The organism is Pseudomonas sp. P4_C1, from assembly GCF_056402155.1.
The window spans coordinates 1-167358 of sequence record NZ_JBFUHY010000011.1 but is presented as its reverse complement, the minus strand read 5'-3'; the positions used below and the strand labels follow the sequence as shown (position 1 = coordinate 167358).

At 59.3% G+C, this 167358-nt stretch carries 157 protein-coding genes, 5 tRNA genes, 3 pseudogenes and 1 riboswitch; of the genes and pseudogenes, 74 read left to right on the top strand and 91 right to left on the bottom strand.

What is annotated here, in order from left to right; all coding sequences use genetic code 11:
- Positions 1–185: 185 nt before the first annotated feature.
- Entirely contained in the window at positions 186–1076 is an 891-nt protein-coding gene (prpB, locus tag AC1DU9_RS10515; protein WP_223462940.1) for a methylisocitrate lyase, read from the bottom strand.
- Positions 1073–1792: a GntR family transcriptional regulator gene (locus AC1DU9_RS10510; RefSeq protein ID WP_411740714.1), complete on the bottom strand. Its 720-nt coding sequence runs from the start codon at positions 1790–1792 to the stop codon at positions 1073–1075. The genes prpB and AC1DU9_RS10510 overlap by 4 nt, the downstream gene beginning before the upstream one ends.
- 297 nt (positions 1793–2089) lie before the next feature.
- Here AC1DU9_RS10510 and rloA point away from each other — a divergent pair, with 297 nt between their 5' ends.
- The 4 genes from rloA to pabB all read left to right on the top strand — a co-directional run bounded on the left by rloA (position 2090) and on the right by pabB (position 6643).
- The gene (gene rloA / locus AC1DU9_RS10505; RefSeq protein ID WP_223462941.1) at positions 2090–2626 is read left to right on the top strand and encodes a retropepsin-like aspartic peptidase RloA; all 537 of its coding nucleotides are present in this window, start codon (positions 2090–2092) and stop codon (positions 2624–2626) included.
- Between the two features lie 5 nt (positions 2627–2631).
- Positions 2632–4167 carry an osmotic stress tolerance membrane protein RloB gene (rloB, locus tag AC1DU9_RS10500; protein ID WP_223462942.1) on the top strand — a complete coding sequence of 512 codons (1536 nt, stop codon included), beginning with the start codon at positions 2632–2634 and terminating at the stop codon, positions 4165–4167.
- Positions 4167–5153, top strand: coding sequence for an alpha-L-glutamate ligase-like protein (locus AC1DU9_RS10495; protein ID WP_223462943.1), 987 nt, complete (start codon positions 4167–4169; stop codon positions 5151–5153). The genes rloB and AC1DU9_RS10495 overlap by 1 nt, the downstream gene beginning before the upstream one ends.
- A 146-nt stretch (positions 5154–5299) precedes the next feature.
- A complete protein-coding gene (gene pabB / locus AC1DU9_RS10490; RefSeq protein ID WP_477810103.1) occupies positions 5300–6643 on the top strand; it encodes an aminodeoxychorismate synthase component I in 1344 nt (447 codons plus the stop codon).
- A 26-nt stretch (positions 6644–6669) separates the two neighbouring features.
- Here the strand turns inward: pabB and thrH are convergent, their stop codons facing one another.
- Positions 6670–7287: a bifunctional phosphoserine phosphatase/homoserine phosphotransferase ThrH gene (thrH, locus tag AC1DU9_RS10485; RefSeq protein WP_150724641.1), complete on the bottom strand. Its 618-nt coding sequence runs from the start codon at positions 7285–7287 to the stop codon at positions 6670–6672.
- A gap of 172 nt (positions 7288–7459) precedes the next feature.
- Between thrH and AC1DU9_RS10480 the strand changes: the two genes are divergently transcribed.
- The 3 genes from AC1DU9_RS10480 (at position 7460) to AC1DU9_RS10470 (ending at position 10661) form a co-directional block, all read left to right on the top strand.
- On the top strand, positions 7460–8200 hold the full coding sequence (locus AC1DU9_RS10480; protein ID WP_223462946.1) for a phosphoadenylyl-sulfate reductase: 741 nt from the start codon (positions 7460–7462) through the stop codon (positions 8198–8200).
- 569 nt (positions 8201–8769) lie between these two features.
- On the top strand, positions 8770–9876 hold the full coding sequence (locus AC1DU9_RS10475) for a cytosine permease (protein ID WP_477810102.1): 1107 nt from the start codon (positions 8770–8772) through the stop codon (positions 9874–9876).
- A gap of 56 nt (positions 9877–9932) precedes the next feature.
- On the top strand, positions 9933–10661 hold the full coding sequence (locus AC1DU9_RS10470) for an aspartate/glutamate racemase family protein (RefSeq protein WP_223462948.1): 729 nt from the start codon (positions 9933–9935) through the stop codon (positions 10659–10661).
- Between the two features lie 130 nt (positions 10662–10791).
- Here the strand turns inward: AC1DU9_RS10470 and AC1DU9_RS10465 are convergent, their stop codons facing one another.
- Complete coding sequence (locus tag AC1DU9_RS10465) at positions 10792–11715, bottom strand: LysR family transcriptional regulator (protein WP_414876814.1); 924 nt, start codon at positions 11713–11715, stop codon at positions 10792–10794.
- A 124-nt stretch (positions 11716–11839) separates the two neighbouring features.
- Here AC1DU9_RS10465 and AC1DU9_RS10460 point away from each other — a divergent pair, with 124 nt between their 5' ends.
- A complete protein-coding gene (locus AC1DU9_RS10460; protein WP_477810101.1) occupies positions 11840–12586 on the top strand; it encodes a 3-oxoacyl-ACP reductase family protein in 747 nt (248 codons plus the stop codon).
- 151 nt (positions 12587–12737) lie between these two features.
- Here the strand turns inward: AC1DU9_RS10460 and AC1DU9_RS10455 are convergent, their stop codons facing one another.
- Positions 12738–13433 (bottom strand): HAD-IA family hydrolase, encoded by a 696-nt coding sequence (locus tag AC1DU9_RS10455; protein ID WP_477810100.1) that lies wholly within the window; start codon positions 13431–13433, stop codon positions 12738–12740.
- A 415-nt stretch (positions 13434–13848) separates the two neighbouring features.
- Between AC1DU9_RS10455 and AC1DU9_RS10450 the strand changes: the two genes are divergently transcribed.
- Positions 13849–17058 carry an RHS repeat-associated core domain-containing protein gene (locus tag AC1DU9_RS10450; RefSeq protein WP_477810105.1) on the top strand — a complete coding sequence of 1070 codons (3210 nt, stop codon included), beginning with the start codon at positions 13849–13851 and terminating at the stop codon, positions 17056–17058.
- A 30-nt stretch (positions 17059–17088) separates the two neighbouring features.
- Here AC1DU9_RS10450 and AC1DU9_RS10445 read toward each other — a convergent pair whose 3' ends face one another.
- The 7 genes from AC1DU9_RS10445 to AC1DU9_RS10415 all read right to left on the bottom strand — a co-directional run bounded on the left by AC1DU9_RS10445 (position 17089) and on the right by AC1DU9_RS10415 (position 19924).
- A complete protein-coding gene (locus tag AC1DU9_RS10445) occupies positions 17089–17271 on the bottom strand; it encodes a hypothetical protein (RefSeq protein ID WP_477810099.1) in 183 nt (60 codons plus the stop codon).
- Positions 17272–17287: 16 nt separating this feature from the next.
- A complete protein-coding gene (locus tag AC1DU9_RS10440) occupies positions 17288–17755 on the bottom strand; it encodes a glycine zipper domain-containing protein (protein WP_223462221.1) in 468 nt (155 codons plus the stop codon).
- 113 nt (positions 17756–17868) lie between these two features.
- On the bottom strand, positions 17869–18237 hold the full coding sequence (locus AC1DU9_RS10435) for a hypothetical protein (RefSeq protein WP_007988063.1): 369 nt from the start codon (positions 18235–18237) through the stop codon (positions 17869–17871).
- A 312-nt stretch (positions 18238–18549) separates the two neighbouring features.
- Complete coding sequence (locus AC1DU9_RS10430) at positions 18550–18738, bottom strand: hypothetical protein (protein WP_015096086.1); 189 nt, start codon at positions 18736–18738, stop codon at positions 18550–18552.
- A gap of 146 nt (positions 18739–18884) precedes the next feature.
- Positions 18885–19205, bottom strand: a complete 321-nt coding sequence (locus AC1DU9_RS10425; RefSeq protein ID WP_477810098.1) for a YbjQ family protein — start codon at positions 19203–19205, stop codon at positions 18885–18887.
- A gap of 135 nt (positions 19206–19340) precedes the next feature.
- On the bottom strand, positions 19341–19673 hold the full coding sequence (locus tag AC1DU9_RS10420; protein WP_477810097.1) for a type II toxin-antitoxin system HicB family antitoxin: 333 nt from the start codon (positions 19671–19673) through the stop codon (positions 19341–19343).
- On the bottom strand, positions 19670–19924 hold the full coding sequence (locus tag AC1DU9_RS10415) for a type II toxin-antitoxin system HicA family toxin (RefSeq protein ID WP_477810096.1): 255 nt from the start codon (positions 19922–19924) through the stop codon (positions 19670–19672). Before AC1DU9_RS10415 ends, AC1DU9_RS10420 begins: the two co-directional genes overlap by 4 nt.
- 334 nt (positions 19925–20258) lie before the next feature.
- On the opposite strand from AC1DU9_RS10415, the pseudogene AC1DU9_RS10410 reads away from it, so the two are divergent.
- Both AC1DU9_RS10410 and phaR read left to right on the top strand, forming a co-directional pair.
- Positions 20259–20465: pseudogene (locus AC1DU9_RS10410) on the top strand (helix-turn-helix domain-containing protein); the annotation flags it as partial.
- Between the two features lie 59 nt (positions 20466–20524).
- Positions 20525–21058: a polyhydroxyalkanoate synthesis repressor PhaR gene (gene phaR / locus AC1DU9_RS10405; RefSeq protein WP_223462217.1), complete on the top strand. Its 534-nt coding sequence runs from the start codon at positions 20525–20527 to the stop codon at positions 21056–21058.
- A gap of 35 nt (positions 21059–21093) precedes the next feature.
- Here phaR and phaP read toward each other — a convergent pair whose 3' ends face one another.
- Positions 21094–21657 carry a TIGR01841 family phasin gene (gene phaP / locus AC1DU9_RS10400; protein ID WP_223462216.1) on the bottom strand — a complete coding sequence of 188 codons (564 nt, stop codon included), beginning with the start codon at positions 21655–21657 and terminating at the stop codon, positions 21094–21096.
- Positions 21658–21907: 250 nt separating this feature from the next.
- On the opposite strand from phaP, the gene AC1DU9_RS10395 reads away from it, so the two are divergent.
- The gene (locus AC1DU9_RS10395) at positions 21908–24331 is read left to right on the top strand and encodes a DUF3141 domain-containing protein (protein WP_477810095.1); all 2424 of its coding nucleotides are present in this window, start codon (positions 21908–21910) and stop codon (positions 24329–24331) included.
- A 14-nt stretch (positions 24332–24345) separates the two neighbouring features.
- Here AC1DU9_RS10395 and AC1DU9_RS10390 read toward each other — a convergent pair whose 3' ends face one another.
- Positions 24346–25461 (bottom strand): AraC family transcriptional regulator, encoded by a 1116-nt coding sequence (locus AC1DU9_RS10390; protein ID WP_317851125.1) that lies wholly within the window; start codon positions 25459–25461, stop codon positions 24346–24348.
- A 271-nt stretch (positions 25462–25732) separates the two neighbouring features.
- Between AC1DU9_RS10390 and phbB the strand changes: the two genes are divergently transcribed.
- The 4 genes from phbB (at position 25733) to AC1DU9_RS10370 (ending at position 29947) form a co-directional block, all read left to right on the top strand.
- A complete protein-coding gene (gene phbB / locus AC1DU9_RS10385; RefSeq protein ID WP_007988010.1) occupies positions 25733–26479 on the top strand; it encodes an acetoacetyl-CoA reductase in 747 nt (248 codons plus the stop codon).
- A 65-nt stretch (positions 26480–26544) separates the two neighbouring features.
- Complete coding sequence (locus tag AC1DU9_RS10380) at positions 26545–27723, top strand: acetyl-CoA C-acetyltransferase (RefSeq protein ID WP_108218947.1); 1179 nt, start codon at positions 26545–26547, stop codon at positions 27721–27723.
- A 172-nt stretch (positions 27724–27895) separates the two neighbouring features.
- Positions 27896–29599, top strand: a complete 1704-nt coding sequence (gene phaC / locus AC1DU9_RS10375; protein ID WP_477810094.1) for a class I poly(R)-hydroxyalkanoic acid synthase — start codon at positions 27896–27898, stop codon at positions 29597–29599.
- A gap of 81 nt (positions 29600–29680) precedes the next feature.
- Positions 29681–29947 (top strand): hypothetical protein, encoded by a 267-nt coding sequence (locus AC1DU9_RS10370; RefSeq protein WP_223462212.1) that lies wholly within the window; start codon positions 29681–29683, stop codon positions 29945–29947.
- 155 nt (positions 29948–30102) lie between these two features.
- On the opposite strand, the gene AC1DU9_RS10365 is transcribed toward AC1DU9_RS10370, so the two are convergent.
- Positions 30103–30192 (bottom strand) — tRNA-Ser (locus AC1DU9_RS10365).
- A 308-nt stretch (positions 30193–30500) separates the two neighbouring features.
- Between AC1DU9_RS10365 and AC1DU9_RS10360 the strand changes: the two genes are divergently transcribed.
- From AC1DU9_RS10360 to AC1DU9_RS10350, 3 genes are all read left to right on the top strand, one after another.
- Positions 30501–31190, top strand: a complete 690-nt coding sequence (locus AC1DU9_RS10360; protein ID WP_223462211.1) for a crotonase/enoyl-CoA hydratase family protein — start codon at positions 30501–30503, stop codon at positions 31188–31190.
- A gap of 227 nt (positions 31191–31417) precedes the next feature.
- Entirely contained in the window at positions 31418–32140 is a 723-nt protein-coding gene (locus tag AC1DU9_RS10355) for a lysophospholipid acyltransferase family protein (RefSeq protein WP_477810093.1), read from the top strand.
- Between the two features lie 162 nt (positions 32141–32302).
- Positions 32303–33274 carry a magnesium and cobalt transport protein CorA gene (locus tag AC1DU9_RS10350; RefSeq protein WP_477810092.1) on the top strand — a complete coding sequence of 324 codons (972 nt, stop codon included), beginning with the start codon at positions 32303–32305 and terminating at the stop codon, positions 33272–33274.
- A 110-nt stretch (positions 33275–33384) separates the two neighbouring features.
- Here AC1DU9_RS10350 and AC1DU9_RS10345 read toward each other — a convergent pair whose 3' ends face one another.
- From AC1DU9_RS10345 to AC1DU9_RS10335, 3 genes are all read right to left on the bottom strand, one after another.
- Positions 33385–34107: an amidotransferase gene (locus AC1DU9_RS10345; RefSeq protein WP_223462208.1), complete on the bottom strand. Its 723-nt coding sequence runs from the start codon at positions 34105–34107 to the stop codon at positions 33385–33387.
- Between the two features lie 95 nt (positions 34108–34202).
- Entirely contained in the window at positions 34203–36347 is a 2145-nt protein-coding gene (locus AC1DU9_RS10340) for a 3-hydroxyacyl-CoA dehydrogenase NAD-binding domain-containing protein (protein ID WP_223462207.1), read from the bottom strand.
- A 24-nt stretch (positions 36348–36371) separates the two neighbouring features.
- A complete protein-coding gene (locus AC1DU9_RS10335) occupies positions 36372–37577 on the bottom strand; it encodes an acetyl-CoA C-acetyltransferase (protein ID WP_477810091.1) in 1206 nt (401 codons plus the stop codon).
- A 603-nt stretch (positions 37578–38180) separates the two neighbouring features.
- Here AC1DU9_RS10335 and AC1DU9_RS10330 point away from each other — a divergent pair.
- Positions 38181–39002, top strand: a complete 822-nt coding sequence (locus AC1DU9_RS10330; RefSeq protein WP_477810090.1) for a c-type cytochrome — start codon at positions 38181–38183, stop codon at positions 39000–39002.
- A gap of 118 nt (positions 39003–39120) precedes the next feature.
- On the opposite strand, the gene AC1DU9_RS10325 is transcribed toward AC1DU9_RS10330, so the two are convergent.
- The 10 genes from AC1DU9_RS10325 to AC1DU9_RS10280 all read right to left on the bottom strand — a co-directional run bounded on the left by AC1DU9_RS10325 (position 39121) and on the right by AC1DU9_RS10280 (position 48161).
- On the bottom strand, positions 39121–39930 hold the full coding sequence (locus AC1DU9_RS10325; RefSeq protein ID WP_223462204.1) for a transglutaminase family protein: 810 nt from the start codon (positions 39928–39930) through the stop codon (positions 39121–39123).
- Positions 39927–40877 (bottom strand): alpha-E domain-containing protein, encoded by a 951-nt coding sequence (locus AC1DU9_RS10320; protein ID WP_223462203.1) that lies wholly within the window; start codon positions 40875–40877, stop codon positions 39927–39929. Before AC1DU9_RS10320 ends, AC1DU9_RS10325 begins: the two co-directional genes overlap by 4 nt.
- A gap of 12 nt (positions 40878–40889) precedes the next feature.
- Positions 40890–42299, bottom strand: a complete 1410-nt coding sequence (locus AC1DU9_RS10315) for a circularly permuted type 2 ATP-grasp protein (protein ID WP_223462202.1) — start codon at positions 42297–42299, stop codon at positions 40890–40892.
- A gap of 373 nt (positions 42300–42672) precedes the next feature.
- On the bottom strand, positions 42673–43017 hold the full coding sequence (locus AC1DU9_RS10310) for a ribonuclease E inhibitor RraB (RefSeq protein WP_108218961.1): 345 nt from the start codon (positions 43015–43017) through the stop codon (positions 42673–42675).
- A gap of 210 nt (positions 43018–43227) precedes the next feature.
- Entirely contained in the window at positions 43228–43461 is a 234-nt protein-coding gene (locus AC1DU9_RS10305) for a hypothetical protein (RefSeq protein ID WP_477810089.1), read from the bottom strand.
- 144 nt (positions 43462–43605) lie between these two features.
- Positions 43606–44481 (bottom strand): polyamine aminopropyltransferase, encoded by an 876-nt coding sequence (speE, locus tag AC1DU9_RS10300; protein ID WP_477810088.1) that lies wholly within the window; start codon positions 44479–44481, stop codon positions 43606–43608.
- A gap of 266 nt (positions 44482–44747) precedes the next feature.
- On the bottom strand, positions 44748–44939 hold the full coding sequence (locus tag AC1DU9_RS10295; protein ID WP_007993066.1) for a PLD nuclease N-terminal domain-containing protein: 192 nt from the start codon (positions 44937–44939) through the stop codon (positions 44748–44750).
- Positions 44940–45021: 82 nt separating this feature from the next.
- Complete coding sequence (locus AC1DU9_RS10290) at positions 45022–45552, bottom strand: hypothetical protein (protein ID WP_477810087.1); 531 nt, start codon at positions 45550–45552, stop codon at positions 45022–45024.
- Between the two features lie 154 nt (positions 45553–45706).
- Positions 45707–46225, bottom strand: coding sequence for an ankyrin repeat domain-containing protein (locus AC1DU9_RS10285; RefSeq protein ID WP_223462198.1), 519 nt, complete (start codon positions 46223–46225; stop codon positions 45707–45709).
- A gap of 97 nt (positions 46226–46322) precedes the next feature.
- Positions 46323–48161 carry a long-chain-acyl-CoA synthetase gene (locus AC1DU9_RS10280; protein WP_223462197.1) on the bottom strand — a complete coding sequence of 613 codons (1839 nt, stop codon included), beginning with the start codon at positions 48159–48161 and terminating at the stop codon, positions 46323–46325.
- Positions 48162–48531: 370 nt separating this feature from the next.
- Between AC1DU9_RS10280 and AC1DU9_RS10275 the strand changes: the two genes are divergently transcribed.
- Positions 48532–48792 (top strand): DUF3509 domain-containing protein, encoded by a 261-nt coding sequence (locus tag AC1DU9_RS10275; protein WP_477810104.1) that lies wholly within the window; start codon positions 48532–48534, stop codon positions 48790–48792.
- 46 nt (positions 48793–48838) lie between these two features.
- Here the strand turns inward: AC1DU9_RS10275 and mtnC are convergent, their stop codons facing one another.
- Genes mtnC through aroC form a run of 5 tightly spaced genes read right to left on the bottom strand, consistent with a single transcriptional unit; the run spans position 48839 to position 52988 of the window.
- Entirely contained in the window at positions 48839–49522 is a 684-nt protein-coding gene (gene mtnC / locus AC1DU9_RS10270) for an acireductone synthase (RefSeq protein ID WP_223462195.1), read from the bottom strand.
- Positions 49523–49526: 4 nt separating this feature from the next.
- Positions 49527–50072 carry a 1,2-dihydroxy-3-keto-5-methylthiopentene dioxygenase gene (locus AC1DU9_RS10265; RefSeq protein WP_223462194.1) on the bottom strand — a complete coding sequence of 182 codons (546 nt, stop codon included), beginning with the start codon at positions 50070–50072 and terminating at the stop codon, positions 49527–49529.
- Positions 50073–50092: 20 nt separating this feature from the next.
- Entirely contained in the window at positions 50093–50719 is a 627-nt protein-coding gene (locus AC1DU9_RS10260) for a methylthioribulose 1-phosphate dehydratase (protein ID WP_223462193.1), read from the bottom strand.
- Positions 50716–51867, bottom strand: a complete 1152-nt coding sequence (locus tag AC1DU9_RS10255; RefSeq protein WP_223462192.1) for an MFS transporter — start codon at positions 51865–51867, stop codon at positions 50716–50718. Before AC1DU9_RS10255 ends, AC1DU9_RS10260 begins: the two co-directional genes overlap by 4 nt.
- Positions 51868–51896: 29 nt before the next feature.
- Positions 51897–52988 (bottom strand): chorismate synthase, encoded by a 1092-nt coding sequence (gene aroC, locus AC1DU9_RS10250; protein WP_085723208.1) that lies wholly within the window; start codon positions 52986–52988, stop codon positions 51897–51899.
- 83 nt (positions 52989–53071) lie between these two features.
- On the opposite strand from aroC, the gene AC1DU9_RS10245 reads away from it, so the two are divergent.
- Both AC1DU9_RS10245 and AC1DU9_RS10240 read left to right on the top strand, forming a co-directional pair.
- Entirely contained in the window at positions 53072–54070 is a 999-nt protein-coding gene (locus AC1DU9_RS10245) for an alpha/beta hydrolase (protein ID WP_223462191.1), read from the top strand.
- An 88-nt stretch (positions 54071–54158) separates the two neighbouring features.
- Positions 54159–54950 (top strand): hypothetical protein, encoded by a 792-nt coding sequence (locus AC1DU9_RS10240; protein WP_223462190.1) that lies wholly within the window; start codon positions 54159–54161, stop codon positions 54948–54950.
- Between the two features lie 124 nt (positions 54951–55074).
- Here the strand turns inward: AC1DU9_RS10240 and prmB are convergent, their stop codons facing one another.
- Positions 55075–55983 (bottom strand): 50S ribosomal protein L3 N(5)-glutamine methyltransferase, encoded by a 909-nt coding sequence (gene prmB, locus AC1DU9_RS10235; RefSeq protein ID WP_223462189.1) that lies wholly within the window; start codon positions 55981–55983, stop codon positions 55075–55077.
- 239 nt (positions 55984–56222) lie between these two features.
- On the opposite strand from prmB, the gene AC1DU9_RS10230 reads away from it, so the two are divergent.
- The 5 genes from AC1DU9_RS10230 (at position 56223) to AC1DU9_RS10210 (ending at position 59000) form a co-directional block, all read left to right on the top strand.
- A complete protein-coding gene (locus AC1DU9_RS10230) occupies positions 56223–56813 on the top strand; it encodes a cysteine hydrolase family protein (RefSeq protein WP_223462188.1) in 591 nt (196 codons plus the stop codon).
- A gap of 131 nt (positions 56814–56944) precedes the next feature.
- On the top strand, positions 56945–57265 hold the full coding sequence (locus tag AC1DU9_RS10225; protein WP_223457892.1) for a hypothetical protein: 321 nt from the start codon (positions 56945–56947) through the stop codon (positions 57263–57265).
- Positions 57266–57343: 78 nt separating this feature from the next.
- Positions 57344–57901 carry a Smr/MutS family protein gene (locus AC1DU9_RS10220; protein WP_223462187.1) on the top strand — a complete coding sequence of 186 codons (558 nt, stop codon included), beginning with the start codon at positions 57344–57346 and terminating at the stop codon, positions 57899–57901.
- A 77-nt stretch (positions 57902–57978) separates the two neighbouring features.
- Positions 57979–58524 (top strand): GTP cyclohydrolase I FolE, encoded by a 546-nt coding sequence (gene folE, locus AC1DU9_RS10215; protein WP_003204506.1) that lies wholly within the window; start codon positions 57979–57981, stop codon positions 58522–58524.
- Positions 58525–58628: 104 nt separating this feature from the next.
- Positions 58629–59000, top strand: a complete 372-nt coding sequence (locus tag AC1DU9_RS10210) for a glutathione S-transferase N-terminal domain-containing protein (RefSeq protein WP_150724597.1) — start codon at positions 58629–58631, stop codon at positions 58998–59000.
- Positions 59001–59080: 80 nt separating this feature from the next.
- Here the strand turns inward: AC1DU9_RS10210 and AC1DU9_RS10205 are convergent, their stop codons facing one another.
- Positions 59081–60283, bottom strand: coding sequence for an aminotransferase-like domain-containing protein (locus AC1DU9_RS10205; protein WP_477810086.1), 1203 nt, complete (start codon positions 60281–60283; stop codon positions 59081–59083).
- Positions 60284–60365: 82 nt separating this feature from the next.
- Here AC1DU9_RS10205 and AC1DU9_RS10200 point away from each other — a divergent pair, with 82 nt between their 5' ends.
- From AC1DU9_RS10200 to AC1DU9_RS10180, 5 genes are all read left to right on the top strand, one after another.
- The gene (locus AC1DU9_RS10200; protein ID WP_477810085.1) at positions 60366–60800 is read left to right on the top strand and encodes a MarR family winged helix-turn-helix transcriptional regulator; all 435 of its coding nucleotides are present in this window, start codon (positions 60366–60368) and stop codon (positions 60798–60800) included.
- A 329-nt stretch (positions 60801–61129) separates the two neighbouring features.
- The gene (locus tag AC1DU9_RS10195) at positions 61130–62479 is read left to right on the top strand and encodes an NCS2 family permease (protein ID WP_477810084.1); all 1350 of its coding nucleotides are present in this window, start codon (positions 61130–61132) and stop codon (positions 62477–62479) included.
- Positions 62480–62619: 140 nt separating this feature from the next.
- A complete protein-coding gene (locus tag AC1DU9_RS10190) occupies positions 62620–63249 on the top strand; it encodes a LysE family translocator (RefSeq protein ID WP_477810083.1) in 630 nt (209 codons plus the stop codon).
- Positions 63250–63659: 410 nt separating this feature from the next.
- Positions 63660–66932 (top strand): hypothetical protein, encoded by a 3273-nt coding sequence (locus tag AC1DU9_RS10185; protein WP_477810082.1) that lies wholly within the window; start codon positions 63660–63662, stop codon positions 66930–66932.
- A 264-nt stretch (positions 66933–67196) separates the two neighbouring features.
- Positions 67197–68858, top strand: a complete 1662-nt coding sequence (locus AC1DU9_RS10180) for a hypothetical protein (RefSeq protein WP_477810081.1) — start codon at positions 67197–67199, stop codon at positions 68856–68858.
- A gap of 251 nt (positions 68859–69109) precedes the next feature.
- Here the strand turns inward: AC1DU9_RS10180 and uraH are convergent, their stop codons facing one another.
- Positions 69110–69463, bottom strand: a complete 354-nt coding sequence (uraH, locus tag AC1DU9_RS10175) for a hydroxyisourate hydrolase (RefSeq protein ID WP_007974925.1) — start codon at positions 69461–69463, stop codon at positions 69110–69112.
- A 434-nt stretch (positions 69464–69897) separates the two neighbouring features.
- Here uraH and puuE point away from each other — a divergent pair, with 434 nt between their 5' ends.
- The 7 genes and pseudogenes from puuE to AC1DU9_RS10140 all read left to right on the top strand — a co-directional run bounded on the left by puuE (position 69898) and on the right by AC1DU9_RS10140 (position 77264).
- Positions 69898–70824 carry an allantoinase PuuE gene (puuE, locus tag AC1DU9_RS10170; protein WP_056721809.1) on the top strand — a complete coding sequence of 309 codons (927 nt, stop codon included), beginning with the start codon at positions 69898–69900 and terminating at the stop codon, positions 70822–70824.
- Positions 70821–71336 carry a 2-oxo-4-hydroxy-4-carboxy-5-ureidoimidazoline decarboxylase gene (gene uraD / locus AC1DU9_RS10165; RefSeq protein ID WP_477810080.1) on the top strand — a complete coding sequence of 172 codons (516 nt, stop codon included), beginning with the start codon at positions 70821–70823 and terminating at the stop codon, positions 71334–71336. Before puuE ends, uraD begins: the two co-directional genes overlap by 4 nt.
- Positions 71337–71423: 87 nt before the next feature.
- Entirely contained in the window at positions 71424–72419 is a 996-nt protein-coding gene (gene alc / locus AC1DU9_RS10160; RefSeq protein ID WP_007988149.1) for an allantoicase, read from the top strand.
- A gap of 117 nt (positions 72420–72536) precedes the next feature.
- Positions 72537–73040: an ureidoglycolate lyase gene (locus AC1DU9_RS10155; protein WP_223462225.1), complete on the top strand. Its 504-nt coding sequence runs from the start codon at positions 72537–72539 to the stop codon at positions 73038–73040.
- Between the two features lie 50 nt (positions 73041–73090).
- Entirely contained in the window at positions 73091–74392 is a 1302-nt protein-coding gene (locus AC1DU9_RS10150; protein WP_477810079.1) for a urate hydroxylase PuuD, read from the top strand.
- A gap of 164 nt (positions 74393–74556) precedes the next feature.
- Positions 74557–75938, top strand: a pseudogene (locus AC1DU9_RS10145) (nucleobase:cation symporter-2 family protein).
- A gap of 540 nt (positions 75939–76478) precedes the next feature.
- Entirely contained in the window at positions 76479–77264 is a 786-nt protein-coding gene (locus AC1DU9_RS10140) for an outer membrane protein OmpK (RefSeq protein ID WP_046037576.1), read from the top strand.
- A 98-nt stretch (positions 77265–77362) separates the two neighbouring features.
- Here AC1DU9_RS10140 and AC1DU9_RS10135 read toward each other — a convergent pair whose 3' ends face one another.
- Together AC1DU9_RS10135 and AC1DU9_RS10130 are read right to left on the bottom strand one after the other, a co-directional pair.
- On the bottom strand, positions 77363–78517 hold the full coding sequence (locus tag AC1DU9_RS10135; protein ID WP_477810078.1) for a patatin-like phospholipase family protein: 1155 nt from the start codon (positions 78515–78517) through the stop codon (positions 77363–77365).
- Positions 78518–78583: 66 nt separating this feature from the next.
- Positions 78584–79516 (bottom strand): lipid A biosynthesis lauroyl acyltransferase, encoded by a 933-nt coding sequence (locus tag AC1DU9_RS10130; RefSeq protein ID WP_223462175.1) that lies wholly within the window; start codon positions 79514–79516, stop codon positions 78584–78586.
- Between the two features lie 118 nt (positions 79517–79634).
- Here AC1DU9_RS10130 and minC point away from each other — a divergent pair, with 118 nt between their 5' ends.
- The 7 genes from minC (at position 79635) to AC1DU9_RS10095 (ending at position 86496) form a co-directional block, all read left to right on the top strand.
- The gene (gene minC / locus AC1DU9_RS10125) at positions 79635–80372 is read left to right on the top strand and encodes a septum site-determining protein MinC (RefSeq protein ID WP_007974945.1); all 738 of its coding nucleotides are present in this window, start codon (positions 79635–79637) and stop codon (positions 80370–80372) included.
- 202 nt (positions 80373–80574) lie between these two features.
- A complete protein-coding gene (minD, locus tag AC1DU9_RS10120; protein ID WP_007974946.1) occupies positions 80575–81387 on the top strand; it encodes a septum site-determining protein MinD in 813 nt (270 codons plus the stop codon).
- Between the two features lie 3 nt (positions 81388–81390).
- A complete protein-coding gene (gene minE / locus AC1DU9_RS10115; RefSeq protein ID WP_007974947.1) occupies positions 81391–81645 on the top strand; it encodes a cell division topological specificity factor MinE in 255 nt (84 codons plus the stop codon).
- A gap of 91 nt (positions 81646–81736) precedes the next feature.
- Positions 81737–82372: an RluA family pseudouridine synthase gene (locus AC1DU9_RS10110; protein ID WP_477810077.1), complete on the top strand. Its 636-nt coding sequence runs from the start codon at positions 81737–81739 to the stop codon at positions 82370–82372.
- Positions 82373–82584: 212 nt separating this feature from the next.
- Positions 82585–83874: a M18 family aminopeptidase gene (locus AC1DU9_RS10105; RefSeq protein ID WP_223462173.1), complete on the top strand. Its 1290-nt coding sequence runs from the start codon at positions 82585–82587 to the stop codon at positions 83872–83874.
- 210 nt (positions 83875–84084) lie between these two features.
- Positions 84085–84261, top strand: a complete 177-nt coding sequence (locus AC1DU9_RS10100) for a hypothetical protein (protein ID WP_223462172.1) — start codon at positions 84085–84087, stop codon at positions 84259–84261.
- Between the two features lie 126 nt (positions 84262–84387).
- Positions 84388–86496 (top strand): mechanosensitive ion channel family protein, encoded by a 2109-nt coding sequence (locus AC1DU9_RS10095; RefSeq protein WP_223462171.1) that lies wholly within the window; start codon positions 84388–84390, stop codon positions 86494–86496.
- Between the two features lie 21 nt (positions 86497–86517).
- On the opposite strand, the gene AC1DU9_RS10090 is transcribed toward AC1DU9_RS10095, so the two are convergent.
- Positions 86518–87231, bottom strand: a complete 714-nt coding sequence (locus AC1DU9_RS10090; protein ID WP_108218996.1) for a UTRA domain-containing protein — start codon at positions 87229–87231, stop codon at positions 86518–86520.
- Between the two features lie 363 nt (positions 87232–87594).
- Here AC1DU9_RS10090 and AC1DU9_RS10085 point away from each other — a divergent pair, with 363 nt between their 5' ends.
- The 6 genes from AC1DU9_RS10085 (at position 87595) to AC1DU9_RS10060 (ending at position 92962) form a co-directional block, all read left to right on the top strand.
- Positions 87595–88662 carry an ABC transporter substrate-binding protein gene (locus AC1DU9_RS10085; protein WP_223462170.1) on the top strand — a complete coding sequence of 356 codons (1068 nt, stop codon included), beginning with the start codon at positions 87595–87597 and terminating at the stop codon, positions 88660–88662.
- A 175-nt stretch (positions 88663–88837) separates the two neighbouring features.
- Positions 88838–89644 carry an alkaline phosphatase family protein gene (locus tag AC1DU9_RS10080; protein WP_223462169.1) on the top strand — a complete coding sequence of 269 codons (807 nt, stop codon included), beginning with the start codon at positions 88838–88840 and terminating at the stop codon, positions 89642–89644.
- A gap of 5 nt (positions 89645–89649) precedes the next feature.
- Positions 89650–90486 (top strand): ABC transporter permease, encoded by an 837-nt coding sequence (locus AC1DU9_RS10075; protein WP_223462168.1) that lies wholly within the window; start codon positions 89650–89652, stop codon positions 90484–90486.
- Complete coding sequence (locus AC1DU9_RS10070) at positions 90473–91273, top strand: ABC transporter permease (protein ID WP_223462167.1); 801 nt, start codon at positions 90473–90475, stop codon at positions 91271–91273. The genes AC1DU9_RS10075 and AC1DU9_RS10070 overlap by 14 nt, the downstream gene beginning before the upstream one ends.
- Positions 91270–92274: an ABC transporter ATP-binding protein gene (locus AC1DU9_RS10065; RefSeq protein ID WP_223462166.1), complete on the top strand. Its 1005-nt coding sequence runs from the start codon at positions 91270–91272 to the stop codon at positions 92272–92274. The genes AC1DU9_RS10070 and AC1DU9_RS10065 overlap by 4 nt, the downstream gene beginning before the upstream one ends.
- Before the next feature lie 34 nt (positions 92275–92308).
- Positions 92309–92962 (top strand): HAD family hydrolase, encoded by a 654-nt coding sequence (locus tag AC1DU9_RS10060; protein WP_223462165.1) that lies wholly within the window; start codon positions 92309–92311, stop codon positions 92960–92962.
- Positions 92963–93075: 113 nt separating this feature from the next.
- On the opposite strand, the gene AC1DU9_RS10055 is transcribed toward AC1DU9_RS10060, so the two are convergent.
- On the bottom strand, positions 93076–94038 hold the full coding sequence (locus tag AC1DU9_RS10055; protein WP_477810076.1) for a zinc-binding dehydrogenase: 963 nt from the start codon (positions 94036–94038) through the stop codon (positions 93076–93078).
- Between the two features lie 138 nt (positions 94039–94176).
- Here AC1DU9_RS10055 and AC1DU9_RS10050 point away from each other — a divergent pair, with 138 nt between their 5' ends.
- Entirely contained in the window at positions 94177–96258 is a 2082-nt protein-coding gene (locus AC1DU9_RS10050) for a carboxy terminal-processing peptidase (protein WP_223462224.1), read from the top strand.
- Positions 96259–96401: 143 nt separating this feature from the next.
- Positions 96402–98192: a bifunctional diguanylate cyclase/phosphodiesterase gene (locus AC1DU9_RS10045; RefSeq protein ID WP_223462163.1), complete on the top strand. Its 1791-nt coding sequence runs from the start codon at positions 96402–96404 to the stop codon at positions 98190–98192.
- Between the two features lie 164 nt (positions 98193–98356).
- On the opposite strand, the gene AC1DU9_RS10040 is transcribed toward AC1DU9_RS10045, so the two are convergent.
- From AC1DU9_RS10040 to AC1DU9_RS10020, 5 genes are all read right to left on the bottom strand, one after another.
- A complete protein-coding gene (locus AC1DU9_RS10040) occupies positions 98357–98764 on the bottom strand; it encodes an SEL1-like repeat protein (RefSeq protein WP_223462162.1) in 408 nt (135 codons plus the stop codon).
- Positions 98765–99136, bottom strand: a complete 372-nt coding sequence (locus tag AC1DU9_RS10035; RefSeq protein ID WP_007898892.1) for a hypothetical protein — start codon at positions 99134–99136, stop codon at positions 98765–98767.
- Positions 99133–99474, bottom strand: coding sequence for a helix-turn-helix domain-containing protein (locus tag AC1DU9_RS10030; RefSeq protein WP_116261856.1), 342 nt, complete (start codon positions 99472–99474; stop codon positions 99133–99135). Before AC1DU9_RS10030 ends, AC1DU9_RS10035 begins: the two co-directional genes overlap by 4 nt.
- Before the next feature lie 114 nt (positions 99475–99588).
- A complete protein-coding gene (locus tag AC1DU9_RS10025; RefSeq protein ID WP_223462160.1) occupies positions 99589–100044 on the bottom strand; it encodes a YkvA family protein in 456 nt (151 codons plus the stop codon).
- Between the two features lie 293 nt (positions 100045–100337).
- Positions 100338–101054, bottom strand: coding sequence for an FKBP-type peptidyl-prolyl cis-trans isomerase (locus tag AC1DU9_RS10020; protein ID WP_218431282.1), 717 nt, complete (start codon positions 101052–101054; stop codon positions 100338–100340).
- A gap of 269 nt (positions 101055–101323) precedes the next feature.
- Here AC1DU9_RS10020 and AC1DU9_RS10015 point away from each other — a divergent pair, with 269 nt between their 5' ends.
- Both AC1DU9_RS10015 and AC1DU9_RS10010 read left to right on the top strand, forming a co-directional pair.
- Positions 101324–103126, top strand: a complete 1803-nt coding sequence (locus tag AC1DU9_RS10015) for a di-heme-cytochrome C peroxidase (RefSeq protein WP_477810075.1) — start codon at positions 101324–101326, stop codon at positions 103124–103126.
- Positions 103127–103154: 28 nt separating this feature from the next.
- Positions 103155–104291 carry a catalase family protein gene (locus AC1DU9_RS10010; protein ID WP_223462158.1) on the top strand — a complete coding sequence of 379 codons (1137 nt, stop codon included), beginning with the start codon at positions 103155–103157 and terminating at the stop codon, positions 104289–104291.
- A 190-nt stretch (positions 104292–104481) separates the two neighbouring features.
- Here the strand turns inward: AC1DU9_RS10010 and AC1DU9_RS10005 are convergent.
- The 4 genes from AC1DU9_RS10005 to AC1DU9_RS09990 all read right to left on the bottom strand — a co-directional run bounded on the left by AC1DU9_RS10005 (position 104482) and on the right by AC1DU9_RS09990 (position 105019).
- A tRNA-Asp gene (locus AC1DU9_RS10005) sits at positions 104482–104558 on the bottom strand.
- A 15-nt stretch (positions 104559–104573) separates the two neighbouring features.
- Positions 104574–104649, bottom strand: a tRNA-Val gene (locus AC1DU9_RS10000).
- Between the two features lie 198 nt (positions 104650–104847).
- A tRNA-Asp gene (locus AC1DU9_RS09995) sits at positions 104848–104924 on the bottom strand.
- Between the two features lie 19 nt (positions 104925–104943).
- A tRNA-Val gene (locus AC1DU9_RS09990) sits at positions 104944–105019 on the bottom strand.
- A 159-nt stretch (positions 105020–105178) separates the two neighbouring features.
- On the opposite strand from AC1DU9_RS09990, the gene rdgC reads away from it, so the two are divergent.
- The 3 genes from rdgC to sugE all read left to right on the top strand — a co-directional run bounded on the left by rdgC (position 105179) and on the right by sugE (position 107645).
- Entirely contained in the window at positions 105179–106099 is a 921-nt protein-coding gene (gene rdgC, locus AC1DU9_RS09985) for a recombination-associated protein RdgC (RefSeq protein ID WP_053156939.1), read from the top strand.
- A 147-nt stretch (positions 106100–106246) separates the two neighbouring features.
- On the top strand, positions 106247–107212 hold the full coding sequence (locus AC1DU9_RS09980; RefSeq protein ID WP_223462157.1) for a bile acid:sodium symporter family protein: 966 nt from the start codon (positions 106247–106249) through the stop codon (positions 107210–107212).
- Positions 107213–107330: 118 nt separating this feature from the next.
- Positions 107331–107645, top strand: coding sequence for a quaternary ammonium compound efflux SMR transporter SugE (sugE, locus tag AC1DU9_RS09975; protein WP_007977599.1), 315 nt, complete (start codon positions 107331–107333; stop codon positions 107643–107645).
- A gap of 111 nt (positions 107646–107756) precedes the next feature.
- Here sugE and AC1DU9_RS09970 read toward each other — a convergent pair whose 3' ends face one another.
- The 4 genes from AC1DU9_RS09970 to AC1DU9_RS09955 all read right to left on the bottom strand — a co-directional run bounded on the left by AC1DU9_RS09970 (position 107757) and on the right by AC1DU9_RS09955 (position 112535).
- Positions 107757–109631, bottom strand: a complete 1875-nt coding sequence (locus AC1DU9_RS09970) for an MFS transporter (protein WP_223462156.1) — start codon at positions 109629–109631, stop codon at positions 107757–107759.
- A gap of 96 nt (positions 109632–109727) precedes the next feature.
- Positions 109728–110879 (bottom strand): TDT family transporter, encoded by a 1152-nt coding sequence (locus tag AC1DU9_RS09965; protein ID WP_223462155.1) that lies wholly within the window; start codon positions 110877–110879, stop codon positions 109728–109730.
- Positions 110880–110984: 105 nt separating this feature from the next.
- Positions 110985–111296: a cupin domain-containing protein gene (locus tag AC1DU9_RS09960; protein WP_223462154.1), complete on the bottom strand. Its 312-nt coding sequence runs from the start codon at positions 111294–111296 to the stop codon at positions 110985–110987.
- A gap of 48 nt (positions 111297–111344) precedes the next feature.
- Positions 111345–112535 (bottom strand): MFS transporter, encoded by a 1191-nt coding sequence (locus AC1DU9_RS09955; RefSeq protein ID WP_223462153.1) that lies wholly within the window; start codon positions 112533–112535, stop codon positions 111345–111347.
- 148 nt (positions 112536–112683) lie between these two features.
- Here AC1DU9_RS09955 and AC1DU9_RS09950 point away from each other — a divergent pair, with 148 nt between their 5' ends.
- Both AC1DU9_RS09950 and AC1DU9_RS09945 read left to right on the top strand, forming a co-directional pair.
- Positions 112684–113220 (top strand): TetR/AcrR family transcriptional regulator, encoded by a 537-nt coding sequence (locus AC1DU9_RS09950; protein WP_223462152.1) that lies wholly within the window; start codon positions 112684–112686, stop codon positions 113218–113220.
- Between the two features lie 230 nt (positions 113221–113450).
- Positions 113451–116921, top strand: a complete 3471-nt coding sequence (locus tag AC1DU9_RS09945) for a hybrid sensor histidine kinase/response regulator (protein ID WP_477810074.1) — start codon at positions 113451–113453, stop codon at positions 116919–116921.
- Between the two features lie 54 nt (positions 116922–116975).
- Here AC1DU9_RS09945 and AC1DU9_RS09940 read toward each other — a convergent pair whose 3' ends face one another.
- A complete protein-coding gene (locus tag AC1DU9_RS09940) occupies positions 116976–118340 on the bottom strand; it encodes a DNA recombination protein RmuC (RefSeq protein ID WP_223462223.1) in 1365 nt (454 codons plus the stop codon).
- Positions 118341–118515: 175 nt separating this feature from the next.
- Positions 118516–118839 (bottom strand): SEL1-like repeat protein, encoded by a 324-nt coding sequence (locus AC1DU9_RS09935; RefSeq protein ID WP_223462150.1) that lies wholly within the window; start codon positions 118837–118839, stop codon positions 118516–118518.
- 1004 nt (positions 118840–119843) lie between these two features.
- Here AC1DU9_RS09935 and AC1DU9_RS09930 point away from each other — a divergent pair.
- From AC1DU9_RS09930 to AC1DU9_RS09920, 3 genes are all read left to right on the top strand, one after another.
- Complete coding sequence (locus tag AC1DU9_RS09930) at positions 119844–120068, top strand: hypothetical protein (protein WP_007898912.1); 225 nt, start codon at positions 119844–119846, stop codon at positions 120066–120068.
- Positions 120069–120343: 275 nt separating this feature from the next.
- Complete coding sequence (locus AC1DU9_RS09925; protein WP_457266099.1) at positions 120344–120826, top strand: hypothetical protein; 483 nt, start codon at positions 120344–120346, stop codon at positions 120824–120826.
- A gap of 146 nt (positions 120827–120972) precedes the next feature.
- Positions 120973–122244 carry an OmpP1/FadL family transporter gene (locus AC1DU9_RS09920; RefSeq protein WP_223463305.1) on the top strand — a complete coding sequence of 424 codons (1272 nt, stop codon included), beginning with the start codon at positions 120973–120975 and terminating at the stop codon, positions 122242–122244.
- A gap of 191 nt (positions 122245–122435) precedes the next feature.
- Here the strand turns inward: AC1DU9_RS09920 and AC1DU9_RS09915 are convergent, their stop codons facing one another.
- The 14 genes from AC1DU9_RS09915 to cobO all read right to left on the bottom strand — a co-directional run bounded on the left by AC1DU9_RS09915 (position 122436) and on the right by cobO (position 134006).
- Positions 122436–123002 carry a glutathione peroxidase gene (locus tag AC1DU9_RS09915; RefSeq protein WP_223463306.1) on the bottom strand — a complete coding sequence of 189 codons (567 nt, stop codon included), beginning with the start codon at positions 123000–123002 and terminating at the stop codon, positions 122436–122438.
- Between the two features lie 56 nt (positions 123003–123058).
- Positions 123059–123181, bottom strand: coding sequence for a hypothetical protein (locus AC1DU9_RS09910; protein WP_263289907.1), 123 nt, complete (start codon positions 123179–123181; stop codon positions 123059–123061).
- Positions 123178–124386 carry an MFS transporter gene (locus tag AC1DU9_RS09905; protein ID WP_223463307.1) on the bottom strand — a complete coding sequence of 403 codons (1209 nt, stop codon included), beginning with the start codon at positions 124384–124386 and terminating at the stop codon, positions 123178–123180. The genes AC1DU9_RS09910 and AC1DU9_RS09905 overlap by 4 nt, the downstream gene beginning before the upstream one ends.
- A 52-nt stretch (positions 124387–124438) precedes the next feature.
- Entirely contained in the window at positions 124439–124843 is a 405-nt protein-coding gene (locus tag AC1DU9_RS09900; protein WP_223463341.1) for a MarR family winged helix-turn-helix transcriptional regulator, read from the bottom strand.
- A 203-nt stretch (positions 124844–125046) separates the two neighbouring features.
- Complete coding sequence (locus tag AC1DU9_RS09895) at positions 125047–125778, bottom strand: adenosylcobinamide-GDP ribazoletransferase (RefSeq protein ID WP_477810073.1); 732 nt, start codon at positions 125776–125778, stop codon at positions 125047–125049.
- Positions 125779–125780: 2 nt separating this feature from the next.
- Positions 125781–126356, bottom strand: coding sequence for an alpha-ribazole phosphatase family protein (cobC, locus tag AC1DU9_RS09890; RefSeq protein ID WP_477810072.1), 576 nt, complete (start codon positions 126354–126356; stop codon positions 125781–125783).
- Positions 126353–127408: a nicotinate-nucleotide--dimethylbenzimidazole phosphoribosyltransferase gene (cobT, locus tag AC1DU9_RS09885; RefSeq protein ID WP_477810071.1), complete on the bottom strand. Its 1056-nt coding sequence runs from the start codon at positions 127406–127408 to the stop codon at positions 126353–126355. The genes cobC and cobT overlap by 4 nt, the downstream gene beginning before the upstream one ends.
- Entirely contained in the window at positions 127405–127926 is a 522-nt protein-coding gene (gene cobU / locus AC1DU9_RS09880; protein ID WP_477810070.1) for a bifunctional adenosylcobinamide kinase/adenosylcobinamide-phosphate guanylyltransferase, read from the bottom strand. Before cobU ends, cobT begins: the two co-directional genes overlap by 4 nt.
- 149 nt (positions 127927–128075) lie before the next feature.
- Positions 128076–129527, bottom strand: a complete 1452-nt coding sequence (locus tag AC1DU9_RS09875) for a cobyric acid synthase (protein ID WP_477810069.1) — start codon at positions 129525–129527, stop codon at positions 128076–128078.
- Positions 129524–130516: a threonine-phosphate decarboxylase CobD gene (cobD, locus tag AC1DU9_RS09870; protein ID WP_223463313.1), complete on the bottom strand. Its 993-nt coding sequence runs from the start codon at positions 130514–130516 to the stop codon at positions 129524–129526. Before cobD ends, AC1DU9_RS09875 begins: the two co-directional genes overlap by 4 nt.
- Positions 130509–131417, bottom strand: coding sequence for an adenosylcobinamide-phosphate synthase CbiB (cbiB, locus tag AC1DU9_RS09865; RefSeq protein WP_223463314.1), 909 nt, complete (start codon positions 131415–131417; stop codon positions 130509–130511). Before cbiB ends, cobD begins: the two co-directional genes overlap by 8 nt.
- Positions 131414–132064 carry a 5,6-dimethylbenzimidazole synthase gene (gene bluB / locus AC1DU9_RS09860; RefSeq protein WP_223463315.1) on the bottom strand — a complete coding sequence of 217 codons (651 nt, stop codon included), beginning with the start codon at positions 132062–132064 and terminating at the stop codon, positions 131414–131416. Before bluB ends, cbiB begins: the two co-directional genes overlap by 4 nt.
- Positions 132061–133398: a cobyrinic acid a,c-diamide synthase CobB gene (locus tag AC1DU9_RS09855; RefSeq protein WP_223463316.1), complete on the bottom strand. Its 1338-nt coding sequence runs from the start codon at positions 133396–133398 to the stop codon at positions 132061–132063. Before AC1DU9_RS09855 ends, bluB begins: the two co-directional genes overlap by 4 nt.
- On the bottom strand, positions 133395–134006 hold the full coding sequence (gene cobO, locus AC1DU9_RS09850) for a cob(I)yrinic acid a,c-diamide adenosyltransferase (RefSeq protein WP_457266100.1): 612 nt from the start codon (positions 134004–134006) through the stop codon (positions 133395–133397). The genes AC1DU9_RS09855 and cobO overlap by 4 nt, the downstream gene beginning before the upstream one ends.
- Before the next feature lie 82 nt (positions 134007–134088).
- Positions 134089–134321, bottom strand: a riboswitch (cobalamin riboswitch).
- 153 nt (positions 134322–134474) lie between these two features.
- Here cobO and AC1DU9_RS09845 point away from each other — a divergent pair.
- Together AC1DU9_RS09845 and AC1DU9_RS09840 are read left to right on the top strand one after the other, a co-directional pair.
- Complete coding sequence (locus tag AC1DU9_RS09845; RefSeq protein WP_223463318.1) at positions 134475–135059, top strand: hypothetical protein; 585 nt, start codon at positions 134475–134477, stop codon at positions 135057–135059.
- Between the two features lie 67 nt (positions 135060–135126).
- A complete protein-coding gene (locus AC1DU9_RS09840; RefSeq protein ID WP_457266101.1) occupies positions 135127–136440 on the top strand; it encodes a PQQ-dependent sugar dehydrogenase in 1314 nt (437 codons plus the stop codon).
- A 142-nt stretch (positions 136441–136582) separates the two neighbouring features.
- Here AC1DU9_RS09840 and AC1DU9_RS09835 read toward each other — a convergent pair whose 3' ends face one another.
- From AC1DU9_RS09835 to AC1DU9_RS09810, 6 genes are all read right to left on the bottom strand, one after another.
- Positions 136583–137245 (bottom strand): class I SAM-dependent methyltransferase, encoded by a 663-nt coding sequence (locus tag AC1DU9_RS09835; RefSeq protein ID WP_457266102.1) that lies wholly within the window; start codon positions 137243–137245, stop codon positions 136583–136585.
- Between the two features lie 18 nt (positions 137246–137263).
- The gene (locus tag AC1DU9_RS09830) at positions 137264–137800 is read right to left on the bottom strand and encodes a C40 family peptidase (RefSeq protein ID WP_108219036.1); all 537 of its coding nucleotides are present in this window, start codon (positions 137798–137800) and stop codon (positions 137264–137266) included.
- 166 nt (positions 137801–137966) lie between these two features.
- Positions 137967–138614 (bottom strand): C40 family peptidase, encoded by a 648-nt coding sequence (locus AC1DU9_RS09825; protein WP_223463321.1) that lies wholly within the window; start codon positions 138612–138614, stop codon positions 137967–137969.
- 222 nt (positions 138615–138836) lie between these two features.
- Positions 138837–139541, bottom strand: a complete 705-nt coding sequence (hda, locus tag AC1DU9_RS09820; RefSeq protein WP_007898944.1) for a DnaA regulatory inactivator Hda — start codon at positions 139539–139541, stop codon at positions 138837–138839.
- A gap of 230 nt (positions 139542–139771) precedes the next feature.
- Positions 139772–140845: an AI-2E family transporter gene (locus tag AC1DU9_RS09815; protein WP_223463322.1), complete on the bottom strand. Its 1074-nt coding sequence runs from the start codon at positions 140843–140845 to the stop codon at positions 139772–139774.
- A 36-nt stretch (positions 140846–140881) separates the two neighbouring features.
- Positions 140882–141934, bottom strand: a complete 1053-nt coding sequence (locus tag AC1DU9_RS09810; RefSeq protein ID WP_457266103.1) for a DUF2066 domain-containing protein — start codon at positions 141932–141934, stop codon at positions 140882–140884.
- 386 nt (positions 141935–142320) lie between these two features.
- Here AC1DU9_RS09810 and purM point away from each other — a divergent pair, with 386 nt between their 5' ends.
- From purM to AC1DU9_RS09785, 5 genes are all read left to right on the top strand, one after another.
- Entirely contained in the window at positions 142321–143379 is a 1059-nt protein-coding gene (gene purM / locus AC1DU9_RS09805) for a phosphoribosylformylglycinamidine cyclo-ligase (protein WP_223463324.1), read from the top strand.
- Positions 143379–144029: a phosphoribosylglycinamide formyltransferase gene (gene purN, locus AC1DU9_RS09800; protein WP_223463325.1), complete on the top strand. Its 651-nt coding sequence runs from the start codon at positions 143379–143381 to the stop codon at positions 144027–144029. The genes purM and purN overlap by 1 nt, the downstream gene beginning before the upstream one ends.
- Before the next feature lie 8 nt (positions 144030–144037).
- Complete coding sequence (locus AC1DU9_RS09795; protein ID WP_477810068.1) at positions 144038–144751, top strand: DUF3108 domain-containing protein; 714 nt, start codon at positions 144038–144040, stop codon at positions 144749–144751.
- A gap of 142 nt (positions 144752–144893) precedes the next feature.
- A complete protein-coding gene (locus AC1DU9_RS09790; protein WP_477753349.1) occupies positions 144894–145310 on the top strand; it encodes an OsmC family protein in 417 nt (138 codons plus the stop codon).
- 62 nt (positions 145311–145372) lie between these two features.
- Positions 145373–146233, top strand: a complete 861-nt coding sequence (locus AC1DU9_RS09785) for a pirin family protein (protein ID WP_477810067.1) — start codon at positions 145373–145375, stop codon at positions 146231–146233.
- 175 nt (positions 146234–146408) lie between these two features.
- Here AC1DU9_RS09785 and AC1DU9_RS09780 read toward each other — a convergent pair whose 3' ends face one another.
- The 4 genes from AC1DU9_RS09780 to AC1DU9_RS09765 form a co-directional block, all read right to left on the bottom strand.
- On the bottom strand, positions 146409–147137 hold the full coding sequence (locus AC1DU9_RS09780) for a dienelactone hydrolase family protein (protein WP_477810066.1): 729 nt from the start codon (positions 147135–147137) through the stop codon (positions 146409–146411).
- Positions 147138–147204: 67 nt separating this feature from the next.
- A complete protein-coding gene (gene htpG / locus AC1DU9_RS09775) occupies positions 147205–149109 on the bottom strand; it encodes a molecular chaperone HtpG (protein ID WP_223463330.1) in 1905 nt (634 codons plus the stop codon).
- Positions 149110–149190: 81 nt separating this feature from the next.
- Positions 149191–149643 (bottom strand): PaaI family thioesterase, encoded by a 453-nt coding sequence (locus tag AC1DU9_RS09770; protein WP_223463331.1) that lies wholly within the window; start codon positions 149641–149643, stop codon positions 149191–149193.
- Positions 149640–150116, bottom strand: coding sequence for a PaaI family thioesterase (locus tag AC1DU9_RS09765; RefSeq protein WP_223463332.1), 477 nt, complete (start codon positions 150114–150116; stop codon positions 149640–149642). The genes AC1DU9_RS09770 and AC1DU9_RS09765 overlap by 4 nt, the downstream gene beginning before the upstream one ends.
- Positions 150117–150274: 158 nt before the next feature.
- Here AC1DU9_RS09765 and AC1DU9_RS09760 point away from each other — a divergent pair, with 158 nt between their 5' ends.
- The gene (locus tag AC1DU9_RS09760; protein ID WP_223463333.1) at positions 150275–150529 is read left to right on the top strand and encodes a hypothetical protein; all 255 of its coding nucleotides are present in this window, start codon (positions 150275–150277) and stop codon (positions 150527–150529) included.
- Between the two features lie 67 nt (positions 150530–150596).
- Here the strand turns inward: AC1DU9_RS09760 and AC1DU9_RS09755 are convergent.
- The 12 genes and pseudogenes from AC1DU9_RS09755 to sdhC all read right to left on the bottom strand — a co-directional run.
- A pseudogene (locus AC1DU9_RS09755) lies at positions 150597–150725 on the bottom strand (MAPEG family protein); the annotation flags it as partial.
- 6 nt (positions 150726–150731) lie between these two features.
- Positions 150732–151469: a DUF599 domain-containing protein gene (locus AC1DU9_RS09750; protein ID WP_223463334.1), complete on the bottom strand. Its 738-nt coding sequence runs from the start codon at positions 151467–151469 to the stop codon at positions 150732–150734.
- 278 nt (positions 151470–151747) lie between these two features.
- Complete coding sequence (gene brnQ, locus AC1DU9_RS09745) at positions 151748–153061, bottom strand: branched-chain amino acid transport system II carrier protein (RefSeq protein WP_223463335.1); 1314 nt, start codon at positions 153059–153061, stop codon at positions 151748–151750.
- Between the two features lie 412 nt (positions 153062–153473).
- Positions 153474–154355: a succinate--CoA ligase subunit alpha gene (gene sucD, locus AC1DU9_RS09740; RefSeq protein WP_003223019.1), complete on the bottom strand. Its 882-nt coding sequence runs from the start codon at positions 154353–154355 to the stop codon at positions 153474–153476.
- On the bottom strand, positions 154355–155521 hold the full coding sequence (gene sucC / locus AC1DU9_RS09735; RefSeq protein WP_007919879.1) for an ADP-forming succinate--CoA ligase subunit beta: 1167 nt from the start codon (positions 155519–155521) through the stop codon (positions 154355–154357). The genes sucD and sucC overlap by 1 nt, the downstream gene beginning before the upstream one ends.
- Before the next feature lie 196 nt (positions 155522–155717).
- Positions 155718–157154 (bottom strand): dihydrolipoyl dehydrogenase, encoded by a 1437-nt coding sequence (lpdA, locus tag AC1DU9_RS09730; protein ID WP_223463336.1) that lies wholly within the window; start codon positions 157152–157154, stop codon positions 155718–155720.
- Between the two features lie 110 nt (positions 157155–157264).
- Positions 157265–158479, bottom strand: a complete 1215-nt coding sequence (gene odhB / locus AC1DU9_RS09725) for a 2-oxoglutarate dehydrogenase complex dihydrolipoyllysine-residue succinyltransferase (protein WP_223463337.1) — start codon at positions 158477–158479, stop codon at positions 157265–157267.
- Between the two features lie 42 nt (positions 158480–158521).
- Positions 158522–161353, bottom strand: coding sequence for a 2-oxoglutarate dehydrogenase E1 component (locus AC1DU9_RS09720; RefSeq protein WP_223463338.1), 2832 nt, complete (start codon positions 161351–161353; stop codon positions 158522–158524).
- 261 nt (positions 161354–161614) lie between these two features.
- Positions 161615–162319 (bottom strand): succinate dehydrogenase iron-sulfur subunit, encoded by a 705-nt coding sequence (locus AC1DU9_RS09715; RefSeq protein ID WP_003223007.1) that lies wholly within the window; start codon positions 162317–162319, stop codon positions 161615–161617.
- Between the two features lie 11 nt (positions 162320–162330).
- The gene (gene sdhA / locus AC1DU9_RS09710; RefSeq protein WP_223463339.1) at positions 162331–164103 is read right to left on the bottom strand and encodes a succinate dehydrogenase flavoprotein subunit; all 1773 of its coding nucleotides are present in this window, start codon (positions 164101–164103) and stop codon (positions 162331–162333) included.
- Positions 164104–164106: 3 nt separating this feature from the next.
- Positions 164107–164475: a succinate dehydrogenase, hydrophobic membrane anchor protein gene (gene sdhD / locus AC1DU9_RS09705; protein WP_095139417.1), complete on the bottom strand. Its 369-nt coding sequence runs from the start codon at positions 164473–164475 to the stop codon at positions 164107–164109.
- The gene (gene sdhC, locus AC1DU9_RS09700; protein WP_033052382.1) at positions 164469–164843 is read right to left on the bottom strand and encodes a succinate dehydrogenase, cytochrome b556 subunit; all 375 of its coding nucleotides are present in this window, start codon (positions 164841–164843) and stop codon (positions 164469–164471) included. The genes sdhD and sdhC overlap by 7 nt, the downstream gene beginning before the upstream one ends.
- 363 nt (positions 164844–165206) lie before the next feature.
- Between sdhC and gltA the strand changes: the two genes are divergently transcribed.
- The gene (gene gltA, locus AC1DU9_RS09695; RefSeq protein WP_223463340.1) at positions 165207–166496 is read left to right on the top strand and encodes a citrate synthase; all 1290 of its coding nucleotides are present in this window, start codon (positions 165207–165209) and stop codon (positions 166494–166496) included.
- Positions 166497–167358 lie beyond the last annotated feature (862 nt).

The following is a 167358-nucleotide window of genomic DNA, read 5'->3' as shown; positions in this document are numbered from 1 at the left end:
GAGCCCGGCGCCACTGAGTACTTTTGCTTCGGCCATTTTTTGTCTCCAATATTCTTTTTGTCAGAGAAACCTGTAGGAGCGAGCCTGCTCGCGAAGGTGGATGTAACACCTCGGTGCATCATGGACACCACGTAATCGTTGACGTCCATCGCGAGCAGGCTCGCTCCTACATATAAAAGGTTCGATTACTTCTTAGCGGCGAACAACGCATCGAGCTTCTGCTCGAAGGTGTGGTAGTCGATGCGATCGTAAAGCTCCATGCGCGTCTGCATGGTGTCGATGACGTTTTGTTGCGTGCCATCGCGACGGATCGCGGTGTAGACGTTTTCTGCGGCCTTGTTCATGGCACGGAACGCCGACAGCGGGTACAGCACCAGCGATACGTCGGCAGCGGCCAGCTGTTCGGTGGTGTACAGCGGCGTCGCGCCGAATTCGGTGATGTTGGCCAGGATCGGCGCTTTCACACGGCTGGCGAACAGCTTGTACATGTCCAGCTCGGTGATAGCTTCCGGGAACACCATGTCCGCACCGGCCTCGATGCACGCGGCGGCGCGATCCAGGGCAGACTCCAGGCCTTCCACCGCCAGGGCGTCGGTACGGGCCATGATCACGAAGCTGTCATCGGTACGCGCATCGACGGCGGCCTTGATGCGGTCGACCATTTCCTGCTGGGTCACGATTTCCTTGTTAGGACGGTGACCGCAGCGCTTGGCGCCAACCTGGTCTTCGATGTGAATCGCCGCGGCGCCGAATTTGATCATCGACTTGACGGTGCGAGCGACGTTGAACGCCGAGGAACCGAAACCGGTATCCACGTCCACCAGCAACGGCAGGTCGCAAACATCGGTGATACGGCGCACGTCGGTCAGCACGTCATCCAGGCCGGTGATGCCCAGGTCAGGCACGCCGAGGGAGCCGGCAGCCACCCCGCCACCCGACAGGTAGATCGCCTTGAAACCGGCGCGCTTGGCCAGCAGCGCGTGGTTGGCATTGATCGCGCCGACCACTTGCAGTGGGTGTTCGCTGGCGACCGCATCGCGGAAACGCTGGCCTGGTGTGCTCTTGTTCAAACTCATGACTCACCTCGTTTGGCTGTCGGGTTGACGCCGTCCTGGTAATGACGGGCGATATTGCGTTTGGAGGCGCCGATGTGACGGCGCATCAACAACTCGGCCAGCTCACCGTCACGGTCGGCGATGGCATCGAGAATGCGGTGGTGCTCGGCGAACGCCTGGTGCGGACGATTGGGCGTGGTGGAAAACTGGATGCGGTACATGCGCACCAGTTGATAGAGCTCGCCGCAGAGCATTTGGGTCAGCGTGCGGTTGCCGCTGCCCTGGATGATTCGGTAATGGAAGTCGAAATCGCCTTCCTGCTGGTAGTAGCCTCTCCCGGCCTGAAACGCCTCATCGCGCTCGTGGGTTTCCAGGACCCGACGCAGCTCGTCGATTTCTTCGACGCTCATGCGCTCGGCGGCGAGGCGACAGGCCATGCCTTCCAGGGATTCGCGGATTTCGTAGAGTTCCAGCAGCTCAGCGTGATTGAGCGACACCACCCGCGCGCCGACATGCGGCACGCGAACCAGCAGGCGCTGGCCTTCCAGGCGGTGGATGGCCTCGCGCAACGGGCCACGGCTGATGCCGTAGGTGCGTGCCAGCTCCGGTTCGGAGATTTTGCTGCCCGGCGCAATCTCGCCTTTGACGATAGCCGCCTGAATGCGTCGGAAGACGTTCTCGGACAGGGTCTCCGTATCGTCTTGCGCTGAAACGGGGGGATCGAGTTGATCCAGCATATTGTCGACACCTTGTGAGCCAGTGCCGCAAAAACTAACGAATACAGGCGACACAGTCAAAGGTTAAATCGATATTGTCGACAATCTTCTGATAACCGGCTGCACCATAACGAAGCAACCCCTCTGTTTATAGCCACCGGCCAGCGCTGGCGCCATCAAACTACCGTGCTAGAATGCCGCCCGCATTTGTTTGTCACATCTGCACTGCCTGTCATAAAAACCTGACAGGCATACGAGGGAGCTTGCGCAGCGATGCCAGGGCCTTGAATCAAGTCGGACCGCTGCGCACCAGGATTTATGAGACTCAAGCCCTTCCCTGCCTTCCTTTATTTCCTTTGCATGCCCGGCTTCGCAATCGCCGGGGAAAAGACCGTGTATGGCCTCAATGAGTACGCATCGCTCAATGGCATCGATCTGGAAGTGGCGGCCAAACTCGACACCGGGGCAAAAACCGCGTCCCTGAGTGCACGGGATATCAAACGCTTCAAACGCAACGGCGAGTCGTGGGTGCGCTTTTATCTGGCCATCGACACCGCCCATTCGCACCCGATCGAACGCCCGCTGGCCCGTGTCAGCAAGATCAAGCGCCGGGCCGGCGACTACGACCCGGAGGAAGGCAAGAAGTACACTGCCCGCCCGGTGATCGAACTGGACATCTGCATGGGCTCGGCCCTGCGCAGCATCGAAGTGAACCTGACCGACCGCAGCGCTTTCCAATACCCGCTACTGATTGGCTCCGAAGCCCTCAAACGCTTCGATGCACTGGTCGACCCCAGCCTTAAATATGCTGCCGGCAAACCCGCCTGCACCACCGACGCTTATACCGCCGAGTAATTCAAATGCGCTCTCTTACCCTTCATCTGAAACTGCTGATCGCCATCCTGGTGGCGCTGGGCATTTCAGTTACGGCCTATCAGATCTTCGTACTGGGCATCCCGGTGACCGAAGACGCCACTGACGACCTGTGGAACATCGACGCCAAGGTCGAGTTCGTCGCCAGTGCCAAGGACCCGGTCAAGATCCAGATGTTCGTGCCGCCGCTGAGCCGCGACTTCGTCAGCCTCAACGAGAGCTTCATCTCCAATAACTACGGCGTGGCCGTGAACCGGGTCGACGGCAACCGCAAGGTCACCTGGTCGGCGCGCCGGGCCAAAGGCAATCAGACGCTGTATTACCGCCTGGTGCTGACCAAGCGTTATTCCGGTGAGAAAGCCAAGATCAAAGGCCCGACCTTTCGCGACAGCATGGCCATCGAAGGTCCGGAAAAAATCGCCGCCGAAGCTCTGCTCGCACCGATTCGCCAGCACTCGGCCGACGTCGAAACCTTCGTCGGCGAATCCATCAAGCGAGTCAACAACCTCAACGACGACAACGTGAAGCTGTTGCTGGCCGGTGATCCATCCACCGCACACAAGGCAAAAATCGTCGAGTTGCTACTGTCCATCGCCCACGTGCCGGTCGAGAAGGTCCACACCATCCGCCTGGTGGCCGACCAGCCGCAAATACCGGAACTGTGGCTGCGCAGTTTCAATGGCACCAACTGGCTGTACTTCAACCCGGAAACCGGTGAACAGGGCCTGCCGACCGACCGCCTGCTGTGGTGGACCGGCGACGAAAACCTGATCACCGTCGACGGCGGCAAGAAAGCCAACGTAACCTTCAGCCTGAACAACAGTGAAATGAACGCCATTCGCCTGGCCAAGCTGACCGACGAAAACACCGACGCCAACTTCCTCGAGTACTCGCTGTACGGCCTGCCGCTGCAAACCCAGCAGACCTTCATGATCATGGTGATGATCCCGATCGGCGTGTTGGTGATCTTGATCCTGCGCAACCTGATCGGCATCCAGACCCTCGGCACCTTCACCCCGGTACTGATCGCCCTGGCCTTCCGCGAAACCCAGCTCGGTTTCGGCATCATGCTGTTTACCATCATCACGGCACTGGGCCTGTCGCTGCGCTCCTACCTTGAACACCTGAAGCTGCAAATGTTGCCGAGGCTGTCGGTGGTGCTGACCTTTGTGGTGGTGTTGATCGCAGCCATCAGCCTGTTCAGCCATAAACTCGGCCTGGAGCGCGGCTTGTCGGTGGCGCTGTTCCCGATGGTGATCCTGACCATGACCATCGAACGCCTGTCGATCACCTGGGAAGAACGTGGCGGCGGCCATGCGATGAAAGTGGCCATTGGCACACTGTTCGCCGCGTCCCTGGCGCACCTGATCATGACCGTGCCGGAACTGGTGTACTTCGTGTTCACTTTCCCGGCGATCCTGCTGATCCTGGTGGGTTTCATGCTGGCCATGGGTCGTTATCGCGGTTATCGCCTGACTGAACTCGTGCGTTTCAAGGCTTTCCTGAAAAAGGCTGACGCCTGATGTTCGGCTTCTGGAAGACCTGGAAGGCCCTGGAAGCCCGAGGCATCATGGGAATCAATCGGCGTAACGCAGACTATGTGCTCAAGTACAACAAGCGCAGCCTGTACCCGATCGTCGATGACAAGATCATCACCAAGGAGCGCGCCATCGCCGCCGGCATCCATGTGCCCGAGCTGTATGGCGTGATCTCCACCGAGAAGGAAATCGACAATCTCGAAGAGATCATCGGCGCACGCAGCGACTTCGTGATCAAACCGGCCCAGGGCGCTGGCGGCGATGGCATCCTGGTCATCGCCGACCGTTTTGAAGGCCGATACCGCTCGGTGTCCGGCCGGATCATCAGCCATGAAGAAATCGAGCATCAGATTTCCAGCATCCTGACCGGCCTGTACTCCCTGGGCGGTCACCGCGACCGGGCGCTGATCGAGTACCGTGTGATTCCGGACCAGATCTTCAAGAGCATCAGTTACGAAGGCGTGCCGGACATTCGCATCATTGTTTTGATGGGCTACCCGGTGATGGCCATGCTGCGCTTGCCGACCCGCCAGTCCAACGGCAAGGCCAACCTGCACCAGGGCGCCATCGGCGTCGGTGTGGACCTGGCCACTGGCCTGACCCTGCGCGGCACCTGGCTGAACAACATCATCAACAAACACCCGGACACCACCAACGCAGTGGATGGCGTGCAACTGCCCTACTGGGACGGTTTCATGAAACTCGCCGCCGGCTGTTATGAGTTGTGCGGGTTGGGCTACATCGGTGTCGACATGGTCCTGGACCAGGACAAAGGCCCGCTGATTCTGGAGCTCAACGCCCGGCCGGGGTTGAATATCCAGATTGCCAATGACTGCGGGCTGACGTTGCGTACTCATGCGGTGGAAGCACGATTGGAAGACCTGAAGGCTCGTGGCGTGACCGAATCGGTCAAAGAGCGTGTAGCGTTTGTGCAGGAGATGTTTGGGCATATTCCTGCGGTCGAAGGCTGATCTTTTGTGGCGAGGGAGCTTGCTCCCTCGCCACAGAGTTTTGTTTCGGCCGTTATCAATATGCCTCTTTCCAACATCCCTCTAGGACCAAATCCTGCAGAGGTCTACAATCGCCACCCCGCCTCAATGGCTGATCTTCCCCACCCATGCTGACCTGTTCCGTACACCCGCTGCCCTATCGTGCCAACCCCGCCGAGTATTTCACGGCGATACGTCATGCCCCCGGCGCCGTGCTGCTCGACAGCGGTCGCCCCAGTGCTGACCGGGGTCGCTATGACCTGCTCAGCGCCTGGCCGCTGGAACAATTGACGGTATCGCCCGACGAAAGTGGCGAAGCTTTCCTGCAACGCCTGCGCGATAACCTGACACGCCTGGGCGAAGCCGCTCTGCCGACACCCTATGAGTTGCCGTTTGCCGGTGGATTGATCGGCTACCTGAGTTACGATTTCGGCCGACATCTGGAGCGCCTGCCGAGCCAGGCACAGGACGACCTGCAACTGCCTGACGCGCGTTTCGGCCTGTACGGCTGGGCATTGGTCAGCGATCACCGTTCACTGACCAGTCAATTGGTGTTCCACCCGACACTGCCAGAGAGCGAGCGTCAGCGCCTGATCGATCTGTTCAACCAACCGGCACCTGAAGCGGTCGCGCCCTTCAAACTGCTCACCCCGATGACTGCCGAGTTGAGCGCTGACCAGTATCAACAGGCAATCGGGCGCATCCAGCAATACATTCAGGCTGGCGACTGTTATCAGGTCAACTTCGCCCAGCGTTTTCGAGCGCCCTGCCAGGGTGATCCGTGGATCGCTTACTGTGCGCTGCGCGCAGCGTGCCCGACGCCTTTTTCCGGTTTTCAGAGCCTGCCTGACGGCGATGCCGTACTCAGCCTGTCGCCGGAACGCTTCGTCAAAGTCAGCCAGGGTCATGTGGAAACCCGTCCGATCAAGGGCACTCGCCCGCGGGGCCTGACGCCTGAGCAAGACGCCGCGAACGCCGCCGAATTGCTGGCCAGCCCCAAGGATCGCGCGGAAAACCTGATGATCGTTGACCTGCTGCGCAATGACCTCGGCCGGACCTGCCGCACCGGTTCAGTACGAGTGCCGGAGTTGTTCAGCCTGGAAAGCTATCCAAACGTGCATCACCTGGTGAGCAGCGTCACCGGTGAACTGGCGGATGGGCGCGATGCCCTGGACCTGATCGCCGGCAGCTTCCCCGGCGGCTCGATTACCGGCGCGCCAAAGATTCGCGCCATGCAGATCATCGATGAACTGGAACCGACCCGACGCGGACTGTATTGCGGTTCATTGGTCTACCTGGACGTGCGTGGCGAAATGGACAGTTCCATCGCCATCCGTAGCTTGCTGGTCAAGGACGGGCAGGTGTGTTGCTGGGGCGGCGGCGGGATTGTCGCGGACTCGGAGTGGCAGGCTGAGTATCAGGAATCGATCACCAAGGTGAAGGTGTTGCTCGAAACCTTGCAAAACCTCTGACACCCCTGCTCCTACAGGCAATGTGTTTACAAACTCAAGGTCCGGTTCGAAGCCTTGATGAACTCCTGCTTCAACGCTTCAAACGTATGCACCGCCGGGAACTGCGGGAACTGCGCAATCACGTTGTCCGGTGCATGGAACAGAATCCCGGCATCGGCCTCGCCCAGCATCGTAGTGTCGTTGTAGGAATCCCCCGCCGCGATCACCCGGTAGTAGAGGCTCTTGAAGGCCAGGACCGACTGACGCTTGGGATCTTTCTGACGCAACTGGTAGTCAGTGACGCGCCCGCTGTCGTCAGTAATCAGACGATGGCAGAGCAACGTCGGGAAGCCCAGCTGGCGCATCAGCGGCTGGGAGAACTCATAGAAGGTGTCCGACAGGATCACCACCTGGAAGCGCTCGCGCAGCCAGTCGACGAACTCGATGGCGCCATCCAGCGGCTTGAGCGTGGCGATCACTTCCTGAATGTCGGAAAGTTTCAGGCCGTGCTCGTCGAGAATCCGCAGGCGCTGCTTCATCAGCACGTCGTAGTCGGGAATGTCCCGGGTGGTGGCCCTGAGGGATTCGATCCCGGTTTTTTCGGCGAAGGCGATCCAGATTTCCGGAACCAGCACACCTTCAAGATCCAGACAGGCAATTTCCACAAGACACTCCCATTTGTATTGATTATTGAGTCGAGCGAGCAAAAGACTGCCGAACTCTAGCGACTCGGGCCTGCCTGCGCAACGCAGAGGATGCCCCGATCGGCGCAGCTTTTTGTTACCATCGGCCTTATATAGAGCGCCCAGCGCCACCGACCTGTAGGAAGCCGCCCTGATGAGCCCAACGTTCGACGTCGTGGAACTCGCCACGACCTATGCCAACAAATCCGCCCAGGACATCCTGAAACTCGCGTTTGCCGAGTTCGGTGATGACTTGTGGATATCTTTCAGCGGCGCCGAGGACGTGGTGCTGGTGGACATGGCCTGGAAGCTGAACAAGAACGTCAAGGTGTTCAGTCTCGACACCGGCCGCCTGCACCCGGAGACCTACCGTTTCATCGATCAGGTACGCGAGCACTACAAGATCGACATCGAACTGGTGTCGCCGGACTACACGAAACTCGAACCCTTCGTGAAGGAAAAGGGCCTGTTCAGCTTCTACAAGGACGGCCATGGCGAATGCTGCGGCATCCGCAAGATCGAACCCCTGCGCCGCAAGCTGTCCGGCGTGAAAGCCTGGGCCACCGGCCAGCGCCGCGACCAGAGCCCGGGGACCCGCAGCGCCGTCGCGGTGATGGAAATCGACACCGCGTTCTCCACCCCGGAACGCACCCTGTACAAGTTCAACCCGCTGGCGCAAATGACCAGCGAAGAGATCTGGGGTTACATCCGCATGCTGGAGCTGCCGTACAACAGTCTGCACGAGCGCGGCTTCATCAGTATCGGCTGCGAACCCTGCACCCGCCCGGTACTGCCGAACCAGCATGAGCGCGAAGGCCGTTGGTGGTGGGAAGAAGCGACGCAGAAGGAATGCGGGCTGCATGTGGGGAATATCATCAGCAAGTCGAAAGCCTGATCCCAAGCCTTGTGAAATCCCCCCCCTGTGGGAGCGAGCTTGCTCGCGATGACGGTCTGATATTCAACATTGATGTCGGCAGGTGTACCGCTATCGCGAGCAAGCTCGCTCCCACATTGGTTATGTGTCTGCTCACAAAAAATGTGTACACACGAATGTCACCATCGGTGCCATTTGTGTGTGCACTTTTAGTTTCAGCGCCCCAAAAAGTTACATCTCCTTTCCCACCACCTCGCCTGCATCCCCCTCTCCAAAAATAAATACCTGTTCAATCGGTCAATTTAAATGTTGTGTTTTTCAGTGAGTTATTCGTTTTCGATAACAAAACGAAATGAGCACTGATTTTTATAGAATCGCGACAGGCATGGATCTGGCTTAAGTGCATACATATTTTGTATACAACAAATCCAAAACATACACACACTTTAGATCCGCAAGCCTGAAGCGCCCTATCCCGTACAGGCTGCAGATGCCCAGTAACCAATGATATTCGCCACCCGCGACGAAGATTTGTCGAGCCAACGCTCATGCACAGTCATCGCGGCGTCGAGCATCAGGAGCCTGCCGGAATGCGTACCAGTCTCTCCAATAACAACATCGCGCTGGATCTACCCTCCTCCCATTCCACCCACACCGCCGACAATCAGGCGCATCACACCCCTGTGGTGCTCAGTCCCCGACTGCATAACAAGGACCTGGCGCCGACCAAAGCCGAAGGGAGACGCTGGGGGCGCTACAGCATCTTTGCCCTGTGGACCAACGACGTGCACAACATTGCCAACTACTCGTTTGCCATCGGTCTGTACGCTTTGGGTCTGGGTGGCTGGCAGATTCTCCTGTCCCTGGGGATCGGCGCGGCGCTGGTTTACTTCTTCATGAACCTGTCTGGCTACATGGGCCAGAAAACCGGGGTGCCGTTTCCGGTCATCAGCCGGATCAGTTTCGGCATTCACGGTGCGCAGATTCCTGCATTGATCCGCGCCGTTATCGCCATCGCCTGGTTCGGTATTCAGACGTACCTTGCGTCCGTGGTCTTCCGCGTGTTGTTGACGGCGGTCCATCCCGGGTTCGCTGACTACGACCACAACTCGATCCTCGGCCTGTCGACTCTGGGCTGGGTGTGTTTCGTCGCGATCTGGTTCGTGCAACTGGCGATCCTCGCCTATGGCATGGAGATGGTGCGGCGCTACGAGGCATTTGCCGGCCCGGTGATTCTGCTGACCGTCGCCGCCCTCGCCACTTGGATGTACACCCAGGCCGATGCGACCATCGCCGTGCTGATCCTGCCGTGGAACCTCTACAACAGTCCGCTGGTGATCGTGTACTTCCTGTCCGGCCTCGGTGCCCTGCTCGGCCTGTTGTACGGCGTGATCATGGTCGACTACTGGCTGGTGCGAAAAGGCCAGGTCAACGTACCGCAGTTGTACAGCGAAGACCCGAATGGCGCTTATTACTACAGCCGCGGGGTCAATTTACGCGCGGTGGCGGCGTTCATTCCCGCCGCCCTGATCGCCATCGTCCTGGCCCAGGTGCCGGGGTTCCACAGCGTTTCGCCGTTCTCCTGGCTGATTGGTGCCGGCATCGCCGGGATGCTCTACCTGATCATCGCCAAGCGCCAACCGCACTACGCCGATGTCAGCGGTGAAGCCATCGCCGTCGATAACGTCAGCCACTGATCCTGTTGCGGCCCGGTGTTGTCGGGCCGCAGAACCAACTGCAATAAGGACTCCCCATGCGCATTCTCGTGGTCAACGTCAACACCACCGAATCCATTACCCAGGCCATTGCCCGCTCGGCGCAGGCCGTCGCGTCGCCCGGCACGGAAATCGTCGGCCTCACCCCGCACTTCGGCGCCGACTCCATCGAGGGCAACTTCGAAAGTTACCTGGCAGCCATCGCGGTCATGGACCGGGTGATGTCCTACGATCAGCCTTTCGACGCTGTGATCCAGGCCGGCTATGGCGAGCATGGCCGTGAAGGCTTGCAGGAGCTGCTCAATGTGCCAGTGGTGGACATCACCGATGCCGCCGCCAGCACGGCGATGTTCCTCGGTCACGCCTACTCCGTGGTCACCACCCTCGATCGCACCGTGCCGCTGGTCGAAGATCGCCTCAAGCTCTCCGGCCTATGGGACCGTTGCGCCTCGGTACGGGCCAGTGGTTTGGCGGTGCTGGAACTGGAGCACGAACCGCAGCGCGCACTGGAGGCCATCGTGCATCAGGCCGAACTGGCGGTGACCCAGGACAAGGCCGAAGTGATTTGCCTGGGCTGCGGTGGCATGGCCGGGCTGGACGAGCAGATTCGCCGGCGTACCGGGGTACCGGTGGTGGATGGGGTGACGGCGGCGGTGACTATTGCCGAATCGTTGGTGCGGTTGGGGTTGTCGACGTCGAAAGTGCGGACTTACGCAACGCCGCGGCCGAAGAACATCATTGGCTGGCCGGGGCGGTTTGCCCGGTAGACCGCGGCGCCCCGATCGCGAGCAAGCTCGCTCCCACAGGTTTTGCGTCGCGCCTCAGTGATGTGTACGACGCAAAACCTGTGGGAGCGTGGCTTGCCCGCGATGGCCGCACCTCGGTCTGGAGCCAAACTCAAACCGCACTGAACCGCTGCCCCAACCCCCGCTCGGCAAACTGCTCAATGATGAAATCGACAAACGCCCGGGTCTTGCCGGGCAGCAGTTTGTGTTCGGCGTAGTAGATAGAAATGTTGCCGTCGTCGACATACCAGTCCGGCAACACCCGCTGCAACGTCCCCACCTCCAGATAACCCACGGCAAACGGCATGCTCACCAAAGCAATGCCCAAACCCTGGGTCGCCGTGGCGCAGGCGGCTTCCGAATCGCTCATGGTCATCCGCGCCTTGAGGGTCAACGGACTGTGTTGCTGACTACGACTGGTCAACTGCCAGGAACGCACGCGACCGGTCTGCGGCGAGCGGATGAGGATGCCATCGTGATACTTGAGATCGTCCGGCTCGACGATTGCCTCCCGCGCCGCCAGATATTCGGTGGAAGCCACCAACACGCGATGGGCCGGTGTCAGCTTGCGCGCCACCACGCCCTGAGGCAGTTCGAATCCGCCGCCAATCGCGGCGTCGAAGCCTTGTGCAATCAGGTCGACCTGTCGGTTGTCGAAATGCCAGTCCGGGTTGATTGCCGGAAAGCGCCGCAGAAACTCCCCGAGCAACGGCACGATGTACAAGCGCCCGAACACCGTGCCCATGCTGACTTTTAATGTTCCGGCAGGACGCCCTCCGGCGCTGGCGAGATTGGCCACGGCATTCTGGATGGTGTGCAGGCTGCCGCTGACTTCGCCGAGAAACAACTGGCCGGCCTCCGTCAGCGTCAGGCTGCGAGTGCTGCGCTGAAACAATCTGACGCCCAGGCGCGCTTCAAGCTTGGCGACGCTCTTGCCTACCGCCGCCGGTGTCAGGCTCAAACGCCGCGCGGCCTCGGCGAAGCTGCCGACCTCAGCGCTACGCACAAAGCATTCGATACTGCTGAAGGTTTCCATAGGCGCCACTATAAACTTTTGGTTTACACAGACTATCGCAATTATGGTCTACACAGCATGGAATCCTGAATCGATACTAGGCTCCATCAACCGGGACATCTCGCCTCGGGACTTGGAGATCGACATGACTACTCAGAACCTCAGCGGCAAAGTGGCATTGATTCAAGGTGGTTCCCGCGGCATTGGCGCAGCCATCGTCAAGCGCCTGGCTGCTGAAGGCGCGATTGTTGCCTTCACTTATGTCAGCTCGACGGCCAAGGCTGAAGAACTGCAAGACAGCATCACCGCCAAGGGCGGCAAGGCCCTGGCCATCAAGGCCGACAGCGCCGACGCCGACGCCATTCGCGGCGCCGTGTCCGCCACGGTAGACGCTTTCGGTCGCCTGGATATCCTGGTCAACAATGCCGGCGTACTGGCAGTTGCACCGCTGGCCGAGTTCAAACTCGAAGACTTCGACCAAACCCTGGCCATCAACGTGCGCAGCGTGTTCATCGCCACCCAGGCCGCCGCCAAATACATGACCGAAGGCGGACGCATCATCAACATCGGTAGCACCAACGCCGACCGCATGCCCTTCGCCGGTGGCGGCCCATACGCCATGAGCAAGTCGGCACTGGTCGGCCTGACCAAAGGCCTGGCCCGTGATCTCGGCCCGCAGGGCATCACCATCAATAACGTACAACCGGGTCCGGTCGACACCGACATGAACCCGGCCCACGGTGACTTTGCGGAGAGCCTGATCCCGCTGATGGCCGTGGGTCGTTACGGCAAGGCCGAAGAGATCGCCAGCTTCGTCGCCTACCTCGTCAGCCCTGAAGCCGGCTATATCACGGGAGCCAGCCTGACCATCGACGGTGGATTCGGCGCCTGATGCATGTTAGCCAACTGCAATAACTGTGGGAGCGAGCCTGCTCCGGGCGGCGATCCGACGAAATCGGTCGATCAGACGACATCAATGTTGCCTGGCACACCGCCTTCGTCGGATCGCCGCCCGAGCAGGCTCGCTCCCACATTTTCAGTCGTCAGATCCATTCCAGCGCCGGCAAACCAAAAGCGCCCGGCTCGAACGCTTTCAACGTACGAAGAATGCCATCGGCATGTGCGTACCTGGCGTCGGCCATTGCCGCATCCGGAATCGCAATCGCCGTCATCCCCGCCGCTTTCGCCGCAGTGACACCGAAGGGCGAATCCTCGAATACCAGGCAATCTTGCGGTGCTACGCCCAGGCGTCGCGCCGCCGTCAGGAAAATATCCGGTGCCGGTTTGGCCGCACCCACCTCGGGGTCATCGGCGGTGACGATGAAGTCGAACAAGGCGAACCAATCGCGGTGCAAGGTGGTTTTCTGGCCGAACGACTGGCTCGAAGAACTGGTGCCGACGGCAATGGGAATGTTGTTGGCCTTCAGATGCCGTACCAGTTCCTGTGCGCCAGGCATCGCTTGCGCTGCAGGAAAGCGCTCGCGCATCAACGGCTCGCGGATCACCAGAAACTCTTGCGCCGTAATCGGCAAGTCCAGCGCTTCAACCACATAGCGAGCCAGATCGCCCGCGCCCCGGCCAATGATGTTCTGTTTGATGCTCCAGTCGAAGGTTCGGCCGTAACGCGCGGCAATGATGGACGTGACTTCGGTGTAGATGCCCTCCGTGTCCAGCAACAAGCCGTCCATATCGAAAATCACGGCCTTGATCGGGCCGAATGCTTTCAGTGGTGCATTCATCGCATCTGATCCGTTTTTCTAAGGCATCCCGGGCAGCTCAGGTACGGAGTGATGCCCGAATGGATTAAAGGATTCAGCAGCATAGCGAGCGCCGCTGGCTTAGAGCAACGATGAAATCCCGATCCACGCCGAATGGCTCTGCGTGATTTAGCGAATCGCCCTACAGCAAACACCAACTTTCCCGACTTCTTTCCTTGAAGATCCTCCGCAGAGTCTGATGTCCTACATTCCGCCAAGCGAAAGTCCGCAGATGTTCGATCCCCAAAAGGTATTGGCATGCCCCGCGAGCGGCCCTCTGACACTTCGCTCCGGCAAGCATGAACACCACGACGACGCCTCCAGACAGGCAAAAAACCCCAACGGCGACTGTGCTGACACCGTCGAGCACACCGCCACCCACAACTGCCCGGTGTCGATGGTCACTGGCGAGGTATTGCTGACCCTCACGGACAGCACCCTCGACGGGATCTTGCCGTTCGACTTCACCCGCATCTATCGCACCAGTGCCGTCGAGCTCGACACCGGCCTCGGTTTTGGCTGGAGCCATTCGCTGTCCCAGCACCTGGAACTCCACGACGAGCAGGTGCTGTGGATCGACCCCGAAAACCACCGCACGCCATTTCCACGGCCGACGGCGACGCGCCCGGTGATCCACAACAGCCTGTCGCGGGCGGCGCTTTATCTCGGCGAGGAGCCGGACGAACTGATCCTCGCCCTGGCCGGCGACCGAGCGCGGTTCTACCACTTTCATGACGGCCGGCTCAGCGCGATCAGCGACGCCTACGGCAACCGCGTGACGGTGCAGCGGGACCGCTTTGACCGAATCCAACGCCTGGACAACGGCGCCGACCGCGCCTTGCTGCTGCGTTACGACCTCAAGCACCTGATGGCCGTCGATTATCAGGTGTTTCAGCGCAGCGGCCTCGAGGCGCACACCTGGCGCACCGAACAGACACTGGTCAGCTACCGCTACGACGCCCGCCAGCGTCTGATCGAGGCGACCAATGCCGCGGGTGAAAGCGAGCGCTATGACTACGACGAGCAGCACGTCATCCTGCAACGGCAACTGGCCGGCGGCGCGAGTTTCTTCTGGGCGTGGGAACGCTCCGGCAAGGCAGCCCGCTGCATCCATCACTGGGCCTCGTTTGCGCAGATGGAGGTGCGTTACGCCTGGGACGATCAAGGCTGCGTGACGGTGAGCAACGCAGACGGTAGCGAAGAGGTTTACGTTCATGACGACCGCGCGCGGTTGGTGCGCCGGGTCGGGCTGGACGGCGGTGAGCAGCACAAGGCCTACGACGATCAGGGCCGCCTGATCGTCGAGCAGGACGCCCTCGGCGCCGTCACCGAATACCATTATGACGAGGTCGGCCGGCTGATCGCGCTGCTTGCGCCGGATGAGGCGCTCACGTCCTACGAGTATCGCAACGGTTTCCTGCATACCCGCACCCGCGGTCAGGCGACATGGAGCTACCAGCGCAATGCCCAGGGCGACATCACTGCCGTCACCGATCCCGACGGACAGATCATCCGCTATTTCTACGACTCGCAGGGGCGCTTGCTGACGATCCGTTTCCCCGACCAGAGCAGTCACCGGTTTGTCTGGAACGCCTTGGGACAGTTGCTGGAAGAGACCCTGCCGGACGGTGCTCAGCGCACTTTTTCCTACAATGCGTTGGGACGGCGGATTACCCGGCAGAACGAACACGGTGCCGTCACCGGTTATGAGTGGGACGCCGTGGGCCGACTGACCCGGACCACACTGCCCACCGGTGCCCGCCGTGCCTGTCGCTACAACGCCTACGGCCAGGTCACCGCCGACACCGACGAACTGGGACGGGTAACCCGTTACGAATACGCCGACGACTTGCACTTGGTCAGCCGTCGAATCAACCCCGACGGCAGCGCGCTGAAATACCGCTACGACCATGCGCAATTGTTGCTCACCGAGATCGAAAACGAGGTCGGCGACACCTACCGGATGGATTACACCCCAGGCGGATTGATCCGACAGGAGACCGGCTTTGATGGTCGTCGTACCGCCTACAGCTACGACCTCAATGGCCAGTTGCTGGAGAAAACCGAGTTTGGCGACGACGGTTCGCTGCTGGTTACCGCTTATCAACGTGACAGTGCTGGGCGGTTACTGGTCAAAACCTTGCCCGACGGGGTCAAGGTCGAGTACCGCTACGACAGTCTCGGGCGGCTGATCAGTGTCGATGACGGCGAGAACCATCCGCTGGCGTTCGAATACGATCGCCAGGACCGGCTGATTACCGAACATCAGGGCTGGGGCACCCTGCGTTACGGCTACGACGCCTGCGGTCGGCTCAAGCGCCTGCGCCTGCCGGACGCCTGTGCCCTCATCTACCATCACGCCAAGGGGGGCGCCCTCACTGACATCGACCTCAATGGCACGCGCCTGACCAGCCATCGTTTTGTCGGCGGGCGCGAACAGCAACGCCAGCAGGGCCTGCTGCTCAGCGATTACGCCTACGACGAGCAAGGCCGTTTGCAGGCCCATGCCGTCAGCCAAAAGCAACGACCGCTGTATCGCCGCAAGTATGCCTACAGCATCAAGGGCAACCTCCTGCAGATTGCCGACAGCCGCCACGGATCACGTCACTACCAATACGATGCGCTCGACCGCCTGACCGGCGTACGCCACGCCCGCGACCAGTTCGCGGAGAACTTCACCCACGACCCGGCCGGCAACCTGCTGATCCACGACCGCCCCGGCCCGTGTGTGCTCCAGGGCAACCGTTTGCGTCGACGTTACGACAGCCACTACGACTACGACGCCTTCGGCAACCTGATCCGCGAATGCCGCGGTATGCCGACCCAGGTCACCGAATACACCTACGACAGCCAGCACCGCCTGATCGGCGTCAGCACCCCGGACGGTAAACGTGTCAGCTACCGCTACGACGCGTTCGGCCGGCGCATCGGCAAAACCGTCGACGGCCAGACCACGCAATTCTTCTGGCAAGGCGACCAACTCATCGCCGAAAGCGGTCCCCGACACTACCGCAGCTACGTCTATGAGCCCGGCAGCTTCCGTCCGCTGGCGCTGCTCGACGGCAAAGGCCGGGAAGACGCCTGCCCGTTCTACTACCAACTCGACCACCTCGGCACCCCGCAGGAACTGACCAGCTACGCCGGCGTCATCGTCTGGTCGGCCAAATACACCGCCCACGGCAAACTGCGCGAACTGAGCCACGGCGACGGCGACGGCGACGGCGACGGCGAACGACTCGAACAGCCGCTACGGTTTCAGGGGCAATACTTCGACGCTGAGAGCGGTCTGCACTACAACCGGCATCGCTATTACCATCCGGACATCGGTCGTTATCTGACGCCGAATCCGGTCAAGTTGGCCGCAGGGTTGAACCCGTATCGGTACACCCGGAACCCGACGGGGTGGGTTGATCCGTTGGGGTCGAGGGGGAACTGTCCACTGGCGAACAAGGCCGGGGGCTCGGCGACAGATGGGGTGGGCGGGGCAAAGGTTGATGAGGGTGAACCCAATGCGCCCTCTCCAATACCTCAAAACCGATACTTGCATCACGCAGACTCAGGCCACGACTTATCGAGGACTGGGCGATGGACGCATTCGATCAGCTAGACAACCGGTCAATCCGGCAACATGGTTCGATCAATCTTCGTCCTCCTCCTCATCTCCCCACTCAATATTCCCCACATCGCCCGCATCATCAGCGTCGTTAAGCGGCACCGTCGCGTCATCCATCAGCGATCCCGGATCTTCATTGCCGGGATCGTTGATGGATGGCAGTCCGCTCGAGCCTTTTTCTTCCTTGCCTTCGGTTTTCGCAGTCATGGGATGCCTCGCTCAGTCAGTGATGCTTTTTGTGGTGCTTGTTCGAGTGTTTATAACCGTTACCGGAATGGGAGTGACCGCTGTCAGTCCCCAGATCATTGCCGACCGCACCGCCGGCTGCACCGCCCAGGCCTGCGCCGATTGCCGATCCGGTCGAACCGCCAAGACTGTTGCCAACCACCGATCCACCCGCCGCACCCAAACCACCGCCTATCGCTGCCTCGGTACGGCTGTGCCTGGGCGCGGCAACGGCACTACCGGCCGCTCCGCCAACACCCGCACCAATCGCTGCGCCAGTACTGCCGCCCACCTGGCCACCAACCACATTGCCCAACACCCCACCAAGACCACCGCCCACCGCGGCATCTCCATTACCTCCCGCCAGCGCCACCTGCGAGACCAGCAATCCAAAAACAATCGCCGGCAACATTAATCGCCGAGCGCTCAGGCTTCCGTTTCTTTTGCCGCTGGTTTTCGAGTCCATGGTACGCCTCACATTCTTCAAGGGTTTGGAAGGTTTGAGCCGCTGCGGTGTAAAACGTTCATATACGAAAAAGCCCGGCATCAAGCCGGGCTCTTTTCAAATATGAATCAGGATCAGTGACGCTTATGACCATTGGCCAGGTTGCTGCCTACGCCGCCGCCCAATGCACCGCCCAGGCCCGCACCGATGGTGGCACCGGACTTGCCACCAAGGCTGTTACCGATCACCGAACCACCGGCAGCGCCGACACCGCCACCGATAGCAGCGCTGGTGCGATGACCTTTTTTGGCGGCAACTGCGCTGCCCGCCGCGCCAGCCACGCCCGCACCAATCGCTGCGCCAGTGCTGCCGCCCATCTTCTGGCCGACCACGTTACCCAATGCGCCGCCCAAGCCACCGCCCAGCGCGGCAGTGCCGTCACCAGCCATTGCACCTTGAGCAACCAGAAGCCCCAGAACCAGAGCAGGCAGTGTTAAACGCATGACAAAAACCTCAAAAATAGGGGTAAACAAAAAAGGGGGCGAGATTGAATGCTTTTGCGCGGATAAAGTCCAGCACGCCGGTCCAACTTCGCGATTGGCGACGGTTGGACAGCATTTACCGAAAAGGTTTTATCGCGGACAAAAAAAAGCCCGCTGGGGAAACGGGCCAGGTGTTGCTTTCTAACGGATGAGTCGAGATTACGGAGGGTGCTGTGAAAAGTTTGTGAAAGATCACCACTTTAAAATACTTGTCATAAAACCCTTTCAGACATCAAAAAACCCGCTAAATGACGGGGGCTGCCTAACGTTCTATTACTTCCTGACCGGTGCTGTCACCTTGGGTAAGAATTTGCCCTTCAGTACCCGGCACGCCCTGGTCTTGATCTTGCCGACCTCAGTCTGGTCCTCGCCGAAGCTGGCCACATATTGGGTCTGGCCACACTGCACGCAATTGTTGATCGGAAACTCTGCGCCATCGTCCTCGATATACGGATCTGCCATCTCTTCACCCCTTTCAAAAAGCGGGATCGACACCGGCAAGCCCTTTTGCCGAAAAAATATCGACCGCCAAGGTTTTTGAGACTAGACGGTCACCAATGGACCTGCCGTTCTTATTTCCCCGTGAGCGACGAATGGCTTCTCACCTTTCACCCCAACTTGACCGCAGTCCCGGTCACAAACACCACGACCATCCCGCCTTTGCCGGCCGGCATACTGATCTCATAATCAAGCCCGACCACCGCGTCCGCCGAAAGCGCCTGCGCCCTCTCCTTGATCTCATCGGTGGCTTGAATGCGCGCCTCCTTCAACGCCCGCTCCAGTGTTTGGGAACGCCCGCCGAAAAAATCGCGCATCCCCGCAAACACATCACGGACGACGTTGATCCCTTGCACCGACTCGGCGCTGACGATGTCCAGGTAGGCGGTAATTTGCCGGCCTTCAATAGAGTGGGTTGTGGTGGTGATCATGGGTGTTCCTTCCTGTTCAGAAATTCAGCCAGCGCATTGCCGGGAACTGGAAATAGCTGCCGTCTTCAAAACGCACAGTGCGATCAGCGGGGGGGTGGCAAACCGGCCATCCAGCCGGATCGGCTTGTTCACTGCTTAAGCATGGGCCTCGCGATCAAGAACATCAGCGACCCACTGATTGATACTTTTGTGGGCTAACTGAGCTTTCACAGCAACCGTAGCGTGAAGGGCTGGGGCCAGGCGCAGACTGAGATGGCCTGAATAGGGTTTCTGTGGGGTGCGGCCGAGTTTGGCGCAAGTCTCCAGATAATCGGTGACGGCCTCTTCGAATGCGGTGCGAAGTTCTTTGACTGACTCACCGTGAAACCCGACAACATCCTTGATGCCCGCAATGTGGCCGACGAACAGGCCGTCTTCGTCGCTGTACTCGATCCGGGCTGAGTAGCCGTTGTAGGTCATTACGTTCACGGGGTAACTCCTGCTTGTTCAAGGAAAGCCCGGGCGTCACGCACCTGGTAGGGCTTGGCTTCTTTGTCGGGGTGGGGCCGGTGAAAAGTGGCCACCACACCATTCAGTTCAAAACGTACTCGTGAACCATTGCCTTCGATGGTTCTGGCCCCTGCAGCGCCGAACAAGGATTCGATGCGGGACCACTCCATGTTTGCTGGGGCTAGTCTTGAAAATACGGCTTTGAGGGTGCTGAGCTGTTTATTATTCATGGTATTATATCATGATACCGTGCAGGGTTTAGCAACCGCGAATGACATCGCTGATGCGTGGGAGAAGCCTCTAACGCGCGCTTTAAAAAACGCCGCTTATCCAGAACAGGAAAGCGGCGTTTTCGTGTGGAAGGGTTTGTTTTGCACGGTAGGCAGGATATCGGGGTGACTCTCGCCGGGGTTGTAGGCAATTTCCTAGAGTTGCGTAAAGCGTTACGCTTGCTGCGTTTTTAGCTGGTCCCTCCCCCCACGCTAACCTATGTGGCGATCACAGAAGCGCGCCCTGTTTGCTCAGCGTTACTTAGCCAACTCAGGAGCAGGTGCACAGAGTGTTGGATTAACGCCCAGAGACATCAGCAATCAGCCCAGATCCCGGAACCTGTGGTGTTCAAATGGCGAAAGCGCTATCCGGAGGCGGGTCTTGAGGGATTGAACGACCCTGCCTCGAAGTGGCCAGCCTCGCAAGCTCAGCACTCAAAAGATGAAGAAAGCTCTTACGCTGACCACCCAGCGCGTGCCGCGTGAGGCGACGCATTGGAGTGGCAGTGATCAGAGTAGGATAAGATGCCTGCAAATCAGGCTTGCCGTGAGTAGCCCCGCATGACAGATAACAGTCGGAACACCACCCGTCTGATCAAGAAGTACCCGAATCGCCGTCTGTATGACACGCACACCAGCAGTCATTTGACCCTTGCGGATATTCGCCAATTGGTCGTCGATAGAATCCCGTTCGAGGTGGTCGACGCCAAGACTGGCGAGGATCTGACCCGAAGTATTTTGCTGCAGGTCATTCTGGAAGCCGAAAGTGGCGGTGAGCCGATATTCTCCAGCGAGATGCTCATGGGGATTATCCAGTTCTACGGTCCCTACCAGAGCGTCCTCGGCAGCTACCTGGATAAAAGCATCCAGACGGTCATCGACATCCAGTCCCAGACCGGCGCTCAGTCATCTGAAGCCTGGAGCGAGTTCATGCACCAGCAAGCACCGGTCATGCAGGATTTGATGCGCCAGTATGTCGACCAGTCAAAAGCCCTCTACCTGAACACTCAGAACCTCTTCGGCCTGTTCGGCGGCATGCCACCAGGCAAGCCAGGTGCCGGTGGCGGGCCGAAAAAAAATGGCGATGGGGAGTAAACCCATCGCCATCAGTGTAACCGCTTTAATGTGACTTACTTGTTACCGCTAGTAGCCTTGGCACCAGGAGCGGTTTTACCGGCTGCGGCGGTCGCTGCGTCAAAACTGCTCTGGGCAACGTCAGCAGCCTGTTTTACGGCATTCTGTGCGCTTTCAAAAACGGTACCGGCATTCGCCAGCGACGACTTGAACGCGGCCACAACAGGCTCGGAGCCAGCCGGTGCATTCTTGCTGATCACTTCAACGAACTCTTGCACCTGCTGGGTGCCCGCCTCGACCTGACGCGAGGTCAGTTTGGCGATTTCCGAGTGAGTGCCGACAATCAACGCTTGCACTTGGCGATTGAACTCAGCCAGGCGTTCGACTTGCACATTTGGCTGGGTGAAAGAAGTCTGGAGCTCGGTGAGCCCTTGTAGATCACGGACTGCCAGCAGCTTGCGAAAGCCGTCGAACTGCTCCTCGGTGGCGGCCTGCAATGTCTTGAACTGCAATTGGCTGAACTGTTCAACACTGGAGAAGATTTTGCCGCTGATTTGCTGCAGGAGGTCTAGGTTGGCTTTCTGAGCGTCTTGCAATTTTTCCGAGTTAAAAAAAGACATGCTTGAATCTCCTGATGCTGGAAGGCCTACATGGGCCCGAGGACGCGATAGCGATCCTGCCGGTCATCGCGCTAGCCTTAATATTGCAGTGCACAAATCCGTTTAGCAATGATTTCTTGTGCAGTGCACAAAAAATTTTCTTCTCCTGCCTCTTTTCGCTATAGACTCCTAACATCGAACAGCCAGCCAAGCCCTGTTTATTAATGAGGCGCAGGCAGCTTCTTCTCATGCATAACGCCAGGAGATCACCATGGGCCAGGAAGATATTATTGCATCGCAATATGAAAAACCCTCCTCTCAACGCGGCCTGTTCGAACACCTGAGTCATCTGCAGCAGCTCAACACCCTGAATGTCCTTGATGCTTTGCGCCAGCGCCAGGAAAAAACCCTCGCGCCTCTGAAGCGGGGTCAGCTCAGACAACCCACGCCCACTGACTGGCAGGAATACTTCACCGACCTCGGCCAACGCAGCCTGCTGTTCTGGGACACCCTGCGCCAGCGTGGCGATAATACCCTGGCCCATGAACGCGCCGGGTATCCTCTGCTGCTCAAGTTCGATCATGAAACCCTGGTCGCAGGCTCCGACCTCCCACGCCCGGTCAACTATTCACTGTTGCGAATCCTCCCCGGACCAGAGCAAAGAATCGACAGCAACGCCCAGCCGGTGATCATCATTGACCCACGCGGCGGCCACGGCTCGGGAATCGGCGGTTTCAAACAGGATTCGGTATTAGGTGAAAGCCTCAGAGCCGGCCACCCCACCTATTTCATCTCCTTCAGTCACTCACCGCTGCCTGGGCAAACCCTGACCGATATCGTCGAAGCCCAGGCCCGGTTCATCGATGTCGTCAGCGCCCTTCACCCGGCCAACAGCAAGCCGATCATCATCGGTAACTGCCAGGCCGGCTGGGCCTTGATGGGGCTGGCGGCAACACGGCCGGAACTGCCGGGATTGATCATTATCAATGGTGCCCCCTTGTCGTACTGGGCCGGTGTCAATGGACGCAATCCGATGCGCTACATCGGTGGCCTGCTGGGTGGCGGCTGGATGGCTCGCCTGGGCAGCGACCTGGGCAATGGCCGTTTCGACGGTACCTGGCTGGTCAGCAATTTCGAAAACCTGGACCCGGCCAACACCTATTGGGGCAAGTACTACCAGTTGTTCAGCCAGGTCGACAGCGAGGCTGCGCGCTTCCTCGACTTCGAACGCTGGTGGGGCAGCCCGACCCTGCTCAATGGCGAAGAGATCGAGATGATTGTCGATGACCTTTTCATCGGCAACCAGTTGTCCGGCGGTCTCGGCCGCAAGAGCACCGGCATTGACCTGAAACGTATTGAAGCACCGGTGGTGGTGTTCTGTTCCTACGGAGACAACATCACCCCTCCCCAGCAGGCATTGGACTGGATCGCCGATGCCTATCCCAGCGATCTCGCTTTGCATGACGCAGGACGTACCATCGTCTACCTGCGGCACGCCAGCATCGGCCATTTAGGCATTTTTGTTTCCGGCAAAGTGGCGCGGCGCGAACACCGTGGGATGCTCGGCGCGGTCGAAACCATCAAGGCGCTGCCGGCGGGACTGTATGAAATGCTGATTGACGATCTGCCAACCTCCTCAGGCAGCGATGACATGCAATACCGAGTGCGTTTCGAATCAAGGCGAATCGCCGATATCCATGATGACGTCGAGCCGGCCCGTGATGACGATCGCGAATTCTCTCTGGTGGAGCGCGCCTCTGAAATCAACAGCGCGTTTTACGACGGGTTTATACGTCCGTGGCTGCGTCAGATCGTCAACGAGCCAATTGCCGAACTGTTGCGCAGGGTGCACCCCTTCCATCAGCAGCAAGTGCTATGGAGCAGCCTGAATCCGGCGCTGTGGTGGTTAGCCGGGACCGCCTCCCAAGTGAGCAGTGATCGTCATCCTGCACGCAAAGACAACCCGTTGCTGGCCTGGCAAGCGTTGTTTTCCAACCAGATGCAAGACGCCCTGAATGCTTATCGCGATGTGCGTGACGCCACTCAGGAGCTGTGTTTTTACGGTATTTACGGCGCACTGAGTACCCTCACCAGCAACAAGCCTGTGCGAAATCTCCAGGCACATGCCGACCAGCTGGACCAGGCCCTGATCGAACGCCTGCAGGATGCGCTGCCTCATGGCGGCCCTCTGGAAGCATTGGTGCGGATCCTGTTTTTGCTGGGCCGCGACAGCGACAAGGCGGGCAAGGAAAGCATCGAGAAGCTGATCCAGCAGGTGCACCTGCTGGTCCAGGACTACAGCAATGAGCCCACTGCCCTGCGCGAAGCCATCCGATTGCAGAACCTGCTGGTTTTCGCCCACCCGCAGGAAAGCTTGCGCAGCCTGCCTTTGTTGCTACCAGAGGCAAAGGAGCGCCAACAGGTCCTGACAGCCGTTGGGCAATTGATGCCTGAACTGCTGGCGACCGTTGGAGCTGAAGGCGAATTCTGGCGTGAACTGCACGCGCTGCTCGAAGTCCCCCTGCCGGGCTTCAGCCTGACCCAACCACCCGGTGAAACAGTTGTCATCGCGCAGGAGCCCCCTTCGCAGCCACCTGCGGCGCCGCAGATCACACCGCCGCCCGCTCCCGCCAACGTAGTTAAAGCCCCGAAGCGCAAAGCGCGCAAAGGTACAACAGGCCCCAAGCCTCAATGACCCTTCACAAGGGATTAGCGGTGAATCCGTTCGGTGAAGCCTGCGACCTTATGATCTCTGGACAGACCGATGAGGTTCATGGAACGGACCCGCGCGACTTTTTCGACCACAGGCGACAACTCGTCGGTTCGATACTGACCGGGCGTCATACCGAACCAACGGATGCACGCCTTATGGAAGCTGCTGTGATCATGGAAGCCGAGCAGGCAAGTCACATGCTTCAAGTTGAAATGAGAATGGCGCAAATAGAAGTCAGCCATCTGCCGGCGCACATCGTTCAGGACGTCCTTGAATTGCGTGCCATCCTTCTCAAGGCCTCGTTGAAGCGTTCGCTTGCTGATATTCAGTGCCGCCGCAATCGATTCCATATCGCATTGCCCTTGGCCTTGCCCCTGGCTCAAGCGCTCGGTAATCAGCGCGCGAATCCTGCCAACGATAGAGTAACCGGACAACAGGTCCAATTGAGCCTCGGCAAAACTGTCATGGAGCGTGGCCAACGCCTCGTTGGCCATGCTCAACGGACTCAGAAGCTCCTGGCCATCGAACAGGATGCTGTCATATGCCGCCCCGAAACGCAGCGGACAGCCAAAAAGCCGCTGATGCTCCGACGTGTCTTCAGGTTCGGGATAAGTGAACTCCACACTCAACGGTTGCGGTGACTTGCCACCTGCCAGCCAATGGCAGAAACCCAGCAGCGAAGCCAAGGCTGCATCCGTGTATTGCCGGGGTTTGACCGAGCCATGTTGCCGATGATCGAGATTGGCCAATCGGTAATGCTGCTGCTCCTTGACAAGGAAAAGGCTGAATCCGGTACCAATCAACGGGCTGAAACGAACCAGACGTTCAAGCGCCCTTTTCAGATTCGAACTGGACATCATCGTGTAGCCCACGATCTGAAAACTACTGGGATGGAATTCCCCGTAGGCTTTCAAACCGATATTCAGATCATCCGAAGCCTGAGCAGCCAGGTCCCAAAGACGATAGATAATGCTTCGCTCGCAGAATGCTCCTGGTTGACTCACGAACCCGACATCCAGTCCCGCCTCCTGGCACAGACCGGCAAGGTCCAGTCCTTGGGCCAGAAACGTATTCGCCAGCATGCTGGCATAACCCGAACTCATTCTATACATGGCGTCCTCATTGACCAATGGAACCGAACGTCCTGTCCGGAGCCGATACTGACATGCACTGAACATATTTCAACAGTGTTTCAGGAATATTAACTATCCATTGAGTTTTAAGAGTTGATCCAAGTATGGGTGCTCCTCATTTTTTTGCCAGCAGGCCAAAACACCCGCGTGGCACCGATGGACAGGAGAACGTCACCTTCAAACACTTCCGCACGGCCCGTCGATATCGAACAATCTTCTCTCCTGCAGCGCAAAAAAATGGAGTAGATGTATGGAATCGCGTAGTCGCATTGCTTTGGTAACGGGTGGTATGGGCGGTATCGGTACGGCAATCAGCCAACGTCTATACAAGGAAGGATTCAAGGTAATCGTCGGCTGCAGCTCTGATTCCAGCCGCAAGAACGACTGGCGTGCCAGCCAACTGGAGGCAGGTTACGAGTTCGAGTTCATCTATGGGGACGTCACCGATTGGGAGTCAACCCGCAAGGCTTTCGAGATGGCCCGTGAACAATTCGGCCCGATCGATGTGCTGGTCAACAACGCCGGCATCACCCGCGACGCGTCTTTTCGCAAGCTCACCCCGGAAGACTGGAACAGCGTGATCGGGACCAACCTGACGGGCTTGTTCAACACCACCAAGCAAGTCATTGAAGGCATGTTGTCCAAAGGCTGGGGGCGGATCATCAATATCTCCTCCATCAACGGTCAGCGTGGCCAGTTCGGTCAGACCAACTACTCCGCCGCCAAGGCTGGCATCCATGGTTTCACCATGGCACTGGCCCGGGAAGTCTCCGGCAAGGGCGTGACCGTCAATACCGTATCCCCAGGCTACATCCAGACCTCCATGACCGCGGCAATTCGTCCGGACATTCTGGAAGGCATGATCGCAGCAACTCCGGTTGGTCGCCTTGGCCAACCCGAAGAGATCGCCTCAATCGTGGCCTGGCTGGCATCCGATGAGTCCGCCTACAGCACCGGTGCCGATTTCTCGGTAAACGGCGGCATGAACATGCAATAACCCCCGATCAGGGCAGGAATGCCCTGGTTTGCTCGACGAATTTTGTCTTTTCGATGAGGTCACGCATGAACGAAGTCGTAATCGTTGCCGCTACTCGTACCGCCATTGGCAGCTTCCAGGGTGCTCTGTCTGCAATTCCCGCAACCGAACTGGGTGCCGCAGTGATTCGCCGCTTGCTGGAGCAGACGGGTATCGATGCCGCTCAAATTGATGAAGTGATACTCGGCCAGGTACTCACTGCCGGCGCTGGGCAGAACCCGGCACGCCAGACAGCGATCAAGGCTGGCTTGCCACACACCACGCCTGCCCTGACCTTGAACAAGGTCTGCGGCTCTGGTCTCAAGGCGGTCCATCTTGCCGTCCAGGCAATCCGTTGCGGCGACGCGGAACTGGTCATCGCTGGCGGTCAGGAAAATATGAGTCTGGCCCCCTATGTTCTGCCCAAGGCACGCACCGGCTTGCGTATGGGCCATGCGCAACTGCAAGACAGCATGATCCAGGATGGCCTGTGGGACGCCTTCAACGACTACCACATGGGCATCACCGCCGAGAATCTGGCGCAGAAGTACGAGATCTCTCGTGAAGCGCAGGATGCCTTCTCCGCAGCCTCGCAACAGAAGGCCGCCGCAGCCATTGAGGGCGGGCGTTTCCAGAGCGAGATCACCCCGATCCTGATTCCTCAGCGCAAGGGCGAACCGCTGGTCTTCGACACCGACGAACAGCCGCGTATCGACAGCACTGCGCAAGCGTTGGCGAAACTCAAACCGGCATTCCAGAAAGACGGCAGCGTGACCGCCGGCAACGCTTCGACCCTCAACGATGGTGCGGCCGTGCTGTTGCTGGCCAGCGCCGCTAAAGCACAAGCACTGGGCCTTCCGGTACTGGCACGGATCAAAGCCTATGCCAGCGCCGGCGTGGACCCGTCGATCATGGGCATCGGCCCAGTCCCGGCTACACGCCTGACCCTGCAAAAGGCCGGCTGGAGCGTCGAGGACCTGGACCTGATCGAAGCCAACGAAGCCTTCGCCGCCCAGGCGCTGGCGGTTGGCAAAGAGTTGGGTTGGGACACCAGCAAGGTCAACGTCAACGGCGGCGCGATCGCCCTTGGCCATCCGATCGGCGCTTCGGGGGCACGGATTCTGGTGTCGCTGGTGCACGAACTGATCCGTCGCGACGGCAAGAAGGGGCTGGCCACTTTGTGCATCGGCGGCGGACAAGGCGTCGGCCTGGCTATCGAGCGCTAACCAACGGCATCTGGGTAGCCCATGCGCGGACTTGAGACCCTTGTTCCGCGCATCGGATCGGCGTCAAGTTGGCGTCAGACAACGCTGCCCGCATTCCTGCCGTCGCTACGCCGGAGTCCGGCAAAGCGCGGCTTTTTTTCTGCCCGGCTCATCTGTATGGGCAAGGAACTTTATGGACAACAACGCGCATACATTCAAAACCTATTGGTCAGGCCAGGTTCCGTTCATCGCTTCCTTTGCAGTGCAACAATTACGCCAATGGGTCAGCACTAATCCGTGGTTTTCCGGGCATGAGCACGGCGCCTGGTTCGAGTTACCTCGCGAAACCCTGGACAGCCTTCAAGCGGACTACCAGGTTCAATGGGGCCAACTCGGCCAAAAACTGCTGACCGGCCAACCCTTCAGCTTCGATGATCGACGCTTCTCCAGCGGCAACTGGAGCGAGCCACTGTTCGGCTCGCTCGCCGCGTTTTACCTGCTCAACGCAAGCTTTCTCCTGAAACTGCTCGACAAGCTGCTGATCGACGAAAAAAAACCGCGCCAACGCCTGCGCTATCTGGTGGAGCAAGCCATTGCCGCCAGTGCGCCAAGCAATTTCCTGATCAGTAACCCTGATGCGCTCCAGCGTGTGGTTGAGACTCAAGGTGCCAGCCTGCTCACAGGTATGCAGCATCTGGCCAGCGACATGAACGAAGGCAAAATGCGCCAGTGTGATAGCGGTGCCTTCAAGGTTGGCGTTGATCTGGCCAGCACCCCCGGCGAAATCGTCTTCGAGAATCACCTCTTCCAGCTCATTCAGTACTACCCGCAAAGCGAAACCCAGTACCGACACCCGGTATTCGTCGTACCGCCATCGATCAACAAGTACTACATCCTTGATCTGCGCCCGGACAACTCGATGGTCCGCCACCTGCTGGAACAGGGACATCCCGTATTCCTGATGTCCTGGCGCAACTTTGACGAGGAACACGCTGGCACCACCTGGGATGACCTGATTGAACACGGGGTAATCAACGCCTTGCAGGTGACCCGCAATATCAGTGGCGAGCAGCGACTCAATTGCGTGGGCTTCTGCATCGGCGGCACCCTGCTGAGCACGGCGCTGGCAGTACTTGCTGCACGCGGCGACAGGGAGATCGCCAGCGTGAGCCTGTTCACCACGTTCCTTGACTACCTGGATACCGGCCCCATCGACATATTCGTCGACGAAGAACTGGTGGCCTATCGAGAGCGCACCATCGGCGGCATGAATGGTCCCATCGGTCTGTTTCGTGGTGAGGACATGGGCAATACCTTTTCCCTACTGCGCCCCAACGAGCTGTGGTGGAACTACAACGTCGACAAATACCTCAAGGGGCAGAAGCCGATCCCGCTTGATCTGCTGTTCTGGAACAACGACAGCACCAACCTTCCGGGGCCGATGTACTGCTGGTATCTGCGCCACACCTATCTGCAGAACGATTTGAAATCAGGCGAGCTGGAGTGCTGTGGGGTCAAGCTTGATTTGCGTGCAATTGACGCTCCCGCTTACATCCTCGCCACCCATGACGATCACATCGTGCCCTGGAAAAGCGCCTACGCCAGCACCAACCTGCTCTCCGGGGCCAAGCGTTTTGTATTAGGAGCTTCAGGGCATATCGCCGGCGTCATCAATCCACCGGCCAAGCAGAAGCGCCATTACTGGACCAATAATCGGGTCACGAAAAACCCGGAGACCTGGTTCAAGAATGCTGAGCAGCAACCCGGTAGCTGGTGGAATGATTGGTTCAACTGGCTGGCGGGACACTCCGGCGAGCGCCAACCAGCGGTTGCGCACATAGGGAATGACAAATTCCCGCCTCTGGAGCCGGCGCCAGGCAGTTATGTAAAGCAATGAAAGACTGAAATGCCCTGCTGCATGACTTCATGCAGCAGGTCAACTGCGGATCATTTGTTTCGGTACAAGGAAAGAGGCCCCATGAGCACCGCGTTGCGCATCAACGAAGCACTTTTGATTGCCGGGCACGCATTCGAACCTTTTCAATGCGTCGCCTGGGCCGCGCAAGACGGTAATGGCGAACTGAGCCTGACCGTCATCGACCGGGCAGCCACTCGTATTTGTCGCAAACAGATTCCAAGCAGTACCTATTCCGACCCGGCGCAGCTGGAAAACCTGCTGGAAGAGGTACGCGCCGAGTTGAGCCTGGGGGGCTACACGCTGCAATCCTGGGCAATGCCAGGGTAAACATTCTCGCGGATCGCTACCAGGATGTGAGGCAAATATTGGGCACGGGGCGACAATCCATTTCATCCCTGATGGAATGATTTGCCGGGCTGGAGTTTTTTCAGAAACGCAGAAACGAAAAAGCCCTGAATAATCAGGGCTTTTTCGTATAAATGTGGCGGTGAAGGAGAGATTCGAACTCTCGATACAGTTTCCTGTATACACACTTTCCAGGCGTGCTCCTTAAGCCACTCGGACACTTCACCGTATCTCTTCAAACAAGTTCTGTCTGTCGAGGCGCGCTAATGTAGTCGAAAGCTTTTCCGATGGCAAACATTTTTTTCAGAATTTTCATGCGGTTAACGCGATTCAGCGTTTCCGGTCGCTCGGGGCCATGGCAAACCGGCCAATCTCCGGCTTCGTGCCCTCTTCTATATAGAGGGGAATGCGCGGCAGGCACGGAGGGCTGCGCCTGGCGGGCAGGCAAAGGGTGACTGGCGGGTCAGTCACGGCGCTTTACCTGGCCTGCGGCGGTGGGTAACGTCTGCCCAACTTTATTGAAAGGAATAGCGTCATGAGTGAGTTGATTTCCTACCATCTCGAAGACGGTATCGCGACCCTGACCTTGAGCAATGGCAAGGTCAATGCCATCTCCCCGGATGTGATTGCCGAGCTCAATGCTGCGCTGGATCAGGCCGTGACTGATCGTGCGGTGGTGATCATTACTGGCCAGCCGGGCATTCTCTCCGGTGGTTATGACTTGAAGGTGATGACGGCCGGCCCTAAAGAAGCCGTGGCACTGGTGACCTCCGGCTCGACCCTGGCCCGCCGCCTGCTGTCGCATCCCTTCCCGGTGATCGTTGCGTGCCCGGGGCATGCGGTGGCCAAGGGCGCGTTTCTGCTGTTGTCGGCCGACTATCGCATTGGCGTAGACGGTGCGTTCAGCATTGGCCTGAACGAAGTGCAGATCGGCATGACCATGCACCACGCGGGCATTGAGATCGCACGTGATCGCCTGAACAAAGTGGCGCTTCAGCGTTCGGTGGTCAACGGCGAGATGTTCAGTCCACAAGGCGCCGTGGCTGCCGGTTTCCTTGATGTCGTGGTCTCGGCTGAAGAACTGCAAGGCGCGGCACTGGCGGCGGCTCGCCAGTTGAAGAAGATCAACATGACCGCGCACAAGAACACCAAATTGAAAGTACGCAAAGCGCTGCTGGAGGCCCTGGACAACGCAATCATCCAGGACCAGGAACATTTGGGTTAAGCCCGGATCTGCTGCAACGAAAGCCCGACCGTCGTGTCGGGCTTTTTCATACATGCCTCTTCATACATACCTGTGTTAAACCTCTGTAACCGCTCTAGATCGCTTCTGACCGATTGGTCGGAAACATCAGCACAAACATCGGCTATCTCCCACTTTCCTGGGAGCAATTGCCGAAAACAGTGCACATCCGTACACTGCGCCACCTTTTGTCCCGGTGGGGCCTGTAAATGCTGTTTTTGTTCCGTATGTCATTGATGGGCCTGCACTTTATTGTGGCAGGTGTGCTGGGTGTGATTCTCGGCCTGTGCCGGCCATTCAATCCGGACAACAGTCGTCTGTGCGCACGCCTGTACGCATGGCCGGCCATGTGTATTTTGCGTTTGCGGGTGAAGGCCGACGTCGGGCCGTTGATGGATAAACCGGACAGCTGCGTGATCATCGCCAATCACCAGTCCAACTACGACCTGTTTGTGTTTGGCAACGTGGTGCCCCGCCGTACCGTGTGCATCGGCAAAAAGAGCCTGAAATGGGTGCCGCTGTTCGGGCAGCTGTTCTGGCTGGCCGGCAATGTGCTGATCGACCGCGGCAATGCGCACAAGGCGCGCAACTCGATGTTGACCACTACCCACACCCTGCAAAACAAAGACACCTCGATCTGGGTTTTCCCGGAAGGCACGCGCAACCTGGGTGAGGACTTGCTGCCCTTCAAGAAAGGCGCCTTTCAGATGGCCATTGCCGCCGGGGTGCCGATCGTGCCGGTGTGTGTCAGCAGTTACGTCAAACACATGCGATTGAACCGCTGGCGCAGCGGGAAAATTCTGATTCGCTCATTGCCGGCGATTCCCACCGCCGGATTGAGCCTGGACGACATGCCCATGCTGATTGCCCAGTGCCGCGAGCAGATGCGTGAATGCATCGAATCGATGGACCGGCAACTGCTGGCCGCCTGAAAAAAGAAAACCCGCCTTATGCGGGTTTTCTTTTGCCTGCGCGTCTTTACCTGTGAACCCGGCAGATTTAACTGACTCTCAAACACTGCGGGGCTAAGCTGTTCGACACTGCCATTGCATTTGTTGCCACCTGAAAGCTGCCAAAAGAAGTGAATCACCATCATGGGTAGAGTTGTTGCTTCAGCGGTTTATAGCGCCGGTAAGAGAGTCACCAATATCACCCTCGACGAAGGCGCAGCCTGGGCGGCAAAGCCAGGACACTTTGTCTGGATCGGCCTCGAGGAGCCGAACGCCGAGGAACTCTACAATCTGCAACGCCAGTTCAACCTGCACGAACTGGCCATTGAAGACGCCCTGGAAAAACACAGCCGGCCGAAGCTGGAAACCTTCGGCGATGCGCTGTTCATCGTGACCTATTCGCCCATCCGCCATGAAGGCAAACTCGAGTTCATCGAGACGCATATCTTTGCCGGCAATGGCTACATCATTACTGCGCGCAACGGTCACTCGGCGTCCTACGCCCATGTCCGACAACGCTGTGAGGCGCGTCCGCTATTGCTTGAGCACGGGGAAGATTTCGTACTCTATGCCATCCTCGATTTCGTGATCGAAAACTACCAGCCGATGGGCGAAGCGATCCATACCGAGATTGATGAGCTGGAACGCAACGTGTTATGCGGCGTGTTGAATGACTACGACATCCAGAAGCTGCATGGCTTGCGTCGTGATGTCTTGCGCTTGCGTCGTTATGTGGCCCCGATGATCGAGATAGGAGAGGAATTGCAAAGGCTGAGCTTCCCGTTTATCGATAAAAACATGCGCCCATACTTCCGCGATGTGCAGATCCATGTAACGCGGCAAATGGAAGACCTGACGACCCTGGCGGATATTGCCAGCCAGACGATTGAGGTCGGGGTGCTGTTGGAGGCCTCTCGACAGAGTGTGGTGCAACGCAAGTTTGCGGCCTGGGCGGCGATTCTGGCCTTCCCGACGGCGGTGGCGGGTATTTATGGAATGAATTTCCAGAACATGCCGGAGTTGAGCTGGCAATTCGGGTATTTCGGAGTGCTGGGGTTTATTACGGTGGGTTGTTTGGGGTTGTGGGCGAGTTTCAAGAAGTCGGGGTGGCTTTAGATCCCAGGCGAGTGCTTCGCACTCGATCGCGAGCAAGCTCGCTCCCACAATGGATCTTCGGTGTTGCAGAGATCAATGTGGGAGCGAGCCTGCTCGCGATGCTTTTAGTTTCAATCAGCTGCTGGCTTGTGCGCCACAAACCGCATCATCCACTCGGCAACCGTGGCGCCGTGATGTTCCTGCGCAAGGCTCGCGATACCTTTGGAGTAGACCTGCTCACCCAGTGCCTGCTGGCGAATCTCCAACAGGGCACGGGAGTAGTCGTGGATGAATTCCGGATGCCCCTGGAAGCACAGCACCTGATCGTTGATGTGGTAGGCGGCATACGGGCAGAAATCGCTGGAAGCAATGACCGTGGCGTTCTCCGGCAGCGACGTGACCTGATCCTGGTGGCTGATCAGCAACGTCAATTCTTCGCGCACCGGACTCATCCATGGCGCCTTGGCGGCCATCTTGTACTTGTGCGTGCCGACACCCCAGCCTTGGGTTGCACGCTCGCTCTTGCCACCCAGCAGCAGTGCCAGCAACTGATGACCGAAGCAGACACCCAGCAACTTGTCGCCGCGCTCGTAGCGGGTCAGCAGATATTTCTTGAGGGTTTCGATCCACGGGTCGGTGCCAAAGGAATCGGCCTTGCTGCCCGTCACCAGGTAGGCGTCGAATGTCAGGTCGTCGCTTGGGTATTCACCCTGCACCACGTTGTAGACCGTGAACTCGGCGGCAATCGGCTGCTGCGAAAACAGGTGTTTGAACATCTGCCCGTAGCCCTGATATTGGTCAACCAATTCCGGACGCAGGTGGTCGGTTTCCAGAATGCAGATGCGTAACGACATAAAAAATACCTGACACGTGATGGGAATAATGCACACCCCAGAGCCTGCCTTGAAACACCGTGACAAGGCAAGCCCCGAAATGCGTCATCGCGCCCTTAGAAGATCTCCCCTTTCGCCGCTTTTTCCAGCAACAGTGCAGGCGGCGCGAACCGCTCTCCATATTGCTTGGTCAGGTACTGGGCACGGGCGACAAAGTCCTGCACGCCGTACTGGTTGATGAACTGCAGCGCACCACCGGTCCATGGGGCGAACCCGATACCGAAGATCGAGCCAACGTTGGCATCCGCCGTCGAGGTCAACACGCCCTCCTCCACACAGCGCACTGTTTCGATGGCTTGCACGAACAGCAGGCGATCACGCACATCCTTCGGCGAAATCTGCCCGTCGGTTTTCTCGAAGCGCGCCTTCAACTCCGGCCACAGGTGTTTCTGGCCGCCCACCGGATACTCGTAGAAACCTCCACCGGCAGCCTTGCCCGGGCGCTTGAACTCATTGAGCAGCACGTCAATCACGGCAAATGCTGGATGTTCTATCAGTGGTTTCCCTTCTGCTTGCAAGTCCTTGGCGGTTTGCAGGCGGATATGGCTCATCAGGCTGAGGGAAACTTCGTCAGAGATCGCCAGCGGTCCTACAGGCATGCCGGCTTTGCGCGCTTCAGTCTCTATCATCGCCGCGTTGATGCCTTCACCCAGCATGGCGATGCCTTCGTTGGTGAAGGTGCCGAACACCCTTGAGGTGAAGAAACCGCGGCTGTCATTGACCACAATCGGGGTTTTCCTGATTTGCAGGACGTAATCGAAGCCACGGGCCAGGGTTTCGTCACTGGTGTTGGCGCCCTTGATGATTTCCACCAGCGGCATTTTCTCCACGGGGCTGAAAAAATGCAGGCCGATGAACTTGCTCTGATCGGGCACGGCGCACGCCAGGCCGCTGATCGGCAAGGTCGAGGTGTTGGAAGCGATAACCGCATCCGCGCCGACGACCTTCTGCGCCGCCAACGAAACCTTGGCCTTCAAATCCCGATCCTCGAACACGGCCTCGATGATCAGGTCACAACCGGCCAGGTCGGCATCGCTTTCGGTGGTTTGAATGCGGGACAGAACGGTGTCACGTTGCTCGATGCTCATTTGTCCGCGAGCGACTTTCTTGTCCAGCAGCGCCGCCGAATGCGCCTTGCCCTTCTCTGCCGCAGCGCGGTTGATGTCCTTGAGCACCACTTCGATACCGGCCGATGCGCTGACAAACGCAATCCCGGCGCCCATCATCCCGGCGCCGAGCACGCCGACTTTGCGGGTGACATAGGGTTCAAAACCTTGAGGCCGCGAGCCGCCGGCATTGATTTCGTTGAGCTGGAACCAGAACGTGCCAATCAGGTTTTTCGAGACCTGTCCGGTGGTCAGTTCAGTGAAATAGCGGGTTTCGATAAGGTGCGCCGTGTCGAAATCCACCTGGGCGCCCTCGACCGCCGCACAGAGGATTTTCTCCGGCGCGGGCATCGTGCCCTGGGTTTTGCTGCGCAGGATCGACGGCGCAATCGCCAGCATCTGGGCGACTTTAGGGCTTGACGGTGTACCGCCCGGAATCTGGTAGCCCTTCACATCCCAGCGTTGTACCGCCGTCGGGTTGGCGAGAATCCACGCCTTCGCCTTGGACATCAACTCTTCGGAATTCGCTGCCAGTTCATCGATCAACCCTGCCTGCAATGCCTGTTGCGACCGCACCCGCTTGCCTTCGAGCAGATACGGCAGGGCCTTTTCCAGGCCGAGCATACGCACCATGCGCACCACGCCACCGCCGCCCGGCAGCAGGCCGAGGGTGACTTCCGGCAGGCCGAGTTGCACCGATGGATTGTCCAGTGCCACGCGATAATGACAGGCCAGGCAGATTTCCCAGCCGCCGCCGAGTGCCGCGCCGTTGATCGCCGCGACCACCGGTTTACCGAGGGTTTCCAGGGTGCGCAACTGCCCCTTGAGGGTCAGCACCATGTCGTAGAAGGCTTTGGCTTCGGGCTTGCCGACCTTGATCAGTTCATTGAGGTCGCCGCCAGCGAAGAAAGTCTTCTTGGCCGAGGTGATGATCACACCGGCGATGCTGTCCTTGTCGGCCACCAGGCGTGCAACGCAGTCAGCCATGGCTTCGCGGTACACCGCGTTCATGGTGTTGGCGCTCTGGCCCGGTATGTCGATGGTCAGGACCACGATCTGGTCCTGGCCTTTTTCGTAACGAATGGCTTCGCTCATAACTGGGTTCCTTGAAGTCCGGGCTCAGAGGCGTTCGATGATGGTGGCAATGCCCATGCCGCCGCCGACACACAGGGTCGCGAGGCCATAACGCAGGCGTCGGGCTTCCAGTTCATCGAGCAGCGTGCCGAGAATCGCGCAGCCAGTGGCACCCAGCGGGTGGCCCATGGCGATGGAACCACCGTTGACATTGACCTTGTCCGGTTCGACGGCCATGTCCTTGATGAATTTCAACACCACGGACGCGAACGCCTCGTTGACCTCGAACAGATCGATGTCTTCGACCCGCAGCCCGGCCTTGGCCAGCGCCTTGCGGGTCGCCGGCGCGGGGCCGGTGAGCATGATGGTCGGGTCGGTGCTGGTGACCGCGGCGGCGACAATCCGCGCCCGGGGCTGCAAGCCCAGCGCCCGGCCCTTGGCTTCGGAGCCGATGAGCATCAGCGCCGCGCCGTCGACGATTCCGGAACTGTTGCCCGGGGTGTGGACGTGGTTGATCCGCTCGACGTGGCTGTAGACCCGCAGTGCGGTGGCATCGAAGCCCATCTGCCCCATCATCTCGAAACTTGGCTTGAGCTTGCCCAGGCCTTCCAGGGTCGATTCGGCGCGGATGAACTCATCGTGATCGAGCAGGATGATGCCGTTCTGGTCCTGCACCGGCACCAGAGACTTGTTGAACGAGCCGTCGGCTCGCGCACGCGCAGCCTTTTGCTGGGAATGCAGCGCGTAGGCATCGACGTCCTGACGGCTGAAGCCTTCAAGGGTGGCGATCAGGTCGGCGCCCACCCCCTGTGGCGTGAAGTGGCTGTGCAGGTTGGTCGCCGGGTCCAGCGCCCAGGCCCCGCCATCGCTGCCCATCGGCACCCGCGACATCGACTCGACACCGCCGACCACCACCAGGTCTTCGAAGCCGGAGCGCACTTTCATTGCGCCGAGGTTGACCGCCTCCAGCCCGGAAGCGCAGAAGCGGTTGATCTGCACCCCCGCCACACTGACATCCCAATCGGCCACCTGAACAGCAGTTTTGGCGATGTCAGAGCCTTGATCGCCAACCGGCGTCACGCAGCCGAGCACCACGTCATCGACCTGGCTGGTGTCCAGCGCCATGCGCTGTTGCAGTGCGGTGAGCAAACCGGCAACCAGATTCACCGGTTTGACACTGTGCAAGGCGCCGTCGGCCTTGCCTTTACCACGGGGCGTGCGTAACGCGTCGAAAATCAATGCTTGGGTCATGACGTCCTCGAACCACAGTGCAGGTGGGTAAATACCGAGCGCTCACTCTTGGCCCGAGCCGCGATTGATTCAATGACCTTAGCGCTCACAGACGTTGACGCTCACGCTCAGACGGACGGTAGTCAGCTACCGGATTAACCGATTCAAGACACCAAGCTGTCTAGCCAACGGGCGCCAAAGAAGCTGGCAATAGGCCTCATACCTTTTTTAAAGCGAATAGTAACAACTCCATATGAAATGGATCTAAACCAAGCGCAGCGCGGGCTCTAAGGTTCACTTGTACGAAGTTGTCGTCGGGTTTTGCCGAGACGCTCGTCACTACAGGAAGTGCAACGCGCTGCCAACATGGAGATATGCAGGCAGGCATCAGGAAATAACAAAAAAGGCGGTCAAGCCATGTTCAAACAATCGAAAGTACGTCAAGCCGGGCTCATCCTTTTCGCCACCACGCTGTTGTTGATATTGCCGAACCTGACCAAGGTGATCGGCTAGTCGCGTCTAAAAGATTCGGCACCACAGTTTTTGAATTGCCACTATCAAAATGTGACTGGCCCGCTACCCGGGCCAGCGTGGCTGTGCCAATCTTTGCGGCACTTGCACGACATGGACGGCGATCACTTGAAAATGCTCATTCTGCTCGGGGCCATGCTGTTCGGCTCGCCCCTGTATGCCGCACAGCTGAACCTGGAGCTGGGCGCGAACAGTCGCACCTGGCAGACCGAGCAATTGCTCAAGCATCCTCAGGTTCAAACCATCAACATCAGCAACGACGTCTCCTACAAGCGGGACATGAGTTACCGCGCCGTGCCATTGTCCGCGCTGCTGAACGGCATCAAGCCTGAGGACCACCTGCAAGCCGTGGCCCTGGATGGCTTTGCCGCCGAAATGGCCGCGGCGCCTCTGCTCAATACCCAGGGTGCACAGGCGTGGCTGGCAATTGAAGACCCGGCCAAGCCCTGGCCACCGCTATCGGAAGGCAAGCCGGGCGCCGGACCGTTCTATCTGGTCTGGAGCAACCCGCAGGCCGGCAACATCAGCCCCGAACAATGGCCGTTCCAAGTGGCGAGCATCAAACGCCTGGCGCCCGTGGCCGAGCGCTTCCCTGCCCTGCTGCCCGATCCGGCGTTGAAGGCGGATGATCCGGTGAACAAGGGCTTTGCGTTGTTCCAGAAGAATTGCCTGGCCTGCCATCGACTCAACGGCGCCGGGGACGCGCAATTCGGGCCGGACCTGAATATTCCGTACAACCCGACCGAGTACTTCGGCGCGGACTTCCTCAAGCGCTACATTCGCGATCCACAGAGTTTGCGCCAGTGGCCGCAGGCGAAGATGCCCGGGTTCTCGGCCGAGGTGTTACCGGATGGGGATCTGCAAATGCTGGTGGGGTATTTGCAGCATATGGTCGGGCGCAAGGTGAAGCCGTGATGCATTTACCTGTAGGAGCGAGCCTGCTCGCGATAGCGGTGTGTCAGCCAGCGAAGTATTGACTGACATGACGCCATCGCGAGCAGGCTCGCTCCTACAGGGTTCGGCGGTGTTTCCGTTACTGCTGTTGTACCGAGATCACTGGCGCGGGCGTCGGTGAAACCAGCACCTTGGCGTGCATCTGCTCACACCCGCCGCCCCGGCGCATCCCGCGCACCGGACAGGCATCCAGGTAATCCAGGCCCACCGCCAGTTTCAGGTGGCGTTCCGGCCGGGCCAGTTCATTGGTCACGTCGAAGCTGTACCAGGCGTCGTCCAGCCAGGCTTCGGCCCAGGCGTGGCTGGCCAGGTGTTCGCTGTTTTCGCTGTACAGATAGCCCGACACATAACGCGCAGGAATGCCCAGGCTGCGGGTGCAGGCGAGAAACGCGTGGGTGTGGTCCTGACACACGCCGGAGCGCCCGGCAAAGGCCTTGGCCGCGCTGGTGTCGACTTCCGTGGAGCCCGGCGTGTAGGTCATATGCTGGTTGAGGCCATGCATCAGATCGATCAGCGCCGTGCGATCGCGGCGTTGCTTGCATGCCTTCTCGGCGAACGCCCGCAGGGCGGCGTCGGCTTCGGTCAAACGGGTGAAGCGCAGAAACGGCAGCGCCGACTGGCTCTCGTGTTCGGCCTCACGCATTTCGTCGATATCGACCTGGCCACGGGCACCGATGATGATCGCTTCGTGCGGTTCGTCCATGGTCAGCACATGCAGGATGTTACCGAACGGATCGAGTTGCGCGCGCACCGGGCGCGGCAGGTCAAGTTGCCAGCTGAGCACGTGCTGACGCTCGCTGTCGTGGGGCGTCAGTCGCAGGTACTGGATGCTCGCCCGCACCTTGTCTTCGTAGTGATAGGTGGTCTCGTGGCTAATGGAAAGTCTCATGCGGCCTCCAGATAAGAACTGTGAATCGCGTTACCCAACTGGCGCACCAGCGGGATGAACTCGGTCAGCCAGGCGTGCAGGCCTTCGTCAAGAATCTCGGTGATGCCGGTGTAGCGCAGGCGTGCGTCCATTTCTGCCGCCAGGCGTTGTGCGGGGCGACCGTTGGCCCCCGGCAATTGCGCGAGGATCTGGTCGATCTCTTCGGTGCAGGCGCGCAGGGATCGCGGCACATCGGCCCGCAGCAACAGCAACTCGGCGACATGCCGGGCGCCGGGGGCGTCGCGGTAGATTTCCGTGTAGGCCTCGAACGACGACAACGCCCGCAGCAACGCGCTCCATTGGTAATACGCGTGAGCTGTGCCATCGCTGACCGCTTCGGCCTGATCGCCAGCCATTTCGTAGCGGGCATCGAGCAGACGCAAGGTGTTGTCCGCCCGTTCGATAAAGGTCCCCAGACGAATGAAGCGAAACGCATCGTTACGCATGATGGTGCCGTAGGACGCGCCCCGGAACAGGTGGGAACGTTCCTTGATCCACTCGCAGAAACGGCTCATGCCGTAGCGACCGAGCCCCTGTTCAGCGATGCCGCGAATTTCCAGCCAGGTGGCGTTGATGTTTTCCCACATGTCGGCGGTGATGCGCCCACGCACCGCATGAGCACTGGCCCGTGCGGCACCGAGGCAGCTGTAGATGCTCGCCGGGTTGGCCGCATCCAGAGCGAAGAAATGCAGCAACCGTTCGGCATGCAGTTCGCCATGGCGCTCCAGGTAATCGTCCAGGGTGCCGGTGATCAACAGCGGCATGGCCAGTTCGTGCAAACCGTCGCCACGACCGTCTTGCGGCATCAGCGACAGCGAATAGCTGATGTCGAGCATCCGTGCGAGGTTTTCCGCCCGCTCCAGGTAACGCGACATCCAATACAAATCCGAGGCAGTTCTACTTAACATGACAGGCTTCCTTTAATCCTCGACCACCCAGGTGTCCTTGGTTCCGCCGCCCTGGGAGGAATTGACCACCAGGGAGCCTTCGCGCAGGGCGACGCGGGTCAAACCGCCGGGCACGACCCGGGTTTCGCGGCCCGACAGGACAAACGGCCGCAAGTCGATGTGGCGCGGCGCGATGCCGCTTTCGACAAAGGTCGGACAGGTCGACAGCGACAGCGTCGGTTGTGCGATATACGCATGGGGTTTGGCGATGATCCGCGCGCGGAAGGCTTCGATTTCCGCCGCCGTCGCTGCCGGCCCCACCAGCATTCCGTACCCGCCGGAGCCTTGGGTTTCCTTGACCACCAGTTCTGGAAGATTGGCCAGCACGTGGGAAAGCTCAGACGGATTACGGCATTGCCAGGTCGGCACGTTCTTCAGGATCGGTTCTTCGTCCAGGTAGAAACGGATCATGTCGGTAACGAACGGATACACCGACTTGTCATCCGCCACCCCCGTGCCGATGGCATTGGCCAGCACCACGTTGCCGGAACGGTAGGACGACAGCAGTCCCGGCACGCCGAGCATCGATTCCGGGTTGAACGCCAGCGGATCGAGGAAGGCGTCGTCAAGGCGACGATAAATCACGTCGACCGCTTTCGGCCCGTCGGTGGTGCGCATGTAGACCTTGTCGTCACGCACGAACAGGTCCGCGCCCTCCACCAGTTCCACACCCATTTCCCGCGCGAGAAACGCATGTTCGAAGAACGCGCTGTTGAAGCGGCCGGGTGTCAGCACCACCACGCTTGGATTGTCGATGGGACTTGAGCTTTTCAGGGTATCGAGCAGCAGGTTCGGGTAGTGGTCGATGGGAGCGATGCGTTGTGCCGCGAACAGCTCGGGGAACAGCCGCATCATCATCTTGCGGTCTTCGAGCATGTAACTGACGCCGCTCGGTGTACGCAGATTGTCTTCGAGCACGTAGTAGGTGCCGTCGCCGTCGCGCACCAGGTCGACGCCGGAGATGTGCGAATAGATATCGCGGTGCAAATCCAGGCCCTGCATCGCCAACTGGTACTGCTCGTTGGCCAGCACCTGCTCGGCCGGAATGATGCCGGCCTTGATGATGCGCTGCTCGTGGTAGAGGTCGGCGAGGAACATGTTCAACGCCTTGACCCGCTGGATGCAGCCGCGCTCGACGACCCGCCATTCACTGGCGGGGATACTGCGGGGAATGGTGTCGAAGGGAATCAGGCGCTCTGTCCCCTGCTCATCACCGTAGAGCGTGAAGGTTATCCCGGCGCGATGAAACAACAGATCGGCCTCGCGTCGCCGTTGTGCCAGAAGCTCGTCAGGCGTCTCGGCCAGCCAACGGGCAAACTCCCGATAATGCGGGCGGACCTGGCCGCCGGCATCGTACATCTCATCAAAATAGTTGCGGATCATGCCGTACTCCTTGTCACTCGGACGTCCAGACCTTCGCAAGGCCCGTGCCATCGGCATAAACGCTTAGATTTCAATCGGTTGGATAATCAAGACGCACGCACCGCACCAATCCTGTGCGACAAATGCCCCAACCTGATTGCCCCCGCTTCATTGCAAGGCGCTGTGATCGCCTATCACCAGCATAGTCTGTAGGAGCCAGCTTGCTGGCGAAGGGGCCCATGAGTCATGTGTCGCTCTTCGGGGACGCCTTCACTGGCAAGTCGGATCGCCGCACCGCAGCTCCTACGGGGTCGTGTTCAATATCCTGTCGGCGAAAACGAAAACGGCCAACCCGAAGGTCAGCCGTCAATGCTGGTTGTCACTGCTCATAAGGTTATGCGAGTCGCCCTCGTACCTCCTGTTTCACACCCCAGCCTTCGATGATGCCGCCCAACGGCTCGACCACCGCTTCGAAACCCTGTTCGAAATCGCCGATGTCGTCGTAGGTGGCATACATGACTTTGCACAACTCCAGCGCCCAGGCGCCATCGTCACGCACACTGACTTGCGCATTCAGGGATTCACCACGGTGGAAATGACCTGCCGCCCTGCGTGCCCGCTCCTCATCCGGGAAAATGGCGTAGAACTCGATGGGATGAAACCGTGAAAAGTCAAAACCGCCTTCTTTCATGCGGCGCAGAACGCTGCTGCTGATGTCTTCTTGATAGGCTGTGCTCATGAAACGTCCTCCTCAATACGATGGATAGACTTTCCGTACTCCCTCACCCGCAACCGAACAGCGCGAGCGACGGCAACCGATGTGCCGGCGGGAAACAAGCATGGAGCTGACAAGACCAGACCTTAGCGATCCGTTCGCTGATCTCGCTTGCAGAGTAGCCTCAAGATAGAGCCTCTGCCAAGGCCTGGATGTGAATGCGGGAGGTGTCGCTCAGACTGGGGTAATGCCGAGGATTTGAATGCTGTTCTGGGATTTGAGCTCTTTGACGCTCGCGTCACTGGTCCGCCCTTCCAGATCGTTCAGATCCAGTTCGGCGGCGACAGGAAGAAGCCGGGCCTTGATGAGCCTGGCGGCACGCTCGTAGTCCGGGCGCTCGGGGCACTCAAAGACTTCGTTGATGGTTTCGCCATGATCATCCATGAAAGTGACTTTCCACTTTTGCATTGGTGCCTCCTTGATGAAACCCATGCATGGGTTTACCCCTATCTCGACCTTGTTAGCCGGCTGATTGTTCCGCCTTGTTCCGCTGCATTTCAATGTGGGAGCGAGCCTGCTCGCTCCCACAGGTTTGGTGCGTGGACTGAAAGATCAGTCGTTGCTTGGCTTGTTCACTGCCTGCAACACGTATTGCGGCAGGGCGAAGGCGCCGATGTGGATTTCAGGATTGTAGTAGCGGGTGATGATGCCGCTGCCCGTGAAGCGCTGTTGCAGGGTTTCGCGGGACAACTTGCGATAAGCGGTATTGGTCGCGCCCCAGGCGAAGGTCATCGAGCCACCGATGTAGGTCGGCACGGCGGCCTGGTAGAAGTGCCAGTCCGGGAACAGGCTGCGCAAGCGACCGGCGGTGGTCTTCACTTCTTCGATCTGCATGAACGGCGTGCCGTTCTGCGTCACCAGGATGCCGCCTTCGTTCAAGCAGCGGTGACAGGCCTGGTAGAAGTTTTCCGAGAACAGCACTTCACCCGGACCGATCGGGTCGGTGGAGTCGGAAATGATCACGTCGAACTTTTCAGTGGTGGTGGCGACGAAACGCATGCCGTCGTCGATCACCAGGTTCAGGCGTGGATCATCGAATGCACCCTTGGAGTGGTTCGGCAGGAATTCCTTGCACATGTCGACCACGGTGCCGTCGATCTCGACCATGGTGATGTGCTCGACACTGCGGTGCTTGGCCACTTCACGCAACATGCCGCCATCGCCGCCGCCAATGATCAGCACGCGCTTGGCGGCGCCATGGGCGAAGATCGGCACGTGGGTGAGCATTTCGTGGTAGATGAACTCGTCGGCTTCGGTGGTCTGGATCACGCCGTCCAGTGCCATCACCCGGCCCATGCGCGGGTTCTCGAAGATCACCAGGTGCTGGTGTTCGGTGCGCACTTCGTGCAGCAGTTTTTCCATGCGAAAACGCTGGCCGTAGCCTTCGTAGAGGGTTTCCAGGTAGTCGCTGGTCGGGGTGATGCTCATGGGAAGTGCTCCGATGAATGCGGGTGGCAACGGACGGTTACCCGCCCATGATGGCCAATCGAGCGTCTCGATTGACCGGGAAAGGCGCGCATTCTACGTCGCGGAACATGACAGGTCGAACCTCACTTGTTCGACTTGCCATAATCCTGTGGGAGCGGGCTTGGTCCGGACGGCGATCCGACGATGGGATCACCGCGGTGCATCTGACAGTCCGAGGCGTCTGCATCGCGGGCAAGCCACGCTCCCACAGGTTCAGTGTCGCCTGTTCAGAATTTGACGTTGCCCCGTGGCCCGGCGATGGCCCAGATGATCAGTCCCAGCACTGGCAATAGCGCGATCAACAGCACCCAGAGGATTTTCATCCCGGTCTCGGCGCTACTTTTGAAAACGTTGATGATGGCCCAGATGTCCAGGGCAAAAATGATCAAGGCAACCAGGCTGTTGAACGTGGAACCCATGGTGTCGCTCCCAAAGAGTGATTTGCCCTCTCAGGATAGACGGTCGTCGCGAGGGTTCCTTTTTATTGACAGTGTTTGGCTATCAGACGTGGATCGCCACTTTCAGGGCTTCCAGGGATGGCGCGGCTGCGATACCGGCTTCAGTGCACAATTCCAGCACCCGTGGCACGTCATTGCCGTAGACCAGCACCACCTGCAACTCGTCATCGAGCAACTGGCTGAAGTTCATCAGCGTGTAGCCGCCGTTTTCCTTGTTCAGGCTGCTCATCTGCACCTGGATGCGATTGAGCGCGGTCAGGGCTTCGGTCTTGGCCAGTTGCTTGGGCTTGAGATTGAATTCCACCCCCGGGCCGAACGACGCGACGATTTGCGCGAACAGATCCATGTAGGTGTCAGCCTGGAACAGCACCGTTTCCGGCAGGCTGCCGACCACCACCCACTCACCCAACGGGATCGGGAAGCTGTCGTCGTAGTTGATGTCCGGATTGGCAGTCAGAAAAGCCTGCGGATCGGCGTAGGCCTGGGCTGCTTCGTCCGCGATCTTGAGAATTTCGTCTTCGCCCATGCACCCGGAGCTGATTTTGCTGATGAGTTCGACGAGTGCAGCTTTCATGGGGCGGATCCTGTAGCGAGGGGAGTATTGAGGGCGCGAAGGATAGCGCAAGGATGGATTCGAATGCCCAAAAAAGATCGCAGCCTTCGGCAGCTCCTACAGGTATACGCCACTCAATGTAGGAGCTGCCGAAGGCTGCGATCTTTTAAAGCAATCAGCCAATCAGCTTCTCAAGCTGAGCAACCGTATCGGAAGCCCCCATGGTCTTGGCCGCTTCCAGCGCGGTGATGCCATTGGCGTCCTTGGCTTTCGGGTCGGCACCCTTGCTGATCAGGTAATCGACCACTTCGACGCGGTTGAACATCGCCGCCATCATCAGTGCCGTCCGGCCATCGAAGGACGAACCTTCAACCTGCGCGCCACCTTCGACCAATGCCTTGATCACCGCCAGGTCGCCTTTGAAAGCGGCGCCGGCAATCGGGCTCTGGCCGTTGTCGTTGCGGATCTCCGGATCGGCCTTGTGCTCGAGCAGGACTTTTACCGTGTCCACATGACCGTGATAAGCGGCCAGCATCAGCAAGGTATCGCCCTTGTGATTACGCAGGTTCGGCGGCAAACCCTTGGTCAGCAGCGCGGCCATCATCGCCGCATCGCCCTCCCGTGCCTTGTTGAATACCTGTTCGGTGAATTCGGCGGCTTCTTCGGGGGTCATCTGGCGGCTTTTGTCTGACATTGGGCACTCCCTTTTCTGTCATTCGTAAAAGCCGACAGTTTCCCGAGCGGCCCCGGCACTGTCACTTGTTTTTTCTCATGGGCCGCCATAGCCAGATTCAATAGCGGTACTTGCCGCCGTGGATGTCAGACAACAACTGCTGCGTGACCTGTACGTAAGTCCGGGTCCCCGGCAGCCAGGCATAGATCGGGTCATCTCCGGTTTTATCCGGGTCAAAGCCCTCGTCCTTGAGTCGGGTCTTCTGATACTTGAAAGTCCCGGTGGTTTCCATTTTCACTTTCACCCGCAGGAACAGCGGCACCGCATAGGCCGGCATTTGCTCGCGAGCGAACGCCAGCAGTTCACTGAAGTCCAGGGTTGCCAGGGATTCGGCCGGGGTAATCGCCGCCATCCCGGCCCGGCCATTGGTGTTGCGGATTTCCACGCCATAGGCCACGGCTTCGGAAACAAGCGGGTGTTGCAGGAGGATGTTTTCGACCTCCGTGGTCGAGACGTTTTCGCCCTTCCAGCGGTAGGTGTCGCCCAGGCGGTCGACAAACTGCGCATGCCCAAAGCCGATGTTGCGCAACAGGTCGCCGGTGTTGAAGTAGCGGTCGCCCTTTTCGAACACATCCTGAAGCACGACCTTGGCGGTTTTCTGCGGATCGGTGTAGCCGTCCAGGGGCGCCTTGTCGTCGATTTTTGCCAGCAACAACCCCTGCTCACCCTTGGCGACCTTGCGCATCAGGCCGTTGGCCTGACGAATCGGCGCGCCGCTGTCGTGGTCGTAAGCGACCAACTCCCAGCGCATCAGGGAAAAACCGATGGTGTTGTCGAAGTTAAGAATATTGGTGAAGCCGATATTGCCGTCACTGGCGGCGTACAGCTCGCAGATGTGATTCACCGCAAAGCGGGTCTTGAACTCGTTCCAGGCACCGGGACGCAAGCCGTTGCCGATCATTTTCTTCACATCGTGCCGGCTGTCGTCGGCGCAGGGCGGTTGATCGACCAGGTAGCGGCACAGTTCGCCGACATAACCGATGGTTGTCGCCCGGTACTTGCGCGCATCGTTCCAGAACTGACTGGCGCTGAATTTGCGGCGGATGGCGAACCCACTGGCACCACTGACGGCCGACCCCCAGCACACGCAAAGGCCCGTGGCGTGGTACAGCGGCAAGGTGCAATAGACGACATCGTCGGGGCGCATGTCCAGGGCGATCATGCCGAAGCTCGCAGAGCTGCGCATCCAGCGTCCGTGCTTGAACACGCCAGCCTTGGGCAGCCCAGTGGTACCCGAGGTGTAGATATAAAAACAGGGATCGTCGAAGAAAATCTGCTGGCTGCTGGGCGGGTTGTCGCTGGCATCGTCGAGACTGGCGGTCATCAGGTTGACGAAACCTTCAGGCGCGATACCCGGTTGGCGAGAGGTGTCCTGATCGGCGACGAACCAGGTCCGGTCAGCCTTGATCGACACCCGATCACGTACCGCCAGGTACGCGGGGACCAACTCCTCACCGACAATGATCGCCACCGGCGCCACCAGATTCACACTGTGCACCAGGGTGTCGCGGGTCTGCGAGGTATTGAGCAGCGCACTGATCGCGCCGACCTTGGCCACCGCAAGAATCGTCACCAGCAGTTCCGGACGGTTCTCGATAAAGACCGCCACCACATCACCCTTGCCGATGCCTTGGCCGATCAGGTGATGGGCAATGCGGTTGGCCCATTGGTTGGCCTCGGAGTAACTGAGCGTTACGTCGCCTTGCAACAGCGCCGGGCCATCCGGGTTGCGCAACGCAGCTTGCTCGAAACTCCAGCCTAAACCACACGCTTGGGTCGGGTCCTTGACGTTGGCGGCCTTCATCCCCTTCACCACCCGGGGGATGGCTTTGGCGATGGAAGGCAACTTGCGGAGCATCATGCCCCAGGTAATCGTGTCGTTCGACATACGGCTCATGATTGCTCCCGTTCGATCTTTTTTTATTGTCGGGTGGCGATGACTGAGCCCGAAAATACGTCAACGGTTCTTGAGCTGTACACGCGGTTTTTGAAATGTTTTGTATCTGCGATCTTGATCCGCGATCTTGATCCGCAATAGCGCTGCGCGAAGATGATCCCGTGCGCGCCAATTGGTTCCATCGAGTCGCCGACGTACCTGCAAAATGCAGGATGCACGATGGCCATTCATGCAGATTGCACGAAAGCGAAAATCACTCAAAACCGTAACATGTTGATTTTACTTAATATTGTTCAGCTGAAATGAATGGCACAAAGACTGCAACAGTCTCTCCATGCTTGCCATTCAAGTCATCATGGAGCTGAACGACATGAGCCTTATCCAGGAAAAATTTTCGTCCTTGTTCTCCAACTTCGCAGTCACTACCCAGGACCGCCCTGATGGCGGGATTCTGCTGACCTTGCGCAGCGCCGACGGCAGAGAATTCATACGCTCGATCTCCTACCAGCAATTGCACAATGGTGATCAACTGTCCTGGGTCATCAGCGCGATTCGCCGTGACCTCGCCGAACAAGCCAGTGAGCTGCCGGCTCGCGATTGCAATCTGTCATTCAACATTGACGTTGACTGACACTCCGCAATCGCGAGCAGGCTCGCTCCTACAAGTGGTGTAGTGCTTAGAAGGCAGCAGGATTTATCCGCGCAAAGCTGTCCACAGTGACATGCCCCGCCAGTTCGCCGCCTTCGCGGGCCAGTCCGCAAGTAGCCATCCCCGCCGTGCGCGCCGCGTCGAGCTCTTCGACGATGTCCGACAGAAACAGAATCTGCCCTGCCTCAAGGTTGATCGCCTGGGTGATGTTGGCGTAAGACTGCGCCTCGCGCTTGGGCCCTGAAGTGGTATCGAAGTAACCACTGAACAACGGCGTCAGATCCCCCGCCTCGGAGCAGCCGAAGATAAGCTTCTGCGCCTGGATCGAACCGGACGAATAAACAAAAAGTTGAAAGCCTTCCTGATGCCAGCGCTTGAGCGCTTCAACGGCGTCCGGGTACACGTGCCCCTTCAACTGCCCGGCCAGATAGCCCTGCGCCCAGACCATGCCCTGCAACGCTTTCAACGGCGTGGCCTTGCGGTCTTCGGCAATCCAGCCCAGCAGGATCTCGACAACGCGTTCGACATCGGCGTCCGGCTCATTGCTGTCTCGGCGCACGGCGTCCAACTGTGCCGCCACGTCTACACGCCCGGCGTGCTCACGAACGAAGTCCGGCAGATGCTTCGCCGCGTAAGGAAACAGCACGTCGAACACAAAACTCACCGCGCTGGTGGTGCCTTCGATGTCGGTGAGAATCGCTTTGATCGGCATCGACTCAGTCCTCCAGGCGCGGGAATTGGCTGGCGATGTCTTCGCCGGTGAAGTTGGCCACCCAGCCTTCCGGGTTGTTGAACAGACGGATCGCAATGAAATGCGGGTGCTCGCCCATGTCGAACCAGTGTTTGGTGCCCGCCGGCACCGAGATCAGGTCGTTTTTCTCGCAGAGCACTGCGTAGACGTAATCGTCGATGTGCAGGGTAAACAGGCCACGGCCGGCGACGAAAAATCGTACTTCATCTTCGCCATGGCGGTGTTCGTTGAGGAACTTGGCACGCAATTCGGCTTTTTGCGGGTGGTCGCTGTTGAGGCTGATCACGTCAACGGTGATGTAACCGCGTTCGGTCATCAGCTTGTCGATTTGCTCTTGATAGGCGGCGATCACTTCATCCTGGCTGGCGCCCGGCTGGAGTTTTGTGGCGGCCTGCCAGCGGTCGAAACGCACGCCCTGCTCAGCCAGGGTCGAGGCGATGTCTTCGAAATGGGTCAGCACCTTGTTGGGGATTTCAGGGCTGGAGACGTGATAAACGGACAGGCTGCTCATCAGGGCAACTCCTTAACGGTTCATGCTTTAAAGTTCAGGAGCGAGCGCATCTTCAACTCGCACTCGAACAAAAATTCAAAGGCCTCGATCTGCCGCAGGGCATCGCTCATGCGCGCGCCCCAGGTGTAGAGGCCGTGCCCGCGGATCAGGTAGCCGACGCAATCGGGATGGGCGTCAAGCCAAGGCTGCACCTTGGCGGCCAGGCGCGCAATATCCTGATCGTTGTCGAAAATCGGCACCCGCACCCGGGATTCGTGGGTGGTCACACCGCTGAAGGCTTTTTGCAGTTCGTAGTCTTCGAACTCGATGAAGTCTTGCGACGTCAGGCGCGACAGCACGGTGGCATTCACCGAATGGGTGTGCAACACCGCACCGATCTCCGGACGCCAGCTGTAGAGCTGGGTGTGCAACAGGGTTTCGGCGGACGGTTTCTTGCCCGGTTCCAGGCTGTTGCCTGACAGGTCAGTGGCCAGCACATCGTCCATGCCGAGTTGCCCCTTGTGCTTGCCGGACACGGTCAGCAAGGCTTCGGTCGGCGACAGGCGGGTCGAATAATTGCTGCTGGTGGCCGGCGACCAGCCGCGGCCGTACAGAAAACGCCCGGCGTCGATGATTTCCTGGGCGAGGTGTTCACGGGTAAGGCTCATGGCCTGTCCTCTTGCATACGTGTGGCAATGATAACGGCAGCCGCGACGGCTGCGAGACTGGCAATACTAAAGGTCCATGCCGCACCGAGGGCGTTCCAGCTGTAACCGGAATACAACGCGCCCAATGCACCACCGGTGCCGGCCAGGGCGGCATACAGTGCCTGGCCCTGACCTTGCTGGCGCGCACCGAAGCTACGTTGCACGAATGAAATGGCAGCGGCGTGAAAGCTGCCGAATGTCGCCGCGTGCAACACCTGGGCGAACAACAGCACCCACAAAAATTCGGCCAACGAGCCGAGCAGTAACCAGCGTAGCGCCGCCAGCAGAAAACTCGCCATCAGCACCCGGCGCAGGGAAAAACGCGCGAAGATCCGACTCATGGCCAGAAACATCAGGACTTCGGCGACCACGCCGACCGCCCAGAGCATGCCGATCACGCCACGGCTGTACCCCAGGTGCTCAAGATGCAAGGTCAAGAACGTGTAATACGGTCCGTGACTCATCTGCATCAGCGCCACACAGGCGTAAAAGGCCAACACGCCGGGGCTGCGCAATTGCTTGAGAAATCCTTCCCCCGTCACCCGGTTGCCCGGCGCCGGTTGGGCATTGGGCACCCACAGGCTACTGAGTACGATGCCGGCCATGATCAGCACCAGCGCCGCCGGGTAGATGTCCAGGCTCAGCCATTCGAACAGCCGACCCAGCGCGACCACGGTGATGATGAAACCGATCGAGCCCCACAGGCGAATCTGGCTGTAGCGCGAGGTCTGGCCCTGCAAATGCGCCAGGGTGATGACTTCGAACTGCGGCAGCACCGCGTGCCAGAAGAACGCGTGCAAGGCCATGACCATTGCCAGCCAGGCGTAGGTCTTGCTGACGAAAATCAGCGAGAACGTCAGCAGCGTGCACACCGCGCCGAAACGCACGATGGCCAGCCGCCGACCGCTGTAGTCGCCCAGCCAGCCCCAGATGTTCGGCGCCACGCAGCGCATCAGCATCGGGATCGCCACCAGTTCACCGATGCGCGCGGCACTGAATCCGAGGTGATCGAAGTACAGCGCCAGAAACGGCGCTGTCGAACCGAGCAAGGCGAAATAGAACAGATAGAAACTGGAGAGCCGCCAGTACGGGAGCGCCGCAGTCGCCATCAGACGGCTGCGACCATGAGGTCAGCCATTTACAGCTGACCCAGCACCGGCGTGCTCACACGCACATCGGCGTTCTGCCCACGGTGACGCAGCAGGTGATCCATCAGCACGATGGCCATCATCGCCTCGGCAATCGGCGTGGCGCGGATGCCGACGCACGGGTCGTGACGGCCCTTGGTGATCACTTCCACCGGGTTGCCATGGATGTCGATGGAACGGCCCGGCGTGGTGATGCTCGACGTCGGCTTAAGCGCCAGGTGCGCAACGATTGGCTGACCGGAGGAAATACCGCCGAGAATGCCGCCCGCGTTGTTGCTGAGGAAACCTTGCGGGGTCATTTCATCGCGATGCTCGGTGCCACGCTGGGCGACGCTGGCGAAACCGGCGCCGATTTCCACACCCTTGACCGCGTTGATGCTCATCAGCGCATGGGCCAGTTCGGCGTCGAGACGGTCGAAGATCGGTTCGCCCAGGCCCGGCATCACGCCTTCGGCGACCACGGTAATCTTTGCGCCGACCGAATCCTGGTCTCGGCGCAACTGGTCCATGTAGGCTTCCAGTTCCGGCACTTTGTCCGGGTCCGGACTGAAAAAGGCGTTCTGCTCCACTGAATCCCAGGTCTTGAACGGGATTTCAATCGGCCCCAGCTGGCTCATGTAGCCGCGAATGACGATGCCCTGGCTGGCCAGGTATTTTTTCGCAATCGCACCGGCCGCAACGCGCATTGCGGTTTCACGGGCCGAGCTGCGACCGCCGCCGCGGTAGTCGCGCTCGCCGTACTTGTGATGGTAGGTGTAGTCGGCGTGGGCCGGGCGGAACAGATCCTTGATCGCCGAGTAGTCCTTGGACTTCTGGTCGGTGTTGCGGATCAACAAGCCGATGGCGCAACCGGTGGTGCGACCTTCGAACACGCCGGAGAGGATTTCGACTTCGTCGGCTTCCTGGCGCTGGGTGGTGTGGCGGCTGGTGCCGGGTTTGCGGCGGTCCAGGTCACGCTGCAGATCCTCCAGGGATATCTCCAGGCCCGGCGGGCAGCCATCGACAATGGCGACCAACGCCGGACCATGGCTTTCGCCCGCGGTGGTGACAGTGAACAGCTTGCCGTAGGTATTGCCGGACATGCAGGACGCTCCGTGAAATGAACCTGAATACGTAATGCGCGCCAGTATACGCAGGCTACCCAAGTAGTTCATCCTCGAACCTTATGGGTGCCTGTGAGTCCAACCGGCATCTTCTGAATGATGGCGCGATGATGCTGCGAGTTCTTGCCTTGAGCCTTACCCTGATTTCCGGCTTTGCCCAGGCGACTGTCCTGCAACGACCGATCACATTGGATACCGGCACCGGCGAGCTTTTCGGCTCGCTGTTACTGCCAAAATCCGACAATCCAGTGCCGGTCGTCCTGATCATTTCCGGCTCCGGCCCTACGGATCGTGACGGAAACAACGCCGACGGCGGGCGCAATGACAGCCTCAAGCGCCTGGCCTGGGTGCTGGCCAAACACAACATTGCCAGCGTGCGTTACGACAAGCGTGGCGTGGCCGCGAGCCTGGCCGCCACGCCGGACGAACGCAATCTGACGGTGGAAGCCTATGTGGCCGACGCCGAAGCATGGGGTCAGAAGCTCAAGACCGATCCGCGTTTCGGCAAGCTGATCGTGCTGGGGCACAGCGAAGGCGCCTTGATCGCCAGCCTCGCGGCGCCAGGCATCGATGCCGACGCGGTGATTTCTGTCTCCGGCAGCGCCAGGCCGGTCGATCAGGTCATCCGCGAGCAACTGGGTAATCGTCTGCCTCCACCGCTGATGCTGCGCAGCAATGAATTGCTCGACAGCCTCAAGGCCGGGAAACCCGACGACAATGTGCCGCCTCCGTTGCAGGCGATTTTCCGTCCGAGCGTGCAGCCGTACCTGATTTCCCTGTTCCGCCAGGACCCGGCCGCGGCGTTTGCCAAGCTGAAAATGCCGGCGCTGATCATCCAGGGCAGCAACGACATCCAGGTCGGCGTCAATGACGCAAGGCTGCTCAAGGCCGCCAAACCGGACGCCGAACTGGCGCTGATCGAGGGTATGAACCACGTCATGCGCATCGTGCCCAACGACGTCAAACGCCAACTGGCCTCCTATAAAGACCCGCAGTTGCCCCTGGCGGCGGAACTGGGCACGCGAATCATCGGTTTTATTGACGGACTTCGCACCAGTTAACCTCCAGTCCTGAAAAAAACGGCCGATAAGCCTTTGTCGCCAGCACATTGCCTGGCGACAAGCTGAGCTTGGACAGGATCTCGCCGTTATGACCGACACCCAGACTTCACCCGACACCACCGCTGAAACTGACGCACCGCCGGCGGTCGAGCTGCCCTGGGCGGACGTCCACGTCGAGCACCACAAGATGCTCCGTCTGGCGCCGCTGCAGACTGACCGCAACACCGGCGGGCGCCCGTTGCGCTTTGTCGAATCAGGCTATGCCGAACGCAACGACAAGGAACGCAGCCTGATGCGCATGAGCATCACCCTGCCCGGCCAGCGTGTACGCAAGGAACAGAATCATCTGGACGTGTGGGTCGATCACGCCGAAAAGCGCGTGCATTTCGGCCCGGACAGCGGTTTGCAGGTTGAACCGCTGAACCGTGGCATTGGCCGCTACCTGGCGGCCCAGGGCATCAACTGGGCGAAGAAACGCTGGCCGACCTACACCGTCGACGGCTTTGACCTGAACAACAAGGATGCGCTGAACGAAGACACCCGCCTGCGCCGCGATCACTTTTTGCGTGTGCACGGTTTCGACGTGGTGTATGCCGATGCCCAACATTTGAAAGGCAGCGTCAAGCCGGTCAAGGTCGGCGACCTTTCTGGCGACTGGAACAGCGAAAAACTGCAGGTCGTGGAGATTCTCGAGGCGGCGCAGATGCTCCAGCAAGCCGAGCAGAACCTGGCCGAGCAAGAAGTCAAACTCAAGAAGCACGAAGAGAAAGTCAGCAAGTACAAGCGTGAAGACGCCGGGCTGCGTTTCACCATCACCTGTCTGGTGGCGTTCGCGGTGTTTCAGGCGGGGTTGTTGATCTGGATTGCCACGCACCGATAGTTGGCGGTGCGGCCATTCCTTGTAGGAGCGAGCCTGCTCGCGATGGACGTTAACGATGACGCGTGTTTTCTGGAAAAACGCGTCGCCCTTTAGCCCATCGCGAGCAGGCTCGCTCCTACAGGGGTTAAACGCGGGAAGCGAACAACGCCTGATGCTCCCGGCACTGCTGCGCGCTCAGCATGAACACACCATGGCCGCCACGCTCGAACTCCAGCCAGGCGAAGTCGACTTCCGGGTACAACGCCTCGACGTGCACCTGGCTGTTGCCCACCTCGACTATCAGCAAGCCCTTCTCGGTCAAATGATCCGCCGCTTCGGCGAGCATGCGCCGTACCAGGTTCAAACCGTCGTCACCGCAGGCCAGGCCCAGCTCCGGTTCGTGCTGGTATTCGTCCGGCATGTCAGCGAAATCTTCCGCATCGACGTAGGGCGGGTTCGACACGATCAGGTCGAAACGTTGTCCCGGCAAGCCCTCGAAACCGTCGCCCTGCACCGTGTACACACGCTCATCGACACCATGGCGCTCGATGTTCTGATTGGCCACTTCCAGCGCTTCGAACGACAGGTCCGCCAAAACCACCTCGGCATGCTGGAACTCGTAGGCGCAGGCGATACCGATGCAACCGGAACCGGTGCACAGGTCGAGAATTCGCGCCGGCTCGTTAGCCAGCCATGGAGTAAAACGATTTTCGATCAACTCGCCGATGGGTGAACGCGGGATCAACACACGCTCATCGACGATGAACGACATGCCACAGAACCAGGCCTCGCCCAGCAGATAAGCGGTAGGCACCCGATCTTCGATACGGCGTTTGAGCAAAAGCTGCAGGTGAACGACTTCCTCTTCTTCCAGATTGCAGTCGAGGTAGCTGTCGGCGATTTCCCACGGCAGGTGCAGCGCACCCAACACCAATTGCCGGGCTTCGTCCCAGGCATTGTCGGTGCCATGGCCGAAAAACAGATCCTCCCCATGGAAGCGGCTGACGGCCCAACGGATATGGTCACGCAGGGTGCGAAGGCGGGAAGTGATCACGACGGCAAACTCCAGAAAAATCGACGGGCGATTCTACCAGTCAAACGGCGTCACGACGACGCGGGAAAACTACCGATTCAAATGTAGGAGTTATCCGTTTTTTCGCCAGGCTATTGAACAAAACGCGACTATTGACAAGGCTACAGGCCAGCAACGACGGCATCTACGATCGTAGCGATTCACAGAACCGCTCAGCCAGAGGACAATGTCGCAAAAGCCCCACTCCAAGGAGCCCCAGAATGTCCGTTCCAAAAACGATGTTTCAACTCAGCGGCCGCGGTTATCCGGCAGCCAAACTGAGCCATGCGACCCTTATCATCATCGATGCCCAGAAAGAATATTTGAGCGGGCCACTGGCCCTCAGCGGCATGGATGAGGCCGTCGCGAACATCAAGCAATTGCTCGCCGCTGCCCGTGCCGCCGGCCGGCCGATCGTGCATGTCCGCCATCTCGGCACCCTCGGCGGAATGTTCAACCCGCAAGGCGTCGGTGGTGAATTCATTCCGGACCTGGAGCCACAGAGTGACGAGACCGTCATCGGTAAATTGCTGCCAAGCGCATTCCACGGCACCGAACTGGCCAAACGCCTGGAAGACCTCGGCGCCCTCGACTTGATCGTCTGCGGTTTCATGAGTCACTCCAGCGTCAGCACCACCGTGCGCGCAGCGAAGAACCTTGGCTTCCGCTGCACACTCATTGAAGATGCCTGCGCCACTCGCGATTTGCCTTACAAGGGCGGCGTGCTCAGCGCCGAACACGTTCATCAGACCGAAATGGCGATCATGGGGGACAACTTCGCCACCCTCGCGCTGACCCGTGAACTGATCTGATCGAGGCTCAATGAGCGGCCTGGAATGCCGCTCATCCGCAAAAGCCTCTCAATTGCCGTAATTGTCTTAGCCTCAGGAACATCCCGGTCAACTCCCGGTCGAAGGGCCGATACCCATTGAGGAAGGTCGGAATGAAGTTATCCGATGGTTTTGACGCTCGCCGCTTGCGGCCCAAAGGCCAAAGCAACTGGCGTTTTCGAATCGGCGCGACGTTCGCGGCGTTGCTGGCGATGTGCGGCGTGCTGCTTGCCATGGCCGGTGTCGCCAGCCTGCTCGGCCACGCACCCGCCCTGGGTGAATTGAACACAAGCCGCACCGGTGCTGCCGTGATCCTGGTCATCGGCCTGTTCGTGCTGTACCTCGGTGTCTGGCTATGGCGCCGTTGCCGTCGTCGCTCTCGGCAGTCGCGGGAACTGGCCATGTCGCCGCACCTGATGAAAAAACACGACTGAACCAAGCGTCACACGCGTTTTTGTCGCGCCCGATTCGCTTCGAGTTGGGTAAACTGGCCGCCCTTCGCGGAGGCTGACATGCAAGACGACGATTTTTCCCTGTTCAAAAGCGCGATCCTGGGCGTCAAGCCAATCAGGCACGATCGCGCCGAAACCGGCAAACCCAAGGCTGACCGCACGCAGATCGCCATGCTGCGCCAAGCGGCCACCGTGCGCACCGAATCCACCACCGTAGACGGGCTGTCCGATCAGTTCGTCATCGACGTCGGCCCTGAAGACGAGCTGATGTGGGCCCGCGATGGCGTGCAGGAAAGCCAGATGCGCAAGCTCAAGATCGGACAGATTCCGTTCGAAGGCAGCCTCGACCTGCACGGCATGAGCGTGGAAAAGGCCCGGGAAACCCTCTGGGCGTTCCTGGCCGAAGCCACCAAATTCGAAATCCGCTGCGTACGCGTCACCCATGGCAAGGCGGTACGCCTGGATGGCAAGCGGCCGATGATCAAAAGCCACGTCAATACCTGGCTGCGCCAGCATCCACAGGTGCTCGGCTTCACCTCCTGCCAGGCGAAACACGGCGGTGCGGGAGCCGTTTATGTGATGCTCAAACGCACCATGATGGAAGGTCGCGACGAGTAAAGCCGACGCGCCACGCTTGCAGCGTCGTGTCCGCCACCGTACCCTTGCCCTTTGCGTAAAATCCCACAGGTAGTTTCATGTCCCTGGAACAGAATTACACCGCGATCCTTGGCCAACTGGGCGAGGACGTCTCCCGCGAGGGCCTGCTCGACACGCCAAAGCGTGCCGCCAAAGCCATGCAGTACCTCTGCCGCGGCTATGAACAGACACTGGAAGAGGTCACCAACGGTGCCCTGTTCAGCTCCGACAACAGCGAAATGGTGCTGGTCAAGGACATCGAGTTGTACTCGTTGTGCGAACACCACCTGCTGCCGTTCATCGGCAAGGCTCACGTCGCCTACATCCCGAGCGGCAAGGTCCTGGGCCTGTCGAAGGTGGCGCGGATCGTCGACATGTACGCCCGTCGCCTGCAGATCCAGGAAAACCTCAGCCGCCAGATCGCCGACGCGGTCCAGCAGGTCACCGGCGCCCTGGGCGTTGCGGTGGTGATCGAGGCCAAGCACATGTGCATGATGATGCGTGGCGTGGAAAAGCAGAATTCGTCGATGATCACCTCGGTGATGCTCGGCGAGTTCCGTGAGAACGCAGCCACCCGCAGCGAATTCCTCAGCCTCATCAAGTGATTCGCGGCACGAAGAAAACCGGCGTTCATCGCCGGTTTTTTTTCGTCCGCAGAAAATCAGGTAAGCTGCGCGCCCTTATTCATTATCACCGTGAGGCTTTCAACGTGTTCGTAAAAGCGCTTCGTGTCGGCCTTGGCCAACTGATCATTTTCATCGACTTCATTACTCGTCCAAGCAAGAAAAAGCGCCCTGCCGCCGCTCAGGCCCAAGTCGAATCCGCCGCCAAGGGTCTGACCCTGTATCAATTCCACGCCTGTCCGTTCTGCGTGAAGACCCGCCGCACCCTGCGCCGCCTGAATGTGCCGGTGGCCCTTCGCGACGCGAAGAACAACGAACAGGATCGCCAGACCTTGCTGGAGCAAGGCGGCAAGATCAAGGTGCCGTGCCTGCGCATCGAAGAGAATGGCCAGACCACCTGGATGTATGAGTCCAAGGTGATCATTGATTATCTGGACAAGCGATTCGCGGCAGCCTGATTTGCTTGCGGTGTTATGACTGACGCCATCGTCGGAACGCCGCCCGGAGCAAGCTCGCTCCCACAGTGGTTTTGTGGCGCTCACAAAATCTGTGGGAGCGAGCTTGCTCGCGATGAGGCCGGCCCAGACAACGCAAATCCCGAACGCACCACCGCCGCCAACCGCCTCAGCCCCTCATCCAGCCGCGCCGGATCAATGTGGCTGAAGTTCAACCGCAGATACCCCGGATGGTTATCCGGCTCGGGGAAAAACGGCTCGCCCGGCATGAACGCCACGTCATTAGCCAACGCGGCGTCGAGCAAGGTGCGGGTGTCCTGCGGCTCCTTGAGTTTCAGCCAGAAAAACAGCCCGCCCTGCGGCACGTTCCAGTCCGCCAGATCGGAGAAATGAGTTTCCAGCGCCGATTGGAACGCATCCCGACGCCCCCGATAAAAATCGCGCAACTCACTACGGTGTTGCTGATATTTCTCGGTGCCGATCCATTGCAGCGCCTGCCACTGGCCGACCCGATTGGTGTGCAAGTCCGCCGATTGCTTGAGTTTCAACAGATGGGGAAACAGGTCCGGGCTGGCAATCAAGTAGCCAACGCGCAAACCCGGCAACAGGGTTTTCGACACGGTACCGGTGTAGATCCAGCTGGCCTTTTTCAAGCGACTGACAATCGGCGTGGCACTGCCGCCATCGAAGGTCAGTTCGCGGTAAGGCTCGTCTTCAATCAGTGCGACGCCGAACTCATCGAGCAGCGCTGCCACCGCGTCGCGTTTGGCTTCGCTGTAACGCACCGCCGATGGATTCTGGAAGGTCGGTATCAGGTAGATGAAAGCCGGGCGGTGTTGTTCCAGGCGAGCGCGTAACTCCGTCAAGTTCGGCCCATCAGCCTCCAGCGGCACGGTCAGGCAATCGGCGCCGAACAGCTTGAATATTTGCAGTGCCGCCAGATACGTCGGCGCTTCGAGCAGGATCTCGGTGCCCTTGTCGATGTACAGCTTGGCGGCCAGGTCGAGGGTCTGCTGTGAGCCGCTGACCACCACTACCTGGCTTGCCTCACATGGCACTCCCAACGCTCGCGCCTCGGCGGCCAACGCTTCACGCAACGCCGGTTCGCCTTCGCTCATGCCATATTGGCCGATGGACACCGGCATCTCGGTCCACTCGACCTTCGGCAGCATGGCTTCGGCCGGCAGACCGCCGGCAAACGACATCATCTGCGGACGCTGGGCCGCGGCGAGGATTTCACGGATCAAAGAACTTTTAAGGCGCGAGACACGTTCGGAAAAAGCCATGGGGATCACCGGTAGCGAGGCATGTGGAAAATGAGTCAAACTTGTTGACCGAAATTACGCCTCCTCGAACGGATACGTCAATATGCTTGACCTTAAAGACCCACTTTCCCAGCAGCAAGCCATGGAAGCGTTTTTCTTCGGCTACCAGGCCTTCACCGCCAAGGCCGATGAAATGCTCGAACGTCGCGGCCTGAGTCGGGTGCATCAGCGCATCGTGTTTTTCATCGCCCGCTATCCGAACCTGAGCGTCAAGGAACTGTTGGCGTTGCTCGGCGTGAGCAAGCAGGCGCTGAACATGCCGTTGCGGCAATTGTTGGAGATGCATCTGGTCGACAGCGTTGCGTCCGAAACCGACAAGCGCAAACGGCTGCTGGAGTTGACTGCCGAAGGCGTGCGGTTTGAACAGGCGCTGCGCCGTGAGCAGGTGAAATTGCTGGAGCGGGTGTTTGGTGAGGCTGGGGAACAGGCAGTGAATGGCTGGTTGGCGGTGAATCTGGCGCTGGGAAAAAGCCAGTAAAAATCTACCTGTCCTCAAGTCAGTCATCGCGGGCAAGCCACGCTCCCACAGGGTCTTCGACGTTCACAGGGTCAGCGAACGACACAAAACCTGTGGGAGCGTGGCTTGCCCGCGATGGCGTCCTATCAGGCGATATATCCCTAAAGCCAAATATTTCGTCGACAAAACCAAAAACATTATTTGCTTTCTTTGTATACAAAAGCATAATCCACTTCGTGCGAGTTCCTGACCATCAGGTCAACAAATTCGCAAGTACCTCAAAGGGCCGCTGCCACCCCTCTCGGATCCGGCCCTGGAAATAAAAATAAAACTCTTGAGGAGTACTCGCTGTGGAAAGCCGCAAATCCGAAGCATCGACGCTGGACCTCTCGCCGCCATTACGCAATGGCTTGCTGGAACGTCTGTTCAAACTCAGCTTGCACGGCACCACGGTGAAGACCGAGCTGATTGCCGGTCTGACAACCTTCATCACCATGGCTTACATCATCTTCGTTAACCCCAACATCATGGCCGACGCCGGGATCGATCACGGTGCCGCGTTCGTCGCCACCTGCATCGCCGCAGCCCTGGGTTGCCTGTTGATGGGCCTGTACGCCAACTGGCCGGTCGGCCTGGCACCGGGCATGGGCCTGAACGCGTTCTTCACCTACACCGTAGTGGGCACCATGGGCTACAACTGGGAAACCGCCCTCGGCGCGGTGTTCGTTTCCGGTGTATTGTTCATGATCCTGACCTTCTCGCGGATCCGCGAATGGTTGCTCAACAGCATCCCGGTCAGCCTGCGCTTCGCCATGGGCGCTGGTGTTGGCTTGTTCCTGGGGCTGATCGGTTTGAAAACCGCGGGTATCGTCGTCGATAGCCCGGCCACCCTGATCAAGCTCGGTTCCCTGCGCGAACCCGGCCCGCTGCTCGCCGCAGTGTGTTTCCTGATGATCGCCATCCTCAGCTACCACAAGGTCTTCGGCGCGATCCTCATCAGCATCATTACCGTTACCCTGGCCGGTTGGGGCCTTGGGCTGGTGCACTACGAGGGCATCATGTCGGCCCCGCCAAGCCTCTCCCCTACCTTTATGGCCATGAACCTCGCCGGCGTGTTCAACGTCAGCATGATCAGCGTGGTCCTGGCGTTCCTCTTCGTGCACATGTTCGACACCGCCGGCACCCTGATGGGCGTTGCCCAGCGCGCCAACCTGGTGGGTGCTGACGGCCGGATCGAAAACCTCTCCCGCGCCATGAAAGCCGACAGTGCTTCCAGCGTATTCGGCGCTGTGGTCGGTGTTCCGCCCGTCACCAGCTATGTCGAAAGTGCTGCCGGCGTGGCCGCTGGTGGTCGGACTGGTCTTACCGCAGTCACTGTTGGTGTGCTATTTATAGCGGCAATGTTTTTTGCACCACTGGCCGGCATGATTCCCGCCTATGCCACCGCGGGCGCACTGATTTATGTGGCAATGCTGATGATGGGGGGCATGGCCCACATCGAATGGGACGAAGCGACCGACAGCATCCCGGCAATCGTTACCGCCATCATGATGCCGTTGACCTTCTCGGTCGCCGACGGCATCGCGCTGGGCTTCATCACCTACGTGGCGTTGAAGGCCGGCACCGGCAAGTACAAGGAAATTTCCGTGAGCCTGTGGGTGCTCTGCGCGATCTTCATCGCCAAGTTCATTTTCTTGTAGGAGCGAGCTCGCGAAGGTCGTTAACGATAACGCGTACTTACCGGGTTGAATCCATAGTCGGAACGCTGCCCGGACCAAGTGCGCCACAGCAAACAGCCTCACCCCGTCGGGTGGGGCTTTTGTGCAAATGGAGGAAAGTGATGAGTCTGGAAACCTGGCTGCTGTTCAGCGGCGCTGCGCTGATAGTGATCCTGATCCCGGGGCCGCTGTCGCTGCTAATGATCAGCAACAGTCTGAATTACGGTCTGCGCCGTTCTTACCCGGCGTTTCTAGGGGGCGTGTTTGCTTCGATCTGCTTGCTCAGTGCTTCGGCGCTAGGCTTGGGCGCGTTGTTGCTCGCCTCGGAACAATTGTTCAGTGCCCTGAAGATCGTCGGCGCGCTGTACCTGTTCTACCTCGCCTGGCAGAGCTGGCAGCAATCGCGCCAGCCCTCGGTGGGCGCTGAAGTACCTCAGGCTGCACCCGTGCCGCGTTTCCGTGCGCTGTTCGGGCGCGCGTTTGTCTTGGGGGCCAGCAATCCGAAAGATATTTTGTTTTTTGCCGCATTCCTGCCGCAGTTCTTGAATACCCAGCAGCCGTTCCTGCCGCAGTTGCTGGTGATGATTGCCACGTGGACGGTGCTGGACCTGTTGTGCAAATTGGCCTATGGGCTGGGCGCGCAGGGCGCGGCGCGGTATTTGCGCAGTGGCAAGGGACAGAGTTGGTTTAACCGGATCAGCGCCGGGTTGTTCGGCGGTGCGGGTGCCGCGTCCTTGCTGAGTAGTCACTGAAACTTTAGACTTTTATCTGTAACTGCTGTTTGTCCTGTTCTGCCCGCCTGATGCTTTTAGTTTTCAGGGGGCAGAACTTATCCAGTACCCCGCCCCACCACATGGATCATAATGACATAGGTCCATGTATCTCCTCCTTGCGCCCTGCCAATTGCAATACTCAGCAACACCCCAGGCAGTCTTACCTTGTGCTATCTAAAGTCCGCAACACGTTGTGACAACAGCATATATATGTATATCTAAAACGTCTTAACTCTTTGCCATCTTTCCGGAATGCGCGCGACCTTTTTGGTTTTGTCATAACGCGCAAACATCGATATTAGAAATTCGATTCAGCGTCCTTCCATATTTTTTAACATAACTTCAATCATTCCAATGTAACCATTTCACAATTTATTCGAGGATAAAAAATGGCTAAACCACCAAAAAAACCGCCTTCACCCGGTTTGTCTGACAATACGTCGACAACGACCCGGCCCCACTCGGAGCATACTTCTCTGCCCGGCAGCCGAGTCCCTATCGACTCACTTGATCTTCACTGGCCAGTAAGCGATACACCCGGGAATCGTCCTTCCGATGTTTATCCAGATAACAATCCCTCTCAAGAGCCAGCGATCATTATCACGGATCTTCCGACTGTAGTACGTTCTTTGCCTGAGTTTCCCGATGATATAAATATTTACCAGCAGTCTCCAGACAACTCGCTGATGCTGCTTGGCGATTCTGGACTTTCACGCAGTAGCCAAGGATTTCTGTATGCTCGAATCGAGCATATCGGTGATGTCGCCATACAGATAAATGCCAAAGGTCAATACGAGATCGCGACAGCTTCGCCCTACGTTGTGGGATTGTCGAAAATCGACGGTAAGCCGTTGTGGCAGAAAAAAAACGACAATCCAGGTTCGAAGGAAACCGACGGGAGCGAACCTGTTGCAACCCAGACAGCAAGCCTCGATGAACTCATTATTCCGAATAAATTCGCAAGGACACTGACAGCACCTGGTGAGGATGGGATTCGCGTACACCCTTCCGGAAGGCTGTTTGTCGATTTGTTTAATAACACAACGGTCATGGTCGTTCGAACGGAGGGAGGGAAATACCAAGCGAAGGACAGCAAGAGTCTGGACACCTATGGGCCCGTGCTTGAACGTATCGACGAAACATCGCATTGGCAGCCTGAAGACTCCGGGCCGGGACCGAGCAAGCGACCACGCCTTGAACAGCCCGTCGATACTGCGCATGGCGCCGAACGATCCACATCTTTCACCAGATCCTGGGAACCGAACCCTCATTTATGGTTGACATGGGGAAACCCGGTAGCCGAACTCACTGGATCGATCAAGGTAAATGAGCTTCATTACAAGATTTTTGATTTCGACAACGAAGTCGAATCCCGCGCGGTCATCAAGCCACCTGGGTTTGGCGATACCTTTAACGACTTCGAACGCGTATTGGCAGAGACACCGTGGCTTCAACCAGTTGTTGCCTCTCGCAATGCCGATGGTCAATGGACAGTGTCAAGTTCGCCGTTGTTTGAAAGGTCATTTAGCGAGTCTGTCGTAAATTCATTCAAAGACTTCAGTGATATCACGTCAGCGGATGTTGCCTACCAGCTGTTTGCACACAGCAGCGGGCGAAGATCCAAGCCTTCCAGCCGATCATTACTGGAACTATCCGCCACTCTTCGACAATGGGAGAACAAGAGCACTGAAAGGCATTCCGGACCTGCCGATCCTATTCAACTACTCGCTGTGACTCGACCTGAAAACGCACCGGGGAGTGAATTATTATTCCGCCCCCCTTCTGATGGGCAAAAGTTATACCGCCTGGATTTCAATAGCGAGCACTTTGCACAGCAATGGGCTGCCTATAAAACAACAGCGGACGAAGCCAGTCTCAGGCAACTGTTCCAGACATTGTTGATTCGTAACGGCTATGACGTTTTCCCCACAGCTCATCCGGAGCAAGCTGACGTATTGATGTTCAGATGCGCGGACCATATTTACCTTATGAAACTTGAGACCTCGAAAGGGCACTCCGCGCTATATGATTTTACCAGCGACCCCAATAACCCCCATCTGCTCACGAATATCGGCGCCGAAGCGCACAAGGTGCTGATTGCCGCTGATGCACGAAACGACATTAAATGGCTCAAGGGCAGCGTCAGTTCAACCGATGCAGGGGTAGTCATCAGCAGAGTACCTCGATCACAACCAGACACGAATACGGTATGGAATGGGCAGTGGCGTCCAGACGATGGAGGAAGTATCCAGCCCTTCGCCTTGATTCATTCCAGACATAAAGAACAGTTCAGTTTTATAGATCGCAAATGGATCAAGCAAAAGAAAACTTACCCATTCTTCCCCAAGGAAAAACTGACACCCGAACAAGAAACCACACTCTTTGCTAAAACGCCCATGGCAGAAGAAACTAACGCCGGCAACATCAAACAAAAAACAGAATTATTCGCTGAATACGGAATGCAGCTTGACGTACATACCTTGTCCTATTTCAAGGTACCTGGAAATGTTGCCGCGGAAGTGACAAACCTCAATGGCGGACTGATCGCAGACCTTGTCAATCAGAAATCAAATGGCGAGCCAGCCATTCAGCGCATCATAGAACCGATGGCTGGGTCGGGCTATTATGGCAACTATGCCAGGGCCGTCGGATTTGAAGGTGAGATGATGATAAATGATCTTAACCCCCTGATCTCATGGACTCAAAAGGAAATAGCCCAACAACCTGATCGCGTAAAATACTACATTGAATTCATTAAAAGAGACCTCATTCGAATCGGCGAAACGAACCAGTTTCTCTTTAACAGTGAACTGGCTATAAAATTTGCTTCCAAAGAGGATGCCAAAGCCTATATCGGGCTCGACCCAGCCCCCAAAGGCACCCCGGAGACGCTGGAAGCGAAAGCCAAGGTGAACAAGTTCCGCGACGATGTTAGAGACTATTTCATTGAGGCCATGCAGGTTATTGTTGAGATAAAAGACGGAGCGGTCATTATCAGCCCTCCCCCGACCAAAGGTGCTTCAATTACCGCCAGGCTACAGGACGGCGAGCCAGCTCTTGACGCACCTGTTCACTCTGCAGATGACAGAGCATTTCTTGCCGCCATGTTTTATATGACTCAGAACAGCAACCAACGCAATAACGCCATTAATGAAATAAGGCTGCTACAAAACGGAAAATACACTTTTCATTTTCCTTCCAATCTAATGTTTTCGGAAGGGAGAACCTTAAAATTGTTTTCAGCCGGCTTGGCGAACATCGATCATCTCAATTACATCGGCCACCTTCATGAACGCGCAAAACGGCCAACTCACTTTTTGACTGGAGACGGCTGGCAGTTGTTGGACAACCTCTGTGACACGACAAGAAACCCAAGCGACCTGATTCTGTTGAGTGGGCATTTTAGCCATGTCTACAATACCGAGGCTCTCTTTTTCGATAACATCAAGAGGCATGTGGTTCCTCTCAGCAATAACGGCGCCAGAATTATCATTACAAACTCTTATTCAGCCTCCAAAGAGAAGTCATTCAACGAACTCGGATTCCACACCTTCAAACGAACAAGGGATTCTGACCACAAAGGCCACAGCATCGCCATTGCCAAAGCGGACTATCTATTGGCCATCAACGATAGCGCGATGCACGCGGCTCAGAATCTGTAGCGCTACGTTCACCCCACCGCCAAGTTGACTGCGCTCTCGTATTGCACCGTGCCTGACGAAAAAAAGCCCGTGGTGTGAGCGGGCAAAAAATCAAAAGCAAGCTATATGCGCAGTCGCTTCCAGATAAAGGCAGCTGCTTGGGAAATCAGCTGCCGACTCATATCATTCTTGCCCCCTGCTACACATATATACCGCACGCCAGTGAACTGACTTCATCAACATTCAACTACAGAAGCAAGAGCATCGTGCAATCGCACGAGTTCCATGCTGATCACGTCGCTCGTTGGCCTACTTGTCGAGGCCAGCGTTAATTCAGTATTTTTCAGAGTGAAATCAATGGCTAAGCCCCCCAAGAAAGTTCCGGTTCCTGGTTCATCCGATTTGCGCGATTCTTCAAACACCAATACCCCCGGCCGACCCGACACAACGCTGGATCATTTACCCTGGCGCCCTGGCATCTCACCGGGTCATGAGCCCGATCTGCCACAGCGCCAGCCAATCCTGGAGCACACGCCAGTACCCGACGCCCAACCTGCGGCGATTGAAATAACCGATCTCCCTGCCAGTACCCACATCAGCCGAATCACCACCGACCACCCCATCAGTCATTACTACCTGTCACCGAAAATGGTTGAGAGGCTGCCCGCACCCGACCCGCAGACCGGGTTCCGGTCGATCAGCTCCGGGCGCAAGTTTGTCGATCTCGTCGATGGCGGGACGGTACTGCTGGAGACCGATGCGCAGGGCCATTTGCGCGCCAAACAACTTTCGGAACTGGTGCCGTCCGGCCCGCGACTTGAGCGGGTGGAAGGAACGCTGGAATGGCGCCAGGTTCCGGTCGATAGCATTCGCACGGGTGATTCGGAACTGATCATTTCGCGCCACCCCGTGCAAGCTGGTGGGCAAGAAGAGGCGGGGCCGTCCAAGCGACCGCGGATACCCGAAGCCCCCGCATCCTCCGAGCCCTGGAAAAACTGGGGCATCGCCGCCCATCATGCTTCGCCCGAAGACGTCACCATCGAGGGAGTTCACTATAAGACAGTATCGCGCGTTGACGCACCGGACCATCCGATTGTCTATATCAAGAACCCGGCGCACTTGATCTACGACTTCGATCTGTTCCAGAGAACCCTGCGGCAACACCGCGAACAACAACCCCGCGGCGCGATCCAGGTCCCGCCGACTCATCACTGGAGAGTCGATCCGACACTGCCTTTTGACAGGACGCTGACCAACTACGTCGTCACTTACTTTCCCGAACTGTCAGACCTCTGCGCGCTGAACGTCGCGAGAAAACAGTTTTCCCTCGCCAATGGTTCCGACATCGCCACCGGCGCCGGGCTGACGACCCTGCGGCAAGCCCACAATGACTGGAAGACCTCGAGCATCACGCCAAGACCAGAGCTGGTCGACCCATTGCTCATGCTTTCGGTCTTACCGACGGCTCCAGGCAAAGGCACTTACCGGATAGTGGAGCTGCCTGACTCCGCGGATCAGGTACCTCTGCAACGACTGGAGTTTGATACGCAAAAATTCTTGAGGGAGTGGAGGTATTTCGACTCGACTCTGGCCGCCGGCGATTACAAACGATTCATGAAAGGTCTGCTGACTCGCAATGGGTACACCGTGTTCGAGTTGGGACCCGCCCATACCTTTCCCGCGATAGTGTTCACGCGCCCCGGACATGACTTTGTGTTCTACATGACCCTGCATCGCATTCACGGGCGCAAAGTTCAGATTTCTCCTACCGACCAACGCCGATATGCCCCCGAGCGGCTACCGGAACTGATTGGCCTGCCGGCCCTGCGCGCAGTGCAAAATGCCGAGGCCGCCAACAAACTGATCTGGCTGAAAGGCGGAGGACAGTTCCGGGGCGATCACCCGGATTCGGTCTTTATCGTGCGAACCGACGATCCAAGGCTTTGAAAAAGTCCTTCAGGTACTCAGTTGTGTACAGCCGACAAAGCCTGGTCGGCTGTACGGGCCCCTTCGCTGCGGTGCGGCGATCACAGGGAGCAGCAGGGGTAGTCATTTCATTAGAGGACCGCGTCCAGGTCGAAAATGATGTGGACTCCAAAGCCATTGAAAGCACAAAAAAAGCCCGCAGTGTGAGCGGGCGAAAGACCAAAGAAGCTATATGCGCAGTCGCTTCCAGGGTGCAGCTGCTGCCTGGGGGATCAGCTGCCGCGATAGGTGGAGTAGCTGTAAGGCGAAATCAACAACGGCACGTGGTAGTGATCCTGTTCGGCAGAAATGCCGAAACGCAGCACCACGACATCCAGAAAAGCCGGTTCCGGCAGCTTGACGCCACGGGCGCGGTAGTAATCGCCGGCATGAAACTGAACCTGATAGACCCCGGTGCGGTAGTCATCGCCTTGCAGCAGCGGTGCATCGACACGACCATCGCTGTTGGTTATCGCGCTGGCGACCAATTCCAGGTGCGATCCTTCAACACGGTACAACTCGACCTTGATCGAGCTGCCCGGGCAACCGTGTGCTGCGTCCAAAACGTGTGTAGTCAAACGTCCCATTGATTCTGCGCGCCTGCCTGCGTGGAGCAGTCAGACTTCGCGCCTCCCGAAGTCAGTTGAAAAGGAGACCGCACCGATTCGGAGCACGAAAAGCTGCGGCGAGCGACTGATTAAGACACTTTTCAAAAAAATTGTACACAATAAAAACGACATTTTTCGCGCGACCCCCGTCATCCGCACATTTACCGCCGATTTCCCGCCGAACCGCACGGCCTATGAACCCTTCAGCAAATTACTGACCAGTCAGGCAGATTTCTTGCAGGCTCACGCCAATAGCAGTAAAAGATGACAGTCGGTGAAAAATGCGAAAATTCAGGCTTACAAATTGAATATAAAGTTGTATACAATCAGTCCATCGCTGTGACGCCAGCCTGCCATCCGATCTTCAGCTGCGTCATACCAACCGTCATCATCGAATAAGAAGGAAGCCTGCAGTGAGCGCTGACTACCCACGCGACCTGGTCGGTTACGGCAGTAACCCTCCTCACCCACACTGGCCGGGCAATGCCCGCATTGCCCTGTCGTTCGTACTCAATTACGAAGAAGGTGGCGAGCGCAACATCCTGCACGGCGACAAAGAGTCTGAAGCCTTCCTCTCGGAAATGGTTTCTGCCCAGCCGCTGCAAGGCGCGCGCAACATGAGCATGGAATCCCTTTACGAGTATGGCAGCCGCGCCGGCGTGTGGCGGATCCTCAAGCTGTTCAAGGAATTCGACATCCCGCTGACCATCTTCGCCGTGGCCATGGCAGCCCAGCGTCACCCGGACGTGATCCGCGCCATGGTCGATGCCGGCCACGAGATCTGCAGCCACGGCTATCGCTGGATCGACTACCAGTACATGGACGAAACCCAGGAACGCGAGCACATGCTCGAAGCGATCCGCATCCTCACCGAAATCACCGGTGAACGCCCACTGGGCTGGTACACCGGCCGCACCGGCCCGAACACCCGTCGCCTGGTGATGGAAGAAGGCGGTTTCCTCTATGACTGCGACACCTACGACGACGACCTGCCCTACTGGGAACCGAACAACCCGACCGGCAAGCCGCACCTGGTGATCCCGTACACCCTGGATACCAACGACATGCGCTTCACCCAGGTCCAGGGCTTCAACAAGGGCGACGACTTCTTCGAATACCTCAAAGATGCGTTCGACGTGCTCTACGCCGAAGGCGCCGAGGCACCGAAGATGCTTTCGATCGGCCTGCACTGCCGCCTGATCGGCCGTCCGGCGCGTCTGGCTTCACTCAAGCGCTTTATCGAATACGCTAAAAGTCATGAACAGGTGTGGTTCAGCCGTCGCGTCGACATCGCGCGCCACTGGCAAGAAACCCATCCGTACACAGGGGCTGCCAAATGAGCACCTTCCAAACCGTCAAACCTTCGAGCCTGAGCCGCGACGCCTTCGTCGCCGCTTTCGCCGACATCTACGAACACTCACCATGGGTGGCCGAGAAGGCCTTCGACCTGGGCCAGGATGCCTCGATCGACCAGATCGAAACCCTGCACCAGCGCATGAGCGACATCCTGTTGAGCGCCGATCACGCAAGCCAGCTTGCACTGATCAACGCTCACCCGGACCTGGCCGGCAAAGCCGCCGTCCAGGGCCAACTGACCGCAGCCAGCACTGAAGAACAGTCTGGCGCCGGTATTCACCAATGCACGGCCGAAGAGTTCCAGCGCTTCACCGAGCTGAACGACGCCTACAAGGCCAAGTTCAAGTTTCCCTTCATCATGGCGGTAAAAGGCAGCAACCGGCATCAGATCCTCGCGGCGTTCGAAACGCGCATCCACAACCCGGAAGATACCGAGTTCAAATGCGCGCTGGCGGAGATCAACAAGATCGCCCTGTTCCGCTTACTGACCCTATAGCAAGCCTGGCCCTGCGAATTCAAGAACGCCGAATCGCCAAGGGCCAGCAAGCATCCCAAGCCACTTATTTAAAGGCAGACAAGAAGAATGAAAGCTTACGCCGTACCTTTCGAGAAGTTCGTCAACCTCGCCGATGCCCGCCTGGGCACCAAAATCATCTCGGTCACCGATGACTGGTTCGCTGATGCCAACCGTCTGTTCCAACCGACCCCGGCCGTATGGAAGGAGGGCGTGTTCGATGACAACGGCAAGTGGATGGACGGCTGGGAATCGCGTCGCAAGCGCTTCGAAGGCTTCGACAGCGCAGTGATCCGCCTGGGCGTGCCGGGTTCGATCAAGGGCGTCGACATCGACACTTCATTCTTCACCGGCAACTTCCCGCCTTCGGCTTCCCTGGAAGCCTGCTTCCTGGCCTCGGGCGAACCTGATGAAAACACCCAGTGGACTGAAGTGCTGTCCGCCGTCGAGCTGCAAGGCAACAGCCACCACTACCACGAAATCAACAACGACCAGGCGTTCAGCCACCTGCGCTTCAACATCTACCCGGATGGCGGAGTGGCCCGTCTGCGCGTGTACGGTGTGCCGTTCCGCGACTGGTCGGCTATCGGCGACAACGAGCAGGTCGACCTGGCCGCCGCCCTCAACGGTGGCCGCGCCCTCGCCTGCTCCGATGAACACTTCGGCCGCATGAGCAACATCCTCAACCCGGGCCGTGGCATCAACATGGGCGACGGCTGGGAAACCGCGCGTCGCCGTACCCCGGGCAATGACTGGGTGATCGTCGCGCTGGGCCATGCCGGTGAAGTCGAGAAAGTCATCGTCGACACCCTGCACTTCAAGGGCAACTACCCGGACAGCTGCTCGATCCAGGGCGCCTTCGTGAAGGGCGGTACCGACAGCCAGATCGAAACCCAGTCGCTGTTCTGGCGCGAACTGCTGCCAAGCCAGAAGCTGGAAATGCACGCCGAACACACCTTCGCCGAGCAGATCAAGGCACTGGGCCCGATCACCCACATCCGCCTGAACGTGTTCCCGGATGGTGGTGTGAGCCGCCTGCGCGTTTTGGGCAAGGTCGCGAAATAAGCGCTGAACCCAATCGCGAGCAAGCTCGCTCCCACAGGGGATCGCATTCCAAATGTGGGAGCGAGCTTGCTCGCGATGACAATAGATCTAACAACACAGAATTCGGATAAGAACAGCATGCGCACATTAACGATTGAACCGCTGACCAAAGAAGCCTTCGCCCCTTTCGGTGACGTGATCGAAACCGACGGCCGCGATCACTTCATGATCAACAACGGTTCGACCATGCGCTTCCATAAACTGGCGACGGTGCAAACCGCTACGCCTGAGGACAACGCGATCATCAGCATCTTCCGCGCCGACGCGCAGGACATGCCGCTGATCGTCAGCATGCTGGAGCGCCATCCGCTGGGCAGCCAGGCTTTCATTCCGCTGCTCGGCAACCCCTTTCTGATCGTGGTCGCGCCAGTTGGCGATGAACCTGTATCAGGCTTGGTCCGCGCCTTCGTCACCAACGGCAGGCAGGGCATTAATTACCATCGCGGCGTCTGGCACCACCCGGTGCTGACGATCGAAAAGCGGGATGACTTCCTGGTGGTTGATCGCAGTGGCACAGGCAATAACTGCGATGAGCATTTTTTCAAAGAGGATGAGCGTTTGATCCTCGCCCCCCACCAATAAGAGAAGGTCTGATCACTCGACAACAGAGTGACAGGCGAGAGGTAAAGACTGTGGAAGCACATCTGTTGGAATGGCTGAACCTGAGCGTGCGCTGGGTTCACATGATTACTGGCGTGGCCTGGATCGGTGCGTCGTTCTATTTCGTATGGCTGGAAAACAACCTCAACCGGGTCAACCCGAAAAGCGGTCTGGCTGGCGATTTGTGGGCAATCCACGGTGGCGGTATCTACCACCTGGAAAAATACAAACTGGCGCCACCGACCATGCCGGACAACCTGCACTGGTTCAAATGGGAAGCCTACTTCACCTGGATGTCTGGTATCGCGCTGCTGTGTGTGGTGTTCTACTCCAACCCGACGCTCTACCTGCTGGCTCCGGGCAGCACCCTGAGCGGTCCTGAAGGCGTGGCCATCGGTCTCGGCTCGCTGTTCATTGGCTGGTTCATCTACTCGTTCCTGTGCGACTCGGCCCTGGGTAAACGCCCTGCCCTGCTAGGCTTCATCCTGTTCGTCCTGATCATCGGCGCGGCCTACGGCTTCAGCAAGGTGTTCAGCGGTCGGGGTGCGTACCTGCACGTTGGCGCGATCATCGGCACCATCATGGTCGGCAACGTGTTCCGCATCATCATGCCGGCGCAACGTGCACTGGTGGCGGCGATCGCCGAGAACCGCACGCCGGATCCGGCGCTGCCAGCCAAAGGCCTGCTGCGTTCGCGTCACAACAACTACTTCACCTTGCCAGTGCTGTTCATCATGATCAGCAACCACTTCCCGAGTACCTACGGCAGCCAGTACAACTGGTTGATCCTGGCCGGGATCGCGGTACTGGCGGTGTTGGTGCGTCACTACTTCAACACCCGTCACGACAGCCACAAGTTTGCCTGGACTCTTCCAGTCGCAGCCGTCGGCATGATCAGCCTGGCTTACGTCACCGGCCCTGCGCCGCTGAACAGCCCGGAAGTGGCCAAGGCACCCGCCAGGATCGAATACCAGCCGCTGCCGGAAACAGCAGTGGGCGGCGGTTTGAAACCCGCTGAAGCCAAACCCGCAGAAGCGCCTGCCGCCGCACCGGCGCAAGCGTCCAACACAGGCCCAGGCTTTGACAAAGTGCACAGCGTGATTCAGGAACGTTGCGCGGTTTGCCACTCGGCCAAGCCAACCAGCCCGCTGTTCAGTGCGGCCCCTGCCGGTGTGATGTTCGACACCCCCGAGCAGATCCGCCAGAACGCACCGCGGATTCAGGCGCAAGCCGTCACCAGCCAGATCATGCCACTGGGCAACATCACGCAGATGACCCAGCAGGAACGTGACCTGATCGGTGCCTGGATTGTGCAGGGAGCCCAGACCAACTAAGCAACAAAAGCATCGCGAACAAGCTCGCTCCCACAGGTTTTGCACTGCCTGTGTGGGAGCTGGCTTGCCTGCGATTGGCCGCAAAGCGGCCCACCTGATTCGAATACAGCTGCCAGCAACATTGCAGCTGTAAATCACAAGAATAAAAAGATCCGAGGTGTTGCATGTCCGAGCTATCCACAGCACGCATCCCCGACGCACCCGCCATTCAGCGTTTGCCCCTTTTGCAACTGATCTTGGTCGGTTTGCAACATGTTCTGCTGATGTACGGTGGTGCCATCGCGGTACCGCTGATCATCGGACAGGCCGCTGGCCTGAGTCGTGAAGAAATCGCCTTCCTGATCAACGCCGACCTGCTGGTAGCGGGCATCGCCACCATCGTCCAGTCCCTCGGCATCGGCCCCATGGGCATTCGCATGCCGGTAATGATGGGCGCCAGTTTCGCCGCCGTCGGCAGCATGGTCGCCATGGCCGGCATGCCCGGCATCGGCTTGCAAGGGATCTTCGGCGCGACCATCGCCGCCGGATTCTTCGGCATGCTCATTGCCCCGTTCATGTCCAAGGTCGTGCGCTTCTTCCCGCCGCTGGTGACCGGCACGGTCATCACCTCAATCGGCTTGTCGCTGTTCCCCGTGGCCGTGAACTGGGCCGGCGGCGGTGCCGGCGCCGTTCAATTCGGTTCGCCGATTTACCTGACCATCGCCGCGCTAGTGCTGGGCACCATCTTGCTGGTGCACCGCTTCATGCGCGGCTTCTGGGTCAATATTTCCGTATTGATCGGCATGTGCCTGGGCTACGTGCTCTGCGGCCTGCTCGGCATGGTCGACCTCAGTGGCATGGCTCAGGCGCCATGGCTGCAATTCGTCACCCCGCTGCACTTCGGCATGCCGAAATTCGAACTCGCGCCGATCCTGTCGATGTGCCTGGTAGTGGTGATCATTTTCGTCGAGTCCACCGGGATGTTTCTTGCACTGGGCAAGATCACCGGCCAGGAAGTCTGCCCACGGATGCTGCGTCGCGGCTTGCTGTGCGATGCCGGCGCTTCGTTTTTCGCCGGCTTCTTCAACACCTTCACCCACTCCTCCTTCGCCCAGAACATCGGCCTGGTGCAGATGACCGGCGTGCGTTGCCGCTCGGTGACCATCGTTGCCGGCGGGTTGCTGATCGTCCTGAGCCTGCTGCCCAAAGCCGCGTTCCTGGTAGCCTCGATTCCTCCGGCAGTTCTGGGCGGCGCAGCGATTGCGATGTTCGGCATGGTCGCCGCTACCGGGATCAAGATTCTCCAGGAAGCCGACATCGGTGACCGTCGCAACCAGTTGCTGGTGGCGGTGAGCATCGGCATGGGTCTGATCCCGGTCGTACGTCCGGAGTTTTTCGCCCACCTGCCCGTGTGGATGAGCCCGATCACCCACAGCGGCATCGCCATGGCCACCCTCAGCGCGCTGACGCTGAACCTGCTGTTCAACATCCTGGGTGGCGCCGAACGCGCGGCCATCAACGACTGTCAGGCTCAAACGCATTAACACCAGAAACACGAACCCTGTAGGAGCAAGCTCGCTCCTACAGTGGGCAGGGGTTGCCTGCGCCTCAAAAATAAAAACAAGAGGGAGCAACAGATGATTCGCAGAGACAAACACCGGGTCGAAAACAGCTCGAACCTGGATACCCATCAAAACACCACCAGCCTGCTGGTGAAGGTGCATTTCTGATGCTGCCCCGCAACCGTGCCCCAAACCTGTCGTCGGTGCGCCGTTGCGGATCACTTGAGACCTGGCCGAGGAGTCAGTATTCTCCGCGGCCGCCCAAATCCGGTTTAAAAAAAAGCCCGGATGTAAAACCTGACCAAAAAGCCAACTTATCCCGGCCCTGGCAGGCACCAAGGCACTCCAAAATCCTTCTCAATCGACCGCTCTTGAGCCGCCGAACGGGAGTTTTTTGGCTTTTTGAAAGCCTTGGCTCAGCTCTTGCTAACAGCACTAAAGCTGACCGAATGGATGATTTTTTACCGCTACAGAAACAGGCGCCACACCAGAGCGCCGACCTTAAAAAAATAACGTGGAACCACCTACTTTTTGGGAGCAACCGAATGAAACGTACGTGCACTAGCCTGATGCTGGCGGGATCATTGCTGGCCGGGGGTCAGGCCATGGCCGGCGACTTGCTGCAATGGCAGAACAACAGCCTGAGCTATCTCTATGGCAAGGACTTCCAGGTCAACCCGCGCATCCAGCAGACGGTGACCTTTGAACACGCTGATGGTTGGAAATACGGCGACAACTTCTTCTTCATCGACAAGATCTTCTACAACGGCAAGGAAGACGCCTTCGCGGGCAAGAACAGCCACTACGGCGAGCTCAGCCCGCGCCTGTCGTTCAACAAGATCTTCGACCAGAAGTTCGAATTTGGCCCGATCAAGGACGTGCTGCTGGCCATGACCTACGAGTTCGGTGAAGACGATACCGAGTCCTACCTGATCGGCCCTGGCTTCGATCTGGCCATCCCGGGCTTCGATTACTTCCAGTTGAACTTCTACAACCGCCACACCGAAGGCGACCGCCCGGGCGACAACATCTGGCAGGTCACGCCGGTCTGGTCCTACACCATCCCGGTGGGTGGTTCGGACGTGCTGATCGACGGTTTCATGGACTGGGTCGTCGACAACGACGTGAACAAAAAAGGCGAATACCACGCCAACCTGCACTTCAATCCGCAGGTCAAATATGACCTGGGCAAGGCGTTGAATCTGGGTGCCAAGCAGCTGTACGTCGGTGTCGAGTACGACTACTGGAAAAACAAGTACGGGATTGAAGACAGCCAGGGCTTCAAGACTGATCAGAGCGTGACCAGCTTCCTGGTCAAGGTTCACTTCTGATCATGTAGGAGCGAGCTTGCTCGCGATGGACTAGAGAGCGCCACGGGGTGTCAGGCTCCCAGCGTCATCGTTAACGTCCATCGCGAGCTTGCTCGCTCCTACATCAACCCCAGAAACCGGCACAACTCCCCCCGCTTGGCCAATGCATCCCGTCGCCCCAGTTCGATCAATTCGCTGCAATACCCCGCCTCGAACAACAGATAGCTCAGCACCCCTGCCCCGCTGGTCTTGGTCGCGCCCGGGCCTCGCAGGAACAGGCGCAATGCCGGCGGCAACTCCTGGCGATGTCGCGCGGCAATCTCGTCGATTGGCTGGCTTGGTGAAATCACCAGTACGTCCACTGGCGCCACGCCCAATGCGCGGGTCGGCGTACCGTCGGGCATCAGGTGACTGAACTGATTCAGGCGCTGCAACAACTCGATGTCGCTTTCCAGGCTGTCAATGAACGTACTGTTGAGCATGTGCCCGCCAATCTGCGCCAGGGTCGGCTGCTGACCGGTGTAGCTGCGCTGCAAGGGTTGTTGCGGGTCGACGCCGCGGGGGTTGCCGCTGACACCCACCACCAGCACCCGACTGGCGCCCAGATGCAGCGCCGGACTGATCGGCGCCGACTGACGCACCGCGCCATCACCGAAATACTCTTCGCCGATTTTCACCGGTGCGAACAGCAACGGAATGGCCGAACTGGCGAGTAGATGTTCCACGGACAGTTGGGTGGGAACGCCGATGCGTCGATGGCGCAACCAGGCATCGATCTTGCCGCCGCCCTGATAGAAGGTGACGGCCTGGCCGGACTCATAGCCGAAGGCGGTGACTGCCACTGCATGCAATTGTTGCTGTGCGATCGCTTCGGCGATGCCGCCCATATGCAGCTTGTCGTTGAGCAAGTCCCGCAGCGGAGAACTGTTGAGCAGCGCCACCGGCATGTGCTTACCGATACCGAGCAAGCTGTGGCTGACAAAGCGGCTGGCCTGGCGGATTACCCCGGGCCAGTCACTGCGCAACACCAGATGACTGCGAAAGCCCTGCCAGAAGGCCGTCAGGCGTTCGATGGCGTTACGAAAGTCCATTGCCCCGCTGGCGAGGCTGACTGCGTTGATCGCGCCGGCCGAGGTGCCGACGATCACCGGAAACGGGTTGCTCGCCCCCGGTGGCAGCAATTCGGCAATCGCCGCCAGCACTCCGACCTGATAGGCCGCCCGAGCCCCGCCACCGGAAAGAATCAACCCTGTAACCGGTTCGCCTGGACTCATGCACAACTCTCCATGGTGCTTGATGGGATTTCGTTGTTTCGACCTATTCCCTTGTAGGAGCGGGATTCAACCACGTTTGGCGTACAGCTTCGGCTCGCCCGGTGGACGGCTCTTGAAGCGACGATGAGCCCACAGGTATTGCTCGGGATGCTCCCGCAGAACGCTTTCGATCCATTGGTTGATGCGGATGCAATCGTCTTCTTCGGTTTCGCCGGGGAAGCCTTCGAGCGGCGCATGGATCACCAGGCGATATCCGCCGCCGTCCGCCAGACGCTCCTGGGTGAACGGCACCACCAGCGCCTTGCCCAGCCGCGCAAACTTGCTGGTGGCGGTGACGGTCGCGGCCTGAACGCCGAACAGTGGCACAAAAATACTTTGCTTGGCGCCGTAGTCCTGATCCGGTGCGTACCAGATCGCCCGGCCCGAGCGCAGCAGCTTGAGCATGCCGCGCACGTCATCGCGCTCCACCGCCAGCGAGTCGAGGTTGTGCCGCTCGCGGCCCTGGCGCTGGATATAGTCGAACAGCGGATTCTTGTGCTCGCGGTACATGCCGTCGATGGTGTGCTGTTGGCCGAGCAGCGCGGCACCGATTTCCAGCGTCGTGAAGTGCAGTGCCATCAGGATCACGCCCTTGCCTTCGCGCTGAGCCTTTTGCAAATGCTCCAGCCCTTCGACATGAGCCAGGTTTGCCAGGCGCTTGCGCGACCACCACCAGCTCATCGCCATCTCAAAAAAAGCGATGCCGGTGGAGGCGAAGTTCTCCTTGAGCAGGCGCTTGCGTTCGGCGGCGGTTTTTTCAGGAAAACACAGTTCCAGGTTGCGCTTGGCAATGCGCCGTCTGTCGCCGGCCACGCGATACATCAATGCACCCAGAGCACGGCCGATCCACAGCAGCGCCGGATATGGCAACTGGACGATCAGCCACAACAGCCCCAGGCCACACCACAGCGGCCAGAAACGTGGAGATAGAAATGCTTTTCGAAAACGCGGGCGGTCCATTAATGCTTCCGGAATGACAATGGCCGCGCATTCTACATCGTTCGACCCGGCTTGCGGCCCGCGGGCGTTCTCGTTATAAGTCTCGGCACTTTTAGTGACAAGTCGTTGTATGCCGACCATGAGCCAAACCGAACCGCTAGACCAAGATCCCGTGTTCCAGTTGAAGGGCAGCATGCTGGCCATTACGGTGCTGGAACTGGCCCGTAACGACCTCGAAAGCCTTGATCGGCAACTGGCCGCCAAGGTCGCCCAGGCGCCCAACTTCTTCAGCAACGCGCCGCTGGTACTGGCCCTGGACAAACTCCCGGCCAACGAAGGCGCGGTCGATCTGCCAGGGCTGATGCGCGTCTGCCGCCAGCATGGCCTGCGTACCCTGGCGATCCGCGCCAGCCGCATCGAAGACATTGCCGCCGCCATCGCGGTGGATTTGCCAGTACTGCCACCGTCCGGTGCCCGGGAGCGTCCACTGGACCTGACCGAAGGCGAACCGAAGAAAAAACCGGAAAAACCGCCTGAACCGACCATCAAACCGACGAAAATCATCACCTCGCCAGTACGTGGTGGCCAGCAGATTTATGCCCAGGGCAGCGATCTGGTGGTGATCTCCTCGGTCAGCCCGGGGGCGGAACTTCTCGCCGATGGCAACATCCATGTATACGGCCCGATGCGGGGTCGTGTGTTGGCCGGCGTCAAGGGCGACACCAAGGCACGGATTTTCTGTCAGCAAATGAGTGCTGAACTGATTTCCATCGCCGGGCATTACAAGGTTTCCGAAGATCTGCGCCGCGACCCGCTATGGGGTTCGGGTGTGCAGGTCAGCCTGTCCGGCGACGTGTTGAACATCATTCGGCTTTAACGGATACTGCCGCATTTTCCAAGCATCTCTAAAACGTAGCGAAAACGGCTCAAACGAAGTAGGAAAAAGGCCGAAAGCAGTGTTTACCGGGGGTAAACGCCGCTCAAAACCGGATTCCAGCCAAGGCTGTCCGACTGCAGTAGTTTTTCAGGAGATGTTTTTCAGGGACTGAAAAGTCCTTCTTCCTTAGGGGTGAAACACCTTGGCCAAGATTCTCGTGGTTACATCCGGCAAGGGTGGTGTGGGTAAGACCACCACCAGCGCCGCTATCGGTACCGGCCTCGCTCTGCGCGGCCACAAAACAGTGATCGTCGACTTCGACGTGGGCTTGCGTAACCTCGACCTGATCATGGGTTGCGAGCGCCGCGTGGTGTATGACTTCGTCAACGTGGTCAACGGCGAAGCCAACCTGCAACAGGCCCTGATCAAAGACAAGCGCCTGGAAAACCTCTACGTGCTGGCCGCCAGCCAGACCCGCGACAAAGACGCGTTGACCGTCGAAGGCGTGGAAAAAGTCCTGATGCAACTCAAGGAAGACTTTGAGTTCGTGGTCTGCGACTCCCCGGCGGGCATCGAGAAAGGCGCCCACCTGGCCATGTACTTCGCCGATGAAGCGATCGTCGTGACCAACCCGGAAGTCTCCTCGGTACGAGATTCGGACCGCATGCTCGGCCTGCTGGCCAGCAAGTCCCGTCGCGCCGAACGCGGCGAAGACCCGATCAAGGAACACCTGCTGATTACCCGTTATCACCCGGAACGTGTGAGCAAAGGCGAAATGCTTGGCGTAGAAGACGTCAAGGAAATCCTTTCGGTGACCCTGCTCGGCGTGATCCCTGAATCCCAGGCGGTGCTCAAGGCATCCAACCAGGGCGTTCCGGTGATTCTCGACGACCAGAGCGATGCCGGCCAGGCCTACAGCGATACCGTTGACCGCCTGCTGGGCAAGACCGTGGATCATCGATTCCTTGATGTACAGAAGAAGGGATTCTTCGAGCGCCTGTTTGGAGGCAACTAAGCAATGAACCTTTTTGACTTCTTTCGTGCCAACAAAAAGCAAAGCACCGCGTCGGTAGCGAAAGAGCGTCTACAGATCATCGTGGCGCACGAACGCGGCCAACGCAGCACCCCGGACTACCTGCCGGCCTTGCAGAAGGAACTGGTCGAGGTGATCCGCAAGTACGTCAATATCGGGTCCGATGACGTGCATGTCGCACTGGAAAGCCAGGGCAGCTGCTCGATTCTGGAACTCAACATCACCCTGCCTGATCGCTGAGTCGATCCGGCTGGAGCCGCGGCGGCTCAGGTCCCTTCTGCAACCGGAAGGGACCTGAGCCGCCGTTGGCGTTTGTTACGAGGCTGTTTTAATGCCGTTGTCCAACATCCACATCATCCATCAGGACACCGCCGTACTGGTGGTGAACAAACCGACCCTGTTGCTCTCCGTCCCTGGCCGGGCCGACGACAACAAGGACTGCCTGATTACCCGCCTGCAAGAAAACGGCTTCCCGGAAGCGCGCATCGTCCATCGTCTGGACTGGGAGACTTCCGGCATTATCCTGCTGGCCCGTGACCCGGATACCCATCGCGAGCTGTCCCGGCAATTTCACGACCGGGAAACCGAAAAGGCCTACACCGCCCTGTGCTGGGGCCAGCCGGAACTGGACAGCGGCAGCATCGACCTGCCCTTGCGCTACGACCCGCCGACCAAGCCACGCCACGTGGTCGATCACGAATTCGGCAAACATGCGCTGACCTTCTGGCGCGTGCTCGAACGTTGCGGCGACTGGTGCCGCGTTGAGCTGACACCGATCACCGGCCGCTCCCACCAGTTGCGCGTGCACATGCTCTCGATTGGCCATCCGTTGCTGGGTGACGGGCTCTATGCCCATGAACAGGCCTTGGCGGCCTGGCCACGCCTGTGCCTGCACGCCAGCATGCTCAGCTTCACCCATCCGCAGACCGGTGAGCGCCTGCGCTTCGAGTGTCCGGCACCGTTTTAAGACATACATCAATCCTGTGGGAGCGAGCTTGCTCGCGATCTGGCCGGCACATCCAACATTGATGCTGGCTGACACTCCGCCATCGCGAGCAAGCTCGCTCCCACAGGGATCTCCTCCAGATTCTACTTCGGTGACCAGCCCCAACATTCAGTGCGACGCCATTTACCAAGCCAATACGTTAAACTGGCGCCACTGCTGTCTGGAGCTACTTTATGCGCGAAGAGTTGAACCAAGGCCTGATCGATTTCCTCAAGGCCTCCCCTACCCCGTTCCATGCCACCGCCAGCCTTGTTCAGCGCCTGGAAGCGGCGGGCTATCAACGCCTCGACGAGCGCGAGCCGTGGATTACCGAAGCCAACGGTCGCTACTACGTCACCCGCAACGACTCTTCGATTGTCGCGATCAAAATGGGCCGCCACTCACCGTTGCACGGCGGCATTCGCCTGGTCGGCGCCCACACCGACAGCCCGTGCCTGCGCGTCAAGCCGCAACCGGAACTGCAACGCCAGGGCTTCTGGCAATTGGGCGTCGAAGTGTATGGCGGCGCGCTGCTGGCGCCGTGGTTCGACCGTGACCTGTCTCTGGCGGGCCGTGTAACCTTCCGTCGTGATGGCAAGGTCGAGAGCCAGTTGATCGACTTCAAGGCTCCGGTCGCGATCATTCCGAACCTGGCGATTCACCTCAACCGTGAAGCCAACATGGGCTGGGCCATCAACGCCCAGACCGAATTGCCGCCGATCCTCGCGCAATTTGCCGGTGACGAGCGCGTGGACTTTCGCGCAGTACTCACCGATCAACTCGCCCGCGAACACGGCCTGAACGCTGATGTGGTGCTCGATTACGAGTTGAGTTTCTACGACACCCAAAGCGCGGCGGTCATTGGTTTGCATGGTGATTTCATCGCCGGCGCGCGCCTGGACAACCTGCTGTCGTGCTACGCCGGCCTGCAAGCGCTGCTGACGGCCGACACCGACGAGACCTGCGTGCTGGTCTGCAACGACCACGAAGAAGTCGGTTCCTGCTCGGCCTGCGGTGCCGACGGCCCGATGCTCGAGCAAACCTTGCGTCGCCTGCTGCCTGAAGGTGATGAGTTGGTACGCACCATTCAGAAATCCCTGCTGGTTTCAGCTGACAACGCCCACGGCGTGCATCCGAACTACGCCGACAAGCACGACGCCAACCACGGTCCGAAACTCAACGCCGGCCCGGTGATCAAGGTCAACAGCAACCAGCGCTACGCCACCAACAGCGAAACCGCCGGGTTCTTCCGTCATCTGTGCATGGCTGAAGAAGTGCCGGTGCAGAGTTTCGTGGTGCGCAGCGACATGGGCTGTGGTTCGACCATCGGCCCGATCACCGCCAGCCACCTGGGCGTGCGCACCGTGGACATCGGCCTGCCGACGTTCGCCATGCACTCGATCCGCGAATTGTGCGGCAGCCATGACCTGGCGCATCTGGTCAAGGTGCTGAGCGCGTTCTACGCCTGCCGCGAGTTGCCGTAAACCTGAAAAAGCATCGCGAGCAAGCTCGCTCCCACATTGGATTGCATTTCAAATGTGGGAGCGACGGTGCGGCGATCCGACTTGCTCGCGATGACGGCAGCTCAAACACTGCAGATTTCATGATCGCGCTGGTTCATTCCTGATACACATCACGCCTGCCACTTTAAAAACCGCCTAGACTTCGAGTATCCCTTCGACAAGGCCGTCTCCATGATCTCGATGTCTACCTTCCACGCCATGCTGGTCCCGATCCTTGCCGGGATGATCATGCTGGCCGTCGGCTTCAACTTTCGCGACAAAAATGCCGGTGTGTTTGTCATGTGGATCGGCATGCTGAGCATCCTCGCAACCGTGGTGATCAAGATCCTCGCCAAACTCAACGAATAATTCATCGCCCTTGGCTCGCATTGATTTTGACGGGCTCGTACACTCGGCCGATCCGCTCCCTGCGAGGTTGACCGCCTAGTGTTCGCTCGTCTTTTTGCCCTGCCGTGTATTTTCCTTGTCTGCCTGATGACGCTGCTGTCAGTGGCGCCTGCCCAGGCGGCCGGCCTGCCAGGCCTGCTCGGCAGCCAGGCCAAGACCCAGCCCGAAGCCCGGGAACCGCTGGGGCAATCCCTGGACGAAGTGATCAAGTCACTGGAGAACGACCAGCAACGCACCAAGCTGCTGGCCGATCTCAAAAGGCTCCGTGACACCACCAAAATGGCTCAACCAACGACCGAGGAAGGCGTGCTGGGCCTGATTGGCGGAACCCTGACCAATATCGAGAAGAAATTTTCCGGCGACGACAGTCCGCTCACGCGCTGGTCCAGTGAATTCGATCAGGCCAGGGAAGAACTGATGGCGCTGGCGCTGCCGGCCAATGAATGGCTGCCCATGCTGTTCGCCTTCGCCATGATCCTGATGGTCTGGAGCCTGCTGGCCGCAGCCCTGATCTGGATCAGCCACCGCGTGCGAATGCGTTTCGGCCTGACCGAAGAACTGCCGCAGCACCCCCGGGCCCTCGACATGTTGCGCTTCGCCTTGCGCAAGCTCGGGCCATGGCTGATCGCCCTGGTGATCACGGTCTACATGAGCTACGCCCTGCCCTCGTCCCTGGGCAAAAGCCTGGCCATGGTACTGGCCTATGCACTGGTGGTCGGCACCTGCTTCTCGGCCATCTGCGTGATTGCCTTTTCCCTGCTCGACGGCCCGCACCGCCACCGCGCCCTGTACATCCTGCGGCACCAGGCGTTTCGGCCGCTGTGGCTGATCGGCAGCTTCGCCGCGTTTGGCGAGGCGCTGAGCGACCCGCAACTGGTCGACAGCCTCGGCAGCCATCTGGCCCATACCGCTGCGACTGTCGCCAATGTCCTGGCAGCGCTGTCCACAGGACGGTTCATCCTGCGCTTCCGCCGACCGATCGCTCACTTGATCCGCAACCAGCCACTGTCCCGGCGCCTGACCCGCCGTGCCCTCAACGACACCCTGTCGATCCTCGGCACCTTCTGGTACGTGCCGGCGTTGGTGCTGGTGGCCATCTCCCTGTTCGCCACCTTTATTTCCGCTGGCGACACCAGCACCGCACTGCGCCAGTCGCTGATCTGCACCGTTTTGCTGGTGTTGTGCATGGTCATCAACGGCCTGGTACGCCGCCACGCCCTCAAACCCAAGCATGGCATCCGGCGTTACGCCGTGTATTCGGAACGGCTGAAAAACTTTTTCTACACCATCGTTCATCTGCTGGTGTGGCTGGCCTTCATCGAGCTTGGCCTGCGGGTCTGGGGCATTTCGTTGATCCGCTTCACCGAAGGCGACGGCCACGAAGTCAGCGTCAAACTGTTCAGCCTCGCCGGTACGCTGCTGTTCGCCTGGCTGATCTGGATTCTCAGCGACACCGCCGTGCATCACGCGCTGACCCGCTCGCGCAAAGGCCTGGCCAATGCCCGCGCACAGACGATGATGCCGCTGATCCGCAACGTGTTGTTCGTGGCGATTTTCATCATCGCGCTGATCGTTGCCCTGGCGAACATGGGCATGAACGTCACGCCACTGCTGGCCGGTGCCGGTGTGATCGGTCTGGCCATCGGTTTTGGCGCACAGTCGCTGGTAGCCGACCTGATTACCGGGTTGTTCATCATCATCGAAGACTCCCTGGCTATCGACGACTACGTGGATGTCGGCGGCCACCTCGGCACGGTCGAAGGCCTGACCATCCGCACCGTGCGCCTGCGGGACATCGACGGCATCGTCCACACCATTCCATTCAGCGAAATCAAAAGCATCAAGAACTACTCCCGGGAATTCGGCTACGCGATCTTCCGGGTCGCGGTGCCGGCCAGCATGGACATCGACAACGCAATCAAACTGATGCGCGAAGTTGGTCAGAAAATGCGCACCGATCCGTTGCAGCGGCGCAATATCTGGTCGCCACTGGAGTTTCAGGGGGTGGAAAGTTTCGAGTCGGGCAATGCGATCCTTCGCGCCCGCTTCAAGACCGCGCCAATCAAGCAGTGGGAAGTGTCGCGAGCGTTCAATCTGTCACTCAAGCGGCACATGGATGAAGCCGGACTGGATCTGGCGACACCGCGGATGAGTATTCAGGTGATGACCGCCGGTGGTGACCCGCAGGGCGAATAGCCAGCGCCTGCAATAGCAGCGTCAGACAACATCCACCCCGACATGAATCGCATCATGCCGCCAGAACTCCAGGTCGCAGTCGATCAACCGTTCATGCTGGTCATAGTTGACCCGGGCAATCCGCAGGCCCGGGCTGCCCACTGACACCTTCAACGCCGCCGCCGCATCCACCGACAACGCCGTGGGCACAATCTCGAAGCGCACCCGCCCGTAGTGCAAATCGTAATGCCGCGCATACAACTCGGTGATCGACTGATTCAAATCGAAATCGAGGATCCCGGGAAAGTACTGCGGGTTCAGATAGTGCTCCACATACAGCACCAGTCGCCCGTCGATCCGTCGCGAGCGGCAGATCTGGATCACGCTCGACAGCGCCGGCAATTGCAGCCAGGCACAGACCGCCGCCGATGCCGGTTGCAATCGCGCTGAAATCACCTCGGTGGACGGAATCCGCCCCTGGGCGCTGACCATCGCGTGAAAGTGGCTGCGCTGCATGAGGTTGTACGCCAGGCGCGGCGGCGAGACGAACCAGCCGCGCCGCTCCTCGCGGTAGATCTGCCCTTGTGACTCCAGCTGCAACAACGCCTCACGCAAAGTGATCCGCGTGGTGCCGAACAGTTCACTGAGCTTGCGTTCGGCCGGCAATTTGCTGCCAGGAGCCAACAGACCGTGGTCGATCTGTTCCTGGAGTACCTGGCCAATGGCTGTTACCGCTTTTGTTGCCTCTTCACGCATCAACGTTTCCTTTCTGGACTAGACCAGCACCAATTCAGGGCAGAACAGCAGCGCAAACCGGCTCATTCAATAGTCTGCAAGCGTAGGCAGTGCAGATGACCGAGGTGTGACAAAGGCGCCCAACGGTCGCCACTCCCGGCTTTCAAGAACCTGCAATTCATCGGCCAAGTCCCTTGCCAGCCTGGGCTTTGACCATGGTCTACGCTTAGCAGGCCACCCGCGACACCGCCGAACAAAAAGTCATCCCGGGCGACGAACGACATCAAAGTGTCATCCAGCCCCCTTAAATTGGCTCAGGTATTGCTGACCTAGACCAACACACACCGCAATCGCAGCGTTGAACACGACCCAAGGAGCTTCGGAATGAAACAGTTTTTCCTGGCATCACTGTTAGGCTCGACCATTGCAATGTGCACCGCCGCCATGGCGGCCGACACCGATCTGAAAACCCTGGAAGCCGCTGCGAAAGCGGAAGGCGCCGTCAACAGCGTCGGCATGCCCAATGACTGGGCCAACTGGGCCGGCACCTGGAAAGACCTGAGCGACAAATACGGCCTCAAGCACATCGACACCGACATGAGTTCGGCCCAGGAGATCGCCAAGTTCGCCGCGGAAAAAGACAACGCCAGCGCCGACATCGGCGACGTCGGTGCAGCGTTCGGCCCGATCGCGGTCAAGCAAGGCGTGGTGCAACCGTACAAGCCTTCGACCTGGGATCAGATTCCAGCCTGGGCCAAGGACAAGGACGGCAACTGGGCGCTGGCCTACACCGGCACCATCGCCTTCATCGTCAACAAAAAGCTGCTGCACGGTTCCGAAGTGCCGACCAAGTGGGCTGACCTCAAGACCGGCAAGTACAAGGTTTCCATTGGTGACGTAAGCACTGCTGCCCAGGCTGCGAACGGCGTTCTGGCCGCGGCACTGGCCAATGGTGGCGACGAGAAGAACCTGCAACCTGCGCTGTTGCTGTTCGCCGACATCGCCAAGCAGGGTCGCCTTTCGATGTCCAACCCGGTCATTGGTGCCATGGAAAAAGGCGAAATCGAAGTCGGCGTGGTCTGGGACTTCAACGGCCTGAGCTACAAGGCCAAGATGGCCAATCCGGATGATTACGTGGTGCTGATCCCGTCCGACGGTTCGGTGATTTCCGGTTACACCACCATCATCAACAAATATGCCAAGAACCCCAATGCCGCCAAGCTGACCCGCGAATACATCTTCAGCGACGCCGGCCAGATCAACCTGGCAAAAGGCAACGCCCGACCGATCCGTGCCGAGCACATCACGCTGCCAGAAGAAGTGAAAGCCAAGCTGCTGCCAAACGAGCAGTACAAAAAGGTCACGCCGATCAAGGACGCCGATGCATGGGAGAAGACTTCCAAGGCCCTTCCGCAGAAGTGGAATGAAGAAGTCATCGTCAATATGCAGTAACCCTGTGGCCCACCATTTTTTGATGGACCAATGAGAATCCCTGTGGGAGCGAGCTTGCTCGCGATAGCGATTAGACATTCAACATAGATGTTGACTGGCAGTCCCTCATCGCGAGCGAGCTCCCACAGTGGATCGAGTGAGTTCCGAATATCTGTTTCACGGAGTCATCGCCCCTATGAAGCACAACGTCATCCTTGTCGTGCTCGACGGCCTCAACCATGAGGTCGCCCGCCACGCCATGGGGCACCTGCAGGCTTACGTCGGCGCCGGACGTGCCGCACTCTACAAACTGGAGTGCGAGTTGCCGGCCCTGTCCCGCCCGCTGTACGAATGCATCCTGACCGGCGTTGCGCCCATCGACAGCGGCATCGTCCACAACAATGTCTCGCGCCTGTCCAACCAGCGCAGCATCTATCACTACGCTACCGACGCAGGTCTTGTGACTGCCGCTGCGGCTTATCACTGGGTCAGCGAGCTGTACAACCGTTCGCCCTTCGTGGCGGCCCGGGATCGCCACACCGATGATCCGCAACTGCCGATCCAGCACGGGCATTTCTACTGGAACGATCACTACCCGGATTCGCACCTGTTCGCCGACGCCGAAAACCTGCGCCTGCGCCATGCGCCGAACTTTTTGCTGATCCACCCGATGAATATCGACGACGCCGGGCACAAGCACGGCCTCGACACCCCGCAGTACCGCAACAGCGCCCGCTCGGCCGACATCATCCTGGCCGACTACCTGCAAGGCTGGCTCGATGCCGGTTATCAGGTGCTGGTCACCGCCGACCATGGCATGAACAACGACCGCTCCCACAACGGCCTGCTGCCGGAAGAACGTGAAGTGCCACTGTTCGTTCTCGGTGATGCGTTCAGCTTCGACGCCGACGCCGCGCCGAAACAGACAGAGATCTGCGGCACCGTCTGCCAATTGCTGGGCGTGCCCCACGACAAACCGGTCTGCCGGGAGCTGTTGAAGTGAATTCCATGACCCGCAGTAAATGGCTCGCTGCCCTGTGCCTGGTCCCGTTTGCGTTGTTCTTCATCGTGTTCGAGATCGCACCGCTGACCTGGGTGATGATCAACAGCCTGCAATCTGAAGAATTCGGCTGGGGCCTGGCCAACTTCAGCAAGATCTTCAGCTCGAAGTTTTACCTGCAGGCCATCCAGTACAGTCTTGAGATCAGCTTCTGGTCCAGCGTGTTCGGGATCATCATCGCGATACTGGGCGCCTACTCCCTGCGCCGGGTCGATTCGAAACTGCGCAACTTCGTCAACGCCTTCGCCAACATGACCAGCAACTTCGCCGGTGTGCCGCTGGCGTTCGCGTTCATCATTTTGCTCGGCTTCAACGGCAGCTTCACCATCATGCTCAAGCAGGCCGGCATCATTCAGGATTTCAACCTGTACTCGAAAACCGGGCTGATCATTCTCTACACCTACTTCCAGATTCCCCTCGGCGTACTGTTGCTGTACCCGGCCTTCGATGCCTTGCGCGAAGACTGGCGCGAGTCCGCCTCACTGCTCGGTGCGAGCGGCTGGCAATTCTGGCGACACATCGGATTGCCGGTGTTGACACCTGCGTTGCTCGGCACCTTCGTGATCCTGCTGGCCAACGCCCTCGGCGCCTACGCCACGGTGTACGCACTGACCACCGGCAACTTCAACGTGCTGCCGATCCGCATCGCGGCAATGGTGTCCGGTGACATTTCCCTGGACCCGAACCTGGCCAGCGCCCTGGCCGTGGTGCTGGTGGCCTTGATGACCCTGGTGACCATCGTGCATCAGTTGCTGTTGAAGAGGAGCTACCATGTCTCGCGCTGAACTGGGGTCCGCCGGTGTCTACCACCGCGTCGTGGTGTACTTGCTGTTTGCCATCCTGCTGTTGCCGCTGGCCGGCACGCTGATCTACTCGATCGCCAGCAGTTGGTCGGCGACCATTCTGCCCAGTGGCTTCACCCTCAAATGGTACATCCAGCTATGGAGCGATCCGCGCTTCCTGGATGCGTTCGGGCAATCGTTGCTGGTCTGCGTCGGTTCGTTGATCCTTTCCGTGGTGCTGATTCTGCCGCTGTTGTTCGTGGTGCATTACCACTTCCCGAAACTCGACGCGCTGATGAACATCCTGATCCTGCTGCCCTTCGCTGTGCCACCGGTGGTGTCGTCGGTGGGACTGTTGCAGCTCTATGGCTCCGGCCCCTTCGCCATGGTCGGCACGCCGTGGATCCTGATCGGTTGCTACTTCACCGTGGCGCTGCCGTTCATGTACCGGGCGATCACCAACAACCTGCAAGCGATCAACCTGCGCGACCTGATGGATGCCGCCCAGTTGCTCGGCGCCAGCACCTTTCAAGCCGCATTCCTGGTGGTGCTACCGAACCTGCGCAAGGGCCTGATGGTGGCACTGCTGCTGTCGTTCTCGTTTCTGTTCGGTGAATTCGTGTTCGCCAACATCCTCGTGGGCACCCGCTACGAAACCCTGCAGGTCTACCTCAACAACATGCGCAACAGCAGCGGTCATTTCACCAGTGCGCTGGTGATTTCCTACTTCTTCTTTGTGCTGGTTCTGACTTGGATCGCCAATATCTTGAACAAGGACAAAAGCGAATGAGCTACGTCAGCGTCCAACATCTTCAGAAAAGCTACTCTCAAGTAGGGCAGGCGGGCACTACGGTGTTCAGCGACATCAATTGCGAAATCCGGAAAGGTGAATTCGTCACCCTGCTCGGCCCGTCCGGTTGCGGCAAATCCACCCTGCTGCGCTGCATCGCCGGCCTGACCTCGGTGGATGGCGGCAAGATCCTCCTGGACAATCAGGACATCGTGCCCCTGAGCCCGCAAAAACGCGGGATCGGCATGGTGTTCCAGAGCTATGCCCTGTTCCCCAACATGAGCGTGGAGCAAAACGTCGCCTTCGGCCTGCGCATGCAGAAGGTCAACGCCGACGACAGTCAGAAGCGCGTCGCCGAAGTGTTGAAACTGGTGGAACTGAACGACTTCGCCTCGCGTTATCCGCATCAATTGTCCGGCGGCCAATGCCAGCGCGTGGCCCTCGCCCGCTCGTTGGTGACCCGCCCGCGCCTGTTGCTGCTCGACGAACCGTTGTCGGCCCTGGACGCGCGGATTCGCAAGCTCCTGCGCGAACAGATCCGTCAGATCCAGCGCGAGCTGGGCTTGACCACGATTTTCGTCACACACGATCAGGAAGAAGCCCTGACCATGTCTGACCGGATTTTCCTCATGAATCAGGGAAAAATCGTACAAAGCGGCGACGCCGAAACCCTCTACACCGCCCCGGTGGATGTGTTCGCCGCCGGGTTTATCGGCAACTACAACCTGCTGGATGCCGACAGCGCTTCGAAGCTGTTGCAGCGACCGATCAGCAAGCGCATCGCCATCCGCCCGGAAGCCATCGAACTGAGCCTCAATGGCGAACTGGACGCACAGGTGCGTAGCCACAGCCTGCTGGGCAACGTGATTCGCTACCGGATCGAAGCCCGGGGCGTAGAATTGGTGGTGGACGTTCTGAACCGCTCGGCGGCCGACCTGCATCCCGACGGCCAACGTCTGGCGCTTTCCATCGATCCGACGGCCCTGTGTGAGGTAGCCTGATGACTTTGCTGACGCTGAAGAGAGAACTGCACTGATGGCCCTGGCAATTTTTGATCTGGACGAAACCCTGATCCACGGCGACTGCGCCTCACTGTGGAGCGAGCAAATGGTCCGCCTCGGTTGGGTCGATGGCGAATCGTTCCTGCGTCGCGACAAGGAACTGATGGATGCCTACGGCCGCGGCCACCTGGCGATGGAGGACTACATGGCCTTCAGCCTGGAACCGTTGATCGGTCGTACGCCCGCAGAGGTCGAGCATCTGGTTGGCCCATGGGTGGAAGACTTCATCGAACCGATCATCTTCAGCGACGCCACCAAAACCATCGCGGCGCATCGCAAGGCCGGTGACCGGATTCTGGTGATTTCGGCCTCGGGCACCCATCTGGTCGGCCCCATCGCCGAACGCCTGGGCATCGACGAGATTCTGGGCATCGAACTGGAAGTCACCCACGGCGTTTACAGCGGCCATACCGTCGGCACCCTGACCTACCGCGAAGGCAAGATCACCCGCTTGCTGGAGTGGCTGGATGCAGAGGAGGAAAACCTCGAAGGCGCGAGCTTCTATTCCGACTCACGCAACGATCTGCCGTTGTTGCTGAAAGTGGATTACCCCCACGTGGTCAACCCGGATCCGGTGTTGCGCGAGCAGGCTGAAAAAGCCGGGTGGCCGATTCATCTCTGGAAGTAACCCGGATCCCTTGTAGGAGCGAGCCTGCTCGCGATAGCGGTGGATCAGGCGACGTTAATGTTGACCGACCTTCCGCCATCGCGAGCAGGCTCGCTCCTACAGATTCAGGGTTGTCAGGTCAAGCGCTCGTCAATCACCAACACCACCTTCCCCGCCACGATATTGCTCGCCAGCTCGGCGAACGCCGCCTCGGCATCCTTGATCGGAAAAGCTTTGGCCAATTGCGGGCTCAAGCGCCCCTCGGCAAACAACGGCCACACATGCAGGCGTAGATCGCTGAACAGATCAGCCTTGAACTGCTCATCACGGCTGCGCAGGGTCGAGCCCAGCAACTGCACACGCTTGGCCAGCACCTGGGCCAGATCCAGCTTGGCCTCGCGCCCGCCCATCAGACCGATCAACACCCAACGGCCATCCTGCGCGAGCAGCTTGAGGTTCAAGTCCGCGTAATTGCCGCCCACCGGGTCGAGAATCACGTCGAACGGCCCCAGATCCCGCAGGCTCTCCAGATCGCCATTGCGCACCACGCCGCCCTGGGCGCCCAGCGCTTCGCAGTACGCCAGTCGCTCGGCGGAGCCGACGCTGACCCAGCACGGGTTACCGAAGGCCTTGCACAGCTGAATAGCCGCTGAACCAATTCCACTTGCTCCGGCGTGCAGCAGAACTTTCTGACCCGGCTTGAGAGCAGCAAGTTGAAACAAATTCAGCCAGACCGTTGCATAGACTTCCGGCAGCGCTGCCGCTTCCGCCAGAGACATTTCGTCGGGAACCGGCAGCACGTGCCGTCCGTCGACAACCACCTCTTCGGCCATGCCGCCCCCGGCCAGCAAGGCGCAAACCCGATCGCCAATCTGCCAGGAGGAACCGGCGCCCACCTCGCTGATCACGCCCGAGCACTCTAGACCAAGCACTTGGCTGGCCCCTGGCGGCGGCGGATAAAGGCCGGCTTTCTGTAATAAATCGGCGCGATTGAGACCTGCTGCCGCCACTCGAATACGAACTTGTCCTACATCGCACGTAGGACTCGGCTCTTCAACCCACACCACTCGACCGTCAACGCCTTGCAATGCTTTCACAGTGCCTCCATAGTGAGTCTGGACTGAGCCCGAAGCTATAGCGTCGGGCTTTTTGCATTATGCGACCGGTTCCCAAAGATCCGGCGACTTCAAAGACGGCCTAATATGCGTTATCAATTGTCCCCGCGTCGAATCAGCATGAAGCATCTGTTCCCCAGCACTGCCCTCGCCTTATTCATCGGTATCGGCTTGCTGCCGATGTCGGGCAATACATTCGCAGCCAATAGCTGGGACAATCTTCAACCCGATCGTGACGAAGTGATCGCCAGTCTGAACGTCGTGGAGTTACTCAAACGCCACCACTACAGCAAGCCGCCACTCGATGACGCGCGCTCGGTGATCATCTACGACAGCTACCTCAAGCTGCTGGATCCGTCGCGTAGCTACTTCATGGCCAGCGACATTGCCGAATTCGACAAGTGGAAGACGCAGTTCGACGACTTCCTCAAGAGTGGCGACCTGAACGCCGGGTTCACCATCTACAAGCGCTACCTGGACCGCGTGAAGGCGCGTCTGGACTTCGCCCTTGCCGAGCTGGGCAAAGGCGTCGACAAGATTGACTTCACCACCAAGGAAACCTTGCTGATCGACCGCAAGGACGCTCCTTGGCTCAAATCCACCGCAGAACTCGATGACCTGTGGCGCAAACGCGTCAAGGATGAAGTGCTGCGGATGAAGATCGCCGGCAAAGAGCCCAAGCAGATCCAGGAAACCCTGACCAAGCGCTACAAGAACCAGTTGGCACGCCTGGACCAGACCCGCGCGGAAGACATCTTCCAGGCGTACATCAATACCTTCGCCATGTCCTACGACCCGCACACCAACTATCTGTCGCCGGATAATGCGGAGAACTTCGACATCAACATGAGCCTGTCCCTCGAGGGCATCGGTGCCGTGTTGCAGAGCGATAACGACCAGGTGAAAGTCGTACGCCTGGTGCCGGCAGGTCCGGCGGACAAGACCAAGCAGGTTGCACCGGCCGACAAGATCATCGGCGTTGCCCAGGGCAACAAGGAAATGGTCGACGTGGTGGGCTGGCGCCTGGACGAAGTGGTCAAGCTGATTCGTGGTCCGAAGGGCACCATTGTGCGCCTGGAAGTCATCCCGGCCAGCAATGCGCCGAACGACCAGACCACCAAGATCGTGCCGATCACCCGTGAAGCGGTGAAGCTCGAAGACCAGGCCGTGAAGAAATCGGTACTGAACCTGAAGCAGGACGGCAAGGACTACAAGCTCGGCATTATCGAAATCCCGGCGTTCTATCTGGACTTCAAGGCCTTCCGTGCCGGCGACCCGGATTACAAGAGCACCACCCGCGACGTCAAGAAACTGCTGACCGAGTTGCAGAAAGAGAAAGTCGACGGCGTGGTCATCGACCTGCGTAACAACGGCGGCGGTTCCTTGCAAGAGGCCACCGAGCTGACCAGCCTGTTCATCGACAAAGGCCCGACCGTGCTCGTGCGTAACGCCGATGGCCGCGTCGATGTCCTGGAAGATGAAAACCCGGGCGCATTCTACAAAGGCCCGATGGCGTTGCTGGTCAACCGCCTGTCCGCCTCGGCATCGGAGATTTTTGCCGGCGCCATGCAGGACTACCACCGCGCACTGATCATCGGCGGCCAGACCTTCGGCAAAGGCACCGTGCAGACCATTCAGCCGCTCAACCATGGCGAACTGAAACTGACCCTGGCCAAGTTCTACCGGGTTTCCGGGCAGAGCACCCAGCATCAGGGCGTCTTGCCGGACATCGATTACCCGTCGATCATCGACACCAAGGAAATCGGTGAAAGCGCCCTGCCAGAAGCCATGCCATGGGACACCATCAAGGCCGCCATCAAGCCTGCGCTGGATCCGTTCAAACCGTACATTTCGCAGCTCAAGTCCGAGCATGACGTGCGGACGGCCAAGGATGCAGAGTTCGTGTTCATCCGGGACAAGCTGGCCCTGGCGCAGAAACTGATGTTGGAAAAAACCGTCAGCCTCAATGAAGCCGAGCGTCGTGCCCAACATGCCGACATTGAAGCCAAACAGCTGGCCATGGAAAACATCCGTCGCAAGGCCAAGGGCGAAGAACCACTCAAAGAGCTGAAGAAAGAAGACGAGGACGTCATTGCGGCCGAAGATGACAAAACCAAACCGGAAGACGACGCCTACCTGAGCGAAACCGGGCGGATTCTGCTGGACTACCTGAAACTCAACACGGCAGTGGCCAAGCACTGAGTTTTTACAAACAGCTGATGGCAATTTAATGCTAACGCCCCCGGAGCGTCATCAAACAGTCATCGTTCTGTCGTGAAATAGAGGACCGGGCGTGCTCTTTACCAAGGGCACGCCCGGTCCTTTTTTTATCGCCAGAGATTGCCATGACCACAACCGAACAGCTGAGTGCATTGAGCTCGATCCTGACTCAAAGCGGTTTGCACAGCCTGTTCCAGCCGATCATCAGCCTTTCTGAACGACGCATTCTCGGCTACGAAGCCCTCAGTCGCGGTCCGTCCAACAGCCCTCTGCACTCCCCCGTCGCCCTGTTCGCCGTCGCCCGCCAGGCCGGACGTCTGAGCGAGCTGGAAATTGCCTGCCGCGAGAGTGCTTGCCGACGCTTCAATGAACAGCAATTGCCTGGCCTGCTGTTCCTTAACGTATCCCCGGAATCCCTGCTTGAAGCGGCCCACCAACCGGGGCGCACCCTGCAACTGCTGCAAGACTTCGGCATCCCTCCGAGCCAGGTGGTCATCGAGTTGACCGAACAAACGCCAACGGATGATTTCCAGCTGCTGCAAACCGCCCTGCATCACTATCGGGCGATGGGGTTTTCGATTGCGCTGGATGATCTGGGGGCGGGCTATTCGAGTTTGCGGTTGTGGTCTGAACTGCGGCCGGACTACGTGAAAATTGACCGACACTTCATTGATGGCATTCATCAGGATGCGCTCAAGCGTGAATTCGTCGGTTCGATCCTGCAAATCGCCAAGGCTTCGCGGGCGCAAGTCATCGCCGAAGGTATCGAACTACCGGAAGAGCTCACGGTGCTGACCGAAATGGGCGTGGACCTGGTGCAGGGCTACCTGCTCTGCCGCCCCCAGGAACACCCACCGCGGGATGCCCGGGCAATGATGCCCCGACAGGACAGCATCGCCGTTGTACTGAGCGAAGACGGCAGCGACCTCAGCGCCCTGCTCAACGAGCAACCCGCGGTGAACCGTGACACCCCCACCGCCACGGTGCTCGAAACCTTTCGCCGCCAGGCCAACCTGAACTCGCTGGCGGTCCTGGATGAACAGGGTCAGCCCTGCGGCATTGTTCATCGTCATTCGCTCTCCGACGTCCTGCTCAAGCCCTTTGCTACCGACCTGTTCGCCCGCAAGCCGATCAGCCGCTTGATGAGCGATGACTTCCTCGCCGTCGAACTGAGCCAGTCGCTGCAACAAGTCAGCCGCCTGATCACCAGCCGTGCCCGCCAGCGCATCGAAGAAGATTTCATCATCACGCTCAATGGCGGCTATCTCGGGCTTGGCCGGGTGATTGACGTGCTCAAGTTGATTACGGAACTGAAGATCCAGCAGGCCCGCTACGCCAACCCGCTGACCTTGCTGCCGGGCAACGTGCCGATCCGGCAATGCCTGACACGACTGCTGCAACAGCAACGGGAATCGGTGATCTGCTACGTGGACATCGACAGTTTCAAGCCTTTCAACGACATCTACGGCTACGGCCGCGGCGACGAAGTCCTGCTGTGCCTGGCGCAATGCCTGAACGACCGCGTCGACCCGGCCCGCGACTTTGTCGGCCACATCGGTGGTGATGACTTCCTGCTGGTGCTCGGCCCGGAAGACTGGCGCAAACGTTTGAACCAGCTGCTCGACGACTTCCAGAGCCAGTGCCGGCGTTTCTACCGCAGCGAGCACCTGGAAGCCGGCTGCTTCGTCGCTCCGAATCGCCAGGGCGTGCGTCAGGAGTTTGCGCTGTTGTCACTGTCGATCGGGGTGGTGCATTTGCACCCACAGGCCTGCGGACAACTCGATGCGAGCCAGCTGGCCGAGATGGCATCACAGGCCAAGCACCATGCGAAGAATGTGCAAGGGTATAGCGTGCATGTGATTGATAGCCTGGTGGTGCCGGAGCCCGAAAGGGTTTGGCTGACAGGGCAGCGCTGATTGATCTGACGCCCCCCTGTAGGAGCTGGCTTGCCAGCGAAGACGCCAGATCAAACAACCTGAATCTCGATTTGATCCCCACCTATATCCTTCAAGAAGACCCCGCCCACAACCACCGCCCGATCACATCGATCACATCACAGCCATCACCGGGCAGCCTGGGGTTATAGGTCCGACTCGCGAGACGCCAGCTCTTGCAACTTGATCTGTGCCAATGGATGCCCGGCCTTGGCGGCGATCCCCCAGAACCGCACTGCTTCAACCGGGTCCGGAGCCTTGCTCGCCGTCCCGGCCAGACTGATCACACCCACTTGATACGCCGCCTTGCCATCGCCCGCCAACGCCGCCAGGCGCAACAAACGCACGCCCTCCTCACGAGCACCGAGGCCGACGCCGCGAAACGTCAGGATGTGCCCATAGAAGCTCTGGGCGCCGACATCGCCCAGGTTGGCCATGCGTGCGAACTGGCCTTCGAGCCAGCGCCAGCCACGTGGCTGACGGACAAACCACGACCAGTGAAACAACTGGCGCGCGAGCCAGTATCCGGCTCGCGCCTTGAGTCGCAAAAACACTCAGGCCTCGGCCGATTCCGGGTATTCGTACTCGAACACCCGCACCACTTCCGAAGCATGCCAGGACGCGGCGGCGACACCGTCCGACGGCCCGGAAAAACGCCCGAGACGCTCGACACATTCAAAGAATCCGGTGCGCGGCAAGCGGCTGGCCCCCTGACTGATCACCAGTGAACTGCGCAATGGCTGCTCCGCCCTGGCGTCCAGGGCCGCCAGATGCTCAAGGGCCGCTGTCAGGGTTTGCATGGCCGGGGTCGGCAACTGCAAACGTTCCAGTAATGCCCGATAAGTCAGGAGATGGCGCTGACGACGCGCCTGATCCAGTTCGCCCAGCAATCCGTCCCAATGTTGACGACTGATGCGTACGCTCACGATTCATCCCTCCACCCCGGCACCGTCAATTCCCAGGCCAGGCTGCGACGAATCGCGGCGTCGGGCAGACGCTCGCCACTTTCGATCATGGCCAGGTAAGACGGGCTGATGCCTACCGTGCGGGCCAGCGCCTCGATGGCGATGCCCTTTCCTTCGCGCAAACTGCGTAGTTGATCCAGACCCGGAAGAATCGCGTCTGGTGTTGCCGCCTGAAGCTTCGTGGCTTCAGGCGACGCTTGCTCCTTGATGCCTGCTGCTTTCAGTAACGCCTGATACTGAGCCCATGGCAGAACCGCATATTCGGGCTCGCCTTCGCGTGTAATTATCTGAATATCCATGACTACCCCGTAGGACAACAACACTTAGCGAGTCGGCACTTTTCCCTAGAAGTGTAATCCTAACAGCGGCCAAGGTCGCGGGGGGCATCAATCTGTGAACAGGTCAAAATCGACTCAGTGTTTTTTCGGGCCTTGAAGTTGCAGTTGCTCGGGGGTATCAGGCAGGCGCTCAACCACCGCGAGCTTCTCCGGCACCTGCCGTTTGCGCCAGGCGCGGAAGGCATTGAGTTCGTCGTCGAGCACTTTCATAAGCCACGCCAATACCGCGATGTCATCGAGCATGCCGAACACCGGAATGAAATCCGGGATCGCATCCACCGGGCTGAGGAAGTACATCAGGCCCGCGACGACCGAAACCAGCGCCTTGGGGCTGATGGCGCGATACTCACCACGCCAGTAGGCCAGGCAGAGTGCCTGCAACAGCTTCAAATCATCTTTGAGTTTGCCCAGTCGGTTGCCTTGGCTCGCTCCCTTGCTGGCGACTGCGAACAACAGGGCCGGCAATCGGCCACGTGCCAGCAGGCGTCCGGCCAGCGGCAGGAAACGAGCGAAATTCCAGGGTGCTTTCATGATTCCTCCCGTTGAAATGTTATCCACACAAATTGTGGATAACCTTGTGAACAGAGCTGCTTTTCATCGCTGTAAGCCCCGTTTTACAAGGCCTGCGTTCAGATCGGGCGTTTTTTACCCATCAAAAAAAACCTATAATTTCATTGACTTGGCGGACTTGTGCATCTAACGCCAACGCCTACTATGCCTGAGACTCCGGCCTGGAGCGTCTGTTCGTTTTGTTTACCCGTGCCAAACGCCAGATGCAACAACGCCCCGCATGAGCGAGGCGTTGTTATCGAAGCAGGCGCCGATTACTTGGCTGCGTCGTCTTCTTTTGCCGGATCCTTGATGGCCAGCAGTTCCAGGTCGAATACCAGCACCGAGTTGGCCGGAATCGCCGGGCTCGGGCTTTGAGCGCCGTATGCCAGGTCAGCAGGGATGTACAGTTTGTACTTCTCGCCAACGTGCATCAGTTGCAGGCCTTCGACCCAACCCGGGATCACACCGCTGACCGGCAGATCGATCGGGCTGCCGCGCTCGACGGAACTGTCGAATACGGTGCCGTTGGTCAGCTTGCCGGTGTAGTGAACGGTCACTACGTCAGTCGGCTTTGGCTGAGGGCCATCGGCTTTCTGCACGACTTCGTACTGCAAGCCCGAAGCGGTGGTGGTCACGCCGGCTTTCTTGGCGTTTTCTTCGAGGAATTTCTTGCCGGCAGCGGCCGACTCTTCGCTCATCTTGGCCATGCGTTCTTCGGCACGCTTTTGCAGTGCGGCGAACGCCTCAACCAGTTCTTCATCCTTGAGCTTCTGCTCTTTCTTGCCGACGGCGTCTTCGATGCCCTGGGCTACAGCTTTGGAATCCAGGTCATCCATGCCTTCCTGAGCCAGGCTCTTGCCCATGTTCAGGCCAATGCCGTAGGAAGCTTTTTGCGCCGGAGTTTTCAGCTCTACGCTGGTCTGCGAATCACAACCCGCGAGTACCAGGCCAACCAGGGCCACCGCCGCCGCCAACCGATGCTGTTTCATGCTATTTCCTTGTTCATGCGCCTAAAGGGCAATCGAGTAAAGCCGCGAGCTTATCAGGCCGCCACGACCAATGGCTACCGGCATGAGAACCGGAAACGCTTGATAAGTTCAGGTGTTTAAACGCATTTCACCATTCGGCCGATGAAGCTTCTTTCATCTTGTTCCGACGCAGACTGATTCCTGAACCTGCAACATATGGCGTAATGGCCTCTTGCCGCACCTTGGGTACTCGGGCATAACGGCATGATCATTCGACAAGGACGTTTATCTTGCACCTCTTCTTTCGCTTACTGGTTCTCATCGCAGTACTTCTCGGGCTGGTCTTGGCCGTGGTTCTTTACTACGTCGCCAACCCGAAATTGCCGGCCTGGTCACCTCCACGACAGGTGCATTACCTGGAGCAATGGAGCGCCGCCGATCGAGAGACTTATTACTTCACACCCCAGGGCACTCAGGTCAAAGGCTTGCGCTATGACTGGTTCACCGCCCTTGAACTGCCCTTCTCGCAGCAACGCTTCGCCGCCCCCGAGTACCTCGCCCGCTTCGGTTTCCTGGTGGACCCCGGCCAGAAACCGACTCCGAATAACCCCGGCAACCTCCCGGCAGGCTTTACCCGGCACCAGAATACGGGGAGCCCGGATGTGTTTCTGGATGTCACCTGCGCGGCCTGCCACACCGGTGAACTGCGCTTCAAGGGTCAAGCCGTGCGTATCGACGGCGGCTCGGCGCAGCACGTCCTGCCGTCCAGTGTTCCTACACTCAAAGGGGGCAGTTTCGGACAAGCACTGGTAGCCAGCCTGGCCTCGACTTACTACAACCCTTGGAAGTTCGAACGTTTCGCACGCAACGTGCTGGGCCAGGACTACGACGCCCGCCACCAACAGTTGCGCAAAGAATTCAAGTCCTCACTCGATACGTTCCTCAAGGTGGCCTGGAACGACACCCATCGCGGGCTCTATCCGACCGAGGAAGGCCCGGGGCGCACAGACGCCTTCGGGCGCATTGCCAACGCCAGCTTCGGTGATGCGATCTCCCCCGACAACTACCGTGTGGCCAATGCCCCGGTCGATTATCCGCAGTTGTGGGATATGTGGACGTTCGAATGGGTGCAGTGGAACGGCTCGGCGAAACAACCGATGGCGCGCAACATCGGCGAAGCGTTGGGTGTCGGCGCCACGCTGAACTTCTTCGACAAGAACGACCAGCCACTGATGGGCGACGCCCGCTATCCCTCCAGTGTCCGTGTGCGCGACCTGCACCTGATCGAACAGACCCTGCAACGACTCAAGCCTCCTGCCTGGCCGGAAGATCTGTTGGGCGCGGTCGACAAACCTCTGGCAGCAAGGGGGCGCGCCTTGTTCGCCGAAAACTGCGCGGGTTGTCATGTACCGCACACCACCCAGGGCGACGGGCGATACGTTCAGCACCTGAAAATGATCCCGGTGGATTACATTGGCACAGACCCCGGCGCAGCCAACAACATCGCCGACCACCGCTTCGACCTGACTGCGCTGCAATGGAATCAGGCGGAGCTGGAAAAACTTGATGTGGAGCCAAAACCCACCGAACCAATGGACCTGAGCAAAATGTCCGTGGCCAAGGGGTTGGCCTATGTCACCGCCTATGTCCAGGACCGAGCGTATCAAGACGCCAATGTCACCCCTGCCGAGCGTGCTGAAATGGACGGTTTCGGCCTGCCGATCGGCGTGCGCGAATTGCGTTCCTACAAGGCCAGGCCATTGGCGGGGGTATGGGCGACAGCACCGTTTCTGCACAACGGTTCGGTACCGAGCATTTATCAATTGCTGTCGCCTCAGGATGAGCGTGTGACCACGTTCTACAAAGGCTCTTTCGAATACGACCCACAGCATCTGGGATATCGCACCGAAGCCTTCAACAACGCTTTTCTGTTCGACACGCAAATCACCGGCAACCACAACAGCGGTCATGAATTCCGTGCCGGCAATCTCGGCAATGGCGTGATCGGCCGCGGGCTGCAGCCGCAGGAACGCCGGGCACTGCTGGAATACCTGAAAGTGTTGGGCGGCCCGCTGGAAGCGCAATTGCCATGACCACAGTCTCAGCCAAAAGGACTTTCTCATGCTGACAACACTCTGGCTGCGCCTGGGCGCCTTCCTCGGCAAGCTGTCGCTGTGGTTGCTGGGTCTCGGCGTGCTTGGCTGGGCCCTGGCCAGCGCCTGGTTTGCCTGGCAGCATCGCGGGCCGGTCTCGGCGCAGGAGTTGATTGCGGACAACGAAGCCGCGATGACCCAGGACATCATCCAGACCGCCGTGCGCATCGTCGATCAGCACCGCGAAAGCACCCGCTACCTGCGGGACGCCCATGCCAAGGCCCACGGCTGTGTGAAGGCCGAAGTCCAGGTGCTGCCGGAACTGCCAAGCGAGCTGCGCCAGGGCGTATTCAGCGAGCCGGGCAAAACCTGGCAAGCGACGATGCGCCTGTCCAACGGCAATGCCTACCCGCAGTTCGACAGCATCCGCGACGCCCGGGGCATGGCGATCAAACTGTTCGATGTTCCAGGCAAACAACTGTTGAGCGAACAGCAGGGGCGAGGCGAACAGGACTTTGTGATGTTCAGCCACCCGAACTTCTTTGTGAGCAATGTCGCCGAATACCGTCAGAACGTCGCCGCTCAAGCCGACGGTGAAAAGATGATGGCTTTCTTCCCCGGCCGGGATCCACGTGCCTGGCAGGTTCGCCATCTGTTCATTGCCCTGGCGACACTGGCCCCTGCCCCGCCAAGCCCAACCCGGACGACATACTTTTCGGTTTCGCCCTACAAATTCGGTGAAGCCAATGCGAAGTTCCGGGTCGCACCCGATCCAGACAGTTGCCCGGCCTACAGCCTGCCGGAACAAAATCGCAAGCTGCCGAACTTTCTGCGCAATGCGCTGAACCAACAGCTGTCGACCGACCGAGTGCCGGCGTGTTTCGCCTTGCAAATCCAGCGACAGGACGCCAACAAGTACATGCCGATCGAAGACACCAGCATTGAGTGGCGCGAAAGCGATGCGCCCTTCGAGACCGTGGCGCGAATCAAGGTTCCGGCGCAGGACTTCGATACACCGGCGCTGAACCTGCAATGCGACAACCAGTCGTTCAATCCCTGGTTTGGCGTCGAGGCGCACCGCCCCATCGGCGGGATCAACCGCCTGCGCAAGGCCGTGTATGAAGCGGTCAGCGACTACCGGCACAGGCGCAATGCCGGACTGTAGGAGCGAGCTTGCTCGCGAAGAAACCATGGGCGCCGCGGGGTATCTGAATTTACGCGTTATCGTTCACGACCTTCGCGAGCCAGCTCGCTCCTACAGAGAGCGAGGAAAGCCAAATCCAGGACAGCAAAAAGCCCGCACAAGGCGGGCTTTCTGTGGCGATCTGGCGTTCAGTGTTCCAGATTACCGAATATGGCGCAGCGGACGGGACTCGAACCCGCGACCCCCGGCGTGACAGGCCGGTATTCTAACCGACTGAACTACCGCTGCGCGTAGCGTTGAAAGTGGTGGGTGATGACGGGATCGAACCGCCGACATTCTGCTTGTAAGGCAGACGCTCTCCCAGCTGAGCTAATCACCCTTTACCTTCGTTGCGGGGCACATTATGCCACAGGTTTTTATAAAGTGTTGATTTATTTGAAGTTTTTTTCAAAAAATCTAAAAACCGGTGAAACGACGCAACCCACAGGAACAACAGTCAAACTTGAGGCAGAAAAAAGCCCGCCTAAGCGGGCTTTTCCGTGGTGACCTGGCGTTCAGTGTTCCAGGTTACCGAATATGGCGCAGCGGACGGGACTCGAACCCGCGACCCCCGGCGTGACAGGCCGGTATTCTAACCGACTGAACTACCGCTGCGCGTAACACTGAAAACGAATGGTGGGTGATGACGGGATCGAACCGCCGACATTCTGCTTGTAAGGCAGACGCTCTCCCAGCTGAGCTAATCACCCTTCGCTTCGGTGTGGCGCGCATTCTACGGAGCGACCCAACCTCTGGCAAGCACTTTTTAAAATAATTTTCCGAGGCCTTCCAAAGGCTTAGAGAAAGGTTGGCCTATGGCACGGCGAAGACAATAATGCCCCCCTTTGTATAAAGGAGAGACTCGCCCCATGTGGTTCAAAAACCTGCTTATCTATCGCCTGACCCAAGATCTGCCTGTTGATGCCGAGGCGTTGGAAACTGCACTGGCCACCAAACAGGCGCGCCCATGTGCAAGCCAGGAGTTGACCACCTACGGTTTCGTCGCGCCATTCGGCAAAGGCGAAGATGCGCCGCTGGTGCATGTCAGCGGTGACTTCCTGCTGGTGTCCGCGCGCAAGGAAGAACGTATTTTGCCGGGCAGCGTCGTGCGTGACGCGGTCAAGGAAAAGGTCGAAGAGATCGAAGCCGAGCAAATGCGCAAGGTCTATAAGAAGGAGCGCGATCAGATCAAGGATGAAATCATCCAGGCCTTCCTGCCCCGCGCCTTTATCCGCCGCTCGTCGACCTTCGCCGCCATCGCGCCGAAACAGGGCCTGATCCTGGTCAACTCGGCCAGCCCGAAACGCGCCGAAGACTTGCTGTCGACCTTGCGCGAAGTGATCGGCACCCTGCCGGTGCGTCCACTGACCGTGAAGATGTCCCCGACCGCAACCATGACCGAGTGGGTCACCACGCAGAAAGCCGCGGACGATTTCTTTGTACTGGACGAGTGCGAACTGCGCGACACCCACGAAGACGGCGGCATTGTGCGTTGCAAGCGTCAGGACCTGACCAGCGAAGAAATCCAGCTGCACTTGAGCACCGGCAAAGTGGTCACCCAACTGTCCCTGGCCTGGCAGGACAAACTGTCGTTCGTCCTCGACGACAAAATGGTGGTCAAGCGCCTCAAGTTCGAAGACCTGCTGCAAGACCAGGCGGAACAGGACGGAGGCGACGAAGCCCTGGGCCAACTGGATGCCAGCTTCACCCTGATGATGCTGACCTTCGGCGACTTCCTGCCGGCGCTGGTTGAAGCGCTGGGTGGCGAAGAGACTCCGCAGGGGATCTAAACCCTGGCGATGTCCAAATTGTAGGAGCGAGCCTGCTCGCGATAGCGGGATGTCAGTCAGCATCATTGTTGAATGTCAGTCCGCAATCGCGAGCAGGCTCGCTCCTACATTGGTTTTGTGGTGCTACTTAATAACAAGGATCAGGCCATGCGCGCACTGGCTGCATTGAGTCGTTTTGTCGGCAACACCTTCGCTTACTGGGTATTGATTTTCGCTGTCATGGCGTTTCTGCAGCCGGCATGGTTCCTCGGCCTCAAGGGCGCCATCGTACCCTTGCTGGGGCTGGTGATGTTCGGCATGGGCCTGACCCTCAAACTCGAAGACTTCGCCGAAGTCGCACGCCATCCATGGCGCGTGGCCCTGGGCGTGGTCGCGCATTTCGTGATCATGCCTGGCGTGGCGTGGTTGCTCTGCCAGGCATTCCACTTGCCACCGGAAATCGCTGTCGGCGTGATTCTGGTCGGCTGCTGCCCAAGCGGCACCTCGTCGAACGTGATGACCTGGCTGGCCCGTGGCGACCTGGCGCTGTCGGTAGCCATCGCCGCCGTCACCACCCTCCTCGCCCCGCTGCTGACCCCAGCCCTGATCTGGCTGCTGGCCTCGGCCTGGTTGCCGGTGTCGTTCATGGAGTTGTTCTGGTCGATCCTGCAAGTGGTGCTGTTGCCGATCGTGCTGGGCGTGGTTGCCCAACGGGTACTCGGCGACAAGGTTCGGCATGCGGTGGACGTGTTGCCGCTGGTGTCGGTGCTCAGCATCGTGCTCATCGTCACGGCAGTGGTGGCCGCCAGCCAGGCGAAGATTGCCGAGTCCGGCTTGCTGATCATGGCCGTGGTCATGCTGCACAACAGCTTTGGTTACCTGCTGGGTTACTTCACCGGGCGCCTGTTCAAGCTGCCTCTGGCCCAGCGCAAGTCCCTGGCCCTGGAAGTCGGCATGCAGAACTCCGGGTTGGGTGCCGCGTTGGCGAGTGCACACTTCTCGCCGCTGGCGGCAGTGCCAAGTGCATTGTTCAGTGTCTGGCACAACATTTCCGGGGCATTGCTTTCCACCTATTTCCGTCGCATGAGCGAGAAACAGGATCGGGAAATGGCTGCACAGCAGGCGACTGACTGATTCAAAAACTTGATCCCCGGGTTAATGCTGGGCACTCTATTGCCCATCGCGAGGACGACCTCGCGGCTCGATCGAGTCATTAATCAGGGGACGACCCCGTCAGACGATGGAGGTCTTCATGTCCTGGATCATTCTGTTTTTCGCCGGCCTGTTCGAAGTGGGCTGGGCCGTCGGCCTCAAGTACACCGACGGTTTCACCCGCCCGCTCCCCACTGTGTTGACCGTCGCTGCCATGGCTATCAGCCTTGGCTTGCTCGGCCTTGCCATGAAGGAATTGCCGCTGGGTACGGCCTATGCGATCTGGACCGGTGTCGGCGCCGTGGGCACGGTGATCGCCGGGATCATCCTGTTTGGCGAGTCCATGGCGCTGGTGCGGTTGGCGAGTGTGGCGTTGATCATTAGCGGATTGGTTGGGCTCAAGGTCAGCGCTTAGGCCTCTGCCGCCATCGCGAGCAAGTCGAATCGTCGCACCGTCGCTCCCACAGTTGATTGCATTCCAATGTGGGAGCGAGCTTGCTCGCGATGAGGCCTGTTCAAACAACCATTATCTAACAGCCCCGCGCAACTCCCCCACCATCGCCTGCAACTTCGCCGGCTCCGCCACTTCAACCGCCACCGCCGGCCCTGCCACCAACGTCACCCGCGACCACAGGCGATGAAACAGTCCCTTACCCGGATCGCGGCTGAAGAAACTCCCCCACAACCCCTGCAAGGCCAATGGAATCACCGGCACCGGTGTTTCTTCGAGAATCCGCGTCAAGCCGCCCTTGAACTCATTCATTTCGCCATCGGCGGTCAATTTACCCTCGGGGAAGATGCACACCAGCTCACCGTCCTTCAGATACCGGGCAATGCGCGTGAAGGCCTTTTCGTAGATCTGGATGTCTTCATGACGCCCCGCGATAGGAATCGTCCCTGCGGTACGGAAGATGAAGTTCAGCACCGGCAGGTTGTAGATCTTGTAATACATCACGAAGCGAATCGGCCGACGTACCGCGCCGCCAATCAGCAAGGCGTCGACGAATGACACGTGATTGCACACCAGCAACGCCGCGCCTTCATCGGGGATCAGATCCAGATTGCGATGCTCGACGCGGTACATGGAATGGCTGAGCAGCCAGATCATGAAACGCATGGTGAACTCGGGGACGATCTTGAAGATGTAGGCGTTGACGCCGATGTTCAGCAACGACACAACCAGGAACAGCTGCGGGATCGACAGTTTGGCCACGCTCAGCAAGACGATCGAGACAATCGCCGACACCACCATGAACAACGCATTGAGGATGTTGTTGGCGGCAATCACCCGCGCCCGTTCGTTTTCCGCCGTACGTGACTGGATCAGTGCGTACAGCGGCACGATGTAGAAACCACCGAAAACGCCCAGGCCGAGGATGTCGAGCAGTACCAGCCAGGCGTGACCGAAACCGAGGATTTCGATCCAGCCATGGCCGGCGGCGCTGTCCGGTATTGCGCCGGAATGCCACCACAACAGCAGGCCGAAAACGGTCAGGCCGAACGATCCGAACGGCACCAGCCCAATTTCGACTTTACGCCCGGACAATTTCTCACACAGCATCGACCCCAACGCGATGCCGACCGAGAACACCGTCAGAATCAGCGTCACCACGGTTTCGTCGCCGTGCATCCACTCCTTGGCATAGGCCGGGATCTGCGTCAGATAAATCGCCCCGACAAACCAGAACCACGAGTTGCCGACAATCGAGCGTGATACCGCCGGCGTTTGCCCAAGGCCTAGTTTCAACGTGGCCCAGGACTGGCTGAAAATGTTCCAGTTCAGGCGCATTTGTGGCGTGGCGGCCGCTGCCCGGGGAATGCTGCGACTGGCCAGGTAGCCGAGCACGGCAGTGCCGATGATCGCCATGGACACCACAGGCGCGTAATGCGCCGAAGACATCATGATCCCGGCGCCAATGGTGCCGGCGAGGATCGCCAGGAAGGTGCCCATTTCCACCAGGCCATTGCCGCCTACCAGCTCGTCTTCATGCAGGGCTTGCGGCAGGATCGAATATTTCACCGGCCCGAACAGCGCCGAGTGGGTGCCCATGGCGAACAGCGCCACCAGCATCAACGACAGGTGATCGAACATGAAGCCGACGGCGCCGACCGCCATGATGGCGATTTCCCCAAGCTTGATCAGGCGGATCAACGCGTCCTTGGCGAACTTTTCCCCGAATTGCCCGGCCAGGGCCGAGAACAGGAAAAACGGCAGGATAAATAGCAGCGCACACAGGTTGACCCAGATCGAGCGGTCACCTTCGATGGTCAACTTGTACAAGATTGCGAGGATCAACGACTGCTTGAACACGTTGTCGTTGAACGCCCCGAGGGACTGGGTGATGAAGAACGGCAGGAAGCGCCGGGTGCGCAGCAAGGTGAACTGTGAGGGGTGACTCATCTTCCATGTGTCCCTGATGTTAGGTAGCGAGTGGCCTGGATTCTTATTGGATTATCACAAGTCGATCCAGGCCACACCTTACCTAACTTTTGCCGGTTATTTCTTCAATCCGGCAATACACGGCGAGACAAACAGCTCGCCACGCCAGGCGCCCAGCACCGTGCGCTTGCCGACGATCAGCCACATCACCGCCAGCAACGCCACCAGCACACAGCCGAACACACTGAAGAACGTCAGGTTCAAGGTACTGGCCAGCTTCAACGTCGCCAGAGAATAGACGCCCAACGGGAAGGTGAAGCCCCACCAGCCAAGATTGAATGGAATGCCGGCACGCAGGTAGCGCACAGTGATCAGCAACGCCATCAGCATCCACCACAGGCCGAAGCCCCACAAGGTGATGCCGGCCACCAGACCCAGTCCTGCAGCGATCTCACCGACTCCCGGCATACCGTTGGCGGCGAAAATCAGCGGCGCATCGCCGCCCAGTACCAGCATACCCAGCGCACCAGTGCCGATCGGGCCAAGGGCCAGCCAGCTCGAGGCGGCCATGTTTTCGTGGGGCAGTTTATGCAGGGCCATGCGCAGCAACAGAATGGTCAGGATGCTGAAGGCCACCGGCAGGGAAAAGGCCCAGAGTACATAGCTGGTCACCAGCACCACCAGTTGCGAGTGGGCGTCGGCCAGGTGCGGCGCCAGCAAACCACCGCTGGCGGCGGCGACTTCTGCCGCGACCACCGGCAACAGCCAGACGGCGGTCATCTGGTCGATGCTGTGCTCCTGACGGGTGAACATCATGTAGGGAATCAGCACACCGCAGGCCAGCGACATGGCCACATCCAGCCACCACAGCACCTCGGCGACGTGAATCACACCTTCACCCCAGCGCGGCAGGCCGAACACCAGGAAGCCATTGATGATGGTCGCCAGGCCCATGGGGATGGTGCCGAAAAACATCGAAACCGTTGAGTGGCCGAAAATCCGTCGCGCCTCGTCGAAAAACAGCACCCAACGCGCCGTGTATACCGCCGTAAACAGCAGAAACAGGGCGATGTTGAACAGCCAGAGAGCTTCGGCAAAGTTGTGCAAGGCGGGCATGGCGACCGGCAATTGCGCCAGTGCCAACGCCAGCACGCCGGTGCCCATGGTGGCCGCGAACCAGTTAGGGGTGAACTGGCGGATCACCTCGCGGGGATGCTGCAAGTGACTGAACGGTTTGATTCCGGGCTTGATGCTATTGGCGCATGTCATGGCGAACTCCTGTCCTCTTGTGAGGTAGAGCCCATGTTAGATCCGAATCGAATATCGATATAACGGGTAATATCTCTATATCTTATCGATATCACTTATATAGCGTCAGACACTCCCTTCCGATTCGATCACCAATATCCGGGCAGGTCCTACCGGATGCGCCACATGTTCAGTGCCTACCGAGGCATAAAAAATGTCACCGACCTCCAGCAAAGCTTCCCGCTCTAAACCCTCTTCGCGATAACGCATCCGCACTTGCCCATCGAGCACCACGAACACTTCCTCGCCATCGTTGACATGCCACTTGTAGGGTTGATCGGTCCAGTGCAGCCGCGTGGTGATGCCGTTCATATTGGCGATATCCAGCGCGGCCCAGGCACGCTCGCCGGTAAACGATTTGCTGCGGATGATCTTCATGGTCCGATCCTTCGAGTGAGCTGAGTGGGTGCCAAGGCTAACTCAATTTTACCGGTTGGCCTCGCAAACCCTGGCCGAACGCGACCGCAGTAAACCCGCCATTGCAATGAAGGCCAGCACCATCAGCACCGCACCATAACCATCGGTGGTTGCCACCAGACCAAAGGTCCGCGCCAGGTTCCCGGCCAGCAGCGCCGGCAGGCAGAACGCCAGATAACTCAGCACGTAATACGCCGACATCAACCCGGCGCGCTCATGGGGCAAGGCCAGCGGCACCAGACTGCGCACCGCCCCGAGGAAACCGGCGCCGAAGCCACAACCGGCGACCAGCGTGCCGAGGAAAAACAGCGGCAAACTGGCACTGTGCACGCCCAGTAGAATCAGGGCGACTCCCGCCGGCAACGAACTGGCGCCCAGTTGCAGTGCCTTGGTCGCCGCCTGATTGCGCAAGGTGTAAATCATCAGGGCACCGGTCACCGTCAATGCGGCGACGGTCGCCCCGCCAATCAGGTTCGACGTTGAACCCGTCGCCGTGCGCACCAATGAAGGTGCCAGCGACGCGTAAAAACCGCCGAGCGCCCAAGTCGCCGTGTTGAGCGGCAACACCCGCCATAACGTCGCGCGCGCCTGGACCGGCACATGCAGGGTGGGCCGCAATGATGCCCAAGCCCCGGACTGGCGCGTGACGCTCTCCGGCAAACGCCAGACAAATACGGCCTGCATCGCGAACAGAGCAAGTAGCAGCCAATAGGTCAGGTGCAACGGCGCCGGCGCAAACTCGGCCAGCAAACCGCAGCCCATTCCACCCAGAGCCATGCCGAGCAAGGGTGCGACGCTATTGACCAGCGGGCCTTGTTGGCGATCGGTGTCCAGCAAGGTTGCACTCAACACGGCAGTCGCCATGCCGGTGGCAAACCCTTGCAGCACACGGGCACTGATCAGCCACGCAACGCTGTCGGCGTAGATAAACAGCAACATCGCCAGGATGTTCAGCAGCACCGCCGTAAAAATCACCGGTTTGCGCCCCAGGTAATCCGACAGCGAGCCGACCGTCAGCAACGCTGCCAACAGGCTGAGGGCGTAGACGCCGAAAATCAGGGTCAAGGTCGCTGCCGAAAACTGCATCTGCTCCTGATACAGGTGATACAGCGGCGTCGGCGCGGTGGAAGCCGCCAGAAAACTGAGTAAGGTTATTGCCAGAAACCACAGGCTGGCACGATTTGAAGGAGAATCGGGCATGGACACACTCCGCAAAAGCTAATTTTTTGCTTTTGCGGAGTGTGCTACTGGATCCCTCTTAAAGCAAATTCTTTGTGTTAAGGTCCGATACATGGCTTTCAGGACCGGATGCCAGCCGCAAGACCCGGTGCAATACAGGAAACACAAGATGACAGCTCCCACTTTACGCCCCGGCGGCCGTAGCGCCCGGGTACAAGAGTCGATTCATTCGGCCGTGCGCCAACTCCTTGAGGAGCAGGACCGCGCCAGCGTGACGGTGCCACAAATTGCGGCGCGCGCGGGTGTCACCCCGTCCACCATCTATCGACGCTGGGGCGATGTGTCGGCGCTGCTGGCCGACGTCGCCCTCGCCCGCATGCAGCCCGACAACGAGCCGGCCAATACCGGCAGCCTTCACGGCGACGTGCGCGCCTGGGCCGAGCAGTACCTGGACGAGATGAGCTCCGAACCCGGCCGCAACATGCTGTGCGACGTGCAGGCAGCGTTGAAGCCGAGTTATTGCGCGACAATCATTGGCGGGCAACTGCAGACGATTCTGGATCGCTATCCGGATCAGCCCAAGCCCAGTGTCGATCGGCTGATCAATCTGATCGCCGCGCCGACGGTGTTTCGCATTCTGTTTTCCGAGGCGCCGCTTGAGGTTGAAGAGTTGCATCGGTTGATCGAGATCGCATTCAGTCAGTGAGGCCCCCATCGCGAGCAAGCTCGCTCCCACAAGGGTCGGCGAACACAGGGCAAATGTGGGAGCGAGCTTGGTCCGGGCGGCGTTCCGACGATGGGGCCAGTCCAGACACTGAAAAGTCACCTGCGACACCCCGCCACGCCACGACCTTGGTCGACACTGACTAACGCTGGCGGTCGTGCGAGACTGTCTGTCCGGGCGCAAGTCCCGGATGTCTTTTGTCTGGAGCCCCCATGTCGCTGTCCACCGGGCTGATCGCCGCCGTCGCCCTGGCCTATATGGCCATCATGTTCGCCATCGCCTTCTATGGCGACCGTCGCAGCGCGCCCTTGCCGCCGCGAGTGCGTGCCTGGGTGTACAGTCTGTCGCTGGCGGTCTATTGCACCAGCTGGACTTTCTTTGGCTCCGTGGGCCAGGCCGCCGAACAACTCTGGTCGTTCCTGCCGATCTACCTGGGGCCGATCCTGTTGCTGGTCGGGGCGCCGTGGGTCCTGCAAAAAATGGTGATGATCAGCAAGCAGGAGAACATCACCTCGATCGCCGACTTCATCGCCGCGCGCTATGGCAAATCCCAGTCGCTGGCGGTGGTAGTGGCGCTGATTTGCATGGTCGGTGTGCTGCCCTACATCGCGCTGCAGCTCAAAGGCATCGTGCTCGGCGTGAACCTGCTGATCGGTGCCGGCGCCGACGCCATGGGCACCCGTGCCCAGGACACCGCGCTGATCGTGTCGCTCGTGCTGGCGCTGTTCACCATCGTCTTCGGTACCCGCAACCTCGACGCCACGGAGCACCACCGCGGCATGGTGCTGGCCATTGCCTTCGAGTCATTGGTGAAATTATTCGCGTTTCTCGCCGTCGGCGCCTTCGTGACCTACGGCCTGTACGACGGTTTCGACGACCTGTTCGACCAGGCCATGCTTGCGCCGCGGCTGGAACAGTACTGGAAGGAAACCATCAACTGGCCGTCGATGGTGGTGCAGACCGGTGTGGCGATGATGGCGATCATTTGCCTGCCGCGGCAGTTTCACGTGACCGTTGTCGAGAACATCGAGCCCCAGGATCTGCGCCTGGCCAAGTGGGTATTCCCGGCCTACCTCGCCCTCGCGGCATTGTTTGTCGTGCCGATCGCACTGGCCGGCCAGATGCTGCTGCCCAGCTCGGTGTTGCCAGACTCGTTCGTCATCAGCCTGCCCCTGGCCCAGGCGCACCCGGCGCTGGCCCTGTTGGCATTTATCGGTGGCGCATCGGCGGCCACCGGCATGGTGATCGTGGCCAGCGTGGCGCTGTCGACCATGGTGTCCAACGACATGCTGTTGCCGTGGCTGCTGCGGCGCAACAACGCCGAGCGCCCGTTCGAAGTGTTCCGCCAGTGGATGCTGTCGGTGCGACGTGTCAGCATCGTGGTCATTCTGCTGCTGGCCTACGTCAGTTATCGCCTGCTGGGCTCGACCGCCAGCCTGGCGACCATCGGCCAGATCGCCTTCGCCGCCGTGACCCAACTGGCCCCCGCCATGCTCGGTGCGCTGTACTGGAAACAGGCCAACCGCCGCGGCGTTTTCGCCGGCCTCGCCGCAGGCACCTTCCTTTGGTTCTACACCTTGATCCTGCCGATTGCCGCCCTCAGCCTCGGCCTGTCCTTGAGCACCTTCCCGGGCCTGGCCTGGTTGCACAGCAATCCACTGAACCTGCCGATCACTCCGTTGACCCAAGGCGTGGTGCTGTCGCTGGCAGGCAACTTCACACTGTTCGCCTGGGTCTCGGTGTTGTCCCGTACCCGGGTTTCCGAGCATTGGCAGGCGGGCCGCTTCATCGGCCAGGAAATCAGTGCCCGCCCCAGCGCACGCTCGATGCTGGCGGTGCAGATCGACGACTTGCTGCAATTGGCGGCGCGCTTCGTCGGCGAAGAACGCGCCCGGCAAAGCTTCATCCGTTTTGCCTATCGCCAGGGCAAAGGTTTCAACCCGAACCAGAACGCCGACAGTGAATGGATCGCCCACACCGAACGCTTGCTGGCCGGTGTGCTCGGAGCCTCCTCGACCCGCGCGGTGGTAAAGGCGGCCATTGAAGGCCGGGAGATGCAACTGGAGGACGTCGTGCGCATCGCCGACGAAGCCTCGGAGGTGCTGCAATTCAACCGTGCCTTGCTGCAAGGCGCCATCGAAAACATCACCCAGGGCATCAGCGTGGTCGACCAGTCGCTGAAACTGGTGGCCTGGAACCGTCGCTATCTGGATTTGTTCAACTACCCGGATGGCCTGATCAGAGTCGGCCGGCCGATTGCCGACATCATCCGTCACAATGCCGAGCGTGGATTGTGCGGACCCGGCGAGGCCGAAGTGCATGTCGCCCGTCGCCTGCACTGGATGCGTCAGGGCCGCGCACATACTTCCGAACGACTGTTCCCCAACGGCCGGGTGATCGAGCTGATCGGCAACCCGATGCCGGGCGGCGGCTTCGTCATGAGCTTCACCGACATCACCGCGTTCCGCGAAGCCGAGCAGGCGCTGACCGAAGCCAACGAAGGCCTGGAGCAACGGGTCACCGAACGCACCCACGAATTGTCGCAGCTCAACGTTGCCCTGACCGAAGCCAAAGGCACCGCCGAGGCGGCCAACCAGTCGAAGACCCGTTTCCTCGCGGCTGTCAGCCATGACCTGATGCAGCCGCTGAATGCGGCGCGGCTGTTCTCCGCCGCCCTCTCCCATCAGGAAGATGGTTTGTCGGGCGAGGCGCAGAAACTGGTCGAGCACCTGGACAGCTCACTGCGCTCGGCCGAGGACTTGATCAGCGACCTGCTGGACATTTCCCGCCTGGAGAACGGCAAGATCAATCCGAATCGCCAGCCATTCGCACTCAACGAACTGTTCGATACCCTTGGTACCGAGTTCAAGGCGCTGGCGCGCGAACAAAAACTGGAGTTCCGCGTTCGCGGCAGTGCGCTGCGGGTCGACAGCGACATCAAATTGCTGCGACGGATTTTGCAGAACTTCCTGACCAACGCTTTCCGCTACGGCAAAGGGCCGGTGTTGTTGGGGGTTCGTCGGCACAAGGAAGGATTGAGCCTGGAAGTCTGGGACCGTGGACCGGGCATTCCGGAAGACAAACAGCAGGTGATTTTCGAAGAGTTCAAGCGCCTCGACAGCCACCAGACACGGGCCGAAAAAGGTCTCGGCCTGGGGCTGGCGATTGCCGACGGGCTATGTCGCGTGCTCGGTCATACCTTGCGCGTACGCTCCTGGCCGGGACGCGGTAGCGTGTTCAGCGTCAGCGTGCCGCTGGCCCGGGCGCAAACCGCAGCGCCGGTCAAAGTCGCCGAGCTCAATGGCAAATTGCTCAATGGGGCGCAGGTGCTGTGCATCGACAACGAGGACAGCATCCTGATCGGCATGAACAGTCTGCTCAGCCGCTGGGGTTGCCAGGTCTGGACCGCACGCAATCGCGAGGAATGTGCCGCATTGCTTGGCGAAGGCATGCGCCCGCAATTGGCGTTGGTGGATTACCACCTCGATCATGGCGAGACCGGAACCGATTTGATGGCCTGGTTGCGCACGCAAATGGGCGAGCCGGTTCCCGGGGTGGTGATCAGCGCCGATGGCCGGCCGGAGACGGTCGACCAGGTGCATGCCGCGGGGCTGGATTACCTGGCAAAACCGGTGAAACCGGCGGCGTTGCGGGCGTTGTTGAGTCGGTATTTGCCGCTGTAACGAGGCAAGCTAACACTTTGCCCCCTCGCCACAATAATCAGCAGTCGCCCGGGGCTACTCCGGCAACTCGACCAACCCATCGACATCCGTCATCGCCCGCTCCAGCAAGTCCGCCGGCAGGCTCTTGCTGGCCCGTGCGCCCAGCAGCTTGAGTTGTTCACTGCGACTGACCAGGTTGCCACGCCCTTCTGTCAGCTTGTTGCGCGCCGAACTGTAGGCCTTGTCCAGTTGCTGCAGGCGATTGCCGACCTCGTCCAGATCCTGAATGAACAGTACGAACTTGTCATACAGCCACCCGGCCCGCTCGGCGATCTCCCGGGCATTCTGGCTCTGGCGCTCCTGTTTCCACAGGCTGTCGATGACACGCAGGGTCGCCAGCAACGTGGTGGGGCTGACGATCACGATGTTGCGGTCGAATGCCTCCTGAAACAGCGTCGGCTCAGCCTGCAACGCGGCAGAAAACGCCGCCTCGATCGGTACGAAGAGCAATACGAAATCCAGGCTGTGCAAGCCATCGAGACGCTTGTAATCCTTGCCGGCCAAGCCTTTGACGTGATTGCGCAACGACAGCACGTGCTGCTTGATGGCGATCTGGCCGATGGCCTCGTCCTCAGCCGCCACGTATTGCTGATAGGCCGTCAGGCTGACCTTGGAGTCGACCACCACCTGCTTGTCGCCCGGCAGATAAATGATCACGTCCGGCTGAAAGCGCTCGCCGTCCGGTCCCTTGAGATTGACCTGCGTCTGGTACTCGCGGCCCTTCTCCAGTCCCGCATGCTCGAGCACGCGCTCAAGAATCAGTTCACCCCAATTGCCCTGGGTCTTTTGCCCTTTCAAGGCGCGGGTCAGGTTGGTGGCTTCATCGCTCAGGCGCAAATTCAGCTGTTGCAGTCGCTCCAGCTCCTTGGCCAGGGAGAACCGCTCACGAGCCTCATTCTGATAGCTTTCCTCGACACGTTTTTCGAAGGACTGGATGCGCTCTTTCAACGGATCAAGCAACTGCCCCAGGCGCTGCTGACTGGTTTCGGCAAAACGCTGCTCGCGCTCATCGAAAATTTTCCCCGCCAGCTCGGCAAACTGCGCGCGCAACTCGTCCCGCGAACCTTGCAGGTCGTTGAGGCGTTGCTGATGACTGTCCTGTTGCTCGCGCAATTCGGCGTTGAGCGAAGCGGCCTGGGCATCCAGACGGCGCAATTCGGCTTCCTTGCCGGCACGCTCGATATTCCACGCATGGGCGGCGTCCCGGGCGTCGTCGCGCTCGATCTGCAGCAGTTCGACTTCACGACGCAGCGCCGCCAGATCCGCCTGTTTGGCGGCGTTGGCCTGGGTCAGGTCAGCGATTTCGTCGCGGCTGGATTCGAGCTGTGCGTTCAATCCGTCCTGCGCCAGTTGCGCCATGGCCAGGCGCTCTTGCAGCAGTGCAACGTCTGCCTGCGTGGTGCTGGCCCGACGCTGAAGTTGCCAGGCCAATACCAGCAACGGTAACGCAGCCGCTGCCAGACCCAGCAATACGCTGGTCAAATCCATTGCCATAGCCACTCCTGCCAATCGGATAAAACCTGAAGGTTAACCAAGGCGTCTGGTCTTGGACAGCTCAGTCTTCGATCAGCCCCAGTTCCTGTTGAGCGCGGCGATCGCCTGCCCGGGCGGCCTGACGCAGCAGGTCCTGACCGATCCGGCGGTCCCGGGCATTCCCGCATTCCCGGCACATCAATTGGCCAAGACGGCTTTGTGCAGCCACCACGCCTTCACGGGCCGGCTGCTTGAGCAGCCGTCCGGCGATGTGTTTGACGTTACGGTTTTCGCCCAGATGCGGACTGTCCAACAGCCACTCCGCCACGCGCATGGAAAAGCGCTTGGTAGGGGCAATAGTGGGTTGTGTGGAGGAAGAGGAAACAGACGCTGAGCGAAACTTCATAAAGCACTGTGGGGCAGATCGGAAGGCGCGCAACTTTACTCTCTTTTTCTTACAGGTAAAGCTGAAAATATCCCGGCACACCCGTCCTAGAGCAAGCGCTCGGGACAATCCACAGAAGCTGTGGATAACTCAGTGGACAACCGCGCCTGAACCCGCTCAAAGCCCTGTGGAATGGGGCTCGCAGTCAAACTGACGATTTTTTCACCAGTTAAAAAAAGCGATGTTTTTCATTGACTTAAATTTTGGTTACAGGCAGCCATTGCGCTTGAACATGGGATGACAGCGGGGTGACAGACCGCGCAACTAATGTGCACAAGTCCCTTTGCGACGGTTATATCCATGCACTTTTTCGGAGCGTTTTTTGGTCATGCCTGGGGATAAGCCTTGGCAAACCCGGCGTTTAGACAGCTGCGTTGCTACTAACCTCGACAACCGATGGTCGGATATTGTTCTGCTACGGGGCATATCAATCGCAGGCAGCGCAGCTTCATACGCTTGGCTACAGGGCAAAACAGCCCGATCGGGCACCTGCCGGGAAATTTTTTTGCTAACACACTTCCCTTGGCCAGTTCAATCCGTTAGTATCCGCGGCGTTAGTACCAAGCTGAAAGTCAATTCTGGTCGAACAAATCCCCCGGTCAGCCTTCCCAAAGGAAGCCTCCACCGAGCAAGCGGGATCGACCACCTCGATGGTTTCCAGGTAAATCTTGCGCCGACACAACCTTTGAATCGAAAGCAAAGGGTGTTGCTCCGCCTGCTTACTCTGCTCGAACCAACCTGCAAATTGATCAGGATCTTCACCCCGGGCCCAGAACCTTTGCCCTTGATGTGTTGCCTGCCCTCCTAAGTACCTACCTGCCAGCCCAAGCGCGCCAATTTGTCAGCGCTTCAAACTGGCTGCTTTGTTCCAGTCGGGTTCTTCGTTCGACCAATGGTGGTCGTCGTCACTGGAACGTTTTAACTTTGCACGGCTCTTATCCGTGTCGCTTGTAGGAACACCAATTATGTCCACTCAAATCCACACTCAGGATGCCATTCGCACCCTAACCAACGCTTTTGCACCAATGAACTGCCTGATCATGGCCGCTCGCAAAGGCTGCTTCAGCTTCACCCTGGTCAACGAACACGGCATCGCCCGTCACAGCGAACGCCTGTACCCCGATCAATACTCCAGCGCCGAGCCGCTGCAGGCCGTGATCGAGCGTACCCGTCAGGCACTGGTTGCCTGAAACGCCAGAAAGGCTGAAAACCCGAAAGCCCTGCCCGAAAAGCAGGGCTTTTTATTGCCCAATGTTTCCCTTTCCTCGCACCATGACTAAGCACGATCCGATATAACGGTTATAACTGCTCGCTGGAAATATTTTAAAAACAGGCCTTTACAGCGCGAATATGACACTACACTTCAACTCAAGCGGCTTGACCCGCTTGCGGCGAGCCTGAGTCGATTCACAGCTGCCAAGGCCCCTTTCAGGTATCGCCGTCCAATTCAGGTTTCGAGGGTTTTATGGGTATCGCCGCCAGCGAACTGTGCCGTTATGTGATTCGTCCGACATTGATCTACCTCGGACGCCATAGCGCTACTGCCGAATCCTTGCTGCTGGGCATTGCCGCCAGCCAGTCCGCCCTTGGTTCCGCCCTGCATGACCGCCGTGGGCACGGCCTGTACCGCATTGCCGAGCCCCGCCACCAGGCCCTTTGGGACCATTACCTGGCCCTTGATCCGGAGCGTGCAAGCCTGGTCCGTGGCCTGGCCAGCCAGCATGCGTTTCTGAGTGGCCCGCACCTCGAATTGACCGTCAACCTGCGTTACGCCACAGCCATCGCCTGGCTGCTGGTGGAAGAACAGAATCCCCCCCTCCCCGCCCCTGATGATTTGTTGGGTATGGCCAGAATCTGGCGCCAGACCTTTCAGCCCCAGGGACGTCTGCGTGATTTCACCAGCGCCTGGCAAACCTGTGTTTCACCCCTGAATCAGGTCGCCTGCTGACACACTTGGATCCAAAGATCGCGAAACATGCCGCGATTTTGGTCGGATTGTCCTACAAAACCGCTCTAAATCAAGCGATACAGCCTATGGCGCCGGGACGAAAATGTTGGTAGTTTTCGCCCCGGTGATCATCAGGAATTCTAATAATGAAAAAAGTAATGCTCAAAACCACCATTAGCCTCGCCGTTGCCATCGCATCCACCCAGATCTTCGCGAGTGGCTTTGCCCTCAACGAACAGAGCATCAGTGGAATGGGGACTGGTTTTGCGGGACGCTCTTCATCTGCCGATGATGCAAGCACTGTTTTTGGCAACCCTGCCGGCATGTCGCGAATCAAGCGCCAGGAAGTCACTGGCGGGATCGCAGCTATCGATGCCTCGTCTGATATCAAAGACGCCCAAGGCGCCCACCCGGGTACCAACAAAGGCGACATGGTGCCATTCACAGCCGTTCCGATGGGCTATTACGTCAAGCCGATTGATGATCACTGGGCATTCGGCCTCGGTGTCTACGCACCTTTTGGTCTGATTACCGACTATGAAAATGGCTTCCAGGGTGCCGGTTTCGGCAGCAAGAGTGAAGTCAAGGTTGTCACCTTCCAGCCTACCGTCAGCTACGCCTTTAACGACAAAGTATCGATTGGTTTCGGCCCGACCATCAACCGCATTGGCGGCACTCTGGAGTCGGATGTACCTCTTTTTGGCGATACCCACGTCAAAATCAAAGGGGATGATGTCGCTCTTGGCTACAACTTCGGGGTCCTGGTACAAGCAACAGACACCACTCGTGTCGGCCTGACCTATCACTCGAAAGTGAAATACAAGATTGAAGGTCATACCGATATCAGCGCAGGCGCAAATTCACCTTCCGCCTTCCTGAAAAGCAATCGATACGATGCTTCGCTGAAAATCGAAACACCTGAATCTGTCGACTTCTCCGTGACACAACAGCTGACGGATGCGTGGACCCTTTATGCAGGTTCCACCTGGACTCGCTGGAGCCGTTTGAAAGACATCACCGTCAACAACGACGGCGTAACGGCGGCACAAGGCGGTGCATTGTCTCCGGCCCTGTTCGGCACCATTACGGAAGAGCAGAACTGGCACAATACCTGGGCCTACGCCATCGGTACCTCCTACCAGCTGAATAAGCAGTGGGTATTGCGCACCGGCCTGAGCTTTGACCAGTCGCCTACCAACAATACCGACCGATCCCCACGTATTCCTACAGGTGACCGCACAATCTTCAGCCTTGGCGCCGGCTACAACGTCACCGATGATCTGACCATCGACGTCGCCTACTCCTACCTGAAGGAAGAAGCTGTCAAGGTGGATCGCTCCAACCTGGTAGACAGTTACAGCGCCAAGTACGAAAACAGCGCCAACGGTTTCGGTGTCGGTGCGACCTACCGCTTCTGATGATTCCCGGCGAGCCTGAACCGCTCGCCATCGGAATCAAAAAAGCCCCGCTCTCCTCATGGAAGCGGGGCTTTTCATTTGTAGGAACAACCGGTCGACGCTCGAATGCTCGCGAAAACCTCAAGGCGTCTCGTACATCCTGAAAGCACGCGTCATCGTTCGCGTCCATCGCGAGCAGGCTCGCTCCTACATCAGGGGGTCGACACGAGCGGTGGCGAAGCCAGGGCTTTTTCCACCGCAGCGATGAATTCGGGATCATCCGGCTTGGTCAGGCTGGAGAAGTTGGCGATCACCTTGCCCTGGCGATCCACCACATACTTGTAGAAATTCCACTTCGGCGCGCTGGATTGACTGGCGAGGACTTTGAACAAGTGCGTCGCCTCTTCGCCGCGAACCTTTTGCGGCTCGGTCATGGTGAAGGTCACGCCATAATTGACGTAGCAGACCTTGGCGGTCTCGGCACCGTCCTTCGACTCCTGCTTGAAGTCATTGGACGGAACGCCAATCACCTCCAGCCCTTGACCCTTGAAGCGCTGGTTCAGCGCCTCAAGGCCTTTGAACTGCGGAGCAAAGCCACAGAAGCTTGCGGTATTGACCACCACCAACGGCTTACCAGCGAAGCGCTGGCACAAATCGATGGATTCCTTGGCACGCAGCTTGGGCAACGAGCCTTGCAAAAGATCCGGGCAGTCCGCCGCGTGAGCCAACCCGGTAAACGCGACCAGTAATGCGGGAACTGCCAGCCAGCGCATCAGCATGTCGGGAAATCCTTGAGCAATCGTCAGGGTTAGACGTTACTCGCCCCGCCATCGCGCTAGCAAGTCCCCATGCCCAACTGCAAAAGCGCCAGCCCGCCCTGATGCCAGCCCCACCACGACAACGCCAGCAATAAGGCGCATACGGCGGCTACAGCGATCCGCGGCCAGAGACTGTTCATATCGCACTCATTTGTGTTTGCAGGCGCGCCACCGGCCGTTCACGCACCGGCCAGTTCAGGGCGGCGGCCAACAGGCTCAGGAGAATCGCGACCTGCCAGATCAAGTCATAGCTGCCGGTACGGTCGTACACCACGCCACCCAGCCAGCCGCCCAGGAACGAACCGAGCTGGTGAAACAGGAAAACAATCCCACCGAGCATGGACAGGTTTCGCACGCCAAACAAGGTCGCCACCGTACCGTTGGTCAACGGCACCGTCGACAGCCACAAAAAGCCCATGGCCATGCCGAACAAATAGGCCGTGGTGGTGGTCACCGGCGCCCACAGGAACAACGCAATGACCACCGCCCGCAGCAAATACAAACCGGTGAGCAAACGCGGCTTGGACATGCGCCCGCCAAGCCATCCTGCTGTGTAGGTGCCGAAAATGTTGAACAGGCCGATCAGCGCCAGCACCGTGGTGCCGACCGTCGCCGGAAGATGCTGATCCACCAGATAGGCCGGCAAGTGCACACCGATGAACACCACCTGGAACCCGCACACAAAAAAGCCGAACGCCAGCAGCCAGAATCCGGAGTGGGAGCAGGCTTCGCGCAGTGCTTCGCCAAGGGTCTGTTCGTGGCCCAGGACGGGCAGCGGCTTGTCCTTGAGCATACTCACCAGCGGCACGATCAACGCCACCAGCAAGCCCAGCACCAGCAGCGCCGCGGACCAGCCAAGCCATCCGATCAAACCGAGGGTGCCGGGCAACATCGCGAACTGGCCGAACGAACCGGCCGCACTGGCGATCCCCATGCCCATGCTGCGTTTTTCCGGCGGCACCGCGCGGCCGACTACACCCAGAATCACCGAGAACGACGTACCGGACAGTCCGATGCCGATCAGCAGACCGGCACTCAGGGACAAGGTCACCGCCGAGTCGGAGAGCCCCATGCAAATCAGCCCGGCCGCGTACAGGACGCCTCCGATCAGCACCACTTTCGCCGCGCCGAAGCGGTCGGCCAGCGCGCCGGTGAATGGCTGAGCCAGGCCCCAGATCAGGTTCTGCAGGGCGATGGCGAAGGCAAAGACTTCACGGCCCCAGCCGAACTCGGCACTCATCGGTGCCAGAAACAGCCCGAAGCCATGTCGAACCCCCAGAGACAACGCAAGGATCAGCGCACTCCCCAACAGAACCCAGCCGCATGTACGCCACATCGATGTCATTGTTGTTCTCCGGTAGCGGGTATATACCCGCTTAAGATCGAAAAAACCGGCATCATGCCAGTTCATCCAGCAGCTTCAGTAAGATTTCGCGCTTCTCGGCCCCCAGGCGATCGATCAAACGCTGCTGTGCGGCTTCCCAGGCCGGCAAGGCAGCCTTCAGACGCTCTGCCCCGGCCTCGGTCAACAGGACGATGCGGTTACGCATGTCCTCGCCCTCGACCAGCGTCACCAGGCCGTCACCCTCCAGCACCCGTAAATTGCGCCCCAGGGTGCTGCGATCCAGGCCCATGGCCTCGGCCAGGGTTGAGATACTCGGGTGATCCAGACGCTGCAGGTTGCACAGCAAAGAATACTGCGCAACGTTGATCCCGAAGCCGTCGAGAGCGCCGTCGTAATGCCTGCTGACGCCACGGGCGGCGCGACGCAGGTTGATGCATAAACATTGGGAATCGAGCATGGTGCGTGTATATACCCGCGAGTCGGTTAAATCAAGTGACATGGAGTTTGTTCAGTGATCAGGCGGTGTCCCGAAAATCGCTTTCGCGAGCAGGCTCGCTCCCACAGATATTTTCGGTGTGCCCACTATTGTGTCAACAAAACTGAAACCCTGTGGGAGCGAGCCTGCTCGCGAAGAGGCCGGAACATTCACCACTACGGCGCTCAGGCTAATGCCAATCCAACCAACACCCCTACCTCCAGCAACTCCAGCATTGCACCTGCCGTATCGCCCGTCGTTCCACCCAGCCGCCGCAACATCACCTGGCGCAACGAGACAAACCCCAGCACTGCCAACACCACCGCCAGCGCACCGCTGACGCCTGCGATCAACACACAGGCCAGTGCACTGACCGCCAACACCTGTCTGCCCGCCGAACGCGGAAGATGGTCGGCCAATGCCTGGCCCAGGCCACCGGCACGCACATAGGGCGTAGTCAGGAACAAACCGAGCAATGCGCTGCGACCGATCAACGGCACGATGATCAATGCCAGCGAATGCGGCTGTTCGATCAGCGCCAGCAGCGCGGTGAACTTGAGCAACAACACCAGCACCAGCGTCACCACGGCGATCGGCCCGCTGCGCGGGTCTTTCATGATGGTCAGCGTACGCTCACGGTCGCCAAAACCGCCGAGCCAGGCATCGGCGCTGTCCGCCAGGCCATCGAGATGCAATCCGCCACTGAGCAGCACCCAAACGCTCAGCAACAGCGCCGCGTGCAACAACATCGGCGTGCCCAGTAACAGCCAGTTGACTGCCCACAGAATCGCGCCAAACAGCAATCCCACCAACGGATAAAACAGCAGCGACCGCCCCAGCTCCCGGGGCTCAGGCATGCCGGGCAGGCGTATCGGCAGGCTGCTGAGAAATTGCAGGGCGATCCAGAATGGCAGCATGGTCAGAGCACTTCCTTCAACAGGCCCGCAGGCTCCACTGTCAGCGAAAACAGCGCGCCATGCCCGACCTCAACGTTGAGCAGTTGCTCTCGCGGCAGCCCTCGCGCTTGTGCCAGCAACAGACGCATCACTCCGCCATGGCTGATCAGCAGAATGCGCTCACCGGTACAGGTCGCATGCAAGCGCTCCAGCGCTGCCAGCACCCGTGCCGAAAAGTCTGCAACCGGCTCACCCTGAGGCGGCGTGAACGAATAAGGATCGGCCCAGAACAAACCCAGCGCCTGCGCGTCGGTTTCCATCAACGCCGCCGCGTTCTGCCCTTCCCAAGCGCCGAAATGCAACTCTTGCAGGTCTTTGTCCAGTTGCACCGGCACGCCCAATTGCGCACCGAGCTCCTCGGCAAAGCGTGCACAACGCTTTAACGGCGAACTGACCAGCCGGTCCCACGGGCCTTGTCCGACCACGGCGGCGCGCATCTGCGCCCAGCCCAAATCGGTCAATGCATCATCGATGCTGCCACGCAAGCCGCCGCCGAGTTCAGTTTCACCGTGACGCAACAGATCCACGCGCAAGGTCATGCCGGACGATCTGCCACGGCGGCTTCGGCGAAGGTCGCCATCTGACCGTGCAGGTCGCACGCCAGGCGCAGCAGCGGCACAGCCAATGCCGCGCCACTGCCTTCGCCAAGCCGCAGGCCGAGATCGAGCAACGGCTGCGCGTTCAGGGTTTCCAGCACATGACGATGCCCTGGCTCGGCGCCGCGATGACCGAACAACAGCCACTGACGACACTCTGGATTCAAGCGCACCGCAACCAGCGCCGCGACACTGCAAATGAAACCGTCCACCAGCACCGCGACACCCTCCTGGGCACAGGCGAGATAGGCACCGACCAGCGCGGCGATCTCAAAACCGCCGAGGTTGAACAGGGTCTGCAAGGCGTCGCCACGCTGCGCGCCATGCAATGCCAGGGCGCGCTCGATCACCTGCGCTTTGTGGCTGACACCTTCGGCATTAAGCCCGGTGCCAGGCCCGGTCAGATGCACCACCGGGCAATCGAGCAGCGCGCACGCCAGGGCGCTGGCGGCGGTGGTGTTGCCGATGCCCATTTCGCCACCGATAAACAACTGCGCACCGCTGGCGATGGCCCGCTGCACGCTGTCACGACCGGCTTGCAGGGCGAGTTGCCCTTGGGCCTGGGTCATGGCCGCCCCCTGTACAAAGTTTGCCGTGCCCGGGCCGACGTTCAGGTAACGCACGCCCGGCAGGCTCAGCGACGGCGTTACCGTGCCAAGGTCAACCACCTCGAGGGAAGCGCCCAACTGCCGCGCCAGTACGCTGATCGCCGCACCGCCACTGACAAAGTTGTGCAGCATCTGCCCGGTCACTTCCTGAGGAAACGCCGACACCCCCTCAGCGACCACACCATGGTCGCCGGCAAAAATCGCGATCCATACCTGATCCAGACTCGGCTTGACCCGTCCCTGCAACCCCGCCAGTTGCACCGCCACCAATTCCAGCTGACCGAGGGAGCCGGCCGGTTTGGTCAGTTGCTGCTGCCGCGCCTGCGCCTGTTCGACCGCTTGGGTATCGACCGGCCTGCACGGGTTCAGCCACCAGGATTGAGTCATAACGCAGTTCCTTTCAAAGTCAGGGGCAGGCCGGCGACCGTCAGGACTACACGCTGACAGCGCTCAGCCAGAGCTTGATGCAGCCAACCGGCTTCATCGACATAGCGGCGAGTCAATTCGCCCAGCGGCACGACACCCATTCCGGTCTCGTTGCTGACAAAAATGATTTCACCCGGCAGCGACGCCAGGCAGTCCAGCAAGGCATCGCGCTCGGCGTGCAAGCGCCCGGCATCGTCGAGCATCAGCAGATTGGTCAGCCACAGGGTCAGGCAATCCACCAACAGGCAACCGTCGGCACGGGCGGATTCGCGCAGCACCCGGGCCAGTTCCAGCGGCTCTTCGATCAATGCCCATTCGGCAGGACGACGGGCGCGGTGATGGGCCACCCGCTCGTTCATTTCTCCATCGAGTGGCTGACTGGTGGCGATGTAGGTCACGGCCAGCGCGCTGTCGATGGCGAGTTTTTCAGCCAGGCGACTCTTGCCGGAGCGGGCGCCGCCGAGGATCAGTTGGTGCATGGTTGTTTCCTTGAAATCTTTGGTGAGGCTGCTGCCCTCATCGCGGGCAAGCCCGCTCCCACCGGGGGCTGAGTTGTGATCAAGATTTTGATCACCCCACAATTAACTGTGGGAGCGGGCTTGCCCGCGATGAGGCCATGACAGGCGCCTCAAATCCCGCAGAGCTGTCGCAACAGCCCGGTATCCAGATGCTTCTCCACCAGATCCGCCAGTCGTTCGATATCACGCTCGCGCAGGGCGTGGTAATCCACGTCCTGCACCTCCTGCAAACCCGCCCAGCGCAGCAGCGCACTGCACGCCGCCGGCGATTCGAACAGCCCGTGCAGGTAGGTGCCGAAAATCTGCCCGTCAACACTTTGCGCACCATCACAGCGACCGTCATCCAGTTGCACGGCAGCATTTTCCAGCGCCGGTCCGGTGGTCACGCCGGCATGAATTTCATAGCCCGCCACCGGCGCATCTTCCAGCGCCAGGCGACCACGCACATTACGCAACTGCTTCTCTTGTTCGAGCTGGGTCTGGAACGCCAGCAGCCCCAAACCGGCACTGGATCCCGGTGCACCTTCGAGACCCAGCGGGTCATGCACCTGCTCACCGAGCATCTGCAGGCCGCCACAAATTCCCAGGAGTTTCCCGCCGTAACGCAGATGCCGGGCGATGGCGGTGTCCCAGCCGTTGGCCCGCAGGTACGCGAGGTCGCTGCGCACGCTTTTCGAGCCGGGAAGGATGATCAGATCGGCGGGTGGAATGGCTTGGCCAGGGCCGATGAATTGCAGGTCCACTTGCGGATGCAGGCGCAGCGGATCGAAGTCGGTGTGGTTGCTGATGCGCGGCAGCACCGGCACCACCACCTTCAGCACCTGTTCAGCCTTATCGGCCTGGCGCTGGTCGATGCCGTCCTCGGCCTCCAGGTGCAGGTCCATCACGTACGGCAGCACGCCAATCACCGGTTTGCCGGTGCGCTCTTCGAGCCAGTCGAGACCGGGTTGCAGCAACGCGATATCACCACGAAAACGATTGATGATGAAGCCTTTGACCCGCGCCTGTTCGCTCGGCGACAGCAGTTCGAGGGTGCCTACCAGGTGGGCGAAAACCCCGCCGCGATTGATATCGGCAATCAGCAGCACCGGGCAATCCACCGCTTCGGCGAAGCCCATGTTGGCGATGTCACCTGCCCGCAAATTGATTTCCGCCGGCGAGCCTGCGCCCTCGACAATCACCAGCGGATACGCCGCGCTCAAGCGCTCGTGGGAGGCCAACACCGCTTGCAGGGCGATGGTCTTGTAGTCGTGATAGGCGACGGCGTTCATGGTGGTGACGGCGCGGCCATGGACGATCACTTGGGCACCGGTGTCACTGTTGGGCTTGAGCAGCACCGGATTCATGTCGGTGTGCGGCTCAAGGTTCGCGGCCTGGGCTTGGACCGCCTGGGCGCGGCCAATCTCGCCACCGTCGGCGGTCACCGCACTGTTGAGTGCCATGTTCTGCGGCTTGAACGGCACCACCCTGACGCCCTGGCGCGTGGCCCAACGGCACAGCGCGGTCACCAGCGTGCTTTTACCGGCATCCGATGTGGTGCCCTGCACCATCAGCGTGGTCATTGGTTTTCCTTGGCGAAATCTTCGAATGCCTGCGCCAGTCGCACCCAGGCGGCTTCGTCACCGGGCAAGCCGAATCGCAGGCTGCTGTTGTGCGTGAACAATCGCAGGAGAATGCCGCGCCGGGCCATGAATTCCTGCAGTTCTTCGGCGCGCTCGGTGATCAGCCACTGGAACAGCGCACAACCGCCCTGAGGCTGGAACCCTTGTTGTTCCAGCATCGACGCAAGGCGCTCGCTGGCCTCATCCGCGCGCACCCGTTGCCGCGTCTGCCCTTCGGTATCGCGCAGGCAGGCCTGGCCCACTACCCGGGTTGCCCCGCTCACGGCCCACGGCCCCACTTGTTCAGCCAGCAACTTGAGCAACTTGCGCTCGGCCAGCACAAACCCCAGGCGCACACCGGCCAGGCCGAAAAACTTGCCGAAGGAGCGCAGGACGATCAACCCGACTTGATGGGCAAACGGCGCCAGGCTCAGTTGCGGCGTGTTATCCATGAACGCTTCGTCCACCACCAGCCAGCCACCGCGCTGGGCCAGCCGCGCGTGCCAGTCGAGCAGGCGACTGGGGGTGAGGCTCAGGCCTGTGGGGTTATTCGGGTTGACCACCACCAGCACATCGAAACTGTCGATAAAGAAGTCGACTTCGTGCTCCAGCACTTCACGCACGATGTAGCCGTTACGACGCCACGCTTCAGCGTGCTCGGCATAACACGGCGACAGCACGCCGACCTTGCCTGCCCGACGCAATCGCGGCAGCAGCTGGATTGCCATTTGCGAGCCGGCCACCGGCAATGCCTGCAAGGTGCCGTAGTAATCACAGGCGGCTTGCTCCAGGCCATCGTCCGCTTCCGGCAAACGAGCCCAGGCCCGCAGCGGAATATCCGGCACCGGGAACGGCCAGGGCGCAAGGCCCGTCGACAGGTCCAGCCAGTCGGCTTCCTCTATGCCGTATTCGAGCGCCGCCTTGCGCAATCGCCCACCGTGCTCAAGCATAAAATTCGGCCCCCAGGCAGAGAATCAGCAGCCATAACCATACCCCGCGCTGGACCAATTGCCAGCCTCGGTCAATGGAGTCGGCATCCGCCGGCACACCTTCGCCCAACTGTGGACGCTGATGCAGTTCGCCGTGATAAATCGCCGCTCCGCCCAATTCGACGCCAAGGGCACCCGCCCCTGCCGCCATCACCGGGCCAGCGTTCGGGCTGTCCCAGGTCGGGCCCTGGGTGCGCCAGCATTTCAACGCCAGCCGGGTTTTACCCAGCAGCGCGTAAGTCAGTGCCACCAGGCGCGCAGGAATGTAATTGAGCACGTCGTCGACCTTCGCCGCCGCCCAGCCAAACCGTTCGAAGCGCTCATTGCGATAGCCCCACATCGCATCCAGGGTATTGCTCAGGCGGTAGAGCACCACGCCCGGCGCACCCGCCACGGCAAACCAGAACAACGCCGCGAACACTGCGTCGCTGCCGTTCTCCAGCACCGACTCGGTGGCGGCACGGGCGACTTCGGTTTTATCCAGATCACTGGTTTTACGGCTGACCAGATAACTCACGCGTTTGCGCGCTTCATCAAGATCATCGCCGCGCAATGCCTTGGCCACAGGCGTGACGTGCTCACCGAGGCTGCGCATACCGAGGGCGCAATAGAGCGCGAGAATCTCGACGATCCAGCCGACATAAGGCGCCCAGGAGAATGCCGTGACCAGCAATGTCAGCGGCAACACGGCAATCACCCACGCAGTGACGCCATGACTGCGCCAGCCGCGACCGCCACCATTGAAGCGTTGCTCGATGCGCTCGGCAAAACGGCCGAACGCCACCAGCGGATGCCAGCGTTTGGGTTCGCCCAGCAGCGCATCCAGCGCAACCGCGGCGACACTCAACAACGCCACACTCATTGACTCACTCCCCAATAATTTTCATACAGCAATTCATGTAGCGGACGCGCCTGCGCCCAGCCTTCGAGCACCAGCATCGGTGCCGGATAGAACTCCTTCACCGGCCCCAGGCACAGCACGGCCAGAGGCTTGGCTCCAGGTGGCAACTTCAGCAAATCGGCCAGGGCTTGCGGTTCGAACAGCGACACCCAGCCCATGCCCAGCCCTTCGGCGCGGGACGCCAGCCACAGGTTCTGGATAGCACAGGACAGCGAGGCCATGTCCATTTCCGGCAGCGTGCGGCGGCCGAAGATATGCTGCGCGCGATCGTCCATCAGGGCGGCGACCAGTACCTCGGCGCAATCGTTGATGCCTTCGACCTTGAGCTTCATGAACTCATCGCTGCGCTCACCGAGGGCTTCGGCGGTGCGAATGCGTTCTTCTTCCACCAGGGCCTGGATTTGTCCGCGCAAGGCGCGATTACTGATGCGGATGAAGCGCCAGGGCTGCATCAGGCCGACACTGGGCGCCTGATGTGCCGCCTCGAGCAGGCGTCGCAGCAATTCGGGCTCGACGGTGCCGCCGCTGAAGTGGCGCATGTCGCGGCGTTCGGCGATGGCGCGGTAGACCGCAGCGCGTTCGGCTTCAGAGAATGCGTTGTCGGTCATGGCCTCTTCGCGGGCAAGCCCGCTCCCACAGGGTTTTGGTCAGGCGCAAACAGCGCGGCAATCGCCGAGGGGTTAGACGGAAAATAAAAGTGCACATAAGAAGCAGTCATCCGCCCCTCACGATAGACCGCCTCTGCTCCACGCCCGCCGTTAGGGCTCAAACCCCGGGCAATCGGCGCCAGTTCAGTGGTGGTCAACGAATGGTGATAGGTGTGCCCGCGCAGCGAACCTTCTGGCAGTTCCACCGCCTGCAACGCCAGCGCGGCCAGACGCTTTTGCATCACCGCATCCCCGGCCAGCAAGCCAACCAGTTCAGCGCGAGTGCCCTCGACATCGGTCAGGGAATCTAGCAGATACAGCATGCCGCCACACTCGGCGAGCAAGGGTTTGCCTGCCCGGTGGTGAGCGCGAATCGCATCGAGCATCACGGTGTTTTGCGCCAGCGCGACATGGTGCAGCTCAGGGTAACCGCCCGGCAGGTACAGGCTGTCCGCCTCCGGCAACCCACGGTCGCGGATCGGCGAGAAGAACGCCAACTCGGCGCCCATCGCCCGCAGCAGATCCAGGCTCGCGCCGTAGGTGAACGCGAAGGCTTCATCACGGGCGACGGCAATGCGCACACCGGCCAGCAGCGGTGCGGCTGCGATGACATCAGGGGCGGCGAACTCGACCGCCGGCGGCAGAGCGACCTCGCAACTGCTGGCCAGGGCATCGGCTGCCGCGTCGAGGCGCAGGTCGAGATCGTTCAACTCACTGGCCTGCACCAGCCCCAGGTGCCGACTCGGCAATTCGATCCCGGTTTCCCGGGACAGCGCGCCGTACCAGCGCAGACCTTCAGTCAGGCTGCCTTCGAGCAGTTGCGCATGGCGCAGCGTGCCGACGCGATTGGCCAGCACGCCGGCGAACGGCAAGTCCGGCTGATAACGCGCCAGCCCCAGAGCCAAAGCGCCGAAGGTCTGGGCCATGGCGGTGCCATCGATCACACCCAGCACCGGCACACCGAAATGCCGCGCCAGATCGGCGCTCGACGGCGTACCGTCGAACAGCCCCATAACGCCTTCGATCAGGATCAGGTCTGCTTCAGCGGCGGCTTCCCACAGCAGCCGGCGACTTTCTTGCTCACCAACCATCCACATGTCCAGTTGATACACCGGCGCACCGCTGGCGCGCTCGAGAATCATCGGATCGAGAAAGTCGGGGCCGCACTTGAACACGCGGACCTTGCGCCCCTGATTGCGATGCAATCGGGCCAGCGCCGCGGTGACGGTGGTCTTGCCCTGGCCAGAGGCCGGCGCGGCAATCAGTACCGCCGGACAGTGTCGAGGCTGACTCACAATTCGACGCCTTTCTGCGCTTTGATCCCGGCCTGGAAGGCGTGTTTGATCACGCCCATTTCGGTGACGGTGTCAGCCATCTCGATCATTTCCGGCTTGGCGGCACGCCCGGTGACCACCACGTGTTGCATCGGCGGCCGGGACTGCAAGTCACTGAGCACCTGATCGAGATCGAGGTAGCCATGCTTGAGGGCGATGTTCAGTTCATCCAACACCACCAGACCGATGGACGGATCGCACAGCAGTTGCCGGGACACCGCCCAGGCGGCTTCGGCGGCGGCGATGTCGCGCTGGCGGTCCTGGGTTTCCCAGGTAAAGCCTTCGCCCATCACATGAAAACGCACCTGCTCGGGAAAGCGCCGGAAGAACAACTCTTCGCCCGTGCTGTTACGGCCCTTGATGAACTGCACCACGCCGCATTGCATGCCGTGCCCCATGGCGCGGGCAAGCATGCCGAAGGCCGAACTGCTCTTGCCCTTGCCGTTGCCGGTCAGCACCAGCAGCAGGCCACACTCGTTCGGGGAATTGGCGATGCGCTCGTCGATCACGGCTTTTTTGCGCTGCATGCGCGCCAGATGGCGTTCGTCACGATCGGGGGTATCAGTCATGGGGGAGCTCTCCGTTGAGGCAGGAATAACGGCGGGCAGGCACAAAAATAGAAGGCAACAAGCCTGGCATCGCCCACCGTGACGCCGCTGGATGAATCAGGCCGGTCTCCGGGCTCATGAGTGGCCGCGGGGCCAGACTGCGCGCCTTCCCGCATCGAATCGACACAGTGGCATCAGCACAGTTTTCACTCATTTACCGTTGCGGGGGCAGCGCCGGAATTGCGGGCCTTCGACCAATAGAAGGACTCACTCACCGGCTTCCCTGTTTCACTCTGTCGACCCAAGCCACAGAGCACCTGAAACAAGCCGCGAAGGTTAGAGGGTTGGGGGTGGAGCGTCAATTAAAGCCGGGAGGCGATCGACCGATTGACTGCCATCAATCAATAAACTGACGTCAATCTTGTGCCACACTCCCAGCAGTGATATCAAAGAGCCACAACCTCACAACACAACAACAAGGGTGAGCCCATGCAAGGCATGATCATCAGCAATCCAAAGCTGGAATTCCTGCGCCCGGTGCTTGAGCGCTGGTTCGAATGCATCGACCGTTACAACGCCGTCCGCGGTGATGGCGACACACCGTACTGGCACGACGAAAAAGCCAATCTCGGACTGCTGTCTGCCGCCGCCTGGATGGCCGAGATGGTCACGCTGCAACAGACACCAACCCGCAAACAGACCGACGAAGGCGAGCGCAACAGCCGCGCCGACCTGTTCCTCGCCTCGCCGGAAACCCGCGCCTACATCCAGACCAGCCAGCGCTGGCCACGGGTCAACAGCCTCAACCTGTCCCAGGCCCTGCTCGATATCGCCAGCGATGCGAAGCGCCTGAGCCACGCCAGCGACCTGAAACTCGGCTGCCTGTTCGTCGCCCCGCAAAAAGCCCAGCAAGGCGCAACGCCGGAAGAACTCCAGGACATGGTCGACGACCTGCAAAAGGAACACACCTGCGCGGTCGCCTGGTATTTCCCTTATGCCTACCGCAAGTTGCGCAACGAAGCCGGCAACTATCACCCCGGCATTGCGGTGCTGTTCAAGGAAGCTCGCGGCTGAGGCATTGAACCATCGCACGACAACGCTTCTCTATGATTAGAACAAGGCATTCGTAGGGAAGACCAGCATGCGCACGCCCCCGCTCGCTCTCGTTGTCGCGCTCTGCACAGGGCTCGCCGCTTGTGGCGAGACCTCTCGCCTGCAAGTCTCCGACGGCACCGGCCCGTCCCCCCGACTACCAGAACCCGACAAGACCCTGGTTCCGACCGTGAACATCGCCCCGGCCATCGGTTGGCCGCAGGGCGCAAAACCTGTCGCCGCCACGGGCACTCAAGTGGCCGCTTTTGCCGAAGACCTGGATCACCCCCGCTGGCTTTATGTGCTGCCCAATGGCGATGTGCTGGTGGCGGAAACCAATGCACCACCCAACCCCGAAGACGGCAAAGGCATTCGCGGCTGGGTCGCGAAAAAAGTCATGGAGCGCGCCGGGGCCGGCGTGCCCAGCGCGAACCGCATCACTTTGCTGCGCGACAAGGACCACGATGGCGTCGCGGAAACCCGCACGGTGTTTGTGCAAAATCTCAACTCCCCCTTCGGCATGACGCTGGTCGGCAATGACCTGTATGTGGCCGATACTGATCGCCTTCTGCGCTTTCACTATGAAAGTGGCGAGACGCAGATCCAGTCACCACCGATCAAGGTGATTGACCTGCCGGGCGGCCCGTTGAACCACCACTGGACCAAAAACGTCATCGCCAGCAAGGACGGCAGCAAGCTCTACGTCACCGTAGGCTCCAACAGCAACGTCGCGGAAAACGGCATGGACAAGGAATCAGGTCGCGCAGCGATCTGGGAAGTGGATCGCGCCACCGGCCAGCACCGGATCTTCGCCTCCGGCCTGCGCAACCCCAACGGCATGGCCTGGGAACCGCACAGTGGCGCACTGTGGACCGCGGTCAACGAACGAGATGAAATTGGCAGTGATCTGGTACCGGACTACATCACCTCGGTGAAGGACGGCGCTTTTTATGGCTGGCCGTACAGTTACTACGGCCAGCATGTCGATATTCGCGTCGCGCCACAAAACCCGGACCTGGTGGCCAAGGCCATTGCCCCGGACTACGCCGTCGGCCCGCACACGGCGTCACTGGGCCTGACCTTCGCCGAAAACAGCAAGCTGCCGGCGCCATTCACCCAAGGGGCATTCATCGGTCAGCACGGCTCCTGGAACCGCAAGCCCCACAGTGGTTACAAAGTGATTTTCGTGCCCTTCCGTGCGGGCAAACCTGCAGGAAAACCGGTTGACGTGCTTTCCGGATTCCTCAACGACAAGGAAGAAGCCATGGGCCGCCCGGTGGGCGTGGTGATCGACCGGCAGGGTGACTTGTTGGTGGCCGATGATGTGGGGAACAAGGTGTGGCGGGTATCGGCTGCCAGGTAACACCATCCCGGGTGAACACAGAACCCTGTGGGAGCGAGCTTGTCTCCGGGCGGCGATCCGACGATGAGGCCGGCACATTCAACATCGATGTTGACTGACCTACCGCCATCGCGAGCAAGCTCGCTCCCACAGGATGTCCAGCTCAACGTTTGCGACAGAGTGTTAGCCCATCACCCAACGGCAACAACGACAGATCCACCCGCGCATCATCCTTCAACGCCCGGTTGAGCGCCTGGATCGCCCGGGTGTCCGCGCTCTCGGGGTTGGCCTCAAGCACGCGCCCGCTCCACAAGGTGTTATCGAACACCGCCAGCCCGCCGACCCGCAGCAATCCCAGGGCGTGTTCCAGATAACTCGGGTAGTTGGCCTTGTCGGCATCGATGAACACCAGGTCGTACTGCCCGCCCTGCCCTTGTCGCTCAAGCTCGGCGAGGGTCTCCAGCGCCGGGGCCAGGCGCAGGTCAATCCGTCCGGTGAGCCCCGCTTCCTGCCAGTACCGTCGTGCGATGGCGTTGTAGTCACCGGGGATATCACAGCAAATCAGCGAGCCGTCAGCCGGTAATGCCGACGCCATGCACAGGGCGCTGTAACCGGTGAAAGTGCCGACCTCGAGCAAGCGCCTGGCCCCCGTCAGTTTCACCAGCAAAGCGAGAAACTGCCCCTGCTCCGGCGCCACCTGCCAACGTGCCATCGGCAGCGCCTGGGTCTCATCGCGCAAGCGCTTGAGCAGTGGCGTTTCGCGCAGGGAGACATCGAGCAGGTATTGGTACAGGGCGTCGTCGAGATTAAGCGTGCGAGCAGTCATGATCAGCAGCTCCGGACATTACGGGTTGCGCGCCAGATGTTCAGGCTGCAGAACACGCTTGGCGCTCAGATACGCTTTTTGCCAATAGGCCTTGGACAGACTGTCGAGCTTCACGGTGCCGCCGGTGGCCGGTGCGTGGACGAAGCGCCCTTCTCCCACGTAGATGCCGGCATGACTGACCTGGGAACCGCCATTGGTGGCGAAGAAAATCAGGTCACCGGTTTGCAGGCCTTCCTTGCCCACATTCGCCGCTTGCATGGAGATCATTTCGCGAGTGGTGCGCGGCAAGGAAATACCGGCGACATCGCGGTACACATAACCGATCAGGCCGCTGCAATCAAATCCGGAATCCGGCGTATTACCACCCCAACGATAAGGCGTGCCCACCAGGCCGAGCGCGCGAAACAGCACGTCTTCCGCCTCGGGCGAAAAAGCTTGCGGGGATCCGAATACGATGGGAGCGCGAACCACCTGCGCTGGTGGCGGTGTGCGGCTGGCGCAGGCACTGAGCAGCGCTGCGAAAAACATGATTGCGAGGCGGGCCGACGTCGTCATAAGCAGAGCATCCTGATCTGGCTGCGGCTTTTTTCTGCCGGGAGTGCAGAAAAGAAAACCGCCTGCGCGGGACGCAGGCGGTTTGCCATCATTCATAGATCAGGATTCTAGCGGTTATATGGCAAACTTCAAGTAAGACTTTAAGTTCGCCTTACAAACTGTCCGCTTACTTACGTGCAGTGACGATTGGCGACGCGTTAGGTGCCATCGCCAGGGCGCGCTTGGCTTCGATGAAGCTCTTGTTCCAGTAACTGTCGCCCAGGCTATCGATCCGCACACCACCGCTGCGGCGGCTGCTGGAGTGGATGAACTGGTTGTCACCCAGGTAGATCCCGGCGTGACTGACACGACCGCGACGGCCATTGGTTGCGAAGAACAGCAGGTCGCCCGGCTCAAGCTTGCTGCGCGAGACCAGCGGAGCGTCCACGTTGATCATTTCGCGGGTGGAGCGTGGCAGGTTCATGCCCGCCTCTTCGCGAAACAGGTAACCGATGAAACCGCTGCAATCGAAGCCGGCTTCAGAAGTACCGCCGAAACGGTAACGGGTACCGATCAGGGACATGCCACGTTCGAGGATGCTGTCGGCCAGGACCGGAAGCTGGTAGGACTTGCCGCCAGCGAAGTCGGCCAGTTCTTTTTCGGTTGCCTTTTCTTCCTGGTAAAAAACTTCCTGATAAAGAGCGGAAGACTGGGCAGTTGCAGAATTCTTGAGCTGTTGTTGTTGCTCTTGCTGGGACACCGGAGTGTGGGCAGCGCAACCGAACAACAGGGTGACGAGTGCGAGAGGCACGAGGGGTGCGAAGCGCTTTAGCATGGGCACGACCGTGGCTGATAGTTGTAAAGAAGCCGAGACTATGCCCGCTATCATCCTCATTTGCAAATTCAATCGATCTTTTTGTGACTTTTCCGTTTCTCGTTTACTTCTAAGCGCTTAAGCCCATTTTAAACCTACACGCAGCCCGCAACCGGGCAGGAAAGCGGGGTTTCTGGCGCCCGAAATTCGCCGAACTGGCTAAAAGCCCCGGATTCAGCGGGTTTACCAGCCGAGGGTTTCTTTCAAAAACGGGATTGTCAGCTTGCGCTGAGCCTGGAGGGAGGCCTGATCGAGACGCTCGAGCAGCTCGAACAGCGCACTCATGCTGCGGGTACCGCGAGTCAAAATGAAATGCCCGACTTCGTCGGTCAGGTGTAGTCCGCGACGAGATGCGCGCAATTGCAGGGCGCGCAATTTGTCCTCATCGGACAGCGGGCGCATCTGGAAGATCAAGGCCAGGGTCAGGCGCGACTTGAGATCCGCCAGCTTCACCGGCAACTCACGGGGGGATGTCGACGCGGCAATCAGCAAGCGTCGGCCGCTGTCGCGCAAGCGATTGAACAGATGAAACAGCGCCTCTTCCCAGTCCGCCTTGCCGGCAACCGCCTGCAGGTCATCGAGACAGACCAGTTCGTACTGTTCAAGGTTGTCGAGAATTTCAATACCGCGATCGAGCAGCTCGGCCAGCGGCAGATAGACCGCAGGCTCCCCCAATTGCTCGAAGCGCAGGCAGGCGGCCTGCAACAGATGCGTACGCCCTACCCCATCCTTGCCCCAAAGGTATATCAGGCTCTCGGTCCAGCCGGCGTCGGCTTCGCACAGCCGCTCGACATAGCCGAGTGCAGCGGCATTGGCGCCTGGGTAGTAATTGATAAAGGTGGCGTCGTCACGCAGACGCACACCTAGGGGCAGCTGAATCGGTTTCATCCTGACTGAACAGTTCCAAAGGAACCGTTAGTGGCCTCTGTGTAAAGTTTGCGAAGTTTATACCCGTGAGCCGGGCCGCACAATGCGACAGACCACAAGCAAAATCAAAGGTTTGCGTTAATGCACCGGTTTTATGACCGTTTCTTTGGCGGTGCATGTGACAGTCGCGCGATGCAAGCAGGCTGACCCGCCATGAACCCAGGCAACCCGCCATCACCCATCGACGCCTCTTACCACTCCGGCTCGTCGACACTCCCGTAGATTTCAGAATCCTTATACAAATCATGCACATGACGCACCAGCACCATGATCACCGCCGCGACCGGCAATGCCAGTAGCACACCGGTAAAGCCAAACAGCTCACCACCGGCCAGAATCGAGAAAATCACCGCCACCGGGTGCAGGCCAATCCGGTCACCAACCAGCAACGGCGTCAGCACCATACCCTCCAGCGCCTGGCCGACCATGAACACCGCGACAATGCCGAGCATCGGGTAAAGATCACCACCGAACTGGAACAACCCCGCAAGCAGCGCCGCGCCAATGCCGATGATAAAACCCATGTACGGCACGATCGCCGCCAGACCGGCAATCAGGCCAATCAACAAGCCCAGTTCCAGCCCGACCAGCATCAGGCCCGCTGCGTAGATCACACCCAAGGCCACCATCACCAGCAACTGTCCGCGCACGAAGGCTCCGAGCACTTCATGGCATTCACCCGCCAGGGATACTGCGCGCGCTTCACGATCACGGGGCAGCAGGCCGCGGACCTTGGCCATCATCAGATCCCAATCCCGCAGCAGGTAGAAGCTCACCACCGGAATCAACACCAGGTTCGCCAACCAGCCGATCAACGCCAGCCCCGAGGCCGTAGCATGGCTCAACACGACGCCGACAATATCAGTGGTCTGACTCATATGCTCGCTGATGGCGGCCTTGAGCTTGTCGAACTTCCAAAAACCTTCCGACAGGCCGAATTTCGATTGCGCCCAGGGCAACGCCGTGTGCTGCAGCCAGTCGAGCATCTGCGGGGCCAGCTCATACAAACGAAACAACTGCCTGGCGAGCAACGGCACCAAGACCAACAGCAGCGCGGTGAAGATCAATGTAAAGAGGGTAAACACCGCCACGACACCCCAGGTTCGAGACAGGCCTGCCTTCTCCAGCCGATCCACCAGCGGGTCGAACAGGTAGGCCAACAGCAGCGCCACCAGGAACGGCGTCAGGATCGGATGCAACAACCAGACAAACGCACAGAGCAGGACCACCCCACCGAGCCAGAACCAACGCCGCGTATCGGCCATGAACCACTCCATTGCTTCTATATAAAGAAAGAAAAACTACCAGCGAAAACGCAGCTGCGGTGTCGGGGCCGGCGCTGCGACAGACACCGAGCCGCCGGTGGCAGGCTGAGCGGGCGCTGCCGGGGCCGGTGCCTGACCCGCTGGCGCTTCCTGCAGCCTCGCCAGCGACAGTTGTGCACGCAGTTGATCGGCGCTGCCATTGACCCTATAGACAATCCGGTCGCCGTCGACACTTTGCACACGCCCGCCAAATGGCTCCAGCAAGCGCCCAAGGGAGGCGTAGTGCTCAAGATTCATACCCTGCACCTCCAGCAATTGCTCACTCGAAGCACCGGCCTTGGCAACAAACCGCGGCGCCAGGCGCTCGTTGACCGCCAGCATCACCGCATCGGCCACGGAGGCCTGATCGGCGCCTTGCACGCTGCCTGCCTCTTTTTTATCCCCCAGCCACAATTGCCACTTGGCTTGCCACTGCCCGCCCTCCTCCTTGGCGTGTACCGTGAGCAAGGCGTCGGCGTTGTAGCGTTCCGATGCCGCAAGCAAAGGCGCGGGATCTGCGCCTTCCAGATTCGGCGCGGTCGCAACGATCTGTTCGTTCAGGTCCGCCAATGGCAAGCGCAATGGCAAACCACGGTGTTGAGCAGCCCGACGCAACGGCACCGCGCTGGCCTGACCGTCGCCCACCAGGCTTGTACCCTCGGTGGAATCATTCAACCACCAGCCGAGGATCGACGGCCGATTGGCCCCCCACATCGCCAGGCCGGCGCGGCGCAAGGCCTGCTCGGTGGTGCCCGGATCGAAATCGACTTTCAGGACTTCCGGCGGCCCGGCATCAAAGCCGTATTGGCTGATGATCTGTTGCGGGTCTTTGCGAATCGCCGCCAGCCCCGGATTTTGAGCGGCCTTGGGGTCGCCGGTCAGGCGCAACACCAATGTGTCCAACGCACGTTGGGTCGCCTGGTCGCGCTCCTCGGGCGATTGGCCACTCACCGGCTCGCGCACCTGGTAAAGGCCTTTGACGGTTTCGGCATGACTGACCAGGCTGACCACTGACAAACAACTCACAAGCAAGAATTTACAAAAACGCATGGAAGATTCCTGACGACAAGAGCGGCTGGAACAGACCGCATGAAAGCGATCGAGCAAGACTGTGACCATTGCCCGACGCAAAACATTCACACGTTCTGGGTAAGTTTTCGCACTGTCATAACGATAGACGGTTAATCGCAATACCTTATACAGCCATGCAGGATGCCACCGACACCGTGCATCAACGGTTTTTTTTGAACGGATATGGCCCTGCTGTCGGCCTGAGGATGGCCGCTGCGGCTCAAGCCTGATAAAATCGCGCGCCTTCGCAGACCGGCAACAGCCGGGTAGTGTCCGAATAGCGCGCATGGTTCTCGCCTACGCAGTTTCGGCGCTCCCGACGGACTCGGTCGTTACCCAGAAATCCCCCCCTAAAGGCCTGGATCATGAGCAAGCAACCCTCCCTGAGCTACAAAGACGCCGGTGTAGACATCGACGCCGGCGAAGCATTGGTCGAACGCATCAAGAGCGTCGCCAAGCGCACTGCGCGCCCGGAAGTCATGGGCGGCCTGGGCGGTTTCGGCGCCCTCTGCGAAATCCCGGCCGGCTACAAGCAGCCGGTGCTGGTTTCCGGTACTGACGGCGTCGGCACCAAACTGCGCCTGGCCCTGAACCTGAACAAGCACGACAGCATCGGCATCGACCTGGTTGCCATGTGCGTCAACGACCTGGTGGTGTGCGGCGCCGAGCCGCTGTTCTTCCTCGACTACTACGCCACCGGCAAACTGAACGTCGACACCGCCGCCCAGGTTGTGACCGGCATCGGCGCTGGCTGCGAACTGTCGGGTTGCTCCCTGGTCGGCGGCGAAACTGCTGAAATGCCGGGCATGTACGAAGGCGAAGACTACGACCTGGCCGGTTTCTGCGTCGGCGTCGTGGAAAAATCCGAAATCATCGACGGCTCCAAGGTTGCTGCCGGCGATGCCCTGCTCGCCCTGCCGTCTTCCGGCCCGCACTCCAACGGCTACTCGCTGATCCGCAAGATCATCGAAGTGTCCGGCGCCGACATCGAGAACATCCAGCTCGACGGCAAGCCGCTGACCGACCTGCTGATGGCCCCGACCCGTATCTACGTGAAGCCGCTGCTCAAGCTGATCAAGGAAACCGGCGCTGTCAAAGCCATGGCCCACATCACCGGTGGCGGCCTGCTGGACAACATTCCGCGCGTTCTGCCAAAAGGCGCGCAAGCCGTGGTTGACGTGGCCAGCTGGAACCGCCCGGCAGTGTTCGACTGGCTGCAAGAGAAAGGCAACGTTGACGAGAACGAAATGCACCGCGTGCTGAACTGCGGCGTGGGCATGGTTATCTGCGTTGGCCAGGAGCACGTTGAGGCCGCCCTGAACGTTCTGCGCGAAGCGGGCGAGCAGCCTTGGGTCATCGGCCAGATCGCCACCGCTGCCGAAGGCGCGGCTCAGGTCGAACTGAAGAACCTTAAGGCGCACTAATGCCTAAAACCTGTGATGTGGTGGTGTTGTTGTCCGGCACCGGCAGTAACTTGCAGGCCTTGATCGACAGCACGCGGACCGGCGACAGCCCGGTCCGCATCGCTGCGGTGATTTCCAACCGCGCCGACGCCTACGGCCTGCAACGCGCCAGGGACGCGGGTATTGACACCCGCACCCTGGATCACAAGGCTTTCGAAGGTCGCGAGGCCTTCGACGCCGCGCTGATCGAACTGATCGACGCCTTCAATCCCGAACTCGTGGTACTGGCCGGATTCATGCGCATTCTCAGCGCTGGCTTCGTACGCCACTATCAGGGTCGCCTGCTCAATATCCATCCTTCGCTGCTACCCAAATACAAAGGGTTACACACTCATCAGCGCGCACTGGAGGCCGGCGACACCGAGCACGGCTGCTCCGTGCACTTCGTCACTGAGGAACTCGATGGTGGACCACTGGTCGTACAGGCTGTAATACCGGTAGAGTTACAGGATTCGCCGCAGAGTCTGGCGCAGCGGGTCCATGTTCAGGAACACCTGATCTACCCGATGGCCGTACGCTGGTTTGCCGAAGGCCGTCTGGCCCTCGACGAGCAAGGTGCTTTACTGGATGGACAGCTACTCGCGGCCAGTGGCCACTTGATTCGAAACTAGGAGATTTTATGCGTCGCGCCCTGCTCTTCGCTTGCGCTCTGCTCGCCTTGCCCTTCGCCCAGGCGGCAGACCTTCAACCCTTCTCCGCCAGCTACACCGCCGACTGGAAACAGTTGCCCATGAGTGGCACTGCCGAGCGCAGCCTCGAAAAAACCAGCGACGGCAAATGGAAACTGAGTTTCAAGGCGTCGATGATGATCGCCAGCCTGTCCGAGGAAAGCACGCTGACCCCGGACAAGGACACGCTACTTCCAGAGTCGTACCACTTTGAACGTGGCGGTTTGGGCAAGGCCAAGAAATCGGATCTGGATTTCGACTGGAACACCAAAGTGATCACCGGCACCGATCGCGGCGACGCAGTCAAGGTTGCGCTGAACCGCGGCATGCTCGACAAATCCACCTACCAATTGGCCTTGCAGCAAGACGTTGCCGCGGGCAAGAAAAGCATGAGTTATCAGGTGGTCGACGGCAATGAAGTCGATACCTATGACTTCCGCGTGCTGGGCGCTGAAAAGGTCGACACCAAGGCCGGCAAGATCGATGCGATCAAGGTTGAACGTGTACGCGACCCGACACAAAACAAACGCATCACTGTGATGTGGTTCGCCAAGGATTGGGATTACCTGCTGGTTCGCCTGCAGCAAGTCGAAACCGACGGCAAGGAATACAACATCATGCTCCTGGACGGCACGGTCAACGGCAAGGCAGTAAAAGGCAGCTGATCCGGATCGACACCATGAAGCCCCGCCATTGCGGGGCTTTTTTGTGGGCTCGAAAATTGGAACACCCTACAAGCGCGATGGCTCTATACCTTCAAGGTCTTTTTTGATCGAATGAGTTTTCCTGATACCTGTGAGGTTTCCCATGACTGTTACCGTCAACACTGTCTGCGCCGAAGGTTTTCGCCACAGCGTACAAATCGATGACCACGAACTCTTCGCCGACGTGCCCGTCACGGCTGGCGGTGATGGCTCGGCGCCGGAGCCGCACGACTATTTCGATGCCGCGCTAGGCGCCTGCAAGGCCCTGACCCTGAAGCTGTATGCCAGGAAGAAGGACATCCCGCTGACCGGTGTCGGCGTGGAGGTCAAGCGCGACAACAGTCAGGAACAGAAAGGCCAATACGCACTGCACGTCAAACTGACCCTCAAGGGCGTACTCACCGACGCCCAGCGCGAAGAACTGCATCGCGTGGCCGATCGCTGCCCGATCCACAAGCTGATGACCACGTCTGAAGTGAGCATCGAGACGCATTTGTCCGAAGGCGCGTTCAGCCAATAGCGGCAAGGGTTGCGCAAGCGGGTTATGCTCGAACGCATCACCCGCTCAGCCTGGAACGCACCATGAACACTCCGCTCGTGATCCGCCCCCGCACCGAAGATGTCGAAGGCCAGCCGATTCTCCGCCCGTTGCCATCGGCCAAGTGCCGCAGCGTCGGGCCATTCGTGTTTTTCGACCACATGCTGGAAACCCGTTATCCACCGGGCAAAGGCATGAACATCCGCCAGCATCCGCACATTGGCCTGTCTACCCTCACCTACTTGTTCCAGGGACAAATCCAGCACAAGGACAGCCTCGGTTCCGATCAAGTGGTCGGGACTGGCGATGTCAGCTGGATGACGGCCGGCAGCGCCATCGCCCACGTAGAACGCACGCCTGAGGCCCTGAAAGAAAGCGGCTTCACGATGCACGGCTTGCAGATCTGGCTGGCTTCGCCCAAGGATAAAGAACAAGGTCCTGGGCACTACAGCCACCATCCGGCGTCCACATTGCCGGTCAGCGAAAACCTGGGAGTGAAGATTCGCATGATTGCCGGGTCGGGCTTTTGCCTGGAATCACCAGTGCCGGTACTTTCTCCTACGCTATACGCGGAACTGCACCTGCAAACGGCGACGACATTACTGATCCCCACCGAGCATGAAGAACGTGCGCTGTATGTACTGAGCGGCGAGGTGCAACTGGATGGCGAGCCGCTGGAGCCGCATTCGCTGGTGGTACTGCCTGCCGGGGAAGAGATGACGTTGTTTGCTGAAAGCGACAGTCACGCCGTGTTGTTTGGCGGTGCTCCGCTGGACGGGCCACGGCGGATCAACTGGAATTTTGTCGCGAGCGATCCGGCTGCAATTGATGAAGCTCGCCGGCGCTGGGCAGCCGGGGACTGGCCGACGGTGCCGGGGGAAAGCGAGCGGATCGAACTGCCTTAGGCTTAGCGTCGTTCATTCAATTGCCATCGCGAGCAAGCTCGCTCCCACAGTTGACCGAGTCGACTGCAAGAACTGCGTACGACACCATTCCCCTGTGGGAGCGAGCTTGCTCCGGGCGGCGCTCCGACGATGAGGCCGGCACTTACACCGGCCAAGCGTTAACTGAAAACCGCAGTCAGCCCTCGAACACTTCATCCAGCAAGTTATGCATCGACGTGAACGCGCGGGCCGCGACCTTCGCGTCATACATCATCATGCCCGGCACCTTGGCGTGCGGGTCGGTGAACGAGTGGAACGCACCGCCATAGCTCAGCAACTGCCAGTCCACACCCGCCGCGTTCATTTCATCTTCGAATGCCGGCAATTGCTCTTTCGGCACCAATGGATCGGAAGCACCGTGCAGCACCAGGACCTTACCCTTGATGTTTTTCGCATCGGCCGGATTCGGTGTGTCCAGCGTGCCGTGGAACGATACCGCGGCCTTCACCGGCGCGCCGGTACGGGCGAGCTCCAAGGCGCAGCAGCCACCGAAGCAGAAACCGAAAGTGGCCAGTTTCGAAGTATCGACAGCCACTTCACCCTGACTCTGCAGCTGCTCGAACGCCACCTGCATGCGCTTGCGCAGCAATGGGCGGTCATTCTTCAACGGCATCATGGCCGCGCCGGCCTCGTCATTGTTCGTCGGTCGAACCGATTGACCGTAAAGGTCTGCGATCAACACCACATACCCCTTGGAGGCCACCGATTTGGCGATCTCCTCGGCACCGGCGCTGACGCCCATCCAGTTCGGCGCCATCAACAAACCCGGGCGCGGGCCTTTATGGTCGGCATCGAAGGCCAGACGGCTTTCGTAAGCCTGGCCATCAATCTGGTAGGCAACGGAACGTACTGTGATTTGGCTCATTTCTGACTCCTGATTGTTGAACACCAGAATGAAAAAACCCGCCGAAGCGGGTTTTTCTGCAACACGGTTAAGCCGACAGTTCAACCAATAGCTTGTTCAGACGGCGCACATAGGCCGCCGGATCTTTCAAACTGTCGCCGGCTGCCAGGGCCGCCTGATCGAAGAGGATGTGCGACAGGTCGCCGAAGCGCTCGTCACTCTGCTCGTTGTCGAGCTTCTCGATCAGCGGGTGAGCCGGGTTGAATTCGAAGATCGGCTTCGAATCCGGAACCTTCTGGCCGCTGGCTTCCAGGATCTGGCGCATCTGCAAGCCCAGGTCCTGCTCGCCGATGGCCAGGATCGCCGGCGAGTCGGTCAGGCGATGGGACACCCGAACTTCCGCAACGGACTCGCCCAGGGCGGTCTTCAGACGCTCGACCAGACCTTCTTTCGCCTTGGCGACTTCTTGCGCAGCCTTCTTGTCCTCTTCCGAGTCCAGGTTGCCGAGGTCCAGGTCACCGCGCGCCACGTCGACAAAGCTCTTGCCGTCGAAATCGCTGAGGTAGCTCATCAGCCACTCGTCGATGCGGTCGGTCAACAGCAGCACTTCGATGCCTTTCTTGCGGAAGACTTCCAGGTGCGGGCTGTTTTTGACCTGCGCGTAGGTTTCGCCGGTCAGGTAGTAGATCTTGTCCTGTCCTTCCTTGGCGCGCGCCAGGTATTCGGCCAGGCCAACAACCTGCTCGCCATCGTCGCCATGGGTCGATGCGAAACGCAGCAGGCCGGCGATTTTTTCCTTGTTGGCGAAATCTTCTGCCGGGCCTTCTTTCATGACCTGACCGAAGTTTTTCCAGAAGCCTTTGTATTGCTCTGGCTCGTTCTTCGCCAGTTTTTCCAGCATGTCCAGAACGCGCTTGGTCAGTGCCGACTTCATGGAATCGATGATCGGGTCTTTCTGCAGGATTTCCCGCGACACGTTCAGCGACAGGTCGTTGGAGTCGACCACGCCTTTGATGAAGCGCAGGTACAGCGGCAGGAAGGACTCGGCCTGATCCATGACGAACACACGCTGCACGTACAGCTTCAGGCCTTTCGGCGCTTCACGCTGGTACAGATCGAACGGAGCGCGGCTCGGCACGTACAGCAGCGAGCTGTATTCCAGCTTGCCTTCGACCTTGTTGTGGCTCCAGCTCAACGGGTTTTCGAAATCGTGAGCGATGTGCTTGTAGAACTCCTGGTACTCCTCGTCCTTGATCTCGGTACGCGGACGGGTCCACAGGGCGCTGGCGCGGTTGACGGTCTCCCATTCAACGGACGGCTTCTCTTCGCCTTCGGCAGCGGCCACTTCTTTCGGCAGCTCGATCGGCAAGGCGATGTGGTCGGAGTACTTCTTGATGATGTTGCGCAGGCGCCAGCCATCGGCGAACTCGTCTTCACCGGATTTCAGGTGCAGGACGATGCGAGTGCCGCGTTCAGCCTTGTCGATGGTCGCAACTTCGAAGTCACCCTCGCCCTTGGACGACCAGTGCACGCCTTCGCTGGCAGCGCTGCCGGCACGACGACTGAATACATCGACTTTGTCGGCGACGATGAATGCGGAGTAGAAACCGACACCGAACTGGCCGATCAGGTGCGAGTCTTTCTTCTGGTCGCCGGTCAGGTGCTTCATGAAATCGGCGGTGCCGGACTTGGCGATGGTGCCCAGGTGGGTGATCGCATCTTCGCGGCTCATGCCGATACCGTTGTCTTCGAGGGTGACGGTTTTAGCGTCCTTGTCGAAGCTCACGCGGATTTTAAGTTCGGCGCCACCTTCCAGCAGCTCTGGCTTGGCCAGGGCTTCGAAACGTAACTTGTCGACAGCGTCAGAGGCGTTCGAGATCAATTCGCGAAGGAAAATTTCCTTGTTGGAATACAGCGAATGGATCATGAGATGCAGCAGTTGCTTCACCTCGGTCTGGAAGCCCAGGGTTTCCTTTTGAGTTTCCACACTCATGGTCATCAAACTCCAATCAGATGGCTTAAGCCGCAACCTTGAGGTTCGACGGCGGGTTGTCCTCAGAGTTTGGGGCTCTGTTCAGGATTTCAAGGGCTCTTCGAGTTTGAAATGTGCGCGGGCCGTGGCAATGGGTTCGGCCTCAGTGCTTTGCCAGGCGGTAATCGCCACGTTGGCGACCCGGCGGCCCTGACGGCAAACCTGGCATCGGGCCCAGGTATCGCGAAACTGCCCGGTGCGCAGGTAATCCAGGGAGAAGTCGATGATCTTCGGCACGCCGGGCGTTCCGGTAAGCACCAACAGGTGCAGCGCCGCGGCCAGCTCCATGAACCCGGCGATCACACCGCCATGAATCGCCGGTAACAAAGGGTTACCAATGTTGTCCTTGTTCGCTGGCAGCTTGAACAGCAGCTCATCTCCCACCCGTGAACATTCGACGCCGATCAGCCGGGCATAGGGAATCAAATCCAGCAGCAAGGCGTAATCGCCCTGCTCATGGGCCTTTTGCAATTGGTCCTTCAGAGAATCGCTCATTGCGCACCTCCGGCAACCACGCCACCAAAGCCCTTGGCACCCTTGATGCCCTTGCCCATGCGCATGAAAGTGCCCACCACATGGGCAATGGGTTGCCCGGGGTCGTCCTGATAGGCGAAGCCACGGGCAAAAATCACGTCGGTGGTGACCCGATAGCACTGGGCAAAGCCGTAGACATCCTTATGGGGCTCGGCGGCGTGCATGTAGTCGATGCGCAGGTCGAGGGTCGGACAGACCTCGAACTCCGGGAGTACGCAGAGCGTCGCCATGCCACAGGCCGTGTCCATCAGCGAGGTCAGCGCCCCGCCATGAATCACCCCGGTTTCAGGATTGCCGACGATCTGCAGGCTGTACGGCAGCACAATCGTCAGCCCTTCGCTGCTGGCGCTGTGAACGCTTAGTCCAAGTACCTGACAATGTCGCAGCGCCGACAGAAAGCGCGTCGCACGCTCAAAAACGGGGTTTTCAGCCATTTGATAAAAACTCTTGTTTAAATCCGTACAGTGCAGTGGCGGTCCGGGTAAAAGTTCCGCATTAGAACAAACTTATATATCTGAAAGAATTGAGGAACTTAACGCTGATACTTGGGTTCTTAAGGCCAGTAGATGCTTTTCATCAGGAGAAACACCCCATGCGTAAGACTTTAGCTATTGCCTTGATGCTGACCGCTTCCCTCGGTCTCGCTGCCTGCGATAAAAAATCCGAGGACAAAGCTCAAGATGCTAACCAACATGCTGAGCAAGCCCAGCAAAAAATGAACGAAGCTCAGGATAAAGTGAACGACGCGGCGAAAGAAAACGCCGAAGCCGCCAAAAATCAGACTGAATCGAACGCCGAAGCGCCAAAAGAGGCCGCTCCAGCCGCTCCGCAAGCGCCTAAGTACTAATCCGCTTTTTTGCGTGATGAAAGAAAACCCGCCAAGTGCGGGTTTTCTTTTGTCTTCAGAAAAGCGCTTAGAGCAAAAACGTTCGAAAAGTCGGACTAATCATCAACAACAAAGAACAGATTAATCCCACCAGCCAAACCAGACTGCTTTGCCAGACCAGCTCTTTCCAGTAACACACTGGATAGCCAGCGCGGGCGCCCGATCAGGCAGCCTCTTTATTCATCTCGGACAATGGCGCCTCTGTAGGGGTATAGACCATCACATCGAGAACGTCGGAGTGAAACTCGCGGCGATACAATACGAAGACCACGCCGGCACTCATCAACATGAACAGCCATGGACTAACGAACCAGGCCAGCATGGTCATGCCGAAGTAATAAGAGCGCAGGCCAAAGTTGAACTGGTTGGCGGCCATGGAGATGACACGGGCGGCACGGGCGGCAAAGGCCTTGCGCTCCTGCTCGGACACATGGCGTTCACCGACCATCGGCGCCGACCCCACCAGTATCGCTGCAAAGTTGTACTGGCGCATGCACCAGCTGAACGTGAAGAACGCATAGACAAACACCAGCGCCAGGCACAGCAACTTGATTTCCGACATGCCCTGGGAAGCCTGCTGCACCATCGGGATATCCGCCAGCAACGATACCGCCCGCTCCGAAGCCCCCAACACCGTGAGAATACCGGCCAGGATAATCAACGTACTCGAGGCGAAGAACGAAGCGTTGCGCTCCAGATTGCCGATCACGCTGGCATCGGCGATGCGGTTGTCGCGCAACAGCATGCGGCGCATCCAGTCTTCGCGATAAAGATGCAGAACACTGGCCAGGCACGCCGTATCACGGCCCTTCCATGTGGCATAGCGGGTGTAACCGCCCCAGCAGATAACGAACCAGATAGCGGCAAGAATGTGGATCAGGTTGGCTTGGATGAACGACATGCAGGTCCTTGTGATTTAAATGCGGATTACACAGACCCTGTGGGAGCGAGCTTGCTCCGGGCGGCGTTCCGACGATGGCGGCGGGTCAGCCGACATCAATATTGAATGTACTGCCCCCATCGCGAGCAAGCTCGCTCCCACAAAGGGTTTTGCAGTGTTTCGACGTTAGTCTAAGAAAAAAGACACTGCCTGATGCCCATAAAAAATGCCCCGTATCGATTGATACGGGGCATTTCTGTTTCTGCTCAAAACCCGCTTGTGGCGGGCCGTGAAGCGACTTAAGCCAAGGCTTCGGCGCGCTTGCCCAGCAGGCGATCGCAAACCACTGCGACGACCAGCGTCATCACCGACGGCACCAGCCAGGCCAGGCCCTGCTCGCTCAGCGGCAGGTGGGCCATTTGCGTCGGCATCCAGTCCGCCAGGCCTGCACCCTTGAGGGCGTCGATCAGGCCGAAGATGAACGACACCAGCATGACCGGGCCGAGGATACGACCCTGCTCATGCCAGAAGTCCTTGCAGAAGCTCAACGCCACCAGAACGATGCACGGCGGGTAGATCGCGGTCAGTACCGGGATCGAGAACGCAATCAGCTTGGTCAGGCCCAGGTTGGACACCAGCAGGGAGAATGCAGCAAGGATGATGACCAGCGTCTTGTAGGACAGTGGCAGCACTTGGCTGAAGTACTCGGCGCAGGCACAGGTCAGGCCGACCGCGGTCACCAGGCACGCCAGTGAGATCAGCACGGCAAGGAAACCACTACCTAGCGATCCGAAGGTGTGCTGCACGTAAGCATGCAATACCGCCGCGCCATTGGTAGCGCCAGCGGCCACTTCATGGCTGCCCGAACCGAGACGGAACAGGCTGACGTAAACCAGCGCCAGACCCACACCGGCAATCAGGCCGGCAATGATCGCGTAACGGGTGATCAGTGCGGGCGACTCGACACCGCGGGAACGGATGGCGTTGACGATGACGATGCCGAACACCAGGGCGCCCAGGGTATCCATGGTCAGGTAACCATTGATGAAGCCTTGGGAAAACGGTGCAGCCACGTATTCAGGGGTTGCTTGACCAATGTCACCGGCCGGCAAGGCGAATGCTGCGATGCCGAGAACGGCCAGGGCGATAATCTTCAGCGGCGCGAGGAAGCGCCCTACCGTATCCAGCAAACGGCCCGGATACAACGAGATGAAGAACACCAGCAGAAAGTACACCGAGCTGTACAGGAACAACGCCAGCGGGCTCTCGCCGGTCAGCGGCGCCAGGCCCACTTCGAACGATACCGTGGCGGTACGTGGCGTCGCGAACAGTGGCCCTACGGCCAGATAGCAGGCAGCCGCCAACAGGCCGCCAGCCACTTTACCGATCGGGCTGCTCAATGCATCCATTGCCCCACCGACTTTGGCCAGCGCAACAACGGTGATCACCGGCAGACCGACCGCGGTGACCAGAAAGCCCAGCGCCGCCATCCAGACATTGGGCCCGGACTGCAAACCGACGATAGGCGGGAAGATGATGTTGCCAGCCCCGACGAACAGGGCAAACGTCATAAAACCAAGTGCCAGGATGTCCTGGCCTTTCAACACTTTCATTAAGGAAATACCACACTACTGAATCGGAATTTAGAGAGGGATTTCCCTATGGGTGAGGGAAATGCTGTCGGTCCGTATAAGACCAACCCTTTTAGCGCGTTGCCGCCTTGTGGGCCGCGGACGCAAAAATGGCGAGTAGCCTAACGAATTTGGACGAGAAACGCACTGTTAGAGGGCGAACATTCCGATCTACGACACTTCCATGTCGCGTTTCTGCATGTAAATGGGTGGGGCCTGTAAGTCCGTCATCGCGAGCAAGCTCGCTCCCACAATAGATCTCGAGTGTTCACAAATCCTGTGGGAGCGAGCTTGCTCGCGATGAGGCCCTGCCAAACAACACACAAATCCCGGAAACGACAAAGGCCACCCTAAGGTGGCCTTTGTTTGGTGAAGCGTCAGTCAAGCGCGAGGCTTACTTGACAGCCCAACCAGTCAGCTCGGCCAGGGCCTTGCCGATGTCTGCCAGCGAACGCACGGTTTTAACGCCTGCGTCTTGCAGAGCAGCGAATTTCTCGTCTGCAGTGCCTTTGCCGCCAGAGATGATTGCGCCAGCATGGCCCATGCGCTTGCCCGGAGGAGCAGTCACACCAGCGATGTAGGAAACAACCGGCTTGGTCACGTGTGCCTTGATGTAGGCAGCCGCTTCTTCTTCAGCCGAACCGCCGATCTCACCGATCATCACGATCGCTTCGGTCTTCGGGTCTTCCTGGAACAGCTTCAGGATGTCGATGAAGTTCGAACCCGGGATCGGGTCACCACCGATGCCGACGCAAGTCGACTGACCGAAACCGGCGTCAGTAGTCTGCTTCACAGCTTCGTAGGTCAGGGTGCCGGAACGGGAAACGATACCGACCTTGCCTGGCAAGTGAATGTGACCTGGCATGATGCCGATCTTGCACTCGCCTGGGGTGATCACGCCTGGGCAGTTAGGGCCGATCAGGGTAACACCCAGCTCGTCGCACTTAACTTTAGCGTCCAGCATGTCCAGGGTAGGAATGCCTTCGGTGATGCAGACGATCAGCTTGATGCCGCCGAAAGCCGCTTCCAGGATCGAGTCTTTGCAGAAAGGAGCCGGAACGTAGATCACGCTGGCGGTAGCGCCAGTGGCCGCTACTGCGTCTTTAACGGTGTTGAACACTGGCAGACCCAGGTGCTCGGTGCCGCCTTTGCCTGGAGTTACGCCACCGACCATCTTGGTGCCGTATTCGATGGCTTGCTGGGTGTGGAAACTACCTTGCGAACCGGTAATACCCTGGCAGATAACTTTGGTGTCTTTATTGATCAGGACGCTCATTATTTGCCCTCCGCAGCTTTGACAACTTGTTGAGCAGCGTCGGTCAGGCTGGTAGCAGCGATGATGTTCAAACCGCTTTCTGCCAGTACTTTAGCGCCCAGCTCAGCGTTGTTGCCTTCGAGGCGAACAACAACCGGGATTTTCACGCCGACTTCTTTCACAGCGCCGATGATGCCTTCGGCAATCATGTCGCAGCGAACGATGCCGCCGAAGATGTTGACCAGTACTGCAGCGACGTTGGTGTCGGACAGGATGATCTTGAACGCTTCAGTTACGCGTTCTTTGGTAGCGCCACCACCTACGTCGAGGAAGTTGGCTGGCTTGCCGCCATGCAGGTTGACGATGTCCATGGTACCCATGGCCAGGCCAGCACCGTTGACCATGCAACCGATGTTGCCTTCCAGCGCTACATAGTTCAGTTCGAACTTGGCAGCGTGCGCTTCGCGCGGATCGTCTTGCGACGGATCGTGGAAAGTCTTCAGCTTAGGCTGACGGTACATGGCGTTGGCATCGATGTTGATCTTGGCGTCCAGGCAGTGCAGATCGCCGTCAGCCTTGATCACCAGCGGGTTCACTTCCAGCAGGGCCAGGTCGTGATCCTTGAACAGCTTGGCCAGACCTACGAAGATCTTGGCGAACTGAGCAACCTGCTTGCCTTCCAGACCCAACTGGAATGCCAGTTCGCGACCCTGGAATGGCTGAGCGCCAACCAGTGGATCGATAGTGGCTTTCAGAATTTTTTCTGGAGTGTCGTGAGCGATTTTCTCGATGTCCACGCCACCTTCGGTGGAAGCCATGAACACGATACGACGGCTCGAACGGTCAACGACAGCGCCCAGGTACAGCTCTTTAGCGATATCAGTGCACGATTCAACCAGGATCTTGGTGACTGGCTGACCATTGGCGTCAGTCTGGTAAGTCACCAGACGCTTGCCCAGCCACTGCTGTGCGAATGCCTTGGCATCTTCTTTGCTGCGAACCAGCTTTACGCCGCCCGCTTTACCGCGACCACCGGCGTGGACCTGGGCTTTGACAACCCACTCGCTGCCGCCGATTTTGTCGCAAGCTTCTGCTGCTGCTTCCGGGGTGTCTACCGCGTAACCGGTGGAAACTGGCAGGCCGTACTCAGCGAACAGCTGCTTACCCTGATACTCGTGAAGATTCATGCTTATTACCGTCTTCGTTAGGTACTGCGCATTCGGTGCTGCACTCATTCAAGTGCCGCACCACCTGTGACTGCTGCTTGCATAGCCTTTCCGGATACCCGGTGCAGCTATGCAAGACTGCGTCCAGCGGATATTCCGCGGTGAGTCTTGCATGCAAGGCTCACGACGGGCCATTCCGCCGTGGTTTCTTATTGTCTTAACGCTTCTTGCGGTTGGCGATGTGGATGGCGCCGCCATTCACAGCCAAAGCAGCTTCGTGCAAGGCTTCGGACAGGGTCGGATGGGAGAAAACCATCATGCCCAGATCTTCAGCGCTGGTGCCGAATTCCATACCGATCGCGCCCTGCTGAACCAGTTCTGCAGCGCTTGGGCCAATCACGTGGACGCCCAGTACGCGGTCTGTCTTGGCATCTGCGATGACCTTGACGAAACCACCGGTGTCGTTGGCAGCCATGGCACGGCCAGAGGCTGCGAACGGGAAGGTGCCGACGTTAACTTCAACGCCTTCAGCTTTCAAGGCCTGCTCGGTTTTACCGACCCACGCGATTTCCGGGTGAGTATAAATAACCGAAGGGATCAAATCATAGTTCATCTGGGCCTTGTGGCCCTTGATGCGCTCGACAACCATGATGCCCTCTTCCGAGGCCTTGTGCGCCAGCATCATGCCGCGAACCACGTCGCCAATGGCGTAAACGCCCGGTACGGTGGTGGCGCAGTGATCGTCAACGTGCACGAAACCGCGCTCGTCCAGGGTCACGCCGCAGTCGGCAGCCAGCAGATCAGTGGTCACCGGACGGCGACCAACGGCTACGATCAGCTTGTCGAAAGTGATGTTCTGTTCGCCCTTGGCATCGGTGTAGTTCACCACGACTTCGTCGCCGTTCACTTTGGAACCGGTTACGCGAGCGCCCAGCTTGATGTCCAGACCTTGCTTGGTCAGGGTTTTCAGCGCTTCCTTGGAAACAGCGGTGTCCGCTGCCATCAGGAAGGTGTCCAGGGCTTCCAGGACAGTCACTTCTGCACCCAGACGCGACCAGACCGAACCCAGTTCCAGACCGATCACGCCAGCGCCGATCACGCCCAGACGCTTAGGCACGGATTGGAATTCCAGGGCGCCAGTCGAATCGACGATCACATTCTGGTCAACCGGAGCTGGCGGAATGTCGATCGGACGCGAACCTGGAGCCAGGATGACGTTTTCGGCTTCGATGATTTCTACCGAGCCGTCTGGCTTGGTGACTTCGACTTTCTTGCCGGCCAGCAGCTTGCCGTGACCCTCGATGGAGGTCACACCGTTGGCTTTGAACAGGGTCGCAACGCCGGAGGTCAGGCCTTTGACGATGTTGGCTTTACGGCCGACCATCGCTGGCACGTCCATGGTCACGCCAGCGTGATTGATACCGTGGATCGCGAAACCGTCCTGGGCCTCGTGGAATTTCCACGAGCTGTCCAGCAGGGCCTTGGATGGAATGCAGCCGACGTTCAGGCAAGTACCGCCCAGAGCCAGTTTGCCTTCCTTGTCGGTGTACTTCTCGATGCAGGCAGTGGAGAGGCCCAGTTGCGCTGCTTTAATGGCAGCCACGTAGCCGCCAGGGCCCGCGCCAATCACTACCACGTCGAATTTCTGAGTCATGTGTCATTCCTTCTCGAATCAAACCGGACGGCCCCTTTTGGGGACCGTCGTGGGACGAAGCTGGTCATTACAGAAGGGCCGTCCATCGCTGAGCGGCCCGTGCAACGAAATCAGATATCCAGCAGCAAACGAGCCGGGTCTTCCAGCAGGTTCTTGATGGTAACCAGGAAGGTCACAGCTTCTTTGCCGTCGATCAAACGGTGATCGTAGGACAGAGCGAGGTACATCATCGGACGGATAACGACTTGACCGTTGATCGCCATAGGGCGCTGCAGAATGTTGTGCATGCCCAGGATGGCTGCTTGTGGCGGGTTGACGATCGGGGTCGACATCATCGAACCGAAAGTACCACCGTTGGTGATGGTGAAAGTACCACCGGTCATTTCGTCCATCGACAGTTTGCCGTCGCGGGCTTTCTTGCCGAAGGTGGCGATGCCGCCTTCGATTTCAGCCAGGCTCATCAGTTCGGCGTTACGCAGAACCGGTACAACCAGGCCGCGATCACTGGAAACTGCAACGCCGACGTCAGCGTAGCCGTGGTAAACGATGTCGCCGCCGTCGATCGACGCGTTGACAGCCGGGAAGCGTTTCAGCGCTTCGGTGGCCGCTTTCACGAAGAACGACATGAAGCCCAGGCGCACGCCGTTGTGGGACTTCTCGAACAGATCCTTGTACTTCGAGCGCAGCGCCATGACTTCGGTCATGTCGACTTCGTTGAAAGTGGTCAGCATCGCCATGTTCGATTGAGCTTCAACCAGACGCTTGGCAACGGTGGCCCGCACGCGGGTCATCGGTACGCGCTTCTCGATGCGCTCGCCAGCAGCGAACACCGGAGCAGCAGCGGCAGGTGCAGCAGCCTTGGCAGGCGCGGCAGCCGGAGCGGCTTTCTTGGCAGCAACGGCTGCAACCACGTCTTCCTTGGTCACGCGACCGCCTTTGCCTGTGCCGGCAACGGAAGCGATGTTGATGCCGTTCTCTTCAGCCAGCTTGCGGGCAGCTGGAGCAGCAACAGGATCGTCTTCGCCTTCGGCGGCAGCTGGAGCAGCGGCAGCCGCTGGAGCAGCAGCGGCTGGAGCGGCGGCGCCACTGCCTTCGCCGATGGAGCCCAGTACTTCGTCGGACAGAACAGTGTCGCCTTCGTTCTTGATGATCGCGCCCAGCACGCCGTCAGCGGTGGCCAGGACTTCCAGCACGACCTTGTCGGTTTCGATGTCGACGATCAGCTCATCACGCTTGACGGCGTCGCCCGGTTTTTTGTGCCAGGTGGCAACGGTGCCATCGGCAACCGATTCCGGGAAAGTGGGGGCTTTGATCTCGATAGCCATTGTCTGTGGTTCCTTAAATTCGGTTTCAGGTGCGCGAAGGCGTTAAACAGTAAAGGCGTCTTGCAGCAGTTGTTCCTGCTGTTCGGCGTGCATCGATGCGTAACCGCATGCTGGTGCAGCAGAAGCCTCACGGCCCGCGTACTCGAGTACGAGAGACTTGTTGAGGTTGCTGATGCTGCGACGCATGTGGTGTTGGCTGCAGTACCACGCCCCCTGGTTCATCGGCTCTTCCTGACACCAGACGGCATGCTTGGCGTTGGTGTAAGGCGCCAGGACTTCTTTCAAGTCGTCCTCAGGGAACGGGTACAACTGCTCGATACGCACGACAGCGATGTCGTCACGACCTTCGGCACGGCGTTTTTCCAGCAGGTCGTAGTAGACCTTGCCGCTACACAGAACAACGCGCTCGACCTTTTTCGGGTCTTGGGCATCGATTTCCGGAATAACGGTCTGGAACGAACCTTCGGCCAGATCTTCCAGCGTCGAGATGGCCAGCTTGTGGCGCAGCAGCGACTTCGGAGTCAGGACTACCAATGGTTTGCGCAGCGGGCGAATCACCTGACGGCGCAGCAAATGGTAGATCTGAGCCGGCGTCGTCGGCATGCACACCTGAATGTTGTGCTCGGCGCACAGCTGCAGGTAACGCTCCAGACGAGCCGAGGAGTGCTCCGGCCCCTGACCTTCATAACCGTGCGGCAGCAGCATGGTCAGACCGCACAGGCGACCCCACTTGTGCTCGCCACTGGTGATGAACTGGTCGATAACCACCTGGGCACCGTTGGCGAAGTCGCCGAACTGGGCTTCCCAGAGAACCAGGGCATTCGGCGTGGTGGTCGAGTAACCATACTCGAACGCCAGCACCGCTTCTTCGGACAGGAACGAGTCGTACAGGTCGAAACGCGGCTGACCGTCGTACAGGTTCTGCAACGGGATGTAGGTACCCGCGTCTTTCTGGTTGTGCAACACGGCATGACGGTGCGAGAACGTACCGCGGCCGATGTCCTGGCCAGTCATGCGGATCGGGTGACCTTCGAAGGCCAGGGTCGCGTACGCCATGGTTTCGGCGTAACCCCAGTTGATCGGCAGGCCGCCGGCTTGCATCTTCTGACGATCTTCGTAGATCTTCGCTACCTGGCGCTGAACCACGAAGCCTTCCGGGATTTCCAGCAGCTTGGCGGACAGTTCCTGCAAGGTCTTGAGGTCGAAGCGAGTGTCGTGACGCGCGGTCCAGGTGTGACCCAGGTACGGACGCCAGTCCACGAACAGCTCTTTGTTCGGCTCTTTGACCAGGCTCTTCACGACGTGCAGGCCGTTGTCCAGCGCGTTGCGGTATTCGTCGACTTTCGCCTGAACACGCTCTGCGTCCAGCACACCACCCTGGGTCAGACGATCGGCATACAGCTCACGGGTGGTGCGCTGCTTGGTGATCTGCTGATACATGATCGGCTGGGTGCCGCTTGGCTCGTCGGCCTCGTTGTGGCCGCGACGACGGTAGCAGACCAGGTCGATCACCACGTCACGCTTGAACTGCATGCGGTAGTCGATGGCCAGCTGAGTCACGAACAATACGGCTTCCGGATCATCGCCATTCACATGGAGGATCGGCGCCTGGATCATTTTCGCAACGTCGGTCGCGTACTCGGTGGAGCGCGAGTCCAGCGGGTTGCTGATGGTGAAACCGACCTGGTTGTTGATCACGATGTGCACGGTACCGCCGGTTTTGAAACCGCGGGTCTGCGACATCTGGAAGGTTTCCATGACCACGCCCTGACCTGCGAATGCAGCGTCACCGTGGATGGAGATCGGCAGAACCTTCTCGCCTGTAGGATCGTTACGACGGTCCTGACGGGCGCGAACCGAACCCTCGACCACCGGGGAAACGATTTCCAGGTGGGACGGGTTGAACGCCATCGCCAAGTGAACTTCACCGCCAGTGGTCATCACGTTGGACGAGAAGCCCTGGTGGTATTTGACGTCACCGGAACCCAGCTCGACCTTCTTCTTGCCTTCGAACTCGTCGAACAGCTCGCGCGGGTTCTTGCCGAAGGTGTTGACCAGCACGTTCAGACGGCCACGGTGGGCCATGCCGATGACGATTTCCTTGGTGCCGTAGGAACCGGAACGCTGGATCAGCTCGTCGAGCATCGGAATCAGGCTCTCGCCGCCTTCCAGACCGAAACGCTTGGTACCCGGGTATTTGGTGCCCAGGTATTTTTCCAGGCCTTCGCCGGCGGTCACGCGCTCGAGCAGGTGGCTCTTGATGTCGGCGGAGTACGTCGGACGACCGCGCACGCTTTCCAGACGCTGCTGGAACCACTGACGCTGCTCGGAATCGGTGATATGCGTGAATTCAGCGCCGATGGTGCGGCAATATGTCTGCTGCAACGCTTCGTGAATTTCGCGTAGGCTCGCTTCCTCTTTGCCGATGAACAGGTCGCCGGCACGGAAGGTCGTATCAAGATCGGCATTGGTCAAGCCGTAATGATTGATCGACAGGTCTGCAGGTGCAGGACGCTGCCACAGTCCCAGCGGGTCAAGCTGGGCTGCCTGGTGGCCACGCATACGGTAGGCCTGGATCAATCGCAGCACTTCAACTTGCTTCTTCTCGTGCTCACTGCTCACGCTGCCGGCGGAAACCGGTTGGGCGCGGCGCTGGTTCTTTGCCAGCAAGACGAAATGATCGCGAATTGTGGAGTGCGAAACATCGGTGGCAGTGTTGCCGTCAGCAGGCAACTTCTGGAAGTAGGTGCGCCACTCTTCTGGCACAGCGTTAGGGTCGTGCAGGTAGAGCTCGTAGAGCTCTTCCACATAGGCAGCGTTACTACCGGATAGGTAGGCACTGTTCCACATGCGCTGCATCACGCTTTCTTGCATGCTTGGTCACCCTCGGTTAGGGGAACACCATCGGCGTCGACACCGAGCAAACTTGCAGAAGTCCGAATGCAGCGACCAAAACAAGCCACTAGGATCACACTGATAGTCCGGGTACCAGCCCGGATGCCCCTGCTTGTCTCATTTCTTCAAAATAAGAGCCGCAGCCTTTTAAGCTGCTGCTCAGGTTAAAACTACGGCGCCGGTTGAAGCCTGCGCCGTAGCATCTACGGGTATTGCGGTCCTACGGGTACAGCAGCTGAATCACACGCCGCTCGAGAGCAACATGTTACGGATGTGACCGATGGCCTTAGTCGGGTTCAGGCCTTTCGGACATACGTTGACGCAGTTCATGATCCCGCGGCAGCGGAATACGCTGAACGGGTCATCCAGCGAAGCCAGACGCTCGGACGTCTTGGTGTCACGGCTGTCTGCCAGGAAGCGGTACGCTTGCAGCAGAGCAGCTGGACCCAGGAACTTGTCCGGGTTCCACCAGAAGGACGGGCAAGAGGTCGAGCAGCAGGCGCACAGGATGCACTCGTACAGACCGTCGAGCTTCTCACGCTCTTCAGGGGACTGCAGACGCTCGATGGCCGGAGCCGGCGTGTCGTTCTGCAGGTATGGCTTAACCTTCTCGTATTGCTTGTAGAAGATGCTCATATCGACGACCAAGTCACGGATAACCGGCAAACCTGGCAGCGGACGAACGATCAACTTGTTACCTTTTACAACGGCAGACAGCGGCGTGATGCACGCCAGGCCGTTTTTGCCGTTGATGTTCATGCCGTCGGAACCGCAAACACCTTCACGGCAAGAGCGACGATAGGAGAAACCTTCGTCCTGCTCTTTGATCAGGGCCAGTACGTCCAGCACCATCAGGTCTTTACCACCGGTATCGACCTGGAATTCCTGCATGAACGGCGCGGCGTCCTGATCAGGGTTGTAACGATAAACGCTGACTTGCAACATGGCGGCCACCCTTAATAAGTCCGAATCTTAGGTTCAAAAGTCGGAACAGTCTTCGGCGAGAAGTTCACGGCACGCTTGGTCACGCGCTTGTCACCCGGGAAGTACAGGGTGTGGCACAGCCAGTTTTCGTCGTCACGGTCTTCGAAGTCTTCACGGGCGTGAGCACCACGGGACTCTTTACGTACTTCTGCAGCGATGGCAGTGGCTTCGGCCACTTCCAGCAGGTTCTGCAGTTCCAGAGCTTCGATACGCGCAGTGTTGAACGCCTGCGACTTATCGTTGATCTTCACGTTGGCGATGCGCTTGCGCAGATCAGCCAGCTGGGCAATACCCTTCTGCATGTATTCGCCGGTACGGAACACACCGAAGTAGTTCTGCATGCAGTTTTGCAGCTCGCGACGCAAGGTAGCCACGTCTTCGCCTTCGGTACGCTCGTTCAGAGCGGACAGGCGTGCCAGGGCCGCATTGATGTCGGCGTCGGTGGCGTCGTCGTATTCGATACCGTCGGTCAGCGCCTTTTCCAGGTGCAGGCCGGCAGCACGGCCGAATACCACCAGGTCGAGCAGCGAGTTGCCGCCCAGACGGTTGGCACCATGAACCGATACGCAAGCCACTTCGCCTACTGCGAACAGGCCCGGAATGATGGCATCAACGCCATCAGCGTCCTGAGTGATCGCCTGACCGTGAATGTTGGTGGCAACGCCGCCCATCATGTAGTGGCAGGTTGGAACAACCGGAACCGGAGCAACAACCGGGTCAACGTGCGCAAAAGTCTTCGACAGCTCGCAGATGCCTGGCAGACGGCTGTGCAGTACTTCCTCGCCCAGGTGGTCGAGCTTGAGCATCACGTGGTCGCCGTTCGGACCGCAACCGTTGCCGGCGATGATTTCCTTAACCATCGAACGGGCAACAACGTCACGACCGGCAAGGTCTTTGGCGTTCGGAGCATAACGCTCCATGAAACGCTCGCCGTGCTTGTTGATCAGGTAGCCACCTTCACCACGGCAACCTTCGGTAACCAGTACACCAGCGCCGGCGATGCCGGTCGGGTGGAACTGCCACATTTCGATGTCTTGCACCGGTACGCCGGCACGCAGCGCCATGCCAACGCCGTCACCGGTGTTGATCAGGGCGTTGGTGGTCGAAGCGTAGATACGACCTGCACCGCCGGTGGCCAGTACGGTGGCCTTGGCACGGATGTAGGTGGTTTCGCCGGTTTCGATGCAGATCGCGATCACGCCGACGAAAGCGCCATCCTGGTTTTTTACCAGGTCGACAGCGTAGTACTCGTTCAGGAACACGGTACCGGCTTTCAGGTTGCCCTGATAAAGGGTGTGCAGCAGTGCGTGACCGGTACGGTCGGAAGCAGCGCAAGTACGCGCAGCCTGGCCGCCTTTACCGTAGTCCTTGGACTGGCCACCGAACGGACGCTGATAGATACGGCCTTGCTCGGTACGCGAGAATGGCATGCCCATGTGGTCCAGCTCGTAAACGGCAGCCGGACCTTCCTGACACATATATTCGATAGCGTCCTGGTCACCGATGTAGTCGGAACCCTTGACGGTATCGTACATGTGCCAGCGCCAGTCATCGTTCGGGTCAGCAGACGCGATGGCGCAGGTGATGCCGCCTTGAGCGGATACAGTGTGCGAACGGGTCGGAAAAACCTTGGTGATCACGGCAGTCTTGTGACCGCCCTGTGCCAGTTGCAGCGCCGCGCGCATGCCGGCACCGCCACCACCAATAATGATGGCGTCGAAAGAAATCGTTGGAATGTTAGCCATGAATCAGATACCCCAGAGAATCTGCACACCCCAGACGAAGTAAGCGAACATCGCGACGCCGCATACTGCCTGGAAAAGGAAACGCACTGCAGTCGCGGACTTGCCCAGCGCCATCGGCGTCAGGTAGTCGGTCGCGATGGTCCACATGCCGACCCAGGCGTGAGCGCCCAGGGCCACCAGGGCCAGCAGACTGAAGATACGCATCCCGTTGTGGGCGAACAGGCCGTGCCATTGTTCATAGCCAATGCCCGGATTCACCGCGAGGTAGCCGATCAGGAAGATGAAATAAGCCGCGAGAACGACCGCAGACACACGTTGCGCCATCCAGTCATAAAGACCGGAACGCGAAAGGTTCGTAACGCTGGTTACCATATCCAAACTCCTGCCAGAACGATCAACACCACGGAAACGGCGATGATAATTTTCGAGCCCAGGCGGCCGCCTTCCAGCGTCTCACCGATGCCCATATCCATAATCAAGTGGCGCACACCGGCTACCAGGTGATAAAGAAGAGCGGACAGGAGGCCCCATGCTACGAACTTGGCCAGCGGGCTGGTCAAGGTTGCCTTCACGTCGGCAAAACCTTCCTCGGAACCCAGGGATTTGCCCAATGCATAAAGCATGAAGCCAAGGCCCAGGAAGAGGATGATGCCGGAAACACGGTGAAGAAACGACGTAACGCCGGTGATGGGGAGTTTGATGGTCCTTAGGTCTAGGTTTACAGGTCGTTGGCTTTTCACGGCTTTTTTTTCACACTGAAGAGCCCCTAACAATCAGGGCAAAGTTGTTGGGGAGTGCACTGGTCAGGTAACCACCACCCAGGGATGCGACCCCCAATAAAGCAGGCCCAAAAGCCCTTGGCGGTCGGTGGCCGAGTATAGACAGTTAGGCTACTAATGACAACGCAAACACCTAACCCAAACAGCTGATTGCGCAACTGACATAAAAGGCGTAAATGGCAGTCAATTTCGAGGAAAAAGTCCGGTTAAAGCCTTCTGGAGCAAGACTTTAGGCAAATTGACATTCGAATTTATCTCACTATAGTGGTGCGGGCCCTGCGTGGGGGGTCTGTCTGATGATTTCAAGCATAAATAGGAGGCCACATGGCTGACAAAAAAGCGCAGTTGATCATCGAGGGCGCAGCCCCCGTCGAGCTGCCCATTTTAACCGGCACCGTTGGTCCCGATGTTATCGATGTTCGGGGCCTGACGGTCACGGGCCGTTTCACCTTTGACCCGGGTTTCATGTCGACCGCCTCGTGTGAGTCGAAGATCACCTATATTGATGGCGACAACGGCATTCTGCTGCACCGCGGCTACCCGATCGAACAGTTGGCCGAGAAGTCGGACTATCTGGAGACCTGCTACCTGCTGCTCAACGGCGAACTGCCGACCGCAGAACAGAAGGCCCAGTTCGTCAGCACCGTGAAGAACCACACCATGGTCCACGAGCAGCTGAAGACCTTCTTCAACGGCTTCCGTCGCGACGCCCACCCGATGGCCGTCATGTGCGGCGTAGTCGGTGCCCTCTCGGCCTTCTACCACGACTCCCTGGACATCAAGAACCCGCAGCATCGCGAAATCTCCGCGATCCGCCTGGTTGCCAAGATGCCGACCCTGGCAGCGATGGTTTACAAGTACTCCATGGGCCAACCCATGATGTACCCGCGCAACGACCTGTCGTACGCGGAAAACTTCCTGCACATGATGTTCAACACCCCGTGCGAGATCAAACCGATCAGCCCGGTACTCGCCAAGGCCATGGACCGGATCTTCATCCTCCACGCCGACCACGAGCAGAACGCGTCGACTTCCACCGTGCGCCTGGCCGGTTCTTCGGGTGCCAACCCGTTCGCCTGTATCGCCGCCGGTATCGCTGCACTGTGGGGCCCTGCCCACGGCGGTGCAAACGAAGCCGTACTGACCATGCTCGATGAAATCGGCGATGTTTCCAACATCGACAAGTTCATCGCCAAGGCCAAGGACAAGAACGATCCGTTCAAACTGATGGGCTTCGGTCACCGCGTTTACAAAAACCGCGACCCGCGCGCCACCGTCATGAAGCAGACCTGCGACGAAGTGTTGAAGGAACTGGGCATCCAGAACGATCCGCAGCTCGAACTGGCCATGCGCCTGGAAGAGATCGCCCTGACCGACCCGTACTTCATCGAGCGCTCGCTGTACCCGAACGTCGACTTCTACTCGGGGATCATCCTCAAGGCGATCGGCATTCCAACCAGCATGTTCACCGTGATCTTCGCCCTGGCGCGGACCGTCGGCTGGATCTCCCACTGGAAGGAAATGCTCTCCAGCCCGTACAAGATTGGCCGTCCGCGCCAGTTGTACACCGGCTACGAGTCGCGTGACATCACCAAGCTGGAAGACCGCAAGTAAGACCTGTCTTGCTGTAGCGTGTTGAGTTGTACCGGGAACGGCCTCTGCTTTTTATATAAAGAGCAGGAGGCCGTTTTTGTTTGTGCGGTTTTTTGATGGTGTACATATCCGTTTTTGCGGTAACGGCCTCTTATGGTTCCGCTCTTACAGCGGGTCACTTTGGAAAAGCCCCAAAGTAACCAAAGGGCTCTTGCCCCTGACGTTCGGTGCCTCGCTGTGGCTCGGCATGCCCTCGCTCCGGTCCTGCTCCGTGGGCCCGCCGCCATCGGCCATCCATGGCCGGCGGCGGCTAACCCGGCATCCATGCCGGGTTGCCCACTGCGCAGAACCTCCACTCGGCCTCACGAGGGGGCGTACACCGCAAAAGCGCCCGAGGCGGCCTACCGGCCGGCCTGGTTGTTGGTTGGGTTTGCTGCAAAATTTCGGGCAGCTGGCAGGCTGCCATCGCAAGCAAGCTTGCTTCCACAGTATTTGCGTCGAACACAAATTATTCGAACGGCACCAAACCTGTGGGAGCGAGCTTGCTCGCGATGAGGCCAGTACATCCGACATCGATGTTGACTGGCAGGCCGCCATCGCGAGCAAGTCGGATCGCCGCACCGTCGCTCCCACAGAAGGGCAAAGGCAGAGCGGCGTACACAGACGTTTCTCACCACTCATCAGGCCGAGCGTTAGCTCGCCTGCAGCTTTTGATCTTGATCCACCCGCCCCCTCGGCAGGCTGAGCGGAGGTGTTTATCCGGGGTTTGGCGCGCAGCGCCGTTCGACGCAGTCGAACTCATTGCATGTAGGTCGAAGCGAAGCCGACCGGAGGGCAATGCCCCCGGATGAATACCGGAGCGAAGGAACGCCGAGCCTAAGCG

Bases quoted from the DNA above. Each gene is read 5' to 3' on its own strand.
- cobO (WP_457266100.1), bottom strand. From the start codon at position 134,006: ATGACTGATACCCCCGATCGTGACGAACGCCATCTGGCGCGCATGCAG.
- sucC (WP_007919879.1), bottom strand. From the start codon at position 155,521: ATGAATCTTCACGAGTATCAGGGTAAGCAGCTGTTCGCTGAGTACGGC.
- AC1DU9_RS10295 (WP_007993066.1), bottom strand. From the start codon at position 44,939: ATGGGTTCCACGTTCAACAGCCTGGTTGCCTTGATCATTTTTGCCCTG.
- AC1DU9_RS10435 (WP_007988063.1), bottom strand. From the start codon at position 18,237: ATGCGTTTAACACTGCCTGCTCTGGTTCTGGGGCTTCTGGTTGCTCAA.
- AC1DU9_RS10180 (WP_477810081.1), top strand. From the start codon at position 67,197: ATGCTGATCACGTCGCTCGTTGGCCTACTTGTCGAGGCCAGCGTTAAT.
- AC1DU9_RS09770 (WP_223463331.1), bottom strand. From the start codon at position 149,643: ATGAGCGATTCTCTGAAGGACCAATTGCAAAAGGCCCATGAGCAGGGC.
- AC1DU9_RS10110 (WP_477810077.1), top strand. From the start codon at position 81,737: ATGCCGTTGTCCAACATCCACATCATCCATCAGGACACCGCCGTACTG.
- AC1DU9_RS10105 (WP_223462173.1), top strand. From the start codon at position 82,585: ATGCGCGAAGAGTTGAACCAAGGCCTGATCGATTTCCTCAAGGCCTCC.
- sugE (WP_007977599.1), top strand. From the start codon at position 107,331: ATGTCCTGGATCATTCTGTTTTTCGCCGGCCTGTTCGAAGTGGGCTGG.
- AC1DU9_RS09945 (WP_477810074.1), top strand. From the start codon at position 113,451: ATGTCGCTGTCCACCGGGCTGATCGCCGCCGTCGCCCTGGCCTATATG.
- AC1DU9_RS10325 (WP_223462204.1), bottom strand. From the start codon at position 39,930: ATGAGACTTTCCATTAGCCACGAGACCACCTATCACTACGAAGACAAG.
- AC1DU9_RS09930 (WP_007898912.1), top strand. From the start codon at position 119,844: ATGTCCACTCAAATCCACACTCAGGATGCCATTCGCACCCTAACCAAC.
- sdhA (WP_223463339.1), bottom strand. From the start codon at position 164,103: ATGGCTAACATTCCAACGATTTCTTTCGACGCCATCATTATTGGTGGT.
- AC1DU9_RS09970 (WP_223462156.1), bottom strand. From the start codon at position 109,631: ATGAGTCACCCCTCACAGTTCACCTTGCTGCGCACCCGGCGCTTCCTG.
- AC1DU9_RS10135 (WP_477810078.1), bottom strand. From the start codon at position 78,517: ATGAGTCCAGGCGAACCGGTTACAGGGTTGATTCTTTCCGGTGGCGGG.
- AC1DU9_RS09720 (WP_223463338.1), bottom strand. From the start codon at position 161,353: ATGCAAGAAAGCGTGATGCAGCGCATGTGGAACAGTGCCTACCTATCC.
- AC1DU9_RS10130 (WP_223462175.1), bottom strand. From the start codon at position 79,516: ATGGACCGCCCGCGTTTTCGAAAAGCATTTCTATCTCCACGTTTCTGG.
- purN (WP_223463325.1), top strand. From the start codon at position 143,379: ATGCCTAAAACCTGTGATGTGGTGGTGTTGTTGTCCGGCACCGGCAGT.
- phaC (WP_477810094.1), top strand. From the start codon at position 27,896: ATGGACAACAACGCGCATACATTCAAAACCTATTGGTCAGGCCAGGTT.
- AC1DU9_RS09750 (WP_223463334.1), bottom strand. From the start codon at position 151,469: ATGTCGTTCATCCAAGCCAACCTGATCCACATTCTTGCCGCTATCTGG.
- AC1DU9_RS10265 (WP_223462194.1), bottom strand. From the start codon at position 50,072: ATGAGCAGCCTGTCCGTTTATCACGTCTCCAGCCCTGAAATCCCCAAC.
- uraD (WP_477810080.1), top strand. From the start codon at position 70,821: ATGAGCACCTTCCAAACCGTCAAACCTTCGAGCCTGAGCCGCGACGCC.
- cobD (WP_223463313.1), bottom strand. From the start codon at position 130,516: ATGCTTGAGCACGGTGGGCGATTGCGCAAGGCGGCGCTCGAATACGGC.
- AC1DU9_RS10440 (WP_223462221.1), bottom strand. From the start codon at position 17,755: ATGGACTCGAAAACCAGCGGCAAAAGAAACGGAAGCCTGAGCGCTCGG.
- AC1DU9_RS10480 (WP_223462946.1), top strand. From the start codon at position 7,460: ATGAGCCCAACGTTCGACGTCGTGGAACTCGCCACGACCTATGCCAAC.
- AC1DU9_RS10185 (WP_477810082.1), top strand. From the start codon at position 63,660: ATGGCTAAACCACCAAAAAAACCGCCTTCACCCGGTTTGTCTGACAAT.
- AC1DU9_RS10415 (WP_477810096.1), bottom strand. From the start codon at position 19,924: ATGAATAATAAACAGCTCAGCACCCTCAAAGCCGTATTTTCAAGACTA.
- aroC (WP_085723208.1), bottom strand. From the start codon at position 52,988: ATGTCCGGCAATACCTACGGCAAGCTGTTCACTGTCACCACCGCGGGC.
- minC (WP_007974945.1), top strand. From the start codon at position 79,635: ATGAGCCAAACCGAACCGCTAGACCAAGATCCCGTGTTCCAGTTGAAG.
- AC1DU9_RS10330 (WP_477810090.1), top strand. From the start codon at position 38,181: ATGGACGGCGATCACTTGAAAATGCTCATTCTGCTCGGGGCCATGCTG.
- AC1DU9_RS10050 (WP_223462224.1), top strand. From the start codon at position 94,177: ATGAAGCATCTGTTCCCCAGCACTGCCCTCGCCTTATTCATCGGTATC.
- AC1DU9_RS10070 (WP_223462167.1), top strand. From the start codon at position 90,473: ATGTCTCGCGCTGAACTGGGGTCCGCCGGTGTCTACCACCGCGTCGTG.
- phaR (WP_223462217.1), top strand. From the start codon at position 20,525: ATGACAGATAACAGTCGGAACACCACCCGTCTGATCAAGAAGTACCCG.
- sucD (WP_003223019.1), bottom strand. From the start codon at position 154,355: ATGAGCGTCCTGATCAATAAAGACACCAAAGTTATCTGCCAGGGTATT.
- minE (WP_007974947.1), top strand. From the start codon at position 81,391: ATGAACCTTTTTGACTTCTTTCGTGCCAACAAAAAGCAAAGCACCGCG.
- AC1DU9_RS10280 (WP_223462197.1), bottom strand. From the start codon at position 48,161: ATGAGCCGTATGTCGAACGACACGATTACCTGGGGCATGATGCTCCGC.
- AC1DU9_RS10335 (WP_477810091.1), bottom strand. From the start codon at position 37,577: ATGACCCAAGCATTGATTTTCGACGCGTTACGCACGCCCCGTGGTAAA.
- AC1DU9_RS10095 (WP_223462171.1), top strand. From the start codon at position 84,388: ATGACGCTGCTGTCAGTGGCGCCTGCCCAGGCGGCCGGCCTGCCAGGC.
- AC1DU9_RS10380 (WP_108218947.1), top strand. From the start codon at position 26,545: ATGAACGAAGTCGTAATCGTTGCCGCTACTCGTACCGCCATTGGCAGC.
- AC1DU9_RS10065 (WP_223462166.1), top strand. From the start codon at position 91,270: ATGAGCTACGTCAGCGTCCAACATCTTCAGAAAAGCTACTCTCAAGTA.
- AC1DU9_RS10010 (WP_223462158.1), top strand. From the start codon at position 103,155: ATGCTGACAACACTCTGGCTGCGCCTGGGCGCCTTCCTCGGCAAGCTG.
- AC1DU9_RS09915 (WP_223463306.1), bottom strand. From the start codon at position 123,002: ATGCTGATGCGCTGGCTGGCAGTTCCCGCATTACTGGTCGCGTTTACC.
- AC1DU9_RS10425 (WP_477810098.1), bottom strand. From the start codon at position 19,205: ATGATCACCACCACAACCCACTCTATTGAAGGCCGGCAAATTACCGCC.
- AC1DU9_RS10030 (WP_116261856.1), bottom strand. From the start codon at position 99,474: ATGGATATTCAGATAATTACACGCGAAGGCGAGCCCGAATATGCGGTT.
- AC1DU9_RS10460 (WP_477810101.1), top strand. From the start codon at position 11,840: ATGACTACTCAGAACCTCAGCGGCAAAGTGGCATTGATTCAAGGTGGT.
- AC1DU9_RS10225 (WP_223457892.1), top strand. From the start codon at position 56,945: ATGAAGTTATCCGATGGTTTTGACGCTCGCCGCTTGCGGCCCAAAGGC.
- AC1DU9_RS10475 (WP_477810102.1), top strand. From the start codon at position 8,770: ATGCGTACCAGTCTCTCCAATAACAACATCGCGCTGGATCTACCCTCC.
- AC1DU9_RS10355 (WP_477810093.1), top strand. From the start codon at position 31,418: ATGCTGTTTTTGTTCCGTATGTCATTGATGGGCCTGCACTTTATTGTG.
- uraH (WP_007974925.1), bottom strand. From the start codon at position 69,463: ATGGGACGTTTGACTACACACGTTTTGGACGCAGCACACGGTTGCCCG.
- AC1DU9_RS10305 (WP_477810089.1), bottom strand. From the start codon at position 43,461: ATGCAAAAGTGGAAAGTCACTTTCATGGATGATCATGGCGAAACCATC.
- AC1DU9_RS10510 (WP_411740714.1), bottom strand. From the start codon at position 1,792: ATGCTGGATCAACTCGATCCCCCCGTTTCAGCGCAAGACGATACGGAG.
- AC1DU9_RS09795 (WP_477810068.1), top strand. From the start codon at position 144,038: ATGCGTCGCGCCCTGCTCTTCGCTTGCGCTCTGCTCGCCTTGCCCTTC.
- AC1DU9_RS10085 (WP_223462170.1), top strand. From the start codon at position 87,595: ATGAAACAGTTTTTCCTGGCATCACTGTTAGGCTCGACCATTGCAATG.
- AC1DU9_RS10455 (WP_477810100.1), bottom strand. From the start codon at position 13,433: ATGAATGCACCACTGAAAGCATTCGGCCCGATCAAGGCCGTGATTTTC.
- AC1DU9_RS10090 (WP_108218996.1), bottom strand. From the start codon at position 87,231: ATGCGTGAAGAGGCAACAAAAGCGGTAACAGCCATTGGCCAGGTACTC.
- AC1DU9_RS10430 (WP_015096086.1), bottom strand. From the start codon at position 18,738: ATGGCAGATCCGTATATCGAGGACGATGGCGCAGAGTTTCCGATCAAC.
- AC1DU9_RS09925 (WP_457266099.1), top strand. From the start codon at position 120,344: ATGGGTATCGCCGCCAGCGAACTGTGCCGTTATGTGATTCGTCCGACA.
- cbiB (WP_223463314.1), bottom strand. From the start codon at position 131,417: ATGAGTGTGGCGTTGTTGAGTGTCGCCGCGGTTGCGCTGGATGCGCTG.
- rdgC (WP_053156939.1), top strand. From the start codon at position 105,179: ATGTGGTTCAAAAACCTGCTTATCTATCGCCTGACCCAAGATCTGCCT.
- AC1DU9_RS09950 (WP_223462152.1), top strand. From the start codon at position 112,684: ATGACAGCTCCCACTTTACGCCCCGGCGGCCGTAGCGCCCGGGTACAA.
- mtnC (WP_223462195.1), bottom strand. From the start codon at position 49,522: ATGCCGATCAAAGCGATTCTCACCGACATCGAAGGCACCACCAGCGCG.
- AC1DU9_RS09835 (WP_457266102.1), bottom strand. From the start codon at position 137,245: ATGACTGCTCGCACGCTTAATCTCGACGACGCCCTGTACCAATACCTG.
- AC1DU9_RS09875 (WP_477810069.1), bottom strand. From the start codon at position 129,527: ATGACCACGCTGATGGTGCAGGGCACCACATCGGATGCCGGTAAAAGC.
- cobU (WP_477810070.1), bottom strand. From the start codon at position 127,926: ATGCACCAACTGATCCTCGGCGGCGCCCGCTCCGGCAAGAGTCGCCTG.
- AC1DU9_RS10045 (WP_223462163.1), top strand. From the start codon at position 96,402: ATGACCACAACCGAACAGCTGAGTGCATTGAGCTCGATCCTGACTCAA.
- phbB (WP_007988010.1), top strand. From the start codon at position 25,733: ATGGAATCGCGTAGTCGCATTGCTTTGGTAACGGGTGGTATGGGCGGT.
- AC1DU9_RS10315 (WP_223462202.1), bottom strand. From the start codon at position 42,299: ATGATCCGCAACTATTTTGATGAGATGTACGATGCCGGCGGCCAGGTC.
- AC1DU9_RS10080 (WP_223462169.1), top strand. From the start codon at position 88,838: ATGAAGCACAACGTCATCCTTGTCGTGCTCGACGGCCTCAACCATGAG.
- AC1DU9_RS10155 (WP_223462225.1), top strand. From the start codon at position 72,537: ATGCGCACATTAACGATTGAACCGCTGACCAAAGAAGCCTTCGCCCCT.
- AC1DU9_RS09910 (WP_263289907.1), bottom strand. From the start codon at position 123,181: ATGAACAGTCTCTGGCCGCGGATCGCTGTAGCCGCCGTATGCGCCTTA.
- AC1DU9_RS10255 (WP_223462192.1), bottom strand. From the start codon at position 51,867: ATGGCGACTGCGGCGCTCCCGTACTGGCGGCTCTCCAGTTTCTATCTG.
- AC1DU9_RS10465 (WP_414876814.1), bottom strand. From the start codon at position 11,715: ATGGAAACCTTCAGCAGTATCGAATGCTTTGTGCGTAGCGCTGAGGTC.
- AC1DU9_RS09785 (WP_477810067.1), top strand. From the start codon at position 145,373: ATGAACACTCCGCTCGTGATCCGCCCCCGCACCGAAGATGTCGAAGGC.
- AC1DU9_RS10020 (WP_218431282.1), bottom strand. From the start codon at position 101,054: ATGAAACAGCATCGGTTGGCGGCGGCGGTGGCCCTGGTTGGCCTGGTA.
- purM (WP_223463324.1), top strand. From the start codon at position 142,321: ATGAGCAAGCAACCCTCCCTGAGCTACAAAGACGCCGGTGTAGACATC.
- AC1DU9_RS10285 (WP_223462198.1), bottom strand. From the start codon at position 46,225: ATGTCAGACAAAAGCCGCCAGATGACCCCCGAAGAAGCCGCCGAATTC.
- alc (WP_007988149.1), top strand. From the start codon at position 71,424: ATGAAAGCTTACGCCGTACCTTTCGAGAAGTTCGTCAACCTCGCCGAT.
- AC1DU9_RS09920 (WP_223463305.1), top strand. From the start codon at position 120,973: ATGAAAAAAGTAATGCTCAAAACCACCATTAGCCTCGCCGTTGCCATC.
- AC1DU9_RS09905 (WP_223463307.1), bottom strand. From the start codon at position 124,386: ATGACATCGATGTGGCGTACATGCGGCTGGGTTCTGTTGGGGAGTGCG.
- AC1DU9_RS09825 (WP_223463321.1), bottom strand. From the start codon at position 138,614: ATGCTAAAGCGCTTCGCACCCCTCGTGCCTCTCGCACTCGTCACCCTG.
- AC1DU9_RS09765 (WP_223463332.1), bottom strand. From the start codon at position 150,116: ATGGCTGAAAACCCCGTTTTTGAGCGTGCGACGCGCTTTCTGTCGGCG.
- AC1DU9_RS10025 (WP_223462160.1), bottom strand. From the start codon at position 100,044: ATGAAAGCACCCTGGAATTTCGCTCGTTTCCTGCCGCTGGCCGGACGC.
- AC1DU9_RS10360 (WP_223462211.1), top strand. From the start codon at position 30,501: ATGAGTGAGTTGATTTCCTACCATCTCGAAGACGGTATCGCGACCCTG.
- AC1DU9_RS10275 (WP_477810104.1), top strand. From the start codon at position 48,532: ATGAGCCTTATCCAGGAAAAATTTTCGTCCTTGTTCTCCAACTTCGCA.
- AC1DU9_RS10470 (WP_223462948.1), top strand. From the start codon at position 9,933: ATGCGCATTCTCGTGGTCAACGTCAACACCACCGAATCCATTACCCAG.
- AC1DU9_RS10290 (WP_477810087.1), bottom strand. From the start codon at position 45,552: ATGAAAGCTGCACTCGTCGAACTCATCAGCAAAATCAGCTCCGGGTGC.
- AC1DU9_RS09960 (WP_223462154.1), bottom strand. From the start codon at position 111,296: ATGAAGATCATCCGCAGCAAATCGTTTACCGGCGAGCGTGCCTGGGCC.
- AC1DU9_RS09955 (WP_223462153.1), bottom strand. From the start codon at position 112,535: ATGCCCGATTCTCCTTCAAATCGTGCCAGCCTGTGGTTTCTGGCAATA.
- AC1DU9_RS10205 (WP_477810086.1), bottom strand. From the start codon at position 60,283: ATGGCTTTTTCCGAACGTGTCTCGCGCCTTAAAAGTTCTTTGATCCGT.
- gltA (WP_223463340.1), top strand. From the start codon at position 165,207: ATGGCTGACAAAAAAGCGCAGTTGATCATCGAGGGCGCAGCCCCCGTC.
- pabB (WP_477810103.1), top strand. From the start codon at position 5,300: ATGCTGACCTGTTCCGTACACCCGCTGCCCTATCGTGCCAACCCCGCC.
- cobT (WP_477810071.1), bottom strand. From the start codon at position 127,408: ATGACTCAATCCTGGTGGCTGAACCCGTGCAGGCCGGTCGATACCCAA.
- AC1DU9_RS10230 (WP_223462188.1), top strand. From the start codon at position 56,223: ATGTCCGTTCCAAAAACGATGTTTCAACTCAGCGGCCGCGGTTATCCG.
- AC1DU9_RS10190 (WP_477810083.1), top strand. From the start codon at position 62,620: ATGAGTCTGGAAACCTGGCTGCTGTTCAGCGGCGCTGCGCTGATAGTG.
- AC1DU9_RS09715 (WP_003223007.1), bottom strand. From the start codon at position 162,319: ATGTTGCAAGTCAGCGTTTATCGTTACAACCCTGATCAGGACGCCGCG.
- AC1DU9_RS10245 (WP_223462191.1), top strand. From the start codon at position 53,072: ATGGGTGCCTGTGAGTCCAACCGGCATCTTCTGAATGATGGCGCGATG.
- AC1DU9_RS10395 (WP_477810095.1), top strand. From the start codon at position 21,908: ATGGGCCAGGAAGATATTATTGCATCGCAATATGAAAAACCCTCCTCT.
- AC1DU9_RS09815 (WP_223463322.1), bottom strand. From the start codon at position 140,845: ATGGCCGATACGCGGCGTTGGTTCTGGCTCGGTGGGGTGGTCCTGCTC.
- AC1DU9_RS10220 (WP_223462187.1), top strand. From the start codon at position 57,344: ATGCAAGACGACGATTTTTCCCTGTTCAAAAGCGCGATCCTGGGCGTC.
- AC1DU9_RS09810 (WP_457266103.1), bottom strand. From the start codon at position 141,934: ATGCGTTTTTGTAAATTCTTGCTTGTGAGTTGTTTGTCAGTGGTCAGC.
- cobC (WP_477810072.1), bottom strand. From the start codon at position 126,356: ATGACCTTGCGCGTGGATCTGTTGCGTCACGGTGAAACTGAACTCGGC.
- AC1DU9_RS10370 (WP_223462212.1), top strand. From the start codon at position 29,681: ATGAGCACCGCGTTGCGCATCAACGAAGCACTTTTGATTGCCGGGCAC.
- AC1DU9_RS10450 (WP_477810105.1), top strand. From the start codon at position 13,849: ATGGTCACTGGCGAGGTATTGCTGACCCTCACGGACAGCACCCTCGAC.
- folE (WP_003204506.1), top strand. From the start codon at position 57,979: ATGTCCCTGGAACAGAATTACACCGCGATCCTTGGCCAACTGGGCGAG.
- AC1DU9_RS10260 (WP_223462193.1), bottom strand. From the start codon at position 50,719: ATGAGCCTTACCCGTGAACACCTCGCCCAGGAAATCATCGACGCCGGG.
- AC1DU9_RS09840 (WP_457266101.1), top strand. From the start codon at position 135,127: ATGCGCACGCCCCCGCTCGCTCTCGTTGTCGCGCTCTGCACAGGGCTC.
- AC1DU9_RS09760 (WP_223463333.1), top strand. From the start codon at position 150,275: ATGCGTAAGACTTTAGCTATTGCCTTGATGCTGACCGCTTCCCTCGGT.
- prpB (WP_223462940.1), bottom strand. From the start codon at position 1,076: ATGAGTTTGAACAAGAGCACACCAGGCCAGCGTTTCCGCGATGCGGTC.
- AC1DU9_RS10340 (WP_223462207.1), bottom strand. From the start codon at position 36,347: ATGAGCGAAGCCATTCGTTACGAAAAAGGCCAGGACCAGATCGTGGTC.
- AC1DU9_RS10100 (WP_223462172.1), top strand. From the start codon at position 84,085: ATGATCTCGATGTCTACCTTCCACGCCATGCTGGTCCCGATCCTTGCC.
- phaP (WP_223462216.1), bottom strand. From the start codon at position 21,657: ATGTCTTTTTTTAACTCGGAAAAATTGCAAGACGCTCAGAAAGCCAAC.
- speE (WP_477810088.1), bottom strand. From the start codon at position 44,481: ATGAGCATCACCCCGACCAGCGACTACCTGGAAACCCTCTACGAAGGC.
- AC1DU9_RS09780 (WP_477810066.1), bottom strand. From the start codon at position 147,137: ATGAGCCAAATCACAGTACGTTCCGTTGCCTACCAGATTGATGGCCAG.
- AC1DU9_RS09900 (WP_223463341.1), bottom strand. From the start codon at position 124,843: ATGCTCGATTCCCAATGTTTATGCATCAACCTGCGTCGCGCCGCCCGT.
- AC1DU9_RS09790 (WP_477753349.1), top strand. From the start codon at position 144,894: ATGACTGTTACCGTCAACACTGTCTGCGCCGAAGGTTTTCGCCACAGC.
- AC1DU9_RS10390 (WP_317851125.1), bottom strand. From the start codon at position 25,461: ATGTATAGAATGAGTTCGGGTTATGCCAGCATGCTGGCGAATACGTTT.
- AC1DU9_RS10075 (WP_223462168.1), top strand. From the start codon at position 89,650: ATGACCCGCAGTAAATGGCTCGCTGCCCTGTGCCTGGTCCCGTTTGCG.
- brnQ (WP_223463335.1), bottom strand. From the start codon at position 153,061: ATGAAAGTGTTGAAAGGCCAGGACATCCTGGCACTTGGTTTTATGACG.
- AC1DU9_RS10240 (WP_223462190.1), top strand. From the start codon at position 54,159: ATGACCGACACCCAGACTTCACCCGACACCACCGCTGAAACTGACGCA.
- AC1DU9_RS09935 (WP_223462150.1), bottom strand. From the start codon at position 118,839: ATGAAGTTTCGCTCAGCGTCTGTTTCCTCTTCCTCCACACAACCCACT.
- AC1DU9_RS10140 (WP_046037576.1), top strand. From the start codon at position 76,479: ATGAAACGTACGTGCACTAGCCTGATGCTGGCGGGATCATTGCTGGCC.
- bluB (WP_223463315.1), bottom strand. From the start codon at position 132,064: ATGACCGACAACGCATTCTCTGAAGCCGAACGCGCTGCGGTCTACCGC.
- lpdA (WP_223463336.1), bottom strand. From the start codon at position 157,154: ATGACTCAGAAATTCGACGTGGTAGTGATTGGCGCGGGCCCTGGCGGC.
- AC1DU9_RS10445 (WP_477810099.1), bottom strand. From the start codon at position 17,271: ATGACTGCGAAAACCGAAGGCAAGGAAGAAAAAGGCTCGAGCGGACTG.
- AC1DU9_RS10320 (WP_223462203.1), bottom strand. From the start codon at position 40,877: ATGTTAAGTAGAACTGCCTCGGATTTGTATTGGATGTCGCGTTACCTG.
- AC1DU9_RS10200 (WP_477810085.1), top strand. From the start codon at position 60,366: ATGCTTGACCTTAAAGACCCACTTTCCCAGCAGCAAGCCATGGAAGCG.
- AC1DU9_RS09845 (WP_223463318.1), top strand. From the start codon at position 134,475: ATGCAAGGCATGATCATCAGCAATCCAAAGCTGGAATTCCTGCGCCCG.
- AC1DU9_RS09965 (WP_223462155.1), bottom strand. From the start codon at position 110,879: ATGACATGCGCCAATAGCATCAAGCCCGGAATCAAACCGTTCAGTCAC.
- AC1DU9_RS10495 (WP_223462943.1), top strand. From the start codon at position 4,167: ATGTTCGGCTTCTGGAAGACCTGGAAGGCCCTGGAAGCCCGAGGCATC.
- AC1DU9_RS10060 (WP_223462165.1), top strand. From the start codon at position 92,309: ATGGCCCTGGCAATTTTTGATCTGGACGAAACCCTGATCCACGGCGAC.
- AC1DU9_RS09980 (WP_223462157.1), top strand. From the start codon at position 106,247: ATGCGCGCACTGGCTGCATTGAGTCGTTTTGTCGGCAACACCTTCGCT.
- AC1DU9_RS10345 (WP_223462208.1), bottom strand. From the start codon at position 34,107: ATGTCGTTACGCATCTGCATTCTGGAAACCGACCACCTGCGTCCGGAA.
- odhB (WP_223463337.1), bottom strand. From the start codon at position 158,479: ATGGCTATCGAGATCAAAGCCCCCACTTTCCCGGAATCGGTTGCCGAT.
- rloA (WP_223462941.1), top strand. From the start codon at position 2,090: ATGAGACTCAAGCCCTTCCCTGCCTTCCTTTATTTCCTTTGCATGCCC.
- hda (WP_007898944.1), bottom strand. From the start codon at position 139,541: ATGAAACCGATTCAGCTGCCCCTAGGTGTGCGTCTGCGTGACGACGCC.
- htpG (WP_223463330.1), bottom strand. From the start codon at position 149,109: ATGAGTGTGGAAACTCAAAAGGAAACCCTGGGCTTCCAGACCGAGGTG.
- AC1DU9_RS10350 (WP_477810092.1), top strand. From the start codon at position 32,303: ATGGGTAGAGTTGTTGCTTCAGCGGTTTATAGCGCCGGTAAGAGAGTC.
- AC1DU9_RS09830 (WP_108219036.1), bottom strand. From the start codon at position 137,800: ATGACGACGTCGGCCCGCCTCGCAATCATGTTTTTCGCAGCGCTGCTC.
- AC1DU9_RS10310 (WP_108218961.1), bottom strand. From the start codon at position 43,017: ATGAGCACAGCCTATCAAGAAGACATCAGCAGCAGCGTTCTGCGCCGC.
- rloB (WP_223462942.1), top strand. From the start codon at position 2,632: ATGCGCTCTCTTACCCTTCATCTGAAACTGCTGATCGCCATCCTGGTG.
- AC1DU9_RS09895 (WP_477810073.1), bottom strand. From the start codon at position 125,778: ATGCTGCCATTCTGGATCGCCCTGCAATTTCTCAGCAGCCTGCCGATA.
- sdhD (WP_095139417.1), bottom strand. From the start codon at position 164,475: ATGGTAACCAGCGTTACGAACCTTTCGCGTTCCGGTCTTTATGACTGG.